The sequence below is a fragment of the Sphingomonas sp. R86521 genome (genome assembly GCF_042466235.1).
Classification (GTDB): Bacteria; Pseudomonadota; Alphaproteobacteria; order Sphingomonadales; family Sphingomonadaceae; genus Sphingomonas.
This window is the reverse complement of the sequence record NZ_JAXHBY010000001.1, coordinates 3,021,899-3,252,584: the sequence shown is the minus strand read 5'-3', so window position 1 is coordinate 3,252,584 and position 230,686 is coordinate 3,021,899. Positions and strand designations below refer to the sequence as shown.

Genomic DNA, 230,686 nt, shown 5'->3' with positions numbered 1-230,686 from the left:
GGTCGACGGTTGCTCCGAGCGATCCCTCCTCGATCTCCGCCGACTGCGTCTTGCGCACGGTGATGCTGTTGAACAGCTCTGAGGCGAAGATCGAGAAGTCGAACCCGCGGCTGCGGTTGCCACCGGCTGCGGCCTGCGCCTCCAGTCCATTGATCCGCACGCGGGTGAAATCGGCGCTCAGGCCGCGGACGCTGATCGTGCGCCCCTGGCCGGCATCGCGCTCGATCGTCACGCCGGGCAGGCGCTGGATCGCTTCGGCCAGGTTGAGGTCGGGGAAGTCCGCCATGTCCTCGGCCAGGATCGCGTCGACCGCGCCGGCCTCGCGCTTCTTGATGTTGAGCGCTTCCTGCAGGCTGGATCGGAACCCCGTGACGATGATATCGGGGCTTTCCGGCTCGGTCGGCGTCTCTCCGGCGGGCGTATCCCCGGCAGGCGCATCGCCGGGCGCATCCGCCGGATCCACCGGCGTCGCGGCGGGGGCAGGGACGGGAGCGGGCGGCGATGTCGGCGCAGTCGGAACCTGCGTCTGCACCGACGATTCGGCCGGCGCGATCGCCGTCTGCGCGTGCGCGCCACTGGCCAGCATCAGGGCCAGGACGCCTGCCGAACCCAACAGGCCAGCCCGCGCGTTCCCACCGAAATATGTCATACTACCCTCTCCCGTGCACGGTGCTGTCACCGGTGTCATGAGAAGCTTATGCCCCAAACGTCCCATTAGTTGCAATACAAGTTCGTATGTTGCTACTATCTGGGCGAGTGATGGCGGGTCGTGGTACGATCACGGCAGGGAGAGAAAACGATGGCAAAAGCCCCATTTGCGACGAGGTCGGCGCGTCGTACGATCATCGCCATCGCGCTGTTCGGCACCGCGACTGCCCCCGCTACGGCCGGTGCGCAGCGCGTCGATCGCCCAGCGCTGGTCAGCCAGCGCGTCGATCGCCAGGCGCTGGTCAGCCAGCGCATCGATCGTCACGCGCTGGTCAGCCGCCACGATCCGCATTTCTCGACGCTCGATCCGCATGCGCCGGTCATGCTCGGCAACGGTGAACTCGGCTTCACCGCGGACATCACCGGGCTGCAGACCTTTGCCGACCGCTATTCGCCGCTCGCGCCATTGCTGACGATGGCGCAATGGGCGTGGCACAGCTTTCCCAATCCGCACGGCTATACCGAGAAGGACGGGCTGCAGATGGTCGCGGTGCCGGGCCGCGGGCAACAGCCCTATGCCTATATGCGGTCGTGGAGCGACGGCGACGCCAACCCGGCGTTCGGCTGGCTGCGCGCCAATCCGCATCGCATCTCACTGGCGCGGCTGTCGCTCGTATCGGGGGGTAAGGCCGCAGCGTTCGCCGACATCGCCGCCACCGATCAACGGCTCGAAATGTGGACCGGAACGCTGACCAGCCGCTTCACCTATCGCGGCGCCCCCGTCACGGTGGTCACGCGCGTCGTGCCGGGCCGCGACGCGATCGCGGTCGAGATCGTTTCGCCGCTGGTCGCGCGTGGCGAACTCGGGCTCGCGGTCGGCTATCCGGGTGTCGCGCCCGCGATCAACCCCGATCCGTCGAACTGGACGCCGCGCGCCGGCGAGCGCACGCAGATCCTGTCGCGCCGACCAGGCGCATGGCGGATCGAACGGACGCTCGACGCGACGCGCTACTGGTCGACGATCGCGGCGAACGGCACCGTCTCGACAGCCGCCGACGGCCGGTTCCTGGTCGACGGCCGCGGCGACACGCTGCGCACCATCGTCACCTTCGACCAGAGCGCCGCAGCACCCGCAGCGCCAGCGTTCGATACCGTACCCGCAGCGGTCGCGGCGCACTGGCGGTCGTTCTGGACCCAGGGCGCCGCGGTCGACTTCACCGGCAGCACCGACGCGCGCGCGCCAGAGCTCGAACGCCGCGTCGTGCTGTCGCAATACCTGTCCGCGATCAACGGCGCGGGCAGCCTGCCGCCGCAAGAGGAGGGGCTGTTCTCGAACAGCTGGTTCGGCAAGTTTCACCTCGAAATGCACCCCTGGCACCAGGCCTGGCAGGCGTTGTGGGGGCATCCCGACCTGCTCGAGCGCAGCCTTGGCTGGTATCTCCGCACGCTCCCCGCCGCCCGGGCCGAGGCCGCGCGGCACAAGGTCGCCGGGGCGTGGTGGCCCAAGATGGTCGGGCCCGAGGGGCGCAACAGCCCCAGCCTGATCTCGCCCTTCCTGATGTGGCAACAGCCGCATCCGATCCTGCTCGCCGAACTGACCTGGCGCGCGCACCGCGATCCCGCAGTGCTGCAGCGCTACGCCGAAATGGTCGAACAGACGGCCACGCTGCTCGCGAGCTGGCCGCTCGACCGCGGCGGGCGGCTCGACCTGGGGCCGCCGATCATCCCCGCGCAGGAGAATTACGACCCGCTGACAACGCGCAACCCGACCTTCGAGGTCGAGTATTTCCGCTGGGCGATCGGCGTCGCGCAAAGCTGGCGCGAACGCCGCGGGCTCGCGCGCCGCGCCGACTGGGACCGCACGCTTGCACGGATCGCGCCGCCGGCGATGCGTGACGGGCTGTATCTGCCCGCTGAATCGGTACCCGATTTCTGGAAGACCGCCGCCTCCGATCTGTGCCGTGGCCATGCCGAGGATGCGTCCTGCACCAACCGCGACCACCCGTCCTTCCTGATGGCGTATGGCTTCATCCCGGGGACGCGGATCGATCCGGCGGCGATGCGGCGGACGCTCGCCGAAATGGATCGGACCTGGGATATCCGCCAGACCTGGGGCTGGGATTTCCCGATGATCGCGATGACCGCGGCGCGGCTCGGCGAGCGCGAGAAGGCGGTCGACTGGCTGTTCGCGGATCGCCGGAACAATCAATGGGGCTCCACGGGCATGACCCCGCGCGTCCATGTCGAGGCGCATGCCGCCGAACTCGTGCCCAAATCCGCTGGGGCAGGGGGCGTCGCGCTCGCGGTCAATCCCGACGGCCCGGGCTATGCGCGTGCGGCGGAAACCTATTTCCCCTCCAACGGCGCGCTGCTGTTCGCGGTCGGGATGATGGCGGGCGGCTGGGACGGGTCGACCGGACCCGCACCGGGCTTCCCGACCAAGGGCTGGCGCGTCCGGTCCGAAGGCCTGGCGCCGACACCTTGAGGATCTGCCGATGAAACCCACCCGTCGCGATATCCTCGGCGCGGTTGCGCTCGGTGGCGCCGCTGCTGCCGTTTCGACCCGGTCGATGGCTGCACCCGCACCGGCGCCGCGCGCCTGGACCGATCCCGCGACCGGGCGTCGCATCGTCCGCCTCTCCGACGATGGCGGCGGCAACAAGCTCTATTTCTACCGCAACAGCTTTACGCCGCAGGGCGACCTGATGGTCATGTCGACGCCCGCGGGGATCGTCGCGGTCGACATGAAGACGCACGCGCTGACGCCCTTGGTGCGCGATCCGCGCGCCGATCTGCTGTTCACCGGCCGGCGCACCCGCACGGTGTATTACAGCGTCTCAGACCCTGGCGACGGCTCGCCGACCGATCGCCCGCGCGACATCTTCGCGCTCGACATCGATACCCGCCGCAGCCGCCGTATCGCCCGGCTCGCGCAAGGGCAGGTCGGATCGATCAACGCCGACGAGACGCTGCTGGTCGGCACCGTCGCGTACGGCGATACGCCGCTGCAGCCCGGCGTCCCCGATCCGCGCAACCGCCGCTTCGGCCAGGCCGAATATGCCGCCAACGGTCCCGACGGCCGGCCGCTCAACTTCGCCAGGGCCAAGGGCGTGCGAATGCTGCAGCGCTGGGCGGCGCGGGTGCCGATGGAGCTGTTCGTGATCGACATCGCGACCGGCCAGCGCCGCGTCGTTCACAAGGCCACCGACTGGCTCAACCACCCGCAATTCTCGCCGACCGATCCCGGCCAGATCATCTTCTCGCACGAGGGCCCGTGGCACCGCGTCACCCGGATGTGGCGGATCCGCACCGACGGCAGCGGCCTCGCGCCGCTACACAACCGGACCATGAACATGGAGATCTGGGGCCACGAGTTCTTCGCCCCCGACGGCCGCACGGTCTGGTACGACCTCCAGACCCCGCGCGGCCAGGTATTCTGGGTCGCCGGCGTCGAGCTCGCCACCGGCCGCCGGCTATGGCGCCGCGTCCACCGCAACGACTGGTCGGTGCATTTCACCGTTTCGCCCGACGGCAGGACCTTCGCGGGCGACGGCGGCGACCCCGACATGGTCGCACACGCCCCCGACGGCAAATGGCTCGTGCTGCTGCGTCCCGAACCCGTCGTAGACGGCGACACCGAAGTATATGATCCGAAGCTAGTAACCCCCGAATATTTGCGTCCGCTGCGGCTGGTCGACATGCGCGCGCATGATTACCGGCTCGAACCCAACCTCGTCTTCACCCCCGACGGCCGCCGCATCGTCTTCGGGTCGAACATGCACGGCAAAAACCACGTCTACATGGTCGACATCGATGCCGTTCAGGCCTGAACGCGCGTCCTCGCAACGCCCGAGACCGTTCCCGTCGGCCTTTGACAGCTTACGCCCGCAACGAGCCTCACCGCATCGCGCAGCGCCTATATGACAAGTGGGCCCATCACAGGCTTGTAACGGGCCTGCCGTTGACTAGCACGCGCTCCAGCGTCAGCGCCGTGATCCGCTGGACGATGCTCGGTTCGCGCACCCGGTCGAAGCGGCAATCGCGCAGCGTTAGCCGGCCGACCGGGGCTTTGGGCAGCCCCTGGCAGTCGAGCACGCGGCCGGTGTTGGCAACCGTCAGGCGCTCGACCACGACATCGTCGAGTTCGGGGACGAAGCGGCCGTTTGCGCCCTCTTCGTAGTTGAAGTCGCAGGTCAGGGCCGCGCGGCTTACCTGTCCGACGGTGATGTTGCGGACGCGGATGTGCGCGATGCGGCCGCCGCGGACGGCGTTGGTCTTGAAGCGCAGCGCATACCAGAGGTCGGGGCTGCTCATCGTGCAATCCTCGGCAAAGACGTGTTCGACGCCGCCCGACACCTCGCTGCCGATCACCACGCCGCCATGCCCGGCCTTCATCGTGCAGCCGCGGATCAGGATGTCGCGCGACGGTGTCGCCAGCCGCCGCCCGTCGGCGTTGCGGCCGGATTTGATCGCGATGCAATCGTCACCGGTGTCGAAAACGCAGCGTTCGATCACCATGCCGTCGACCGATTCCGGGTCGCAGCCATCGTTGTTGGGGCCGAGCCCGGTCACCGTCACGCCGCGCATCGTGACGTTGCTCGACAGCACGGGATGAACGTTCCAGCAGGGCGAATCGCGCAGGGTCACACCCTCGACCAACACGCCGCGACACCGCTGGAATTGCAGGAGATTGGGCCGGATATAGCCACCCGCGCCGAAGCGTCGCTCGGCGACCGGGACGCCGGCTTCCGCCATTGCGAACAGCCGGTCGCGGGCCGCGCGCTGGCTTGGCAGTCCCTCGTGCCAGCCATAATGTTTGCCACCGCTCCACGACCACCAGGCGGCGCCCTGGCCGTCGATCGTACCGCGTCCGGTGACCGCGACGTCCTGCGCGTCGCTGGCGTAGATCAGCGGCGCATAGTTCATCAGCTCCACCCCTTCGTAGCGGGTGGCGACGATCGGGTAGTGCGCGGCATCGGTGCTGAACAGGATCGTCGCGTCGGCATCCAAGTGCAGTTCGACCCGCGACACCAGCTGGATTCCGCCAGTCAGCCAGCGCCCCGCCGGCACCAGCACGCGGCCACCGCCCGCTGCGGCACAGGCAGCGATCGCATCGGCGAAGGCCTGCGTACTCAGCACCCGTCCGCCGGGCGTCGCACCATAAGCGCGGATGTCGAACTGGCGGCGCGCGAACCGCGGCACTCGCACCCGGGCGGCAATCGCGCGCGCCCGCGCCCAATCGTCGTCGGGCTCGGGGCGGGCGTGGGCCCCGGTCGAGAAGGCCGCGCTCGCGACGACGAAGGCGCGGCGGTTCAGCAGATACGTCATGTGCGTCTTCCCATCGTGCCGAATGCGGCTCCGGCTGCGATCATCGTACACCGATCCGTTCGGAATCAAGGTTCTTTCCCCCGACAAGGCCCTGTTGTACGACAAGATCGAACGATCCGGGAAAGCGGGTCGCAGGACAGGGAGAGGGTGATGGCAGCCAGGAATCGAGCCACCAAGCGAATTGCGGCGCCAATTACGGTCTTCGCCGCCGCGCTGCTGGCCGTACCCGCCACGGCGCAGCAGGGGCCAAAGCCAGCCGATAAGGCCGCTGTGATCGACGAGGGTGATGCGCCGACCCGGATGTCGCCGGCCTATCCGATGCCCTACCGCGATACGTCCCCGGCGGCGATCAAGACGGTGATGGACCGCGTGCTCGGTTATATCGAGCGCGAGGCACCGATCGGGATGGTCGACGATCACGGCGCCGCGGTGGACCTGCGGCGGCTGGTGCCCGGCAATGTCTTCAAGCCGGGGTTCGGGCTGACCAGCTACGAGTGGGGGGTGACCTATTCGGGTGCGCTGCTCGCCGGAGACGTGACGGGCGACCCGCGCTACACCCGCTACGCGGCCGATCGCGTCAACTTCGTCGCGGATGTTGCCGCCCGCTATCGCGCGAGCCGCGCGAGGGTGGACGCGACGCCGGTCCGCAACATGCTGGCACCCGATCGGCTCGACGATTCCGGCGCGATGTCGGCGGCACTCATCAAGGTGCAGCGCGCCGGGCTCGCCAATCTGAACGTCCGCCCGCAGATCGACGTGTATCTCGACTGGATCGCCAACCGCCAGTTCCGCATGCCCGACGGCACGCTGGCGCGGCAGCGGCCATTGCCGGTGACCTTGTGGCTGGACGATCTGTACATGAGCGTCCCCGGCCTCGCGCAAATGGGTGCGCTGACCGGTGAGCGGCGCTATTACGACGACGCGGTTCGCCAGATCCTGCAATTCTCGCAGCGCATGTTCGTCGCCGACACGGGTCTCTACATGCACAGCTGGGTGGAGGGGATGGACCCCCACCCGGCGTTCCACTGGGGTCGCGCCAATGGCTGGGCGGTGGTGGCGATGGTCGAGCTGCTCGACGTGTTGCCCGCCGACCATCCGGGGCGTCCCGCGGTGCTGGCGCAGTTGAAGGCGCATGTCGCGGGGCTTGCCAAGGTGCAGTCGGGGACCGGCTTGTGGCACCAGCTGCTCGATCGGCCCGACAGCTATCTCGAAACCTCGGCAAGCGCGATGTACGCTTATGCTATGGCGCGCGCGATCAATCGCGGCTGGATCGACCGTCGCGCCTATGCGCCGATCGCGCTGCTGGCATGGCAGGGCGTATCGACCAAGGTGTCCGCGGCAGGCGAGGTCGAGGACGTCTGCGTCGGCACCGGCGTCGGCTTCGATCCGGCCTTCTATTACTATCGCCCGCGCAGTGTCCGCGCTGCGCACGGCTATGGCCCGGTGCTGCTGGCGGGGGCGGAGGTGATTGCGATGCTGCGCGGCGGCGGTCCGATCGATTCCGGTAACGGGCAGGGCAACGTCTTTCGCTGACGGCGTGCGCGCCCTGGTCAGTTTACACGCTTCCGGAACCCTTGCTCAGGTTTCAGGTAGCAACGGTCGGAGAAAGACGAAATACAGCGGCATTAGGTCACGATAGCTGCCAAATATCTACACCTTCTCATCTATTGAGATGTTGTCCTATAAGTACTTTACACGCTCCGAAAGATCGGTGATACCGGTGGCATAAGAAGAATGGTTCAGGGTCGGAGAGGATAGTCGGGTCGCCAAGACACGACGGCTCTCCGTGTTTAGAGGGGGAGTGACGATGAACACGCCGTTGGGCCATGCGGCCTTGTCTGCACGCGGTACCGTGTCGGCTCTGGCTCTGGCGATTGCGCTGGCCGCCGCGCCTGCTGCAGCGCAGGTTGCACAGCAGACCACCCCGCCTGCGCAGCAGACCAACCCGCCAGCGACGCCATCCAGCACCGAACCGACGACTCCGCCCACCGACACGCCGACCGGCACCACCACGCCGGACCTGCCGGGCGCGGATCAGGACATCGTCGTCACCGGTTTCCGCGCCTCGCTGAACTCCGCGATCAACATCAAGCGCAACGAGACCGCCTCGGTCGACAGCATCGTTGCCGAGGATATCGGCAAGTTCCCCGATTCCAACCTCGCGGAATCGATGCAGCGCATCCCGGGCGTCGCATTGTCGCGCGGTGATGGCGGCGAGGGCAAGAACATCTCGGTCCGCGGGCTGGGTGCCGCGTTCACCCGCGTTCGCATCAACGGCATGGAAGGCACGTCGCAGACCGGCGCATCCGACATCTATGGTGCCGGCAATTCGGGCCGCAGCTTCGATTTCAACGCCTTCCCGACCGAGATCTTCTCCGCGCTTGCCGTGCGCAAGACACCGTCGGCCGATGTCGAGGAAGGATCGCTCGGCGCGACCGTCGATCTGAAGGCGCCGCATCCGCTCGACTTCAAGACCGACTTCGTCTTCACCGCCACCGCGCGCGGCATCTATAACGAACTCGCCAAGACCGTCGATCCGCGCGCCTCGGTGCTGGTGTCGAAGAAGTTCGCCGACGGCACGATCGGCGTGCTCGGCTCGTTCGCCTACGGCAAGCGCAACCTGCGCGAAGTCGGCTATTCCGCGGTCAACATCCTGCCCGCCTATATCGACGGCGGCTTCTGTTCACCGGTCGGGGTCACGCCAGCGAACACCGCCGGGCAGACCGCGGCGCAGCTCGCGACGCGCGGTGTCAACGCCGCCAATTGCAGCACCAACAATCCGCGCACCGGCACGACCGCGGCGTACAACACCATCCAAGGTCTGCGCGGCATCACCAACCAGCCCGGGGGCGGCGCCTTCCTGCCGCGTATCCCGCGCTACGTGAATTCGGAGCAGGACGCCGAGCGGATGGGCGGCACGCTATCGCTGCAATGGCGCCCCGACGCCAATACGGACATCTCGCTCGACGGGCTCTATTCGCGCTTCGATGTCGAGCGCCGCGACAATTACATCGGCGCGATCTCGTTCGGCCGCACCGCCACCAACAGCGGCAAGCCGATGACGTCGGTACGCGACATCGCATTCGATTCGCTCGGTTCGCTGCAATATGGCCTGTTCGACGGCGTCGACATCCGGTCGGAAGGGCTGGTCGACAAGTTCATCTCCACCTTCAAGCAGGGCACGCTGAACTTCGAGCACCGCTTCTCCGACCGCTTCAAGGTCACTGCGCTCGCGGGCTATTCGCATTCCCGCTTCTACAGCCCGATGCGGCTGCAGACGTTCATGGATATCATCGACGCCGACGGCTTCTCGATCGACTTCCGCAACGGCGGCAACATTCCGACGATCGGCTTCGGCACCGATGTCTCGAACCCCGCGAACTTCAGCTACGCGCCCAGCCCCGACGGCAACTTCAGCGTACTTGGCGGCTTCAGCACCGCGGGCAGACCGCTGACGCAGGATACCCGCAACAAGACGTTCGAGGGTAACCTCGAATGGAACGTCGTCGACAACTTCGCGATCAAGGCGGGCGGCCAGTTCCGCGAGAGCGACTTCCAGATCCGCGGCCAGAACCTGATCCCCAGCCAGGTCGCGGTCCGCGCGCTGCCGGCGGGCACCACGCTCGCCAGCATCACACAGCAGATCACCGATTTCGGCAAGCTGCTCGGCTCGGGCCCGGCGGCATTCGCGGCGATCGATTCGAAGAAGTGGCGCGAGGCGTTCGGGTTCGACAGCTTCCAGTATTGCGGTGTCGAATGCGGCGCGGCGCGTTCCGGCGTGCGCGAACAGGTCACCAGCGGATACCTGATGACGACGTTCAATACCGAAGGCGTGCTGCCGTTCACGGTCCGCGGCGATGCCGGGGTCCGCTATGTCCATACCAAGCAGGATTCGTTCGGCTACATCCCGGTCGCAGCGCCCGCGGGGGCGCAATATCCGACGGTCGGGAAGCGCGGCGACGTCAACCGCTCGTACGAGGACTGGCTGCCGTCGATCAACCTGGTCGCCGAGATCACGCCCAAGCTCCAGGCCCGCTTCGCCGCCGCCGCGGTGATGTCGCGTCCCGAGCTCGGGCAGCTGACGCCGGTATCGGGCGTCACGGTCGCCACCCGCACCGGCACCGTCAACAACCCGTTCCTCGACCCGATCCGCGCCAACACCTTCGATGCCGCGCTGGAATGGTATTTCGCGCCCGGCTCGCTGCTGTCGGTCGCGTATTTCCACAAGAACATCGAGACCTATATCCAGTCGATCTCGGAGCAGGTGCCGTACAGTTCGCTCGGCCTGCCCGACGCGCTGCTGGACGGAACGCCGTCGACGCCGGCCGATATCTTCACCGTCAACCGCTCGAACAACACGCCGGGCGGCCCGCTCAACGGCGTCGAGGTCAACGCCCAGGTCCAGCTCAGCTTCCTGCCGGGCTTCCTGTCGAACTTCGGCGTGCTCGGCAGCTATACGCATGTGAAATCGAAGATCACCTATATCCTCTCGCCGGTCCAGACGACGGTCAACGATCTGATCGACCTGTCGAAGAACGCGGCGAGCGGGACGCTTTATTACGAGGATACGCGCTTCAGTATTCGCGGTACCGCCAGCTACCGCGCCAAGTTCAACCGCGGCATTCCGTCGGGTGCGAACGACAGCGACGTCCGCGCCAACGCCTCGACGTTGTTCGTCGATGCGTCGGCGTCGTACAACCTGACCAAGAACTTCAAGCTGATCCTCGAGGCGCAGAACCTGACCGACGAACGCAACACGCTGTTCATCGACAGCCAGCGCGAGGACACGTTGTTCGAAACCCGCCTCGGCCGCACGTTCACGGCAGGTGCCACGGTTAAATTCTAACGCGCGGCGTTTCCCCTCGCGCGACCTGGGCGCCGGCAGCGATGCCGGCGCCGTTTTTACGCGGACTCAGACCTCGCCGGTGAAGGGCCCCGGTAGCGTCCGGTCCGGAACCGTCCGGCTGCCGAAGCTGCGAAACCCGGTGACGTCCTTCAGCGAAAACCCGATGCCGGCGGGCACTTTGACCCTGAACGCATCAGCGTCGGCGACGTCCTCGAACCGAAACGCCGGGCGCGGATCGGCGGCGGCGACCGCGATCTCGATGTTGCTGAGCTCGAGGTTGCGCGCGTGGCGGACGAACAACCCGGTCGCGGGAAGGTCGCCGAACATCGTCGCCTCGGGATAGCCGAGCTCTTCCTCCGGCGGCTGGACGCGCGCCATCGCCGCCGGTGCGCCGCCGAGCTGGTGCAGGAAGACGTCGCTGATGCGGACATCCTCGATCGGATGCCCCGCGAGCCCGGCGATCACCGAGGGGAGCAGGGTGGCGTTCGAGCTGACGATGTTCTGGATCAGGATGCGCCGCATGGTGCCGATCGGCCGGCCCTTCGGCCCGCGCATCCGCCGGCCGAGCCGCAAGAACAGCGGTGCGTCGACGATCCCGCGCATCGTGATGTTGCTGATCACGACATCCTCGATCATCGCGCCGTCGACGGTCTCGAACGCCAGCCCGCGGCTGTCCTCGAAGATGCAGTTGGTGACCGCGATGTTGCGGAAGCCGCCATTGGTCTCGGTGCCGAACTTGATCCGGCCGTGGATGGTCTTGGCGAACGACGCGGGCATCTTCTGCCAAGTGCCGTCAATCACCGATCCGATCCTGTAGTTGCCGGTGACCAGGCAGTTTGCGATCGTCAGATTCTCGGTAATCCGCGGTTCGCCGAGGGCATAGCTGCTCTTGGGGCAGATCGCGTCGTCATAGGGCGCGTTGACGGTGCAGTTGCTGACGCGGACGTTGCGGCAGCAGTCGATGTCGAAGCCGTCGCGGTTGGTGTCGACGAGCAGGTTGTCGATCGTCAAATTGTCGACGCCGGTCGCGAGCAGCGCGAACCAACCGCCCTCGAGCAGCTTGAAGTCGCGGAGCAGGACGTTGCGGCAGTTCTTGAGCGCGATCGCCTTGTTGCCGGTGCCGGGACCGTTGGGGTCCTTCAGCCAATTGTCCTTGCCGTCGCCGCGGCCGAGGCCCTTGCCCCAGATCAGGCCGGCGCCGACGATCGCGATGTCGTGCAGCCCTTCGCCCCAGATCAGGCTGTTCTTCCAATGGCTGTGCCCGAAATCCTGGAAGGCGTCGTACGCATTGGGCTCGGCATGGTCGTAGCCGTTGGTGCCGCTGGGGGCGGCGGCGAGGATCGTCGCGCCATTGTCGAGATGCAGCGTGACGCGGCTCTTCAGGCGGATCGTGTAGCAGGCATAGGTGCCGGCGGGGACATGCACGGTGCCGCCGCCGCGCGCTGCCGCCGCCTCGATCGCGCGGTTGAACGCGGGCGAGTCGATCGTCGTGCCGTCGCCCGTCGCGCCGTGCTGGCGGACGTCGACCCAGCCGGCGGGCCAGCCACCGGGAGCACCCGTCGCAACGGGCGCCCCGCGGCCGGCGGTGGCACCGGAGAGCGCGGCAAGTCCCCCGGCCCCCATGATGATCGAACGGCGGTCCAAGGTCATTCTCGTCACTCCCGGTGGACGTCTGGTCAGAATTTCAGCGTAGCACCCAGGAAGAACTCGGTCCCCAGCACGTCGTAGGTCGCCGCGAAGGTGTTCGAGCCCGGCCCCTGCGTGGTGATCGGCGGGTTGTTGTTGAAGACGTTGTTGGCGCCGCCGAACACCTCCACGCCCTTGGCGAGATCATAGCTGAACGACACGTCGAAGTAATTCTCGTCGCCGAGTTTCGGGAACGCGATGCTGTCGAGCGTCGGCGTCGCCGCCGAGCCCTGGCGCAGCGGCACGACGAAGCGGTCGGTGGTGACCGGCCCGATATAGCGATGCCGCACGCTGAGGCTGAGGTCGTCGATCGTCCAGGTCAGCCGCGACGTACCGCGCCAGCGCGGCAGCGGCTGCCCGCAGGTCGGGCCATACGAGCCGGCGCACTTGTTCTGGATGTTGGGGAAGGCCGCGACCGGGGTCGAGGTGAACTCAGCCAGCCAGGTATAGTTGGTCCCGAATTCCAGTTTGCTGCTGGTGCCGAAGCCCGGCAGTCCGAAGCCGAGATCGAGGCGATAGCGCGCCGCGAAGTCGAGCCCGGACGTCTTCAGCGAGCCCGTATTGGCGTTGAGGATGCGCGCGACATAGGGGTCGTTGATCTCGCCCGTGGTCGGGTTGCGCGCGATCGCGCGGCAGAACTCGCTGCCCGCATCCTGCAGCACGGTGTAGCAGAGGTTGAACGTGTTCTGCAGCCCGCCGCCCAGCGACGACACCGCGCCGTCCAGCTTGATGTTGAAGTAATCGACGCTGAGGAACAGCCCCGGTACCATGTGCGGCGTCACCACTGCGCCGACCGTGTAGGTGTCGGACTTCTCGGCGCCGAGCGCGGTGTTGCCGCCGAAATCGGCTGGGATGATGGTGTTGGGCTGCACCACCGAGGTGAAGACGTTGGCTGCCGGCACGCCGGTCGCGACGCACACCGCACGGACCGCCGCGGTCTGCTGCGCCACCGGTGCGCGGCTCGAGCACGGATCGGTCGCGACGCCGACGACGCGGGTGACGCCGCCGAACAGTTCGGACACGTTGGGCGCACGGATCGCGCGCTGATACTGGCCGCGGAAGGCGAGGTCGCGGTTCACGCGCCAGTCGAGACCGCCGAGATAGGTCCACACTCCGCCGATGCCGCCCAGGCTGTACTTCGAATAGCGGAACGCGCCATTGGCGACGAGGCTCTCGATGAACGGCGTGTCGTGGATCAGCGGCACGCGGATCTCGCCGAATACCTCCTTCACGTTGACGCTGCCGCGCGTCGGCAGGCCGGGGTTGAAGCCGGCGACGTCGCCCGACGACAGGAACGCGTCGGGCGAATATTGCGCGCTCGTCTTGCGCCACTCGAAGCCCGACGAGAAACCGACCGGCCCTGCGGGGAGCTGGAACACCGTACCGGTCAGGCTCCCTTGCGCGACCTGTTGCTTGGCGATCGTGGTGTTGACAGCGCTGATCGAGATCGCCGAGACGCACGCCGAACTGATGTTCTGCCCGAAGATGTTGCAGACCGGGGCCGCGCCGCCGGCCGACAACAGGCTCGCCTGCAACCGGCTGCGCGAGATCGCATTGTCGAGCGACAGCGTGTCCTTGCTGCGCGCATAGGTGTAATAGGCGTCGTACTTCAGGTCGGTGAGGAAGCCCTCCGAAACGTCGCCGAGCGCGCCGCGGAACCCCCACGCACCACGAAAGACGTTGCGCTGTTCCTGCGCGAGCCGCGGGCCGACCTCGACATAGCGACGCCCGGCGGTCAGCACGGCCAGCCCGTCGCCGCGCACCGTCGTGCGGCTGGTGGTGCCGCTGGTCACGGTCGTCGTGCCGGTCTCGGCCAGGTCGAGCTGGTTGAGTACGCCCTGCAGCTGCGGGGTCAGATACGGATTGTTGACGTTGAACAGCGTCGGCGAACCGACATTGGTCGGGGCCAGGCGCGCGTTGACGGTGTTCCGGCTGTAATGCAGCTCGGTATAGGCGGTCAGCGCATCGCTGAAATCGAAATGCGCAAAGCCGTTGGCCATCCAGCGCTTCATCGGCTGGATCAGGTAATTGTCGGGGCCGAGGTTGAAATCGTCCTGCGGCGTGATTTGCGGCCGCGCTGCGGTGCCGCCATCGTTGAAGGTGAAGCCGCGCGTCGTCAGCTGGCTCAGGCCCGCCGCGGCATAGGCCGTGTTGAGCGCCGCATTGCTGCCGCCGGCCGCGGGAATACCCGAGAAGCGGCCATTGGGAATGTCGCCGCTGCCGCCCGCGATGAAGCCGAGCGCACCGCCGCCAGCGACACAGCCGAGACCGCCGGTGGGCGTGAACGGCGTGCCCTTGCCGTTGGCGCTGACGCTGTCGCGCGTCACGCAGCCATCGTTGAGCGAGTCGTAGGCGAAGCTGCCGCGATCGCCGCGGGTGATCGCGCCGCGCTTCAGGTAATTGCCCGCGACGACGATGTTGCCGCGGCCGTCGGCGAAATTGGTGCCGGCGGTGAGATCGACATTGTAGACGGGCGTGCCGGTGGGGCGATCGATATTGACCTGCGAGCGCGCCTCGATCCCGGAGAAATCGTCGCGGATGATGAAGTTGACGACGCCGGTGATCGCGTCCGATCCGTAGACCGCCGACGATCCGCCGGTGACGATCTCGGTCCGTTCGACCAGGCTCGACGGGATCGTGTTGAGATCGGTGACCTGTTCCGGCCCAAAGATCGCGAAGCGGCGGCCGTTGACCAGCACCAGGTTGCGCGTCGAGCCGAAGCCGCGAAGGTTGACGTCGGCATAGCCACCCGGAACCGTGTTCGAGGTCGCGCCGCCCAGCTGCGAGCCGACCGCCTGCGGGATCTGCGACAGCGTGCGCTCGACGTTGACGTTGCCCGACAGCTTGATGTCGGCGGCATTGACGACGCTGACCGGGGTCGAGGCGTCGAAGCCGGTGCGCGCGATGCGCGATCCGGTCACGACGATGTCGGCGGGCGGTGCGGCATCGCCCTGCGCGGTCGGGGTCGCGGCGGCATCGGCCTGCGCTGTTGTGGCAGGGGTTTGCGCGGCGGGGTCTGCAGCAGTGGCGGGGTCCGCAGCGGGGGCGGGCGCGGTTGCCGTGCTCGGCTGCGGCGCGGTCTGCGCGTCGGCTGGATGGAATGCCATGCCGAGTGATGCGAGCATCGTCCCGCACATGATGCGCGTACGGCGGCGTTGGACCAAAGCCTTCATGCTATCCTCCCTTTCGACCGCGGCATCGCACCATCGATCGTCCCTGTTGCCACGGGTTCGTCCCGCTTTTATCACACCACGAAATGACGACTCATTTCATAATATGGGAACATTCTTTATTGGATCGGGAATGAATGTCAAGCGGTAGCGGTACCATGAGTAATGAAATCGGCTAACGTTCGGCATGTGACGGTTCCACACCGCGATCCCGCCCGGTTCGTGGAAAATGCCGCGCCTATTGTCTGTGTAAATGCGACAAATGCGAACGATCAGGGACGTTGATGATCTCAGAACTTGCTGTGTGCGCCGCGAGATATCCGCAAAACATCTGGCAGGATGTGTCGATAGCGCTATCGTGATGGTCAAGACGGCCGGTAATCGGCTGCAAGGGGAGAGATGCATTTGGCCTATCGCCGCTGGATATTGGCGACCGCGCCGATGCTCGCGCTCTGTGCGATGGCATCGGGCGCGACGCCGCGCACCTATGCCAACCCAATCCTCTACGCCGATTATTCGGACCCGGACGTGATCCGCGTCGGCCGCGATTATTACATGGTCGCCTCCAGCTTCCATTTCTCGCCGGGCATCCCGATCCTGCGGTCGCGCGACCTCGTCCACTGGACGATCGTCGGTCATGTCCTGCCGCGCCTGCCGTTCGCGCCCGAATACGACATGCCCGGGCCGCACACGCTGACCGACGCGATCTCCAAGCCGATCGGGGGCACGCGCTATGCGGGCGGCGTCTGGGCGCCGTCGCTTCGCTTCCATGCCGGGCGCTTCTACGTCTATTTCGCGACCCCCGACGAGGGCATCTTCATGGCCAGCGCCGCACGCGCCGAAGGGCCTTGGGACCCGCCGGTGCTGGTGATCGACCAGCCCAAGCTCGAGGATCCGTGTCCGTTCTGGGACGATGACGGCACCGCCTGGTTGGTCCATTCGCGCCACGGTGCCGGGCCGCTGATCCTCCACCGGATGTCGCCCGACGGCCGTCGCGTGCTCGATGCCGGCACCGTGATCGTCGAGGACAAGGCCCGGTTGCCGATCCTCGAAGGGCCGAAGCTCTACAAGCGCAACGGCTATTACTACATCCTCGCGCCGTTCGGCGGGGTCGAGAAGGGCGCGCAGGTCGCGCTGCGGTCGCGTGCGATCACCGGCCCGTACGAACAGCGCGTCGTGCTGAGCCAGGGCACCACCGCGCTACAGGGCCCGCACCAGGGCGGCTGGGTCGAGACGCCGTCGGGGAAGGGGTGGTTCGTCCATTTCAACAGCACCGGCGCGTTCGGCCGCATCGCCTATCTGGAACCGCTGGTCTGGAAGGACGACTGGCCGGTGATCGGCGCCGACGGCCAGCCGGTGGCGACGTTCGCGATGCCGGATACCGGCAGCCCCTCGACCAGGGATGCCCTGCACGAGTCGGACAGTTTCTCCGGCCCGCGGCTCGGCCTGCAATGGGAATGGAACCATAACCCCGACGACCGCCGCTGGAGCCTGACCGCACGCCCCGGTTTCCTGCGGCTGATCGCCGGTCCCGCCGAGCATCTCGTCACCGCGCGCAACACCCTGACGCAGATTCTCCAGGGCCCGCGCGCGCGGATCACGATGCGGCTGGATGCGACGAAGATGCGCGACGGTCAGCGCGCCGGGCTGTCGCTGTTCGGCGTCGGCCCGAGCTGGATCGGCGTGGCACGCGACGCCGGGCGCCTGCGCGTGACGCTGGCGGTGAAGGGCGTGGAAACCGCCGGACCCGCGATCGACGGCGGCGTCGTCGACCTGCGCGCGGACGTCGGCCCGGAACAGACCGTGCGCTACAGCTACAGCCTGGACGGCAAGTCGTTCCGCCCGATGGGCGACGCCATCGCCCTCGCACGCTTCTCCTGGTGGAAGGGATCCCGCCCCGCACTGTTCAACTTCACCCGCGGCGCGCCCGGCGGGTCGGTCGATATCGACTGGGTCCAGGTCGACCACCCGGTTGCCGCGGCCGACTGACGGACCGCCGCGTGTTCGTGACGGCCAGCACTGCCGGTGCCGCCCCGGATTATGCCCGCTCTCGCCGGATCGTCGGCTGCACCGCACGTCACCACCCGCAATGCACGCTGGCAGGCCTCCCATGACAAGGCGCTGGCGATGCTTGGGGACAATGTTCAGGTCACGCCCTATGTCGACCAACCGGAGCTGATCGACGATAGCGCGCGCGATGTATCAGGCATTATGATGGCGCGACGTGAAAACCGCGGATAATATCGTCAGATGAAGATCGCCCATCCTGCCGCCACCGATGCCCGTGTCGACGAACGTGACGCGGTCGATGCCGCCGCCTTTGCCGCTGAAGTGGCGGGGCGCGCGACGCCGATCGTGTTGCGGGGGCAGGTGGCGCACTGGGCCAGCGTGCGGGCGTGCGGTGGCGACCAGGCGGCGGCGGCATATCTCGCGGGGCTCGGCGATGGCGGCAAGCCGATGGAGGTGCTGATCGGCGGCCCCGAATTCGGGGGGCGCTTTTTCTATCGCGGCGACAATCTGGAAGGGTTCAACTTCCACCGCGAGCAAGCGCCGCTGGGCGTGTTGCTGAGTGAATTGCTGCGGTTGGCGCAGGTGCCGGAGGGCGAACGGCATATCCTGTATGCCAACGCCGCCACCGCGCCCGAGCATCTGCCGGGCTGGGCAGCGGCCAATCCCCTGGACCTGCCGTTGGGCGGGGCGACGCCGCGACTGTGGATCGGGAACGGGTCGCAGACCGCGACGCATTATGACGGCTCGACCAACCTCGCCTGCGTCGTCGCCGGGCAGCGCCGCTTCACGCTGTTTCCGCCCGATCAGGTCGGCAATCTGTATCTCGGGCCGCTCGACCGGACGCTGGCAGGGCCGCCGTCGAGCATGGTCGATCCGCTGGCGCCCGATTTGGATCGCTATCCGCGCTATGCGGAGGCGCTCGGGCATGCCGTCGTTGCCGATCTGGGACCGGGGGATGCGTTGTTCATCCCGGCGATCTGGTGGCACCACGTCCAGGCGTTCGGGACGCTCAACGTGCTGTGCAATTACTGGTGGGCGTTCGACCCGACCGTGTCGGCGTTCCACGCGATGGTCCATGCGATGATGGCGGTCCGCGATCGCCCGGCTGCGGAGAAGGCGGGGTGGCGCGCATGGTTCGAGCATTATGTGTTTAGCGACGATGCGACGGCGGCTGGCGATCATCTACCCTCATCAGCGCGAGGCGTGCTGGGACCGGCATCGCCCGACCGTACCGAACGAATCCGCGGTTACCTGCTGAAGTCGCTCCAGCGACGCTAATCAGTCGCCGTCGAGATAGGCCGCGACCCAGACCAAAGGCGCGTTCCAGTTGATCGCCACCTCGTTCAGCGCATAGGCGTTGATGTCGTCCGCCCAGCAGCGTTGGGGCACGCAGTGGCCCTTCAGTTTCATCGCGATCGGGTCGGCCATCGCTGTGTTGTTGGGGCCTCCCGACAGCGCGCCCGGCGGCGGGGGCGGCGACGCGGCGGACAGTTGGTGCGCCCAGAAACGGTGATGCGGGTTGGTCAGCGGCTTCCATCCGGTACCCGAGACATAGGACTGGCCAAGCGGATTGCGGCCGAGGATATAGTCCGCGGCATCGACGACGCCGGCGCGGTAGCGCGCGTCGCCGGTGAAACGCTGTGCCAGACCGAGCAGCATCGCGCGGTTCAGGATGGTGGCGTTCGAGCCCCAGCTATAGCTCTGCGAGGCGTACGGGATGCGGTAGCCGGACTGCGGAATCTCGGCGAGGGACCGGTCGGCCGCCGCGATGATCGACGCGCGCGCCGCGGTGCGGATCGCTGGCGGAATACCGTTCGCGGTGGCGAGCGTGATCGTTCCGAGCGGCGCTACGCTGGCCCAGCCGGGTTCGCCCGTCGCGCCGGTCGGCAACGACTTGCGATAGGCGGCGCCGCCGGTGGTGGCGAACAGTTCGGCGGCGGCCCAGGCGCGTTCGTCGTCGAGGGCGGTATCGCCATAGCCGCCGCTGCCGGTGAAGCCCTGTGCCGCAAAGATCGCAGGGTTGCGTTGTGCCGCGGTCCACGCCGCCTTCGCCGCGCGGAGGCAGCGCGCGGCGAAGGCCGGATCGATCGGTCGCCACAACCGCGCAGCCTGTGCCGCAACGGCCGCCAGGTTCAGGGTCGCGGCGGTCGAGGGCGGGTAGAGCAGGCGCGTTTCCCTGTCGTCGGCTGGCGCGGTCGGCAACGCGGTCCAGTGCGCATCGGCGACCTTGTGGTGCACCATGCCGCCGGCGTCGACCTCGGTCAGCGTCAGCTTGCCCGAAGGATCCTGCGGACCGACCGGCACGGCCAGGCGGGTTCCGCCGGGGACCTGCATCCGCAGCATCCATTCGACTTCCCACCGTGCTTCGTCGAGCAGGTCGTCGCGGCCGTTGCCGGCTTCGGGGAGTTTCGCCTGGCCGTCGGCGAACACGCGGCGGGCAAAGCCGCTCTCGTACAGATTTTGCAGCGTCCATACCGCGATGCCGCCGTTGACGACGTATTTGCCCTGGTCGCCGGCGTCGTACCAGCCCCCGGTGACGTCCAGGGTGTAGCGACAGCCGGGCCAGCGATTGCCCTTTTCGTCCACGCCCGAAAAGCCGGTCGCGAGCTCATGCGGATGGCCGGCGGCGCGGGCCCAACGGGCACCGGCCCAGCGTGCGTCGATCGGTATTCCGGCACGCTGCTGGTAGAAGAAGTTGAGCGCGTTGCGGGCCAGCGGCGCATAGATTTCGCGCCCGACGGCGAAGCGTCCGCTCTCCGCGCCGTCGATGCGGACCCGGTAGGTGCCGGGGCGGGTCAGAGTCGTGAAGGTCGCGACATGGACGTGATCGCCCGACGCTCTATCATCGCCGCCGACGCTGGTCCGGCCGGTCAGCACCGTTCTGCCCGCATCGTCGACGATGCTCCAGTCGAGCGGGCGCGTTGCGGCATCGGCAACGATCGCCGTCTTGGGATCGTCGGCGCGAAACCCGGGCTGGTTCAGGTTGATCGCCGAAGCCACCATGGCAAGGAGTAGCGGCATCAGATGGCTCCGTTCGATCCCAGCCGCGCCAGCGCCTCGGCATGGGGTGGCATATGCGTCAGCGAGGTAGCGACGACGCGTTCGATCCCGGCCAGCCGGTCGGCGACCGCCTCGATCGGCACCGCGTCACAGATCGGATCGTGCCCGGTCACGCGCGCGTCTTGCCCGGTCAGCAGCGCAAGCCAGCTCGTCTCGTTGAACAGTTCGTCGGCCTCGCGGAAGATGCGGCCGCCGGCGCGAAACAGTGCGAGCTTTTCGGCCAGCCCTTCCGGGATGGGTGCCGCCGCACGCTCGCGCCAGAACGGTTCGGGGCGCGCGTTGAGATGGTAGTGCGCGACGAGAAAATCGCGGATCCGCAAGAATTCCGCGGTCATTGTCCGGTTGTACCGCTCGATGATCGCGGGCGCGGGGACAGCACCCGTCGGCAGCATCCGCAACAGATGCTGCAACCCGCTCTGCACGAGATGGATGCTGGTCGATTCGAGCGGCTCCATGAACCCCGCGGCAAGGCCGAGCGCAATGCAGTTGCCGTTCCAGAAGCGGTTGCGGTGGCCGGTCGCGAAGCGGATCACGCGCGGCTCGGCCAGGGCTTCGCCGTCGAGCCCCGCGAGCAAGGTCGCGATCGCTTCGTCGTCGCTGAGGTGCCGACTGGAAAACACGTGCCCGTTGCCGGTGCGGTGCTGTAACGGGATGCGCCAGCGCCACCCGGCGCGTTCGGCGATCGCGCGGGTCAGCGGCAACGGTGCGGCGTCGGCCGCCGAGGGCACCGCGACGGCGCGGTCGCAGGGCAGCCATTCCGCCCAATCGGTCCAGCCGGTTTCCAGCGCGCCCTCGATCAGCAGCGCGCGAAAGCCGGAGCAGTCGAGGAACAGGTCGCCGGCGACGCGGCTGCCATCGGCAAGGTGCACCGCCGCGATGCCGGCCGGCCCGCGCTCGACGCGTTCGATGGTCCCTTCGCGACGGACGACGCCGTGCCCCTCGGCGATGGTGCGCAGGAACGCCGCATAGCGACCGGCATCGAAGTGATAGGCGTAGCCGATCCGCGAGAGCGGTGAATTGCCATTGGCGATCGGGCGGGAAAAGCGACCGGCTTCGGCGGCGCGGGCCTCGAGCGAATATCGGCCGAGCGGGTCCGCCGCCCCGGCCTGGCGCGCGCGCAGCCACTGCGCGGCGAACGGCACGCCGGCGATGTCGGTCCCGATCTGGCCGAACGGGTGGACATAGGATTCGCCGGCGCGCGTCCAGCCTTCGAAGCGGATGCCGAGCTTGTAGCTGCCGCCGGTCGCGCGCAGGAACGCGTCCTCCTCGATCCCCAGCATCGCATGGAAGGTGCGGATGGGCGGGATCGTCGCCTCGCCGACACCGATCGTCGGGATCGCGTCGGATTCGATCAGCGTCACGCGTGTGCCGGCAGGACCGAGCAGGCGACTGAACGCGACCGCCGCCATCCAGCCCGCAGTGCCGCCGCCGACGATCACGACCGAGCGCAGGGCGTCGCTCATGCCCGCACGCGCGTTGGGCAGGTGCGTGCGAGATAATCCTCGTGCCGCGGCATCCGCGACGCGGCGTCCGCAAACATCGTCCGCAGCCGGTTGAACCGTGCGTCGACATCGCCGGCATCGACCCCGTCGGCGAGGCGGTCCCAGCCTTCGGGCACGATACCCTGGCCGAGCAGCACCGCGACCCAGCTCGCCTCGGCGAACAGATCGTCCTCCCAGCGGAACAGCCGCCCCCGCCGTCGCCACAATGCGATCTTCTCGCTCAGGCTGTCGGGAATCGGACGCGCCGCCATATCGCGCCAGAACGGCGAATCGTCGCGGCGGGTGGCATGGTAATGCAGCACGAGGAAGTCGCGGACCTGGTCGAACTGCGTCTCCGCCAACCGGTTGTAGGTGTCGATCTCGACCGGCGAGAACCCCTGGTCGGGAAACAGCGCGAGCAGTTTGGAGATGCCGGTCTGTACCATGTGGATGCTGGTCGATTCCAGCGGTTCGGTGAACCCCGACGCGAGGCCGAGGGCGACGACGTTGCCGATCCACTGTTTCCGCCGCCGCCCCGCGGTGAACCGCAGCATCCGCGGATCTGCCAGCGGCGTGCCGTCGACTCCGGCGAGCAGCGTCGCTGTGGCTTCGTCGTCCGAACAATACGCGCTGCTATAGACATAGCCGTTGCCGGTGCGGTGTTGCAGCGGGATGCGCCATTGCCACCCGGCCGCGCACGCGGTGGAGCGGGTGTATGGGGTGATCGCGGTACCGGCATTCGCGGTCGGCATCGCGACGGCGCGGTCGCAGGGCAGCCAGCGCGTCCAGTCTTCATAGCCGGCGCCGAGAGTCTGTTCGATCAGCAGGCCGCGAAAGCCCGAACAGTCGAGGAACAGATCGCCTTCGATCCGACGCTCGCCCGCCAGCAGGACGTGGCGGACATGCCCGGTTTCCCCGTCGAGCGCGACATCGACGACCTCGCCCTCGATGCGAACGACGCCGTCGCGCTCGGCGCGGCCGCGCAGGAAGCGTGCGTAGAGGCCGGCGTCGAAATGATAGGCGTGCGCCATCTGCGACAATATCGACGCGGGGTCGGGCGAGGGGGGCGCGAACCGGCCGGCGCGGGCGGCGACCGCGCACAGCGAATAGGCCTCGATATCCTCGACCACCCCGGCGGCGCGGCGGCGGCGCCAATATTGGTGGAAGCGGACGCCCTCGATGTCGAAGCCGAACCCGCCGAACGGGTGGAGGTAGCGCTCGCCGATCGCACCCCAGTCGACGAATTCGATGCCGAGCTTGAAGCTGCCCGCGGTCGCGGCGAGGAACTCGGCTTCGTCGATCCCCAGCATCGCGTTGAACGCGCGGATCGGCGGGATCGTCGCCTCACCGACCCCGACGGTGCCGATCGCGTCGGATTCGATGAGGGTAATGCTGGCGCCGGTCGGGATCAGGCGGGCGAGTGCGGCGGCCGCCATCCAGCCAGCGGTACCGCCGCCGACGATGACGATGCGGCGAACTGGCTCACCAATCGTCATGCGGTCACCGTTGCGTAAGGAGGGAGTGCGCGCACCTGTGCGATGATCCGCGCGCGGTGGCTGGCAAGATGGCGCTCGATGGTGTCGAGCGGTACGACGTCGGCGCGCGGGTCGTGGCGGCGGGGGATCACTCCCAACGCATCGAATATCGCCGCCCAGTCCTCCTCCTCGAACGGCTCGTCGTCGACCATCGGCAGCCGTCCGCGCGCGGCGAACAGGTCGCGCTTGGCCGCGACCGTGGCGGGAACCGAGGCGGCGCGGCGTTCGTCCCAGAACGCGCCGGGGCGACCGGCAACGGCATAATGCGCGACCACGAAATCACGGGCGCCCTCGATCGCGCTGGCCGCGGCGCGGTTGAAGGCTGCCGCTTCGACGGGCGCATGCGGGTCGGCGGGCCAGAGCTGGATCAGCTGCGCGAGCGATCGCAGCAGCAGCGTCAATGCGGTCGGGTGGAGCGGTTCGATCACGCCGGCGGCGGCGCCGAGCGCGATGCAGTTGCCGCGCCACGCCTCGATCCGGCGACCCGCGCGGAACGGCGTGCCGGGGCCGCCGCGGCTGCAGGTCAGCCGCACGTCGGCACCGTCGAGCGGCCATGTCGCGACCCATCCCGCGTCGAGCGCATCGACCTGCGTGTAGGGCGGTGGCGAACCGTTGGCAGGCACCGTCTCGGCCTGAACGCGGTCGCAGGGCAGCCACGCCGACCAGTCCTCGAACGCGGGCGACGTCCGGCCGGCGATCCGTGCCGCGCTGCCCGAACAGTCGAGCACCAGCAGCGGGTCGATCGTGCTGCCATCGGTGAGGGTCAGTGCCTCGACGACGCCGTCCCCGTCGATCCGCGCATCGGCGAACGGTGCATCGGCGAGCGTGGCGCCCAGCCGCAGCGCGGTGGCGCGAAGCAACGCGGTATAGCGCTCGACGGGCAAATGCAGCGCATGCGCGATCGGCGCGTCGGGCGCGAACCGGCCCGCCTGCGCGGCCACCGCGGACAGTGCATAGTCGGCAAGCCGGATCGTCTGGCCGGCGGCGCGTAACCGACCCGCCAGATGGTGGAAGGCGATACCCTGGAGCGGCGCCCCGGTCTCGCCATAGGAGAGGAACGCCGCAGCACCGTCGGCCCGCCAGCCGCCGAACGCAACGCCCAGCGCATGGCCGCCGCCCGTGGCGCGAACCAGCATCGCTTCGTCGATGCCGAGGTCGGTATGGAATCCAGCTAGCGCGGGGGGCACTGCGATCACCGGTGCGAAGTCGCCCAAGCCATCGCCGCCCGCGCTGTCGTCGACGACGATCACGCGATACGCCCCCGTTGGCAGACGGCGGGCAAGCGCTGCGGCTGTCATCCAGCCGCACAGCGTCGTGCCGACGATAGCAACGGTCCGGGTCATGCCGTCCTGATCCGCGCGAGATGATCGTCATGCGACGGCATCGCATCGGCGGCGGCGCGACACGCGGCGGCGACCGCAGCGACCCTTGCGCGCGACTCCGCGACGGGCAGGTCGGCGATCAACGGATTGACGCGCTCGGGCACGATCCGCTGGCCATAATAGACCGCAAGCCAGCTGGCGGGCAGGAACATCCCCTCGCGGTACGACGCGACGATGCCGCGATCACGGAACCCGGCGATCTTTTCGGTGAGCGAGGGGGGCAGGTCCATCGTCCGCATGTGACGCCAGAACGGCGTGTCGTCGCGTTCGGTTGCGCAATAATGCAGCACCAGGAAATCGCGGACGCGGTCGTATTCCAGCGCCATCGCGCGGTTGAACTCGGCGGCGTCTGCGGTATCGAGCATGCCGTCGGTCGGGAACAGCTCGACCAGCTTGCCGATCGCCAGCTGGATCAGATGGATGCTGGTCGATTCGAGCGGCTCCAGGAACCCCGCGGACAGCCCGATCGCGATACAATTGCCGATCCACTGGCGGGTCCGACGCCCGGTCCTAAAGCGCAGCATGCGCGGTTCGGCGAGCGCTTCGCCTTCCAGATTGGCGAGCAGGATCTCGCGCGCACGCTCCGGATCGGTGAACCGGGTCGAGAAGACATGGCCGTTGCCGGTGCGGTGCTGCAACGGGATCCGCCACTGCCAGCCCGCCTCGCGCGCGGTGGCGCGGGTATAAGGCGTGAGCGGCCCGACGTTCGCGCTCGGCACCGCCCAGGCGGCATCGCACGGCAGCCAATGCGACCAGTCCTCGTGCCCGGCCTGAAGCGCGCCCTTGATCAACAGCGCGCGGAACCCCGAACAGTCGACGAACACGTCGCCCTCGATCCGCGTGTGGTTGGCGAGGCGGACCGCCGCGATGCCGCCGGCGTGTTGTTCGACCGCGTCGACGCGGCCTTCGATCCGCACCACGCCGCGTGCCTCCGCATAGTCGCGCAGGTAGGCCGCATAGAGCGTGGAATCGAACTGATAGGCGTAGGAATAGGTCGATCCGACCGCGCGGGGATCGTTTAGCGGGGGTGCGAAGCGGTTGGTGCGCGCGGCGACAATCGGCAGCGAACAAGCCTCGAGCGAGGGCACATCCTCGTCGCCGTTGCGCGCGGCGTGCAGCCAATGCTGGTGGAACGGCAGGCCGGCGATGTCGTGCCCGAAATCGCCGAACGGATGGATGTAGCTGTCGCCGATTCGCGCCCAGTCGCGAAACTCGATGCCGAGCTTGAAGGTCGCATTGGTGCGCCGGACGAAATCCGCTTCCTCAATACCCAATCTTTGATTGAAGAAACGAATATGTGGGACAGTCGCTTCGCCGACGCCGATCGTACCGATCTCGTCCGACTCGACCAGCGTGACGTCTGCGGTCCGCCCGGCAAAGCTCATCGCCAGCGTCGCGGCCGTCATCCAGCCCGCGGTACCGCCACCAACGATGACAATACGTGTCTTTGGCGCTGCGCTCATTTCGCGTCATTCACAGTGTTGTAACAATGCAACGGTTGAGTCATTTCGATAATCCTCTTGTTTTACCTCTAGCTGCGGAAGGACAGCCCCGCTACCGCTTCTTTCGCACAAGACGCTACAGTTTAATGTTAGCGCTACCAAGGTGAGGGTGTCGGGCGTGATGAAAAAGACGAATTCCGTGGATGTTTCCGGTCGTGCGGTTGCCCTCAAGGGCGGCGTATCGGTGATCGCACTGTGCCTTGCGGCGACGCCGAATCTGGCAATTGCTCAGCAAGCAGGCAGCGCGACCGCGCAATCGACGATGGCTCCCAGCGCGGGACAGCGTACCGCATCCTCAAATCAGGTTTCGGCGGCCGGTTCCGAGTCGTCCTCGGGCGCCACCGCACAGCCTTCGGCGAACGCGCAGGTGCCATCGGGCGGAGTCGTACCGACTGCGGCCGAACAGGCCACCGCCACGCCGCAGGAAAAGGCCGGCAATGACGACGTCGTCGTCACTGGCATCCGTCGCAGCCTGCAGAGCGCACAGGCGATCAAGAAGAATTCGGAGGTCGTGGTCGACTCGATCTCGGCCGAGGATATCGGGGCATTGCCCGACCGCTCGGTCACCGAAGCGCTGCAGCGCGTTCCCGGCGTGTCGATCAGCCACTTCTCCGCCGGCGTCGATCCCGATCACTTCTCGACCGAAGGGTCGGGCGTCGTCGTCCGCGGCCTGACCTACACGCGCTCCGAGATCAACGGCCGCGATTCGTTCAGCGCCAACAACGGCCGCGGCCTGTCGTTCGCCGACGTGCCGTCCGAACTGCTGGGCGGCGTCGACGTCTTCAAGAGCCCGTCGGCCGACATGATCGAGGGCGGCATCGCCGGCACCGTCAACCTCCGCACGCGCCTGCCGTTCGACTCCACCGGCCTGACGATGGGCGGCACGCTCGAGAACAATTACGGCGATTTCGTCAAGAAGTCGGCGCCGACGGTGTCGGTACTGGCGAGCGACCGCTGGCACACCAGCATCGGCCAGTTCGGCCTGCTCGGCAGCTTCGTCCGGTCGCAAGTCCGGTCGCGCGCCGACAGCGTGCAGATCTCGAACTGGGGCGAGCGCGTGCTGACCGGGGCAGGGGCGCTGCTCCAGCCGCTCGACGCCAACAACGCGCCCAACGTCGGCACCACGGTCTACGTGCCGCGCGGCGCGGCGATCCGCAGCCAGGAATTCAACCGCACGCGCTATGGCTATTCGGCGGCTGGCCAGTGGCGCAGCAACGACGAGAAGATGACCGCGACCGCGCAGTTCCTGCGCTCCGATTCGCGTGAGGCGTGGACCGAGAATTCGATCGAGGTCGCGACCGACAACGTGCTCAGCGCGGGCGATTCGCAGCCCTTCCCCGGTACCAGCTTCAGCTATGACGCCGACAATGCGTTCACCAGCGGCCTGATCACCGGCCCGAACGGCTATCGCGCCGACCAGGGCACCGACATGCGCACGCCGACCAACGGCTTGCAGAGCAACAACATCGCGCGTGGCAACACCTCGCGCTATGTCACCAACGACGCCAGCTTCAACCTGAAGTGGCAGCCGACGACGCGGCTGGGCGTCACGGTGGATTACCAGCATGTCTGGTCGAAGGTGAACGTCACCGACCTGACCGTCTGGGGCACGACCTATCAGAATGCCGATATCCGCCTGAACGGCACCGATCCGGCCTATGTGAACTTCATCCCGGTGACCAACACGCCGAACAACTATCAGAACGCCGCGCATCCGAGCTATCTCGATCCGTACAACAGCTTCTACCGATCCGCGATGGACCATATCGAGGACAGCAAGGGCAACGAGGATGCCGCGCGCATCGACCTCGATTATTCGTTCCCCGAAGACAGCTGGCTGACCTCGATCCGCGCCGGCTATCGCTTCTCCGATCGCCAGAACGAAGCCCGGTCGACCGCGTACAACTGGGGCGTGCTCAGCGAGATCTGGGGCGGCGGCACCGATGCCACGGGGGCTTCGGTCGGCGCTGGCGGTCCGGTGTGGTTCGATCGTCCGATCGACGGCAACCCGGCGACGCGCACGACGGGTGCCACGGGTCCGCAGCAGGCGTTCCTGTACGACAATTTCTTCCGCGGCCAGGCGAACGATCCGTCCAATGGCGGGCGCGTCTTCTACCCGGGCGGCGCGTTGCAGGATTACGGCGCAGCGGTTCAGCAGATCAGCCAGATCGCGCATGAATGGCGTGATTTCACCTCGACCAATTCGGGTGCCGACGGCTGGGTGCCGCTGGCGCAGCGCTCCGGCGTGATCGCGGGGACGCCGTTCCTGCCCGGCGAGGTCAACCCGGTCAGTGAACGCAACAACGCCGCCTATGCCGAGGTGCGCTTCGGCAACGACCTGTCGAACGGCTGGAACCTCAGTGGCAACCTCGGTGTGCGCTACACCAGGACGAAGCGCGTCTCGTCGGGGTTCTTCTCGTTCCCCAACCAGTCGTTCAACTGCGTCCCGCCTGCGGATGGCTCGGCAATCTCGCGGTTCTGCGCGCTCCCGGCGGCGACGCAACAGGCCGCGGTGGCCTTCCAGAACGGTGCGCTGGTGCCCAACGACTCCAAGCTGACCTATGATTACTTCCTGCCGACCTTCAACCTGAAGCTGGCCGTCGGTGGCGGGCTGCAGTTCCGTGCCGCGTTCAACAAGAGCGTGGCACCGCCCGATTTCGGTCAGACCCGGTCGTTCTACAACATCAACCTGAATACCAGCGACCAGACCATCCTGTTCAACAACGGCGCCGTCGCGATCTTCGACGTCGGCAACCCGCAGCTGAAACCGGTGCGTGCCGACAATTACGACCTCACAGCCGAATGGTATTTCTCCAGCGTCGGCCAGCTGACCTTCTCGGCGTTCGCCAAGAACCTGTACGGGGTGCAGTCGGTCGGTACGCAGCGGCTGAGCTTCACCAACAACGGCGCGACGTTCGATGCGATCGTCACCACGCCGCTGAATTCTGCGGAAACCGGCAAGGTGCGTGGGTTCGAAGTCGGGTATCAGCAGACCTACGGCTTCCTGCCATCGGTGCTGGGTGGCCTGGGGCTGTCGGCGAACTTCACCTACGTGCATTCGACCGGCGTGTCGCAGCAGCAGCTCGATCCGAGCGATCCGAACGTCGCGGCGGGGATCATCTCGTCGGTCGATACCGGCAAGCTGCCGTTGCAGGGGCTGTCGAAGTACCAGTTCAACATCGGGCCGTTTTATCAGCGCAACGGGCTGGAATTGCGGGCGGCGTATAACTGGCGGTCGCGCAACCTGTTGACGATCCGCGACGTGATCACGCCGTTCGCACCGGTCTATGCGGAGAAATACGGCCAGCTCGACGCATCGATCTTCTATGCGGTGACGCCGTCGATCCGGATGGGGTTCCAGGGCGTGAACCTCAGCAATTCGGTGACGCGGACTTCGTACGTCATCAACGACAATCTGCTGACGCGTCCGCGCAACTGGTTCATCGCCGACCGCCGCTTCAGCTTCTCGGTCCGCGCATCGTTCAAATAAGCGAAAGGGGCCTGCCGTCAGGCAGGCCCCTTTATCTCCCCCCCTGGGGCGCTCCGCTACGGCAGAGCGCCCTTTTTCGTGTCAGCTACGGGGCGCCGCCGCGGCCAATGCGCCAGCGATCGCGGCGTACATCGGCTTCGGTTTGAACCCGGCGTCATAGGGGCAGGGGCGACGTCGTGCCTTGTCCTTGCGCGGCTCGAACCCCTCGATCCAGCTATAACGATCGGTCATGCCCCACAGCAGCACGTCGTGAAGCTTCGGATAGGCGAGCATGACATCGAGATAGCCGCGGGTGAAATCGGCCACGGCGCGGTCGCGCACCGCGATATCGGTCGGCAAATTGTTGTCCCGGACGTCGAGCTCGGTGACCACCAGGCCGTATCCCATCGCGGTGACGGCATCGAGGAACCGGCGCCATTCGCCTTCGAGCCCGGTGATCGTCGCGCGCGCATCGACGCCTTGCGTGACGAGGTGCGACTGCACGCCGATCGCGTCGACCGGCACCCCGCGCGCCTTGAACCCCTCGAGCAGCTTCAGCACGCCGGCGCGGTGCGTGGCGTTGCCCGGCTCCCAGCTCATATAGTCGTTATACACCAGCTGCGCGTGCGGCGCGGCGCGGCGCGCGGTGTGGAAGGCAAGGTCCAGCGTCGGCTCGGGACCGCCCAGCGCCCGCGACAGTGCGGTCTGGTACAGGCTGGCATCCTTGGGATTCACCGCCTCGTTGACGACGTCGTAGCTGCGGATCCGCGTGCCGTAACGTTGGCAGACCGTCGTGATATGCTCGACCAGCAGCTGTTCGGCGGCGCGCACGGGGGTGGCGCCGAAGTCGTGCGTCTCTTCCCAGCGCGGCATCCACTTCGGCTGGTGCCACAACAGATTGTGACCCCGTACCGGCAGCGAATTGGCATCCGCCCACGCCATCATCGCATCGAATTTCGCGAAAGCGAAGCTGGTCGGGGTCGGCCGTAGCGCCTGCCACTTCATCTCGTTCTCGGGCACCAGCAACCCACAGTCGCGTGTCAGCAGTTCGGCATAAGCCGGGTTCGCGAACGAGCCGCGATCTGCCCCCTTCGCCGCCCAGCCGAAGCTCGATCCCAGTCGCAGGCCCTTGGCCCCGGCCAGGCTCTGGAGCCCGGTTGGCGCAGCCGCAGCCGTTCCCCGCGCGCCCATCGCCACCGCCAGCCCGGCCAGCATCGAAAGCCCGCCGCGTCGCGTAATATCCACAGAACATCCTTCTCGGTTATATTTATGATAGCGCTAACGCTGGCGATTTCCGTTGGTTGGGTCAACCGGTAAGACGAGTGTGGGGATGCCCAATTTCGACAACGAGGTGATTGAAAACAGGCGTGAAACTGCGCTAGCTTTTGCTGAAGGCGCGCAAGTCGCCAAGGTCACAGGAGGGATGAAATGTTCATGGCGCTGGCGGCAGCCGCGATCTCGACGGCGAGCTACAGCCCGGTCGGCAAATGGACGCTGGACTACCAGCAGGACCTTTGCATGCTGACGCGCCCCTATGAGGGCAACGGGACCAAGGCCACGCTCGGGTTTCGGCAGGCGCCGGGAGACTTCCAGACCGAGATCATCGTGCTGCTCGCCGACACGCCGGACGATGCCTTCAGGCGCGGGATCGTTTCCATGGGCGTTCCCGGTTCGAATGCGAGGGCGCTGACCGTCGGGGTGAGCATGCGGGTGCCGGGCGGCCGCCAGCGGCTGTTGCGGTTCATGGGCGGCCATGCCGACGTCATCGGGTTCGGGTCGCAGTCAAGCGTGACGATCGAGGAGATCGGCCAACCCGCAATGACCTTCGCAATGGACCGCGCGGATAAGGCGCTGGGCGCGTTGATGACCTGCGAGATCGAGCAGATCAAATCCTGGGGTGTCGATCTGTCGCAGATGGCCGTTCCCGCCAAGCCTATCGGCGATGTCGTGAAGTGGTTCGCGTTTCCGCTGGAGGCGGCGCAGAATCGGCAGGCCGGCGATACTACCGTGCGCTGGATGATCGATACGCAAGGCGCGGTGAACACCTGTACCGTCGTGCGATCGAGCGGGAACCCGGTGCTGGACGGCGCGGCCTGCAAGCAGATCACCAAGCGGGGGCGATATCAGCCCGCGATCGGCAAGGACGGCAAGCCGATGGCATCGCTCGAAACGCGCCGCTTGGTCTGGTCGCTAGGGGGATAAGTACGCTTCGGTGTTCGCACTTGGTTCGAACTGACACGGATCAAAGCATCTATCCTTGACACCGGTAGACAATCGCTCATTAACAGACCCTTGAATTGGCAGCATAGCCAATACCGGGGAGAGAATGGATGCGTGATACGAGCTATCTGCGCGGTGGCGCGTCGATCGGGGCGATGATCGTCGGATCATTACTGTCGATGACACCGCTTACCACTGCGGCTCAGGCCCAGACCGCGACGAATACCGGCGTATCGTCGCCGACCGAGGCCGCTCCCGCGACCGGCACCACCCCACCCGATCAGACCGCGACCGCGCCGCTCGGCACCTCGCCGGTCGAGCAGGCCGAGACCGCCGCGCAGAGCGGCGAGGATGCCGACATCATCGTCACCGGGTTCCGGGCCAGCCTGGCCAGCGCGGTCGACCAGAAGCGCCGGTCGAGCCAGATCATCGACGCCATCACCGCCGAGGATATCGGCAATTTCCCCGACGCCAACCTCGCCGAATCGATCCAGCGGCTGCCCGGCATCTCGATCGATCGCGACAATGGCGAGGGGCGCAGCATCACCGTTCGCGGTCTCGGCGGCGACTTCCAGCAGGTCCGGCTGAACGGCGCCGACGCGCTCAGCATCACCGGCGGCGGCAACGACGCGTCGGGCGCCAACCGCTCGCGCGGGTTCGATTTCAACACCTTCGCGTCCGAACTGTTCGGCGGCGTCACCATCACCAAGACCACGTCGGCCGCGAACGACGAGGGCTCGCTCGGCGCGATCATCGACCTGACCACGGGGCGTCCGCTGAACTACAGCAAGGACCGCTATGCGCTGGGCTTGGAGGGCGAGTACCGTGAGAACGGCAAGACCGTGAACCCGCGCCTGACCGGGCTGGTGTCGAAGCACATCACTGATACGCTCGGCATCCTCGGGTCGATCGCGTACCAGGACCAGAAGCAGCAGATCGATTCCTACCAGCGCAGCATCGGCGCGTTCGACTATGCGTATCGCAATTCGCAGCTGCTCGGCGTCACCCCCAACACCTTCGGCTTCGCGCGGCCGTCGACGGCAGGGACCGGCGCGACGTTCGGGTCGGACCCGGCTGCCTATGCGCTGGTCACGCCCAACACGCTGATCCCCGCGCTGCCATCGATCAACCGCCAGGACCTGCACTACAAGCGGCTCGGCGCCACCGGCACGATCCAGTGGAAGCCGACCTCGCACACCGAACTGACCATCGACGGGGTCTATTCGCGGTACCAGCAGGACCTGACCACCGCCGGCATCACCACGATCGGGCTCAACCGCAACGGCACCAACGCCAATGCCGCGCGCGGCGCGCTCGGCGCGGCAGGCACCCCCGCCGGGCTGACCAACCGGCTCGCGCTCTATCCGAACTGCGTGCCGTCGGCGACGCTGGACTGCGGCCAGTCGCTCAACGGCGGCGGCCTCGTCGCCGGCACGCGCGCCAGCTACAATCCCAACAACCTCAACCCGTTCGACTATTATAATTCGACCGTATCACCCGGCTATATCGCCGACGTGAACCAGTCGGCGTTCTACACCCAGCTGATCGGCCGCCCGAACACCAAGATCCGCACCGCCAACGTCAATTCGGCCGGCCAGGCGGATTATCTCGTGCTCGACGATGTCGACTGGCGCAGCTCGACCCAGCGCGTCCAGGGCACGACCAAATTCTACCAGGGCACCGTCAACCTCCGCCAGGATCTGGGCGACACCCTGCGCTTCGACGGCACCGCGGGCTATTCGCGCTCGGAATACACCGGCAAGACCACGCTCGCCGAATTCAACGCGATCGACCAGGACAACTACACCTTCGACGAGCGCGGCGATGGCAAGATGCCGGTGTTCAGCCCCGGCTTCGACGTCGCCAATCCGCAGAGCTGGTCGCTGGTGAAGGGCCTGTCGACGATCCGCTACCTCAGCGACAATATCGTCAACTCCTTCCGCGTCGCGCGCGGCAACCTGACTTGGAGCGTCAACGACCAGTTCAAGGTGCTGACCGGCCTGACCTACAAGAAGTTCAGCTATTCCAGCAACCAGGGCCGCCGCAACAGCGATATCGAGGCGATCAACCCGACGCTGGCGGAGGCGAAGTTGAACATCACCGATCTCGGTCGTGCCTATGGCTTCGGCAGGGGTCTCGACGTGTCCGCGGGCACGCCGACCAGCTTCTATGCGCCCGACATCGACAAGTTCAACACCCAGTTCGGCATCAACTGCAACTGCATCAACAAATGGGGTGACTTCCGCGCGCAGGTCGATGCGCGCCAGGCGAACCGCGTGACCGAGGACGATTTGTCGGGGTATCTGCAGTTCGATTGGGACAGCAAGCTGCTGGGCCTGCCGTTCCGTGGCAACGCCGGCACGCGGATCGCGCGGACGATCGTGCGCGGCACCGGATCGGTCGGCGCCGCCGCCAACGGCGTGATCGGCACCACGGTCACCGCGCGCAACGAATATACCGACTTCCTCCCCGCGATGAACGCGACGCTGGAGTTCCTCCCCGACACGCTGCTGCGGTTTGCGACGGCAAAGGTCATCTCGCGGCCTCAGCTCGCTGCGCTGACGCCGGGGACGACGTCGTTCCCGACCGGACTCAACGCCACCACGGCACCGCAGATCACCGTGGGCAACCCGTATCTCAACCCCTATCGCGCCACCAATATCGACTGGGCGGTCGAGCATTATTTCGGGCGCGGCGGGATCGTCTCGGTCGGCTTCTTCATCAAGAACCTCGAGAATTTCCCGCAGCAGATCGCCGGCGAATACGCGCTGCAGGCGATCTACGACGGCCCGACGCTGCAGGCGATCCTGGCCGGCATCACGAGCCCGACGCTGCTCGCCTATACCCAGGGCGGCGGGACCTTTGCGGTGCGGCAGTTCAACGACGCGCCCGGCGGCAAGATCAAGGGCGTCGAGGTCAACGTCCAGTCGACCTTCAGCTTCCTACCGGCGCCGTTCGACAAGTTCGGCGTGACCGCGAACTACACGCACATCGCGTCGCAGCTGAACTATCTGACCAGCGCGCAACTGGCGACGACGCGCACCCAGACCGGCACCGCGGTCAACGCGTTCGCCACCGGGCCCTTCCTCAACACCTCGCCGGACGCCTTCAACGCGACGCTCTATTACGAGGATGCGCGCTTCTCCGCGCGCGTCTCGGGCGCGTATCGCACGGAATATGTCACGCGCTTCCCACTTGCCGCGGGCACCTGCGCGGTCGGGCTGACGACCAACAACGGTGCGGTCTGCAACTCGCCGGTGATCTCCGACTTCGGTTATCGCGCCAGCCAGCTCAACGTCGATGCGGCGATCGCCTATTCGGTCACCGATTTCGCCAAGCTGACGCTGGAGGGCCGCAACCTCACCAACGTCGCGACCTATTCGACCGAATATCAGGACAATCCGGTGGCGCAGAACTACCAGAGCACCGGCCGTGTCATCACTGCCGGCCTGCGGGTGGTGTTCTGATGATCGGCCTGATGCTCCTCGCTACGGCCGTCACGCAGCCGCTGGCCTTTCCGGGTGCCGAGGGTGCCGGCCGCACCGCGCTCGGCGGGCGCGGCGGCAAGGTCATGATCGTGACCACGCTCGCGGATCACGGGAAGGGGTCGTTGCGCGACGCGGTCGAGGCACGGGGCCCGCGCATCGTGGTGTTCGCGGTGGCGGGCACGATCCAGCTCGAAAAGCCCCTGCGCATTCGTGAACCGCGGATCACCATCGCCGGCCAGTCGGCACCGGGCGGCGGCATCACGCTGCGCGACCAGCCGCTCGAAGTGTCCGCCGACGATGTCGTGATCCGCTTCATCCGGTCGCGGCTGGGTGACGAATCGAAGACCGAGAGCGACGCGATCTGGATCGTCGATGGCCACCGGATCATCCTCGACCATGTCTCGGCAAGCTGGTCGGTCGACGAGACGCTATCCGCGTCGGCGAACTACACCAAGCCGGGGCAGGGGTTCTACGACCTGACCGTACAATGGTCGATCATCGCCAATTCGCTGACGCACTCGCTCCACGCCAAGGGCGAACACGGCTATGGCAGCCTGATCCGCGGTGGTCGTGGCGCCCGCATAAGCTTCCACCACAACCTCTGGGCGAACCACGAGGCGCGGATGCCACGGCCGGGCAACTACAGCGGCCCCGACGTCGATCCGGACGGCGCGTATTTCGATTTCCGCTCGAACGTGTTCTACAATTGGGGCGGCGGACGGTCGGGCTACAACGCCGACAAGGCGAGCCTTGCGCGCTATAATTTCGTCGACAACACCTACGTCGCCGGGCCGCAGTCGGTGAAGCCGATCGCGTTCGACGAATCCAACACCCTGGCCAAGGCGTATTTCGCCGGCAACAGCATGAACGGCGCGATCCCCGCCGATCCGTGGTCTCTCGTCACCGGCGTGCAGGCCCCGGGCTACCGGCTGACGACGCCGGTCGAGATGCCGCCAGTGGCGCGCGAGCCCGCCGCGGCATCCTACCCGCGGGTCCTGGCCAGCGCGGGCGCATCGCATGCCCGCGACAGCATCGACGTGGCGGTGATTGCGGGCGTGCGCGACCGTACCGGGCATCAGATCGACAGCCAGCGCGAGATGGGCGGCTGGCCTACGCTCGCGACCGGCACCGCGCCGGTCGACACCGATCATGACGGCATGTCCGACGCCTGGGAGCGTGCCCACGGCCTCGACCCGGCGCGCGACGACAGCACGAGCGACCGCGACCACAACGGCTACACCGCGATCGAGGACTATCTCAACCAGTTGGCGAGCGCATAGCGCTCGCCACACGGCGTCCTAGCGTGCGACCGCCGGGGCGTCGGTGCGCGCGGCGATGCCATAGGCGAAGACCACGAATACCAGCGCCCCGATGATATTGCCGAGCGTCACGAACGCCAGGTTGTGAAGGATTCCGGGGATCATGATGGTCTCACCGGGCGAGAAATAGCCAAGCGTCAGCGCGGTCATGTTGGCGACCGAATGCTCGAACCCCGCCGCGACGAACGCGAGCAGGATCCAGCCCATGACGATGCACTTGGCCGCGTCGCCGGTGACCCGTGCGGCAGCCCAGATCGCTAGGCAGACCAGCCAGTTGCACAGGATCGCGCGGCACAGCAATGCAAGCCCGTCGGCCTCGACCTTGTGCGCGGCGTAGGCGTTGAACATCGTCGCGGCGTTGGCGAACACCTGCCCGCCGCCGCCCGCAATGAAGAGCGCCGACAGCAGCAACGCGCCGACGAAATTGCCGATCCAGACCACGACGAGCAGCAACGCGGCGTCCGCCCAGCTGACGGTGCGGCGCATCAGCCCGAAGCCCAGATACATGACATAGCCGGTGAACAGCTCGCCCCCTGCGAACACCGTCAGCAGCAGCCCAAGCCCGAAGGTCGCGCCCATCACCAGCGGACGGACGCCGGCGGGCAGGCCGGCGGCGGTGCTGATCGCGAGGATCATGGCGATGCCGATATAGGTCCCCGCCAGCATCGCGCCGACGAAGAACCCGAGCGGGGAGCGGCGGATCGCGACGGCTTCCGCGGCGGCGCGGTCGGCGAAGCCGGTAATGGTCGGTGCGTACATGGCGTCAGGCTTTCACAGGAAGCGGCTGGCCGGCGACGCCTGCCCGCTCGACGATACGGTCGGCGCCACGGTTGGTTCCGGCGGCGTGGATCTGCACCGGCACCGACTTGTACGACGGCGTGAAGCTCTGCGGGTCGTGATCCTCGAGTGCGATCAGCGGCTGTGTCTCGGGATAATAGGACGCGCAGCAGCCATCGGGCAGCGCATGTTCGACCAGCATCAGGCCCTGGACGATGCGGTCGTCGCGCTTGAAGTCGAGCGCGGTGGTGACGTCGACCACGTCGCCCTCCTCGAAGCCCAGCCGCGCGAGCTCCTTGGCGTTCATGAACAGCACGTCGCGCCGGCCGAACACCCCGCGATAGCGGTCGTCGAGCGCATAGATCGTGGTGTTGTACTGGTCGTGCGACCGCAACGTGGTCAGCCGCAGCACGCTCGGATCGCGGGTGGTCTCGTCCTCCTCGACGCCGGGCGCGACCATGAAATTCGCCTTCTTGGTATCGGTCAGCCAGATCCGCTCCGCTGCCGAGTTCGGCAAGTGGAAGCCGCCGGGCTGGCGGACGCGGACGTTATAGTCCTTGAACGCCGGGAACACCGCCTCGATCTTGTCGCGGATCAGGTCGTAGTTCGCGACATAGCCGTCCCAGTCGATCCCGCCCTTGGCGCCCAGCGTCGCCTTTGCGATGCCGGCGACGATCCACGGTTCGGAGCGAACGTTCTCGCCCGGCGGCATCAGGAACCCGCGCGAGGCGTGGACCATCGACATCGAATCCTCGACCGTCACCGATTGCGGGCCGCTCTCCTGCAGGTCGCGCTCGGTCCGGCCCAGGCACGGCAGGATATAAGTCGCGCCCTTGGCCATCAGCAGCTGGGTGCGGTTGAGCTTGGTGGTGATGTGCACCGCCAGGTCCATGTTGCGGAACCCCTGCGCGCACGCCTGCGGGTCGGACGACGCGATCGCCAGGTTGCCGCCGAGGCAGACCACCGCCTTGGCCTTGCCGTCGCGCATCGCGGCGATGCTCTCGACCACCGAATGGCCGTGCTCGCGCGGCGGTTCGAACCCGAACACCTCCTGCATCTTGTCCAGCAGCATCGGCATCGGCCGCTCGGTGATGCCGACGGTGCGGTCGCCCTGGACGTTGCTGTGGCCGCGAAGCGGGCAGATGCCGGCGCCGGGGCGGCCGATATTGCCGCGCAGCAGCAGCAGATTGGCGATCTGCTGGACGTTGCTGGTGCCGGTGCGGTGCTGGGTGATCCCCATCCCGTAGCAGGCGATCGCGGCGGTCGACTGCGAATACAGCCGCGCCACTTCTTCCAGGTCGCTCTGGCCGAGCCCGCTGGCATGGACGATGTCCGCCCAGTCGCTGGTTTCCAGATCGGCGATCAGCGCGTCGAAGCCGGCGGTATGCTCCGCGATGAATTCGTGATCGATCACCGCCGGCGCGCCCGCTGCAGCCGCCGCCTTGTCGAGCGCGACCAGTGCCTTGCAGATGCCCTTGATCGCGGCCGCGTCGCCGCCGACCTTCACCTGCAGATAGCTGGTGGCGATCGGCGTCGCCGACAGCGTTGCCATCTCGACCACCGACTGCGGCGATTCGAAGCGTTCGAGCGAGCGTTCCTTGAGCGGGTTGAAGGCGATGATCTTGCCACCGCGACGCGCGACCTCGCGCAGCGTCGCCATCATCCGCGGATGGTTGGTGCCGGGGTTGTGACCGATCGAGAAGATCAGGTCGGCGTGATCGAAATCCTCGAGGCTGACGGTGCCCTTGCCGATCCCGATCGACTTGGGCAGCCCGACCGAGGTCGCCTCGTGGCACATGTTCGAACAGTCGGGGAAATTGTTGGTGCCGTACAGCCGCACGAACAGCTGCAACAGGAACGCCGCCTCGTTCGAACAGCGACCCGAGGTATAGAACTCCGCCTGGTTCGGGTCCTCCAGCTTGGCAAGGCCCGCACCGATCTCGGCCAGCGCCTCGTCCCAGCCGACGACCTCGTAATGGTCGGTCGCCGCGTTGTAGCGCAGCGGCTCGGTCACGCGGCCTTCGCCCTCCAGCCAATGGTCGGTCTTCGCCCACAGGTCCGACACCGAATGCGTCGCGAAGAACTCGGCGCCGATCCGCTTCGCGGTCGATTCCCACGCCACCGCCTTGGCGCCGTTCTCGCAGAATTCGAACGACGAGGTGTGTTTGGGGTCGGGCCATGCACAGCTCGGGCAGTCGAAGCCGTCGGGCTGGTTCGACTTGAGCAGCGTCTGCGCGCCACGCTGAACGATCTGCTGCGCCTTCAGCGAGATCGCCACCGCCTTCAGTGCACCCCACCCGCCGGCCGGTCCGGTATAGTCCTTGATCCCCTCGGGACGTGGCTTACGCATACTCGATCTCCTGCAAGCGGGCGACATACACGCGCCCGCGCATCCCGCGCTTCAACGGACCCGCGGAGTATGACGCAAGCAAATTCGTGACCCGGTCGGGCAACGGAATTTTTCGGCGAAACCCTTGAAATCGCGGGACGGCATCGAGACTGGGAGGGTCGATGTCCCGCCCGACGTTGTACTGGGCGGGCGGATATGCTGATCTTCGCCAGGGCGCGAGACGGCGCCAAAGGGGAATCAGGATGTCCAAGGCTTTTCGCGCAGCGTTGCTCGGTGCGTCGCTGATCGTCACTGCAGGGGGCGTCGCCGCGCGCGATACGACCGCCCCGACCTCCGACGATGCCCGCGAACGTGCGCGCGCGATCGTCGCGCGGATGACGCTCGACGAAAAGATCGCGCTGGCGCACGGCCTGTTCCCGCCGATGGCGAAGGGTAAGACCACCAGCGAACTGATCCCCTCCGCCGGCCATATCGACGGCATCCCGCGTCTGGGTGTCCCGCTGGTTCGCGAAAGCGACGCCTCGCTCGGCGTCGCGAACCAGGTCGAACAGCGCAAGGGCGACGTCGCCACCGCGTTGCCGTCCAGCCTGGCGACCGCGGCGAGCTTCGATCCCGCCATCGCCCGCGCGGGCGGCGCGATGATCGGCGCCGAGGCACGCGCCAAGCGCTTCAACGTGCTGCTGGCGGGCGGCGTCAACCTGACGCGCGATCCATGGAATGGTCGCAACTTCGAATATCTCGGCGAGGATCCGCTGCTGTCGGGCGAGATGGCGGGGGCGCATATCGCCGGCGTCCAGTCGAACCACATCGTATCGACCGTGAAGCATCTCGCGCTCAACGCACAGGAGACCGGCCGAATGGTCGTCGACGCGCGGATCGACGAAAAGGCGTTCCGGATGAGCGACCTGCTCGCGTTCGAGATCGCGATCGAGAAGGGGCGGCCGGGGTCGGTGATGTGCGCGTACAACAAGGTCGGCGGCGACTGGGCGTGTGAAAACGACTTCCTGTTGAACCAGGTGCTCAAGCGCGACTGGGGCTATCATGGCTGGGTGATGAGCGACTGGGGCGCGGTGCATTCGACCGTCAAGGCGGCGAACGCGGGGCTCGACCAGGAATCGGGACAGGAACTCGACAAGGCGGTCTATTTCGGTGCGCCGCTGAAGGCCGCGGTCGGGCAGGGTACGGTGTCGCCGGCACGGCTCGACGACATGGTCGCGCGCTACCTGACCGGGCTGATCGAGAGTGGCGCCTATGACACGCCGGTTCCCGAGACCGCGCAGACCCCACCCTATGCGGCGCATGCCGAGGTGGCGCAGCGTGCCGCCGAAGCCGGCATCGTGCTGTTGAAGAACGACACAGCGTTGCTGCCGATGGCGACGACGGCGAAGCGCATCGTGCTGATCGGCGGGCGTGCCGATGTCGGCGTGCTGTCGGGCGGCGGGTCGAGCCAGGTGCGATCGGTCGGCGGTGCGCCGATCGAGATTCCGCTGACATCGGGCGCGGCGATGTCGTTCGCGCGCTACACCTATCACGCCTCGTCGCCGCTGAAGGCATTGCAGGCCGCGCTGCCCGGCGCGCGCGTGACCTTCGTCGACGGCAAGGACGTCGCAGCGGCGGCGGCGGCGGCGAAGGCGGCGGACATCGCGATCGTCTTCGCGACGCAGTGGACCACCGAGGCCCAGGATGTGGCCACACTGGCGCTGCCCGACCGGCAGGACGCGCTGATCGCCGCGGTCGCCGCCGCGCAGCCGCGGACCGTCGCGGTGCTGGAGACCGGCGGTCCGGTGCTGATGCCGTGGATCGCCTCGGTCCCCGCGGTCCTGCAGGCCTGGTATCCCGGCCAGCGCGGGGGCGAGGCGATCGCCGCCATCCTGACCGGCAAGGTCAATCCGTCCGGCCGCCTGCCGATCACCTTCCCCGCCGCCGCGACGCAGGCACCGCGCGCCGCGCCGGTCGGGCTCGACCGGTTGAATTCGGCCGAGGCGCAGGCCGCCGCCGATCCGGGGAGCGGGTTGGGTGCGCAACTGGCGAGCTTCCCGGTCGACTATGTCGAGGGCGCCGATGTCGGCTATCGCTGGTACGAGAAGAAGGCGCAGCGGCCGCTGTTCGCGTTCGGTCATGGGCTCAGCTACACCGGCTTCGCCTATCGCAACGCCGTCGCGACCGGCGGCAAGACGCTGAGCGTGACGTTCGAGGTGACCAACACCGGCAAGCGCGCGGGCGCCGACGTGCCGCAGATGTACGTCGCGCGCGACGGCGCCGCGACGCCGATGCGGCTGGCGGGCTTCACCCGCGTGACGTTGCAGCCGGGCGAGATGCGGCGGATCACGCTGACCGCCGAGCCGCGGATCGTCGCGGAGTACGATACCGCGCTGCCCGGCTGGCGAATCGCGGGCGGCGCCTACCGCGTGGCGGTGGCGCACGACGCGCAGGATCGCGCGCTGGTGACGACCGCGACGCTGGACGCGACGACCATGAAGCCCTGACAATCCGGTCTTCGCGCACTAGGTTGTGCGCGAGGTGATGATGGTCGGTAGCGTTGTGAAGGACTGGGACGGCGCTGCCGTACGGAAATGGCTGGAAGGCCGGATCGTGGCCGCGCGCTCCGATCAGGTCAGGGCGGAGCGCGGCGGCTATGGCTTTCACGACGATTGCGACAAGGCGACTGCGGAAGAGATGGTCTGCACGCTGGTGAAGAGCGAAGCGTCGACCGCGGACGCGGCGGTGTTCACCCGCGACCTCCGCGCGGCGCTCGACCGCGACGAATATGTCTGGCGCGGCGTGTATGACGACACCCGGTTCGACCGCCACGTCCGCGCCTATATCAAGAAGCTGATCAAGATGGCAAAGACCAACGACGGGTTCGACAGGACCGGACATTATCAATCATGAGCGCAATCGACCCACGGTTGTTCGATCTCGGCTGGGACGCGCACTTCGCCGAGCAGGTTTCGCCGGAAGACGGCGCATTCCCGGTCCGCGTGATGTCGGTCCATCGCGGCAAGATCGCGGTGGCTGGCGCACTATGGGAGGGCTTCGTGCTGCCCTATATCCAGGGTGCGCAGCCGTCGGACGATCACCCGACCGTCGGCGACTGGCTGATGGTTGCCGGAAATCCGCCGCTCGCGCTTCGGGTGCTGCGCCGCAAGAACCTGTTCAAGCGCCGCGCGCCGGGTGATCCGCGACGCGAGCAGATGATCGCCGCGAACGTCGACACGGTGTTCCTGGTGGCATCGTGCAACCAGGACTTCAGCGTCGCGCGGATCGAGCGCTATCTGGTGCTCGCGCGCGAAGTCGGCGTGCAGGCGGTCGTGGTCCTGACCAAGACCGACCTGACCGACGACCCCGGATCCTTCGCCACCGCGGTGCGCGCGATCGAGCCGGGGCTGGTGGTCGAGACCGTCGACGGCCGCGATCCCGCCGACGTCGTCCGCCTTGCGGCCTATTGCGGGCCGGGCCGCACGGTCGCGTTCCTGGGATCGTCGGGGGTCGGCAAGTCGACGCTGGTCAATACCCTGCGCGGGTCCGACAGCATCGCCACCCAGGCGATCCGCGACAGCGACGGCACCGGGCGGCACACCACGACCGTGCGGCAGATGCACCGGCTCGATCACGGCGGCTGGCTGCTCGACCTGCCCGGCATGCGCGAATTGCAGCTGTCCGAAGCGACCGCGGGCATCGCCGAAGTGTTCGACGATTTCGAGCGGGCAGCGCAGGACTGCAAGTTCTCGAACTGCACGCACGGCAGCGAACCGGGGTGCGCGGTACGCGCCGCGATCGCATCGGGCGAGCTGACGTCCGAACGGTTCGCGCGCTGGCGGACGCTGGAAGCCGGCGACAGCGCCCCCGCGATCCAACCCGGCCGGAGACGGCCCCGCTAGCACCAGCCCCGATAGCACCAGTCAGGCAGGCGGTCGGCTCCAGCTCTCGCGCTCCGCGAACACCCGCGCGACCGCGTCCATGTTGTCCGCGCCCCAGACGCAGAGCGGCGCGAGTGCCTGCGCCAGGCTGTGGCCGAGCGACGTGAGCGTATAGTCGACGCGCGGCGGCACCTCGTGGTGGTCGGTGCGAAGGACGATGCCGTCGGCCTCGAGCTCCTTCAGATGCTGGATCAGCATCTTGTCGCTGACTCCGCGCACCGCGCGCCGCAACTCGCCATAGCGGTTCGGCCCTTGCGCCAGGAAGTACACGATCAGCGGTTTCCACTTGCCGGAAATGATCCGCAGCGTCGCGTCGAGACCGCAGCTGAACGCAGGCGGCGGGGACATGGTATCGGTCATCGCGGGTACTTACCAAAAGGTGCATACTTGTCGATAGGTTTGTGGTTCGCCAGCTACCGCTCTCCTCAACGGAGACACGACATGGACAGACTGACAGGCAAGACCGCGGTGGTGACGGGCGGCGGCAGCGGCATCGGGCTCGCATCGGCACAGCGCTTCATCGACGAAGGCGCGTTCGTCTATATCTTCGGCCGGCGCCAGGCCGCGCTGGATGCGGCGCTCGAAACGCTCGGCGACAATGCCCGCGCGGTGCAGGGCTCGGTCAGCGACCTGGCCGATCTCGACCGGCTTTACGCGACCGTCAAGGCGGAGCGAGGCGGGCTCGACATCCTGCTCGCCAACGCCGGCACCGGATCGTTCGCCGCACTCGGGGAAATCACGCCCGAGCAATACGACCAGACCTTCGACGTCAACGTGAAGGGCCTGCTGTTCACCGTGCAGAAGGGCCTGGCGCTGATGAAGGCGGGCGGGTCGATCATCCTCACCGGATCGACCACCGGCGAGATGGGGACGCCGCAGTTCAGCGTCTACAGCGCGACCAAGGCGGCGGTCCGCAATTTCGCGCGCAGCTGGGCGCAGGACCTGCGTGGCACCGGCATTCGCGTCAACGTGCTGTCGCCGGGACCGACGCGGACCGACCTGGCGCTTCATGTCGTCGGCGAGGAAGCGTTCGAGGCGATGGGCGCGACCACCCCGCTCGGCCGGCTGGGCGAACCCGCGGAGACCGCCGCAGCGGCTGCGTTCCTGGCGTCCGACGACAGCAGCTACATGACCGGCGGCGAGATCTTCGTCGATGGCGGGATGGCGCAGGTCTGACCGGTCGGTGCGTGGGCAGCCGCGCCCACGCACCGACACAAGTCTGTCATCGTTGCGACGCCGATCTGACTTCACCCGGCTCTAGGCGGGCCCGAAGCAGGCGGGTGATACGACATGATCAAGACTTTCAAGGTTGCACTGGCGGCCACCGTCGCAGCGAGCGCGATTCTGGGCAGCAACGCGCAGGCTCAGACCGCGCCCGCCCCGGCGGAGGCCACAGAACCAGCGGACGTGGTCGTCACCGGCACGCGCGCCGGCGAACGCAAGGCGATCGAGGAAAAGCGGAAGGCCGACAATTTCGTCGAGGCGATCTTTGCCAACGACGTCGGCAAGCTGCCCGACCAGAACGTCGCTGAGGCGGTCCGCCGCATCCCCGGCCTGTCGGTCGCCAACGACCAGGGCGAGGGGCGCTACGTCATCATCCGCGGGATCAACCCCGATCTCGTCAACGTCACGCTCAACGGCATGACGCTGCCCGCGCCCGAGCCCGAGGGCCGGCAGGTCAAGCTGGACGACATTCCGTCCGCGCTCATCAACGCGGTGGTCGTGACCAAGTCGCTGACAGCGGATCAGGATGCCAACGCGATCGGCGGATCGGTCGACATCCGCACGCTGTCGGCGTTCGATCGCAACAAGCCGTATTTCGCCGATGCGCGGGTCGCCTATGGCTGGTCGAAGCTCAACGGCAAGCACCCGTACGAGGGCGACGTCCAGGTCGGCGGGCTGTTCGGTCCGGACGGGCAGTTCGGTGCGGTGCTGTCGGTCAATTATTCGAAGCGGCCGATCGAGTCCGAGAATTTCCAGGGCTCGACCAATTACCGCGCGCCGACCGCGGCGAACGGCTTCGTCGTCCCCGACCAGTACGGGCTTCGCGACTATAACCTGACGCGGACTCGGAAAGGCGCGGTGCTCAACCTCGACTGGCGGCCGAGCGACACCACCAAATTCTTCCTGCGCGGCACCTATTCGGCGTTCGACGACAACGAGACGCGCGACCAGTTCATCATCGACAACCAGTCGGCGTTCACCAACCAGACCGCGACCACCGGCACGTTCCGCGGCCGCGGCAGCGTGCGTGTGCGGCGCCGCGAGGAGTCCGACAACACCAAGTCGGTGCAGGGCGGCGGCGAATTCGCGGTCGGCCCCGGCCAGCTCGCAATCAGCGGCGGCTATGCCCGCGCGCAGAAGCGCGATCCGCTGCGCTCGGAGTATAACTTCCGCACCGGCGGCACCGCGCTGACGGTCAACTACGACGTGTCCGACGCGCCGTATGATTTCGTGCCGACAACCGCCGTGGCGCAGACCGCCTATACGCTTAACAGCGTCAACTACGACCACCGCCTCGCGGTCGAGCGGCTGACGCAGGGCCGGGTCGACTATACGATCCCGCTGGCGTTCGGCAGCGGTGGATCGTCGGTCAAGATCGGCGGGAAATATCTGAACCGGCACAAGACAAACAACCGCGACTACGAGACCTATGGCCTGACCGCAGGGCGCAGCTTCACGCTCGCCAATGTCTCGTATCTCGGCGACACCGGCTTCTACGGCAACGATTACACATTCGGACCACGGATCGGCTACGACACTGCCGAGGCGTTCCTTGCGGCCAACCCGCGGACGGTCACGCTCAACGCCGCGGGCTCGGTCAACAACAGCCTGGCGAACGATTACGACGTCAGGGAACGCATCCTCGCCGGCTATGCGATGGCGACGCTGAAGTTCGATCACCTCACTCTGGTTCCCGGCGTGCGTGTCGAGCAGACCCGCGATCGCAGCCAGGCCAAGCTGATCACCGCGACATCGTCGGCTTCCTCCGGGTTCAACAGCTTCGGATCGAAGCAGTATACCGACGTCTTCCCGGGCCTGAACGCGCGCTACGACCTGCGCGACGATCTCGTCCTCCGCGCGGCGGTGACCACCGCGATCGGGCGGCCGAACTACGCGCAGCTCGCGCCGTTCGTGTCGGTCGACACCACGACCAACCCGGTTTCGGTCGCGCAGGGCAATCCGGACCTGAAGCCGTACAAGGCGCTGAACTTCGACGGCGCAATCGAATATTATCTGCCGGGGCAGGGGCTGATCTCGGTCGGCGGCTTCTACAAGAAGCTCGACGATCCGATCTATGCGCAGTCGCTGCTCGGCCAGACCGGGACGTTCGCGGGGCAGGCGCTGACCAACGCCACGGTGTCGACCCCGCTCAACATCGACAAGGCGAAGGTCTACGGGATCGAGGTCAATCTGCAGACCCGCTTCACCTTCCTGCCGTCGCCGCTCGACGGCTTCGGGGTCAGCGCGAACTACACGCGGATCTGGGGCAACGGGAACGGCACCGTGCTGGGGGCTGTCCCGCGGACCGGCGACATCCCGCTGTTCCTGCAGTCCAAGCATGTCGGCACCGCGCAGCTGTTCTACGAGAAATACGGGTTCGCGGTGCGCGCCGCCTATTCGTATCGCTCGGCCTATCTCGACACGCTGGGCGCGACCGCGGCGCAGGACCAGTACACCGACCGCAACGGCCAGCTCGACGTCAACGCGAGCTATCAGGTCTCGCCGGAACTGACGTTCTTCGCCAATGCGACCAACCTTACCGATGCGCCGTGGCGCCGCTATATCGGCACCAAGACTCAGCTGGTCGAGCGTGAACGCTACGACCTGTCGGTACGCTGGGGCGCGCAGCTCCATTTCTAGGATGCAAGGAACCTTGATGCGCGGCTTTCTCCAAACGGCCTGTGCGGCCCTGCTCCTCTCTTCCGGTACGGCGGCGAGTGCGCAGGCGGGATTGCGCGTCGACCGCGTCGTGATGCTGATGCGCCACGGCGTCCGCCCGCCGACCAAGGCGCCGCCAATGCCCGCGGGTACGGCGGCGGACCCTTGGCCGAGCTGGCCGGTGGAGCCCGGGTATCTGACGCCGCACGGTGCCGACGCGCTGCGCCGTATCGCGGCGTATGATCGCGCCGGCTTTGTGCGCGACCGCCTGCTGCCCGCGACCGGCTGCGGCGCGGTGCGGATCGTCGCCGACAGTGACCAGCGCACCATCGCGACCGCCACTGTGTGGGCGGCGGCACTTGCGCCCGGCTGCTCGGTCGATATCGCGCACCGCCCGCAGGACGTTGCCGATCCGCTGTTCTCGCCGATCGGCGAACGCACGGTTCCATTCGATGCGGACAAGGGGCGTGCGGCGGTGCTGACGGCGGCTGGGCCTGGCGGCATCGCGGCCGAGGAGCGCCGGTTGCGGCCGATCCTGGGCCGGCTCGATGCCATCCTGTGCGGATCGGCGAAGACGGCATGCGGCGTGACCGCCGAACCATCCGCGCTGGCCCCGGCGAAGTCCGACGCCAAGCCGAAGCTCTCTGGTGCGCTTGATCGTGCATCGACGGTCGCGCAGATTCTGCTGCTCGAATATGCCGACGGCAAGCCGATGCGCGACGTCGGCTGGGGCCGCGCGACCGCCGCAGATATCGCGCGCGCGTCCGAACTCCACAGCGTCGAATTCCGCCTGCTCGCCCGCCCGCGCTACGTCGCCGCACGCAACGTCTCGGGGCTGGGCGCCATGATCGGCCAAGCGATCGCGGACCCCGCGCCGAAGGCCGCTGCGGTGATGATGATCTCGGGACACGACACCAACGTCGCGAGCCTGGGCGGGCTCCTCGACCTCCACTGGCAGGTACCCGGCCTGGCCGCCGACGATCCCTCGCCGGGCGGCGCGATCCTGTTCGAGCGACTGGTCGACGATCAGGGCCGCCGCTACGTCCGCGCGGTCTATCGGTCGCAGACCCTCGACCAGATCCGCGCGCTGACCCCGCTCGGCACGTCCGCCCAGCCCTATCGCCGGGTCATGCCGATCGCGACCTGCACCGCGATGGGCGTGCAGGGCCTCTGCACCTTGGCGGCGTTCGACGCGTTGCTGACCGAGCGGCTGACGCTTTCCGAATAACGCAAGGCGGCGGACTTGGCCTCCGCCTCGGATGTACTGCGATATGCGATCGTGCCCGTCGTCGCGCGCACGATCGCGCTTGCCCGCCGTCCAGCTGCGCGTAAAGTGCGGGGAAACGGGGGATAAACATGGTCGGAACAACAAGATGGATCGGCGTCCTGCCGATGGTGGTCGCTGGCGCGGCTGCCGCAGCCTCGCCGGATCGGACGCCGGTGCGGCTGGTACGCTATGCACCGCAGCCGACCTGGGTGATCGCAGCGCCCACTGGCAGTGCGGCGCCGACGCCCCGGGGTGCTCCGCTGCGGATCGTATTCGCCGACCAGCAGACACGCGTGACGGACCATGGGCAGGAAGAGTTCCAGGCGACGCGCCTTGCGCTTCTGGCGCCCGAGGCGTTGGGGGCCGGAAACCTCGCGGTGACCTGGGCGCCCGCGAACGAGGAGATCATCGTTCATGGGCTATCGATCATTCGCGATGGCCGGACCATCGACGTTCTCGCGACCCAGAAGTTCACGATCATCCAGCGCGAGAACAACCTCGAGCAATCCGCGCTCGACGGGAACCTGACCGCGACGTTGCAGGTCGCGGGGCTGCAGATCGGCGATGAACTGGAGTTCGCGGCGACGACCGTGCGGCACCAGACCAGCCTGGTCGAGCAGCCGCAGGGGTTCGTGCAATTTCCCGTCGCCGGGGTTCGCGGCGCCTATCGTGCGCGCCTGCTCGAACCGAGGGGCAGCGGCGTCGCCTACCGGCTCTCGCCGGACCTGCCACAACCGGTCACCCGCGAGCTTGGAACCGAGACCGAGCGTCAACTACTCATGGCCGATCCGGCATCCGTCACGGTCCCCGACGGCGCCCCGCCGCGCTACGGGATTGCGCGGCTGGTTCAATTCAGCGGCTATCGCGACTGGGCCGCGGTCTCACGTACCTTCAACGCTCCCTATGTGCGCGCCGGGATGCTCGGCGCAGACTCCCCGGTAAAGGTGGAGGCCGTCCGGATCGCCGCCGAGACCACGGATCCGACGCGTCGCGCCGAAGCCGCGCTACGGCTCGTCCAAGATCGTATCCGCTACGTCTATGTCGGTCTCGATGGCGGAAACTATCAGCCGGCCGCGGTCGACGAGACATGGCGTCGCCGGTTCGGCGACTGCAAGGCAAAGACCGTGCTGCTGATCGCGTTGTTGCGTGAACTGGGCATCGCCGCCGAACCCGTGCTGGTGGCGAGCAAGGGTGGCGATGGCATCGATGAACGCCTGCCGACCCCGGCAGTGTTCGATCACGTGGTCGTCCGCGCGACGATCGGCAACGCCACCTTCTGGCTTGACGGCACGCGGCTGGGCGATCGCACGCTTGCGACCCTGGATCCGCCGCCATCCCGCTGGGCGCTGCCGCTTCGCCCCGCCGGCGCGGCGCTAGAGCGGATCGTCGCGGGTTCGCCACGGCTGCCCAGTCGTGTCCAGGTCGTCGAGATCGATGCGTCGGCCGGGTTCGACAAACCGGGTCGGTACCGCGTGCAACAGACCCTGCGGACCGACGACATATTCGGAATGCGCGCGCAGCTTGCCGGGCTGGCGAAAGCCGACGCGGACAAGGCGCTCGCTGGTTATTGGCGGCAGCAGTTTCCCGTTCTCGAACCATCGCGCGTTACATGGCGGTTCGACGATGCCAACCGCCTGTTGGTCCTGGGCGTCGAAGGCGAGGGCAAGGTCGACTGGGACGGCGACGCGACCGATGGGCGTACCCATTATCTGTTCGGCGCCGGCTTCCCGCCGCCGGACGAGATGAAGCGGCCTAAGGACCAGCCTCAGGACGCTCCATGGGCCAATGATTATCCGTCGTTCACCTGCTATGCGACCACGGTAAAGGTCCCGAGCCCGGACAAGGGTTTCCACTGGGTGTTCTCGTCCCGGCCGATGGATCGCCGGCTCGGCGGGATGTCCTATTGGCGGATATCGTCGTTCGACGGCACCACCGCACGGATGGTAAAGAGCCGCCGCGTCGATGTTCCCGAAATCACCGCTAAGGAGGCTGCCGCGATACCGGTCGCGGTGCCGAAGTTCGACAACGATAAGTCCTATGTCTGGGAGGTGGCGGGCAAGGGGCGTGCTGCAAAGGATGCGCCGGTCGATGCTTCAGGGACCGTTGGAGTGAGTAAATTCGGCACATTCGAGGATTTTGCGGGAGCCACTCCACCGTGTCAGGGTGGCGATCGGCCTCCCCAACCGGCTTCGACGACGCCGACCCGGTCGGAGTAGGCCTTACTTAATGCGCAGATGCGTTCGCGTTTGGGCTCGTCGATGCGCGGTGACCATCGCCGTTTTCGACCCCCGCGCGTTAGCGTGGCTCCAGCGCACGCTTAAGAGGATGTTTAGTCCTTTTGCGGTACGCGTTCGGCAATGGAGCTACGGTTGTGATGCTGCGCGTAAATTTCGAATCGGTCGCCCTGCGCGACCTGGATGCCCTGGACGACGAGACCCGCGACGCGCTGCCGTTCGGGGTCGTCGGGTTTGCCGAAGACACGATCGTTCGCGTCTATAACGCGACCGAGGCGCGAATGTCGGGGCTCGATCCGACCACGGTGTTCGGGGTGCCGTTCTTCGACGCGGTCGCGCAGTGCATGAACAATTTCCTCGTCGCGCAGCGGTTCGAGGATGAGCCGGAGCTCGACGACATCGTGCCGTATGTGCTGACGCTGCGGATGCGCCCGACCAAGGTTCGGCTGCGGCTGCTGGCATCGGCCGACATGCCGCTCCGCTATATCCTGATCGAGCGCTAGGAGCCGACATGACCGCGGGGTCCAGCGAAGAACAGCTGCTCGAATTCCTCTACGCCTGCCCGGTCGGGCTGATCGAATGCGATGCCGCCGGCGATATCGCGATGATGAACCCGCACGCGATGCAGCTTCTGCTGCCGCTGGCGGGTCCGCGCGACGCCAGCAACCTGTTTGCCGCGCTCGAGCAGCACGCGCCCGAACTGCGGTCCATGGTGACCGCGTTCGCGCCGGCGGCCGGGCGGATCTGCGACGGGCACCGTATCTTCGTCGAACTGGGGCCGGCGCGGCGCGGGGTGCCTAAGGTGCTCGCCTGTACGCTGGTAAAGCTCGGCGCGGATCGGCTGATGGCGACGCTGACCGACATCAGCCAACAGGTCGTCCAGGAACAGCGGCTGCGACAAGCGGATACATGGTTTGCGACGCTGCTCGACGGTATCAACGACTATGCAGCGCTGACGATCGCTGGGGATGGCCGGATCGTATCGGCCGACGCGTGTTTCACGCACCAGACGGGGCACGAGGTTGCCGACGTCGTCGGGCAGAATCTCGGCGAAGTGCTCTGCACCGACATATCCGGCGGGGATCTTTGCCTGGACGACCAGTTGCAGATTGCGGCGAGAGATGGCTGGCATCTCCAGGAAGGATGGCAGCGGCGCGCCGACCATAACCGGTATTGGTGCCAGCGGCTGGTGGTAGCGCGAACCGGCGGCGAAGCGTCTGCGGGGTCGCATTATTCGGTCGTGTTGCGCGACGTGCCGCGACGCGAGGCGGCGGCGGAGGACCTGCGGCGGCTGCTGACGCGCGACCATCTGACGGGGGCGGTCAACCGGCGGCATTTCAGCCAGGCGATGGAGCGCGAGCAGACCCAGTGGCGCGATCTGCGCCAGTCGCTGTCGCTGGTCGTGCTGGATCTGGATCATTTCAAGGCGGTCAACGACGCGCACGGCCATCCGGTCGGCGACATCCTGCTGCGCCGGGTGGCGGAGACCTGCGCCGCGTTGCTGCCCCCGCGGGGGATCTTCGCGCGACTGGGCGGCGAGGAGTTCGGCGCGCTGCTGCCGCGCTACGACCGCACCCAGGCCGCGAACCTCGCGGAGGAAATGCGCGCCGCGATCGCGGCGATCGAGGTCGACGTCCCGGACGGCACGCTGAGGGCGACGGCGAGCTTCGGCTATGCGACGCTCGACGAGGTCGAGGGTTCGATCGATGACCTGATCGGGCTGGCGGACCAGCGCCTATACGCCGCCAAGCGTGCCGGGCGAAACCAGGTGTTCGCCGCACAGGCCCACGCGGCGTGAGCAATACCAATTTGCCCCGACGGGCGGCGCTGCGGATCGCCTGCGCGGTCGTGGCGGCCGAAGTGGAGCGGGTGCGCGGCGCTGGCTTCGCGCGCGCCGGTGACTGGTCGGAGGAGATGCCGATCGCGGACGAGGGTCTTGGGCTGGACTCGATGGAGCGGCTCGGAGCGCTCGGTGCGCTCGCCGAGACGTTCGATCTTGATGACGCCACGCTCGGCGAGGATCAGCCAAAAACGGTCAGCGATTGGATCGACTGGATCCTGCGCAGGCAAGCGTCGCCCGGAGCGCAGATCACGGTCCGCACGTCGGGCTCGACGGGCACGCCGCGGTCCTGCGCCCATGCCACCGCCGACCTGCTCGACGAGGCAACCTACCTTACGTCGCGGTTCGCCGACCGCCGCCGCATCGTCGCGCTGGTGCCCGCGCATCATCTGTACGGGATGATCTGGACGGCGTTGCTGCCGGACGCGCTCGACGTCCCGGTGGTGACGCGCAGCATCGGATCGCCGCTTGGCCTGGCAGCGGGCGACCTGATCGTCGCGGTTCCCGATCAGTGGCAGGCGATGCTGCGCCTGACCCGCCGATTTCCTGCGGGAATCGTCGGCGTGAGTTCGGCGGGATCGCTGCCGGACGCGCTCGCTGCGGACCTGCTGGCGGCCGGGCTCGATCGGCTGGTCGACGTCTACGGTGCGTCGGAGACCGGAGCGATTGCGATGCGCGACGTGCCGGCCGCCCAGTATGAGCTTTTGCCGAGATGGCGGCTGACCGCGGATGGCGACGATTGGCAGCTGACGGATCGGAACGGCGCGATCGCCACGCTGCCCGATCATGTCGAGCGCACCGGCGAGCGGTCGCTGCGCCCGATCGGCCGGCGTGACGGCGCAGTGCAGATCGCGGGCCACAACGTCTGGCCCGGCTACGTCGAACGCCTGCTGTGCGCGGTCGACGGCGTCGACTCCGCCGCGGTACGCCTCGGCGACAATGGTCGGCTGAAAGCGTTCGTCGTGCCCCGCGCGGGGCATGACGCCGACGATTTGCTCGTCGTTCTCGAAGAGGTCGTTGCCTCCCGGCTGACGGCGCAGGAACGACCCAAGACCTTTCGCTTCGGGGCCGCACTGCCCTGCAACGCGATCGGCAAGATGGAAGACTGGACATGATGTACTCTCCGATCGCGGCAGCCGAAGCCGCCGCAGCCGCGACCGCGGCAATGGCATCGCGAACCAAGGAAGCCGCCTGTGCCGGCTGCAAGACCGCTAAACCACTGTCGATGGCGATCACGATGGCGTTCCAGCCGATCGTCGATATCCAGACCGGACGGGTCTTCGCCTACGAGGCACTGGTGCGCGGCGCGGACGGACAGTCCGCGGGCGACGTCCTGGCCAGCGTCGATGCGGACATGATCTACAAGTTCGACCAGGCGTGCCGGGTCACCGCGATCGAACTGGCGGGACGGCTGTTCGCGCCCGACGGCACCGAGAAGCTGTCGATCAACTTCATGCCGGGCGCGGTGTACGAACCGGACGCCTGCATCCGCGCCTCGCTCACTGCGGCGCGGCGTAGCGGGTTCGATCCCCGTCGGCTGATGTTCGAGTTCACCGAGGACGAGCGGATGCGCGACGTCGCGCATGTCCGGCACATCGTCGAGGCGTATCAGGCGCGCGGCTTCACCACGGCGATCGACGATTTCGGCGCCGGCTATGCGGGGCTCGGGCTGCTGGCCGATCTGCGACCAGACATGCTCAAGCTCGACATGGCGCTGATCCGCGACATCGACACGTCGGTGGCGCGGCAGGTGATCGTAGCGAACGTGGTCCGGATCGCCGACGAACTCGGCGTCGGCTGCATCGCCGAAGGCATCGAAACCGCGGCGGAGTTGCAGACGTTGAAGTCGGTCGGCATCCGGCTGTGCCAGGGGTATCTGCTTGCCAAACCCGCGACGGAAGCACTCCCGCCGGTGCGGGATCTCAGCCCCGTGCCGCTACTGCAATGATCTCGACCCGGTAGTCTGCAGACGCGAGCTTCGCTTCGCCGGTCGCGCGCGCCGGGGCCGCGACACCCGCGATCCACGGATCCCACACCGCGTTCATCGCGGCGAAGTCGGCCATGTCGGCCAGCCAGATCGTCACCATCAGCAGCCGCGACTTGTCGCTGCCGGCCTGCGCCAGCAGCGCGTCGACTTCGGCCAGCGCGGTGCGGGTCTGCTCGGCGACGTCCTGGCCCGGCTCGCCGACCTGACCGGCCAGATAGATCGTGTCGCCGTGGATCACGGCCTGGCTCATGCGGGCGTCGGTATCGATGCGCGTGATGGTCATGGCAGGTGTCCTATGCGTAGCGCGAGAGTGCGAGATCGGCGACGTCGATATTGGGGGTATGGCCGCTGACGATGTCGGCAATGATGCGCCCTGATCCGCACGCCATCGTCCACCCCAGCGTGCCGTGCCCGGTGTTGAGATACAGGTTCGGATAGCGCGTCGGGCCGATGATAGGCGTGCTGTCTGGCGTCATCGGCCGCAATCCGGACCAGTAGCTTGCCGTCGACAGGTCGCCCGCTCCCGGGAACAGCGTGCCGACCGAATGCTCCAGCGTCGCACGCCGCGCCTCCGGCAGCGCGTTGTTGTACCCGGAAATCTCCGCCATCCCGCCGACGCGGATGCGGTCGCCCAGCCGCGTGATCGCGACCTTGTAGCTCTCGTCGAGCAGCGTCGATTCCGGCGCGCGTGCCGCATTGGTGATGGGCACGGTGATCGAATAGCCCTTCACCGGGAACACCGGCACCTTGAGGCCCAGCGACTTCACGATCTGCGGCGAATGCGGGCCGGTCGCGACGACATAGGCGTCCGCGGTCATCACCCCGCCATCGGTGACGACGCCGGTGATCTTGCCCTTCTCGGACGTCAGCCGCTCGATCGTGCGGTTCTGGATGAACGTCACGCCTCTCTCCGCCGCCAGCTTCGCCAGCGCGTTGGTAAACTTGAAACAGTCGCCGGTCTCGTCGTTGGGTAGCCGCAGCCCGCCCGCGATCGGCGCCGCGCTGTTGGCAAGGCCGGGCTCGATCGCGATGCAACCGGCGCGGTCGAGTACCTCGAACGGCACGCCGTCCGCCGCCAGTACCTCGATGTCCTTGGCCATGCCGTCGAGTTGCTTGGTCTCGCGGAACAGCTGCAGCGTGCCCTGCGTCCGCTCGTCATAGGCGATGCCGGTGGTGTGGCGCAGGTCGATCAGCCGGTCGCGGCTATATTCCGCGACCCGCACCATCCGGCGCTTGTTGATCGCATAGCGTTCGGCGGTGCAGTTGCGCAGCATCGCGACCAGCCACCGCGCCATCGCCATGTCGGGCTGTGGCCGCAGGATCAGCGGCGCATGCTGCATGAACAGCCATTTCAGTGCTTTGGCGGGGATCCCCGGCGCCGCCCAGGGCGAAGCATAGCCCGGTGAGATCTCGCCCGCGTTGGCGAAGCTCGTCTCCATTGCCGGCGCGGGCTGGCGATCGACGACCGTTACCTCGTGCCCGGCTTCCTGCAGATACCAGGCCGAGGTGACGCCGATCACGCCGCTGCCGAGGACGAGGATTTTCATGCCGTTTCGCTCCGATGGGTCGCGTCCGCGTCCTCTCCGACGCCGCCCCCGATTTGATTTCAGGACCCGATATAGGTTCGGGCATAGCGCGACCCAAGTTGGGTCAGTATTTCGTACGATATCGTCTCGGCATCGCGCGCGACATCGTCGATCGTCTGGTGGGGGCCGAGCAGTTCCACAGGGGCGCCCTCTAGCCGTGCCTCGCCGGGCACGTCGCTGACGTCGATCAGCATGCTGTCCATCGACACCCGGCCGACGATCGGCACGCGAATACCGCCGACGAACGCCGATCCGCGGCCGCCGAGGCGGCGCGGCCAGCCATCGGCATAGCCGACGCCGATCGTGGCGATGACCCGGTCGGTATCGGCGGGCGCGGTCAGGCCGTATCCGATGCCGGCGCCGGCGGGGACGACGCGCGTCTGGATGATGTCCGCGATCAGGGTGACTACGGGCGCCATCGTCACGCCGGGCTGCGGATCGCCGCCGTAGAGCGCGATTCCCGGACGCAACAGGTCGCCGTGATAGTCGGGACCCAGGAATGCGCCGCCCGAATTGGCGAGCGAGCGGGGCGCTGACGGGAGCTGTGCGCAGGTCGTCGCGAACCGGTCGCGTTGCCAGGCGTTCGCAGGCGACTCCGGTTCGTCGGCACAGGCGAAGTGGCTCATCAGATAGCGCAGGTCGATGCCCGCGAGCAGACCGGGGTCTTCTATCAGTCGTTCGACCTCCGGGGGCGAAAGGCCGAGCCTTTGCATCCCGGAATCGACCTGCAGCACCGCAGGGCGCTTGCCGTGCGCGGACCAGGCGGCGAGCTGTACCAGCGAGTTGAGGACCGGGATCGCGCCGAGCGCCGCGCACTCGGCCTCGGCACCCGCGGCTAGCCCGTTGAGGACATAGATCGGCGTTCCCGCGGGCGCTGCGTCGCGGACCGCGGCGACCTCGGACAAATGCGCGACGAAGAAATGCCGACAGCCGGCCGCGGCCAGTGCTGCCGCTACCGGCGCTGCGCCGAGGCCATAGGCGTTCGCCTTGACGACCGCCGCCACCGCGCTGCCCGGCGCCAGCGCGACGATGCGGCGGTAGTTGCGGACGATGGCGTCCAGGTCGATGGTCAATCGCGTCATCGCCATCCGCTCGGACGTGCATGCAGTCATCAGGATCCTCTCGCTCCCCGCATAGTAACGTGCCGGAGCGACGGAAAGTGGCGATCGTCATGGCCGCGACGTCCTGCCGCGCAACCTGCCCGTCCAGCCGGCACCACGACGCAGTGCAGTGGCGCCAACGGGACGGTCTTCGTCCCGTAACCCAAATCCCACAGCCGTGTAACACTCTTGGGGCATAGCATCGGCAGGACTTCATTGGGGGGCTGCCCATGACCGCCGAGTTGCCGTTCGATCGCGGGATCGCCGATATCACCGCTATTGCCGATTTCATCCATTCGCGGCCGGCTATTCCCGAACGGATCGTCGAGCGGCGGCGGTTTCGGACGATCTGGATTTCCGACGTCCATCTCGGCACGCGCGGCTGCAATGCCGAGATGCTGGTCGACTTCCTCGATCATGTCGACAGCGAGACGATGTTCCTGGTCGGCGACATGATCGACGGCTGGCGGCTGAAGAAGCGGATCTATTGGCCGGCGGCGCACAACGACGTCGTCTGGCGACTGCTGAAGCGCGCCAAGCGTGGCACGCGCGTCGTCTATATCCCCGGCAATCACGACGAGGTGTTCCGCCAGTTCACCGGGCTCGACTTCGGCGGCATCGCGATCCAGCGCAACGCGATCCACGAGACCGCAGACGGTCGGCGGCTGCTGGTGCTGCACGGCGACGAATTCGACGCGATCACGCTGGCGCATCGTTGGCTCGCGCATGTCGGCGACGCCGCCTACACCGTGCTGATGGGCGTCAACCGCTGGGTAAACGCCGCCCGCCGCCGGATGAACCTGCCCTATTGGTCGCTGTCGAAGCACGCCAAGGCGAAGGTCAAGAATGCAGTGGCCTTCATCTCGCAGTTCGAGACGGTGGTCGCGCATGCCGCTGGCCTGAAGGGCGTCGACGGCGTGGTGTGCGGCCACATCCACACTGCCGAGATGCGCGACATCGCCGGTGTCGCCTATTTCAACGACGGCGACTGGGTCGAGAGCTGCACCGCGCTGGTCGAACATTTCGACGGCCGGATGGAGCTGCTGCACTGGGGCGACGAGATCGCCGCCCGCTCGCGCGACACCGTCGTCGCCATCGCCGCCTGACGGGAGAAGACCGATGCGTATTGCGATCGTCACCGATGCCTGGAGCCCGCAAGTCAACGGCGTCGTCCGCACCCTGCAGGCGGTCCGCGCCGAGCTCGAGGCGATGGGTCATATCGTACTGGTGCTCTCGCCCGAACGGTTCGCGTCGGTGCCATGCCCGACCTATCCCGAGATCCGGCTCGCCTTCGCGCGATCGGCGGCGGTCGGGCGAATGCTCGCCGCGTTCGGCGCGGATGCGATCCATCTGGCGACCGAGGGGCCGGTCTGCCTCGCTGCCCGCACCTGGTGCCTGGCGCGGGGGATCCCGTTCACGACCGCCTATCACACCCAGTTCCCCGACTATATCGCCGCCCGCACCGGCGCGAACCCGGAATGGATCTGGCGCTATATTCGCTGGTTCCACGCGCCGGCGCAGGCGATCCTGGCGTCGACCCCCTCAGTCGAGGCGACACTGGCGGCGCACGGGCTCGACCATGCCCGCGCCTGGGGCCGCGGCATCGACTTCTCGCTGTTCGGCACCGACGGCGCGCGCGATCCGGCATTCGCGGACCTGCCCGGCCCGGTGATGCTCTATGTCGGCCGCGTCGCGATCGAGAAGAATATCGAGGCGTTCCTGTCGTGCGAGCATCCCGGTACCAAGGTCGTCGTCGGCGACGGCCCGGCGCGCGCCGCGCTCGCCAAGCGCTTCCCCGAGGTCCATTTCCTCGGGCAGCGGGCGGGCTGCGAACTCGCTGCGGCCTATCGCTCGGCCGACGTGCTGGTCTTTCCCAGCCGAACCGACACCTTCGGACTGGTGATGATCGAGGCGCTGGCGTGCGGCACACCGGTCGCTGCCTATCCGGTGACCGGGCCGATCGACGTGCTCGACGACCGGGTCGGGGCGATGGACGAGGACCTGGCCGCAGCGATCGCTACAGCCCTAACGCGCGACCGGGTGACGTGTGCGGCCTATGCCGGGCGGTTCAGCTGGGCGACCAGCGCCCGGCAGTTCCTGCATGCGCTGGTGCCGCTGCAACCGCTCGCCCTCGCGGCCTAGAAGCGTCGCTTGCTTGACGGGCCAGCGCGCGGTACATCGTCCGCCATGTCAGGCCGCTCCGAAAGGGGCGGCCCTTTCTATTTTTACGGAGTTCACGCCGTGGCCCAGCCGCTCATGCCCCACGCGACCGCCTCCTGGATGGTCGACAATACCGCGCTCAGCTTCGAGCAGATCGCCGATTTCTGCGGGCTGCACATCCTCGAGGTCCAGGCGATCGCCGACGACACCGCCGCGACTAAGCTGACCGGGCGCGACCCGGTCCGCGCGCACGAGGTGACGCAGGAAGAAATCGACAAGGGATCGGCCGATCCCGATTACCGCCTGAAGATGATCAAGGGTCCAGACCAGGTCCGCCGCACCAAGGGCCCGCGCTACACGCCGGTCTCGAAGCGCCAAGACAAGCCCGACGGCATTTCCTGGATCATCCGCAACCATCCCGAGATCACCGATGGTGCGATCGGTCTGCTGATCGGCACGACTCGCACGACGATCGCCGCGATCCGCGACCGCAGCCACTGGAACATCGCCAACATCACCCCGAAGGACCCGGTCACGCTGGGCCTGACGACGCAGCGCGAGCTCGACGCCGCAGTGGCGAAGGCCGCGAAGGCGGCGGGCATGGAAGCGCCGACCGACACCCGGCTGGAGGGCGACCGCGAGGCGCTGCTCGAACAGCTCCGCGGCGAGCGCGCTCAGGCTGCGGCGGACGCCGAGTTCGTCGCGCAGGGCGGCGTGCTCCCGGTCAAGCCGCTGTTCGACGATCCGTTCAAGCGCTGACCTCGGGGCTCCCGCAAGCGTAGGAGCCTAAGAGAGAGTTGCTTCGCGACAACCCCGTCGTCATCCCAGCGAAGGCTGGGATCTCGTGAGGCGAACGCGCCACGCCGCCGCGGGAGACCCCAGCCTTCGCTGGGGTGACGGGACTTAGGGCGGACCGGGTGACCGATATCTGCCGGTCGCGGTGACGATCCAATCGGCGGGTGGCGTGCGGCGCAGCCGGTTGCTAGCTGCAACGCATGGCCACCGCATCCACCGACCGCGCACCGACCGCCCACAAGGGGCTGACCCACCCGTTCGGGGATACCGAACCCGGCGCCGGCGACACGATGCGCGTCGCCCCGGGGATCGATTGGGTGCGCCTGAAAGTCCCGGGACCGCTCAAACACGTCAATTGCTGGGTCCTGCAAGACGATGGTGGTGTCGCGCTGGTCGATACCGGCATGAACACGACGCACGCGCGCGACGCGTGGAAGGCAGTGTTCGCAGGGCCGCTCGCCGGTGTCCGCGTGACGCGGATGATCGGGACGCATTTCCACCCCGACCATATCGGCCTCGCCGGGTGGATGTGCGCGCGCCACCACTGCCCGCTGGTGATGACGCGGGGCGAATGGCTGACCGCACGGATGCTGCTCGGCGATGCGAGCGGGACCGTGCCCGAGGAGCAGATCAGGTTCTGGCGCGCAGCCGGCTGGGACGAGCAGCAGGTCGCGCAGGCCAGCATGCAGGGCTGGGGACTGTTCAGCCTCGTCACGCGGCCGCTACCGCTCGGCTTCACCCGGATCGCGGACGGCGATACGCTGACGATCGGCGCGCGCGACTGGCGCGTGGTGGTGGGATCGGGTCACAGCCCGGAACACGCGTGCCTGTACGATGCCGACGCTGGCGTGCTGATCGCGGGCGACCAGGTGCTGCCCCGGATCAGTCCGAACGTGTCGTTGACCGCCACAGAGCCCAATGCCGACCCGCTGGGCGAATGGTTCGCGTCGATCGCCAAGCTGAAAAGCCTGCCCGACGACCTGCTGGTGCTGCCCGGGCACGGCGATCCTTTCACGGGACTGCATGCGCGCCTGGACGCGATGGATAGCGAACATCGCGAACGGCTCGACGATCTGGCCGCGTTCCTGGTCGCGCCGCGGCGCGCGGTCGAGTGCTTCGGCCGATTGTTCAGCCGCGCGATCGGACCCGAGATGCTCGGCATGGCGACCGGCGAGGCACTCGCGCATCTGCGCCGGCTGGAGGTCGAGGGCAGGGCGGTGCGCGACACCGTCGATGGCGTGTGGTGGTGGCGCGCGACTTGATGTAGCTTCCGCGCCTGGACAGGAGAGGCGCATGTGCGACGATCATACCACCGAGGATAACGACCGGCTGCTGGGCGAAGTCTCGCGCCGCCAGTTCGGAATGATGACCGGGGCCGCGGGTCTCACGATGCTGCTGCCGGCACCCGCCAACGCCGCGCCGATCGCCGGCCGCGACGTCACGATCGCGACGCCCGACGGCAAGGCCGACGCCTATTTCGTCGCACCCGCCACCGGCAAGCACCCCGGCGTGCTGATCTGGCCCGACATCATGGGCCTGCGCCCCGCGTTCCGGCAGATGGCCGACCGGCTCGCGCAGTCTGGGTACGCGGTGCTGGTGGTCAACCAGTTCTACCGCTCGACCAAGGCGCCGTTCCTGAAGCCCGGCGAATCCTATGACCAGCCCGAGGTGAAGGCGCGCATTGCTCCGTTCCGTGCGGCGCTGAGCACCGACGGTACCGTCCGGGACGGCATTGCCTTCACCGGCTTCCTCGACAAGCAGCCGCAGGTTGATCGCAAGCGCGGGATGGCGACCACCGGCTATTGCATGGGCGGCCCGATGGTGATGCTGACCGCGGCGGCGGTGCCCGGCCGCATCCGTGCGGGCGCGACCTTCCACGGCGGCGGGATGGTCACCGACAAGCCCGACAGCCCGCATCTGCGCATCCCGCAGATGAAGGCACGCTACCTGATCGCGATCGCCGCCAACGACGACGCGCGATCGCCGACCGAGAAGGACACGCTGAAGGCGGCGTTCGCGGCGGCGAAGCTGCCCGCCGAGATCGAGGTCTATCAGGGCACGATGCATGGCTGGTGCCCGCCCGACAGCCGGGTCTACAACGCGGCGCAGGCGGACAAGGCGTGGGGGCGGATGCTCGCGCTGTTCGAGACCGCGCTGGTCTAAGCGTGCTTGACGGTAGGCGTGATCGGGTAGATGTTCCGCATCTGTTCATAGGGGGGATCCGATGACGCTGACATTCTACACCAATCCTATGTCGCGCGGGCGCATCGCGCGCTGGATGCTCGAGGAGGTCGGCGCGCCGTACGAGACGGTGGTGCTCGACTATGCGTCGTCGATGAAGGCCGCCGAGTATCTGGCGGTCAACCCGATGGGCAAGGTGCCGGCGATCGTTCATGACGGGCAGGTTGTGACCGAAGGCGCGGCGATCTGCGCGTATCTGGCGGAGGCGTTCCCCGATGCGGGGCTGGCGCCGACCGCGGACGAGCGCGCGGATTACTATCGCTGGCTGTTCTATGCGGCGGGGCCGGTCGAGGCGGCGGTGACCAACAAGTCGCTGGGTGTGGTGCCGACCGAGGACCAGCAGCGGATGGTGGGTTATGGGACGTTCGACACGATGCTCGATACGCTCGAAGCCGCGGTGTCGGCGCATCCGTTCATCGCGGGGGACCGGTTCACGGCCGCCGACGTCTATGTCGGCAGCCAGGTGATGTGGGGGCAGATGTTCGGGTGGATGCCGAAGCGCGACGCGTTCGTTGATTATGGTGCGCGGCTAGCGGAGCGAGAGGCGTATGTGCGGGCGGCGGCGATCGACGATGCGCTGATACCGAAGAAGGAATAGCAGACCTACCGACCCTACCCCCCGGCGAAGGCCGGGGCCCAATTGGGGGACGGCTGCGACTGCCGCTGACCTACGTTGCTCAGGCTATCCCATTTGGGCCCCGGCCTTCGCCGGGGTGGTGTGGCGGTTCAGGCCGCCCAGCCGGCCAGCCAGTCGGCGAGGGCTTGGGGGCCTGCCGAGCGGGCGTCGGACAGTTCCGTCTCATGCCCGGCGTTGAGCAGCTTGTTGGTCCGCGGGTCGACGACGAGCACGGCGGGGACACCCTTCAAGCGGCCCTTGATGCCGTAGCGTGCGGCGATCTGGCCGTTCTTGTCGAAGCGGCCGATGTCGACCGTGACGACGACGAAGTGCGCGTCGACGAAGCGCTTTACCTCGGGCAGGTCTATGGTGCCGGCGAGCAGGCGGCAGTCGAGGCACCAGTTGCCGCCGAGATCGATCAGCAGTCGCTTGTGCGTCTTGAGCGCACGGTTGCGGGCGGCGGCGACTTGCGCGTCCGCGTTCGCCTTCTCATCGTACGGAAGAGGCAGGGGGCTGGCGAGGTTGGTGAAGCTGGCAGCACTGACGCGGGGGGCTGCGACCTTCGCCGCTACCGGCGCGGCAAGCGCGAGGGTGGCCAGCGCGAGGGCGGCGAAACGGAATGCGGGCATGTTAGCCTCCGATGATGGCGCTGAGGAAGTCGGGGACCGGACCGTTCCAGCCATTGTCCGGCGCGTCGTCGACCGGGCGATCCCGGCGTGGTTCGACGCGGCTCGGTTCGGCTCGGCGCGGTTCGGCGCGACGGGGCTCGGAGCGAGATGCCGGGCGCGAGTCGACTGGCGTTTCTGCACGCACCGGCTCGGGACGATCGCGGCGCGGGGCGGCGGCCGGTTCTTCGCGGCGCGGACGCTCGGCGCGACGCGGGCGTTCGGTGCGGGCAGGGGCGACGGCGACCTCGGCGAGGACTTCGGCCTCGACCGCGGGTGCGACGGTGTCGGCACGGGGCGCGCGACGGGTGCGGCCGCGGCGGGGCGGCTCGGCGTCTTCGACCGGGACCGCGGTTTCGACCGGTACTGCCGGGGCGGCCGTGCCAAGGCGCTCGATGGTCTGACCGGTCAGCTTCTCGATGTTCTGGATGTTCTCGGCATCGTCGGGTGCGACGAAGGTATAGGCGGTGCCGGTTGCGCCGGCGCGACCGGTGCGGCCGATGCGGTGGACGTAATCGTCGGGGTGCCACGGCGCGTCATAGTTGATGACGGTCGACACGCCCTTGATGTCGAGCCCGCGCGCGGCGACGTCCGACGCCACCAGCACGTTGACCGCGCCGGTCTTGAACAGCTCCAGCTCGGCGAGGCGCTCGCGCTGCTCCATGTCGCCGTGGATCTCGCCCGACTTCAGACCCGCCTGCTTGAGGATCTTGTTGAGATCGCGGACCGTAGTCTTGCGGTTGCAGAAGATGATCGCGTTGGTGACTTCGGCCTGGTCGAGCAGGCGGCGCAGCGTCTCGCGCTTGGCGGACTGGCTCGCGACCGTGACGAGGTACTGCTTGATGTTGAGGTTGGTCGACGCCGGGCGCGAGACCTCGATGGTCTTGGGGTTCGACAGGAACTTGTCGGCCAGCTTCTTGATCGGCGGCGGCATCGTCGCGGAGAAGAGCAGGGTCTGGCGGGTCTTGGGCAGCTTGGCGCAGATTTCCTCGATATCGGGGATGAACCCCATGTCGAGCATCCGGTCGGCCTCGTCGATCACCAGCATCGAGCAGCCGGTCAGCAGGATCTTGCCGCGCCCGAACAGGTCCATCAGCCGGCCCGGCGTCGCGATCAGCACGTCGACGCCCTTTTCGAGCGCGGCCAGCTGGTCGCCCATCGATACGCCGCCGATCAGCAGCGCCATCGAGAGGTTCGAATTGACGCCGTATTTCTCGAAATTCTCCGCGACCTGCGCGGCGAGTTCGCGGGTCGGCTCCAGGATGAGCGACCGCGGCATCCGCGCGCGGCTGCGCCCGTGTGCCAGGATGTCGATCATCGGCAGCACGAACGACGCGGTCTTGCCGGTGCCGGTCTGGGCGATGCCGATGATGTCGCGCATCATCAGCACCGAAGGGATCGCGCCGGCCTGGATCGGCGTCGGCTCGGTATAGCCGGAGTCGGTGACCGCCTTCAGCAGTTCGTCGGATAGGCCGAGATCGGCGAAGCTCATGCAGTCAGGCTCATGCGTAATATCCGGATAAACGACGGGGGCGCAGGCGCGGTCCCCGAGACCGTCGGCGCTCGCGGATTTGACGCGAAATGTCAAGGAAACGTGGGGTTCGGCCGAGTAAAGAGCCGCTTCAGCGCTTGATCCGCAGCGACTTGAACCCTTCGATCTCGCAGGTCGCACCCGATCGCATGCGGATCGCGTCGCGATCCTGACAGATCAGCCCGTCGGCCGCAGGGCGGATATAGAAGCCGGAATAGTAATCGAGCGGCCGGCAGGCGCTTTCGAGCCTTGCGCGTAGTTGGGTACCATTTTCCATCATCAGGTCGACGATGCCGGGCTTGCCCATCACCGCGCCGGCGATGTCGCCGACCGCGACGCATTTGGGACCCTTGTGTTCCTTGAACTCGGGCGCGTTCGCGATGCTGCTGGCCGAGGGCTGGTGCGACATCCGCGGTACCCGGACGATGATTCGTTCATGGATCGAGAGCCGGGCGACCTGCGCCCCGCCGCGGTTGGCGCCGACCATGGCAGCCGCCGGAACGGCGAGCGCGAGCAGGGCAACAGGGATGGCTGGATGAAGCATGGATGACGCATGCGTTAGGGGCGCTCGTTGAACGCGAGGTGAACTGCGAGCGGTCGGCATGCGGAAAGTCACAAAAGTCATGCGCAGGGGCTATGTTTCGTATCGCATCGTCGGCGGGAGCCATGAGAAAGAGCCCGCGGACGCTGCTCGTGGATTTCCTACGTTGCAAGGGCCCGTGCGCGGTACTGGTGCGGGTGTCGCTGGATCAATCATCGATGACGCCAGCGTCAGGCGCGCCGGTCGAACGCCAGGCGAACTTTTACCTTAACTTCGTCATCCTGACGAAAGTCAGGACCCAGAGCCAAGCAGCGGAAACGCCTGTGACCCTGGATCCTGACTTTCGTCAGGATGACGGGGAGGGGGAAGGGGCGGATGGCGGAATGCTATCGCTACCGTTCCGCGCGCATTAAGAGCATCGCCATGACCCCCGAACAGACCCGCATGCTCGACGCGCTGGCGTCGCGGCTCGATGCCAAGGCGATCGTCACCGATGCCGCGGATATCGCGCCGTGGCTGGTCGACTGGCGCGGGCGGTATCACGGGCAGACGCCCGTCTTGCTCTCGCCCACATCGACCGCCGATGTGGTCGCGATCGTCCAGGCGGCGGCCGAGCACGGCGTCGCGCTGGTGCCGCAGGGCGGGAACACGTCGATGGTCGGCGGCGCGACGCCGCCTGCGGACGGCACCGCGATGCTGCTGTCGATGCGGCGGATGAACCGTATTCGCGACGTCGATGCGGCCGCGGGGCTCGCGGTGGCCGAGGCCGGCGTGATCCTCGACCATCTCGATGCGGCGGCACAGTCGCAGGGCCTGCGCTTCCCGTTGACGCTGGGCGCGCGTGGCACGGCGACGATCGGCGGGCTGGTGTCGACCAATGCGGGCGGCACACAGGTGCTGCGGTTCGGAACGATGCGCGGGCTGGTCGCGGGGATCGAGGCGGTGTTCGTGGACGGATCGGTGCATGACGGCCTGTCGGCGCTGAAGAAGGACAATCGCGGTTACGATCTGGACCAGTTGCTGATCGGGTCGGAGGGGACGCTGGCGATCGTCACTGCGGCGACGCTGCGGCTGGTGCCGGCGGTTGCGGCGCGCGCGGTGGCGTGGGTCGGGGTCGATGGCCCGGCGAGCGCGCTGCGGCTGCTGCGCCGGCTGCAGGGAGCGACCGAGGCGATCGAGAGCTTCGAGCTGTTGCCGGCCGAATCGCTCGCGGCGGTGATCGCGCATATCCCGGCGACGCGCGCGCCGCTGGCGGGCGATCATCCGTGGCACGTCCTGATCGAGGCGACGGCGGCGACGACCGATGGCGAGCCACCCGCGGCGTTGCTCGAACGGCTGCTCGGCGCCGCGCTCGCCGATGGCCTTGCCGCCGACGCGGTGATCGCCGCGAGCGAAGCGCAGGCCGACGCGTTCTGGCGAATCCGCGATTCGCTGTCGGCGTCGGAACGCGCGCTGGGTCCGGCGACGCAGCACGACATCTCGGTGCCGGTCGACGCGATGCCGCGCTTCATGATCGAGGCGAGTGCCGCGTGCGAGGCGCGCTTCCCCGGGACACGCGCCAGCGGGTTCGGGCATCTCGGCGACGGCAACGTCCATTTCCACGTCCGCGCCGCGCCCGGCACCGGTCCGGCCCGCTGGTACGGCGAGGATGCGCCGGTCGTCACGCGGTTCGTCGACGACCTGGTGGTCGCGGCGGGCGGGTCGATCTCGGCCGAGCATGGCATCGGCCAGATGAAACGCGGCGAACTGGAGCGGCTGTCGTCGCCGGCGCGGATGATGGCGTTGCGCGCGATCAAGGCAGCGTTCGATCCGCTCGGCATCCTCAATCCGGGCAAGCTCGTTACGCTTGCGCCGGACGCGCCCGCACCATAGAGCCTCGCGCCAATCGACCGCGCGTTGCGGCGCCCTTTCAATCGGCCGCACCATGCGGCTTCATCGACGTCTTTGGAGAGACTTATGGCCAGCGCTGCTCAGCTTCCGCTTTTCTACAACGGCCTTGAGCCGCTTTCGAGCGACACCCACGCCAACTACAAGGTCCGGACGCAGGACAGCGCGCCGTTCCTGGTCGGCCAGCATGCCATCCCGATCACCGTCGACGAATTCCCGCTGGTGCAGCGTCACATGCCGATCGTGTTCTCGATCGGCGACGACGCGATCCCGCTCGCGCTGATGGGCCTGAACGAGGGCGTCAACGTGTTCGTCGGCGACGACGGCAAGCTGACCGAGAACACCTTCTACGTGCCCGCGTACGTTCGTCGCTATCCGTACATGCTGGCGCGGCTGCACCCGGATGCGCAGGAGCTGTCGCTGTGCTTCGATCCGACCTCCGACGCGCTGGGCGAGTTCGAGGACGGCGACGCGCTGTTCGAGGACGGCCAGCCGACCGAGATGACCAAGAACATCCTGGCGTTCAACGAATCGTTCGAACAGGCCGGCGCGCGCACCCAGAACTTCATGAAGGAGCTGCGCGAGCTCGACCTGCTGATGGACGGCGAGGTCAGCATCCAGCCCGACGGCGCCGACCAGCCGTTCATCTATCGCGGTTTCCAGATGGTGAACGAGGAAAAGCTGATGGATGCGCGCGGCGATACGCTGCGCAAGATGAGCAAGTCGGGGATGCTGCCGCTGCTGTACGCACACCTGTTCTCGCTGTCGCTGATGCGCGACCTGTTCGGGCGCCAGGTCCAGCTGGGCAAGGCGCCGCAGCCGCAGCTCGGCTAACTGGACTTTCTCGGCTTAATTCAATCGCTATCTTCCGTCATGCCGGACTTGTTCCGGCATCCAGGGTACCGCAAATCCGAACGTATCGAGTTTGCGGTACCCTGGACCCCGGAACAAGTCCGGGGTGACGGTGTGCGTGGCGGGCAGGCGGGACGAGCAAAATCGTACCCGCCTTCGAATGGATTTCCGAAGGCTACCCAGCCCGATGGCACCGGTGTAGCGTCCTCCCGAACATAAGGGAGGCACCATGCCGGCATTCGAACGCACCGACCGTTACTCCACCGTCGCGATCTGGCTGCACTGGACGATCGCGCTGCTGGTGATCGTCAACCTGGCGGTCGGCATCCTCCACGATCCGTTTCCCGCGCTGCGTCCGTGGATGGGCGCGCACAAGGCGATCGGGATTACCGTGCTGGTGCTGACGCTCGGCCGGATCGCATGGCGGTTGTCGCATCCCGCCCCGCCGCTGCCCGCCGAGCTGCCGGCCGCGGAGAAGGGCGTCGCCCATGCGACCCATTTCCTGTTCTATGCGCTGCTGCTGGCGATGCCGCTGACAGGCTGGATGATGGTGTCGGGCTCGGAGAAGCGCGGGCCGCTCAACTGGTTCGGATTGTTCGATATCCCGTATCTGCCGGTGTCGAAGGCGGCGGGCGGGTTCGGCCATAGCGCACACGGCGTGCTGGGGTGGCTGATGGTCGCGCTGGTGGTGGTCCACGTCGCCGCGGCGCTGCGCCATCACCTGATCCTGCGCAACACTGTCCTCGCCCGGATGGCGCCGGTGGTTCGTCGCCGCTGACTTTTTTGCGACTTTTGAGCAACAGGGTTGAACCAAATTCGCGTTCGCCTATTTAGCTCTTGTACGGCATCGTGTCCCCCCCTTTCGCGGCGCCGTACGACACGCCTTTCAGGTGTGTCTCCTCCCTGAACCTTGGCCACTCCGTGCGATACCGCACGGGGTGGTTTTTTTTGGGTCTACTCCGCCGCCGCCGCGATGCGGGTGCCGAGCGCTTCGTCGGCAAGGGCGGAGAGCATGCGGCCCAGCAGCGCCGCGATCCCGGCAAAGTCTGCGCCGGGCGCATCGAGCTGCGGGTCGAGGTACAGCGAGCGGTCGAACTCCAGCTGGATCGCGTGAATGCCGCCTGCGGGGTTTGCGTGGCGCTCGAGGATGTGGCCGCCGGCATAGGGCGCGTTGAGCGCGGTGACATGCCCTGCTGCTGCCCCCTCGGCTTCCAGGCAGGCGACGAAGCGCGGATCGGCGGTGTGGCCGAAGCGATCGCCCAGCACGATCCGTGCGACGCTGCCCGGCGTGCCCAGCGGCGGCATCGAATGGACGTCGAGCAGCACCGCGATCCCGAACCGCGCTCGCGCCGCCGCCAGCGCCGCGGACAGCGCGGCATGATAGGGCCGGTGATCCTCGGCGATCCGGCGGGTCACGTCGCTGTCCGCGAACCGCCGCCCCCACAGGTCGCCGGCGCTCGAGGCGCGCCGCGGCACCAGCCCCAGCCCGCTGCGCAGCTTCGCCGACTGGTGCACCAGGGCGACCGGCCGGGCGCCCTCGTCGACCTTGGGGTCGCGTTCGTCCTCGCCGCGGTTGAGATCGATCCACGCGCGCGCCCGGTCCTGCACGAGCATCGTCTCGACGGTGCGCGCGGCCTGCGCGACCGCGTCGATAAGGCGGTCCTCCAGCGGCAGCACCGCCGCCATCGGCACCCGCAGCGCCTGACGCAGCGCCGGCGGATACTCGCGCCCGGCATGCGGCACCGACATCACCACCGGGCTTGCCGGCGGGGTCGCGCCGGTGCGCGTGAATGAGGGTGTCCGGGTCACCGGGGGACGCTAGGCGGTGCCATGGGCGAGGGCAATGCGCTGGAAATCTTAACCGCTTTGCGGCTAATGCCGGGTTCACGAACGATAGGGCATCCGAACCAAATGTTGCGAATTCTGCTGGCTGAAGACGACCAGGTCATGCGCGAATATCTGACCCGCGCGCTGCAGCGGTCGGGCTATGCCGTGACCGCGGTCGACCGCGGCACGGCGGCGATCCCGTTCCTCGAGACCGAGCGGTTCGACCTGCTGCTGACCGACATCGTGATGCCCGAGATGGACGGCATCGAACTGGCGCAGCGCGCGGGCGAGCTGTGCCCCGACCTGCGCGTGATGTTCATCACCGGGTTCGCCGCGGTCACGCTGAAGGCCGGCCGCACAATGCCGCAGGCGCGCGTGCTGTCCAAGCCGTTCCACCTCCGCGACCTGGTGATGGAAGTCGACCGGATGTTCGAAACGGATAATGTGTCGGGGGTGCACTGAAGCGCTTGCGGTTTCCGCAAACGACGCTAGAGACGCTGCGACGTGGGCGTGTAGCTCAGTGGTAGAGCACTGTGTTGACATCGCAGGGGTCGCAAGTTCAATCCTTGCCACGCCCACCATGAAAAGCCCTGGTAGCGTCCGCGCTGCCAGGGCTTTTTTGTTATGGGCGGCGGATATCCGCGGCGCCGTCGGGCAGTCGGACGACCTCGGCCGGAGCGGCGCGGAAGCCGAGCGTGGCCTTGCCCTGGATCGGGCCGGCGACGTCGGCGACGATGTATAGCGGGCGGCGCTTCGATTCGACGTAGAGGCGGCCGAGATATTCGCCGATCATCCCGAGCACGAACATCTGCACCGCGCCCAGCAGCACGACCACCAGCATCGTCGACGTCCAGCCTTGCACCGCGCTGCCCGTGAGGAAGCCGACCGCGATGTAGACCAGCAGCAAGACCGACGCGGCGGTCAGCGCGAGGCCGACATGGCTGGCGAACCTGAGCGGCGCTGTCGAGAAGCCGGTGACCGCGTCGAATGCCAGCCGGATCATCTTGGCGAGCGGGTAGTTCGTCTCGCCGGCATGCCGTTCGGCGCGATCGTAGGGGAATGGGACCTGGCGGAAGCCGATCCACGCCACCATCCCGCGGATGAACCGCGCCTGTTCGGGCAGGCTGAGGAACGCGTCGAGCGCGCGCCGGCTCATCAGGCGGAAATCGCCGGTGTCGAGCGGGATCGGGGTCTCGGTCATCCGCGTCAGCAGGCGATAGAACGCTGCCGCCGTCGCCTTCTTGAACAGCGTCTCGCCGGCACGCTGGCGGCGCACCGCATAGACCACGTCGGCCTCCTGCGCCGCCATCGCCGCGCGCATGTCGCTGAGCAGTTCGGGCGGATCCTGGAGGTCGGCGTCGATGATCAGGATCTGGTCGCCGGCGCACAGGTCGAGCCCCGCGGTCAGCGCGAGCTGGTGGCCGTGGTTGCGCGACAGGTTGATCGCGACCAGCCGCGGGTCGGCGGCGGCGAGGCGCTGCATCGTGCCCCAGCTGTCGTCGCGCGAGCCGTCGTTGATGAAGACGATCTCGTAATCCTCCCCGACCGCAGCCTTCGCCGCGCCGGAAATGCGGGCGTGGAGCAGGTCGAGGCACGCAGCCTCGTTGTAGCAGGGGACGACGACGGACAGCGCGGGACGGGTCATCGCCACCGTCTAGGGTCGCGACGGCCCCGCGGCAACGGTCGAGCGCGGTTCCCGATCGCCCTTCCCGATGGAAGGCGAAATACGATAGGGCTCGCGGCATGACCGATACCCCGACTGATACCCAGCCCAAACCGCGCCCGAGCCTGGCCTATCACCACACCCCCGGGACCGGTCCTGCGATCGTCTTCCTGTCCGGCTATGGCTCCGACATGACCGGGACCAAGGCGGTCGCGCTGGAGGCCTGGGCGAAGGCGCAGGGGCGCGCGTATCTGCGCTTCGACTATGGCGGCTGCGGCCGCAGCGAGGGCGCGTTCGAGGACCAGACGCTAGCCGACTGGCGCGACGATGCGCTGACGATGATCGACGCGCTGGTCGAGGGGCCCGCGTTGCTGGTCGGATCGTCGATGGGCGGGTGGCTGGCGCTGCTGATCGCCAAGGCGCACCCGGACAAGGTCGCCGGGCTGGTCGGGATCGCGCCGGCGCCCGACTTCACCGACTGGGGCTTCACCACCGACGAGAAGATGACGCTGCTGAGCGCCGGGCGGCTCGAACGGGTCAGCAAATACGGGCCGAAGCCGGTCGTCTACACCCGCGCCTTCTGGTCGTCGGGCGAGGCGAACCGGTTGATGTTCGGCGAGATCGCGGTGACCTGTCCGGTCCGGCTGGTGCAGGGCCAGCGCGATCCCGATGTGCCGTGGGCGCGCACCGCGCGGCTCGCCGAGCTGCTGCGTTCAGCCGATGTGCAGACATGGCTGGTCAAGGACGGCGACCACCGCCTGTCGCGCGATCCCCATATCGCGCTGATCATCCGCGCGGTCGAGGATGTGATTGCCGCGCTATGATCCTGCTGCTTCTCGCCGCCGCAACCGCCGCACAGGCCGGTCCCGCCGATTCCCGCACGGATCGGTTCGATCGATGCGCGTCGCTGGCCGAGCGCGATCCGGGCGCGGCGCGCACCGAAGCGGGGCGGTGGCAGGCTTCGGGTGGCGGCCATTATGCGCGCGCTTGTGCCGGGCTGGCGTTCGCGACGCAGAAGAACTGGGCGGGCGCCGCGGCGGAATTCGAGGCGGCGGCGCGTGCTGCGCAGGTCGCGCGGAACGAACGCAGCGCGAGTTATTGGGCGCAGGCCGGTAACGCCTGGCTTGCCGCCGGCGATGCGACCAAGGCGCGCACCGCGCTCGATTCGGCGCTGACGACGGGGACGCTGAGCGGGCTCGCGCTCGGTGAGGCGCAGCTCGACCATGCCCGTGCGCTGGTGGCGGGCGGCGACCTGGAGGCGGCACGCGCGGATATCGATCTGGCGCTGACCACTGCGAGCGACGATCCACTGGCGTGGCTGTTGTCGGCGACGCTGGCGCGGCGCGCGGGCGATCCGCGGCGCGCGAAGACCGATATCGGCGAGGCGCTGAAGCGATCGTCGGACGATGCCGCGGTGCAGCTGGAGGCGGGGAATATCGCCGCGCTTGCCGGGGACGAGGCTGCGGCAAGGTCGGCGTGGGCGCAGGCTGCGCGGCTGGCGCCGATGAGCGACGCGGGGAAGAGCGCGGTCGTCGCGCTGAAGCAGTTCGACGCGAAACCTTGAGGACAATCCTCCCCTGCAAGGGGAGGTGGCTGGCGCAGCCAGACGGAGGGGTGACTTGCTGTCGAGAGGGCGATACCCCTCCGTCAGCCCTGCGGGCTGCCACCTCCCCTGCAAGGGGAGGATCAGGTGCCCCCGGAACAAGTCCGGGGTGACGGGGATTGCTAGGCCAACGCTTTATTGATCTAGGACACCGCATGAAATACCTCCACACCATGATCCGCGTCGCCGATCCGGATGCGACGATCCGCTTCTTCGAGCTGCTCGGGCTGAAGGAGGTTCGCCGGCTGGAGAGCGAGAAGGGGCGCTTCACGCTGATCTTCCTCGCCACGCCCGAGGATCTCAACGCCCCCGGCGAACGCGCCAATGCCGAGGTGGAACTGACCTATAACTGGGACCCGGAAGAGTATGGCGAAGGCCGCAATTTCGGTCACCTCGCCTACCGCGTCGACGATATCTACGAGACCTGCCAGCGGCTGATGGATGCCGGCGTGACGATCAACCGCCCGCCGCGCGACGGCCACATGGCGTTCGTGCGGACACCCGACAACATCTCGATCGAGCTGCTGCAGGACGGTGTCCTCGACCCCGCCGAGCCGTGGGTGTCGATGCCCAACACCGGTCACTGGTGATGCTGGAGATCGTCCGGGTCCCCGTCCTCTCCGACAATTACGCCTGGCTCGTCCATGACACGGCGAGCGGCGAGACCGTCGCGGTGGACCCGGGCGAGGCGGCGCCGGTGATCGCCGCCGCCGAGGCTCGCGGCTGGCGGATCGGTCAGGTGTGGACGACGCACTGGCACGGCGATCACACCGGCGGCAACGAAGCGATGAAGGCGCAGGGCGCGACCGTCACCGGCCCTGCGGCGGAGGCGGCGAAGATCCCGACGCTTGATACCGGCGTCGGCGAGGGCGATACCGTCCGGCTGGGTGAGCATGTCGCGACCGTGATGGCCGTGCCCGGCCACACCGCCGGGCACATCGCGTTCCATTTTGTGGACGATGCCGCGATCTTCACCGGCGACACGTTGTTCGCGATGGGGTGTGGGCGGCTGTTCGAGGGCACGCCGGCCGAGATGTTCGCCAACATGCAGCGGTACGCGACGCTGCCCGACGACACGCAGGTCTATTGCGGTCACGAATACACCCAGAGCAACGGCCGCTATGCGCTGGTCGCGGAGCCGGACAATGCGGCGATCAAGGCGCGGATGGTCGAGGTCGACGCGCTGCGGGCGCGCGGCGAGGCGACGGTGCCGACCAGTATCGGGCTGGAACGCGCCACCAACCCCTTCCTGCGCGCGACGTCGGCGGAGGAACTGGGGGAGCGGCGACAGGCCAAGGATTCGTTTCGCGGGTAAGCGACTATCGAGGAGCGATACGCATGCGGATGATCACGCTCACGGCACTGGCGATGACCCTGATGGCGGGGCGGTCGGATCCGCTTGCCGGGCGTATCGCAGGGCCACCGGTCGACTGCGTCGATCTATCGCGGATCAACGGTCCCGACATCGTCGATGCGCACACCATCCTGTATCGCCAGTCGGGCAAGCGCATCTGGGTCACCGGGCCGGTCGGCGAATGCCCGTCGCTGCGGCCCAACGATACGCTGATCGTCGAGGTCCATGGATCGCGGGTCTGTCGCAACGACCTGTTCCGCACGGTGACGCCGGGGCTGTCGATCCCGTCGGGGATCTGCCGCCTGCGCTCGTTCGTGCCCTATGACCGCCCCTAGTCGGTGAAAATGGCCGCGCGCTTCTCGATGTTCGCGCGGACCTGTTCGGCCTGGTTGGGGGTGCGGAGGATCTTCGCCTGCTCCGCGCTTTCCGCCAGCAGGACGGCGGCGGCGTCTTCATCGGCGGCGAGGTTGTAGAGCCGCTTCGACCCGCGGATCGCATCCGGGTTCTTCACTGCGATCTCGTGGGCCAGCGTCATCGCCGCGGCGAGCGGATCGTCGGCGAGCCGCGTCACGAAGCCCAGCGCCAACGCTTCGGTCCCGTCGAACTCGCGCGCGGTATAGGTCAGCTCGCGGAGCACGTCGTCGCGCGCCAGCGTCCGCCACAGCGCGATGCCGGCCATGTCGGGCACCAGCCCCCAATGTGCCTCGCGGATCGCGAAGCGGGCATCGGCGCGCGCGATGCGGATATCGGCGCCCGAGATGATCTGGAACCCGCCGCCGAACGCGACGCCGTGGACCGCGGCGATCACCGGCATCGGCAGCGTCCGCCAGCCCCACGCGACCTGCTGCGGTCCGTTCGCCAGCCCGTGGGTGCGGGTATCGATGTCGAGCCCGGCGCCGACGTCGGCCATCGACGCCATGTCGAGCCCGGCGCAGAACGCGCGGCCCTCGCCCGACAGCACGACTGCGCGGATGTCGTCCATCGCCGCCAGTTGGTCGATCGCTGCAGCGATGCCGTCGAACATCGCCGGGTCGATCGCGTTCATCTTGTCGGCGCGGTTGAGCCGGACGTCGGCGACATGGCCGATTCGGCTGATCGTGACGCGGTTGTTCATGGCCTCCGTCATGGCTTGGCCAAGGTCACGATCGACACGCCCGGCGTCATCGGCACGCGGCCGACGAGGTGGCGTTCGAGGCGGAATATCCGTTCGAACAGCGCGTTGACCGGCCCCGGCGGCGGCGAATCGTCGCTGTCGTCGCGGCCGCTCATCCGTCCGGCAATGCGCGCCGCGGCGGCCAGCGGGAACAGTAGCGAGTTGAAATAGCCGAGCTTCTCGGTCTTCAGCCCCGCCTGCTCAATCGCCGCCTTCAGCGTCGCCTTCGAATAGCGGCGGTGATGGTGGTTCACGGTGTCGTGTGCGCTCCACATCCACTGGTGCGCCGGGACCGCGATCAGGATCTTGCCGCCGGGGGCCAGGCATGCGCGCATCGCAGCGAGCGCGGCGACGTCGTCCTCGATATGTTCGACGACGTCGAGCACCGCGATCAGGTCGTAATGGCCGCGCGGCACGCCGGTCAGTTCGGGCAGGGGGGCGTCGCCGACCGGCTTGCCGAGCCGCTCGCTGGCGATCTCGCGCGCGGCGGGGTCGATCTCGATCGCGTCGACCTCGCCGAACCCGGCCAGCATCGGCAGATTGTGCCCGGTGCCGCAGCCGATCTCGAGGATCCGCGCAGGCGACGGCAGCGCGGCGTAGCGCGTCAGGTAATCGGCGAGGATGTCGCGGCGCGCGCGGTACCACCAGTGCGTGGAATCATGCGCGGCCATGCGGTCGTAGACGATGCGGTCCATCAGCGATTGGCCATATCAGTGGAATACCCAGAAACGGTTGAGCACGAAGGAGACGATCGCCGCCAGGAAGATGGCCGGGACGAGCGGAACCCAGGGGTGCAGATGGAGCAGCGCGGTACCGACCCAGGTGATCGCGGCATTGAGCGAGAGCCCAGCGGCCTGCACGATCACGAATTTGACGCGCTGGCTGGCGCCGCCGTCCTCGGCACCCTGGAAGCTCCAGCGGCTGTGCGCGACATAGCCGAACGTCACCGCGACCGCGAACGCGAACGGCACCGCGGCGACCGCGAGCCGCTGCGGGAACACGAACGCGGTCAGCGGCAGGTAGACCAGCGAATAGACTAGGCTCGACAGTCCGCCGGCGATCCCGAAGCGCACGAGCTGGCCGAGCAGGCCGCTGGCCTGCATCTGTTCCATCTGTCGCCGTATCGCCTGCATGCCCGCCTTGTTCTTTAATCCCGCGTCGATAGAGCGGGGGAAAGCTCCGCGCGTCTAGAGTGCGTGCGGCCCGGAGGAAAGCATTTTGGATCAGGCCCCGATGACGGATGACGCGGCGCCGTCGCGTCTACGCGACGAAATCGTACCGTCGCGTCTGCGTGACGAACTCGACCGCCATTGGGTGGCGCTTACGCTGGTCGCGTGGCTGGTGATCGCGGCGTGGATGCTGGTCGATCGCTGGGGCCAGATCCGCTGGCTGTCGCTGGGCGATACCGACGACAACATGCGGTTGATGCAGGTCCGCGCGCTGCTCGACGGGCAGGGCTGGTACGACCTGCGCAACTATCGGCTGAACCCGCCGCTGGGCTTCAATATCCATTGGAGCCGGCTGGTCGACCTGCCGATCGCCGGGCTGATCCTGTTTTTCCGGCTGTTCACCAGCAACAGCTGGGCCGAGCGGCTGGCGTGCGGGATCGCGCCGATCCTGCCGCTGTCGATCACGATGCTGGGCACCGCGGCGACGGTGCGACGGCTGGTCAGCCCCTATGCCTGGCCGCTCGGGCTGATCTTCCTGACCGGCGCGACCGCGACCCAGCTGATGTTCGCGCCGATGCGGATCGATCATCATGGCTGGCAGCTGGCGATGTTGAGCCTGACGGTCGCGGGGTTGTGCGATCCCAAGGCGTTGCGCGGCGGTGCGCTGGTCGGGATCGCAAGCGCGGTGTCGCTGACGATCGGGCTCGAACTGCTGCCCTATGCGGCGATGGCGGGCGCGATCCTGGCGCTGCGCTGGGTCTGGGACCGCGGCGAGGCGGACCGGTTGATGGTCTATGCACTGAGCCTTGGCGGCGGCAGCGCGCTCGGCTTCGCGGTGTTCGCGTCGAACGCCAACCAGGTGATGCGTTGCGATGCGCTGACCCCGGTGTGGCTGAGCGTGATGATCGCGGCCGGACTGCTGCTGTTCCTGCTCGGGCGGTTCGGGCCCGAATCGCGTGGCGCGCGGCTGGCGCTGGCGGTTGCCGCCGGCGCGGCGATCGCGGTCGGGTTCGCGGTGATGTTCCCGCAGTGCCTGGGCCGCCCCGAACAGGTCTCGCCCGAGCTGGCGCACAACTGGCTCGACAATGTCCGCGAGGCCAAGCCGATCTACAAGCACGCCTTCCGCACCGGGTTCGCGATGGCGACGCTGCCGATCATCGGGCTGATCGGCGCGATCGTCGCGACTTGGCGGGCACGGCGCGAGCCGATCGCCCTCGGCTGGGTGTGCGTCGCGCTGTTCACTGCGTTCGCGGGGGCGATGCTGTTGTGGCAGGTCCGCGCCGCGCCCGCCGCACAGCTGCTGGCGGTATCGGGTGCGACCGCGCTCGGCTGGCTGCTGCTGCCGTGGCTGCTCCATCATCGGCTGTTGCCGGTGCGGGTGTTCGGGACGGTCGCGGGGTTCCTGATCGTCTCGGGTTTGTTTGCGGGGCTGGCGATCCAGTATTTCCCGATCGACCGGCCCAAGCCTTACGAGAAGCGCGTCAACGCCGCGACCGGCAACTGCCTGCGCACGACGGTGCTGGCGCAGCTCAACCGCTACCCTGCGCAGACGATCTTCACCTTCGTCGACATGGGCCCGCGGCTGATCACGATCACGCATCACGATGCGATCGCGGGGCCGTACCACCGCAACGGCGATGCGATCCTGGACGTCCAGCACGCCTTCGACGGTCCGACCGACCGCGCGCATGCGATCATCAAGCGCCACGGCGCGACGATGCTGCTGCTGTGCCCGAACGCCGCCGAATCGACCAACTACAAGTCGCGCGGCCCGAACGGGTTCTATGCGCAGATGTCGCGCAACGAGGTCCCGGCGTGGCTGACCCCGCTGCCGCTGCCGGCAAAGTCGCCGTTGCGGCTGTACAAGGTCGACTAGCGGAGGGGCGGTCTCACGCCGGTTCGCCGGACACTAGGCCGAACGGCACGTCCTGCGGGTCGCGGGCCATGACGATGCGCTGCCCGCCCGGCACGTCCATAGGGCCCATCACGATCCGGCCGCCGCCGCTGTCGATCGCCGCCGCCGCGGCATCGACGTCGGGGACGTGGAAATAGAAGCGCCAGCCGGTCGGATGGTCGGGCGACTCCCGGTTCATCATCGCGCCCATGCGAACCGCGCCGCAGTCGACGAAACTATAGTCGCCCATCGGCCCCATCGACATCACCTCGGTCGAGGTCCAGCCGAGCAACGTGGCGTAGAACGGCAGCGCGGCGGCCTGGTCGGTCGTCACCAGTTCGTTCCACGCGCAGCGTTGCGGCAGGGTCGGCGAGAAGCTGGTGCTGACCCCGGGTTCGCCGGAGGCCGGCGTCATCACGTAGAACGGCACGCCCTGCGGATCGGCGACCATCGCGACGCGGCCGGCGCCGACGACGTCCTGCGGCGGGGCATGGACCGCGCCTCCCGCCGCCTCGATCAGCGTGATCGCCGCATCGACATCGGCGACGTGGAAATAGGCGAGCCAGGCGGGGCCGGTCGGGCTGGCGTCGGCCAAGGACTGCATCCCGCCGACCGCGGCACCGTCATCGGCATTCCACAGCGTATAGCCGTCGCCGCCGTCGAACGAACCGGGCGTCCACCCGACCACCGCGCCGTAGAAGCGTTCGGCAGCCGCGGGATCCGCGGTCGTCAATTCGTACCATATCGGCATGCCGAGCGATGTCACGCCGGTTCTCCCGGTGTCATCGCAGTCTGAGCGGCGGCCATGTCCATGTAGAACGGGCCGAAGCCGTTTCCGTCCAGATCCTCGAACGCGCGGGAATACATGAAGCCCCGGTCCTCCGCCTCATGCGCCTCGCGCCCACCCGCCGCGATCGCGGCCTCGGTTATCGCATCGACCTCCTCGCGACTGTCCAGCGACAGCGCCAGCAGGACCGCGCTGGTGGTCAGTGCGTCGGCGATCGGCTTCGGCGTGAAGCTCGCATAGAAATCGCGCGACAGCAGCATGAAGCTGATCGTATCGGACCACAGCATCGCCGAGGCCTGGTCGTTCGAGAAGCGCGTATCCTTGGTCATGCCGATCGCCTCGTAGAACGCGGTCGAAGACGGCACGTGGGCAACCGGCAGGTTCACGAAGATCGACTTGGCCATGGCTTGGCTCCTTCGAGTCCGCAGTCTGGCACGAACCCGCGACTTATCAAAACGAGTCGCGGCAATGGCGGGAACCGACCCGCTTGCCGAGCGGTTCGTCACACTCTTCTCGTTCCCGGCGCAGGTCGCGGTTGAGTAACGCCCCGCGCTTGGCCTAGAGCAGTCGGGAACACGAGGCATACATGACCGATATTCCGAATACCCAGCCCGATAGCCGCGAGACGACGATCCTCGACGCCCCCGACCGTATGGTGAAGGTGCGTGAGATGTTCGGGATCGATTCCGACATGGAGGTTCCGGCCTTCTCCGAAGCCGACGAACGCGTCCCCGATCTCGATCCGGCGTACGTCTTCGATGCCGATACCACGCTGGCGGTGCTGGCGGGGTTCGCCTTCAACCGCCGCGTGATGGTCCAGGGCTATCACGGCACCGGCAAGTCGACGCATATCGAACAGGTCGCGGCGCGGCTGAAATGGCCGTCGATCCGGATCAACCTCGACGCGCATATCAGCCGCATCGACCTGATCGGGCGCGACGCGATCGTGCTGAAGGACGGCCAGCAGATCACCGAGTTCCGCGAAGGCCTGTTGCCCTGGGCACTGCAGACCCCGACCGCTCTGGTGTTCGACGAATATGACGCGGGCCGGCCCGACGTGATGTTCGTGATCCAGCGCGTGCTGGAAGCCGAGGGCAAGCTGACGCTGCTCGACCAGAACCGCGTGATCCGCCCCAACCCATGGTTCCGGCTGTTCGCGACCGCCAACACAGTGGGCTTGGGCGATACCAGCGGGCTGTATCATGGCACGCAGCAGATCAACCAGGGCCAGATGGACCGCTGGAACATCGTCGTGACGCTCAACTACCTCCCCGCTGCGGTCGAGGCGCGGATCGTGCTCGCCAAGTCGGGCGAATACGACAAGCCCGAGGGCAAGAAGACCGTCGAGAACATGGTCCGCGTCGCCGACATGACCCGCAAGGGCTTCGTCAACGGCGACATCTCGACCGTGATGAGCCCGCGCACCGTGATCACCTGGGCGCAGAACGCGCTGATCTTCGGCGATGTCGGCTTCGCGTTCCGGCTGTCGTTCCTCAACAAGTGCGACGAGGCCGAACGCAGCCTGGTCGCGGAATATTACCAGCGGGTGTTCGGCAAGGACCTGCCGGAGAGCGTCGTCGGGAAGGCATAGGCCTTGGCCAACGAAACCCCGCTCGATCGCTTCAAGGCCGTGCTCGCGGGTACGGCGCGTGCGATTTCGGAGGAGCCCGAGGTCGAGCTCGCCTATACCGCCGATGCGCCGGTGCAGTCGGGCAAGCACATCAAGGTGCCGATGCCGGGGCGTGCGCTGCCCGCGGAACAGGTCGCGGAGGCGCGCGGGTTCGCGGACGGCTTTGCGCTGCGGCTGAAGCATCACGACATCGCGATGCACGCGCGCGCTGCGCCGGCGGAAGCGGTTGCGCGCGCTGTGTTCGATGCGGTCGAGACCGCGCGGATCGAGGCGCTGGGCGGGCGCGGCTATGCGGGGATCACCGACAATCTGACGATGGCGCTCGACATGCGGTTGCGCGCCGACCCGATCACGCGCGCGCGCAACCAGGCGGAAGTGCCGTTGTCGACCGCGCTTGGCCTGCTGGTGCGCGAGAAGCTGACGGGGCAGGCGCCCCCGGGGATCGCCGCGCCGGGCCTCGCGCTGGTGCGCGAGTGGGTCGAGGCGAAGACCGATCTCGATGCACTGGCGTTCGCGCTCGACGATCAGAAGGCGTTCCAGGGCCTGGCGCGGAAGATGCTCGAGGAGCTGGAGCTGGTCCAGGGCGAGCAGGTTCCGGAAGAGAGCGACGAAGGCGGCTCCGAGGACGAGGGCACCGACGAGCAGCAGCAGGACGAGGGCGAAGAAGGCGACGACCAGGGCGATCAGGGCCAGGGCGAGGTCGAGGCGCGCGGCGAACAGTCGGAGCAGCAGAACGAGGACAGCGACGGCCAGGAATCCAGCGAGGATTCGATGGACGAGGCCGACGGCGAACCGGGCGACGACGGCGAGGAAGGCATGCAGCCGGTCCGTCCCAACCGTCCGCCCGCCGATATGTCGACCGCGTTCGACTACAAGCCGTGGACGACGCAGTTCGACGAGACGATCGCCGCCACCGACCTGTGCGACGCGGACGAACTGGCGCGGTTGCGCGGCTATCTCGACCAGCAGCTGGTCCACCTGCAGAGCGCGGTGTCGAAACTTGCCAACCGGCTGCAGCGCCGGTTGATGGCGCAGCAGTCGCGGTCATGGGATTTCGATCAGGAAGAGGGCATCCTCGACGCCGCGCGGCTGGCGCGGATCGTCGTCAACCCGACGCTGTCGCTAAGCTACAAGGCCGAGCGCGAGACCGATTTCCGCGACACCGTGGTGACGTTGCTGATCGACAATTCGGGGTCGATGCGCGGCCGCCCAATCTCGATCGCGGCGATCAGCGCGGATATCCTCGCGCGCACGCTGGAACGCTGCGGGGTCAAGACCGAGATCCTCGGCTTCACGACGCGCGCGTGGAAGGGTGGCCAGAGCCGCGAGACCTGGCTTGCCGCCGGACGTCCGCCGCAGCCGGGACGGCTCAACGACCTGCGCCACATCGTCTACAAGCGCGCCGACGAACCCTGGCGGCGGGCGCGCAACTCGCTCGGGCTGATGATGCGCGAGGGGTTGCTGAAGGAGAATATCGACGGCGAGGCGCTGATCTGGGCGCATAGCCGGCTGATGGCGCGGCCCGAGGAGCGTCGCATCCTGATGGTGATTAGCGACGGCGCGCCGGTCGATGATTCGACGCTCAGCGTCAATTCCGGGAGCTATCTGGAGCGCCATCTGCGCCAGGTGATCGGTTGGATCGAGACCAAGTCGCCGGTCGAACTGTCGGCTATCGGGATCGGGCACGACGTCACGCGCTACTATGCGCGGGCGGTGACGATCATGGATGTCGAGCAGCTGGGCGGTACCCTCATCGAGCAGCTGGCGGCGCTGTTCGACACCGAATGACGGCGGCATGATCACCGCGCCCGCCGGCGGTTTCCAGGGGCCGGTGAAACGGTCCGTCACCATCGCCGGCCACCAGACCTCGATCAGCCTGGAACCCGTGTTCTGGCAGGCACTGGAAGCCGCAGCGGTTGAGCGCACGCTGCCGCTGTCCGCGCTGGTCGCCGAGATCGATGCGGTGCGGATCGTCGGCACCGCGCCCCCCAATCTCGCGAGCGCAATCAGGACCTGGCTGTTCGTGCAGAGTTAGTGCGAATCGCTATCATTAGCGTTGACAGTGCGAACGACTCTCAATAGCGGAACCTTTAGCAAAAGGGGTTTCTGCTACATGTCTTCCGTTACACCGCGTCCGATCGCGGGCACCGCATTCCTAGCTCTTTCCTGCGTCGGTGCGTTCGCCACCGCTCCCGCCTATGCCGCCGACGACAAGCGCCCGCCGCTCGCCGATGCCGAACTGCAGCGCGGCGACGAGGTTCTCGTCAACGGCCAGCGCCAAACGCAGGATGCGAACCCCAAGATGGTCGCGCCGCTGGTCAACACGCCGCGATCGGTGATCGTGCTGCCCAAGGAAGTGATCGAGCAGACCGGATCGAACAGCCTGGCCGACGCGCTGCGCACCGTGCCCGGCATCACTTTTGGCGCGGCCGAAGGCGGCAACCCGATCGGCGACCGGCCGTTCATCCGCGGCTTCGACAGCCAGGGCAGCATCTATGTCGACGGCGTCCGCGATCTTGCCGCGCAGACCCGCGAAGTGTTCGCGGTCGACGCCGTCCAGATCGTCCGCGGATCGGATTCGACGCTCGGCGGCCGCGGATCGGCGGGCGGCACGATCAACATCATCTCGAAACTGCCGCAGCTCGAGACCCGCGGGTCCGCCAGCGCGAGCTATGGCGAGGCCGACTACAAGCGGGTCAGCGCCGACCTCAATTTGCAGGTGTCGGATACCGCCGCGTTCCGCATCGAAGGGGTGTGGCACGACCAGGACGTTGCCGGACGCGATGCGATCTGGTCGAAGCGCTGGGGCGTGGCACCGTCGTTCGCGATCGGGCTCGGCACGCCGACCCGGCTGACCGCGAGCTTCTATCACCTCGAGAGCAGCGAACTGCCCGACAGCGGCATCCCGTACCTCTACACGATCGGCAATCACCCCGGCACCGGCAACGTCTCGACGCAGCCCGCGCTTGGCAATGTGACCACCGCGGGCGGCCAGACCGGCTATGTCTCGCGGAAGAACTTCTACGGCCTGGTCGATCGCGATTACCGCGATGCCACGACCAACCAGGCGACGATCCGCGTCGAGCACGACTTCGGCGGCATCACGCTGCGGAACACCGCGCGCTACACCTACAGCAGCCAGGAGTATATTTTCCTGCTGCCAGACGACAGCCAGGGCAACGTCTATGGCACCGCGGCGACCAACCCGACCACGGGTGCGGCGGGCGCGCGAGGCGACGTGCTGACCGGCGGCTATGTCTGGCGGCGCGGCAACACGCGCTATGGCCACAGCGAGAGCATCGTCGACCAGACCGACCTGTTCGGCACGTTTGCGACCGGCGGCATCAAGCACAGCTTCGCCGCCGGCACCGAAGTCTCGTGGGAGCAGACCCGACGCGGTACGCTGGTCTCGGCGAGCGGATCGACGGTCTCACCGCGCTGCAACGCCTCGACGATCGCGCGCTATTACTGCACCAGCCTGTTCAACCCGAACCCGAACGATCCGTGGGTCAACTACGCCAGCGACACTTCGACGGTGGCGACGCCGATCGTCAAGATCGGCAACACCGGCGAGACCCAGAACGACGCGCATACCCGCGCGCTGTACGCGTTCGATTCGATCACGCTGCTGCCCGAACTGATCCTCAACGTCGGCGCGCGCTACGACCGGTTCCGGACCACGACGATCCTGGCGGGCGCGACGCAGGTGCCGATCACGCGAATCGACAATCTGTTCAACTGGCAGGCCGGGCTGGTGTTCAAGCCGACCGCGGAGACCAGCCTGTACGGCAGCTATGCGACCGCCGCGACACCACCGAACAGCCTGCTGGGCGAGGGCCGCGAGGACAATGCGATCACCGCTGCGGTGCTGAACCTGCTGCGTCCGCAGAAGACCAAAAGCTACGAGCTCGGCGCCAAGGCCAGCCTGTTCGGCGAGCGTTTGCAGCTGGGGGCCGCGGTGTTCCAGACCGATATCGCCAACGCCCGTGTGCTCGACGACAACAACACCGCGGCGTTCATCGGCGAGACGCGGATCCGCGGGGTCGAATTCAACGTCAGCGGGACGATCCTGCCCGGCTGGACGGTGTTCGGCGGCTTCACGCATTTGAACCCGAAGATCCGCGACGGCGGCTCCACGACGCTGACCGCCGCGGCGATCAGCCAGACCGTCGGCGGCGTGACCACGGTGATCCAGCCGGCGCGAACGATCGGCGTGGTGTCGGTCAACACCGGCAAGCAGGTCCCGCAGACCGCGCGGAACAGCTTCACCGCGACGACCAACCTGGACGTCACCAAGCGGCTGCAGATCGGCGGTACGGCGCTCTACATGGACGAGCAGATAGGCGGCTATGCCGACAACCGCACCGCGACGCAGACTGCGGCCGGTATCGTCACCGTCACGCCGGCGACCAAAGTGCTGACGCGAAGCATCCCCGACTATTGGCGGTTCGATGCGCGCGCCAGCTACAAGCTGACCGACAATGTCGACCTGAGCGTCAACGCGCAGAACGTCACCAACAAGACCTATTTCTCGCAGACCTTCACCAGCCACTATGCCGCGATCGCGGCCGGCCGTACCGTGTTCGGCACGGTCAACCTGCGCTTCTAGGATCTTGGCTACGCTCGACACGCTGACACCCGACGCCATCGCCGCGCGCCTTTCCGGTCCCCCGGAAGAGCGCGCGGCGTTGGTGCGTGCGGGCGCGGAAGCCGGCGTCGCCGAGGCGCAGGCGGTGTACGGGCAGATGCTGCTCGACGGCGCCGACGTTCCCGCCGATCCGCGCGCGGCCCTCGGCTGGTTCACGCGGGCGGCGGCGCAGCATCATGTGATGGCGCTCAACATGGTCGGGCGCTGCTACGATCTCGGCTGGGGCACCGCGGTGGACAAGACCCGCGCCGCCGACTGCTACCGGATCGCGGCAGATCGCGGGCTCGACTGGGGCATGTATAACTACGCCACGCTGCTTGCGCTGGGCGAGGGGGTAGCCAAGGATCGCGCGACCGCGCTCGACTGGCTGCAGCGTGCGGCCGCGATGGGGAATGCCAAGGCGATCAATTTCGTCGGCAGCTTCGCCGAGGATGGCTGGGCAGGACCGTGCGACATGGCGAAGGCGGCGGACTGCTACCGGCAGGCGGCGGAGGGCGGCGATTTTCGCGGCTGCTTCAACCACGCGCGGATGCTGCTCGATGCGAGTCAGGTCGAGGCGGCGCTGCCCTGGCTGACGCGTGCAGCTACGCTCGGCAATGCGCGGTTCGTGCGCCAGATGCGCGACTGGATCGGGCGGCTCGACGGCGACGTGCGGGATCGTGCGCTGGCGGCGTTGCCGTGCTGATCGCGATCCCCGACCTGCTCGACGCGGACGAGGTCGCGCGCGTCCGGGGCATCATCGATGCTGCCGAATGGATCGACGGCAACGCGACGTCCGGGCCGCAGAGCGCGCTCGCCAAGCGGAACGCGCAGCTGCCGGAGGACAGCGAGGCGGCGCGCGAGGCGGGCAACATCGTGCTCGACGCGCTGGGCCGGTCGGCGCTGTTCGTCGCCGCCGCGCTGCCGTTGAAGGTGTTTCCGCCGCTGTTCAACCGCTATGCCGGCGGGCAGGATTTCGGCCTCCACGTCGACAACGCGGTGCGGATCCGCCGTGGCAGCGATTTCCGGATCCGCAGCGACCTGTCGGCGACGCTGTTCCTCGAAGATCCCGCCGACTATGACGGCGGCGAGCTGGTGATCGAGACCCAGTTCGGGCCGCAGACGGTCAAGCTGCCGGCCGGGCACATGGTGGTCTATCCGGCGTCGAGCCTGCACCGCGTGACTGCGGTGACGCGCGGCACGCGGACCGCGTCGTTCTTCTGGATCCAGTCGATGGTCCGCGACGACGGCGCCCGCGCGCTGCTGTTCGAACTCGATCAGGGCGTACAGGCGGTGGCAGCGGCGCAGGGGCAGGGCGACCCGACCACCGTGCGGCTGACCGGGGTCTATCATAATCTGCTGCGCCGCTGGGCCGATGCCTGACGTGCACGCGACAAGGGGGAAACAATGAGCAAACTGGCGATGCGGCGGGCGTGGTTCCAGGTCCACAAATGGATCGGGCTGATCCTTGCGATCCTGATCATTCCGCTGTCGGTCAGCGGCGCGGCTTTGGTCTGGCACGACGGGCTCGACCGGATCGCCAACCCGGCGCACTATGCGGTGTCGGGCACGACGACGCGCGACCCCGCGATCTATCTCGCCGCGGCCAAGGCTGTTCTCGGGCCGCAGCAGCGGATCGCGCAGATCGCGATGCCCGAGCATGGCGGCCCGGTCACAGTCGCCGCAACCCCCGCAGCGCAGGCCGGACCGCCGCGTGGCGGACCGCCGGTGCGGACGATGGTCTATCTCGACCCGCCGAGCGCACGCGTGCTTCAGGTCGCCGCCAGCAACGCCGGGCTGGTCCGCTTCCTCCACGTCCTCCACGGCAGCCTGCAGGTCCCCGGTGTCGGACGCCAGATCGTCGGGTGGATCGGCGTGTTCATGATGGTGTCGTGCTTCACCGGGCTGTGGCTGTGGTGGCCGACGGTCGGCAAATGGGTGCGCGGGCTGTGGTATAACCGGCATCGCAACACCGACACCAACCTGCACTATCTGTTCGGCTTCTGGGTCGCGCTGCCGCTGTTCGTGCTGTCGCTGACCGGCGCCTGGATTTCCTTCCCGCAGTTCTTCGGCAGCATAGCCGGCGAATCGCGACCGCGGGGCGGTCCAGGGGGCGGCATGCCGGATCGTGCGGCGATGGCCCGCGCGAAACCGCTGAAGGCCCCGGCGCAACCGCTGAGCGTCGTGATCGCGCGCGCCGCGCCGCTCGCCGCCGGCGCCCCGCTGCGGAGCATCGCCTGGCCGACCGACCGGACCCCCGACTGGACCGTGACGTTCGCGGGCCAGGGCCGCCCGATCGCGGTCAAGGTCGCCGACGACACCGGCAGCGCCACCGCCGCACCCGCCCGCCCGCAAGGCGGCGTCGCGCGCTGGATGCGGCGGATCCACGACGGCACCGACATGGGGATCGTCTGGCAGGTCATCATCTTCGTCGGCGGCATCCTGCCTGCGGTGCTCGCGGTGACCGGCATCATCATGTGGTGGCGCGCGCGCAGCTGGAAGGCCGACCTGAAGCGCAAGCTGAAGGCGAAGCGCGCGGCTCCGACGGCGGCGTAACCGCGGTACGGGTCAGGCAGGTGCCGCCTGAAGATGCGATCAACGGCTTTGGCTCGTGGCTCGCCGGGCGGCTGCAGGCGGATCTGGCGGCCCGATCATCGGCGGCGTTCTCCGATCGGTGATTACCGATATTGCAAAGCCGCAAGACGACCCTTGCTTCGAGCCGGTACAAAACGGTCGGCGAAGTACGCGACAAGCAACGGAGCCGCTGTGGGCGCTTCATGCTGGCGGTAGGGCCTGGTGCTGGTGAACGCGCGCTTTCTACCCACACTCGTTCTAATCTACGCTGCGACCGCAGTACCTGAACTAAGACGGCGTCTGGAAACACGGTTCACTGCGCGACGGAGTTCCTGACCACCTCCCTCCATGACGCTTTATCGCAATGTGTGGATATAAATCAGGTGGGATGAAGCCTGCGCACGGCCAACATGTTCGCGCCATACGTCGAATTTGGTTGGGAAAAATCATTCGGGGACGGGTGTACAAGTCCCGCCGGATCGAGAAAAAGGCGGGTATTAGGGGACTCCAGTGTCATGGCAGAACGTATTGCTCTCGTTGTCGTCGGCATGCATCGGTCGGGTAGCTCAGCCATGGCGCGCTTGTTATCGTTGGCTGGGGCGACGCTCCCGAACGGACTGATGCGCGCAGGGTACGGTAACGAAGCCGGCCACTGGGAACCACAGAGCGTCGCAGATTATAACGATACCGTGCTGGCGGCCTTCGATGCCGCATGGGATTCGCCGTTCGGGCTAGGAGTAAACGCCACGCGTCGTGCCGCGCTCGCGCCGTTCGTCGAGGGCGCGCGTACCATCATCCGCGAAGAATACGGCGCCGCGTCGCTGATCGTTCTGAAGGAGCCCCGTATATCGCTGGTCGCCGACCTTTGGATCGAGGCGCTGGAGGCCGAGGGATTTTCCTGCAAGTTCGTCATCACCGTCCGTCCGCCGACGGAAGTCGCCGCATCGCTGCGTAAGCGGAACGGCTTCGCGCTCGACAAAGGACTGCTACTCTGGGGCGCGTACATCGCGAGCGCCGAATTGCTCACGCGTGGGCATGACCGGGTTTTTTGTCGATACGACAACCTGATCGTCCGGCCAGCGTCGGTGCTCGACGACATCGAGACGAAGCTGCGGATCGAATTGCCGCGGCGGACGGCGCAGGCGCACGCGGCGATGGATGCGTTCGTCCGCCCCGCGCTGAAGCACAACGACGCATCGACGATCCCGCCTATTCCCGATCATCTGCGGCCAATCAGTGAGCTATCCGACTATATCTACGCGTCGATCGTCGGCGAAATCCCGAATGTCGACATCAGCCGTGATCTTCAGAACTGGTTTTCCGACCTCGACCAGACGATTACCCCGCTGACGTTAGGTATTGAGCAGCAGCTCCGGCGCGAACAAGACAGTGCGATTGCGGCGGGGTACGCGGCCGAGGCGTATCGTCTTGAGACCGAGCGGGTGAATGGGGTGTACGCCGAACAGCTTGCCCATATTGCGCGACTGAACGCGCAGTTCGTGGAAGCCGACGAACTACGCCGCGACGCCGAGCAGCGGTTTGCGGGGGCTGAGCAGGTGCAGCTTGCGACGCAAGCGAGTCTCGATCAGCGCGAAGCGGAAATGGCAGCGCTCCACGAGGCGCTCGAAGCGACCAATCGCGTCATGGCTGACGTGTCCGGGACATTGGAAATCCGCACCGCCGAACTGGCCGAGTTGAACGCCGATCATCATGCAAAGATGGCGCATATCGCAGCGCTGTCCGATGCCAACATCGATCTCCAACGGGCTAATGCAGAGGCCAATGAGGCGCTAGCCGTTCAGGCGGCCGAGAGCGCCAGAGTCGCGGCCGAGGTGGATGCCGCGCGCGCGGACTGGCACGATCGTGAGACCGCGTTAATGCACCACGCGAACGGTCTGGCCGACGCCAATGAGCAAGCAGCGCGCGAATATGCTGCCGCGCTGGCGATGGTCGAGGCGCGTTATGAGGAGGAGCGCACCGCGCTGCTCGTCGCGTCGCAGGCGCGCGAAGCCGAGCTTGAGGCTGCGCTGGCCGTCGAGGTGGCCGGGTCGCAGGATATGACCCGTCAGGCCGATCAGGCGATGGCAGGGCTGCGCGAAGCCTTGGCGCAGACTCATGAAGCTGCGGCCGCCCGCACGACAGAGTTGCTGCAACAGATAGAGGTGTTGCGCGCGGCCAATGTGGAAAGTGATGCCGCCACGGCGCAGACGATCGCGGCACTGACGCATCGCAACGACGAGATGGTACGGACGCATGCCGAAGAGGTCGCGGTCATGGCCGTACGGGCCGACGAACGAGAGGCGAGCCTTGAACAGTTTGCGACCGCTCAGCGCTTGCTACAGGTCGAGGCAACGCAGCTGCAAGAGACCGAATCGGAACTGAGGCAATCAGTTGCCGCGCTGACCGAAGCACTTGAGCAACGCGACGCGACGCTTGCAAGCCATGCCGGCCAGATCGAAAGCCTGATCGCAACGATCGCCGATCTGAACCGAGCGCGCATTGCGCAAGAGGAGGCTTCTGCAGCGGAGGCGCGTGAGTTCCGCGACCGCGAGGACGCGTTGCAGGCAGCCGTTGCGGCTCAGATCAAAGGGCGCGGGGATGACCATGCCGAACGCCAGTCGATGGCGTATCGTCTGAAGGCGGTATTCGGTGGTTGGAAGACGCCCGGGGACATGGACTCAACCTCCGGTATCCGATGACAAAGGGCGCGCCGCCGGGCGCTGCCTCATGCCCACCGTCTGGTGAGTGCGCACGCCATCGAGCCGGAACAGGTCCGGAGCGATGAAGAGTTATCGAGCATACCCGCGGTACCATTCGACGAAGCGGGGGATCCCGACGTCGATCGCCGTGACAGGGGCATAGCCGAGGTCGCCCGCGATCGCCGAGATGTCGGCGTAGGTCGCAGGGACGTCGCCGTCCTGCATCGGCTGGTAGTCGCGGATCGCGGTGCGGCCGCAGGCGGCTTCCAGCACGTCGATCATCCGGCCGAGTTCTTCCGAGCGGTGGTTGCCGATATTGTAGAGCGTGTGCGGTGCGGTGCTGCCGCCGGGTTTCGCGGTGCCGTCGTCGGTGGGCGCGTGGTCCAGCGCGGCGATAACGCCGCTGACGATATCGTCGATATAGGTGAAGTCGCGCTGCATCCGGCCGTGGTTGAAGACCTTGATCGGGCGCCCCTCGAGGATCGCCTGGGTGAACAGCCACAGCGCCATGTCGGGCCGGCCCCACGGACCATAGACCGTGAAGAAGCGCAGGCCGGTCTGCGGCAGGCGATACAAATGCGCATAGGTCTCGCTCATCAGTTCGTCCGCCTTCTTGGTGGCGGCGTAGAGCGAGACGGGGTGGTCGGTGCGGTCCTCGACGCGGAACGGCAGCGTCGTGTTGCCGCCATAGACCGACGAGGACGACGCATAGACGAGGTGCGCGACGCCGCGGGTGCGGGCGAGTTCGAGGATGTTGACGTGGCCGACGAGGTTCGACTGTACATAGGCGCGCGGATTGTCGATCGAGTAGCGCACGCCCGCTTGCGCCCCGAGATGGACGATGCGGTCGAACGGCTCGCCGCCTAGCGCGGTGTCGAGTGCGGCGTGGTCGGCGAAGTCGACGTGTTGGAACGCGAAATCGCCGGTGAGCCGAGCGAGACGGGCGCGTTTCAGGTCGACCGAATAATAGTCGTTGAGGTTGTCGATGCCGACCACGCGGTCCCCGCGGGCTAGGAGCGCCTGCGCGACGTGCATGCCGATGAACCCGGCGACACCGGTGATGAGAATCTTCACGCAGCGGCCTTTTCGATCGACGTGAGTTTGAGCAGGACGCCATCCTTTGCGCGTAGCGTCAGGCGGCTGACCGGCTCGGGGGTCTTGCCGGGGACCGTATCGAAGGTGAAGGCGCGGAGCAGACCGGCGATCGCGAGCTTGGCCTCCTGCACCGCGAAGCCTGCGCCGACGCAGATCCGCGGTCCCTTGCCGAACGGCAGATAGGCGTGGCGGCAGGCCGATGCCTGGTCCGGGTCGTCGAACCGGTCGGGATCGAAGCCGTGTGGCTCGGGGAAATTGTCGCGATTGCGCTGCACCAACCAGGGCGAAACGACCAGCATCGCACCGGGTTTCAGATGCTTGTCGCGCATCTGCACGGGGCAGGTCACCTCGCGCGAGAGGAAGGCGAGCGGCGGGTAGAGCCGCAGGGTCTCGCGGAACACGTTGTTGATGCGAGTCAGCTGGCGAAGATGTTCGTAGGCGAGCGGCCCGCCACCCGATGCGGTCTCGGCCTCGTCGCGCAGTGCCGTTTGCAGGTCGGGTTCGCGCGCGATCAGGTAGACCGCCCAGGTGATCGAGCTGGCCGAAGTCTCGTGGCCGGCGAGGAAGATCGTAGCGACCTGTTCCATCACCTCGTCCTCGGTGAACGGCGCGCCGGTCTGCGGATGGCGGGCGTCGATCAGCGACTGGACGATATCGTGGCCACGCTCGCCGCGCTCGTGCGTGGCGGCGTAGCGCGCGTGGACGATCGGCGCGAACACCGCATGGATCCGCCGCGCATCGGCTTCGGCACGGCGCCGGAAGCCCAGCATCGGCAGCCCGTAGATGCGCAGCGTCGACGCCCGCTGCGAATGCTTCTGGTAGGCGTGGAACGCGTCGTAGATTTCGCGTGACCCGGCGGTGTCGAGCACCACCGAGAACAGCGTGCGATAGATAATATCGGCGGCCAGATGCGTGACCAGCACGTCGATCGGCACCGGCCTGGTCAGGTCGAGCCCGCGGATATGCGCGATCAGGTCGTCGACCGCGTCGGACATCATCGGGAACACCGTCTTCAGCGCGGTATGGCCGAACGCCGGGTTGACCATCTGGCGCTGGTCCTCCCAGTCCTGGCCGTTCGCCGAGAACACCGAATTGCCGATCAGCGGCAGCAGCAGGTCGTGCTGGAAATCGTGTTTCGGGAACTGCTTCCACTCGGTTTCCAGGATCCGGCGGACCAGCGGCAGTTCGTTGGCGATGTAGAAGTCGAGCGCAGGCGTGTGGATCTCGCCCATCTTCATCGTGTAGCTGCGTTCGAACAGCACGTGGATCCACGAATGCCAGCCGCGCCAGAAGCGCAGCAGCATCGACGACTTGCTGGCATGCGGCCGCGGGAAGGGCGGGGTGAAGCGGACGCTCACGGGATATCGCGGAACGCGGCGACCGCGGCGGCGATCGGGCGGCGGCTGGCGGTGATGCTGGGCAGGTCGATCGGGCTCACGCGGTCGGCGACGCGCAGGTAATCGAAGTGGACCTCGTACTTGCTGGCAAAGCCGGTCTTGTAGTTCGCCGCATCGTAGAAGCGGTAGAAGCGCGGGTTGAGCAGGTCCATGCGCGGCTTCGGATCCGATGCCACGGTGACCATCGGATTGACGCCGTGGAACGCGGCACCGTCGGGCGGCGACCCGACATCGACCCAGTGGAAGTCGCGCGCCGCGATGTTCGCCAGCCGCCGGCGAAAGATCGTCGCATCGCGGCGGCCGGCGACCAGCGGAATCGAATGCCCGTAGGTGAGCACGGCGAACTGCGCTGGCAGCGCGCCGCCGCGGCGTTCGAGCAAACGGTCGAGCGCCAGCATGGCGATGATCGAGCCGTTGCTGTGCGAGACGAGCAGGATCTCGTCCTCGTCGCCGTCGATCCCGGCGTCCATCGCCTCGGCGAAGGCATCGAGGCGGGCCTGGAGTTCGGGCGAGCCTTCGCCGGTGCAGAGCTCGCTGTTGAAGATGAAGAACCGCATCAGCCACGGCACGCGGATCAGCCCGAGGATCGGCAGTGCCGCTGCAATGCCTATCGCGAGTCCGCCGAGCAACGCGATCCACCAGCTGAGCCAGATCAGCCCGACGAGGAACAGCGGTAGCGCGATCAGCAACGGGATCACCACCGCCAGGATCGGCGGATAGAACATCGTCACCAGCGGCCCGTTGGGCAGTTCGCGTGCCCATTTGAAATCGAGGTGACGGATATGGGCGAGGTAGGTCCGCGCGCCGCGGGTGACGAGCTGTAGCGGGTTCTTGATCCACGCCTGCTGGACGATGTCCTCCCAGCGCAGGAAGGTATAGTCCGTCGTCACGTCCTGGGTCGCGTTGCGTACCGTCCAGTCGCTGCGGACCGGCGACGCCTTCTGCCGCGGCGAGACCACGACGTCCTCGCCGGTCTTGGCCGCATAGCGCGCGACCTGTTCTTTCAGGAGGTGGTAGTAGAACCGCACGCCGCGCGGATCGAACCCGCCGATGTAGAAGATTCTTCGCTTGAACTCGGTCATGGCAGGGGCCTATCGGACCTCATGGCCGAGAGCGAGCGCGATTATTGCTACTTTCTGGACCACCGGAAATTCAACCGCAACATCGGCTGCCGGCTGCACGACAACGCCTATGGCATCAACGGCGGTGGCGGCGAGCGCGAGCGGCGCGCGGCGGACATGGCGTTGTATCGGCACATGCGATCGCAGGGCGACCCGATGGCGGTGCCGACGCTGGTCGGCTGCACGCTGTATGGCTGGTTCTTCTTTAACTATCACCCGGGGCGCTGGCTCTGGCGCGGGCAATTGGTCCGCCGTTTCGTGAAGGCACCAAAATGACGGCCCCCAAGATGACGAATGTAACCGTGGGCGACGTGACCTTCGGCAACGCCCTGCCGTTCGTGTTCGTCGGCGGGCCGTGCCAGATCGAGAGCCGCGACCATGCGCTGATGATCGCGACCCGGCTGGCCGAAGAGGCGCGGACCGCGGGCGTGCCGTTCGTGTTCAAGGCGTCGTACGACAAGGCCAACCGCACCTCGATCGCCGGGCAGCGCGGGATCGGCATGGACGAGGGCCTGCGTGTGCTCAGCGATGTGCGCGACGCGCTCGGCTGCCCGGTGCTGACCGACGTCCACGCGGTCGACCAGGTCGGCGCGGTCGCGCAGGCGGTCGACATTCTACAGATCCCGGCGTTCCTCAGCCGCCAGACCGATCTGCTCCTCGCGGCAGGCGCGAGCGGCAAGGTCGTCAACGTCAAGAAGGGTCAGTTCCTCGCGCCGTGGGACATGGCGGCGGTGGCGGCGAAGATCGCCTCGACCGGCAACGACCGGATCATCCTGTGCGATCGTGGTGCCAGTTTCGGGTACAACACGCTGGTATCCGACATGCGCGCGCTGCCGATCATGGCGGCGACCGGCTATCCGGTGATGTACGATGCGACGCATTCGGTGCAGGCGCCGGGCGCAGGCGGCCAATCGTCGGGCGGCGACCGGACCTTCGCGCCGCTGCTGGCGCGCGCGGCGGTTGCGGTCGGTGTCGCGGCGGTATTCGCCGAGGCGCACGACGATCCCGACAACGCGCCGTCGGATGGACCGATCATGCTGCCGCTCGACTGGATCGCGCCGCTGCTGGCCAAGCTGGTCGCGATCGATGCGGTGGCGAAGGGCTGAACCCCTTGCGTCAGGGGCGCACGTCCCACGCCACGACCTGAGGCGGGGCATTCGCCGAAATCACGACTTCGCCATACGCGCCGGTGCGCAGTCGTCCCGCACCCGGTGCGGCGAAGCGGGCGGCGCCGTTGCTGGTGACGACCAGCATCGTTCCGCCGAGCGCGGCGGCCTCGCCGAAGCACAACGCCCATGCGGCGCGGCGCGCTTCGGCATTCACCGTCCAGTCGATCGGCGGGGTCGCATCGCGCTCCCACGCCGCCAGCGCGTCCGACCCGATCCGCGCGCGGACCTCGTCTTCGGTGCGTCCTTCGTCGGGTCCGTGATCGATTTCGACCAGCCAGTCCGCGGCCTCGATCGGACAGGGTGCGCCGTCCAGCACCAGCGCCGCGGTCTCCCGCGTCCGCCGCAACGGGCTGGTCAAGCAGTGCGCGAAGTCCAGCCCGCGTGTGCGGAAATGTGCGCCCAGCGCGATCGCCTGCGCGCGACCGGAGGCGACCAGCGGCAGGTCGGTCCGCGCGCCGATCCGCCTTGGCGCCTCGTCCGCCGCGAACGTGTTGCCATGCCGTGCGATGATGATCCGCCCGCTCACGTCCCGAACGGATCGCCGTGCTGCGCGATCAGGGCTTCGGCGCGGACGATATCGGCTTCGGTGTCGATCCCCGATATGTCGAACCCGGCGGGCGCGACCTCGACCGCGTCGATCGTCAGATGCAGGTCGAGCAACCGCAGCTGTTCGAGCCCCTCCAGCCGTTCGAGTTCGGTCGGCGCCGCAGCCTCGTAGCGTTCCAGCGCGGGCAGGCGGTACCCATAGAGCCCGACATGGCGAAGCACCGGCGACAAGGCCGTCGCGGCGCGCAACGAAGCCTCGTCGCGCATCGCCGGCAGGATCGTCTTGGAGAACCACAGCGCCCGCCCGGCAGTGTCGCGGACGCAGGTCGTGCCGCTGAACGGCGCGCGCTGCTTGTGCAGGCGCAGCGCATCGAGTGCGGGCCAGTCGAGCCGGACCACCGGGGTTGCGACGTCCGCGCTCCCGTCACGCAACGCCGCGATCACCGCCGGCAGCGCGCCGACCGGCTGGAACGGGGCGTCGCCCTGCAGGTTGATGACGATCGCATCCTCTGCCGCCTCGGTCGCACGGGCGGCGGCAAGCGCGCGGCCCGACCCCGACGTGATCGCCGCGTCGGTCATGACCGCCTCGATCCCGGCGAGTCCGGCATGCTCGGCAATCCGCGCATCGTCGGTCGCGACGACGATCCGTACGTCGCCCGCCACCGAACGCCGCGCCAGATCGATGGTCCGATGCAACAGGCTCCGCCCGGCAATCATCCGCAACGGCTTCATCGGCAGCCGCGTCGACGGCCCCCGCGCCGGAATGACGACGAGAATGCTCAGGCGATGCCTGCGCGCAGCGTATCGTGCATGTGGATGACGCCCTCGAGCCGCCCGGCCTTCGCAACGAACAGCATCATGACGCTCTTCTCCTGCATCCGGCGCAGCGCCTCGGATGCGAGTTCGCCCGGCGCGATCGTCAACGGGGTTCGCGTCATCAGGTCGCCGACGCGCGCATCCATGGTGCAACCACCCGTGATCGTCCGGCGCAGATCGCCATCGGTAAAGGCCCCGAGCAGCATGTTGTCCTCGTCGATCACCGCGGTGCTGCCATAGCGCGCACGGGTCATTTCGATGGTCGCATCGAGCAGTGTCGCATCGGCATAGACGTGCGGGACATCGTCTCCCGTCGCCATCAGGTCTTCGACTTTTAGCAACTGCGCGCCGAGCCGGCCGTTAGGATGAAATTTATAGAAATCATCGGTCGAAAATCCCCGCAGTTCAATCAACGCCATCGCGAGAGCGTCGCCTAAGACCAGTTGCAGGGTGGTCGAGGTGGTCGGCGTCAACGCGTTCGGACACGCCTCGCGAACGGCCGGTAGCTGAAGGCATAAATCTCCAGCGCGCCCAGCCATGCTGTCCGGGCGCGACGTCATGCAAGCCAGCGGGATCCCGAACCGCTTGCAATAGGCAATAATTGGGATGAGCTCCAAGCTCTCGCCTGACCGAGTAATCATCAGGACCAGATCGTTCTCGGTGATCATGCCAAGGTCGCCGTGCCCTGCTTCTGCGGGGTGGAGAAACATCGCTGGCGTGCCCGTCGAGGTCAATGTCGCCGTGATCTTGCGCGCGATAATCCCGCTCTTGCCCATGCCAGTAATGATAACTCGACCACTCAGCGCGAAAATCTGGTGTACCAAGTCGTCGAAGATGTCCGCGAACACCGTCTCGCCAAGGCGATCCGCCAACGCGTCGATGCCCTTGGCTGCAATCCGCAGAGTCCGCAGGGCGGCGTCCCTTGTCCGGGACGGGCGATCAACCCGTGCCGCCGCCTTTAGAATGGTCGCCACGTCCGCACACTCCTTGTCAAACCGCTAGTGGCCGTCACGATCCGGCTTTGATCAACGGTCCGCAACGGTCGACCAGTCTACCATTCGCCGATCATTACGCCACCCCGACCCAGCGGGGCCGAGGTCGAACAAACGGTGACTCCCATGCCCGCACGACGGGCAATCCACCGCTCACGGGCGGTCCGCCGGTCTCGCGCGTTCTTTGGCCCCGATCAGATGGCGTGCTCGCGAACGCCTGCAACTAGCAGCCAGCCAACCCCATAAATAAGCAGGAGCGAAATTAGCACCGTGGCTACAATACGACCGCGTTGTGGGTACAGCGGCTTAACGGGCATGTTCGGATTGACCACGCGGACCAGATAAAGTTGTTTCTTTTTAACCTGTTCCTGCGCCGCATCGACTGCTGCCGCGGTTGCCGAATAGCGTTTCGCAGCGAACTCCTGCCGCAATTGTAGAGCGTTGTAAGAAGCAACCTGCGACGCTATGGTACGACCTGAGCCGGCCAACCGGCGCGATTGTGCGGCCAACTGCGCCTCCATTGCTTGGACTTGCCGTGACAGCGCGACATATTGCGGGCTGTCGCGGCTGACCGACTGGCCCATGTTCTGCAGTTGGGCGCGAGCACCTGTCAGTGCACCGGTCAGCGTCGTCACGAGCTGCGTCTGCGCATTGCCCGTCCCGGTCGGGTCAATGTCATTGTTGACCGCGCGGAACCGGGTTATGTCTGCCTGAGCTCGGTTCATTGCCTGCTCCGCGGCCACCAACTGCCGACGCGCCGACGCAACCGTGTCGCTCTGGACCTGATCGTTCAGTGAATTGACCCGCTGATCGCCTAGCTTCATCAGCCCCGTGGCGATCGTGTAAGCGTCCTGCGGCGTGAATGCCCGTGCCTGCACGGTCGTGATTCCCGACGAGCTGTTAAAGTCGATCTTGGTCATGGCCAGGAAATATTTCAGCAGCTTCTCGGGCGTTAGACCCGACGTACGCAAGGCCGACCACGAATCTACGTCGGGACGCGAATAGCGCGATGTCAACGCCCCGTTGGCGTTAAGCGCGCTAACGACGTCGTGCGAGGTGAGATAGTCAGCTACGCTCATCGCCTCGGGAGACGAATGCTCGCCGCCAGTCAGCACGGACAGCACGCCCATTCCGCCAATGCTCGGCGTCGGCTGCTCGGCTTGGCGGACGATGAAATGCGCTTCCGAGACATATTGATCGGACGCAATGACGTAGTAATAAAAACCAACCAGCGCGGTCGGGATGACGACGATCGCGAGGAACGCGCGAAGCTCCCAAAGGCGCGTCCTCAGTCGCTGCAGGACGGATACGCCACGGGCGTCCGCGTCTCGTCCGATCGGACCGATGACTCCATGCATGCTTCGTATGCCCTTTTCTTGACCGTCTAGCGTATTGAGAGGCGTCGCCGGAGTAGGCACGTCATCCGCTCCGGCGTGTGCGTGTTGTGAGTCGATGCGCCGGTTATGAACGGTAACGCCAGCGGCCCGATTAGGCACGTATCCTCTTTCAACCCCGTCATGAGGCTCGCGCCGAATTGGTTCTGCGCAATGACTGGAGAAGAATACATGATCACCGCATTAAAGCAGATTGCGCAAACCGTCCATCGTCCTAGCCACGGACGGTCGCACAGTGGACCTAGCCGTCTGCCGGGCCGACATGAGTGCGAACCGGCAGTTTGCCTATTGCGCGATCGCGCGTGCGGTAAAGACGGGGGTGAACAGCAAATTGACGATCTCGACCAGCTTGCGGGTCTGGTTGATGCGCGCGTTTGCGATGTAGATCACGTCCTTGTCACGCATCACGAAACGCTGAGCCAGAAAGTAGCTCGACGGCTTGGTCATGTCCAAACGATAGACGATCGGAGCCGTTCCGATCGTTGCCGCCGGTAGTGCTCCGGGCGTCGCGGACGCGGTGGATCCGGCGTCGCGGAACAGGAACACGGCCGTCGGATCCGCACGATTGTCGTCCGGACCGCCCGCTCGCGCGACCGCTTCGGCCAGCGAAACCGCGTTTGTGTCGAACGGAATCTGCGAGACCCGACCTGCAGCACCGAACACGAGATAGCTGAGTGGGCGCTTGATCAGGTTGATGCGATCGCCCGGCACGAGCACCAGGTCCGCCGCAGATCCCGCGACGATGTCCTGTAGATAGGCTTCGGCGGTAATGCCTTGGCGCGTGAACTGGACGATCGTGCTCTGCGGACCCTCTGCATTGCTAAGACCCGTGCCGCCCGATCCCGCGATCGCATCGAGCAGGCGTTCGCGCACCAGCGTAAGCTGCACGCGACCCGGCTTCGCCGCCGCGCCACTGACAACGACCGTGTTCGTCATGTCACGTGTTACGGTGACCAGTGCCTGCGGGGCCTGCGACTTGCCTCGAAGGCCGTTGACGATCATCCGCTGGATCTCGTCGGGCGTCCGTCCCGCGACCGCCAGCCGACCGATATAGGGCAAGCGGATATGTCCGTCCTGCTCGACGACGATGCCACTCAGCGTCTGCGCTCGGGCGCTAGGGTCGCTAACCGCGCCCTGGAAACCAGCGGTAGGGGTCGATCCGAACAACGAGACGCCGATCTCGAACAACGTGATCTGCAGGATGTCGCCAGGGCCGACCAGATCGACGCGGCCGCTGCGCGCGAGCGCTGCCAGTTTACGCAGCGATGGGTTGTCCTGTGAGGGTGGCAAAGTGCCGCCGTCGTTCAAATCGACGACGGCATAGCCGATCGTCGACGCCAGCTGGCGTTCCTTGGACGCGATCTGCCCGGCAGTCGGTCCGCTGCTGGGCAGGGTCGAGCAACCGGCGAGAGATATCGATGCAACGAGAGCCAGGCCGCTCGTCGCGCGCGAACCGTACATTTATGAGGTCACCCATTGGAAAATCAGAGCGCGGGTCACACCACACTGGCTCGATCAAATCAAGGCGTGGCGTGTGGGCGGGGATCTTATCGTGTCCGGAGGCTTCACCTATGCGGCTTGGTCAAACGGCGATAGGACCGCGATGGAATGAGCAGTCCGAACGATCGCAACCCACCTGGCGACGATGCCGCGACCCTGTCGGAAGCCGGCCGGGAGATCGTCGGAACGGGGGAAAGTGCGACCGTCCTCAGGCTACGACGTGGCGCCGTCGTCAAACTTTTCTTCGCGCATGTCGAACGCCATACCGCCGAACGCGAGTTCGCGGGCAGCGCGGCGGCGCGTTCGCTCGGCCTATGCGTCGCGCGTCCTATCAAGATCGTGCGGGTCGGGAACCGTCACGGTCTAATCATGGATCATCTGGTCGGCGCGGTCGTGCTGCGAAAGGTAGCCAAGAGCCCCGTCGGGATGACACTCGCGCTGTTCAAGCTGGCGCTCTGGCAGAGCCGCATGCACCGTACTTCTGTCGTCGCGGGTGCTCTGCCACCCACTGGTGTCGTTCTCGCACAGCGGATCGCGACGTCGGTGGCCGGCGCGCGCGGCATCGCAGCGGCGCGCGCGATGCTGACAGGTACGACGGACGACGATCGCCTTTGTCACGGCGACCTGCATCTTGGAAACATGATCGACACGCCCGCTGGGCTTGCGACGATCGACTGGGCGAAGGCGACGATCGGCCCGCCGGAGGCGGACGCGGCGCGGAGCGAACTGCTGATCCGGTACGGCAAATATGGCCGGTTCATGCGGCGGGTTCCGCCGGTGCGGATCATGCGGCACGTCTCCGCCGAATGGTATTTGGCCTGTTACTGCCTGATGTCCGGCCGGCGCCGTGCCGATGTCATGCGATGGCGCCTGCCGGTCGCGGTCGGCTGGATGCAGGGGCAGGGCACCATGTTCGTCCCTGGCTTGCAGCGCGCCATCGACCGGATGGCACGCCGGGGACGCTGACTAAAGTGTCCATCAGCAACGTGAGCAAAACAGCCTCGCAAATCCGGTCATTGACTTGCGCTAGGTGCATCCGAACGGTTGGTGTAGATTTTTACCATGCGTGCACCGATGGCGTCCACAGTCAGGTATCGTTGAACCAGCAAGCGCAAGGCTTCAGTGTCGTCGGGCATCGCCAACTGTCCAGCCAACCAGTCGTCTATGGTGGAATCGTCCGGCATGACGAAGGGAAGAACGCTCCCTGCAACCGAAAAATTGGCGGCTAGGGCATGCCAGAAATTTGTTACCGTGATCGCCGGGCCGACGATCCCATGATCCCATAGGATTACACGACATCCACTAGCTATGGCCTCGATAGCCGAACGACCAACGGCGAAGACGACGCGATATCGTGGCAGCACGGTCTCGGGGCGTTCCTTGACGGCGCTTCCATACCCTATCTGATCGACGGCGAGGCCGTGCCGTTTCAGCAATGCGCGCATCTGTTCAACATAGGCGGTCGTCGCACGACTGGAATGGATCAGCGCTCCCGAGCGCTTTCGTGCTTTTCGCGTACCGAACCGCCGTGGATCGAAAAAATTCGGCACGAGCATGATATCGTTCCATGTCGGCGGACCGAGCAACGCGCCCTTGGCTTTCGCATGCAGCGAGACCGCCAGATAAACGTCCATCTCCGGGCCAGGCCATTCCGGCAGGGGCAACAGGCCGTGGATCATGTTGATCGTTCGGCACTCCGGACCGACCATCCGACGCGCTGCGCGGGTTTCGGCATGATGATGAATATGCAACACGTTCGGCGCAAACTTGCGAACGACGGCAGGGTCGTCGGTCAACACGAAGCCCTGTGAGCCGAAGACGCTGGCGACTCTTCCGATACGGGGGGAGTATACCAGCGTCGGTACGCCAAGGCGGTGCATGTATGCCGCCATTTCCAGCGTCCACAGTTCGGATCCGGCAAATTCGTCGAGCGCAATGTTGGTAATGGCGAAGCGCAATTCTTCGACTGGACGCAACGCCTCTTCGAGCATGATCCGCTCTTGCAACGTCGCCACTTCGCTAGCAGCGTGCGTTTCAATCAGCGATCCAACGATATTAACCAGTTCCTCATTGCGTAAATAGGTTTCTGTCGAGACTGCCCCCAAGCGACTCCGAAACAGCGCCGCGACATTAGATTGTTTTGCGATACGAACAGTCACTTAGAATAAACTCTATAAGTAAAAAAATTCGGCACCAGGAATGGGATCTGAAATTACCGTAATGTTGCCGTATCAGGCTGCGGTCTGATAATACGGAGAACTCCCAAAAGGATCGGTTCTATACCGTTTCTTGCGGCGAACTGACTAACCGAATTCTTGAAGAATCTCTTCTTCGCACACGACTGCCACCAATTCCTGCGTTGTTCTTGGCCTGCTTTTCGCAACTGTGGGTTCCGGTGTCTTAGTCTCTGTATCGTTGTCTGCAGAGGTATAGTGAGCCAAGAACAGTCTCATGACGTGGGACACACCCTCTTCTGTTACAGACCTCAAGTCGGGCTCAAAATAGGCGCCTTGGTTGAAGCTGCCAGTAATGATCTCATAGGATGGGAAATATGCGACATCTGTCCGACCGAGCGCAAATTCGCCCGCCGCGGCCCGCAAAACGGATTTGGAATAGGTCGTTGCCGTCAAAACATGTTCGCCTGAAGCCGATGCCGCCAACGGGACTGGGGATACGGTCAGAATGATACGTGCTGTAGGATTTCTCTCCGTGACAAACTGGTGTATTGCCTGCAGGTCGGCCAGTACATCGCTTACAGTCAAGTTGTAGAACATGTACCGGTCGTCATCATAGCTTCCACCGGATACGCCAGGGCACAGTGGATAGGCTGCGCCATCCTCACGCGACAGCCAACATTCGGTCAAACCCAGTGTGAAAACCAAGCAGTCGAGTGTCTCGATCGCGAGCCGGATTGCCGCGAAGTGTTGTTCCCGATCGGCGTCATATTCTTCTCGCGTTGGAAAACCGCCCGGTTGAATTTGCGGCCGAAACGGATCTATTAGCGCGCCTTCCGGACCCGGCCATATGTCCTCCGTGGGGACGAACATGCCGTAGGCACGTTGGAGCAACTGTATCATCTGCCGAGAGGTATAGATATTTGCGTACCGTGCAGTGAAAAGCCCGTAGCCAAATTTATCGGCTATCGGCTTCGACAGTAGCGGATGGGCCTGTTCGGTGACCAGATAGTTAAACCCGGATTGGCTCAGATGCCTGGCTATGTGCTGCGCAAAGCAACTTCCCGCCGTGGCAACTTTGTCGGTTCGCGACAACACAAACTTGACCGGACCAACGGGATCAACGGCACCGGGAACAGGTTCGGCTACCGATGCACGCCAGAATGCCTGTTTCGGAAGGGCCTTGTAGGGATGCGAGGCCATATAGAGCTCCAATCAGGAAAAGAAAGTATTGATCTCACGCCAGGTTAGCAGCCCGAGAGTCGCATTGGCGTGCACGCCGTCACGCGCATACTCCAATTTTAGGAATCCGTTTTCATCGGCGGCCTCTTTAGGCGTGGGAATGATGCCCACACCCCGTTCTGTTGCAATTTCTTTTGCAACGTAGATCCAAAGCAGCCACATCTTGTATCGAATAATCGCATTTGGCACGCCGTTGTCCAGTAGCATCGTCTTCAGCGGTTCCGCAGAATTCTGAAGAATCTTTTCGTCGTCAAAGACTGGAGGAGGCGGTAAAATCTGAAATACGGGTAAAGACGATATGTCAGATAGTCTCTTATTAAACTGCAAATACGAGCCTATGGCGTCCTTTACCATACAATATAGAGCAGCAAAGGGTACCAGTTCCGATCCCGAAATGCGAGGTAGGTTGCTCGCAAATGGGAGTATAACGTCAAACGCGCGCTCTTGACCTTGAATCGACCATATATAATGCTCAGCCCCAAGTATAGAGGTCACAATCGCGTCGAATTGGCCGTCGCCTGCTAGCTCAAGTACGTGTCCCTCAAGATGTTTATTGTATATTATGTCATTGTCGACGTGTTGGATGGCAGGCTGATATCTCTTATCGAACATGTGGACAAATTTGACGGTGCCTAATGCGTCAAATTGATCCGTGTCACAATTTAGATAAGCCTCCTCAATATCTTGTAGATGGCTATTTCCCATGACAATCAAATTAAGTGGCACTTAGAAAAACCCCCAATTTGGTTTAATATCATCTGAGTTGACAGAAACGTTCATTATTATTGCGGCATACTTGTAGCGGTCCACCGTAGCGGGATCATAATGTATAGGCACAAAAATTTTGCAACGACACCGAGCTTCCTCGAGTGCGCTGAATTTCGCTTGGTTCACGTTACGCGGTCGTAGGGACATCGTCCAGCGTCGCGCGCTGGATGTGCGGCCTTGGGGAACGGAGGTTGCTGTAGCGTTCGAACACTGACGACCTGCAAGCCGTTCCCGCATCAAGGCGTAGCATGTGAAGCTGCTCGAATGGACTGGAGGTATCGATCTGGCATCGAACCCGCCTCCTCACGGCGATATCCGGCACCGATAAACCGGTTGGCTTGGTTAGCGTCGACCGGAGGGCCACGATCTATCTGCGTGGACCGGGCACGAGAAGCCGCCCTGTTAAACCGATATTGCGGCGTCCATCGCGTTTCTGGAACACATTAAGCGGATTCGTGGCGAGCGAGAAGCCGTCCTGAATTGGGAGCCGGGCGGCATGGACCGTCTTACGAGAGGTGAGGGTGGTGATGGTGGCCAACGTTGAAGCCAGGACGGTATACCGATAATAGTTTAGAGCCGCTGCGTCGTTGGCCGTACGATCTGTAAGGAGTTCCAACGTTGAACGCGCTTCTATCTTCCGCCCTGTTCCTTGTTGGGAACCCGGCGCTTGCACAGCAGGTTGCCAAGCCGTCCGTCCCGGACCGTGCTGCCCCGAAGCCACGGCCCAGCGTCGATTTTGACGATACGCGGGTGCCGTCGCTGAAGGGCGACCGGCGCGTGAAGAGCGCACGCGACAAACTGGTCAGAGCGGTGGAAGATTTCGACGGTGCCGATCCAACGTCTTCGGCTGTACGCGGGGCCTCCCGCTACAGCGAAGTCGTCTTCACGAGGCAAAGCTACACGTTGCCGACCCGGCCATTTGCTGGCGGGATACTTCTAAGCGGTAACGGAACCAATTTTATCGGTAAAATGCCGGCGGGGCTTGGAGATACGGTATCGACATCGGGCAAATGGCAGGCGTTGTACGCCGATGCCGCCGGTTCGGCGGCCGTCGGGTCGGCCAACGAAAACGTTGCCTTCGACAGTATGGTGGTCCCTGCCACCACGTCCGGCGCGTCGTACCAGAAAAATGCTCTCTACGCCCTCGTGCGTACCTACGACTCCTCCGACTATACCCGCGCCGTTAGGTTGCGCGATGCCGTCGGACTGCAGGCGGCAGGCCAGATCATGCCTGGAAACAAGTTAGGCAGGGTATGGGGCGCCCATGCCATGGCCTATATATATCCCGGAGCGGATGGCTATGCCACCGCCCTCGAACTCGAACTTCACAATTACGGGTCTGCGCAGCCCGTTCAGAATACGGCCACCAGCAAAAATCTCATGCATATTGTAGCGGTAGGCGGTCCAGCGACTGCCGCAATAAAGCTCAGTAGTCGGGATGGTGGTTCTTTCTACACGGGGCTATTCGCTGATCCCACAGACGTACTCGGCGACTTTCTCCTGTTGCGGGACAGGTTTGCCGTGAATGCAAAAGGCCAGGTGTCCACCGCAGGCGGGGTCGCCCCGTTCGTTTCCAACACCGCATCGATAGGCAGCGCAACGGTTCGATTTGCTCATTCGTTTGCCAACGAAGTCATGGCGGTCGAGCATGTTACGGCCGGCCCCACGTTCCGTTGCAGTGCGGCCAGCAAGCTTATCGTCGTCAACAAGGCCATGGGGAGTCCGACGTTGATCTCTCTGCCTGATACGCCTGAGACTGGCCGCTCCATCATCGTCAAGGATGGCAAGGGTGATGCTGCCAGGAACCCTGTTACGGTCCGCTCTGCATCGGGCACGATTGATGGAACTTCGAGCTACGTGATTTCCACCGACCGGGGCGTGGTCCGGTTGACCTACGACGGGAGCGAATGGCTCGTCCTGTAGTGGTTGGTCGGATCTCTGCTGGCCAAGCCGAGACCAACGTTCCGGCGCCAGTGTCAAGCAGCGACAGTGACACGACATCAGCTTGGCACGGCGACTAGGAGCGCTAGTTCAGGGTAGCGATCGGTCCGAATTATGCGTACATCGATCTCACGGATTACCGGGCGGAATCGATCCGCGTCCATATGTTTCTCATGGCGTATATATGAAAGTTTCGATCGCCTAACCGTATGACGGGAGCACGGAACTTACCTACCATCGTGGCAAAGTCGGTGTGTTTCCAGAGAATCGAGCGCGCCACACGCCGCACGCCGCATGGCTCACAGCGATCAGACAGAATCACGTTCCCATAGAGCGAGCAGGTTGATATGCGGTTAAATCGGTTTGGATTGCATGACGGATGGTCTGCCGGTTTCGAGTAGCTCAACCAGTTATTTTGCAATATTCAATGAAGGTGGGTTTGATCGTGAATAATTTTCTGAATACGGCTTGCGATGAGGATGCAGTATATTTTCTGTACAACATTTTTATCGGTCGAGATCCAGAAGAAGATCATCCTTGGCTGGGGACCTCCAAGTTCGACGTAATCGAAGCGCTCCTCGGTTCGGATGAATTCAAGAATAAATGTGATGATATGCTGCGTGGCGGGTTTGGCGGCCTATTTGAAAATCGCAATGTTGAAATTGTAAAACATATCCCGCCGTTCATCGTTGCGCTCGGTGGCCCACCGCCACGCTCCAACACTTGGCCTGATTTCCTTTTGTCGGGGATAGAGGCTGCGAAATCATTCGTCGAACCTGGAAAAATTTCCGACGGCGCGCTTTTACTCGGCACGATGATCTTTGATGAATATAAGGCAAAGCCCGATAGCGTCGATTTGATCAATGACCTAATTCATTTCGATCATAAGTGGTTCATCAGATTCAACAGAAACGTCCCCAGCCTCAGGGATATTCCTAGAGCGGAAATCAGGGCTCTTGCGGCCATGATGGTAGTCAACGGGGAAGCAGAAATTTCGCCGTTCTTCCAGATCAGTGGGCCAGCAAACCGCGATCTGCGCAAGATGGTGTTTGGCATCGACAAAAAGGCTGGCGATTTCACCCTGAACGAGGTCGTCGACCGGCTTAGGGTGGCGTTCAAACGCGGCACACTGTCTCATTGGCTTTTCAACGCAGTCTATTACGAAGCGCAGCGAGATGCCGCATTTGCCCAAGGCCGCGTGACGACTTGGGTTCCTCATGCCGATCCTTATATGGATTTCCTGAAGAATGGAGATAGGAACAACATCCGTCCCCACTGGCTATTTTGTCCAGTTTCTTACGAAATCCTTAATCCAGATGTTGCGCAGAGTAACTCGTTATTTCGTCATTTCGTATATTCTGGTCAGTTCGAAGATAAAAAAACGACCGCTTTGTTTGACAATGATTATTATCGAACCATGAATCCATCAATGCTGCTGTCCGTGAGAAACGGAGAGCACACGTCGCTTTTGGAAAGCTTCTGTCGTAATTCATACGTCTATGATGTGCCGTTCTCGCCTGATTTTGATTTGAACTTTTACCGGGTTAATAACCCGGACGTCGTACCCGACGGCAATCACGTTACGAGCGTAACGCATCACTTTCTCTATTTCGGCGTATTGGAAGGTAGGGATCCCAATCCATATTTTGATCAGGCGTATCTTGCGTCTCGCTACCCTTGGGTAGGTGAGCAGTCTCGGAAGCTAGGTCTATCTCTTCTGGAATATTTCCTGCTGATAGGTCGGCATGAAAATATGAAGGCCTCCCGTCCGCTGGCGGATCGAGACATCGATATGCTTCAGGCAAAGGCGTTATACGAACGCCGATCAAAGGACGCGCTGATCCGCAGCCAGCGCCATCCCGTCGACTTTGAGCCGTTGACCGATGAATCGCCCGTTTTGTCCGTGATCGTGCCGGTACATAACCAGGTAAGCTTCACGGCCCGGTTCCTGGAGTTGGCGTTTTATGGCGCGGCGGAACTGAGGCGCCGTTCGGGCAAGACGATGGAAGTCATCGTCGTCAGTAACGGCAGCACGGATGGGACGTACGAGCTGCTTTCGAAGATGTCGGGGGTGAAGTTCATCAACGAGCCCAAAGCGCTGGGGTACCCTGGCGCAGCGAATGTCGGCGTTGCGGCTGCGGTGGGCGACCTGATTGTTGTCGTGAACAACGACATCGAATTCGAGCCCAGCGTTTTTGCCGACCTTGTCGACAGCTATTACAAAACGCCAAATTGCGGAGCGATCGGTCCTCGTATCTTGTCGATGGATTTGTCGATTCAGGAGGTTGGCGCTTTTATTGCGGGCGACGGTAACTCCTTCGGTTTCGGGCGGGGTCAACGTTCGAGCTACAACGCCGTCGAGCAAACTCAGCGGGTCGACTATGTCTCGGGCTGCTTTCTTTGCATGTCGCGTTCTGATTTCAATGCATTGGGTGGATTCGATAGCGTATTTTCGCCTGGCTATTACGAGGAGGTCGACCTCTGTCTTCGACTAGCGGACTCGCTGGGTAAGCTAGTTTTCGTCGATACGGCGATCACCATCACGCATTACGAACATGCCAGCTTTATGAAGGGACGGCCCCCGACAGTCAGTTACCCGTTTATTCTACGCAATCGGAAGCGTCTGTTGAAGAAGCACGAAAGGATCGGAACACGGCCAAGCGTCGATAAGATGATGGGCGCTGCAGGTCTGTCCCGGCTGGGCATAGCCAAAAGTCGCGTTTTGGTGATTGAGGATCTGGTTCCGGACCCAAGGCTCGGATCGGGCTTCGGTCGCGCGGCGGAAATCTTGCGGACATTCCATCGGCTGGGGGTAGCTTACGACGTCCTCGCGGTAAATCCGACGGTCAAGGTTGACGACTACGAGTTCGAAGACGTCAAACTGTATAGAAGCTGGATGGACGGGGAGTCGCTCGAGGCGGTTCTTAACCGATCGCCAGGCATTTATTCTCACATCTGGGTATGTCGTTCGCACAACCTGACACGGTTTTATGAAACGCTCAAAGCTTACAAGGATACGTGGGCGGCGAAAATCGTTTGCGATACCGAAGCGGTCAGCGTCCAGCGGACAATCGAGCTGGCGAAGCTGCAGGGTATGGCACCATCCGATGAAGAAGTAACGGATCTGGTGTCCGCGGAGTTCAATGCGTCAACGATCGTCGACCAATTTATTGCGGTGAACGAACGGGACCGGGGGTTCATCAACTCGATCGGGTTGGGCAATGTTTCCGTTATTTCGCACACCGCCAGCGGGATTCGGCGATCAACCACACCTTGGAAGGATCGTACCCGGTTGCTGTTCGTCGGCGCGGTGCATTCTCCACTGGCGCCAAATTTTGACAGTCTCAAATGGCTGCTCAACGGATCTGCAAAGATGCTATCGAAGCATAATCGGCGGCTCACGTTTGCAGGGTATTGGGACGAATCAATACTACGGGAGTTCCGTGCCAATAATCTGGATGCGCAAGTCGACTTCGTTGGTATGGTTTCCGAAGAGCGCCTCTCTGAACTCTATGAAGAAGCGATCGTCGCGTTGGCTCCGACGCGATATTCGGCAGGCATACCCTGCAAGGTTGTTGAGTCCATGCTGACGGGAACGCCAATCGTCATGACAGAGCTTTTGGCCGATCAAATCGGTACCAGCGGTGAAGTGCGCAAAAATTTGGCAGTAGCGATGATAGACCACAACGCCCGAGACTTCTGTGAATCGATCAGTCGACTTATAGAAGACGAGTCGTGGTGGAGTGTCGTTCGCAAGACGCAACTTAAATACGCGGACGAAAAGTTTGGCCGTCAAGCCTTCGATATGGAAGTTCAAGCGGTGTTGGAACAGGTCGACGTAAGATGGGCCTATTGATCGTCGATCGCCGTATTGCGTCGGGTATTTGAACCCTTTAGTTGCCAACTCCGGCTGTTTTGCCGGAGTTGGTACTGGTTTGGGTATGCGGTTTCCGTTAGCGGCGCGACGGTCCGGAATAATCTTCAATGTGCGCAGTGCGACGCCGAGCGTCGGGTCTGTTCCATCCTCGGTTGAGAGAGTAGCTAGGAACGATTTCGGCGGAACCGCGGCCGCTGTGTGCTTGATGGTATTCGTGCCTGAGGTCGAGGCGAGACCTTTTTGTTGACCACAATATAGCTGTTGCTGTGCGACAGCGAGGCGACTATATCGACCCAGCGATCCAGATGTGGTTGAATGAACTTTGACAAACATGTCACGCCAGCGGTCTGTCATCGTGCAATGGTTTCGGTTGCGGGTTCCGGGTTCGCTGATGCGCCTTCCTGCAACGACGCCCACGTCTCAGCGAGCATTACGCTATGCGGCAACAAGTGCCGATAGAGCAGTATATATACCCCAAAAGCGGACATACGGTGGATAACGCCCAATAGCGGACCAACAGGTATGACTACCGCGGACGTTGTGATATGCTCTATGAAGCTGTTGCGATTTCGTCCTAGTCGTCGACGGTCACAACTAATCCGTCATATGATCGCACCTGCGTATCGCTAATGATTGGACGGGACCGGGAAGGTCGATCGATGTAAGTGCAGCCTAGACGGTGCTCTTCCGGCTATCTGGTTCCTCAACCTGCACCGCGCCGTTCAACCGTCATGCGATCCTGCGGCAATGTGCCAAGGAGCGGAGGCGCCTTTCGGTACAAAATACGATTTCTGCAACCGGCTGGCCGACAGCGTGATTGCATTTACGCCCATTCCGGTTAAGCGGCGCCTTGTCACAAGCCTCCGGCTTCAACCATACGGGACAAAAAATGGCAAAGCGCGCGCTTATCACCGGCATTACCGGGCAGGACGGAGCCTATCTGGCGCAGTTTCTGCTACGCAAGGGATATGAGGTGCACGGCGTCGTGCGGCGGTCTTCCCACCTCGGAGTCGCGGATCACCGGCTGCGCTGGCTCGGTATCGCCGGCGACGTAACGCTGCACGACAGCAACCTGTCCGACCTGTCGTCGTTGATCCGTATCGTGACGGACGTGCAGCCGGACGAGGTCTACAATCTTGCCGCGCAGTCGTTCGTCGCGACTTCGTGGAAGCAGCCGATCCTGACTGCCAACATCACCGCCGTCGGCGTAACCAACGTGCTCGAAGCGATCCGGCTCGTGAAGCCCGAAACTCGCTTCTATCAGGCTTCGTCTTCCGAGATGTACGGTTTGATCCAGCAGGAGCGGCAGTCGGAGACGACGCCGTTCTATCCGCGCTCGCCTTATGCGGTCGCTAAGCTTTACGGTCACTGGATCACGGTGAACTATCGCGAAAGCTTCGGAATGCATGCCTCGTCAGGCATCCTGTTCAATCACGAAAGCCCGCTTCGCGGCGTTGAGTTCGTCACCCGCAAGGTCACGGACGGGGTTGCTCGGATTAAGCTGGGATTGGCGACTGAACTACGGCTTGGTAACATCGATGCCAAGCGCGACTGGGGCCATGCCCGTGACTACGTCAAGGCGATGTGGTTGATGCTGCAGCAGGACGTTGCCGACGATTATGTCGTGGCGACCGGCATAACCACGACGGTCCGCGACATGTGCCGGATCGCCTTCGATCACGTCGGGTTGTCGATCGACGATCATCTGGTCATCGATCCCGAACTGTTCCGCCCTTCAGAGGTCGATGTCCTGCTCGGGGAACCTGCGAAAGCGACGGCAAAGCTTGGGTGGACTGCAGAGACCACCCTAGAAAAGATGATCATTGAAATGGTCGAGGCCGATCTCGCACGCCTCTCCAGCCCTGCGGCCCCTACCGAACCACAGCCTGAGATTCACCCCTGACGATGGTGAAGGTAGTGCCGGGCGTCGACGTCGTGATGGAAACAATACCGTTTCGTCGTATCCTGGTCACGGGGGCGAACGGTTTTGTCGGTCGTTATCTGGTACCCGTGATCGGCGCTCGGCTTGCCGAGGGCGCTTGCATGACGCTGGCCACGCGCACGCCGCGTTCGGGCGGGGGCCATGCAACGGTCCTCGTCGACTTAGCGGACCCTGTCAGCGTCGCCGCGGCGGTGGCTTCGGTCCGCCCGGATCTCGTCATCCATCTTGCCGCTCAGGCCTCGGTAGGTCAGTCGCTGGGGACGGCGGCGGATACCTGGGCGGTCAACCTGTGTGGCAGTTTGGCGCTGGCCCGAGCGGTTGCGGATATCGTTCCCGATTGCACGGTGCTGCAGATCAGTAGTGCCGAAGTTTACGGACTGACTTTCAACCACGGGACCGTGCGCGAGACGGATCCGTTACGGCCGCAATCCGCATATGGCCGATCTAAGGCCGCCGCCGAGGCAATGCTCGCCGATGTCCTGCCGGCTTCGGCCCGGTTGATCATCGCACGGCCGTCCAACCATAGCGGGCCGGGGCAGGACGAACGGTTCGTCATCCCGACCTTCGCCGCGCAAATCGCGCGGATCGAACGCGGCGCGCTGGCTGAAATTCATGTTGGCAATCTTGATGCCGAGCGTGACGTGCTCGACGTTCGCGACGTTGTTGCTGCCTATCTGGCGCTGTTGCTGGCAGCCCCCGCGCTTCCCCAGCGCAACCTGTTCAACATTGCCTCCGGTAAGACGGTTAAGATCGGCGATATCCTCGACCGGTTGCGGGCAATGGTGGCCATCGGGACCACGGTCACGCTCGATCCTGCTCGCATGCGGCCAAGCGATGTTCCGCGCGCGGCGCTCGATACCAGCGCAATCCGCGCGGCGACCGGTTGGTCCCCAATGCATGATCTCGACGCTGTTCTCGCCAGTGTTTTGGCGGAATGGCGAAGCAAAACGGACTGAGTGGCGGGCCGGGGCTTAGGTGCTGGCCTTGCACGTTCCGGCCTTCAGCTATGCGTATTGCGACCGCTACTAAGTCGCGCGAGTTCCGGCGCCGGGCATGCCGCCAAACCTGTTGCGAGCCCCTGCTTTTCTGTCCACACAGCGTCTCGCGACGTTCGAGTGGGCCATACCCGCTAAATATTGGCATCTGGAGAATGACTTGGTAACCCTGGCAGACCGGATTCATCGCCTAAAGGGCGCATGGAAGCGCACCAAGCACCAGATTCACCAGGGCGATCGCGCCCGAGATTCGGGCGACTTTGCTCGCGCCGCGATGCTTTACGCGCGCGCGCTCCGCAAAGCGCCGGACAACGCGCCGATCCATATTCAGGCTGGTCACATGTTCAAGGACAGTGGCGATTTGGCTGCGGCCGAGCGGCATTATCTGCATGCCTTTGCGCTCGACCCCAACGCCAGCGACGTTCACCTGCAGCTTGCCCATCTGTACAAAAACACCGGCCGCCCGCAGCACGCCTACACGCATTTCCTGCGGCTGTCCGAACTCGACCCTGAAGCACCACGGACGGACCTGGAGAATCTTCGTTTGACCCTGCGCAACGCCGGCCACCCCGTGGGCGCATCGCCCAACGTGCCGGCCCCGGCGGAGGTTGCGCCACGCGGCCTGGTCGAGGCGCAGCCGGTTGCCCTTTCGGTTCCGGACGGCATGCGAGCCAGCGGCCTGATCGACGCAGAATGGTATCGCCGACGGTATCCCGACATCGGCGGCGCGGATCCGGTCCAGCATTATATCGATCATGGGCGGTTTGAGCTGCGTCATCCGGGTCCCGGCTTCGATCCGCACTGGTACCTGCGAAACTATCCGCACGTGGTCGCATCGGGACTTGACCCGTTCGCGCACTACCTCGGAACCGGTCGCGCGCTTGGTCTGGAGCCGGTAGGGCCAACGAGCTACCAGCGCTGGATCGCCGATCACGATACGCTCGATGCCAGCGATCGCAAGGCAATCGACGCGCATATCCTCGCTTCGAAACTGACCGGACCGGCGGTTATGCTCGCCGTGGATGCCGAGACGGAAAAGGGGCTTGCCCGGGCGATCCAGACGCTGCGCCAACAGTGGCTGAAGCCGCGTGTCGTTTATCTGTGCCTTGCCGACGACTGCACGCCGGCCGCGCGTCGCACTGCGCGCGCGCTGGTCGGCAGCGACAACAGCTTCTGCATCGTCGATTCCCAGCATCCGATCGACGACTTCGCGGGCGACGAACACGTTGTCCTGATCGATGCGGCGATCGAACTTCGCGAGCATGCGCTATACATGCTTGTCCAGGCCGCTACGGACGAAACCGCATTGGTCTATGCCGATCATGACCAGATCGACGCCGCCGGGGTGCGACATGACCCGGTCTTTAAACCGGCGGCCTCACCCGAACTGCTGCGTCAGGTGGACTATATCGGCGCATGCGGGCTCCTGCCTGTCGGCATCCTGAGCGGGGCGCTGGGTCCCTCGCTGATCTCGGGCGAGCAGACGGTCGCAAGCATCTTGCGGTCCGCCGGACTGGCAGCCGAGCGGTCGGCGATCGCGCACGTCCCGTTCGTCTTGTATCACGACCATGCCAACCGCGATGCACCGCCCAGTCTGCCTGGCCCTCGCCTTGCGGATGACGACCTGCCAACGGTGACGATCATCATCCCGACGCGGGATGGCCTGGAGTTCCTGAAGCCCTGCATCGAGAGTCTGCGACGCGAGACAGATTATCCCATCGATCGGATCGACATCATCGTCGTCGACAACGGATCGGTGGAAGACGAGACGATCGATTGGATCGCTACCGAGGAAGCGGCGGGACATCTGCGGGCGCTGCACGCAGCGATTCCCTTTAACTATCCTATCCTGAACAACATGGCGGCGGAAATCTCGACCGCCGATGTCCTGGTCCTGCTCAACAACGATACCGAAGTGCAGGATCCCGACTGGTTGCGCGGGCTCGTCGGCTACGTGATGCAGCCCGACGTCGGCGCGGTCGGTCCGATGCTGCTGTACGAGGACGGCACCGTCCAGCATGCCGGCGTCGTGCTGAGCGTTGGTGGCGTGGCGGCGCATGCCCATTGCGGCATCGCCCACGACGCCCCCGGCGCGCTGGGCCTCGCCCAGCGGACGCATGAGGTTGCGGCGGTCACGGGTGCGTGCCTTGCCATGCGTCGCGAGGTGTTCGAAGAGATTGGCGGGCTCGATACCGGGCTTCCGATCGCCTTCAACGACGTCGTCCTGTGCCTCGCCGCGGTCGAACGCGGATATCGCAACCTGTATGTCCACGACGTGTGGCTGCGGCACTATGAGTCGAAGACGCGAGGTCGCGACGATACGATCGCCAAGGTCAAGATTTTCAATCGCGAGGCGCGCTATGCGCGTGAGAAATTCCCCGATCTGTTTCGCAGTGATCCGTTCTACAGCCCGAACCTCAGCTTCAACCTCGCGGACATGTACGAGCCGGCCTTCCCTCCAAGGACCGTACGGCCGTGGCATTCCTACAAGCGCGAGCGCCAGCCGCCCCGCGCATTGCTCCTATCGTCCGCGTTGGGCGTGAACAGCGAGATTGGCACGACGGTGGCACTGCAGGCGCGTTATCTGACCGATCACGGCTATGAGGTCGTGATCGGGGCGCCTTATTCGGTCCTGTCATCCGGCATGGCCGACGGGAACTACCGGATGCTGGAAAATGCGCACGATGCCGCGGCATACGCAGTGTCCGCATCCTTCGACGTGATCGTCCCGCATACACCTGATTATGGTGAAGTGAGTCGCTGGCTGGGCACCTATCCGCCGGTGGCGCTGCATTATCACGGCGCGCGGAGCGAGGTGAACGCGGGCGTGCCGGGGCATGTCTTCCAGCAGGAAGGCCGTTTGCTGGCGCTGCCGTTCGTGTCGCGCGTGATCGCGACATCGGCCGACGCGGCGATCGAGTTATCGTTGCCAGATACGACGATCGTGCCGCCTGGTGACGATCGCCTGGGCCTCTGGAGCAGCCACCTCCTACCGCTGCGCGACAGCGTGCGTCAGACCCGCGGCTGGGCGGACCGGACGATCGTCCTCGTCTCCGCTCCGACCGGCAGGATCGATGGCGCGGCGCGTGCCGAGTTGAACGCGCTGATCGCCAAGTTCGACACGCGATCGGTGGGCTTCGTTCTGCTGATGCAGCACGAGCGGTCAGCAGACCCGCTACCACCGGGCATGACGTCGGTAGCGCCGGCGAACGTGACGGAGCGACAGTCGCTGATGGTCGGCGCGGATATCTTCTGGGCGCCCGGCAAGGGCGGCGCGAGCATCGAGTCTATCGAAGCGGGAGCCCTGGGGCTCTTGGTCTTCGATTCCAGCGCGGCGGATCCGCTTAATCCCGCGCGGACCTTGGCGATTGCTGCGGAGGCAGCCGGTATTCCCGATCCATGGGTGCGCCGTCCGACCAGGCAGGCCGGATGGACCGAAACGCTGGCACGTTTCGAAGCGATATTGTCGGACCTGCACGGCCTTGAGCCGGCGATGATCGACCGCACGGGCACGATGCTTTCGGCGGAAACGCTGATTGCCGAGTCCGGCCTGTTCGACTTGGAGCATTACCATGCTCGGAACGCCGACCTGGTCGGTCTCGACGCCTATCGTCATTTCCTGGAGTACGGTCACAGCGAAGGGCGTAGCGCGTCTTGGCTGTTCGATACGGACTGGTATCTGGAGCAATATCCCGAAGTGCGCGGCAAGGCGGGTGGGCCGATGCTGGATTACCTGCGTCATCCGCAGGGACTGCGGGACCCCAACCCCTTCTTTAGCAACCGGACATATCTGGAGGCACTTGGCGAACCCGGTACGGGCGACCTCGCGCCGCTCGTCCACTATCTGCGCCACGGTGCCGCGGCCGGACTGCCGGTCGGCGATGCGTTCGACGCCGATTTTTACCGGACGATTTATGCCGATGTAGCGAAATCCGCCTCCCCGGCGCTCGAGCATTTCCTGACCACGGGACTTGCGGAAGGCAGGATCGCGACCCCACCGTCGATGACTTCCATCGACCTGTTCGAAGACGCTGCGGTAGAACGGGCGACCGGCAAATCGATCGCCAAATGCGTCCCAACGCCGACGGCCGCAACGGCGATCAACGGCAAGAGCAGCGCAACCCGCTTCATCATCACGCTGTTGCGTACCCGGGCCGATCTGCGACGGCGTTTCCCCGACGCCATCTCTGCCGGGCCTAACGGTGCGTTTGCGGCTTGGCTCGCCGGGGACGGGGCGACCGAACTCGGCCTGTCGAAAACGGCGCAACGTCTCATCGCGGCCGTGCTCAAGTCCGACCCGGGCGAGCGAATCCGTCAGCTCCGCTTGATCCGGCCCGATCTGGCGCAGCAGCATCCGCTTGCCCTGACGCCCGTGGGTGCCGGTAAATTGCTGGCCTGGGCGTTGGATGGCGGGTTGAGCGACGAGCGTATCAGCCTCGACAGCCTGTGGTGGTTCCTGCTCTCGGCCAACGAGAGGCCGGCACAAGGGCTGGTCGACACGTTCCGCTTCACGCCGGTCCTGCAGCGCCTGTTCCCGGATGGCGTTACCGTATTCGGCCGCCGTGCGCTGGCCGATTGGCTCGCCATGAGTTTCGGCCTCACCGACGACTGGGCGGATCCGGCACGCTGGCCGGAGCCGTTCACGCCCGCCGAGCAGATCCGCATCGCCTATAATGCGCGGCTCGACTGGCAAGCCGCTCACCCTGCGCCGTTTGGCACTGTCACGAAGGCCAAGGCTCTCCTACGGTGGCTTGCGAGCTCCGAGGCCGACCTCGCGCAAGACGCCAAAGCGTGGCTTGACCGACAGAGCAGCGCCGAGCTCGCAGAGACCCTTGCGATGCCTGGCCTGAACATGCTCGGCCACTTCTGCTACGCATCGGGCCTGCGGACCTCTACCGAATCGCTGGTGGAGGGCTTCCGTCGCGCCGACGGCAATATCGCCGTGCGCGATGTATGGGTACAAGAGCGCGGTGACGACAACCGACACGCCGACTATGCCGGCATGGAGATCTACGACACCACGATCGTCCACACGCAGCCGGAGCCCTTGTTCGACGTCGCCTACGAGCGCGCCGGCCTCGCGCCCAGAACGCCGCGGACCTACCGGATCGGCTATTGGTACTGGGAGCTGGACACGATTCCGGCGCATTGGCAGAAGCAGGCCGACGACGTCGACGAGATCTGGACCGCGACGAAGTTCGTCGGAGACGCACTGCGCGAGCGGTTCTCGGTGCCGGTCCGGGTGATCATGCCAGGCCTGGAGCATCCCCACTTCGAACCGCTGCCGCGGTCGCATTTCGGTCTGCCGGATGGGACGTTCCTGTTCCTGTTCACGTTCCACATGGCCAGCATCATGGAGCGCAAGAACCCGCTGGGCCTGATCGCAGCCTTTATCGCGGCGTTCGGCGACGACGAAACCGTCGGCCTAGTGCTGAAGACGTCGTTCGGGCACCTCTATCCCGATCAACTTGCAGAACTGCGCGACGCGAGCGCCGGCTACAACGTCATCATCATCGACGACGTCTATACGCAGGGCGAGGTGCTGGCGCTCATGGACGCCTGCGATAGCTACATCTCGCTTCATCGTAGCGAGGGGTATGGGTTGACGATGGCCGAGGCCATGCTGCTCGGCAAACCCGTCATCGCGACCGGGTACTCGGGCAATCTCGACTTCATGTCCGACGAGACGAGCCTGCTGGTACGCTATGATCTCGTAACGCTGGACCGGGATTATGCGCCATACCGGGCCGGTATGCGCTGGGCCCACGCCTCCATTCCGCACGCCGCGGAATGCATGCGCAAAGTCCGCGACAATCCCGACTGGTCCCGCGCGCTCGGTGCGAAGGCCAAGGCGGACCTGGAGTCGCGTATGTCGTTGGAAGTATCGGGACGTAAGATGCGCGAGCGCATCAGCGAAATTCAACGGTTGCGCGGCGAGTGACTGCAAACAGAATCTTGCAAGAGACCAGCATGAACAATGTAAACTATCGGCACGTCATCTGCGCCATCGCGAAGAACGAGGATGCGTATCTTAACGAATGGGCGGGGTACCATCTTGGTCTCGGTTTCGAACACATCTTCATCTACGATAACGACAGTACCGTTCCCATCGAGGAATTTTTTAGGAACTCGCCGTTGCGGGACCGGATCACGTGCATTCGCTGGCCGACAAAGCCGATGGAATCCGCGCAGATCTCCGCCTACCAGCATTTTCTCGCCAACCATCGAGATCATGTCGAATGGGCGGCGGTCATCGATATCGACGAGTTCATTAACCTCAAGCAGGATGCGTCGATCTCACAGTTCCTGGACCGATTTCCTGGTGCGGACGGCATCGGCATAAATTGGCGGATTTTTGGTAGTGGCGGCAACCGACGGTACAGCGGGGTACCAGTTACGGAACGCTTTCGCCGTGCCTCTGAGATCGGCTTCGAGGCGAACAAGCTTCGCAAAACCATGTATCGCCTGCGCAGTACGATCAGTATAGATATCCATACAGGCGTCTTTCGTGCTGATGCCGCGGTCTATTCTCCAAGCGGCGAAGGAATCGACGGCGACGTCGTCATTAATATTCAGCAGAAAAACTATGACGTTGCGCAGATCAATCATTACTTCGTCAAGTCTTATGATGAATGGGTCAAGAAAGTGCAGCGAGGGTATACGGACGCCACCGTTCGAGCCGTGGAAATGTTTGACGAATACGATCGAAACGAAGTCGTCGACGAAACGATTCTGCGACGAAACCAGTGATCGAGATCGGCGGCCTGCCGTTCACCCCAGGCCGCCGCATCGTCGGCAGACCATAGGCATCGTGATCGAGGCTGCGTTCGCGAATCGCCGCGGCCACCACAAAGCATGCCGATAGACAATTTGCGAAGTTTGCTCTACCGAACCGACTATGGTCGCTTCATATTTCGGTCCACAAGGTCATTTTCACGTAAGCCTTTTGAAGGGCGTGAAGGTTCAGTTGCGCGTGATCGGGGCGCTGGTTCTGCGCGAATTGCATACGCGGTATGGCCGGAGCAATATCGGCTATCTCTGGCTGATCGGTGAACCGCTGATGCTCGCCAGCGTGATTTCGCTGTTACACATGGGTAGCGATGCGCACTCGGGTGGCATCAGTCCGATGGCGTTCACGCTAAGCGGATATTGCTTATTCTGTGTCTTCCGCGGGATATTCACCCGGGCGGAAGGGGCTATCGAGGCGAACCAGTCGCTGCTTCACCATCACGTCGTGACGATTGCCGACATCGTCGTGGCGCGCGCGGTCATCGATGCGGTCGGTGCGGCACTCGCCTTCGCCATCCTGTTCTCGCTGGTATGCGTGGTCGGGCTGGCGGAGCCGCCGGAACGGCCGCTGCATTTAATAGCCGGGTTCCTGTTCATGTTCTGGTGGTCGCTGGCGCTAGCGTTCATCGCGGTCGCCGTTACTTACGAGAAGCATACACTGGGCCGCATGATGCACGTGTTGTCGTATTTCTCGATCCCGATCTCCGGTGCGTTCATTTCGCTAAGCCTGATGCCGCCTGTGGTTCGCCAGTATCTTATGTATTTTCCGATGGCACTGATCTTTGAGCAGGCACGCTACGGCACCTTCCGGACCGCAACCGACAAATGGGTCAGTCCGGGGTACGTGGCATTCTGGTGCCTGGTGCTGACGTATATCGGGCTGTTGTTGATGCGGCGTCTCCGCCGGCGAGTGGCCGTGCGCTGAGGGACGACCGGGTCTGGCGAAAAACAGAGCAAGTCTCTGACTCCGCGAGGAGCCAGAGCCTTGTTCATCATGATGACGATAGGTCGCCAGCTTTGCATCCAATGGATGGCGAGGTCGATCTTTTCAGACGCGACCCGTCATTATTGTGACGGACTACCCTTCATCGCCTCGATCAGCTTCTTGACCTCCTGACTCCGCCCACGCGGCAGTACCAGCACGTCATTGCCGCTTGCCACCACGATGAGGTCCTCGACGCCTACCAGCGCGACGCGAACGCCATCGCTGCGCACGAAACAGTTGTTCGTGTCGATCGCCAGCACCGAGCCGCCGCCATCCCCGCGGTGCGTATTGCCGTTGACGTCTCGGGAACTGATCGCGTGCAGCGCATCCCAGCTGCCGACGTCATTCCACCCCATCGTCACCGGCACGACGGCGACGCGCTCGGCCTTTTCCATCACCGCATAGTCGATCGAATCGTCGGGCGATGCAGCGAACGCGGTCGCATCGGGATAGATCCGCACGCCCTCGTGCCGCGCCTTGGCCATCGCCTCTTCGGTCGCGACCAGCATACCTGGCGCGAACTGCGCGAGTGCCTCGAGATATTTGTCTGCGCGGAACAGGAAGATGCCGCCGTTCCATGCATGGTCGCCGCTCGCCAGCATTACCTCAGCCGCGTCGCGAGGCGGCTTTTCGACAAAGCGTACAACGCTGTGGACCCCGGGCGCCATCGCTTCGCCAACCTGGATCCAGCCGTAGCCGGTTTCGGGCGCATCGGGCGTGATCCCGAACGTCACCAGCCACCCTTGCGAAACCATCGGCAACGCGCGGTCGATCGCGGCGTGGAAGGCTGGCACGTCGGCAATCACATGGTCGGACGGCATCACCAAGAGCGCTTCGTGGCCACGGCCCGCAGCGATCGCAGCAAGTGCGATCGCGGGAGCGGTGTTGCGCCCCAACGGTTCGAGGATCAGGGTCTGTGGGTGCGCTCCGGCATCCGCAAGCTGCTGCTCGACCAGATCGGCGTGACGCGCGTTGGCTACGACGATTGGCGCCGCGAACACGGCGCCCTGCGCACGGCCCGCAGTCAGCTGCAACATCGTCTGTTCAGCGGTTAGCGCCAGCATCTGCTTGGGCATTTCGGGCCGTGACATCGGCCAGAGACGGGTACCGGAACCCCCTGACAATATTACCGGAACAATTTTCTTGACGGTCATGGATCCTCCAACTGCGGCCTGCCTACAGCCGTCGTTCGCGCGGCGCAAACGGGGATAGAAGCTTCTCAAGCGTAGAGTCAGTTCGTTCGACAGCGACCGTGAACAGCGTGCCGCTGTCCAATCACATCCGATTACAGGTACGCACAGCTAGCCATTCCGCCATTCCAATACTTTGCTCCCTACGGATGTGATCCGGCGGATGGCCGCCAGTGGGCCGGCGCTTTCGACACCTTTGCGGAATGTCGAGGACCTGCTGTTCGCGCGCTATATCTACATCTGGCATCAGACGGCGCGTATGTGGTGGAACATCCCTCCGCTGGCGTATGTCACGGATGTGTTTGAAATCACGACCTCGCGCGGAGATCGATCGAATTGATGCATGGACGCAGGGTCCGCACTCCGTCGATCCTGGCGTCGCGAGCGCCATCGCTCAGATGACATGGCCCCGCCGCCCCAACGCTGGGTCGCAATGTGAATTGAACTTAGTAGACCACTTTGCCATGAAGACTTGCGACTAAGATAACCGCGCTTCCTTCAGCGATCAGGGCAGTGGGGGCGACCCGACAAACCGGTCGAACCTGCGACAAACCGCGGGCGGACCGGTCCCAATCGGGGACACAATCGGCGCTGCGAAGGATCAGATGCACGGAATGTTCAAACAGCTCAAAGCGTTGATCCGCGGCCGCTCGCGGGAGCACGCGTTACGTATGCAAGCCAATGCCGCGCGGGACGCTGGCGACTGGTCGACGGCTGCCAACTATTTCGCCGCAATTGTCGCCGCGCGGCCTGATGCGGCGCCGATGATCATCCAGCATGCGCATATGGCTAAGGAAGCCGGCGACGTTGACGCCGCCGAAGACGCGTATCGTCGTGCCGCGGCGCTCATGCCTGGATCGACAGACGCGCTGTGGCATCTCGCCGAAATGCTCCGTCACGCAGGCCGGCCGGCGGATGCGCAACGCGCGTATGGCGAAGTCCTGCGGCGCGACGGATCTCATCCGGCAGCGGCGCGAATGCTGGCGGAGATCGGCGGGCGATCGAACCTGCCGGACTGCGCGATCACTCGCGCGGCGCAGGGTGCGTTGCTTGGACGGATTGGTCGCGCGAGCGCCGAACGCGGGGCCGCTGTCGAAGCATGGCTTGGCGGAGGGCTGTTTCCGACCGGCGCCTATGATGCGTTTCGCAGCGCGTACCCCGTGCAGTTGCCGCCCGTCTTGGCGACGACACCGATCCATGTTCGCATCGACGCCGCTGCGGCTTCGCCCGCGATGGTGCGCGCAACGGTGCAAAGCTTGATCGACCAGTCGCACGGCGCCTGGACCGCGACGGTCTTGGCAAGCGCATCGCTGCTCGCGCATCCCGTTGCGGGGATGGCCGACCGCGATTCTCGCATCCGTTTCACCGATGCTCAGGCGGCGGGCAATCCGGACGACGGGCTGATCCTGGTCACCGGCGCGGGCGTGGTATTTGATGGTAACGCGTTGGCTTGGTACCGCTTTGCTGAAGCGCGCAGCGGCGCGGCGCTGCTGTTCGCGAACCATGATCGCGTCACGCGCGACTGGATCGGAGGAGAGACGCGCTTGTCGCCGGCGCTGTTTGGCTATTTCGACGTTGATATGATCGCCGCGACCAACGATCCGCCGATCGCCGTACTGGTCACGCCGTCGGCGTCCGCTGAGGCCCGCAGCGCGTCCGGCGCAGGGCTGGCGTTGCGGACGCTAGTGCTGACCGTCGCCGCAGACGGCGCCGTCGTCGTCCACATTCCCAGAATTCTCGCCTCGGTTCTACGACTGCCCGATCCCGCACGCGGTGCACCTGTCGGAGCGGCGGAGGCAGCGATCGGCCCCGGCGAAATCGCGCCGGCTGATCCGGCGGAAGGGGTCGCGGCGGGGCGGCTGGCCGTTACGCGTCGAAGCGACGGGATGTCGGTCGCTTCGGTGGTGGCGGACGCTGTGACACCCGCGCCGATCGCGGTGCTGATCCCGACGCGCGACTCGCCGGACATGCTTGCCCGGTGCGTCGCCAGCCTGCGGGCCAGAGCAGCACGTCCCGACCTGCTCGACTTGATCGTGCTCGACAATCGCAGCACGACGGCCGCAGCGCGCGAAGTGTTCGATCGGTTGTCAGCGAGCGGCGATGCACGTGTCGTCGCGCATGACGCGCCGTTCAACTGGTCGCGAATGAACAACCGGCTGATCGACCTGAGTACTGCAGAGACCTGCGTTTTCGCCAATGACGACGTGACGATGCTGACCGATGGCTGGGACCGGCAGGCAGCGGGATTCTGTGCGCGCGCCGATGTCGGCGCGGTCGGCGCGCGGCTGCTCTACCCAGACGGCGGCTACCAGCACGGCGGGGTCGTACTCGGCGTATCGGCGACGCAACTGTCGGTTCATGAAGGGCTGGGTCACGTCGGCGATTCGGGCGGGCCTGGAGATCGCTGGCTGCGGACGCGCGCGGTTGCGGCTGTGACGGGCGCATTCCTCGCGACGACGCGAACGGTGCTCACGGAGGTCGACGGGTTCGACGAAGATCTGGCGCTGGCGTACAACGATATCGACTATTGCTTCCGTGTGCGGGCGACGGGCCGTAAGGTACTCTACACGCCTGCGCTTAGCCTCACCCATCATGAGTCGCCGACGCGGGGGCGCAACACCACGCGCGACCGTATCGCATGGGATGAAGGCGAGCTGCAGACGCTGGCAGAACGCTGGGGTGGTGCACTGCGCTGGGATCCGGCCTACGACCTGCATTGGGCGCTTCGCGGCCTGCCGTTCGACGGTTATCGAGAGCCGTCGATGTCCGAAATCCTCGATCGGATCGACCGCGGGGCAGGGGCCTCGCCCTGGAGCGTCGTGCGGTCAGGCAGGTAACCGCCGTCAGGACCAGTTAGCCAAGCGTCTGCAGGCTGTAGTGGACCTCGCATGCCTCGGTCACAGTGTCGAAGAACGTCAGCGAACCGCCGTAGAGGACTGCCCCGCGGTCGCAATAGGCGCGCAACGCCGCAGGGTCGTGGCTGATCATGATCAGCGTTCCACGCTCGCGCCGTTCCATCAGCGCCTGTTCGCTCTTGCGTCGGAACCGTTCGTCACCTGCGGACGTGACCTCGTCGATCAGGTAGATGTCGAATTCGATGGTCAGCGAGATGCCGAACGCCAAGCGCGCGCCCATGCCAGAGGAATAGGTCATCACGGGTTCGTGGAAATAACGGCCGAGCTGCGCGAACGACTGCACCTTGTCGATCATCTCGTCTTCGTCCTGCCCGTAGATCCGGGCGATGAAGCGCGTGTTATCCGCGCCGGTCAGCGCGCCGTTGAAGACGCTGCCGTATCCCAGCGGCCACGAGGTGCTGCCGTATCGCGTTACCCTACCCGTGGTCGGCGCCTCAACGCCAGCCATCAACCTCATCATGGTCGATTTACCGGCCCCGTTGGCGCCTACCACGCCGACCGCGTCGCCCCGACGGATCGTGCAGTTGATGTTGTTGAAGACCTGCTTTTCATGCCGATGCGCATGATAGGTCTTTGATACATCCTCGAAAACGAGCATCGGGTCGGAAAGCTGAGCGACTGGGTCCATAGGTATTAGAATGAACGCTAACGTCGGAAAAGAAAAGGCGGCACACGAAGCGCTTGGGGTGCCGCTGTGCACGGACGGACGGCTATTCGTCCGTGAGGGCGACGGCGTGGCGCGCTACAGTCGCGCGCTCCACGCTGCACTGGAGGTGATCGATCCCGCGTTGCTGGTGGTCCATGATCGGTTTTCTGCGGTACCGCGTGGCAAGACCGAGTTCGAACGTGTGCGTCGCTGGACCGAGGCGCGGATCGCGCCCGGTACAGTCCGTCTGCGCGAGCGACCACCCGGCATATTGATGGCGCGCGACGTGTTCCGCCGCGCGCATTCGCATTATAAGCGGCGGGGCACGCTGTTGCGGCTGGTCGCGCCGGAGGTCGTGCCGGGCCTTGTCCACTGGAGTTATCCGATGCCGATCGAACTGGTCGGCTGGCGTAACGTCTACACGATCCACGATACGATACCCCTGACCCACCCCCATCTGACCACGATTGATGTTGATCTGCATCGCCGGCTGCTGGCCGCAATCGGCGCGCGCGCCACCGCAATTGCCACCATCAGTGAAGCGGCACGGACTGATATCATCGATACGCTAAGCCTCGCTCCCGACAAGGTCGTGGATCTAGGCCAGTCGGTCGATGTGGGGACGGGTACTGATCCGCTGCCTGCGGGTTTGACGGCGGGCGCCTATTTCCTGTTCGTCGGTGGTGACAATCCTCGCAAGAACGGTGAACGGGTCTTGCAGGCTTGGCGGCAGTCCGGAGCGGTACGGCCGCTAGTCATGATCGGCCCCGGTGATCGTTGGAAGGGCGAGCCGGGTACCGTCAGGCTTCCGTTCCAGCCGGATGGGACGCTAGCGGCGCTGATCGCTGGCGCCCGCGCGCTGGTGTTCCCATCCCTGGGCGAGGGATTCGGACGGCCGATTGCGGAAGCGATGGCGCTTGGTACGGCAGTGCTGACGGCGCGCGGCCATGCTACCGAAGAGGTCGCTGGCGGTGCCGCGCTACTGGTAGATCCGCTGGACGCGGCAGAGATCGCACGAGGAATCGCGGCGCTTGATCGCGACGATGCGCTGGTCGAAAGGTTGAAACAAGCCGGCCGCCAACGCGCTCCTGCGTTCGCGCGCGATGGGTTCGCGCGTCGATTGGTAAGCTTTTACGTTAGCTTGATTGCCAGCACAGAACCGTCCCCCTATGCGTCGCGCTGACGAGCGAGGATAATACGCGTGCGGATCGGCATCGACGGCTACAATCTTGCCATGCCGCATGGCACGGGCGTGGCGACCTACGGTGCCGAATTGAGCAACGCCGTTCGCGGCCTTGGACATGAACTCGACGGTGTGTTCGGATTGCGGGTGCCAAAGGCGGAAGATGCGCGGGAAACCGCATTTTTCGATCGCTTCCAGCGTCCCGTCGACCCGCGCGCGAGGGTTCCGCGTTGGGTGCGCCGCGCCGAATTTGCGAAGACGTTCCTGCCCACTAGGCTGCGCCACGTGCCGCTCAGCGCGGCTGTCGAGAAGCGCGGGCTATCGGATGGTTGGCCGGGCTTCGACCGGCTGTTCTCAGCAGATAATCTCTTCGACCGCGCTCATCTCTGGTTCCGCCTGACCGGTAGGTTTGTTTCGCTTACGCTCCCGGATCCGCCGGCGATCATGCACTGGACCTATCCCGTACCCATTCAGATGGTGGGTGCGCGCAACATCTACACGCTGCACGATCTGGTGCCCCTGAAGCTTCCCTACGCGACGTTGGACGATAAGGATGTCTATCGCGGCGTTGTTCAGGGGTGCGTTCGCGCCGCGGCGCACCTGTGCACGGTGTCCGAGTCAAGTCGGGCCGACGTCATCGAGCGGTTCGGCGTCGCCGAGAATCGCATCTCCAACACCTATCAGACGGCGCCTCGTGTCACGCTCGGTCCGCTCACCGACGATCAGCACGCGGTCGAAGGAATCTTTGGGCTGCCCTATCGTGGCTATCTCCTGTATTTCGGCGCGATAGAGCCAAAGAAGAACATCGGCCGCATCATTGAGGCGTATCTGTCGTTGCAGACGACGATGCCTCTCGTCATCGTCGGCGCACGTGCGTGGCAAAGCGACAGCGAACTGCGGCTGATGCCCGGCGGCGGGGCTGACGGCAGTCCGGGTACGTTCCACGGCCACCGTGGCCAGACGATTATCCGCCTACAATATCTGCCACGCGAATTGCTCACAAAGTTGATTCGTTGTGCACGGGCGACTGTGTTTCCATCGGTTTATGAAGGCTTCGGCCTGCCTGTGCTAGAATCGATGCAGGTCGGGACCCCGGTGATCACTTCTACCACCAGTTCGCTGCCCGAAGTTGCAGGGGATGCGGCACTGTTCGTCGATCCGTACGACGTCGGCGCGATCGTCACGGCAATGCGACGGATCGTCGATGACGGGGCCATGGTCGAAGATTTGGCCGCTCGCGGCCTTGCCTCCGCAAAACGGTTCGCGCCGGAGTGCTACGGCAAGCGCTTGGCGGCCATGTATGCACGGACGATGGAGACGGCGGCGTGATTACGGAAACGCGATCCATCCATGCCGAAGGGGACGCGCTCGATCTCAACCCGTTCGCGTTTTGGCCCGCCTATACGAGCCGCCTCGAGCCGCTCGGAGGTAAGGAGCCCTGCGAAGACCCGGACTACGTGTTCCACACGCTCTATGCAGCGTGTGGCGATGGGCCGATTGCCGTCACGGTGACGGTAAGCGATCTGGCAGCAGAACGCGGCACAATGATCCTGCGCATCCACGAACTGCCGGACGGGGTCGGATCCAACGCGCGGCAGATTGCGATCAAGCAGGTCCAGTTGGTCGATCTCATCCGCGGGGATGGCACGGCAATGATCAGTGCGCTTGCTCGGCACGGCCACACCTATGCCGCACTAGGACACATTTACGGCGACACCATTGCTACGGCTTCTGATCTTCAGGTCAGGATCGAGCGCCGGATGCCCGACCCCAATGCCGCCGACATCCCTTCTGAATTCATCTCGTCCAGGGTAGGCGTGGTCCCGCTGATCGTTGGGACCGCTCCGCCGTCCATGACCGGTCCCGTATCGCAGATGTGTTCCGCGCCGCAATTCCGCGAGCGTGCCTATGCCGACTGGGCGGCGTACCTCGGAGGCGCGCGCGGGAAAGCTTCGCTTTCGCAATGGCAGCGAGTCTTTATTGCTCGAACTTTGGATCGTTACGACATGGCGCGCCCGGGCGCGCGCGGGTTGGCGATCGGTGGGTTGGATGAGCCGCAGTTGGTCGCTGTGCTGACTGCTTCCGGATGTATGATCGATACGTCGGTCAGGACATCGGGCGTTGCGTCCGCAGAGCGCTTGATCGTCCTCGATCCCGAAGCGATGCCCGAATCAGTCAATGGATACGACTTTGTTTTCGCAACTCGCGAACAAGGGATTGGCGGCACTTGGAAGGACAGGTTGGCTTATATCGAAAGTGTATTGCGGTGCCTGAAGCCCGGGGGGCTCGCCATCGTCATGGCCGATGCGATCATCGATGACGATGCGCCCGCCGGATCCGACGTGCTGGCGTGGCACGACATCGTGCGTATGGGCCTGGTGTTGCTGTCGCGCGGACATCAGCTAGCCCAACTGCGGCGCGATATCCGCCACCCCTACGCAGAGGCCAATGATGCGCAGATCGAGCAGTCTGCGTTCGGCTTTGTCGTTCGTCGACGGTAGAATTCGTGCGACAACGTTTGCCCTTTGACGTCCTGCGTATGCCGCCTTTTCCGCGAATGTCCGTCGATGTTGGCGCGATCTGTCGGTTCGATAACGATACGGATGCTTCGGTTGCTTCGGATGCGGCTGTCGTCGCGGGCGAGCGCATGGCGCAGCTGCGTGTTGGAGGTGCATTCTGGGGGGCGTCGGCCCCGACGTGCCGTGTGTTGATGGTGTTGGATCGGGGTGACATGCTGCCCCCCGGCGACCTTGCAGGCCATGCGATCGTCCCGCGCCGCGGTGTTCTTCGTCGGACGATCTCGGACGCGTTGCGGCGCAATGCGGTCGTAGTCGCGCAGGATTGCGACATGTGGCCGGCGATCGACGCCGCTGAGCAAGTCGTGGCATCGGCGAACGACGAGGTCGCGGTGATGGCATTGGCAGCCGGGAAGCCCGTAGAGACGTGCGCAGGCCGTGATCTGTGGCCGGCACGGGGGGAAATACTGAATGCCAGCCTCTTGGCGGGACGGCGATATCGCGATCCGATCAGCAATGTCGATGTTGATATCATGACCATGATCGATCGGCTGGCTAGTTGGCGGCAGATCATCGACGCCAATCGCGGCATCGCTGCTGCGACCGGAATCGCCTGGTGGAAGCAGGATGCGATCGCACGGTTCCTGTGGGATGGCCAACCCGCGCGGTTGCCGTTCATCCGGCCGCGCGCCGCACTCCGACGTGTTGCCGGGACCGGTCGCAGCGTCGCCGCGTGGCCATCGCGCATCCCCAACTGGTTCGGCCCCGCAGTAGCTGAAGCGGGCGGTGGTGTGCATTGGATAGAGGATGGATTCATCCGTTCGGTCGGGCTTGGAAGCGACCTGATCCCGCCGCTGTCTGTGACGGTTGACGATTTGCGTCCGCATTTCGACCCGTCAGGGCCGAGCCGGCTCGAGCTGATCCTTGCCGGTACGGCGTTTCCCGCCAAGCTGCTCGCCCGGTCGGCGGCGCTTCGCCAACGCATCGTCGCGCAGGGTGTCGGTAAATATTCAGCGACCGGCGATACCGATGCTCAGGCGGAACCCTCGCCGCGCCCCGCGGGCCGCGTCGTTTTGGTCGCCGGTCAGGTTTCCAATGACCTATCGGTCATCAAAGGCGGCGGCGCCGTACGAGGCAATCTGGACCTGCTTGCGCGGGCGCGGGCAGCGGAGCCGGATTCGTATATCATATTCCGCCCCCATCCGGATGTAACCGCAGGCCACCGCGCCGGAACGATCGATGAGCGAGACGCTTTGCGGTATGCCGACCGTATCGATACCGGGTCATCAGCGGCCGCCTTGTTGCGGAACGTCGACGCGGTTCACGTCCTGACATCGTTGATCGGTTTTGAAGCGCTTATGCGGGCGCGGGAAGTCGTCGTACATGGGCAGCCCTTCTTCGCAGGCTGGGGGCTGACTCGTGACCTAGCGCCGCCGATCATGCGCCGTGGGCGTCGGCTGACTTTGGACATGCTGGTCGCCGCCGCGCTGATCCTGTACCCACGCTACCTCGATCCTCGCACGGGATTGCCCTGTTCGGTCGAGGACTTTCTAGCTACACCCGGCGGAGTGAGGCGCCGGACGGGCTGGTTAGTGCGGTTGCGGCAGCTGCAGGGGCGCCTCAATTTTCTCGTACGACAAGCCTGACGAACAACGATGAACATTTTATATCCAGAACAATTTGAGTCTCGGGGCATTCTGTTCCTACAGGGTCCGTTCGGACCTTTTTTTCGTCTGCTCGGACGGGAGCTGGAAGAACGGGGGCATCGGGTTCATCGGATCAATCTGAATGGCGGTGACCGTCACGACTGGGGCGGCGGGGACGATTTCACCGGCACATCGGATCAATGGCCACTGTTTCTAGACGCGTATTTGCTAGAGCATCGGATCACGGACTTGGTCCTGTTCGGCGACTGTCGGCCGCTTCATCATTCGGCGCTCGGTATCGCTCGTCTTCGCGAACGGCGTATTCATGTGTTCGAAGAAGGCTATATTCGCCCTGATTTCATGACGCTCGAGCTAGGCGGAGTGAACGGCAACTCCAATCTGTCGCGCGATCCGGACTGGTACGTCGCGACCGCACGGTCCTTGCCGGCGATACCGGAATTTGCGTCTATCCCGGCCAGTTTCGATCGCCGAGTGCGCGAGGGCATGGCGTATTATTGGGCGATGGCGAAGGGACAGTTGCGCTTCCGCCATTATCGGACCCACCGACCCTATTCTCCGGTCCGCGAGGGCATGGGCTGGTTCCGACGGCTGATATGGCGCGAAACCGAAGGCGAGCGTTCGCGCAAGGCGATGCAGTCCATCAAGGATCGACGCTATTTTTGTTTCCCATTGCAGCTGTCATCGGACGCGCAAATCAGGACGCATTCGCCGTTCCCGAGCGTGACGGCGGCAATTGATTATGTGATCGCGAGTTTCGCCCGGAGCGCTCCGGTCGACACGTTGCTTGTCCTGAAAAAGCATCCTCTTGACCTGGGCTTCGATTCCTTTCAGCGCACGATCCTTCATGCCGCTCAGCAAGGCGGTGTGGGCGACCGGGTCTTCTATGTCGAGCACGCCGATATTACGCCGATGGTCGAAAGCGCGATCGGCGTGGTAACTGTCAACAGCACCACAGGCACGCTGGCACTGCGTCGGGGCGTTCCAACCGCTGTCCTTGGACAGGCCGTATATCACATGCCGCGGATCACACATCAGGGTCCGCTGGACGGATTCTGGCGCGCGCCGACACCGCCCGAACGCGAGGTTTACGATGCGTTCTGTCGTGTGCTTTACGATCGTAGCCTCGTCCATGGCGGTTTTCTAAGCGACGAAGGCATGGCATTGCTGGTTGCCAATGCGGTTGATCGGCTCGAAATGGCGCCGCTTCGCGAACTTTCGGAACCTGCCTCAACTATCATGACGTTATGACTGACAAGCGGAGCCCGGAGGTCGTGATGGACCTGTCCCGTCTGCTTACGCGGGTGATGAGGCCGACACCGACCGGGATCGATCGTGTCGAGCTCATTTACGCGCAATGGCTGTTAGCGCATATTCCGGAGCGACTGAGTTTTGCCGGTCGACATCCTATGGGTCTGTACGGGCGGCTGGACTTGCCTGCCGTACGACAGTTTCTCAGCTACCTGGGTGCGCTGTGGCGAAACGGCGACCGGATCGACCCTCGCGCGTTGCGCACGGCTGCTTTGAAGCATCTGGCAGCGCTTCGTCCTAGGGCGACGCCCCCACGCAAAGGCGCGCGTGTTTTCCTGCAAGCGTCGCCGCAAGATCTCGATCGACAGGACCGCATGGCGGGGATACTAAGCCGCGAGCGAGCAAAGTTCGTCTGTCTAGTGCACGATCTTATTCCAATCACGCACCCGGAATTCGCACGCCCTGAGTCGCCGGCGGCGCATATCCACAGAATGCGTACCGTTGCTGCACTTGCGGACGGGATTATCGTCAATTCGGGCGCGACGCGAACAGCATTGCTCGATTTTCTGCCCGGTGATCTTCCCGAGAGCCGTGTTCGGGTCGCACTGCTAGGCACCGAACCTGTAATGGCGCCAGACGTTCGGACCGCAAAAGTCGGTGACAAACCGTATTTCGTGTGTGTCGGAACGATCGAGCCGCGCAAGAATCATCTGCTATTGCTGAATGTCTGGACCCGGCTCGCCGAACGGCTTGGTACGGACGCTCCCGAACTCGTGCTTATCGGTCGGCGGGGATGGGAGAACGAACAGGTCGTCGATATGCTCGAGCGTTCGATCAAGCTGCCGCGCTTGGTGCACGAGCACGGCGAGATGTCCGATCGCGAGATGCAGGCCGTCTTAGGTGGAGCACGCGCGTTGTTGCTACCGTCCTTTGTCGAGGGCTTTGGCATGCCTGTGAGCGAAGCACTGGCGGCGAACGTTCCTGTGATCTGCGCGGACATTCCTGCGCTGCGGGAAGTCGGCGGTGCCGTTCCTGACTATCTCGACCCACTCGATGGGCTTGGCTGGATGCGCGTGCTGATCGAGTATGCAGCGCCTGTATCCTTGCGACGCGACGCGCAGCTGGAGCGGCTCAAAGACTGGCAAATGCCGACTTGGACTGCGCACATGACGACCGTCATGGAACTGATCGACGAACTTTAAAATGCTGCCCGGCTCCCTGACGGGGCCGGGCAGCAGACTTACGCGGCTTTGCGGACTGCCAGCCCGAAGGATGTCGTTACATAATGCTGGAGTGCCAGTTTCAGATGAATGTCCGACGCATAGGGTGCGACGTCGATGAAATCATCGTCGACATGGTCGCCAAGGTCGAACGTGATCGGTACAACTTCGTGGCCTTGCTTGGCGAGCTTTACTGCAAGTCTTTCGATATCCCGGCGGCGAAATAGCACCGTGTCCATATTGTCCAGCGTCTTGCGGTTAGACGTCAGATTCAGTTCGGTCGTATGGACCGCAACACCGCCGGGTCTAAGCACGTCGAGCGACCCCTCAATGAATTTCAACCCGTTGGCGATTGAGCCCAGATGTTCGAGAGCGCAGGACGACCAGCAGAAGTCGTAGTCGCGTCGATCGACATCGATATGGTTCATGTCGATGCTACGATATTCCACGCGGGAGTCGAACAACTCATCCGGACAGATTGCAGGATCACGAAGTTCGGCGACGGCAGCAAGATGCTGGGCAGTATCGTGCCAGCTTTTGGCACGGGGATCGTCGGCAGCCAGATCACTCGCGGTGACGAAGATGTCGTAGGATGCAAAGACTGCCGGGAGTGGCTCAACGCCGCAGCCGAACCCAATGCCGCGGAATTGCGGCTGGAGCATTTGCATGTGTTCTAGCATGCGGCAGATGTAGACGAACTCCCATTGCTTGCGGTGACGGTGCATCGGACGATGCATCCGCTGCAGCCAGCGGGCATAGTCGGGTTCGTCGAACTGCGCGGCCGTACACATTTGCGAAAGCGGTGCGGCCATCTCGGCAGGCTGAGCAACGACCAGTCCGGATTTCCCGACCGGCGCGAAGATGTCTTCACGGGCGCGGCCGAGCTTGCGCGAGTGGACCGATTCATCCTCGCGTTTGCTAGCCTCGATCAAAATTTCAGTCGCGGTCGCGTCGGTATCGTCCTCGATACGGCCGTACAGCGCGTAAAGCGTCTCGGCTTCAGCGGTGATAGTAACGCGGATTAGTCCATCCGGCTCGGCCAGCGTCGTCAATGGAAAATGCAGGCGCTTAACGGTCACGGCATTGTTGCCACCAACGGGAATCGCGTTGACAAGCAAGGTCAGCGTGCCGCGAGTGACTATCAGACCGGGCATCGTAACAATAAGCATGAGCGGCCCAGGGGCGTAGGACGCATAACTCGTATGGAATGCGGAAAGGGGGTCGTCATTGGCCTCCGTACCGCCGACACCGCCGATCCGCGAAATTGCGTTCGGCCAGAACGCGAACGGATCGAGCCTTTCCCGGGGATGTTCTGCGATAGGCCGACGCCATCGATCAAAGGAGAACAGGCGCTTGTTCATGGGTCGTTTTACGCTCGTTTAGACAGCAATCGAGGTCGCATACAGATTAGGGGATGGAAATGATATCCCGCCGCGGCCGGCTGAGGCGTATTGCCGCGGAATATGCGGGTACGCCGCTAGGAGACCTAGGTCCTAGTGAACTGCGCTTGCACGCCCGACCGCGCCAGGCAGAGGGTCCCAATGGATCCGGGCCATTATCGTCAGGCGGCGACGGGGCAGGCGCACGCGGTTACCGTGCAGGACCCGAGAAGGCAGTCTCGTCGCCTCTCGCATCTGAACGGCGTGACCCTTGTCGTCAAGCGGTCGGGAGTGCCCTAGGCGGTGATGATGAGCGTCCGGTACATGTAGCCAACGTGCGGTAATGTCCGCAGAGAGTGTTGATCAAGCACAAGGGGAGGGCTTCCTGCCGACACAGAATGTTGTGACGATCGCGCATGAGCATTTGCGACTCTATAGATACCCGCATCACGCACTAAGCGCTCTTTATCGCGGCAGAGTGAGCCTAGTTCGAGCGAGGGATCGAACGCCGCCTGGCTCTTTAAGCAGGACGTCCCTGACAATCGCGGATAAAGGCGCTAATGTCCCTCAAAATACGATCGGAACGATCGCGTGTTAATGGGCGCCGTGAGCCAACATTCGAAACCAGAGCTGGATCATATCCCGCGTCTCACGTGCGCCATTCTACGGTCGGCTAAGAAGCTTTTCGTACGCTAGTCGAGCGCCGCAAGGATCGCCTTACCATAGGCGGTCTTGCTGAACATGTTGCCGCGTACTTCGGCCTGTTCGCGGGTGATGAAGCCCTTCTGGTATGCGATTTCCTCGAGGCACGCGACCTGGATGCCCTGGCGATGCTGGATGGTGCGGACGAACTCGCTGGCCTCGAGCAGGCTGTCGTGGGTGCCGGTATCGAGCCACGCATAGCCGCGGCCCATCTGCTCGACGTACAGGTCGCCCGCTTCCATGTAGAGGCGGTTGAGATCGGTAATCTCAAGCTCGCCGCGCGCCGACGGTTTGAGGTTGGCGGCATACTCGACGACCTTGTTGTCGTAGAAGTACAGGCCGGTGACCGCATGGTTCGACTTAGGCTGCTCGGGCTTTTCCTCGAGGCTGACGGCGCGGCCGCCTTCGCCGAACTCGACCACGCCGTAGCGCTCCGGATCGTCGACGCGGTAGCTGAACACTGTAGCGCCTTCGGTCCGTGCAACCGCATTCTCGAGCAGGTCGGTCAGGTGCGCGCCGAAGAAGATGTTGTCGCCCAGCACCAGCGCGACGTTGTCGTCGCCGATGAAATCGCGACCGATCGTGAACGCCTGCGCGAGACCTTCGGGCTTAGGCTGTTCGGCATAGGAGATCGTAAGACCGAACGCCGACCCGTCGCCGAACAGACTCTTGTAGTTGCCGATGAATTCGGGTGACGAGATCAGCAGGATATCACGGATACCCGCCAGCATCAGCACCGACAGCGGATAATAGATCATCGGCTTGTCGTAGACCGGCAGCAACTGCTTGTTGACCGCAAGGGTCGCCGGATGAAGCCGCGAGCCGGTGCCCCCGGCCAGGATGATGCCCTTCACTTGGCTTTTCCGATCAGTTCGTCGAGGATATTGGATAGTGCGTCCTGCCAGGCCGGCGGGCGAATGCCGTAATCCTGCGTGATCGCGGTGTGGCTGAGCAGCGAGTTGGCTGGCCGCGTGGCCGGCGTGGGGTAGTCGCTGGTCGGGATGCCGACGACGTCGGCACTGCTGCCGCCGCGCGCCGCGCTCTGCGAGAAGATCTCGCGAGCGAAGCCGGCCCAGGTGACTGCGCCAGCGTTGCTGAAGTGGTAGGTGCCGGTCGGCGCGGCGGGATCGTCGACCAGCCGCATCGCGATCGTTGCGAGCGCCGCGGCCAGGTCGGCAGCCGAGGTCGGGCTGCCGTGCTGGTCGTCGACGACGCGCAGGGTCGGGTTGGTGGCCGCGACGCGGAGCATGGTCTTGACGAAATTGTTGCCGTGCGCGCTCACCACCCAGGCGGTGCGGACGACAGCGTAGCGGGCGCCGCTGGTGCGGACAGCGAGTTCACCGCCCAGTTTCGAGGCGCCATAGACGCCGAGCGGCGCGACCGGATCATCGGTTTCCCAGGCCCCGTCACGGGCGCCGTCGAAGACATAGTCGGTCGAAACCTGCAGGATCGGGATCGCGGCCTTCGCGCACGCCGCAGCGAAGGCTGCAGGCGCCATCGCGTTGACGGCCCAGGCGGTGACGATGTCGTCCTCGGCCTTGTCCACCGCGGTATAGGCACCCGCCGATATCACCGCCGCCCAGGGCTCGCCGTCGGCGCCTTGCGCGACCATCGCGGTGATCGCGTCGGTGTCGCGCAGATCGAGCTCGTCGATGTCGATCGCCGTCACCGCCCAGCCCGCAGGCCAGGGATAGCGTTTGAGTTCGGTGCCGAGCTGGCCGTTGCCGCCGGTGACCAGGACGCGCTTCACGCCGCGAGCCCGCGGCGTTGGTCGGCCTTGTGCTCTGAGACGATCGCCTCCCACCAGCCCTGGTTGTCCAGGTACCAGGCGACGGTCTTCTCGATGCCCGATTCGAATGTCTCGCTGGGCTCCCAACCAAGCTCGTCCTTGATACGGCTAGCGTCGATCGCATAGCGCTTGTCATGGCCCGGACGGTCGGCGACATAGGTGATCTGCGTCGTATAGGACTGGCCATCGCCACGCGGGCGCAGCCGGTCGAGGATACCGCAGACGGTGTTGACGACCTCGAGGTTCTGCTTCTCGTTGTTGCCGCCGACATTGTAGGTCCGGCCGGGCTCGCCCTTTTCGAAGACGGCGTGCAGCGCACGGACGTGATCCTCGACGTACAGCCAGTCGCGAACCTGATCGCCCTTGCCGTAGACCGGCAGGTCGGCACCGGCGAGTGCCTTGACGATCATCAGCGGGATCAGCTTCTCGGGGAAGTGATAGGGCCCGTAGTTGTTCGAGCAGTTGGTGATCAGCACCGGAAGCCCGTAGGTATGACCCCACGCGCTGACCAGATGGTCCGATCCCGCCTTCGACGCCGAATAGGGCGAGCGCGGATCATAGGGCGTCTCTTCGGTGAACAGCCCGGTGTCACCGAGCGAGCCGTAAACCTCGTCGGTCGAGATATGATGGAACCGGAACGCCGCGCGGTCGGTCTCGCCGAGTGCGAGCCAATAGGCGCGGGCCTCGCTCAGCATCGTGAAGGTGCCGACGACATTGGTCTGGATGAACGCGCCGGGGGAATCGATCGAGCGATCGACATGGCTTTCCGCCGCGAGATGCGTGACGATGTCGGGCTTGAACTCGGCGATTGCGGTGCGGACCGCATCCGCATCGCAGATGTCGCCCTGCACGAACTTGTAGCGGTTGCTCTGGGCGACCCGTTCGACCGTCGACAGCGTACCCGCATAGGTCAACGCGTCGAAGTTCAGTACTTCATGTTCGGTGTTCTCGATCAGGTGCCGGACAAGGGCCGACCCGATGAACCCGGCGCCACCGGTAACGAAGATGCGCATAACTATAACCTCAGGTCAGGGGTGCGAGAGGGCGGCCGTCATAGGCGAACGGCGAATCGAAATCCGCCAGCAGCGGCAATACCGCGTCCTTCGCCGACAGTTCGGGCGTGGTACCGGCTGGCATCGGCCATTCGATACCGATCGCGGGGTCGTCCCAACGAATCCCACCGTCGCAATCGGGCGCGTAGACGTCAGAGCATTTGTAGCTGACCTCGCAATTGTCCTCTAGCGTCAGGAAGGCATGCGCAAAACCGATCGGCACGAACAACTGATGGCCGTTCTCTGCCGAGAGTTCGGCGCCAACCCAATTGCCGAAGGTCGGTGAATCCTTGCGGACATCGACCGCGATATCGAAGATCGCACCGCGGACGCAGCGCACCAGTTTGTCTTGGCCATGCGGCGGAGTCTGGAAGTGCATACCGCGAAGCGTGAATTTCGGAACCGACAGCGAATGGTTATCCTGGACGAACCGACATTCGATGCCAAGCTTGGCGAAGGTCGGCTCGCTATAGACTTCGGTAAACCATCCGCGGGCGTCACCGAAGCGCCTGGGAATGATACGTTGCACAGGATTGATGTCGATCATGCCGCGTCTTTACGGACGCTGTCGCACCCGCGCAATCATGCGGTGAGTGAAAGCGGGTCAGATCGGAACGGTTGTACGTTAAATCGTAAGTTACACAGGTTGGGCGCCGGTGCTCCTTTGCGTAGACGTCGCCGCTCAGTACCCGTCGGGCCTCGGCGCGCCGTTTCCTGAGACTGGTGTTGGGCCGTCCGGCATCGCCTCCAGCGTCGAATCGCCTCCCAGCACGCGGTACAGCGTCACGCGGTTCTGGCCGCCGACGAGCAGCGTCGCGACGAGGTTGCGTTGCGCCGTGTACAGGGAGCGCTGCGCGTCCAGGCTGTTGAGGAAGGTGTCGATGCCGCCGCGGTAGCGGGCTTCGGTCAGGCGGTAGGTATCCGTAGCCGCGTCGGCGAAGTTGCGGTTGGCGCGGAGCTGGTCGCCGAGGGTGCCGGCGCGGGCGAGCGCGTCGGAGGTTTCCTGGAACGCGGTCTGGATCGATTTCTCGTAGGTGGCGAGCGCGGCGTCGCGCTGCGCTTTCGAATAGGCGACCCCCGCGACGCCCGCGCCGGCGCGGAAAATCGGGTAGCTGATCGACGGCGCGACCGAATAGTTGAACGCGCCGCCGGTGAACAGCGACGACAGCGCGCTGCTGGCGAAACCGAGCAGGCCGGTCAGCGATATCTTCGGGAACAGTTCCGCGCGTGCTGCACCGATCTCAGCATTGGCGGCGCGCAGGGCGTATTCGGCTTCGACCACGTCGGGGCGGCGCAGCAGGATGCCGCTGTCGAGCCCGGCGGGGAGGGTGGCGACGGTCGGGAAGGCCTGGTCGATCGATGCGGGCAGCAACGTCGGATCGACCGGCGCGCCGACCAGCAACTGCAGCGCATTGACGTCCTGCGCCAGCGCGGTGCGCTGTTCGGCGAGGTCGGACTGCGCGGTGAACAGGATCTGTTGGGCCTGGCGCAGGTCGGTGCGCGGCGCGATGCCGCCCCGCAGTCTTGCAGTGGTCAGCGTGACGCTGCGCTCGGCGCTGGCGGCCGTGTCCTGCGCGATCTTGAGCAGGCTCTGGTCGGCGGCGTAGGTCAGCCAGGCGTTGGCGATGTCGCCGACCAGCGTCAGCCGGGTGGCGCGGGCGGCGGCCTCGGTCTCGAAATAGCGGTTGAGCGCGGCGCCGGTCAGCGAGCGGATGCGGCCGAACAGGTCGAGCTCGAATGCGGTGCTGCCGAGGTCGACCGAGAAGGAGCTGTTCGAGCTCGAGGAGCTGACGACCGACCCGGTGCCAGTGCCCGTGCCGCCTGTTCCGGTCCCCGTACCGCCGGTTCCCGTGCCTGTGCCGGTACCGCCAGTTCCCGTGCCCGTTCCCGTTCCGCCGGTCCCGGTATTGCTCGTCGCGGTGCTGCGCGCACCGTTGCCGCCGCCGGAATAGCTGTAGCGGCCGCTGGCATCGACCTGCGGCAACAGGTCGGCGCGCTGGATGCGGTATTGCGCGCGGGCCGACGCGATATTGGCGGCCGCCACGCGGAGGTCGCGGTTGTTGGCGAGCGCCTGGACGATGATCGCCTGCAGCCGCGGATCGCGAAACACGTCGCGGTAGGTGATCGCCGGCAACGCAGCCTCGGACTGCCGCAGATAGGAGTCGCCGACCGGCCAGGATGGCGGCACCGGCAATTCGGTGCGGGCGTATTTGGGCGCGAGCGAGCAGCCCGCCAGCGCGGTCGCGGCGATCAGGAGGGGGACGAAACGCATCATGCGGGCTCCGGCTTCGGGGGCCCCAAGGGCTCGTCGTTCTTGGGACGCCCACCCTGATGACCGGTCGGCTTGCCGCGCAGCTTCGCCATGCCGTCGCGGGCACCGCGACGGACGAGGACGAAGAACAGCGGGATGTAGAAGATCGCAAGCAGCGTCGCGGTCAGCATGCCGCCGATCACCGCGGTGCCGATTGCGATCCGGCTGTTGGCACCGGCACCGGTCGAGATCGCCAGCGGCAGCACGCCGAGAATGAACGCGAACGACGTCATCAGGATCGGGCGGAGGCGGATCTTAGCCGCGGAGAGTGCTGCGTCCATGACGCTGGCGCCCTTCTGTTCTTCCTGTTCGGCGAATTCGATCATCAGAATCGCGTTTTTCGCGGCGAGTCCCATCGTCGTGAGCAGGCCGATCTGTAGATAAACGTCGTTGATCAACCCGCGCAGCGTCACGGCGAGGATCGCGCCGACCAGCCCGAGCGGGATCACCAGCATCACCGCAATCGGGATCGTCCAGCTTTCGTAGAGCGCAGCGAGACACAGGAACACGACGAGCAGGGACAGGCCGTACAGCAACGGCGCCTGACCCGAGGACAGCCGCTCCTGATAGGACAGACCCGACCACGCGACCGAGGTGCCGGGGATCTGCCCCGCCAGTTGCGCGATCCGTTCCATCGCATCACCCGAGCTCTTGCCGGGTGCGGCCGACCCCTGGATTTCGTACGAGGCGATGCCGTTGAAGCGCGACAGGGTTGTCGGCGCCTGGCTCCAGCTGGTCCGGGCGAACGACGAGAACGGCGCCATCTGGCCGTTGCTGCCACGGACGAACCACTGGCTCAGGTCGGACGGCGCGGCGCGATAGGGGGCGTCGCCCTGGACATAGACGCGCTTGACGCGGCCGCGGTCGATGAAGTCGTTGACGTAACTGCCACCCCACGCGGTCGAAAGCGTCGAGTTGACGTTGGCCTGCGTCAGCCCAAGCGCGGCGAGCTTCTGCTGGTCGATATCGACCTTCAGCGTCGCGACATCGGGCAGTTCGGTCAGTCGGATCGACGCGAGCGAAGGATCCGCGCGGGCCGCGGCGAGCAGCTTGTCGCGGGCGGCGCCGAACTCGGCCTGGCTCATGCCGCCGGCGTTCTGCAACTCCATCGTGAAGCCGTTGGACTGGCCGAGGCCGCGGACGGCCGGGGGCACGAGCGAATAGACCTGCGCATCGCGGAAACCCTGGAACGCGGCGGAGGCGCGGCCGGTGATCGAATCGGCGTTGTTTTCCTTGCCCTTGCGATCATCCCACGGCGCGAACGAGACGAAGCCCTGACCGGTGTTCTGGCCGCTGGCGCCACCGCCGCCGCCGCCGGACACGGTGAACATCGTGCGGACGTTCTTGCCCTCGTTCTCGAAGTAGTAATTCTCGATCTGCTTCTGCAGCGCGAAGGTGCGGCCCTGCGTGGCGCCCGCGGGCAGCTGGAACTGGACGATGCCGGCGCCCTGGTCCTCGGTCGGCAGGAAGCCGGTCGGCAGGCGCAGGAACAGCACCGCGAGCAGCGCTACGACGCCCGCGTAGATCAGCAGGAACAGCCATTTGCGGGCAACCACCGCCTTCACCGCGCCGGTATATTTCTCGACGCCGCGATCGAACGTGGTGTTGAACTTGTCGCCGGCGCGGCTGAACAGCCGCGACGCACGCGGGAATTTCCGCTGGCCCCAGCTCTGTTCGGGTTCGCCGTTCTCGTCGTGCTTCTTCTGCTTCAGCAGCGTCGTCGTCAGCGCGGGGCTCAGCACCAGCGCGACCAGCACCGACAGCATCATCGCGGCGACCATCGTCACCGAGAACTGGCGATAGATCACGCCGGTCGATCCGCCGAAGAACGCCATCGGCAGGAACACCGCTGACAGCACGAGCGCGATCGCGATCAGCGCGACGGTGATCTCGTCCATCGACTTGACGGTCGCATCGCGCGGCGAAAGGTCGGGATCCTCCTCCATCAGGCGCTCGACGTTCTCGACCACCACGATCGCGTCGTCGACCAGCAGGCCGATCGCGAGCACGAGCCCGAACAGCGTCAGTGTGTTGATCGAGAAGCCCGCGAGATAGAAGACGCCGAGCGTACCGAGCAGCACCACTGGCACCGCGATCGCCGGGATCAGCGTCGCGCGCCAGCTCTGCAGGAACACGAACATCACGATGACGACCAGGATGATCGCCTCGATCAGCGTCTTGACGACCTCCTCGATCGACAGCTTGATGAAGTCGGTGGTGTCGTTGGCATAGGCGAATTTCAGGCCCGGCGGGAAGCTCTTGGCCTGCTGGCTGATGAACGACTTGACCAGTTCGGCGGTCTTCAGCGCGTCGGCACCGGGGGCGAGCAGCACCGCGATGCCGGCGCCCGGGTGGCGGTTGACGCGGCTGCGGGCGTTGTAGTTCTCGGCGCCGAGCTCGATCCGCGCGACGTCCTTTAGCTTGACGGTAGCGCCGTCGGACTGCGTCTTGAGGATGATGTTGGCGAACTGTTCGGGGGTCTGCAGGCGCGACTGTGCGGTGACCGTCGCATTCAGCATCTGGGTGTCTGGCTGCGGCTGGCCACCGAGTTCGCCAGCTGCGACTTCGGTGTTCTGCGCCTGGATCGCGCCGGTGACGTCGCTGGGGATCAGCTGCACCGCGGCGAGCTTGTTGGGGTTCAGCCAGATCCGCATCGCATACTGCGCGCCGAACACGTTGCTGTCGCCGATCCCGGGAATGCGGCCGAGCGGATCCTGCAGGTTCGAGACGAGATAATCCGAGACGTCCTGGTTGGTCATCTTGTCGGTCTCGTCATAGACGCCGACGATGAGCAAATTGTCCGGGTTCGACTTGCGGACGACCAGGCCCTGTTGCTGGACCTGGCTGGGCAGGCGGCTGAGCGACTGCTGGACCTGGTTCTGGACCTGGACCTGCGCGATGTCGGGATCGGTGCCCTTGGCGAAGGTGACGGTGATCGTCACCGACCCGCGCGAACTGGACGACGAGCTGAAATAGAGCAGTCCGTCGATCCCGGTCAGCGATTGCTCGACGACCTGGGTGACGCTGTTCTGGATGGTCTGGGCGTTGGCGCCGGGGAATGTCGCGCGCACGGTCACCTGCGGCGGCGCGACGTCGGGATACTGCGCGATCGGCAGCCCCATGATCGCGCCGACGCCGCCGAGCATGATGATGATCGCGATCACCCAGGCGAAGATCGGGCGATCGATGAAGATTCTGGAGAGCATGTGCGGTTAGCCGCCCTTGCCTTGACCGCCGGACCCGCCGGATTTCTCCTGCTGCTCCTTCGATGGCGGCTTGATGACCTGCGCGCTGTTCGCGGGGACGGGTTTGACGCTCTGGTTGGGCGCGAGCTTCGACAGGCCCTGCGTCACGATCTTGTCGCCGGGGTTGAGCCCGCCGGTGACGACCCAGAACGCGCCCTGCGTGCGGTCGGCCTTGACCGTCTTCTGCACCGCCTTGTTCTGCGCGTTGATCACATAGACCGTCGCGTTGCCCTTCGCGTCACGCGACACGCCGGCCTGTGGGACCAGGAAGGCGCGGCTGTTGATCGCCTGCGCAAACCGCGCGCGGACGAACATGCCGGGCAGCAGAAGACCCTGCGGGTTGGGGAATTTCGCACGCAGCGTCACCGTGCCGGTCTCGACGTTGACCAGCGCTTCGGAAAACTCGACCGAACCGGTCGCGCCATAGTCGCTGCCGTCCTCGAGCGAGAGGCGGACTTCGGCGCGGGTCGCGACGATGCCGTTCTGGCCGAGCGAACGGCGCAGCGTCAGCATGTCCGCCGACGATTGCTGGATATCGACGAACATCGGGTCGAGCCGCTGGATCTGCGCGAGCGGATCGGTCTGGCTGGCCGACACCAGCGCACCGACCGTGAACAGCGACCGACCGATGCGACCGGTGATCGGCGCGGGGACGGTCGTGAACTTCAGATTGATCCGCGCGGTTTCGAGCGCGGCGCGGGTCTGCGCGACCGATGCCGTCGCCTGGCGCGAGGTCGCGATCGCGTTGGTGTAGTCCTGCTTGCTGATCGCCTCCATCTCGGCGAGCGGCTTGTAGCGCGCTGCCAGGATGCCCTGCGCCTGCGCGTTGGCCTGCGCGCTGCTGAGGTTCGCCTGCGCTTCGTTGGCCGCCGCGCGATATAGCCGCGGATCGATTTCGTAGAGCGGCTGGCCGCGCTTGACGAGCGTGCCTTCGGTGAAGAAGCGGCGGCGGATGATGCCGTTGACCTGGGGTCGCACGTCGGAGCTTTCGAACGCGGTGGTGCGCCCGCTCAGCTCGGTGGTCATCGCGACGCTGGTCGGCTGGACGACGACATAGCCGACGGTGGGCGTACCCTGTCCGGGTTGGCCGCCCTTGCCCTTGCCTTGCGCCTTGTCGCCGCCACCCGAACAGGCGGACAGGGCGCAGGCGGTCAACGCCAAGGCGATTCCGGTCGAGGCAAGCGGCCTCGGGAGATGTCGTGCTGTCAAATCTGGTTCCGCTCGCGATCGGGGTTGGGCTGCCCTAGGTACGAAATGTACCAGAAGTGTGTCCGTTGCAAAGACGTCGCGATATATTCGCGCGGGCCGGGTTCTGGCTCGCTCCCACCGGGGTGGCAGGCTACCTTCCGTCATCCTGAGCTTGACCCAGGATCCAGGGTTGCGGGCGCAGCGTTCGTGGCTCTGGATCCTGACTTTCGTCAGGATGACGGGTATTGGGGAAGCAATGGTGGACAGCGACAAGAAGGCGGCGGCGCTGGCGGCGATCGTCGAAGTGCAGGACGGCATGCTCGTCGGCCTCGGCACCGGGTCCACCGCCGCGTTCGCGATCGCCGGGCTTGGCGCGCGGGTCGCGCAGGGGCTGTCGATCCGCGCGGTCGCGACCTCTGCCGCCAGCGAGCGGCAGGCGCGCGCGTGCGGCATTCCGATCGTCGACTTTGCCGATGTCGCGCAGGTCGACCTGACGATCGACGGCGCCGACGAGATCGATTCGCGGCTGTTCGCGATCAAGGGGGCAGGGGGCGCGATGCTGCGCGAGAAGATCGTCGCCGCGAGTTCGGCACGGATGATCGTGATCGCCGACGGATCAAAGCGCGTCGACCGCATCGGCCGGGCCAAGCTGCCGGTCGAGATCCTGCCGTTCGGCGCCGCCTATGTCCTGCGCGTCCTGACTGAAATGGGCGGCGCGCCGGTGGTGCGCGGCGACTACCGGACCGACCAGGGCAATATCGTCGCGGATTGTCACTTCGCAGCGCTCGACGATCCCCGGACATTGGCCGCTGCACTTGCCGCCATCCCCGGCATGCTCGGGCATGGCCTGTTCCTCAACGAGGTCGACGCCGTCTATATTGCCGAGAACGGTATCGTTACGCGGCTGGAACGCACCGGTGCATCGGCCTAAAGGGATGCCTATCTTGGCAACCAGATCGAACGCGCGGCGTTCGGTACAGTCTAGAGCGAGGCTTTCTGCATGACCGATACCCAGACCGCCGCCCCAACGGCGGACCCGAAGCTGCACGAGGACGGTTCGCTCGAGCGACTGACCATCGATACGATCCGCACGCTGTCGATGGACGCGGTGCAGAAGGCGAATTCCGGCCACCCCGGGACCCCGATGGCGCTGGCGCCGGTCGGCTACACGATCTGGTCGCAGTTCCTGCGCTATGATCCCGCGCACGCCGACTGGCCCAACCGCGACCGCTTCGTGCTGTCGGTCGGCCATGCGTCGATGCTGCTGTATTCGCTGATCCACCTCGCCGGCATCGAGGAAATCGGCGCCGACGGTGAGAAGAGCGGCAACGAGGCGGTAAGCCTGTCCGATATCGAGCAGTTCCGCCAGCTGTCGTCGAAGACGCCGGGCCACCCCGAATATCGCCACACCACCGGCGTCGAGACCACCACCGGTCCGCTAGGCGCAGGTTGCAGCAACTCGGTCGGGATGGCGATCGCCGAGCGCTGGCTCGCGGCACGCTACAACCGCGACGGCTTCCCGCTGTTCGACCATGACGTCTATACGGTGTGCGGCGACGGCGACATGATGGAGGGCGTCTCGGCCGAGGCCGCGAGCCTGGCCGGCCACCTCAAGCTCAGCAACCTGTGCTGGATCTACGACAGCAACCACATATCGATCGAGGGCGACACCGAGTTGGCGTTCGACGAAGATGTCGGCCTGCGCTTCCAGGCGTATGGCTGGAACGTCATCCACATCGACGATGCCAACGACGTCAAGGCGCTCGCCCGGGCGCTCGACACCTTCAAGGCGACCACCGCCAAGCCGACCTTCATCGTCGTGCATTCGGTGATCGGTTACGGCAGCCCCAAGGCGGGCAGCGAAAAGGCGCACGGCGAGCCGCTCGGCGAAGAGAATATCCGCCTGACCAAGAAGGCCTATGGCTGGCCCGAGGACAAGTCGTTCTACGTTCCCGAGGATGTCGCCGAGCATTTCCACGACGCCATCGCCAACCGCGGCGGCAAGCTGCGTGATGAGTGGGTCGCGCTGACCGACAAGTATCGCGGCGAATATCCCGAGCTGTCGGCCGAGCTCGACCTGATGCTAAAGGACAAGCTGCCCGAGGGCTGGGATGCCGACATCCCGGTATTCGAAGCGGACGCCAAGGGTCTCGCCAGCCGCGATTCGGGCGGCAAGGTGCTCAACGCGATCGCCGGACGCGTGCCGTGGCTGATCGGCGGTTCGGCCGATCTCGCGCCGTCGACCAAGACCGACATCAAGGGCAAGCCGTCGTTCGAGGCCAACAACTATGCCGGCCAGAACTTCCATTTCGGGGTTCGCGAACACGGCATGGGCGGCGTCGTCAACGGCATGGCGCTGTCGCACCTGCGGTCCTACGGCTCCACCTTCCTGGTGTTCTCCGATTACATGCGCGCGCCGATCCGGCTGTCGGCGATCATGGAGATCGGCGCGATCTGGGTGTTCACGCATGATTCGATCGGCGTTGGCGAAGACGGTCCGACGCACCAGCCGATCGAGCATCTGGCGACGTTGCGCGCGATCCCCGGGCTCGACACGATCCGCCCGGGCGATGCGAACGAGGTTGCCGCTGCGTACAAGGCGGTGATGCAGGACGCGAGCACGCCGACCGCGCTGGTGCTGTCGCGCCAGGCGCTGCCGACGCTCGACCGCACCAAATACGCCAGCGCCGATGGCGTCGCTAAGGGCGGCTATGTGCTGGCCGACTGCGACGGTACGCCCGACGTGATCCTGATCGCGACCGGGTCCGAGCTGTCGCTGGTGGTCGAGGCGCACGAGAAGCTGACCGCAGACGGCGTGAAGAGCCGGGTGGTGTCGATGCCGAGCTGGTATCGCTACGAGTTGCAGGACCAGGCGTACAAGGAAAGCGTGCTGCCCAAGGCGGTGTCGGCGCGGGTCGCGGTCGAGATGGCGGGCGAGATCGGCTGGGCGCGCTATGTCGGCCTGTCGGGCCGCGTGATCGCGATGACGACCTTCGGGGCATCTGCACCGCTGGCCAAGCTTGCCGACAAATTCGGGTTCACCGTCGACAATGTCGTCAAGGTCGCCCGCGAAACCATGGAGACCAAGTGATGGGTGCGCTCAACCAGCTCGAAGGCTTCGGCCAGGCGGTGTGGCTCGATTTCGTCGATCGGAAGTTCCTGGAGGCCGGTGGCCTGCAAAAGCTGGTCGACGAGGACGGCCTGACCGGCGTGACGTCGAACCCGTCGATCTTCGAAAAGGCGATGGGTCACGGCGACGCCTATGACTCGACGCTCGCCGACTATGACAAGCAGCATGCCGGCGCCGCGACGATCGACCGCTACGAGCATCTCGCGATCCAGGACATCAAGGCGGCGGCGGAGACGCTGAAGCCGGTCTACGACAAGCTGGACGCGAAGGACGGCTATGTCAGCCTTGAGGTGTCGCCGTACATCTCGGACGATACCGACGCGACGATCGCCGAGGCGCAGAAGCTTTGGAAGATGGTCGACCGGCCGAACCTGATGATCAAGATCCCGGGGACGCCGGCTGGCGCTCCGGCGATCGCGGCGACGATCGCGGCGGGGATCAACGTCAACGTCACGCTGCTGTTCTCGCTCGACGCGTACAAGCGCGTCGCCGAGGCCTATGCGATGGGCCTAGAGGAGCGCGTCCGGCAGGGCCAGCCGATCGATCGCATCGCCAGCGTCGCGAGCTTCTTCGTCAGCCGCATCGATGCGACCATCGACAAGGAAATCGATGCGCGCCTGGAGAAGGGCGACGCCGAGGCTGACGCGCTGAAGGCGGTGCGCGGGAAGGTTGCGATCGCGAACGCCAAGATGGCGTACCAATGGTATCTCGACTTCCTCAAGACCGACCGCTGGCAGGCGCTCGCCGCCAAGGGCGCGCAGCCGCAGCGACTGTTGTGGGCGTCGACCGGGGTCAAGGATCCGGCCTATCCCGACACGCTGTATATCGACACGCTGATCGGCAAGGACACCGTCAACACGATGCCGCCGAAGACGATGGACGCGTTCCGCGACCATGGCACCGCGGCGGAGACGATCACCGCGGATGTCGATGCGGCGAAGCACGTGCTGGCGGAAGCCGAGCGGCTGGGTCTCGACCTCAACGGCGTCACCGGCAAGCTGGTCGAAGAGGGCGTCGCGTCGTTCGTGAAGGCGTTCGACGACCTGCTCGGCGCGATCGCGAAGAAGCAGCCGGCAACCGTTTGACTTCGTCATCCTGAACTTGGTTCAGGATCCACCGGTCAACAGGCGCTGCCCGACGTGATCGAACGGTAGCGCCTGCCGCCGGGTGGATGCTGAAACAAGTTCAGCATGACGGCGTTTGTCGGGCAGGGCGTTTCACTCCAATTTCAAGGTATATCGCATGAAGATCGGACTGATCGGCCTTGGCCGCATGGGGGGCAACATCGCCCGCCGCCTGATGAAGAACGGCCACGCCGTCGTCGCGTTCGATCGCAACGCGCCCGCGGTCGAGGCGCTGGTCGCCGATGGCGCGATCGGCGCGTCGTCGCTGGACGACATGCGCGGCAAGCTCGACAGTCCGGCGATCTGGTGGGTGATGCTGCCCGCCGGCGGTCCGACCGAGGACACCATCGCGACGATCGCGGAGAAGGCGGCGAAGGGCGACATCATCATCGATGGCGGCAACAGCTTCTACAAGGACGACATCCGCCGCGCGAAGACGCTGTCCGAGAAGGGGATCGAATATGTCGACGTCGGCACGTCCGGCGGCGTCTGGGGTCTCGAGCGCGGCTATTGCATGATGATCGGTGGCAGCAAGGCGACCGTCGACCTGCTCGACCCGATCTTCGAGGCGCTGGCGCCCGGTCTCGGCACGATCGTTCGCACCCCCGGTCGCGAGACCGAGAACGAGAACGAGGATCCGCGCGCGGAGAAGGGCTATATCCATGCAGGGCCTGCCGGCGCGGGCCATTTCGTCAAGATGGTCCATAACGGCATCGAATACGGTCTGATGCAGGCCTATGCCGAGGGCTTCGACATCCTCAAGGGCAAGTCGTCCGACAAGCTTCCGGAGGATGAGCGCTTCGATCTCAACATGGCCGACATCGCCGAAGTGTGGCGCCGTGGCAGCGTGATCTCGTCGTGGCTGCTCGACCTCACCGCGATCGGGCTCGCCAAGGACCAGAACCTCGAACAGTTCACCGGCAGCGTCGCGGATTCGGGCGAAGGCCAGTGGACCATCGACGCCGCGATGGAAGAGAAGGTCCCCGCCAACGTGCTGACCGCGGCGCTGTATGCCCGCTATCGCAGCCGGGTGGATCACACGTTCGGTGACAAGCTGTTGTCGGCGATGCGCTTCGGCTTTGGCGGGCATGTGGAGATTCCGCAGTGAGCGACGGCGCGATCCGGCTGCTCGTCTCGGATGTCGACGGCACTTTGGTGGACAAGGACAAGAAGGTCGCTCCCGCCACCGTCGACGCGGTCGCACGGCTGAAGGCGGCCGGGGTCGGCTTCACGATCATCAGCGCACGGCCGCGGTCGGGAATGATGCCGATCGCCGAACTGCTCGGCATCGACGAACCGATGGGCGCGTTCAACGGCGGCATCGTATTCAAGCGCGACGGCACGCTGATCGAACACCACATGATCAAGCCCGAGGTCGCCCGCGGCGCGATGGCGATCATCGGCGATGCCAAGGTGGATACCTGGATCTTCGCTGGCGACGTCTGGTACGCCAGCACCGACCAGGGAAGCCATGTCGGCAGCGAGCGCAAGGCGTCCGCGCAGGATCCGGTGGTGATCGACAGCTTCGAGCATCTGCTCGGCAAGGCCGACAAGATCACCTTCGTCAGCGACGACGAGGCGTTGCTGCGCGACCTGCACGCGAAAGTCGCCGCCGAGTTCGGACCCAAGGCGACGATCGTCCAGAGCCAGACCTATTATCTCGACATCACCCCCGTCGAGGGCAACAAGGGCACGGGTATCTGCGAACTGGCGGAGGCGTTCGGCGTGCCGCTTGCGCAGACCGCGGCGATCGGCGATCAAGCCAACGACATCGCGATGCTGAAACGTGCAGGTCTTGCAATCGCGATGGGGAACGCCTCGGCGGACGTCCGCGCGGTCGTGCATAAGGTCACAGCGGCCAACGATGCCGACGGCGTGGCGCATGCCATCGACACATTCATCCTCACTGGAGTTTCCGCATGAAAGAACTCGTTGCCTTCGACCTCGATGGAACGCTGGCCGAAAGCAAGCAGGCGTTGCTGGACTCGATGGGTGAGGCGCTCGCCGACCTGCTCGACGTCGCGCATGTCGCGGTGATCTCGGGTGGCGACTGGCCGCAGTTCGAGAAGCAGGTCGCAAGCCGCCTGCCCAAGCGCGCCGATCGTACCAAGCTGTGGCTGATGCCGACCACGGGTACCAAGCTGTATCGGTTCGATGGCGAATGGCGTGCGGTCTATGCCGAGCTGTTCGAGGATGACGAGAAGGCCAAGATCCTGACCGCTTTCGACGAATCGCTGAAGGCGACGGGCTTCGTCCCCGAGAAGACCTGGGGCGAGCGGATCGAGGATCGCGGCAGCCAGATCACGTTTTCGGCGTTGGGCCAGGAAGCGCCGATCGACGCCAAGCACAGCTGGGACCCCGATTTCGCCAAGCGCAAGGTGATCCAGGCCGACCTGCAGAAGCGTCTGCCGGGGCTGTCGATCAACATGGGCGGTGCGACCTCGATCGACATCACGCGCGAAGGCGTCGACAAGGCGTACGGGCTGAAGAAACTCAACGAAGTCAGCGGCATCGCGCTGGAATCGATGATGTTCATCGGCGATGCGATCTTCCCGGGCGGCAACGACTATCCGGCCGAGCAGCTCGGTCTGGACGTCGTCAAGGTCAAGAACCCGGACGGCACGCTGGCCGCGATCGCCGGGATCGTCGCTTGCCTGAAGTGATATGAGCGTCGCGTTTCGCCGGGACAGCGACGAGGAGCATCTCGAACCCAAGTTCGAGATGCCGATCGCGCCCGGCCCCAATCTGGTGACCCCGCGCGGCCTCGCGCTGATCGGCGAGCGGGTCGACGCGATCGAGGCGGCGATCGCGCGCGAGACCGACGAGCTGGTGTTGGTCGTGCTCAAACGCGACCTGCGCTACTGGCATACGCGGCAGACGACCGCCGAACTCGCAGAGGCGCCTGAGGCCGGCGAGATCGGCATCGGCTCGACGGTACGCGTGCGGATGAACGGTGCCGAGCGGACGATCGCGATCGTCGGCGGCGACGAAGCGGAACCGGGCGCAGACCGGCTCGCCTTCTCCGCACCTTTGGCGCGCGCGCTGATCGGCGCAATGGCGGGGGAGCGCGTGGCGTTCAACGGCCGCGACGATGCGGTCGAAATTCTGGAGATCGCGTGATGGCTGCCGAAAAGTTCGAACGTCACCGCCAGCCCTGGACGCAGGACGAGATCCAGAAGCTGCACACGCTCGCGAAGAAGGGCATGGCGCTGAAGGCGATCGCCAAGGCGCTGACGCGTAGCGAGGAGTCGGTGAAGGACCGGGCGAAGGCGGACAGTCTGAACATCGCGAAGCTGCGGTAGGCGACCGACGCTGGCGGCAACGTCCTCCGCCGTCATCCTGACGAAAGTCAGGACCCAGAGCCAAGCAGCGCGTCGCCTGTAACCCTGGGTCCTGACTTTCGTCAGGATGACGGTAAGGTCGGGGGAAGGGCGATTCCACTCCCCCGTCATGCCGGACTTGTTCCGGCATCCATCGTGCCGCACAGCCTCCCGCCTTGGATATGCGGAACGGTGGACCCCGGACCGAGTCCGGGTGACGGAGAGTTGAGTGGCAGAGTACGACGCGATCATCCTCGGCGCTGGCGCTGCCGGGCTCATGTGCGCCGCCATCGCCGGCCAGCGCGGCCGGCGTGTCCTCCTCGTCGACCATGCCGACGAACCCGGCAAGAAGATCGTCATTTCCGGCGGCGGGCGTTGCAACTTCACCAATATCCACACCGCCGCCGACCGCTACCTCTCCGCCAACCCGCATTTTGCGAAGTCGGCGCTGGGCCGCTACACCGCCGCCGATTTCCTCGCACTCGTCGAATCCCACGGCATCGCCTGGCATGAGAAGACGCTCGGGCAACTCTTCTGCGATGGCTCGGCGAAGCAGATCGTCGCGATGCTGCTCGACGAATGCGCGAAGGGCCGGGTCGACCTGTCGCTCGGCCGTGCGGTCACCGGCGTCGCGCATGACGGCGACGCCTACCGCGTCTCGATCGACGGGCGCGAGGTCGTCGCGACCGCGCTGGTGATCGCGACCGGCGGGCCATCGATCCCGAAGATGGGCGCGACCGGATTTGCGTATGATCTGGCGCGGCAGTTCGGCCTCAAGGTGGTCGAGCCGCGCCCGGCGCTGGTGCCGCTGACGCTCGGCGGCGACGAGACGCTGTTCCGGTCGTTGTCGGGGGTGGCGGCCGACGTCGTCGCGTCGTGCGGTAAGACCGCGTTCCGCGAGGCTGCCTTGTTCACGCATCGCGGGCTGTCGGGTCCGGCGATCCTGCAGGTGTCGTCCTATTGGCGTCACGGCCAGCCGGTCGGGATCGATTTCCTGCCGGATCGCGACACCGGCTGGCTGCGGGATGCGAAGCGCGCGACGCCCCGCGTGACGCTGCGCAAGACGCTCGGCGCTGCGCTGCCGGACCGTCTGGCAGAGACTTTGACGGACCGACTCGGCCTGGCGGGCGAATTATCCGCGCAGACCGATAAAAAGCTCGCCGAGGCCGAGCGTGCGCTAAGTCATTGGAACTTCACGCCGAATGGCTCGGAAGGCTATGCCAAGGCGGAGGTCACGGCGGGCGGAATCAGCACTGCGGAGCTTTCTTCGCAAACAATGCAAGCCAAACGTACAAAAAACCTGTATGCAATCGGCGAAGCGGTCGATGTCACGGGTTGGCTCGGCGGCTACAATTTCCAATGGGCATGGGCGAGCGGGTGGGCCGCGGGTCAGGTCCTGTAGGGACAATCCGCCAGAGGCTTGCCTAGAGCAGCCCGGCCACCATCTAGGACGTACATGCCTTTCTCGAATATTCCGTCGCTTCTTTCCGAAGCGCTCGCCGCGCGTGGCTATACCGCGCTGACCCCCGTCCAAACGCACGTCATCGAGGATAACGCCCGCGGGCGTGACCTTATCGTGTCGGCACAGACCGGCTCGGGCAAGACCGTTGCTTTCGGTCTCGCCATGGCCCCCGAACTGCTCGGCGAAGCCGGCGAGGACGGCGTCCAGCGCCTGCCCGCGCCGCACAAGCCGCTCGTCCTCTGCATCGCCCCGACGCGCGAGCTGGCGCTGCAGGTCAGCCGCGAGCTGATGTGGCTTTATGCCAAGGCCGGTGCGCGCATCTCGACCTGCGTCGGGGGCATGGACGCGTCTAAGGAGCGTCGCAGCCTCGCGCACGGCGCGCATATCGTCGTCGGCACGCCTGGCCGCCTGCGCGATCACCTCGAGCGTGGCGCGCTCGACCTGTCGGCGCTGAAGGTCGCGGTCCTCGATGAGGCCGACGAGATGCTCGACATGGGCTTCCGCGAAGACCTCGAGCAGATCCTCGACGCATCGCCCGAGGGCCGTCGCACGTTCATGTTTTCGGCGACGATGCCGAAGCCGATCGTCGCGCTCGCCAAGCGCTACCAGAAGGATGCCGTGCGCATTTCGACGGTGGGCGAGGATCGGGGCCACGGTGACATCAGCTACCAGGCCGTCACCGTCTCGCCGTCCGAGATCGAGCATGCGGTGATCAACCTGCTGCGCTTCCACGAGGCGGAGACGGCCATGCTGTTCTGCGCGACGCGCGACAACGTCCGCCATCTCCACGCCAGCCTGGTCGAGCGCGGTTTTGCCGCTGTTGCCTTGTCTGGTGAGCATTCGCAGAACGAGCGCAACGCCGCGCTGCAGGCCCTGCGCGATCGCCGCGCCCGCGTCTGCGTCGCGACCGATGTGGCCGCACGCGGTATCGATCTGCCGACGCTGTCGCTGGTCGTTCACGTCGAGCTGCCGCGCGATGCCGAGACGCTGCAGCATCGCTCGGGTCGTACCGGTCGTGCGGGCAAGAAGGGTACGGCTGTGCTGATCGTGCCGTTCCCGCGCCGTCGCCGCGTCGAGATGATGCTCCGGGGTGCGAAGATCAACGCGGAGTGGCTCAATGCGCCGACCGCGGACGACATCCGCAAGAACGATCGCGAACGCCTGATCACCGCGCTGATGCTGCCGGTCGAAGTGGACGACGAGGATCGCGAGCTGGCGACGCGCCTGATGGCGGAGAAGACGCCCGAGGATATCGCCGCCGCGCTGGTGCATGTGCATCGGTCGGCGATGCCGCAGGCCGAGGACCTGATCGACCAGAGCAAGCAGTCGGTCGGCGACGACCGCAGCACCGGCCCACGCGCCGGGTTCGAGGACACCGTCTGGTTCCGCATGGATATCGGCCGTCGCCAGAACGCCGATCCGCGCTGGATCCTGCCGCTGATCTGCCGTCGTGGGCACATCACCAAGTCCGAGATCGGTGCGATCCGCATCGGCCCGAACGAGACCGCGTTCGAGATTCCGCGCAGCGTTGCGTCGCGCTTCGTCTCGGCGATCCAGCGTACCGCGCAGGCGGGCGAAGAAGAGAGCGGCGTCGCGATCGAGGCGATGCAGGGTGCGCCCGAGAGCGGCGCGCGTCATGACGGCGGTGGCGGCGGCAATCGCAGCAACGCTGGCGCCCCGCGCCAGACGCTGCACCGGTCGCCGTCGCCCCGCGGCGGTCCTGCGCCGACGCGCCACCGTCCGCCGAACCGCGGCCCGCGTCCGTAATTGGCAGAATGCCGCTCGACCTTCCGTCATCCCAGCCTGCGCTGGGATGACGGGGCGTGTAGGAACGGGTGGTGGTACTGAATGACGGTTGAGGTAAACCAGCCGGGCCCCATCCGCATTTTGGTCGATGCCGATGCCTGCCCGGTGAAGGACGAGATCTACAAAGTCGCGTGGCGGCACGAGGTGCCTGTCACCATCGTCAGCAACAGCCATTTCCGCATCCCCGTCCATCCGCTGATTACGCGGGTCGTCGTCAGCGATGGCTTCGACGCCGCGGACGACTGGATCGCGGAGGGCGCCGATGCCCGCGCGGTGGTTGTCACCGCGGACATCCTGCTTGCCGATCGCTGCGTGAAGGCCGGCGCCACGGTGCTGTCGAGCACCGGCAAGCCGTTCACCGCAAACTCGATCGGCGCCGCGGTCGCGACCCGCGCGATCATGGCCGATCTGCGCGCCGGCGGCGACGTGATCGGCGGACCGGCACCTTTTTCCAAAGTCGATCGTTCACGGTTCCTGTCCGCACTCGATGCCGCGCTGGTGCGGTTGAAACGCGTCTGACTTTCTCGGGACCGAATGCCGCCATGCCACGATCGCACCTTCTCGACCGTGACCAGCTTCTGGCCCGCCAGATATTCCAGCTGCGGCTGGTCGATACGCTCCGCGACCTGGACCGTGCGGAGGATATCATGCGCGCGGCCGCGGCGGCGCTGGGCGAGCATCTCGGCGTCCATCGATGCGGGTACGGCGAGATCGCCGACGACGGCGCGATGCTCCACGTCACCGGCGACTGGACCCGCGATCCGACGGCAAGCGCGGTCGGCGAGACCCACGCGCTCGGCGCCTTCGCCGCACCGCTGTTCGCCGAACTGGTCGCCGGACGCACCGTGGTGGTCGAGGATTGCCAAAGCGACCCGCGCACTCGCGATTTCCCCGACGAATGGGCGGAAATCCAGACCCGGACGATGGTGGTGTTCCCGCTGTCGCGCCACGGCGCGCTGGTCGCGGTCCTGTATGTCCACGACCCGGAGGCGCGGGTCTGGGACCAGGCCGAGATCGCGCTGGTCGAGGACGTTGCGCTGCGCACCGCGGACGCCGTCGAACGCGTCCGTGCGGAAATCGCGCTGAAGGACAGCGAAGGTCGGTACCGGTCGCTGTTCAATTCGGTCGATGCCGGGTTCTGCGTGGTTGCGATGCGTTTCGCCGAGGACGGCACCGCCGAGGATTTCCGCTTCATCGAGGTCAACGACGCGTTCGCCAATTATACCGGCCTGCACGCCGCAACCGGGCGCTGGATCCGCGAGATGGTCCCCGACAACGAACAGCGGTGGTTCGACCGTTTCGGCGAGGTTGCCACCACCGGCAAGGCGGTCCGGTTCGAGGATGTCGCCGGGGAGCTCAACGGTCGCTGGTATGACGTCCACGCCTACCGCGTCGACGCACCCGATCTGCACCATGTCGCGGTGCTGTTCACCGACATCACCGAGCGCCGCCATGCCGAGATCGCGCTGGAGCAAAGTCGTGAGGAACTGGAGCTCGCGACGCGCGCGGCGCGGCTCGGGCGGTTCGACTATCGGCCGCAGACCGGCGCGCTGACCTGGGACGACCGCTGTCGCGAACTATTCGGCGTGCCGCCGGGGGCGCCGGTAGATTTTCAGACCAGTTTCGTGGCGAGCCTTCATCCGGAAGATCGCGCGGCAACGCTGGCCGCGGTAGAAGGTGCACTGGACCCCAGCGGGACGCGCGGGTTCGACATCGAATATCGCGTCATCGGGCTCAGCGACGGCGCCATCCGGCACGTCGTCGCGCACGGCATAACCTTTTTCGATGCGCGCCTGCCGATCCGGCTGATCGGCACGGTGTTCGACGTCACGCGCGACCGCCAGGCGCAGGCGACGCTGATCGAGACCAGCGAGCGGCTGCGGCTGGCAGGCCGCGCTACCAACGACGCGATCTGGGACTGGGACCTGCGTCACGACCAGCTGCTGTGGAACGAGGCGCTGGAGCAGGCCTATGGCCATTCGCCCGCGGCGGTCGAGCCCGGCGGCGGCTGGTGGATCGCGCAGATCCATCCCGACGATCGCGCGCGCGTCGACCACAGCATCCACGCGGTGATCGATGGCGACGGCCGCGACTGGAGCGAGGAATATCGGTTCGCACGCGCCGATGGAAGCTATGCCGACGTGCTCGACCGCGGTTATGTGATCCGCGACGCCGACGGTACCGCGATCCGGATGATCGGCGCGATGCTCGACCAGTCGGCGCGCAAGGCCGTCGAACGCCAGTTGCGCGCGATCAACGAACGGCTGGCCGAAACGGTCGAGACGGCGACCGCGGATCGCAATCGGCTATGGGACCTGTCGGGCGACATCATGCTGCGCGCGACGTTCGACGGGATCATCGTTGCCGCGAATCCGGCCTGGACCGCGATGCTCGGCTGGGACTTGGCGTCGATCCTGCACCGACCGCTGTTCGACCTGCTCCACCCCGACGACCGCGACTATACCGCGGCGGCGGCGGGTGATTTGTCGCGTGGCGAGACCATCGCCCGCATCGACAATCGCTATCGCCACCGCGACGGCAGCTATCGCTGGATCAGCTGGGCGGCGCGACCGGGCGACGGGCTGATCAATGCGGTCGGCCGCGACATTACCGAGGAAAAGGACCGCGAGGCGCGACTGGCGCGCGCCGAGGACGCGCTGCGCCAGGCGCAGAAGATGGAGGCGGTCGGCCAGCTGACCGGCGGCATCGCGCATGATTTCAACAACATGCTGACCGGGATCATCGGCGGTCTCGACATGATCCGGCGCAACCTGCCCGACCAGCGTCCGGAACGCGTCGATCGCTATCTGTCCGCGGCATCGGTCTCCGCGCAGCGTGCTGCCGGGCTGACGCAGCGGCTGCTGGCGTTTTCGCGGCGCCAGTCGCTCGATGTGGTCGCGGTCGACATCGACGGGCTGGTCGCGGGCATGGAGGATTTGCTGCGCCGGACGCTCGGCGAGAGCGTCGAGATGGATGTGCGGCGCAACCCCGATCTGTGGCGCGCGAAGACCGACGCGAACCAGCTCGAAAGCGCGCTGCTCAACCTGGCGATCAACGCGCGCGACGCGATGCCGGAAGGCGGGCGGATGACCATCGAGACCGCCAACGCGCAGCTCGGTCCCGATGATACCGGCGACGTCGACGCGCTGGAGCCCGGCGAATACCTGGTCGTCGCGGTCACTGACACCGGGACCGGGATGAGCGACGCGGTGATCGCCAAGGCGTTCGATCCGTTCTTCACGACCAAGCCGATCGGGCAGGGCACCGGTCTCGGCCTGTCGATGATCTATGGCTTTGCGCGGCAATCGGGCGGGCATGTCCGGATCCGTTCGGAGGAGGGCGCGGGGACGACCGTCGAGCTGTATCTGCCCCGCTTCCGCGGCAGTGCCGACGCTGCGGTTCCGGTCGAGCGCTACGAGCCGTTGCCGCGCGCGCGTGGTGAATCGGTGCTGGTGGTCGAGGACGACAGCGCGGTCCGTATGCTGATCGTCGATGTCCTGGAGGGCATGGGCTATCGCGTGATCGAGGCGTGGGACGGCCCGGCGGCGCTGCCGATCCTGGCCAGCGACGTGCGCATCGACCTGCTGGTCAGCGACGTCGGCCTGCCCGGGATGAACGGCCGCGAGGTCGCCGAGATCGCGCGTCATTATCGCCCGTTGCTGAAGATCCTGTTCGTCACCGGCTATGCCGAGCAGGCGGCGGTGCGCGGCGATTTCCTCGGCGACGGGATGGAGATGATCACCAAGCCGTTCCCGCTCGATCTGCTTGCCGCGCGGATCGGCGATCTGATCGGCGGCGGGTAGGGGGCGTTTTCGTCAGCCTCTTCAAGTCCGTCATCCCGGGCTTGACCCGGGATCCAGAGTTACGGAGGGCGGCGCTCGTAACCCTGGATCCTGACTTTCGTCAGGATGACGGAGTAGGGGGCGGTGCCTTTGCGAACGAGCAACGAGGGCCGAACCCGGCTTGATCTTCGCCTCGCATCGCAGGCATAGGCGCGCTTCACCAGGAGACCGACGCCATGCAGAACGCTGACGGTCCCGCGCTGGGCCTCGATTTCGGCACCACCAACACCGTCGTCGCGCTCGGGCAACCCGGCGCGCTGCCCGAACTCGTGCCGTTCGCGGCGCCGACCGAGACCAGCCCGGTGTTCCGGTCGGCGCTGTGCTTCTGGCATGACGACGTCCCCGGCGGGCTGGCGTCCGACGCCGGTCCGTGGGCGATCGCCGAATATCTGGAATTCCCGCAGGACAGCCGGTTCCTGCAATCGTTCAAGTCGGTCGCCGCCAGCGTCGCGTTCGAACAGGCTTCGGTGTTCGACAAGCGCTTCCGCTTCGAGGATCTCGGCCGGCTGTTCCTCGACAGGCTGGTCGCGCATGCCGGCGGTGCGCTCGATCGCCGGCCGCACCGCATCGTCGTCGGCCGACCGGTCGAATATGCCGGCAGCCGCCCCGACGAACGGCTCGCGCGGACCCGCTACGACGCGATGTTCAAGGGTTTCGGCGCGGAGATCCACTATGTCTACGAACCGCTCGGGGCGGCCTATAGCTACGCGACCCGGCTGACCGAGCCTGCCACCATCCTGGTCGCGGATTTCGGCGGCGGCACCAGCGACTTCTCGGTCGTACGGGTGGCGGAGCCGGGGGCCGCGCGCCGCTGCACCCCGCTCGGCCACGCCGGCATCGGCATTGCCGGCGACCGGTTCGACTATCGGCTGGTCGACCGGCTGGTGCTGCCGATGCTGGGCAAGGGTGGCAGTTACCGGTCGTTCGACAAGGAGCTGGAGATACCGCGCGGCTATTTCGCCGATTTCGCGGACTGGTCGCGGCTGGCGCTGATGCGCAACCGGCGGACCATGGAGGAGCTGGAGAAGCTGCGCCGCACCGCCACCGACCCCGCGGCGATCGGCCGGATGATCGCGGTGATCGAGAACGAGCTCGGCTATCCGCTGTACGATGCGGTCGGCCGGCTGAAGCGTGCGCTGTCGAGCGACGAGACCGCGCATTTCCACTTCGCGGGGGCGGGGCTGGAGATCGAGGCCGATGTCACCCGCACGCAGTTCGAAACGTGGATCGCCGACGACATCGCGCGGATCGAGACCACCGTCGATCGCGCGCTGGCGGCGGCGAATATCGGGCAAAGCGGGATCGACCGGGTGTTCCTGACCGGCGGATCGTCGCTGATCCCGCGCGTTCGCCGGATCTTCACCGAGCGCTTCGGCGAGGCGGCGATCATGAGCGGCGGCGAACTGACCTCGATCGCGCACGGCCTGGCGCTGATCGGCGAGCAGGACGATATCGCGGCGTGGTCGGCCTGATGGTTCCGCGCGTCCTTCTCAACACCGCGCAGGTCCCCGATGGCGGCGAGTTGCGCCTGCTCCAACGCGGCGCGGAATTCTCGATCATGCTCGGCGCCAACGAACTGATGAACAGCCGGCTGAGCGGGTCCGAAGAGGCGCTGGCCGAGATGGCGTGCGACCGGATCGCCGGGCGAGCGGGAGCGCGGATGCTGATCGGTGGGCTCGGGATGGGCTTCACGCTGCGCGCGGCGCTTGCCCGGCTGCCCGCCGATGCCGAGGTGGTCGTCGCCGAACTGGTCCCCGCCGTGATCGACTGGGCGCAAGGGCCGATGGCCGCGCTGCACGGCGACAGTCTGACCGACCCGCGGACCCGGATCGTCGCCGCCGATGTCGCGGTGCCGATTGCAGAAGGCGGCTGGGACGCGATCCTGCTCGATGTCGACAATGGTCCCGACGGGCTGACCCGCACCGCCAACGATCGCCTTTACGGCACGCATGGGCTCGGAAACGCCCGGCGTGCGCTCCGCCCCGGCGGGGTGCTGGCGGTGTGGTCGTCGGCGCCCAGCAAACCGTTTGTTCGAAGGGTGTCCGAGGCCGGCTTCGCGGTCGAGGAGGTCGTCGTCCGCGCCAACCGCGGCGCGACGAAGGCCGGTGGCGCGCGTCACATCATCTGGTTCGCCACCGTACCCGAATGACGACCGGCCTTGCCGCCGGGCCGCGACACGGGGTAATGCGCTCGCCGCACGACCATGCCGGACGGCCGTGAAACCAGGAGATGACTCAGTGAACCCATCCGAGACCTATGCGGTCGCAGAGACTCCGCGGCGCAAGAAATGGACTGGCCAGCTGTATCTCCAGGTGCTGGTCGCGATCGTGCTCGGTGCGGCGCTCGGCCATTTCTATCCGGCTTACGGCGCAGCGCTGAAGCCGCTCGGCGACGCGTTCATCAAGCTGGTCAAGATGATCATCGCCCCGGTGATCTTCCTGACACTGGTCACCGGCATCGCCGGAATGAAGGAACTCGGGTCGGTCGGCCGCGTCGCGGGCAAGGCGTTCGCGTATTTCCTGTTCTTCTCGACGATGGCGCTGATCGTCGGGCTGATCGTCGCCAACGTGATCCAGCCGGGCGCGGGCATGAACGTCGACGTCGCCTCGCTCGATGCCGCTTCGATCGCGGATTATTCGCACAAGGCACATGAGACGACGATCACCGGCTTCCTGATGTCGATCATCCCGAACACGCTGGTCGGCGCGTTCACCGATGGCAACATCCTGCAGATCCTGCTGGTCGCGATCCTGTTCGGTATCGCCATCAGCCTGGTCGGCGCGCCCGCCAAGCCGGTGCTCGATTTCCTCGAACGGCTCAGCATCATCGTGTTCCGCCTGGTCGGTATCCTGATGCGCGCAGCGCCGCTGGGGGCGTTCGGCGCGATCGCGTTCACGATCGGCAAATACGGCATCGGCAGCCTCGCCAACCTCGGCGCGCTGGTCGCGACCTTCTACTTCACCTCGGCGCTGTTCGTGCTCGTGGTGCTTGGCACCGTCGGCAAGCTTACCGGCTTCTCGATCCTGAAACTGATCCGCTACCTCAAGGCCGAGCTGCTGCTGGTCCTCGGCACCTCGTCGTCGGAGGCGGCGCTGCCTAACCTGATCCAGAAGATGGAGGCTGCCGGCTGCGAGAAGTCGGTCGTCGGGCTGGTCGTCCCGACCGGCTATTCGTTCAACCTCGACGGCACCAACATCTACATGACGCTGGCGGCGTTGTTCATCGCGCAGGCCACCAACACCCACCTGACTCTGGGCCAGGAAGTGCTGTTGCTGCTGGTCGCGATGATCTCGTCAAAGGGTGCGGCGGGCGTGACCGGGGCTGGCTTCATCACGCTGGCGGCGACGCTGTCGATCGTGCCGACGATCCCGATCGCGGGCATGGCGCTGATCCTGGGCGTCGACCGCTTCATGAGCGAGTGCCGCAGCCTGACCAACTTCATCGGCAACGCGGTCGCGACGATCGTGGTGGCGCGGTGGGAGAATGCGCTCGACCGCGACAAGCTGAACGCCGCGCTCAACGGCGAATTGCCCGAACTGAGCCCCGCCGGCGCGACCTTGCCATCGGCGCATTGATTGGCCTAGGCGAGCGCCACGATCGGCCTGTATTGCTGACCTGCTTGTGTAAAAGGTGCTGCCATGTTCCGTCTTCTCTCCGGCAGCGCGCTGTGCGCGTTCGTTTCGATAGCTACGCCGGCCTATGCGCAGTCCGCCAGCCAGTCGCAGACCGGCAGCGCGCAGACCGACCCGACCGCGCAGAACGTCCCCGCGGCGGGCGGCGCAAAGGCTCCGGAGTCGAAGTCCAACGGCTACCCGGCCGAGGCGGAGGGGTACGGCGCCACCACCGGCGGCTACAACATCTCGCGCTGGGCGGAGGACTGGAGCAAGTACAAGGATCCGGCGAAGCGCGACGATTTTCTCGACTCGCTGAAATACATCCCGATCACCGACGACGTATATCTGACGCTCTCGGGTGAAGCGCGCGCGCGCGTCAACTTCACCAGCAACCAGGGCCTGGTCGAGACCGATGCGCAGCGGCTCGACATCCTGCGCCTCGTCGCCGGCGCCGACCTCCATCTCGGCGAGCATGTCCGCGTCTTCGGCGAGCTTGCCAATGGGACGGTCGACGGCGTCAACACCGGCGCGGTCGCCGGCACCCAGCGCAATGACCTGTTCGCGCAGCAGATATTCGTCGATATCTATGGCAAGGTCGGCAACGTCGATGTCGGCGTGCGCGGCGGTCGTCAGGAATTCACCGACGGCATCAGCATGCTGGTCTCCGCCCGCGACAACAACGCGCTGATGTTCACGCTGGACGGCGTCCGCGCCTGGGCCAAGGGCTCGAAGGTCCGCGCCGACGTGTTCGACTTCAACTTCGTGACGTTCGGCACCGAGGGGCTGTCGGACGACAAGACCGATGGCGGCACGCGCTTCAGCGGGATCAGCCTGGGCACCGTCCTGCCGACCTCGCTGTTCGGCGGATCGAAGCTGTTCTTCGACCCGTTGCTGTGGCGGCTGCGCAGTCGGAACCAGACCTGGGGCGGCGTGCGTGGTCGCGAAGAGCGGATCTACTACGGTGGCCGGCTGTGGGGCACCGTCGGGCCGCTGACCGTCGACTATACCGTGACGCGCGAAGAGGGCGATTTCGCCGGCCGCCCGATCAAGGCGTGGCAGGTGTTCGCCGCGCAGACGTACCGCCTCGGCAAGGAGTCCACGGCACCGCGGATCGGCCTGCGCGGCGATTACGGCAGCGGCGGCGATGCGTTCGACCCGACCAAGTCGCTGCGGACCTCGTTCTCGCCGTTCGGCAACAACATCTACTACACCTACGGCGTGTTCGTCGGCCCGATCAACTTCCTCGCCGCCGCGCCGAACCTGTCGTTTCAGCCGATCAAGAAGGTTCGCGTCACCGCGGAATACGAGTTCATGTGGCGCTCGACCGACCGCGACGCGGTCTATCGGTCGAACGGGACGCCCTATGCCGGGACGCAGAACGTCGCCGGCCACCACATCGGCGATGCCGCGCGGCTGCAGGCGGTGTGGTCGATCTCGCCGCGGCTGTCGTTCACCGGACGCCTCGAGCATGTTGCCGCCGGCGACGTCCTGACGCGGGCGGGGTATCACAGCTCGAACTTCGGCGCAGGCTGGGTCAGCTTCCGCTTCTGAGGCGCTCCCCCCCGTCATCCTGACGAAAGTCAGGACCCAGAGCCAAGCAGCGCTGCGCTCGTAACCCTGGGTCCTGACTTTCGTCAGGACGGCGGACGGGGAGGGCACCATACCGGGCTTTCAATTCTCCCCCAATCTGTGGCAGAGCGCTTCCAGCATCAGGAGCCGCGCGTCATGGATCTGTCATTCACCCCGCAAGAGGAATCGTTCCGCGAAGAGGTCCGCGCGTTCTTCCGCGATCACCTCTCCCCGAGCCTCGCCAAGCAGGTCCGCGAGGGCAGGCGCCTGCGCAAGGCCGACATGGAGGCATGGCACGCCACCCTCAACCAGCGCGGCTGGCTAGCCAACCACTGGCCGCAGGAATGGGGTGGGCCAGGCTGGAGCGTGATCGAGCGCTTCATCTTCGACACCGAGGCCGCCCTCGCGCATACGCCCCGCGTCGTACCGTTCGGCGTCAACATGCTCGGCCCGGTGCTGATCAAATACGGGTCGGACGAGCAAAAGCGCCACTGGCTCCCGCGCATCCTCGACGGCTCCGACTGGTGGTGCCAGGGCTATTCGGAGCCCGGTGCGGGTTCGGACCTTGCCGGCCTCAAGACCAGCGCCGTCAGGAAGGGCGACGTCTATGTCGTCAACGGCCAGAAGACCTGGACCACGCTAGGCCAGTTCGCCAACATGATCTTCTGCCTGGTCCGTACCGATTCTTCGGCGAAGAAGCAGGAGGGCATCAGTTTCCTGCTGATCGACATGGCCACGCCGGGGATCGAGGTCCGCCCGATCACGCTGCTCGACGGCGAGGCGGAGGTGAACGAGGTGTTCTTCACCGATGTCGAGGTGCCGGTTGCCAATTTGGTCGGCGAAGAGAACCAGGGCTGGACCTACGCCAAATATCTGCTGACCTATGAACGGACCAACATCGCCGGCGTCGGCGCGTCGTTGGCGGCGTTCGAGGAACTGGCGACGGTTGCCGCCACGCAGAAGAAGAACGGCCGGGCACTCGCCGACGACCCGCTGTTCGCGGCGCGGATGGCGCGAGTCGAGATCGACCTCGCCAACATGCAGACCACCAACCTCCGCGTGCTCGCCGCGGTCGCAGGCGGCGGTGCGCCGGGCGCGGAAAGCTCGATGCTCAAGATCAAGGGTACCGAGATCCGCCAGGAGATCACCGCGCTCAACCGCCGCGCCTTCGGCAGCTACGCCGCGCCCTATGTGCCCGAGGCGCTGGAGGCGGGGTGGAACGGCGAGCCCGTCGGTCCCGACGATGCGGCGACCGCGGCGCCGAGCTATTTCAACAACCGGAAGCTGTCGATCTTCGGCGGGTCGAACGAGATTCAGAAGAATATCATCTCCAAAACCATATTGGGTCTCTGAGCGATGGATTTCGAGCATAGTGATGACCGCCGCATGCTGGCGGATACGCTCGCGCGCGCACTGCGTGATGGCTACCCGATCGATACGCGCAACGCCGGTGCGTACGGCGAAACCGGGTATGACCCGGCGGTCTGGCGGCAGCTCGGCGAGCTCGGCATCGTCTCGGCGCTGTTCGACGAGGCGGCGGGCGGCTTCGGCGGAAGCGGGTTCGACATCATGGTGGTGTTCGAGGCGCTGGGCCGATCGCTGGTGGTCGAGCCGTTCCTCGGCGCGCTGATGGCGGGCCGGGCGCTGGCCGCGGCCGGCGGGCAGGACGAGACGCTCGCCGGGATCGTCTCGGGCGACACGATCGCGGCGTTCGCGGATGACGACGCCGCGACGCCGGTGACCGCCACGAAGACCGCGGACGGCTGGGTCCTGAACGGTACCAAGGCGGTGGTGCGACAAGCGGGTGCGGCGGCACTGTTCGTCGTCAGTGTCGACGACGGCGCGCGGGTGTTCGCCGTATCGGCCGATGCCCCCGGCGTGTCGGTCCGCAGCTACGCGGTCGTCGATGGCGGTGGGGCGGGGGAGGTGACCTTCGCCGATGTCGCGCTGGGCGAGGACGCGCTGCTCGGCGACGGCAGCGATGGCCAGCGCATCCACGATGCCGCGATCGGTGCGGGGCTGCTCGCGCTGTCGGCCGAGTCGCTCGGCGCGATGGAGTATGTGAAGGAGGCGACGCTCGGCTATCTGCGCGATCGCCAGCAGTTCGGCGTGCCGATCGGCAAGTTCCAGGCGCTGCAGCACCGCATGGCGACGCTGCTGCTGGAGATCGAACAGGCGCGCTCGGCGGTAATCAACGCCGCCGCGGCGTTCGACGGCGACGATGCTACGGCGCGTGCGCGGGCGCTGTCGGCGGCGAAATATACCATCGGCCGCACCGGCGCGCGGGTCGCGGAGGAAGCGGTGCAGATGCACGGCGGCATCGGCATGACCTGGGAATTTGCGGTGTCGCATTACGCCAAGCGGCTGGTGATGATCGACCACCAGCTCGGCGACGAGGATTTGCACCTGCAACGGTATATCGCGCTGCGGTGAAGGCCGCCGGGAACTCTGCTCCCTGAAAGGGAGAGGCGGGGGGTGGGTCGGCCTGGGGCAGACGCCACGGTCCCACGACAGCGACCCACCCCCGACCCCTCCCTTCCAGGGAGGGGAGTAGCGGTCAGCCGATCGCTTCGACCACCGCCGCGCGCAGTTCCGGGATGCCCATGCCGTATTCGGCCGACGTCACCAGGATGTCCGGGTGCGCCGCGGCCCGCTTGCGCGCTTCGGTCGCGGTGCGCTCGGTAACCTCTTCGAGCTCGCTCGCCTTGATCTTGTCCGCCTTGGTCAGCACCATCCGGTAGCTGACCGCCGCCTTGTCGAGCATCTCGAGGATCTCGCGGTCGACGTCCTTGATGCCGTGGCGCGCATCGATCAGCACCAGCGCACGCTTCAATTCCTGCCGCCCGCGCAGGAAATCGTTGACCATGAATCGCCATTTCTTGACGATGTCCTTGGGCGCCTTGGCAAAGCCGTAGCCGGGCATGTCGACCAGCCGGAACACCAGCGGTGCGCCGACGTCGAAGAAGTTCAGCTCCTGCGTGCGGCCCGGCGTGTTCGACGTGCGTGCCAGGCTGTTGCGCCCGGTCAGCGCGTTGAGCAGCGACGACTTGCCGACGTTGGACCGCCCCGCGAACGCGACCTCGGGGACGCTGGCGGTCGGCAGGAACTCCAGCGTCGGCGCCGACTTCAGGAACTGGATCGGCCCCGCGAACAGCTTGCGCGCCGCTTCCAGCGTTTCCGCATCGAACGGCGGCTCGGCCGGCGGCATCATCGGCGTGTCGACGTCGCTCACTTCACCACCGGCGTCTTGAGCGCAGGATGCCGCGAATAGAGCAGCTTCTGCTGGCCGATCGTCAGGATGTTCGACGTGATCCAGTAGATCAGCAGGCCGACCGCGAACGACGACATCACGAACATCAGGATCCACGGCAGGAACGCGAAGACCTGCTTCTGGGTGTCGTCCATCGGCTGCGGGTTGAGCTTGAACTGGAAGTACATCGAGATGCCGTAGAGGATCGGCACCACGCCGATCGCGATCGCGTGCGGCGGCGTGAAGGCGAGCAGTCCGAACAGGTTGAGCGGGGTCAGCGGATCGGGTGCGGACAGATCGTGGATCCAGCCGACGAACGGCTGGTGGCGCATTTCGATCGTCAGCATCAGCACCTTGTACAGCGCGTAGAAGATCGGGATCTGCAACAGCGTCGGCAGGCAGCCCGCGAGCGGGTTGACCTTCTCTGCCTTGTACAGCGCCATCACTTCCTGCTGCATCCGGACCTTGTCGTCCTTGTAGCGCTCCTGGATCGCCTTGGTCTTCGGCTGGACCAGGCGCATCGCTGCCATCGACGCGAACTGGCGCTGCGCGATCGGGAACATGATGCCGCGGATCGTCAGCGTCAGCAGGATGATCGCGACGCCGAAATTGCCGACCAGACGGAACAGCCAGTCGAGATAATAGAAGATCGGCTTCTCGACGATCCGGAACCAGCCCCAGTCGATCGCGTAGTCGAGCTGCGTCACGCCCTCCTTGTCGGTGTAGCGATCGAGCAGCCGGACTTCCTTGGCGCCCGCGAAGAACCGCGAGGTCTGGGTGACCGTGGCGCCGGGCGCGACGATCTTCGGCTGCAGCGCGTAATCGGCCTGGTAGGCCTTGTTGGCGCCCGCGCGGAACTGGCCGTCGAACGTCTCGTTCCGATCGGGGACCAGCGCGGTCAGCCAGTATTTGTCGGTGAAGCCCAACCAGCCGTTCTTGGTCGTGAAACGCTGCGGTGCCTCGTCGACGTCCTTGTAGTTGGGGCGGTAGTGCGCGCCGCCATTGTCGACCGACATCGGGCCGACATGGATCGTCATCGACGACGGATCCTTCGAGATGCCGACGCGGTTGACCAGGCCATAGGTCGCGACCGGGACCGGTGCGGCACCGGCGTTGAGGACGGTCTGGCGGACCGTGAACATGAAGTCGTTGTCGACCGTCAGGACGATCCGGAAGCGCTGGCCTGTCGCGTTGGCGGCGTCGAGCGTGACCGGCGTGGTCGGCGTCAACGCGCTGCCGCTCGCGGTCCAGACCGCATCGGCGCCCGGCGGGGTCAGCCCGTCGGCGCGCCAGCCGAAGCTCGCGAAATAGGCGTCGGGGCTACCGGCGGGGGACAGCAGGCGGATCGGCGGCGACTTCTTCGCGACCGTCTCGTCATATTGCTTGAGCACCAGATCGTCGATCCGTGCGCCCTTCAGGTTGATCGAACCCGACAGCCGCGGCGTCTCGATGCGGACGCGCGGCGATTCGGCCAGCACGACCTGCCGGTCGCGGATCGCGGCGGCACCGTCGGCGGCGGGATCGGCATTGGGGTTCGCGATCGCCTTCGACTTGCCGTCGACGATCTTGGTCACCGGCGGGTTGGCGGTCGGGAAGAACTTGCCCTGGATCAGCGGCCATCCGAACAGGATCAGCGCCGCGATCACCGCGAACAGCACGAAATTCTGCTTGTCGTCTTTCACAGGGCTTCGTCTTTCACGAAAATTTTCATCAGGGAACCGGATCGGGTCCGAACCCGCCCCATGGATGACAGCGTGCGATGCGCTTCGCCGCCAGCCAGCCCCCCTTCACCGCGCCATAGCGGGTGAGGGCGGTGATTGCATAGGCGGAACACGACGGCTGGTACCGGCACGACGAGGGAAGGATCAGCGACGGACCCAATTGCCAGCCGCGTGCGACCAGGATGAGCAGGCGGGCGATCATGCTAGTGCGTCATTCCGGGCTCGTCCCGGAATCCAGGGCCGCGGGCGGTGCGCGGGGTACTCTGGATACCGGGACCAGCCCGGTATGACGGAAGGAGCATCACCGTGCGACCTTGCCCAGCGCCTTGCCGAGTTCGGTCAGCAACAGCGCGTAATCGCGCTCGACACCGCCGTTGCGCCCGATCAGGACGTGATCCGCCCCGGCGACGCCGCGGGCCGGCAACAGGTCGCGCGCCAACGCCCGCAACCGCCGTTTCATGCGGTTCCGGACGACGGCGTTGCCGATCTTCTTGGTGACGGTGAAGCCGATTCGCATCGTCGCATCACCGTCGTCGCGCGGGCGCATCAGCAGGACGAATCCCGGCATCGGCGCCCGCTTGCCAGCATTCGCCGCGAGGAAATCGCGGCGTTTGGACAGCGTCAGAATGCCGGCGTCGCCGGCGGGTATGTTTAGGCCGACAGCTTCTTGCGACCGCGCGCACGGCGAGCGTGGATCACTGCCCGGCCGCCGACCGTCGCCATCCGTGCGCGAAAGCCGTGGCGGCGTGCGCGGACCAGGTTGCTCGGCTGAAAGGTGCGCTTCATCGGTCATTCCTAATTCGTCAAACAGAAAAGGGCCGCCACGCGGACGGCCTTGATGAGGCGGCGCTTAGGCAAAAGGGGCATGGAAGTCAATCGACGGCGACCCGGGTGTCGGCCCCAGTGGTGGCCGTAGCGGCGGCTTTGGAAGCGGGCGTCGCGGCGGCCTTGGCACGGGCATGCCGGCGCAGCGCGCTCTGCCGCCGCATCACCCGGTCGACCAGATGCCCGACCCGCGGCCAGCGCCGCTTCAGCCGCGCCCACCGGACTTTCGCCCAGCGCGAATTGCGCAGGATCAGGATCATCCCGCCCGCGAACAGAAAGACGCCGCCCGGCCCAGGCAGCGGTCCCATGATCGCCGCGCCGATGATCAGCAGCACGCCGAGTGCCAGTTGAGCGATGCGCATGACGGGATGACGGGCTGGCTTCACGACAGGCATGTGGGTCCAGTGTATTAGATCGGCAAGGCACCAGCGATAGGCAGACACGCAAATTAGGGTATCAATGTGACCCGCGCGTAGATCGCGGTCCGACAAGCGTACGAGCGCCGAACGAAATGCGCGACGGGGTCTGCGACGGGGCGGGGGAAATGTGTGGCGGCGATCGTCTCTACGGTGGCGTATCTGGGGCTGGAGGCGCGCGCCGTCGAGGTGCAGGTCCAGCTGATTCCCGGGCTGCCCGCGTTCAACGTCGTCGGCCTGGGCGACAAGGCGGTGGGCGAAAGCCGTGAGCGGGTGCGCGGTGCGATCGCGGGCATGGGGCTCGCGCTGCCGCCCAAACGGATCGCGGTGAACCTGTCCCCGGCCGACCTGCCCAAAGAAGGGTCGCATTTCGACCTACCGATCGCGCTCGCGCTGCTGGGGGCGATGGGGGTGATCGATGTCGAGACGCTCGCCGATTATGTCGTGGTCGGCGAACTCGGGCTCGACGCGCGAATCACCGCGTCGCCCGGCGTGCTGCTCGCGGCGCTGCACGCGTCGGAGATCGGCAAGGGGCTGGTCTGCCCGGCCGCGCAGGGCGCCGAGGCGGCATGGGCGGGCTCGATCGAAGTCGTCGCGGCGCCCGATCTGCTCGGCCTGATCAACCACTTCAAGGGCCACGGCCTGCTCAAGGCACCGTCGCCGGGCGCGGCGGACGATGTGGTCCACGGTCCCGACCTGCGCCAGGTCAAGGGGCAGGAGACCGCCAAGCGCGCGCTCGAGATCGCGGCGGCGGGCGGGCATAATTTGCTGATGTGCGGGCCGCCGGGGTCGGGCAAGTCGCTGATGGCGGCATGCCTGCCCGGTATCCTGCCGCCGCTCGATCCGTCGGAGGCGCTGGAGGTGTCGATGGTCCAGTCGGTCGCCGGCACGCTGACCGGTGGGCGCCTGACACGAACCCGGCCGTTCCGCGCGCCGCATCATTCCGCGTCGATGGCTGCGCTCACCGGCGGTGGGCTGAAGGTCAAGCCGGGCGAGGTCAGCCTCGCGCATCTCGGCGTGCTGTTCCTCGACGAATTGCCCGAATTCCAGCGCGCGGTACTCGATTCGCTGCGCCAGCCGCTCGAGACCGGCACCGTCAGCGTCGCCCGCGCCAACGCCCATGTCACCTTCCCCGCGCGGGTCCAACTCGTCGCGGCGATGAACCCGTGCCGGTGCGGCCATCTCGGCGACGCCAGCCTCGCCTGCGCCCGCGCGCCGCGCTGCGCCGCCGATTATCAGGCGAAGGTTTCGGGGCCGCTGCTCGACCGCATCGACTTGCACGTCGACGTCGCGGCGGTCAGCGCCGCCGACCTGGTCCTGCCGCCGCCGACCGAAGGCTCGGCCGAAGTCGCGGTTCGCGTCGCGGTGGCGCGCGCGGTGCAGGCGGCACGCTACCGCGATCATCCGATCCGCACCAATGCCGAGGCCGATGGTCCGCTGCTAGACGCGGTCGCGATGCCCGACGAGCCGGGGCGCCGGCTGCTCGCGCAGGCCGCGGAAGCGATGCGGCTCAGCGCGCGCGGCTATGTCCGCATCCTCCGAGTCGGGCGAACCATCGCCGACCTCGCGGACTCCGACGCGGTGCGCCGGGTCCATGTCGCCGAAGCGCTCAGCTATCGCCGCCGCGCGCCGACCAACTGAGCGCACGCTGGGCGCCCGCCAGATGAACATAATCTCACGGAACCGGCCGCCAGTGCCGCGTGTCTTCTGCTCGTCCACTCTGGTCGAGGAAGTATCCATGCGTTTCATCTCCCTGCTCGCACTGCCCCTGCTGGTCGCTACGGCATCCCCGGCGCTGGCGAAGGGGTGCATCCGTGGTGCTGCGGCAGGCGGCGTCGGCGGGCATTTCGTCGGCAAGGGTCATGCTGTGATGGGCGCGGCCGCCGGCTGCGCGATCGCGCATCACCACTACGCCAAGCAGGCGCGCGCCCAGAAAGCCACCGCCCGGGCACGCTGACAGGTCGGTCGACCGGGCGCCCCGGCCCGGTCGACCGTTCGCGCGGGCAGAGGCGGCGACGCCTAGCTGCTGTGAGGCCGCTGGCGATCCCCGCGCCGATGGGTTAGCGCACGCCATGGCCCGGAAACGACGATATCTGACGGCGACGTTGCCTGATGGCTACGTCAAGACGATCGGCCCGACCGCCGATCCGTTCACGCATTACTGGCGGATCGTCGCGGTGCTCGAAAACGGCAGGACCGAAGTGTTCTGGGGCCATACGCGCTCGCTGGTCGAGGCGAAGAAAAAGCGTACAGCCACAACTGAAGCGGCTCGAACTCGGGGCTGGACGCGCCATGTTTTCGAGATCGTCGAACTGGTCGAGACGGCTGGCTAGATGTTCGCGCGCGCGTAGGCCGCGGCATCCGTGACCTGTTCTGCGGTCGGAGTGACGCCGGTATAGAGCGTGAACTGGTCGAGCGCCTGCAGCGTCGCGACCTCGGTCCCGGTGATCGTCCGCTTTCCCGCTGCCGCTGCGGCACGGAGGAACGGGGTCTCGGGCGGGTATTGCACGACGTCGAAGGCGATCGCGCAGTCGGCGATTAACTCCGCCGGGAAGGCGAGGGCATCGGCATCGGCACCCGTCATCCCCAGCGGGGTGACGTTGATCAGCAAAGCCGCGCCGCGCTCCACCGACGTGCTGCACTCGAACCCGTAAAGCTTTGCAAGCGCGCGGCCCGCGTCTTCGTTGCGCGCGACCAAGGTGCCGTCGCGAAATCCCGCGTCGCGCAATGCCGCCGCCACCGCCTTGGCCATGCCGCCCGCGCCGCGCAGCACGAACGGGGTCTCGGGATCGATATCCGCCAGCAGCTGCCGGACCGCGCCGTAATCGGTGTTGTGACCTGTCAGCACGCCATCGTCGTTGACGATCGTGTTGACGCTGTCGATCGCCGCCGCGGAGGGCGCTAGGCCGTCGAGCAACGGGATCACCGCTTCCTTGAACGGCATCGAGATCGCGCAGCCGCGGATCCCCAGCGCGCGGATCCCGCCGATCGCACCGGCCAGGTCGGTGGTCGAGAACGCCTTGTAGACGAAATCCAGCCCGGTCAGCTCAAACAGCCGGTTATGGAAGCGCGTCCCGAAATTGCCCGGTCGCGCCGACAGCGACATGCACAGCCGCGTATCGCGACCGATCGGGGGGCGTGGCATCGGCATGGCGAAACTCCTGGTCCGCCTTCCCCGTAGCGGGGCCGCGGTCGGCTAGTCCACCCGGTACTGGATCGGCTTGAACGACCCGCCGTTGGACTGCAGCGCGGAACACGCGGTCATCCCGATCACCAGGTCCATCTCGGCGCGGAACACGATGGTGTCGCCCGCCTTGCTCAGCGGCGGCTCGACCGTGAACGCGCCCGTGGTCCCGTCGATCGGCACGTTCATGAAACAGTTGAACGCCACCGGAATCATGTCAGGCTCGACCCCCCACGGCGCCAACGCCTCGGCCAGGTTGCCGAAGCAGCCGCGATGCGGATCGGTGTCGCCATAGATGATCGCGAAGGTCTCCTTCGAACACGGCGTCAGCAGGAAGTCGTGGCGGCCGACATCGTCGGAGACGATGTCGAGCATGACGTTGCTGCGGTTCGAATAGAGTCGGTCGCCGGTCGTCAGGTACAACCGGCTGGCATAATCGAGCGTGCGGCCCGACGAGATGCCCTCGCGGATGTCGGCGCGATTGAACGCTAGCAGGTCGGACACCTGCCGCCCCTCGGGATCGATCACGGTGAGCGTCTGGCCGCGATCGAGTGTGAAACCGGCGCCCGAACGCGGCGCAATCGTGTGGACTTCAGCCATGCGCGTCACCCCGCTTGAACGGACACTTCCAGGACTCGTCGACGACGCGCCCGCTATACTGCCGGGCCTCGCTCGATTCCCCGTGGCGCGCAAGCATCGGGTTCTCGCTGCCCGCGTACACCAGGTCGCGCGCCAGGATCGACGAGCGCAGCTTGTCGTAGCGCTGCTGGGTGCGCAGCACCTCGAACTGGTCGTGGAGGTTGAACACCATCGCCGGCGACTGGAATCGCCGCGCCGGGCGGCTCGCATTTGGGTGCAGCCCGACCACGAAGAACGCCTCACCCGAAAAGCTCAGCGAAAAATGCGGATCGTCCGGATCGCTGCTGACGCTGGGGTCGGGGCGGTAGCCGAGCCATTCGTCCTTGTCGCTCAGCGACTGGGCGCGCGCCCACAGATGCGCTTCGAACTGTTCCTCGCTCAGCAGCGCCGGCGCCTCGAACAGGATTACCAGCGTACGAAATATCGCGCGGTCCTCGTGATATTTGCGGACCGTCTCGCCGAGCGCCGGCAGGATTCGCATGTCATCCCACGCCGACCGCACGTCACGTGCGACCAGGATGTCCATCTGGCCACGCCCCAGTGCAGACTTGGCGCCGACACAGGGGAATTGCGGGTCCTCTATCGTGGCGATAAAGGCCTGGGCAAGCGGATGGTCGTTCTGGAATATGGGGCGATACATGGTCGCGGAGGAACCCGCGGGCGGCGCTAATGTTTCACCAGCGATAGTGTGCATTGACGTGTATCAATACGAATCCGGCGGGTAACTCGGACAACCGAGGCCGCGCGCGGAACAGGGGCAATGGGGACAGGATGGTAACCGAAAAGTTTCTGCTCGGACGGGGCCGCGAGGACCTCAGCACCGAGGAAAAGCATGTGCTGGAGGACAGCGTCTCCGCGGTCCGTTCGTTGCCCGGCCGCTCGCTGATGGTCCGCGCGGGCGAGCGCGTCGACCACAGCACCCTGCTGCTGGAAGGATTCATCTGCCGCTATATGGACGACCGCGAGGGCCAGCGGCAGCTGGTCGCGGTGCATGTTCCCGGCGATTTCGTCGACCTGCACGGATTTCCGATGAAGCGGCTCGACCATGACGTCGCGACGCTGGGGCCGGTGAAGATCGCAACCTTCGAACATCGTACGCTGGAGAGCATCACCGAACGCTTCCCGCATCTGACCCGGATGCTGTGGTTCAGCACGCTGCTCGACGCGGCGATGCACCGCGAATGGATTTTCCGGCTCGGTCGACTGGGCGCGGAAGGGCGGATCGCGCACCTGTTCTGCGAACTGAACGTGCGGCTGGAACTGATCGGACTGGCGAAGGACGGGGTGTTCATGCTGCCGATGACGCAGCCGGACCTTGCGGAGACCTGCGGCATCACCGGGGTTCACGTGAACCGCGTTCTGCGGACCCTGCGCGAGCGCGGCGCGATGACGTTCAAGGGCAACGAAGTCCGCATCCTCGACCGCAAGATGCTCGAGACGATCGCCGAGTTCGAGTCCGATTACCTGTACGCGACGCGTCCCGTTTGACCGCGGCGCGGGAGCGGTGGTCAGTGTGCCGACGACGCTACGGGTTCCGCGTCGCGCCATAACGTCTATGCTGGGCGGCACATAGACGGGGAGCTCCATGTGCATTTTCTCTACCTCGCCGCCAGTGCCGCTGCGATGATCGCCTCTTCGGCCGCGGTGGCCCAGACGGCTACAAAGCCCGTCACCAACCCGCTGCTCGCCGACTGGACCGGCCCGATGGGCGGGGTACCGCCGTGGGACAAGGTTCAGCCCGAGCTGTTCCCGGCGGCGTTCGAGACCACGCTGGCCGAACGTGCTGCTAAGTACCGCAAGATCGCGGACAATCCGGCCAAGCCGACTTTCGCCAACACGATCGTGCCGATGCAGCTCGCGGGCAAACGCTACGGCCAGGTAATGACGCTGTTCGGCGTGATGACCGGCAACATGAACACGCCAGCGTATCAGAAGCTCGACCGCGAATGGTCGCCGAAATTCTCCGCGGCGTCGGATGCGATCACGTTCGACAAGCCGCTGTTCGCGCGGATCCAGGCGATTTACGACTCCCGCAACTCGAGCGGGCTGGACGCGCAGCAGATCCGGCTCGTGGCGCGGATCTACGACAGCTATGTGCGGCAGGGTGCCAAGCTGGACGACGCGCAGAAGGCGCGGCTTTCGCAGTATAACCAGCAGCTCGCGACGGCGTTCTCGACGTTCGGCGAGAAGCTGCTTGCCGACGAGAGCAAGGCGATCGCGGTTACCGACGAAACCTATCTGGACGGTGTACCCGACAGCGTGAAGGCCGTCGCCAAGGCTGCCGCCGTCGAGCGCAAGCTGCCCGGCTGGGCAATCGTCAACACGCGTAGCGCAGTCGATCCAATTCTGACTTATGCCACCGATCGCGCGGTGCGCGAGAAGGTCTGGCGCGCGTTCGTCAACCGCGGCGACAATGGCGATGCAAACGATACGAACGCCACGATTGCGCAGATCGTCAAACTGCGTGCCGACCGCGCGCACCTGCTCGGGTTCAAGACGCATGCCGACTGGCGCATGCAGGACACGATGGCGAAGACCCCCGCCGCGGCGATGGACCTGATGATGCGCGTCTGGCCCGCGGCGAAGGCGCGCGTGGCCGAGGAAGTCGCGGACATGCAGAAGGTCGCTGGCACATCGCTGACGATCGAGCCGTGGGACTATCGTTTCTACCAGGAGAAGGTGCGCAAGGCCCGGTACGACCTCGATCAGACGCAGCTGAAGCCGTATTTCGAGCTCGGCAACATCATCCAGGGTTCGCTCTACGCCGCCAACCGGCTGTACGGGCTGACCTTCAAGGAGATCACCGGCACCGTTCCCGTGTTCGAACCGAACATGCGCGTGTGGAGCGTGACCGACAAGACCGGCAAGGACGTCGGGCTGTTCTACCGCGACGATTTCGCGCGGACCGGCAAGCGATCGGGCGCTTGGGCGAACACGTATCGAGGGCAACGTGGGCTCGCGCCGGCGCAGCTCGTGCTGTCGTCGAACAACAACAATTTCGCCAAGGGCGCGCCCGGCGAGCCGATTCTGATCAGCCTCGACGATGCGCAGACGCTGTTCCACGAGTTCGGCCACGCGATCCATGCGATGCTCCAGAACGTGTACTATCCGGGGCTCGCCGGCACGCCGCGCGACTTCGTGGAATATCCGAGCCAGGTGAACGAGCATTGGCTGCTGACCCGCGACGTGCTCGACAAATATGCGCGGCATTACCAGACCAAGGCGGCGATGCCGCAGGACCTGCTCGACAAGATCGAGAAGTCGCGGACGTTCAACCAGGGCTTTGCGACCGCCGAATATCTGTCGTCGGCGATCGTCGACATGAAGATCCACACCGTGCCCGACGGCGTGATCGACCCCGACAAATTCGAGGCGGCGACGCTCGCCGAGATCGGCATGCCGAGGCAACTGGTGATGCGGCACCGTATCCCGCAGTTCCAGCACCTGTTCTCGTCGGACAGCTATTCGGCGGGCTATTACAGCTACCTGTGGTCCGAGACGATGGACGCCGACACCTTCGCGGCGTTCGAAGAGGCCGGTAGCCCGTGGGACAAAGCGACCGCGGATCGGTTCGCGAAACTGCTGTTGTCGACCGGCAACGAAACCGATCGTGCCGAAGCGTATCGCGCCTTCCGCGGCCGCGATCCCGACGTGAACGCGCTACTCAAGAAGCGCGGGTTTGCAACGCAGCCCGCAACCGGAGGAACCAAGTGATGGCGAGCACGACGATCGCGCCTGAAAAAAACCACCGCCTGAAGTCGATCCTCGGCGGGTCGGCGGGCAATCTGGTCGAATGGTTCGACTGGTACGTCTATTCGGCGTTCGGACTGTATTTCGCGCCGGTGTTCTTCCCCAAGGGCAATTCGACCGCGCAGTTGATGAGCGTCGCCGCGGTGTTCGCGGTCGGCTTCCTGATGAGGCCGATCGGCGCGTGGGTGATGGGCATCTATGCCGATCGCCACGGGCGCAAATCGGGGCTGACGCTGTCGGTGACGCTGATGTGCGCGGGCTCGTTCCTGATCGCGATCACGCCGGGGTTCGCGACGATCGGCTGGCTAGCGCCCGCGCTGCTGATCCTCGCACGCCTGATGCAGGGTCTCAGCGTCGGCGGCGAATATGGCGCCAGCGCGGTGTACCTGTCCGAAATGGCAGGCAAGTCGCGGCGCGGCTTCTTCTCCAGCTTTCAGTACGTCACGTTGATCGCCGGGCAGCTGCTAGCGCTCGGCGTGCTGCTGCTGTTGCAGTCGACGCTTGACACGGCCCAGCTCGACGCATGGGGCTGGCGCATTCCGTTCGCGATCGGCGGCGTGCTGGCGCTGGTGGTGTTCCGTATCCGTCGCGGGCTGCTCGAGACCGAGAGCTATCAGAACGCCAAGTCGGATGGTGCGCCGAAATCGAGCGGGTGGCTGCTGTTCAGCAAATACCCGCGCGAGGCGTTCACCGTGCTGCTGCTGACCGCGGGCGGCACGCTCGCCTTCTATGCGTACACCACGTACATGCAGAAGTTCCTGGTCAACACGAGCGGGTTCAGCCGTGAATCCGCGACGCTGATCATGACCGCGGCGCTGGCGCTGTATGCGGCGTTCCAGCCTGCCGCGGGCGCGCTGTCGGACCGGATCGGGCGGAAACCGCTGATGGTCGGGTTCGGCATCGCCGGCGTGCTGTGCACCGTCCCAATCTTCACCGTGCTCGAAACCGCGACCAACCCCTATCTGGCGTTCGCGCTAGTCGTCGCGTCGCTGTTCATCGTCACCGGCTACACCGCGATCAACGCGGTGGTGAAGGCCGAACTGTTCCCGGCGCACGTCCGCGCGCTTGGCGTCGCGCTGCCCTATGCACTGGCGAACACGATGTTCGGCGGCACCGCCGAGTACGTCGCGCTGTGGCTCAAGAACGAGGGCATGGAGCGCGGCTTCTACTGGTACGTCACCGCGATGATCGGCGTCTCGCTGGTGGTTTACCTGCGGATGAAGGACACGCGGGCCCACAGCCAGATCACCGAGGATTGAGGTTTGGTGAGGTGGTGGAGCGTAGCGGGTTTCGTCTACGCTCCGTCATCCTGACGAAAGTCAGGACCCAGAGCCACGAGCGACATCGTCTGTAACCCTGGGTCCTGACTTTCGTCAGGACGACGGAGCAGCAGAGCTACCGCGGCAGTTCGATGATCGCGTCGAGGCCGCCACCCGCGCGGTTGACCAGTCGGATCTCCCCGCCAGCCTCCCGCACGATCGCCCGCGCGAGGGCCAGCCCTAGGCCGATCCCCCCGGTCTCGCGATTCCGCGAACTCTCCAGCCGCGTGAATGCATCGAACACGTCGCCGATCCGGTCCTCGGGGATCCCCGGGCCCTGATCGGCCACGACGATCGCGACCGTCTTCGCGCCAGCCTCGACCCGGACCTCCGCCGACGCCCCGTATTTCACCGCATTCTCGATCAGGTTGCGCACCGCGCGGCGGATCAGCGACGGCCGCAGCCGCATCGGCAGGCGGTCCGCCTCGACGAATTCGACGGCGTGGCCAATGTCGCGGAAATCCTCGACCACGGCGTCGACCAGCGCGGCCAGGTCGACATCGGTCAACGGCTCGCTCGGTCGCCCCAGCCGGGCCAGCGACAGGATGTCGTCGAGCGTCCGGTTCATCTCGGCGATGGTGTCGGCCATCTTGGCGCGATCCGCCTCGTCCTCGACCGACTCGATCCGCACCCGCAGCGCCGCCAGCGGCGTGCGGAGGTCATGCCCGATCGCGCCGAGCATGCGGTCCTTCTCGTCGAGCATTCCGCCGACCCGCAGCCGCAGCGCGTTGAACGCCACGATCAGCCCCGCGACGTCGTCGGGCCCGCGCGGCGACAGCGGGGTATGCGCCTCGCCCGACCCGAAGCTTTCGGCCGCGGTGCGCAGGTCGCGCAACGGGCGCGACAGCCGCCGCACGATCCACAGCACCGGCACCAGCACGATGATGTAGAGGATCGCGGTCTGGCCGAGCAGCGTCCACAACAGCCGCGATCCCGGCCGTGGCCAGGGCGAGTTGATCGTCAGCCACGCACCATCCGGCTGTTCGACCGCGATCAGCAACACGTCCATCGTCCGGCTGTCGCGCCGCCGTGCCGCCGATCGCGGTCGCTCGCCGGTGTCGGAGGCGGCAATCGTGGCGGCGCGGAAGCCGGTATCGATCCGCTTCGCGCTCAAGCCCAGTTCGCCGAGCTGGCGGCGCATCTCGCTGGCGACTTCGGGATGGCGTTCGAGCGTCGGCGAGATCGGATTGGCGGCGACGCGGCGGACCCGGCCTCGGTCGGACGCGAGCGGGCGGCGATCGCGGGCCTCGCGTTCTAGCGCATCGGCTATCCGGGTCGCGGCGGGCCGCGTCGCCTGCGCCAGCCTGAATTCCGCGCGGTCGCGCAGTGCGAGGCCGAAATTGATCGCCTGCGCGACGAACAGCGCCAGCGCGATCAGCAGCGCCATCTGCCCCGCCAGGCTGCGCGGCCACGGCCGCATCACAGCCGCATCACAGCCGCGTGACTTCGGCGGCCAGCGTATAGCCGCCGCCCCACACCGTCTTGATCAGTTCGGGGTTCTTCGCATCCGCCTCGATCTTGCGGCGCAACCGGCTGACCTGGTTGTCGATCGCGCGGTCGAATGCGGCGGCCTCGCGGCCCTGGGTCAGGTCGAGCAGCTGATCGCGGGTCAGCACCTGGCGCGGCCGAGTCACCAGCGCGAGCAGCAGATTATACTCGCCGGTCGACAGCGGCACCGACACGCCCTCGCGGTCGATCAGCGCGCGCTCGCCCGATTTCAGCACCCAGCCGGCGAACCCGTACGAACTGCTCTCCGGCGCATGCTGGCGCGCACCGCCCGCGGTCGCACGGCGCAGCACCACCTTGACGCGGGTCGCCAGTTCGCGCGGCGAGAACGGCTTCACGACATAATCGTCTGCGCCCATTTCCAGCCCGACGATGCGGTCGGTCTCTTCCGCACGCGCGGTCAGCAGGATGACGGGAACGTCGCTGGTCGCGGCGATGTGGCGGCACAGCGACAACCCGTCCTCGCCCGGCATCATGATGTCGAGGATGACCAGGTCGATCGCATAGGCCGCCAACCGCGTCCGTGCGCTTTCCGCATCGCCGCACTGGGTGACGCGAAACCCCTGCTTCGACAGGTACACCGCAAGCGGTTCGCGGATCGAGCGCTCGTCGTCGACCAGCAGCAGGTGTGGCATGTCCCCCATGGGTTCGGCGTCTAGCATGGCCGGTGCCCGGGGGAAGCGCCGGACGGTGTCGCGCCCGGCGATCCGTTCACTTGACGGGCGCGGTCGTGATTACGGGCGGAGATGTTGGGGCAGGGGCCGCCTCGCCGCGACGGCCGCGGCGCATCTCCGCCATCGCGGTCAGTTCGGCCTGGTCGATCTTGCCGTCATGGTTGGTATCCATCCGGTCGAACCGCGCGCCGGCCTCGGCCAGCGCCTCCGCGCGGGTCACGACGCCGTCGCCATTGGCATCCGCCCGCATCATTGCCGCGCCGGGTCCGCGCTGCGGCATGTCCTGTGCGCCGGCGGTCGCGAACGGGGCGGCGAGCGCGGTGGCGCCGAGCGCGAAGGTCAGGAAGGCCTTGCTCATGATCTGGTCCTCTCGGATGAAGCGAGGACGACCCCCGGTTCGAGGATGCGGTTATGCGGGCCGAGTGTCCCGCAGGTATGTCGCGGCGTGATCGAAGTGTCGCAAAATATGTCAAGCGCTCCCTTGGCAGGCCGTGATCAGCCGAACACCGCGACGCTCTGCAGCTGTTCGCCTACCGCCACCCCATCGGCATTCCAGATCGCCATCTGCTGGCTGGAATTCCCCCCGGATGCATGATCGGTGGTCGCCCGAAGCAGCCACCAGCCATCGCGAGTCACCGGCTGCGGCCCCAGCACATTGAGCAGCCAGGTCATCGAGCTGACCGGCGCGACCGCCCCGATCAGCTTCAACGCGGCGGGGGGCAGGCTGTCGGCGATGCAGATCAGTTCGACCATCGGATCGAGCCCCTCGCGCTCCGCCAGGCGAGTCCAGCGCAGCCATTCCGATCGCGGTCCATCGCGGTGATCGACTAACTCGAAGTTTTGCGAGAACGCCACCGCCGGATGGCCGCGGAAGGTCGTCGTTTCCGGCCCCGGCATCGCGAAGTCGGGCGCGACGTCGGTGCGGTGGTCGAGCTGTGACGCGGTCGGTCCCATGAACACGAAGGTCGCACGCAGGCCGAGGCCCGCCGCGCCTTCGACATCGACCTGCACGAACGCGGCGTTGCGCCCGCGCCGCAGCCGGGTCGCGCGGATCGTGATATCGCCGGACAGCGGCCCGACGAACGCGACCTGCGCCGATCGCAGCGGCGGCAGGTCGTCGTCCGAGACCTGCGCCGCATGCAGCGCAAGTGCCGCGGAGAAGCCGCCATAGGCAGTCCGCCCCTGCAGCCAGCTGTCGGGAACATGGCCGCGCCACCCGCCGTCGACCGGTACCAGCGCGTCGATCGCCTGTTTGAGACTGGTCATCGCGCGGTCAGCGGGCCGCGGTCTGTCCGAACAGCACCTTCTTCTGCTCGTCGGTCATCGGGGTACGGCCATCGCTGATCGCCTGACCCTTGGCATAGGCAGCGACCGTTGCGGGGCGCTCGGCAATGGCCTCGAACCAGCGCTTCACGTTCGGGAAATCGCTGAGCTTCTGACCTTGCGCCTCATGCGGCACGATCCACGGATACGCCGCCATGTCGGCGATCGAATAGTCGCCCGCGACGAACGCGCGGTCCGCGAGACGCCGGTCGAGCACGCCGTACAACCGGTTGGTCTCCTTGACGTAGCGCTCCATCGCGTACGGAATCTTCTCGGGTGCGTAGATGTTGAAATGGTGGTTCTGCCCCAGCATGGGGCCGAGCCCGCCCATCTGCCACATCAGCCACTGGTTGATCTCGGTCCGCTCGCGCAGCGCATCGCCACCGAAGCGGCCGGTCTTCCCGGCGAGGTACTGCAGGATCGCGCCCGATTCGAACACCGCGATCGGCGCGTCGCCGACCGCGGGCGCATGATCGACGATCGCCGGCATCCGGTTGTTCGGCGCGATCTTCAGGAAGTCCGGTGCGAATTGCTCGCCCTTGCCGATGTCGACCGCGTGGACCGCGTAGTCGAGCCCGGTTTCCTCGAGCATCATCGTGATCTTGTGGCCGTTCGGCGTGGGCCAGTAATGCAGATCGATCATCGCGGAACTCCTTCAGGGATGCGCCGGAGATGGGCGCCGCATGGCAAGCGCGCAATACGCTTTGCATCGCCGCGCGATCCGTGCCATTGAGCTGCCCGTACCCGATATTCAGATTCGCTTCGTGCGGGCCGCCTAGTCCCGAAGTGTAGAAAGCTTGGAGAGGGGATAAGGCGGAAGGGCGGCAACGTACCTTCCGCCGTCCTTCCAGCACCGAACCGGGTTTTCGATATCCTATCGTCGAACCGTCTTTCGAAAACAAAAGGGGCGGCTTCCGATTTGGAAGCCGCCCCTTTCGTTACGTCGCGCCGCGGCAGAGCCGCGTCGTCGGTCGCAGCGTTGCTGCGCCGGCCGGGCTTGAGATACTGGGCCGCGCTGCGGCCCAGTATCTCTGCGCCTCAGAAGCGGAACGCCGCCACGCCGCGGATGCTGTGCCAGCGGAAATAGTCGAAGCCACGACGGAAGTCGGTGCCCGCTGCGTTGCCGCGGGTGAACGGACCGCCGGTGGGACCGCCCGATGCGCGCACGCGGTAGTCGGTGTCCTCGTAGCGGTGGAACAGATATTCCATGCCGATCGAGAAGTTCTTGCCGATCTTCTGCTCGATGCCGCCGCCGGCGGTCAGGCCCCATTCCTTCTGGTTGCCGTTCGAGCTGAACGTGTTGGCGGTGTTGCCGGTGGTGAAGCTGTTGTCGATGCTGACATAGCCGACGCCGGCGGTGCCGTAGAACAGCGTGGTGTCGGCCGCAAAGCCGGCGCGCGCGCGGACCGATGCTTCCCAGTTCAGCTCACGCGACATCGTGTAGAAGGCGGGCGTGGTCGAGAACGCGCTGACGCTGTCCTTGATGTTCGACTTGCCGAATTCGCCGACTGCACCGACGACGATGTTGCCGCGCTGTACGTCGAAGCCGACCCGGCCGTAATAGGCGATGTCGTTGCGATCGTTGCTGCAGCCACGGCCGCCGACGGCAGGCGCGGTGTTGCTGGTCGCGGCGCCGTTGCAGAAGCCGGGCGAGAACGCGTTGGGCGACGTCGCGGTCGAAATCGTGTCGCCAAACGATCCGTTCAGGTCGCGGTCGAACGAGATGCTCTCGCCGCGGTCGTTGGGCTGCATGTCGAAGCCGAACGAGCCACCGACATAGACGCCGCTGAAGGGCTTGTCAGCGGTGGTTTCCTGGGCTGCTGCGGGCGTTGCGGCGAGCGCGGACGCGCCGATCAGCGCGGCAAACATGATCTTGTTCATAGGTAGTTCCCCTTGTTGGTCGATGCCAGACGCCCCAGTAACGAACATATGTCACCAATATATTCCCTTCATGACAAGTTGTTCATGAGTGTGGCTTTCACGCAACATAGATCAAGTGAGGTCGGCTCTGGCGGGGCGCGCCGACGCGCTTGGCTTTGTCGCGCGCGGCGCCTTATATGGATGGCACATGGCAGACGATCTTTTCGCGGCTCCCGCCGTACCCGGTGCAAAAACCGCCCCCGTTTATGATGCTTCGTCGATCGAGGTGCTGGAGGGGCTCGAACCGGTCCGGCGCCGGCCCGGCATGTATGTCGGCGGCACCGACGAACGCGCGCTGCACCACCTAGCCGCCGAAGTGCTCGACAACGCGATGGACGAGGCGGTTGCGGGGCACGCGACGCGGATCGAGATCCATCTGGAACCCGGCAATCGGCTGACGATCGTCGACAATGGCCGCGGCATCCCGGTCGACGCGCATCCGAAGTTTCCGGACAAGTCTGCGCTGGAAGTGATCCTGTCGACGCTCCATTCGGGCGGCAAGTTCGCGGGCAAGGCCTATGCCACCAGCGGCGGCCTGCACGGCGTGGGCATCAGCGTCGTCAACGCACTGTCGTCGGACACCGTGGTCGAGGTCGCACGCGACCGGCAACTCTATCGCCAGCGGTTCGCCCGCGGGCTGACGCTGGGACCGATCGAACCGCTCGGCCCGACGCCGAACCGGCGCGGCACCAGCGTGGCGTTCACGCCGGATACCGAGATCTTCGGCCCCGAACTCAACTTCAAGCCGGCGCGGCTCTACAAGCTCGCGCGGTCTAAGGCGTATCTGTTCGCAGGCGTCGAGATCCGCTGGAAATGCAGCCCCGAGCTGCTCGTCGACGACACGCCGGCCGAAGCCGTCTTCCAGTTTCCCGGCGGACTGTCCGATCATCTCCGCGACCAGATCGCGGGCCGTGAATGCGCGACCTCCGATTTCTTCGCGGGGTCGCAGGCGTTTCCGGGCGAGGACCAGGGCCGCGTCGAATGGGCGGTCGCCTGGCCGCTCTGGAGCGACGGGTCGTACAGCTGGTACTGCAACACTATCCCGACCCCCGATGGCGGCACCCACGAACAGGGCCTGCGCCAGGCGCTGGTCCGCGGCATCCGCGCATTCGGCGATCTGGTCGGGCAGAAGAAGGCGAAGGACATCACCGCCGACGACGTGATGGTCGGCAGCGAGCTGATGCTGTCGGTGTTCATCCGCGAACCGCAGTTCCAGAGCCAGACCAAGGACCGGCTGACCAGCCCCGAAGCCGCGACCCTGGTCGACAAGGCGATGCGCGACCATTTCGACCATTTCCTCAGCCACAACATGGAGCGCGGCAAGGCGCTGCTGAACTATGTGCTCGAGCGGATGGACGAGCGGTTGCGGCGCAAGCAGGAGCGTGACGTCAAGCGCAAGACCGCGACCTCGGCGCGGAAGCTGCGCCTGCCCGGCAAGCTGACCGACTGTTCGGCGAACTCGCCCGAGGGCACCGAGTTGTTCATCGTCGAAGGCGATTCGGCCGGCGGCTCGGCCAAGCAGGCGCGGGACCGGAAAACCCAGGCGATCCTCCCCATTCGCGGCAAAATCCTAAACGTCGCGTCGGCGACCAGCGCGAAGATCTTCGCGAACCAGGAGATCGCCGACCTGACGCTCGCGCTCGGCTGCGGCACGCGGAAAGACTGCACCGTCGAGACGCTGCGCTACGAACGCGTGGTCATCATGACCGACGCCGATGTCGACGGCGCGCATATCGCGACGCTGCTGATGACGTTCTTCTTCCAGGAGATGCCCGACCTCGTCCGTCGCGGGCACCTGTATCTGGCGCAGCCGCCGCTCTATCGCCTGACGTCGGGGACCAAGAGTCTGTACGCGCGCGACGATGCGCACCGCGCCGAGCTGGAGCGCACCGCGTTCAAGGGCAAGAAGGTCGACGTCGCCCGCTTCAAGGGTCTCGGCGAGATGAACCCGATGCAGTTGCGCGAGACGACGATGGATCCTGCGACGCGCGGCATGCTCCGCATCACGCTGCCCCAGGAATATGAGGAGCGGGCAGGGGTGAAGGACCTTGTCGACCGCCTGATGGGCAACAACCCGGCGCACCGCTTCGCCTTCATCCAGGAGAATGCGGGTCGCATGGACGAGGAAGCAATCGACGCATGAACGAAGCCCGTACCCGTCGCAGGGAAGCGACCATCGCCGCGTGGGCCAATTCGGACTGGGACGACGTCGCGCGCTTCATCGGGCCGAATGCGGAGCGTTTCGCCAGTGCGTGGGAGAAGGCGCGGACCAAGATGACGACGGCTGGCGGGGGACTTACCTTCACCTGGTGTTGGCCGGCGCTGTTCTTTGGTTTCGCGTGGTTCCTGTATCGTAAGCAATGGGCGGTTGGCGTCGTGCTGATCATCCTACCGTTGGTGATCGGGTATTTCTTTTCGGTGTCGGCCGGCGGCGGCGCGGCGATCTTCATCGCAATGATCGCCAAATCGACGATTGCGCAGGATGCCGTGACCAAGATCGCCAAGATCCGCGCAGCCGGTGGTGGCAACGCGGAAATCGCTGCGGCGGGCGGGGTGTCGGTGATGGCCGGTGTGCTGGGCGGGATACTCCTGCTGGTGGAGCTCGCGCTTGGCCTGATCGCCGCGGTAATGGATCAGCAGGCGCATCTGGCTAGTCTCAGCGCCGTCTAGAACCGCCGGCGCGATAAGCGGACACCGCATCGCGGCGTCGGCACCGCGCGATAGCAGAGGGTGTATGGTCGTTGCGATTGACGCACCCGCTGCGGTACCGATATGTGGCCGCGACGGGCGACCAGTGGTTCGCCCTTCTCGTTTCGGAAAGGAAGCGCTTGTGACCATCACCCCGCTCATGCCCGTCTACCCGCGGTGTGGCGTGCGTCCGGTCCGAGGCGAGGGCGCCTATCTGATCGGCGAGGACGGCCAGCGGTATCTGGATTTCGCCAGCGGCATCGCGGTCAACGTGCTCGGCCATGGCCACCCGCATTTGACCAAGGCGATCGCCGAGCAGGCCGCGACGCTGATGCACGTGTCGAACCTCTATGGGTCGCCGCAGGGTGAGCATCTCGCGCAGCGGCTGGTCGATCGGACCTTTGCCGACACCGTGTTCTTCACCAATTCGGGCGCGGAAGCGGTCGAGTGCGCGATCAAGACCGCGCGGCGCTATCACTTCGCGAACGGCAATCCGCAGCGGCACACGCTGATCACCTTCGACACCGCGTTCCACGGCCGTACCCTGGGGACGATCTCGGCGACCAACCAGGCCAAGATGCGCGACGGGTTCGAGCCGCTGTTGCCGGGCTTTGCCTATGCCAAGTTCAACGATCTCGAAGGCGCGTTGGCGCTGATCGACGACAACACCGCTGGTTTCCTGGTCGAGCCGATCCAGGGCGAGGGCGGTATCCGCCAGGCTACCCCCGAGTTCCTGACCGGCCTGCGGAAAGCCTGCGACGAGCACGGGCTGTTGCTGGTGCTCGACGAAGTCCAGTGCGGCTATGGCCGGACCGGCAAGTTCTTCGCGCACGAACTGTACGGCATCACCCCCGACATCATGGCCGTCGCCAAGGGCATCGGCGGCGGCTTCCCGCTCGGCGCGTGCCTTGCGACCGAGGAAGCCGCCAAGGGCATGGTCGCCGGCACCCACGGATCGACCTATGGCGGCAATCCGCTGGCGATGGCGGCGGGCGAGGCGATCCTCGACGTGATCCTTGAGGACGGGTTCTTCGACAACGTCACGTCGATGGGCGATCGGTTGCGGCAGGGGCTCGAACAGATGATCCCCAACCACGATCATCTGTTCGACAGCGTCCGCGGCACCGGGCTGATGCTTGGGCTGAAGCTGAAGAGCGACGCGCGTGCGTTCGTCGCGTTCGCGCGCGATCATCACAATCTGCTGCTGGTGTCGGCGGGCGAGAACGTCGTCCGCATCCTGCCGCCGCTGGTGATCGACGAGAGCCATATCGCCGAATGCATCGACAAGCTGTCGACCGCCGCCCGCGTCTACGTGCCGGCCGCCGACGACTGAAACCGATCCTCCCCGGAACGGGGAGGGGGACCATGCGACGCATGGTGGAGGGGGATCGCCCCGCAGTGTCGCGTCCGTGGGGGCCCTCTCCATCATGCGCTATGCGAACGGTCCCCCTCCCCGTGCCGGGGAGGATAGTATGCGCCATTTCCTGAATCTGACCGACGCCGGAGCCGATGGCATCGCCGCGATGCTCGCCGATGCGCTCGATCGCAAGGCGGCTCGCGTCGGCTTCCCCAAAGGCCGCGCCGATGTCGATGCGCCGCTTGCCGGGCATACGCTGGCGATGGTGTTCGAGAAGAATTCGACGCGCACCCGGTTCAGCTTCGACATGGCGATCCGCCAGCTAGGCGGCAGCTCGATCGTCGCCGATGCGGGCAGCATGCAGCTCGGTCGCGGCGAGAGCATCGCCGATACCGCACGCATCCTGTCGGGCTATGTCGACGCGATCATGATCCGCACCGACGATCACGCCAAGATCGAGGAGATGGCGCACTACGCCAGCGTGCCCGTGATCAACGGCCTGACCGACGCGTCGCATCCGTGCCAGATCATGGCCGACCTGCTGACGATCATCGAAAGCGGCAAGGCGTTGCCCGGATTGAAGGTCGCATGGCTCGGCGATGGCAACAACGTGCTCGCCTCGATCGTCGAGGCGGCCGGGCTGATGCAGTTCGACGTCGTCGCGGCGTGTCCGCAGGGGTTCCAGCCAGAGGAAGAGGCGATCGTCCGCGCCTCCGGCCGGGCGCGCGTCGTGTCCGATCCGCGCGAGGCGGTCGAGGGGGCGGACATCGTCGTCACCGATACCTGGATCTCGATGGGCCAGGCGAATGCCGAGACCAAGCTGACGGCGCTGGCTCCGTACCAGGTCGATGCGGCGCTGATGGCGGCAGCTAAGCCCGATGCGAAGTTCATGCACTGCCTCCCCGCGCATCGCGGCGAAGAGGTGACGCCGGACGTCATCGACGGTCCGCAATCGTTGATCTGGGCGGAGGCGGAGAACCGACTGCACGCGCAGAAATCGGTGCTGCGCTGGTGCTTCGGGCAGATCGGGTAGTCCGTCATGCTGAACTCGGTTCAGCATCCACCTTTCCACGAGCGCCAACGCTTGTGGAAAGGTGGACCCTGAAACGAGTTCAGGGTGACGGTTGGGAGGGGCGCGGTTGACCAAGGCGGGCCGCTCCCCATCTTTGCTCGCATGACCGACCCCAACACCACCGACCTCGATCGCGCGCTTGCGTTCGCAATCCCCGAGCGCAATGCCCGCGGACGCATCGTTCGCCTCGGGCCGACGCTCGACCGTGTCCTGTCCGCGCACGCCTACCCGCCTGCGATCGAGGCGTTGCTCGCCGAGGCGCTGACGCTGGCCGCGCTGATCGGCGCGACGCTGAAGGATGCGAGCGGCCAGCTGACGATGCAGACGCGGACCGAGACCGGCGTGGTCCAGTTGCTGGTGTGCGACTATCGCGGCGGCGAGGTCCGCGGATACGTCCAGTACGATGCCGACAAGCTGGCCGAGGCGCCGGAGAAGCCGAGCCTGTTCGCGCTGTTCGGCAAGGGTTATCTGGCGATCACCTTCGACCTGGAGACCACCGGCGAGCGCTATCAGGGCATCGTGCCGCTCGACGGCGAGACGCTGGCCGAGGCGGCGCAGAGCTATTTCCTGCAGTCCGAACAGATCCCGACGCTGATCCGGGTCGGTATGCGCAAGGGCCCCGACGGCGCCTGCGTCGCGGGCGGGCTGTTCCTGCAGCATCTGCCCGAGGGCGAGGACGGCCGCGAGCGGCTGCATACCAAGCTCGACCATCCGGAATGGGAGCATGTCGCGATCCTGGGCGGGACCATCGCCGTGGACGAGCTGACCGACCCGGCGCTCCCGCTGGAGACGGTGATCTGGCGGCTGTTCAACGAAGAAACCAATGTCCGCATCCATGCCGACATCCCGATCGTGCGCGGCTGCCGCTGCGATGCCGCCTATATCGCGGGCGTGCTCGCCAAGTTTCCGATCGAGGAAAGGCGCGAGATGGCGGACGAGGCGGGGATGATCGTCGTCGACTGCGCTTTCTGCGCGCGGAAGTTTCCGGTCGCGGCCGAGGAAGTCGCATAGGTCCTTAACGCGATCTTCACACCTTCAACGCTAGGGGTGGCGGGTGCTCTTTTTACTTCAGCACGTTTTCTCCCTTATGGCGCTCCAAGCGCCAACCTAGGGCCGCTCGCAGGGGCGGCCCTTTCTTTTTGCCCGCCGCTGGCCTAGCGCGTGGCGCATTATGACATCCTCCCCAATTGCGGTCGTGCTGGTTTCCGGCGGGCTGGACTCGATGGTATCCGCGGCTTCGGCGCGCGAGGCCGGGTATCGGCTGCTCGCGCTGTCGATCGACTATAACCAGCGCCACCGCATCGAACTCGACGCGGCGCACCGGGTCGCCGAGGCGCTGGGCGCCGAACGCCATATCGTCCTGCCGCTCGACCTGTCCGCGTTCGGCGGCTCGGCGCTGACCGCCGATATCGACGTGCCCAAGGATGGGGTCGGAGAGGGTATTCCCGTCACCTACGTCCCCGCGCGCAACACGATCTTCCTCAGCCTCGCGCTAGGATGGGCCGAGGCGGCGGGCGCCCGCGACCTGTTCATCGGCGTCAACGCGCTCGACTATTCGGGCTATCCCGATTGCCGGCCGGAATTCATCCAGGCGTTCGAGGGGCTCGCCGAGCTCGCGACCAAGGCCGGCGTCGAGGGCGCGCCGTTCCGTATCCGCGCGCCGTTGCAGCACATGACCAAGGCCGACATCGTCCGCGAGGGCACCCGCCTCGGGCTCGACATGGGCCTCAGCTGGTCGTGCTACGATCCGGCCCCCGGCCCGAATGCCGAAAGCGTGCATTGCGGCGAATGCGACAGCTGTCGGCTGCGGTCGAAGGGCTTCGAAGAGGCCGGGATCGCCGATCCGACGGTCTATGCGGTCCGGCCCGCCTGAGCATGAGCTACGCGGTCAAGGAAATGTTCCTGACGCTGCAGGGCGAAGGGGTGAACGCCGGGCGCCGTGCGGTGTTCGTGCGCTTTGCGGGATGCAATCTGTGGTCGGGGCGCGAACAGGACCGCGCGACCGCGGTCTGCAAGTTCTGCGATACCGAATTCGTCGGCACCGATGGGCTGGGCGGCGGCAAGTTCGCCGATGCCGGCGCGCTGGCGGCGGCAGTCGCCGGGTTCTGGGGCGAGGGCGAGGCCGACCGCTTCGTCGTCCTGACCGGTGGCGAGCCGATGCTGCAGATCGACGACGCCGTCGTCGATGCGCTCCACGCGCACGGGTTCCGCATCGCGGTGGAGAGCAACGGCACGATCGCGGCGCATCCGGGGATCGACTGGGTGTGCATCAGCCCGAAGGCCGGCAGCGTGGTCGTGCAGCGGACCGGCGACGAGCTGAAGCTGGTCTGGCCACAGCCGGGAACGGACATCGTCGCGGTCGAGGGCTGGGACTTCGCGCATCGCTTGCTGCAGCCGCTCGACGATCGCCATGCCGACGCCAACCGCGAGGCGTGCGTCGAGATGGTGATGCGGCGGCCGGCATGGCGGTTGTCGCTGCAGACGCACAAGCTGCTGGGCCTGCGCTAACCCCGCCTACGTCATCCTGACGAACGTCAGGACCCAGGGTGCCAAGCGCCAACGCCCATAACCCTGGATCCCGGGACAAGCCCGGGATGACGGAGTTACCGCTGCGCCACGCCAACCCCGGCGGGCGGCCAGTTCTGCGCGCCGCACTTCTTCTCGACCCACTCGCCCTTCTTGTTCCAGCAGATCTCGTCGAGCCGCGGCTTGTTCACCCGGTCGCGACCGATGTAGCGCGGGAAGCGCTGCTCGCCCCAAGGTGTCAGGCTGTTGCGCAGCTCGCGCGAGCGCGCCATCGCGAGGTCGCCGAACGCGCCGCGCGGCGTGAACAGTGCGTCGCGGCCGATCGAAGCCGCGGTCTGGCAGAAACCATATTGCGCAGCGACGGTGGCGAAGCTCGAATAGGTGCGGGTGCCGAACTGGTCGAGCGCGGTCTGGCCGGCCTTCGCGGTCTTGTTGGTTCTCGTGAAGTACTTCCCCAGCGTGTCGAACGCGCCCTTCAGCTCGACGGCGTGATCGGCGATCACGCCATTGTAGTTGTCGACGGTCAGCAAGGTCGGTTCGAACTGGCATTGCAGCGCGGCGACGTTGAGCGCGGCGCGCATGTGCCAGACCAGCGCGGCGCGCTGCTCGGCCTTGGTCGCGCCGGGCATCGCCTGGCCCAGGCCATCTTCGGTGCCGTCTACGGCAGCGGCGCTAAAGTCGTGCGACTGCATGAAAAACTGCGCGGACGCAGGAGCCGCCAGAGCCAGCACGCCCGACCCGGCGCACACCGCGAGCGCGATACGCAACACCTTCATTTCGAAACCTCCCCGGGGCAATCCCAAGCATCGGGAATCTAGCGTGTTTTGCGCCCGTTCCCAAAGCCATTTAACCAAGATCGCCGACCGGTGGAAGGCGTAACGGGACGGACATACGAAAAGGGCCGCCCGGTTGCCCGGGCGGCCCTTCCGCATCATAATTTCCGGTTAGGGAAATTACATCGCGTTGGTCGTGGTAGCGTTCGACATCATCGTGTCGTTCGCCATCATGCTGTCGTTGGCCATCATGCCACCGTTCGACGCGCCGTCGACGGCGGTCATGTTGTCGGTCATGGTGTCCATGCCCTCGGTGGCGTTCATGTCGGTGACCATCGTGTTGTCGGTCGTGGTCTCGGTCTTCGGACCGCAAGCCGAAACTGCCAGTGCGGCGGCGGCGATCATCGAACCCGTCAGAACCTTGGAAATCAGTGAACGCATATGGAAGCTCCCTAGATAGAGGATCTGGTCGGGCCTGTTTGACCTTAATACCCAAATCACAGTGGACATTAATCCGATAACGCCTTGGTCTCAAGCGCCGTTTTCGGACGCCAAAGAAAGTGTTTCAGCGAATGCTCCCGCCGTCAACGCAAGCGCGTCGTCAAAGGTTGCGTGGCTGGCCGGAATGCCGAGCGCTTTCAGGCTGGTAACCGGGTCGGGCAGGCCGCACGGCACGATGCCCGAAAAGTGCGACAGATCGGGATCGACGTTGACCGCGAAGCCGTGGAGCGTGACCCAGCGCCGCACCCGAACGCCGATCGCGCCGATCTTTGCCTCGCGGCCGCCGAAATTGCGGTGGTCGAGCGTCCAGATCCCGACCCGGCCGGGGATGGCGAAGGCCTCGACCCCGATCTCGGCCAGCGCGGCGATCACCCAGGCCTCGAGTGCGTGGACGTAGCGCCGGACGTCGCGCCCGCGTCGGGCCAGGTCGAGCACGACATAGCCGATCCGCTGGCCGGGCCCGTGATAGGTGTATTTGCCGCCCCGCCCGGTCGCAATCACCGGGAAGCGCGCGTCGAGCAGGTCGATCGGATCCGCGCTGGTGCCTGCGGTATAGACCGGCGGGTGTTCGAGCAGCCAGATGAGTTCCCGCGCGGTGCCGTCGGTGACCCCGGCGGCGCGCGCCTCCATCTCGACCAGCGCGACATCATAGGCGGTCAGGCCGGCGCTGACGCGCCATTCGATGTCGTCGGGCAGGGGGGGCGGAAGCTGCGTCATGGCCCCCATCTGCGCAGTGCGGCGGATGGTTGCAACCATGTGGTCAATCGGCGGGGCTTCGGCTACGTCGCGCACGGCGTAACGGGAGTGCGACATGGTAAGAATGGGGAACGTCTGGGACCGCACGGTCGAGGTGCTGTCGGGCCGCGCGGGGATGATCGCGACGGTCGCGCTGCTCGGCCTGTTTCTGCCTGCGGTTATCCGCGATACGGTCGTGCTCTATTCGGTCATGGCATCGGTGGTCTTCGCATACCTCGTCGTCGGATCGGTACTGTCGGTGGTCGCGCTGCTGTTCTCGACCTGGGCGCACCTCGCGATCGCTGCCATCGCGACCGATCCCGCGACGACCCGCGCGGAAGCCGGCCGGCAGGCCCGCGCACGGCTGTTGCCGGCGTTCGGGATCACCTTCCTGATCGGCCTGGTCATGATCGTCGCGCTGGTGCCGCCGATCCTCGCGCTGGCCTGGTCGGGGTTCGATTTCTCGCTCATGCTCGCAGAAGGCAGCGCCGCAAGCGCCAACATGCCTTCGGCCGGCGCTGCGGTCTTCGCATCGCTCTATGTCCTCATCCTGAGCATCGCGATCCTGTGGGTCGCGGCACGGCTGGTGCTGCTGTACCCGATCATCCTCAACGAACGCCTCGGGCTCGGCGCGATCCGCCGCTCGATCGCGCTCACCCGCGGCATGACCTGGCGGATCATCGGCGTATTCGTGCTGTTCACGATCGTCGTCACGATCGGCACCAAGGCGGTGCAGGCCGTCGTCGGCGTGACCCTGGGTCTGGTCCTTGGCAAGGCGGCGAACTTCCCGACCAGCGTCGCCGTCACCCTGGTCTCGGCCGGGTTCACCGCGGTCGCCGCAGTCTTCATCGCGCGCCTGTATGTAGCATCAGCCGGGGCACCGACATCCGAATGAAACTCGACTTCGCGACCGTCCTGACCGACGCCTGGGCGCTGTTCAAGCGCGACCGCGACCTGTTGCTGCGGATCGCGGCGCCGTTCCTGTTCCTGCCGGCGTTCGCGCTGGCGCTGGTCGTGCCCGATCCGCCGATGCCGGTGGCCGGGGCCAGCAACAACCAGGCGCAGGCGCTGGTCTGGGCCGATCAGGTCACCGCCTGGGCCAGCGCCAATGGCGGCTGGTACGGCCTCGCCTATGCGATCAGCTTCTTCGGGACCTCGCTGTTCTATGCGCTGTATCTCGATCGCAGCCAGGGCGAGCAGGGGCTCGATATTGCCACTGCGATGAAGCGGTCGGCGACGCTGTTCCCGCGCTATCTGCTGGCGATGGTGCTGGTGTCGTTGCCGGCCGGGGCGGGGCTGCTGCTGTATGCGCTGCCCGGCCTGTACATCCTCGGCAGGACGATGCTGACCGGGCCGGCACTGTTCGCGGACAGTCCGATCGGGGCGTTCGCGGCGATCCGCCGCAGCCTGACGCTGACCCGCGGATCGGGGCTGCCGCTGATGGGGCTGGCGGCGTTCAGCTATATCAGCGGGTGGATCATCGGCGAGCCGTTCATGATGATCGACCGCTGGATGCGCACCAACGCGCAGGAAAACCCGGTGGTGCTGGCGCTGGTCGATGCCGGCGCGGCGGCGGCGGCGATGGCCGCGGGACTGGCGATGGCGCTGATCGCGATCTCGGCCTATCGGCGGCTCGCCAGATAGGGGATCTGCGGCGCGGACTCGACCGGCAGCAGCCCGAACGCGCGTGGATCCTGGAACGTCTCGATCGTCCGCTTGATCGCCGCAAACCCCTGCGCCCGGTAGAAGCCGAGCGCGGCTGGGTGGTCCAGCGTGCAGGTGTGCAGCCACACGCGCTCCACCCCCTTGGCCCAGGCGCGGGCAAGCGTCTCTGCCATCAGCCAGCGACCATGGCCCTGCCCGGCGAGTTCGGGGACCAGCCCGAAATACGAGATTTCGCACGTCCCCGCGGTGCGAAAGTCGAGCTCGACCATGCCGATCTCGATCCCCGCCGCATCGACCACCGCGTACACCGCGATCCCGTCGTCGTGGATGATCGCGGACAGCGCGGCATCGGTCATCGTCAGCCGCGAGAACCACAGCCACGGTGCCCCGACCCGCGCGAACAGCGTGCGATACCGGTCGAGCGCGGGATGGTCCCAGCGCACCAGCCGGAACCGCGACGCCGGGACCGGGCGCAACGGCGGGCGCCGGCGCATCTCCAGCGTGGTGACGATCGTCGCGAGCTGGTCGTCGGCGACCGGGATCAGCGCCATCCGGTCACGCCCATGTGGCGACCGGGGGCAGGCTCATCAGGATCGCATCGACGTTGCCCCCCGTCCTCAGCCCGAACGACGTGCCGCGGTCATAGACCAGGTTGAATTCGGCGTAGCGGCCGCGCCACGCCAGCATCGCGGCGATATCGTCGGCGTCGAACGGCGTGTCCATCCGGCGCCGCACGATCGCCGGATAGCTCGCCAGGAACGCATCGCCGACATCGCGGGTCAGCGCGAAATCCGCGTCGAAATCGCCGTCGAGATGATCGTAGAAGATGCCGCCGACGCCGCGATGGACCTGACGGTGCGGGATATAGAAGTAGGTGTCCGCCCATTCCTTGAAGCGCGGATAGTAGCTCGGGTCGTGGACGTCGCACGCCGCCTTGAAGGTGGCGTGGAAGAAGTCGGTATCCTCCGCGATCGGTAGCGGCGGGTTGAGATCGGCGCCGCCACCGAACCAGCGCTTGGTGGTGGTCAGGAAGCGGGTGTTCATGTGCACCGCGGGCACATGCGGATTGGCCATGTGCGCGACCAGGCTGATCCCGGTGGCGGAGAAGCGCGGGTCCTCGCCGGCGCCGTTGATCGATTTGGCGAACTCACCCTCGAAGGTGCCGCCGACGGTCGAGACGTTGACGCCGACCTTTTCGAACACCTTCCCCTTCATCACCCCGCGCACCCCGCCGCCGCCGGGCTCGCCCGACGGATCGACGCGGTCCCACGGCGTGTAGCCGAACGACGCGTCGGAGCCCGCCTCGCGCTCGATCGCCTCGAATTCAGCGCAGATGCGGTCGCGGAGCGATTCGAACCAGGTTCGGGCGCCGGCTTGCTGGGGGTCGAGCGGGGTCATGGGGGCGCATGTATCAAAGTCGGCGCCCCGGGGGGAGGGGACGGATTGTCTACGCGTCCGTCATTCCCCCTCCCCCCCGTCATCCCGGGCTCGTCCCGGGATCCAGGGCCACACACGTCGCGCCTTGTTACCCTGGATCCCGGGACAAGCCCGGGATGACGTAGAAGGGGCGGTTACGATCCCGCCGCGTGCCGCGTCTGCCGCAGCGCTTCGCCCAGCACCATCGCCGCCGACACCCCGATGTTGAGCGAGCGAAACCCCGGACGCATCGGGATCACCAGACGCAGGTCCGCGCGCGCGTGAACGGTCTCCGGCACGCCGCGCCCCTCCGATCCGAGCAGCAGCACGTCGTCTTCGCGGAACTGCGTGTCCCACAACGGCGTCGCCCCCTTCGTCGTCAACAGCACGATCCGCCCGCGCGCGCTCGCCTCGAACGCCGCCCAGTCGACGTGGCGGGTGACTTCGGCCGCGTCGGCATAGTCCATCCCCGATCGCGCCATCGCCTGGCGGCTCCACGGAAACCCCATCGGCTCGATCAGGTCGACCGGCACGCCCAGGCAGGTCGCGGTCCGCAGGATGGCGCCGACGTTCGCGGCGATATCGGGTTCGTACAAGGCAATGCGCATCGCCGTGGCTGTAACGCGCCGGGCCGCGGAACAAAATGCTGTTGGCAAAGCACGATGTCGCCGTCTATCAGACAGCAACTTCCGTGAGGATGGTTGGGCAGGGGGGCGCCCGGACTTCGGACCGCGCCGGCCTGTCACGATAAGATTAGGTGCAAGGGCGAGATAGATGGCGGCTGTCGACGACATGGTTCCCCCAGGCGAGATGCCCGAGTCGTTGGAGCAGGGCTCGCATGATCCGCGCCGCCGCGACTTCATCAACATTGCCGCGGTGTCGTTCGCTGGTGTCGGTGCGGTTGCGATCGTGCTGCCGCTGATCAACCAGATGAACCCCAGCGCCGACGTGCTGGCACAGGCGACCACCGAGATCGACCTGTCCAAGATCCTGCCGGGCCAGGCGATCAAGACGTCGTTCCGCAAGCAGCCGCTGTTCGTGCGCAACCTGACGCCAAAGGAAATCCAGGAGGCCGACGCCGTCGATATCTCGACGCTGCGCGATCCCCAGACGCTGGAACAGCGCACCAAGGCGGGCAAGAAGAACTGGCTGATCACGCTGGGCGTCTGCACCCATCTGGGCTGCGTGCCGCTCGGCGCCGGCGAGGGCGAGAACAAGGGCCCGTTCGGCGGCTATTTCTGCCCGTGCCACGGTTCGGCTTACGACACCGCCGCCCGCATCCGCAAAGGTCCCGCACCGCAGAACCTGCACGTGCCGGAATACGCCTTCAACTCCGACACCGTCGTCACGGTAGGCTGAGGAAACGACCATGAGCTTTCCCTGGGCCAAGCAGTACGAACCGAAAGTCCCGCTGATGCGGTGGCTGGACGAGAAGCTGCCGTTGCCGCGTCTCGCCTACAACGCCATCGGCGCGGGCTATCCGGTGCCGCGCAACCTCAATTATTTCTGGAACTTCGGCGTGCTCGCCGGCGCCGCGCTGGCGATCCAGATCGTCACCGGCGTCGTGCTCGCGATGCATTATGCGGCGAATGGCGGGGTCGCGTTCGATTCGGTCGAGCACATCATGCGCGACGTCAACGCCGGCTGGTTCCTGCGCTATGCGCACGCCAATGGCGCATCGATGTTCTTCATCGTGGTCTACACGCACATCTTCCGCGGGCTGTACTACGGCTCGTACAAGGCCCCGCGCGAGATGGTGTGGCTGCTCGGCGTGACGATCTTCCTGCTGATGATGGCGACCGCGTTCATGGGCTATGTGCTCCCCTGGGGGCAGATGAGCTTCTGGGGCGCGCAGGTCATCACCGGGTTCTTCTCGGCGATCCCGCTGGTCGGCGACACCATCCGCGTCTGGCTGCTGGGCGGGTTCGCGCCCGACGACGCCGCGCTCAACCGCTTCTTCTCGCTGCATTACCTGCTGCCGTTCGTGATCGCGGGCGTGATCATCCTGCACATCTGGGCGCTGCACATCCCGGGGTCGAACAACCCGACGGGTGTCGAGGTGAAGGGCGAGCAGGATACCGTGCCGTTCCACCCCTATTACACCGCGAAGGACGGCTTCGGGCTCGGCATCTTCATGCTGGTGTTCGCGAGCCTGTTGTTCTTCTTCCCGAACTATCTCGGTCACCCGGACAACTACATTCCGGCGAACCCGCTTTCGACCCCCGCGCACATCGTTCCCGAATGGTATTTCTGGCCGTTCTACGCGATCCTGCGTGCCTTCACCGCGGACTTCATCCTTCCGGCGAAGCTGTGGGGCGTGCTGGCGATGTTCGGCTCGATCCTGCTGCTGTTCTTCCTGCCCTGGCTGGACAGCTCGCCGGTGCGGTCGAACAATTTCCGGCCCAAGGCGCGGATCGCGTTCTGGGTGCTGGTCGCCGACATCCTGATCCTGGGCTATTGCGGCGGCGCCCCCGCCAACGCGTTTTACGTGATCCTCAGCCAGATCTGCGCGGCCTATTACTTCGCGCATTTCCTGATCATCCTGCCGATCATCTCCCGGCTGGAGCGACCGCGCCCGCTGCCCAATTCGATCACCGAGGCGGTGTTGCAGAAGCGGGGCGGGACCAGCCCGGCCAAGACCGCTCTCTCGCCCAACCCTGCGCACTGATACGAACTCGAGGATAAATACATGGTTCGTCTCATCGCATCCCTGGTCGGCGCCGCGTTCGTGCTGGTGCTGGGCATCGCGCTCTTCGGCAGCGTGTACGGGGCCATCAAGGACCCCGTCGCACCGACCGCGGAGAGCCGCTATCATCTCCATCCGAAGGAGCTGGAGCTCGCGTCGAACGGCGTGTTCGGCAAGTTCGACCGTCGCCAGGTCCAGCGCGGCTTCCAGGTCTACAAGGAAGTCTGTTCGGCCTGCCACTCGCTGCGCCTCGTCGCGTTCCGCGACCTGCAGAAGATCGGCTATAGCGAGCCGGAAGTGAAGGCGATCGCCAACCAGTGGGTGATCGAGCAGCCGTCGATCAACCCGGAGACCGGCGAGCCCGCGACCCGCAAGAACATCCCGAGCGATCATTTCCCGTCGCCGTTCGCCAACGAGATCGCCGCCCGCGCCGCCAACAACAATGCGCTGCCGCCCGACCTGTCGCTGATCACCAAGGCGCGTGAGGAAGGCCCGGCCTATGTCCACTCGCTGATCACCGGATACCAGAAGCAGTCGCCCGCGATGCTGAAGGAGTTCCCCGACGCGAAGACGCCGCAGGGGCTGCACTACAACCCGTATTTCGCGAACCTCAACATCGCGATGCCGCCGCCGCTGACGTCCGATGGCCAGGTGACCTATGCCGACGGGACCAAGGCGACCGTCGAGCAGATGTCGACCGACGTCGCGGCGTTCCTGACCTGGACCGCCGAGCCTAACCTTGAGGCACGCCACGCCGCCGGGTTCGCGTCGATCCTGTTCATCCTGATCTTCTGCGGCCTGGCCTGGGGCGCGTATCAGAACGTCTGGCGAGACGTTAAGCACTGAGGCTGACGGATACCGATCGACCGAAACGCCGGGCCTGGTGCCCGGCGTTTTGCGTTTGGGCGCCCGCGCGTACCGGTAACGTCTGGACCTGACGAAGGCTTGCGTTCGTGGCCGATCCGGTGTGACTGGAACATCGACACCCCGCACTTGTTCTACGATCAATGGCGGCGCGTTGTGTCCGCTCTCCATCGTATGGGAGAATTTCGATGACGTTCAATCGGATCGGCGCAGTCGCGCTCGCAGTCGGCATGGCGATAGGCCTGGGCGGGTGCACCGACGGCTATGGCTATGGTGGTGCCGGCGTCGGGTACGCCAGCGACCCCTATTATGGCGGCGGCAGTTACTATGGCGCGGGCTACGGCGACGGGCTCGGTTACGGTGGTCTCGGCTATGGCGGGCTCGGATCCTATTACGGCTGGTACGGCGATTATTATTATCCGGGGTCGGGCGGCTATGTCTACGACCGCTACCAGCGTCCCCATCGCTGGAACGGCGACCAGCAGCGCTATTGGCAGGGCCGGCAACAGTACCGCGGCAACGATCGAGGCGGCACTCGCGGCAACTGGGGCGGCTTCAACCGTGGTGGGCGCGATGGCGTCCGCGGTGGTGGACGGGGCGACGGGCGGGGCGACGGCATCCCCGGCAACTACCAGGGCAACCGCGGCGGGCCGCGTGGCCAGTACGGCCGCGGACCGCGACCCGACGCGGCACAGGCCGTGCAGCCGCAATCGCAACAGGGCGGCCAGCCGACCGTGCGTGGCACCTACAACGGCAACCGCCCGAGCGGCGCGAGCCAGGGCTATCGCGGTGGCGGATTCCGTGGCGGCGGTGGCGGCTATCGCGGGGGCGGCGGACGCGGGCGGCGCTAACCCGCGCGTTTGATCAGGTACGCGTGGCGATCATGATGTTGGACACGAACGTCATGACCTTCACGTCGTCCTGGTTGAACACCGACATCCGGCTCTTGTAGATCCCCATCTCGGGACGCGAGGCCGAGGCCCGGGTCTCCAGTATCTCGGTCTCGCAACGCAGCGTGTCGCCGGGGTAGACCGGCTTCAACCAGCGCAGCTCGTCGATCCCCGGCGATCCCAGCCCCGCCTGCGGATCGACCTTCAGGTAATCAACCAGCATCGCCATCGTCATCGACGCGGTATGCCAACCGCTCGCCGCCAGCCGCTTGAAATGGGTGCGGGCGGCGGCCTCGTCCGACAGGTGGAACGGCTGCGGATCGTATTTCTGCGCGAACGCGATGACCTCTTCGCGGGTCACGGCATAGGCGCCGAACGACGCGGTACTGCCGACCTCGATATCGTCGAAATAGCGCATTCGATCCCTCTCTAGCGTTTCAGGACACTCTTGAACCGCGCATCGCTGCCGTCCAGTCCCGTCGCGGCCGGAAGCCCGATCAAGTCGCGCAGCAATGGTGCGACATCGACATTGTCGAACCGCGCGATGCGCTTGCCCGCGGCAAACCCCGGACCGTTGGCGATGAACAGCGCGGCCATGTCGGGCTGGGCATTGTCATAGCCATGGTTGCCGCCGGTGAACGGCTTGGCGGGCGTGGTCTTGAGCACCAGCCAGCCGTCGTCCGCCATGCACAGATAGGGCGGCACGCGCGGATTGCTGCCATAGCGCAGCCGTGCCGGGACCTGTGCCTTCGTATAGCAGGTCATGTGCGGATGCGGTTTCAGCAACGCCGCCGCCAGCGCCGCCTCGTGACCCGGAACCGGCGCCAGCGTCGCATACGGACCGGTCTCGACGGTGTGATAGTCGGCCGGGTTCGCGATCGTATCGAGCGCGATCACGCGCGTGCTCGACGTCGGGGCCATGCCGTGGTCCGAGACGATCACCAGGTTCGCGGTCTGTCCCAGCGCGGCGATGCCGTCGACCAGTCGCCCGATCGAGCCATCCACGTCGGCGACCGCCGCGGTCACCGCCGGACCGTCGGGACCCTCGTCGTGCCCGGCGCTGTCGACGGTATCGAAATAGAGCGTGACGAAGCGCGGCCGTGTCGCGGCCGGACGCCGGAGCCAGTCGATCACCGCATCGACGCGCTGCGGGCCGGAGATGTTGGCGTTGAAATCGGCCCAGTCCCGCGGCCGCTCCCCGCCGGGGACGATGCCGTGGTTGTTCTTCGGCTGGGTCGATCCCCAGGCGATGCTGGCGCCCGGCCAGAACTCGGTCGCGGTGCGGATTCCGGCCTTTTCCGCGGTGACCCAGATCGGCTCGGCGGCGTTCCACCAGAACGGGTCGTCGTTGGCGAGCGTGAACGGCGCGGTCGCGCGTGCCGGATCCTCCATGTCGTTGCCGACGATGCCGTGATGGTCGGGCACCAGCCCGGTCACCAGCGTCCAGTGATTGGGGAAGGTTTTCGAGGGGAACGACGGCCGCATCGACCCAGCCACGCCCTGCGCCGCCAGTTGCGACAACCGCGGCGTGACGCCGCGGTCGAGATAATCGGGGCGGAACCCGTCGATCGAGACGAGGATGGTGACGGGCGCGGCTGCGGGTGCGGCGGCGGTGGCGGCCGTCGACATGGGCGCCGGCGCGGCGATCGGAGCGAGCGCTGGCGGCGTATACGGATAGGCGCAACCGGCGAGCAGCAGCACGAACGGTCCGGTGATCATAGGCTTCATTGCGGCTGGCCTCGCATGGTGTCCGGCGCCCCTACGCCGCTCGGATGACAAGGGAAAGGCGCGCGCCGTCGTCTTTCACCATCATCTCCGTCATCCCGGGCTCGTCCCGGGACCCAGGGCCCCAAGCGTTGCGTTTTGTAACCCTAAATCCCGGGACGAGCCCGGGATGACGATGTGGCTTACAGTCCCAACGCGAACTTCGTGAACAGCGACCAACTTACCGGGTGCGCCCCGTAAGCCGCGTCGAGCGCCGCCGGCTTCGCATACGCCGCGACCGTCCCGCCCAGCGCGACGCCGAACGGCCCCGAGATCGGGATCCGATACGCATAGCCCGTCTCGGCCCTCGTCACCCGGAATGTCCGGTCGTGCAGCGCGTCCGCCTCATTCGGGAAGAGCTCGTCGTTGGCGACGTTCTCGACCCGGCCAAAGACCGCGTGGTGGCGGTCGATTTCCCACGTCGCCTCGGCCAGCAACGCGCTCAACGCCGGCCCCGGCGCGCGGTCTTTCAGCGCATAGGCGAACGTCGTGGTCAGTCCCCCGTTTGCGTACTGGACGCTGGCGGTGGTGCGGTTCTCGTCCTCGCCTGGGTGGCTTTCCTCGGGACTGTTCAACCGCCCATGGCTCACCTGCAGCGCCCAGTTCGCGGTCGGCGTCCACGTCCCGCGGACACTCCAGGAATCGAGTTTCGGGCTCTCGATGTTCCAGCGATACTCGTCGGGCTCGCGACCCTTGAATGCCGAACCCTCGAGCTGGAACGCGCCGGTCTGGTAGCCCGCCGTCACTACGCCGTACGTGATATGCGTCGAATCGAACCAGTGGTGCGTGATCGGCGACAGCGGCTGATAGCGCGCCGAGCCGCGATGCATGAATGCGCTCGGGCCCAGCGCCGGCTCGCCGACCGGCGCGGCATAGACGAACACGCTGCCGTCGCCGATCCGGTAGTCGGCGCGTGCGGACAGTTCCATGACCAGGTCGTGCGGGTGCTGGCGATCGACCAGCGGCTGGCCGTTCGCCACTTCGCCGGTCGCGAACAGGTTGGGATAGCCGCGTGCACCCATCGCGGGCTCCAGGCTGGCCATGCCGCGCAACTGCAGGTGCACCCGGTCGCCGTAATCGCGGTCGGCCATCAGCATCGCCATCGATTCGACGAACGCCTTGTCCGATCCGCGCTTGCCGCCCTGGTCGGTATAGACGCCCCAGGCATAGCCGTGCGCCATCAGCATCCAGTCGCCGGCGTGGATCATCCTGCCGCGCATCATCCCCTCGGCGCCGGGCAGCCGCGCGGTACCGCTGCCCATCTGGTACGCGTCGCCGCCCATGCCCATCGTCATCGCGGGCATTTCGGACATGGCAGGCATGGCGGGCATGGCATCGTGCGCCATCGGCGGCATCACGGGATCGGGCATGATCCGGTCGGGTCTGGCGTGATCCTTGACCGCGTGGTCCATCTTTCCATGGTCCATCTGGGCATGGTTCATTGGCGCGGAGTCGGTCGGCGCAGGGTCGGCGGGCATCGGCATCGCCATCTGGGCCCGCACGGCATGCGGCAGCATCAGGCTCGCGGCGGCGCCGGCGAGCAACATCGGTCGGTACATCGAAAATCTCCGGTGACAGGCAGGAACGGCGGGGCGGGGGCCCCGTACGGTCACGCCAGTCGCGGAGGGCGCAGGCCGGGCGCGATCGTCCCGCCGATGTCGAGCACGGCAGCGCGCTCGATCGGCGTCACCGGCTCGCGGAACGGTGCGCCAAGGACACGCGCCGCGCTCCAGTTCGACGGCGGCACGCACCCGATGCAGCCATGCGGCGGCGTCGCCTTCTGCTCGGGCGCATGATCCATCGGCCCGGACATCGGCCCGGACATCGGCATCGCGTGAGCCGCCGGGGCATCATGGCACCCCGCCGGCGCCGACGCGGGAAGCGCGAAGGCGGCAAGAAGCAGGGCCAGGATCAGGCGAGCGAGCATGGTCCCAGGATAGGTCGCGCGGCCACTACAAACAATCCTCCCCTTGCAGGGGAGGCGGCTGGCAAAGCCAGACGGAGGGGTGACACCTTCCAATTGGCGTGGACACCCCTCCGTCAGTCCTGCGGACTGCCACCTCCTCTGCAAGGGGAGGATCGAAGGATATCGCTGCTCCTGGGAGAGTAACCGTTCGTCGACGAACGCGGCACATGATCGCCGGGTGAGCCGCGCCTTTGCCCTTCTCGTCCCCATTGGGTCGGTAGCAACCTTCGCGGGTTATCGCGAAGGGCTGAACGACGACGGTATCGCCTGCGAGCCGTACCGCTAGCCGTTCCCCGGCGAACGCCGGGGCCCAGGGTCACGAACGCCAGCGCCTGTAACCCTGGGCCCCGGCGTTCGCCGGGGAACAGCCAGCGCCGGGGAACCGGGCGCCGCCTCAGCTGTGCAGGAAGTGCATCACGTCGCCGTCCTGGACGACATAGGTCTTGCCCTCTGCCCGCAGCTTGCCGGCCTCGCGCGCCTTGGATTCCCCGCCCAGCGAGACATAATCGTCGAACGCGATCGTTTCCGCGCGGATGAAGCCCTTTTCGAAATCGCCGTGGATTTCGCCCGCCGCCTGAGGGGCGGCCGCGCCCGCGTGGACGGTCCAAGCGCGCGCTTCCTTCGGGCCGACGGTGAAGAAGGTCAGCAGGTGCAGCAGGCTGTAGCCCGCGGTGATGACGCGGGTCAGGCCGGTTTCGGTCAGCCCCAGCTCGCCGAGGAACTCGCCACGCTCGTCGGCCGCCATCGTCGCGATCTCGGCCTCGATCGCGGCGGAGACGACCACCGCCTCGGCGCCCTCGGCCTTCGCCTTTTCGAACACCTTCGCCGACAGCGCGTTGCCGCCCGCCGCGTCTTCCTCGTTGACGTTGCAGACATAGAGCACCGGCTTGGCGGTGATCAGCTGCGCCTGCGCGAACACGCGAGCCTCGTCCTCGTCCTTCGGCACCGTCAGCCGCGCCGGCTTGCCCTCGCGCAGCAGGTCGAGCGCCTGGCCCAGCACCGCGGCGCCGATCTTGGCTTCCTTGTCGCCCTGCATGCCCTTCTTGGCGAGGTTGGGGACGCGCTTCTCCAGGCTCTCGAGGTCGCTCAGCATCAGCTCGGTCTCGACGGTCTCGGCGTCGGCGATCGGATCGACCTTGTTGTCGACATGCTGGATGTCGTCATTCTCGAAACAGCGCAGCACGTGGACGATCGCGTCGACTTCGCGGATGTTGCCGAGGAACTGGTTGCCGAGCCCTTCGCCCTTCGACGCGCCGCGGACCAGTCCGGCGATGTCGACGAAGCCAAGCTGCGTCTCGATGATCTTCTGCGATCCGGCGATCTGCGCGAGCTGGTCGAGCCGCTTGTCGGGGACGCCGACATTGCCGACGTTCGGTTCGATCGTGCAGAACGGATAGTTCGCCGCCTGCGCCGCCGCGGTCTGCGTCAGCGCGTTGAAGAGGGTGGACTTGCCGACGTTCGGCAGCCCGACGATGCCGCAGCGAAAACCCATGATATGCCCTTGGTATAAGAATGTGGGCGCGCTTTAGGACAGGGCGGCTTTGTTGGCCAGCCTCGCGCCGTTTGCGACCCGTTAACCGTCGTCGCGCATGGTCCCGCGATGCTCGCCGCGTCCTCCCTCGCGCTACCCGAACGCGCCACGCGACCCGTGTTCGCGACCGGCGCGATGCCGGTCTACGCTGGTCTGGCGCTTGCATGGGCGGCGCTGCCGGTCCTGCTCGCGGTCGAGGGACTGCGGATCGCGGCCGACGAATTCGGCATCGTCGCGGGTGCGCTGGCGTTGATCGTGTGGGTGGCGCTGTGCGTGCGCGGGCGCGGATTCGTCCGGGTTGCCGCCGCGATCGAGGCATGGGTGCTGTACCTGGCGGTCTGCATGACCGCGATGCTGTTGTCGCTCGTCCTCGCGGCCAGCGGTCATCCGCTGATCGATGCGTCGCTCGCGCAGGTCGACCGCGCGATGCTGCCCGGTTTCGACTGGCGCGAGGCGATGCTCGAATTCTCGCGCTCCGGGCGCCCCTATGCGCTGGCCAGCGCGAGCTACCGCAGCATCCTGTGGCAACCGCATCTGCTGATCGTCGTGCTCGCCTGGACCGGCGCCGATCGGCGGATCTGGCAATTCCTGCTGTCCTGGGTCGTGACGCTGGGCATCGCGGTCCTGGTATCGGGCTTCTGTCCGGCGATCGGCGCCTATGCCTATTTCGGGATTACCGCGGCCGACATCCCGCACGCGGCGTCGTGGTACAATCCGGCCATCCTCGAAGGACTGCACAGCGGCACGCTGACGGTCATCGGCCTCGGGTCGCTGGACGGGATCGTGACCTTCCCCAGCTTTCATGCGGGCGCCGCCGTGCTGCTCGGTCGTGCGTTCTGGGACATCCGGTGGCTGCGCTGGCCCTTCGCCGTCCTAAACGCGCTGATGCTCGCGGCGGCCGTGCCGATCGGCGGCCATTACCTGATCGACATCCTCACCGGGACCGGCGTTGCCGTTGCCGGGCTGTATGTGGCGGCGCGGGTCATGCGCCGGGTCTGTCCGCCTACCAGCGATAGTTGAAGCTGATGCTGATCCGTTCGCCTTTCGCGGCGTTGGCGACCACCTCGTGGCGCAGCCAGCTTTCCCACAGGAACACGCTGCCGGGGTGCGGCACCGCATAGACGAAGGTGGCGAGGTCCTCGGGCGCATCGGCAGCGCGCGGCGGGGCGGCCATCAGCATCGGCAGCCGCGGATCCTCGAGCTTCAGCGCGCCGGCGCCTTTGGGGATGGTCACGTACATCGTGCCCGAGACGACGCTGTGCGGATGGATGTGCCCAGAATGCGCGCCGCCCGGTTTGAGGACGTTGACCCACAGGCTGTCGAGCTTCAGCTTCCGGCCGCCGAGATCGAACGCGCAGTCCTTGGCGAACGCCGCGACGTGCTTGTTCAGCAGCCTGACCAGGTCGCCGAACCGCGGATCGCGCAGCGGCAGGTCGTTGAGCGACGCGTAGGAGGTGTAGCCGCGATAGCCATGCGCCTTCGACCAGGCGATCCCGGCGCGATCGGCCTTCGCCAGGTCCAGCGCGGCGTCTTCCAGTTCGGCTACCAGGTCGGCGTCGCCAAGGTCCGCCTCGTAGAATCGGGTCGCGAACAGGCTCCGGGTGTTGGAGGGGGGCGTGCTCATGCCGCCAGCCTCAGCGCGACGTCGTTCATGAAGCGCACGTCGTCGCCCTCCGCCAGCCACTTCGCCTCCGCGGCGACCGCCCCGAGCATGTCGGACAGCGGATCGATCTCGGCCTTGGCATAGTTGCCGAGCACATAGCCGGTGACGCGATCCTTGTGCCCCGGATGGCCGATGCCGAGGCGGACGCGGCGGAAGTCGGGGCCGAGATGCGCGTCGGTCGATCGCAGCCCGTTATGCCCCGCGGTCCCGCCGCCGGTCTTCACCTTCACGCGGAACGGGGCGATGTCGAGCTCGTCGTGGAACACCGTCAGCGCGTCGACCTCGAGCTTGTAGAAGCGCAGCGCCTCGCCGATCGCGCGCCCGCTCTCGTTCATGAACGTCGCGGGTTTCAACAGCAGGATCTTCTGCGTGCCGATCCGGCCTTCCTGCGTCCAGCCCTGGAACTGCTTTCTCGGCGGAGCGAAGCCGTGCACCTCGGCGATCGAGTCGACCGCCATGAAGCCGACATTGTGCCGCTGCATTGCATATTGTGCGCCCGGATTCCCCAGGCCCGCCCAGATCTGCATGTCGTAACTCCACGTGCGTCATCCCGGGCTCGTCCCGGGATCCAGGGCCTCAAGCGATACCGTCCGTAACCCTGGATCCCGGGACAAGCCCGGGATGACGGATACCTACGAAAACGGGCGGGAAAGCGTGTCGCTCTCCCGCCCGCCAGATCATCCGAAGACGAAGAGGATAGCCTCTTAGTCGTTCTTCTGGGTGGTGATCTTGTCGTCGTCGTTGTTGTCGTCGTTCGGCTCGACCGGGGTCGGCTCGGCTGCTTCTGCAGCCTGCGCCTCGGCGACTTCGGCCTCGAGCTGCTCGTCCTCGACGGTCGGCACGGTCGGCGGCACGATCGTCGCAATCGCGAAGTCGCGGTCGTCGATCGCCGGCGTCGCACCCTTGGGGAGCGCAACGTCGCTGATGTGGATCGAATCGCCGATTTCCTTGCCCGCGAGCGAGATGGTGATCTCGCTGGGGATGTCGGATGCGTCGACGACCAGTTCGATCTCGTGGCGGGTGATGTTGAGCACGCCGTTGCCGCGCTTGATGCCGGGGGCGTCATCCTCGTCGGTGAACACGATCGGCACCGCGACGGTGACGGTCGAATGCTCGCCGATGCGCAGGAAGTCGACATGGATCGGGCGATCGGTGACCGGGTGGAACGACACGTCCTTGGGGAGCGTGCGCACGCCGTTGACCATCACGACCGAATTCATGAAGTGGCCGGTCATCAGCGCCTTCATCAGCGCCTTTTCCTCGAGGTGAACCGAATCCGGTTCCTTGTTCAGGCCGTAGATCACGGCAGGCACGCGGCCATCACGACGCAGCGCCCGGGAGGCTCCCTTGCCAACCCGGTCACGCGTCTCGGCTGCGAGCGTCAACTGGTCGCTCATCTGTATTCTCCGAAACTCGTTTGTTGTCTTTCCCGCCCACGCCTCCAGGGATGACCATGGACCGGAAGCTGGCGCGCATAGCCGAACGGGGGACGAAAGGCAATGTTTGGTCTGGCGGGGCGTCCCTCCGATGCCCCAACCACCTCCGTCATCCTGACGAAAGTCAGGACCCAGGGTTACACGCGGTGCCGCTTGGGGCTCTGGGTCCTGACTTTCGTCAGGATGACGAAGGGGAAGGGGGAGAACGGAAGCCTCTCAATACTGAACCCGCTGCGCCTTCACCCCCAGCTTCGCCAGCTGCGCCTGAACGCTGTCCTTCCCCGCGAGGTGCCCAGCCCCCACCGCGACGAACACCGTCCCCGGCGTCTTCATCCGCTCGGCGACCCAGTTCGCCCAATGCTTGTTGCGATCAACCAGCAGCACTTTCGCCACTTCGGGCGAATCCTTCAGGCTGTCGTTCATCTCCCTCGCCAGCGCCTCGGGGTCGCCCTTCGCCCATTCGTCGACCATCGTCGCCATCGTCGTTTCCAACTTGGGCAGCTCGTCGATCGTGCTGCTCAGGAACTCCATCTGCGCGCCCTGCGACAGGTTGCCGAAATAGCCGAGCTGCTGTTCCGCGGTTTCCAGCCCGATCACCGGCTTGCCCGCCGCCTTCGCCGCCGCGGTGATGATCTGCTCGGGCCCGTTCGCCGCGTCATAGCCGAGCTTCGACAGCGGCGCGATCGACAGGTTGGTCGCGGCCAGCCACGGCTTGAAGCGATCGAACGCGTTCGCCGGCAGGCCCAGGTCGGTCACCGCCTTGGCATAAGCGGCGCGCTTCGCGGCGGGGATCTGCTCGGTCAGCGTCGGGCCGCTCGGCGACACCCCGGTCGCCATCACCAGCGACTGCATCTTGGTCGCATCGGGCATCACCAGTTCGAGCACGACCTGCTGCGATCGATCGAACGCGGTCTTCACCGCCTCGTCGAACCACGTCATGCCGGGCTTCAGCACATGGATCGTCCCGAACAGATAGATCGTGGTGTCCTTGTCCTTCACCACCCACAGCGCCGGATCGGCCTCGTTGGCGGCGCGCGTGGCCTTGGGGGCCTGCGCGCAGGCGGGCAGCGCAAGGGTCATCGCGAACGCGGAAAGCGCGGCGCGCAGGCTTTTGAACGTCAAGAATTCATCCTTACCATCGGTGGCATCCCCCATGTAGGATGGCGGCGCGCAACGCACCACTTGCCTGAAAAGCGCGCATCCGCCAAAGCCCGGCGCGTGACCGGCATGTCTTTTCAACGAATGATCCTGACGCTCCATGATTATTGGAGCGATCGCGGATGCCTGATCCTCCAGCCCTATGACATGGAGATGGGGGCGGGGACCTTCCACACCGCGACGACGCTGCGCGCGCTCGGGCCCAACCCGTGGAACGCCGCCTTCGTCCAGCCGTGCCGCCGCCCGACCGATGGCCGCTACGGCGAGAACCCCAACCGGCTGCAGCATTACTACCAGTATCAGGTGATCCTGAAGCCGTCGCCCGCCGACCTGCAGGACCTGTATCTGGGGTCGCTGAAGGCGATCGGCATCGACATGCTGAAGCACGATATCCGCTTCGTCGAGGACGACTGGGAAAGCCCGACGCTGGGCGCCTGGGGTCTCGGCTGGGAAGTCTGGTGCGACGGCATGGAGGTGACGCAGTTCACCTATTTCCAGCAGATGGGCGGCTACGACATGAAGCCGGTCGCGGGCGAGCTCACCTACGGGTTGGAGCGGCTCGCGATGTACATCCAGGACAAGGATTCGGTGTACGACTTGGCGTTCAACGACGCCGGCGTGACGTACGGCGAGGTGTTCCTGGAGAACGAGCAGGAGATGTCGAAGTGGAACTTCGAGATCGCGGACACCGACTCGCTGTTCGACCAGTTCCGCAAGCACGTCGCCGAATGCGAGAACTCGCTGGCGGCGAAGCTCCCGATCCCGGCGTACGAGCAGGCGATCAAGGCCAGCCACATCTTCAACCTGCTGCAGGCCCGCGGCGTCATCTCGGTAGCCGAACGCCAAGCCTATATGGGCCGCGTCCGCGACCTCGCAAAAGGCGCCTGCGCCGCCTGGATGGACAAGCACGGATGGGCCGCGTGACCTGCGGTTTAGGAAACCGTCGCTCTGCCGCCCACGCCATCATTCCAGCGAAGGCTGGGATCTCCCGGTTGTCGGTCGTGCCCTTGCCGCACGAGACCCCAGCCTTCGCTGGGGTGACCAAGCTGTCCTTCTCACTCTCTGCGTCCTCTGCGCCTTTGCGCGAAAAATCATGCGCGCAGAGGCGCAGAGGACGCAGAGGAGAAGGACCCTTTGCGTCTTCGCGCCTTTGCGTGATCCCATTTTCTTTTTCACGCGAAGCCGCAAAGACGCAAAGAGCGCTCGCGGGGATCGCTGACATGGTGCCTGCATGACCGATTTCCTGTTGGAGCTCCGCTCCGAAGAAATCCCCGCACGGATGCAGGCGAAGGCACGCGACGACCTCGCGCGGCTGTTCACTGCCGAGCTCGCCAAGGCCGGCATCGCGACCGCCGAGATCGTCACCTACGCCACCCCGCGCCGCCTGACGCTGATCGCGCGCGACCTGCCGGTCGAGACCGCCGCCGTCTCCGAAGAGGTGAAGGGCCCCAAGGCGTCCGCGCCCCCGCAGGCGCTGGAAGGGTTCCTCCGGAAAACCGGCCTGACCCGCGAGCAGCTGGTCGAGCGTGACGGCATCCTCTTCGCGGTCACCGAGAAGCCCGGCCGCGCCACCGCCGCGGTGCTGGCCGAGGCGATCCCGATGATCGTCCGCGGCTTCCCCTGGCCGAAATCGATGCGCTGGGGCGATGCGTCGACCACCACCGAGAGCCTGAAATGGGTGCGTCCTTTGCAGGGCATCGTCGCGCTGTTCGGCGAGATGATCGTGCCGTTCGAGATCGCCGGGATCGAAAGCGGCGCCGCGACGCTCGGCCACCGCTTCCACCATGCCGGCCCGATCACGATCGGCGGCGCGCACGACTATGTCGACAAGCTGCGGATGGCGCACGTCATCGTCGACCACGACGAACGCGCCGACCTGATCCGCGACCGCGCCCGCGAAGCCGCGATGCAGGCCGGGCTCGCGCTGGTCGAGGACGAGGGGCTGGTCGCCGAGAATGCCGGGCTCACCGAATGGCCGGTACCGCTGCTCGGCCAGTTCGACCCCGCCTTCCTCGACGTGCCGCCGGAAGTGATCCAGCTGACGGCGCGCGTGAACCAGAAATACTTCGTCTGCCGCACGTCCGACGGTGCCTTGGCGAACGCGTTCGTCTGCACCGCGAACATCGAGGCGGCGGACGGCGGCGCGAAGATCGTCGAGGGTAACCGGAAAGTGCTCGCGGCGCGGCTGTCGGATGCGAAGTTCTTCTACGACACCGATTTGCGCGTGCCGCTCGACGAACAGGCCGGGAAGCTGGCGAAGATCGTCTTCCACGAGAAGCTGGGGACGGTGGCCGACAAGGTCGACCGCGTCGCGAAGCTGGCCCGCTGGCTGGTGGAAGAGGGCATCGTGGGTCCTGCTCCCTCTCCCCTCCGGGGTGAGGGGCTGCCAAGCAGCGCCGCGCCCGGAACAGCCCCTCACCCCAACCCTCTCCCCGAAGGGGAGAGGGAGCAGTTGGCCGCCCTCGCGGAACGCGCAGCGCGTCTCGCCAAGGCGGACCTCGTCACCGGCATGGTCGGCGAGTTCCCCGAGCTCCAAGGCCTGATGGGCGGCTACTACGCCGCCGCGCAGGGCGAAGACCCCGCCGTCGCCACCGCAATCCGCGACCATTACAAGCCGGTCGGGCAGGGCGATGACGTCCCCACCGATCCAGTGACGGTGGCGGTGAGCTTGGCGGACAAGATCGATACCATCATCACGTTCTTCGGCGTCAAAGAATTTCCGACTGGGTCACGCGATCCGTTTGCTTTGCGAAGAGCAACATTGGGATCTGTTCAGCTCATCTCGCGGAACGGACTTCGCTTCTCGCTGCGGCAGGTTACAGCTTTTGCGGTTCGTCTAGCAGTCGAACAAGATATTCAGTTGCCTGGTTTTGATATTCCATTCGCGGCTAGCGATTCCCTTTGGGTGACGCTCGAAAAGTTTAAGAAGGCAACTAGTGGCAAGCCTGTCCTCGACTTCTTCGCCGACCGCCTCAAAGTCCAGCAACGCGAAGCTGGTGTTCGTCACGACCTGATCGACGCGGTATTCGCGCTCGGGGGGGAGGACGATCTCGTCCGTCTGCTCGCGCGCGTGCATGCGTTGCAGGCGTTCGTGACCACCGATGACGGCGCGAACCTGCTCGCCGGGTACAAGCGCGCGGCGAATATCCTGAAGAAGGAAGGCGCGACCTCCAGCAAAGCCGTCACCCCAGCGCAGGCTGGGGTCTCTGCCGATGGCGCGGGACAGGAGCCGCGGGAGACCCCAGCCTTCGCTGGGGTGACGAACGAAGCTGGGGTGACGGAGCAGATTCCGCTGTCCTACACGCCGGAACCGGCCGAAGCCGCATTGATGACCGCGCTCGACTCCGCCGAACCTCGCGCCACCGCTGCGATCGCTGCCGAGGATTTCGCCGGAGCGATGGCCGCGCTCGCCACCCTCCGCGCGCCGATCGACGCGTTCTTCGAGGGCGTGATCGTCAACGACCCCGAACCCGCCAAGCGCACCGCCCGTCTCGCGTTGCTTGAACGCGTCCGTGCTGCAGTGCACAACGTAGCCGACTTTTCGAAGGTTGAGGGGTAACGCGAAAACCGCGCCAGCGTCTCAACACTCTCAACATTCGTTTTTGATTGTCCATAAGGGCAACGACTTAAGAGGACCCGGAATGACGCAGTACGTATATCGATTTGGCGGCGGCGTTTCGGACGGCGGCAAGGGCGACCGCAATCTGCTCGGCGGCAAGGGCGCGAACCTGGCGGAGATGGCGTCGATCGGCCTGCCGGTGCCACCGGGCTTCACCATCTCGACCGAATTCTGCGCGGTCTATTACGACGAGGGCGGCAGCTTCCCGCAGGGGTTGCGCGACGAGGTCGCGACCGGCCTGAAGCATATCGAGGGCGTTACCGGCAAGATTTTCGGCAACCCCGCCGACCCGCTGCTGGTCTCGGTCCGGTCGGGCGCGCGCGCGTCGATGCCGGGGATGATGGACACCGTCCTCAACCTCGGGCTCAACGACCAGACCGTCGAGGGGCTCGCCGCCACCTCGGGTGACGCGCGGTTCGCGTGGGACAGCTATCGCCGCTTCATCCAGATGTACGCCGACGTGGTGCTCGAACTCGACCACGGCGCGTTCGAGGAAGCGCTGGAGATCGCCAAGGAAGACCAGGGCTTCACGCTCGACACCGAACTGAGCGCCGACGACCTCCGCGCGCTGGTCGCCGAGTACAAGGCGCTGGTCGAGAAGCAGTGGAACAAGCCGTTCCCGCAGGACGTCCACGACCAGCTCTGGGGCGCGGTCGGCGCCGTGTTCGGCTCGTGGCAGTCCGAGCGTGCGAAAGTCTATCGCCGCTTGAACGACATCCCCGCCGCCTGGGGCACCGCGGTCAACATCCAGGCGATGGTGTTCGGCAACATGGGCGAGACGTCGGCCACCGGCGTCGCGTTCACGCGCGATCCGTCGAAGGGCGACCGCGCCTATTACGGCGAATTCCTGATCAATGCGCAGGGCGAGGACGTCGTCGCCGGCATCCGCACGCCCCAGTATCTCACCAAGGCCGCGCGCGAAGAGGCCAACGCCAAGCCCGCGTCGATGGAAGAGGCGATGCCCGAGGTGTACACGCAGCTCGCCGGCGTGTTCGACACGCTCGAGAACCACTACCGCGACATGCAGGACATCGAGTTCACGGTCGAGAAGACCAAGCTCTGGATGCTGCAAACCCGCGCCGGCAAGCGCACCGCCAAGGCCGCGCTGAAGATCGCCGTCGACATGGCGAACGAAGGCCTGATCACCCGCGACGAGGCGATCATGCGGGTCGAGCCATCCGCGCTCGACCAGCTGCTGCACCCGACGCTCGACCCGACCGCGCACCGCGACGTGCTGACCAAGGGGCTCCCCGCGTCGCCGGGCGCGGCCTCCGGCACCGTCGTGTTCGACGCCGACACTGCCGAGAAGAAGGCCGCCGACAACATCGCGGTGATACTGGTCCGCACCGAGACCAGCCCCGAGGATATCCACGGCATGCATGCGGCAAAGGGCATCCTGACCGCCCGCGGCGGGATGACGAGCCACGCCGCTGTCGTAGCCCGCGGCATGGGGCGTCCCTGCGTCTCGGGCGCCGGCACGCTGTCAATCGACGCCAAGGCGAAGATCATGCGCTGTGGCGGTCGCGAGGTGAAGGAGGGCGACCTGCTCACCATCGACGGCACCACCGGCGAGGTCATGATCGGCGCGGTCGCGACCGTGCAGCCCGAGCTGTCGGGCGATTTCGCGACGCTGATGGAATGGGCTGACGGCGTCCGTCGCCTGAAGGTCCGCGCCAATGCCGAGACCCCCGAGGACTGCCGCGTCGCCCGCGAGTTCGGCGCCGAGGGCGTCGGGCTGTGCCGCACCGAGCACATGTTCTTTGAATCGAGCCGGATCACCAACGTTCGGGAAATGATCCTCGCGACCGACGAGAAGGGCCGCCGCACCGCGCTGGCAAAGCTGCTCCCCGAACAGCGCAAGGACTTCACCGAGATCCTCGAGGTGATGGCCGGGCTGCCGGTGACGATCCGCCTGCTCGATCCGCCGCTGCACGAATTCCTGCCGACCGAGGAAGCCGATTTCGCCGATGTCGCCACCGCGGCGGGGGTGTCGGTCGACGTGCTCAAGCGTCGCGCCGCGGAACTGCACGAGTTCAACCCGATGCTCGGCCACCGCGGGTGCCGCCTCGGCGTGACCTATCCGGAGATCTACGAGATCCAGGCGCGGGCGATCTTCGAGGCGGCGTGCGACGTCGCCGAGAAGACCGGTCTCGCGCCGATCCCCGAGGTGATGATCCCGCTGGTCGCGACCGTGCGCGAGCTCGACCTGATGAAGGCAGTGGTCGATGCGGCGGCCAAGGCGGTGTTCGCCGAGAAGGGCCGCACGCTCGACTATCTGGTCGGCACGATGATCGAACTGCCGCGCGCCGCGCTGCGCGCCGGCGACATCGCCGAGGGCGCGGAGTTCTTCAGCTTCGGCACCAACGACCTCACCCAGACCACGCTGGGCGTCAGCCGCGACGACGCCGCGCGGTTCCTGGGCGTGTATGTCGAAAAGGGCATCTACGCGAAGGACCCGTTCGTCAGCATCGACGTCGACGGCGTCGGCGAACTGATCCAGATCGCCGCCGACCGCGGCCGTGCGACGCGGCCCGACATCAAGCTCGGCATCTGCGGCGAGCATGGCGGCGACCCATCGAGCATCGCGTTCTGCGAGACCATCGGCTTGGATTACGTCTCGGCGAGCCCGTACCGCGTGCCGATCGCCAGGCTGGCGGCGGCGCAGGCTGCGCTGGCGAAGAAGTAACCACTGTTCTCCTGCGAAAGCAGGAGTCCAGGGTTACGAGCGCATCGCCCGATACCCTGGGCTCCTGCGTCCGCAGGAGAACGAATCAACCACTGAAAACGGATTACCGGTTGAAGTCGAACCAGCTGCGACGCTGACCGGCCGCATAGACCGGACGGGTCGCAACCGGATGCCCCACCACAGGCTGGGTCGCGACCGGCACCGCAGTCGTAGTGACCGGCGTGACTACCGGCTGAGCTACCGGAGCCACCACCGTCTGCGCCTTGGCCAGCCGGGCGTTCTCGCGCTCCAGCTCGACGACCCGCTTCTCGGCAGCGACCGCGCGGCCCTCGCCATCCCGGCGAGCAGCGGCATTGGCGTCGCGCTCGGCGAGGTAGCGCGCCTTCCACTTGCGGCCACCGGGATGGCTGGCGAGGCCGAACAGCCAACCGGCGATCAGCAGCAGCCCGAGGACCGCGAACTGTGTGGGCGTGGAAAACAACGGCATCTGAGTATCCCTCCTGTTACGGAAGGCCAACGATCGACCGCGGCTAGGGTTGCCTAACGCTCCATCGTCGCATGCCGGGACGACGGAGCTTCAGCGAACTTACGGCTTGATCAGGGCGTCCGAGATCGAACAGGCGGCCGGCCCCAGGATGACCACGAACAGCACCGGCAGGATGAACATGATCAGCGGCACGGTCATGATCGCGGGCAGTCGTGCGGCCTTTTCCTCGGCGCGCATCATGCGTTCGTTGCGGAACTCGCTCGACAGCACGCGCAGTGCAGACGCCAGCGGCGTGCCGTATTTCTCGGTCTGGATCATCGTCGTGACGACGCCCTTCACCGCATCCAGCTTCACGCGCTTCGCGAGGTTCTCGAACGCCTGGCGACGCTCGGTCAGGAAGCCCAACTCGATCCCGGTCAGCGTGAATTCCTCGCCCAGCTCGGGATAGGCACGCCCCAGTTCACGCGCGACGCGGTGGAACGCGGCGTCGACGGTCAGGCCCGCCTCGGCGCAGATCACCAGCAGGTCGAGCGCGTCGGGCAGACCCTTGCGGATCGCGTCGGACCGCTTGTTGATCTTGTTGTCGAGGTACAGATCCGGAGCCTTGTAGCTCAGGATGAAGCTGGCCGCGACGAGGCCGTATTTCTTCAGCGGGGTCCAGGTCGCGAAGCCGTCGGTGCCATAGACCCAGTAGAGCATGATCCCGCCCAGCACGATCGGCAGCACCAGCCGGCCGAAGATCACCGCGGGCGCCCATTCCTTGGATCGAATCCCGGCCTGCATCAGCTTTGTATGGACGACCGCGAGCTGGCTGTCCTGCAGCACCTTCATCGACGACAGGATGGTGCGCATCCGGTCGGCGGTGTCGTTGCGCTGCACCAGCTTGGCGCGGCGCTTGGTCGATGCGGTGATGCCCGCCTTCAGCTGCTCGCGGCGATCGTTGAGCGCCTTGACGCGCTTGGTCATCGGGTCGCGCACCGTCATCACCGCGTAGATCGCGATCATCACCGCGAACGCGGCGACGCCCGACAGGATCGTGGCGACCCAGAGTACGTCGATGCCCAACAGCGTGGGTCCGGGGGTCTCGCCCATCGATTGCGTCCTAGATCTCGAAGTTGATCATCTTGGCCATGATGAAGGCGCCGATCGCCATCCAGACCATACCGCCGCAGCCGATCATGATCAGCCGTTCGTCGGTGAAGAATCGCTGCATGTAATTGCCGTTGATGAACCAGATCAGGCAGAAGACGATGAACGGCAACGCGCCGATGATCAGCGCCGACGCCTTGGATTCGGACGACATCGCCTTGATCTTGAGCCGCATCTGGCCGCGCAGGCGCAACACCGTGGCAAGGTTGGCGAGCGTCTCGGCCAGATTGCCGCCGGTCTCGCGCTGGATCGCGATGGTGATAACGAAGAACTGGAATTCGGGCGTGCCGATGCGGTCCGCAGTCTCCTGCAGCGCGGCGTCCATCGTCCGGCCGATCTTCATCTTGTCGCTGACCGAGCGGAATTCCTCGCCGACCGGGCCGTCGAGCTCGTTGCCGACCACGCCGATCGTCTCGGTGATCGGCAGACCGGAGCGCAGGCCGCGGACCAGCAGTTCGATCGCATCGGGGAATTTGGCGGTGAACTTCCCGACGCGCCGCTTGATCGTGCGGCCGACCACATAGTGCGGCAGGCCGACGCCCAGGAACAACGCGACGAACAGCGCGAGCAGGATCGGCATGCCCTTGATCAACATCGCGACCGCGACGACCAGCGCGATGACGCCGGTCGCGATGCCGTACTGGCCGACGGTCCAGGTCTTGCCGGTCATCGCCAGCCGCTTGGCCAGCAGCACCTTGTTGGGCAGGATCCGGCCGACCGCGACGTCCATCTTGGTATCGCGCTTGTTGGCGATGCGCCGCAGATGGGCTTCCGCAACGACCAGCGCGTCGCCGTGGCGTTCGCGCAGCGACGCCACGCGCCGGGTCTGGGTCCGCGCGGTCGATGGACCCGCGAACGCGAACGCGACCATGCCCAGCACCACGCAGGCGCCGATCATGACGAACATCAGCGGCATCAATTCCATCGCGGCTACCGCCTTCCGGTCGTGCAGGCCCGGACGTACCGGGTTGCGGTGTTCACTTCGCCTTCGGCTTGCGCTTGGGCATCAGGCTCCTGAGCTCGCCGAACTTGCCGATCAGCGAGGTGCCCTTGCCGAGCTTGGGTCCCTCCTGCGCAGCGCCGGCGTCGACCGAGCTCGCGATCTCGGCGACGAGCGCGACGATCGGCGCGGCGGTCTTCGAATTCTTGCCCGCCTCGACCAGCGGCTTGCCGAGCTTGGCGGCCTGCGCCGCGAGCTTCTGGTCGAACGGCACGATGTAATCGATCTTGCGTTCGATCGACCCTTCGAAGTCCTTTCGCGTGATCTCCAGCTGGCCGCCGGCATGCAGGCGGTTGGCCAGCACGAACACCGTCGCCTCGGAGGCGTTCGACTTCATCCACGAGAGCAGGCGGATGGTGTCGCGTGCCGCCGCCAGCGTCAATTCGGTGACGATCACCGCGATCTGGACGTCGGTGACCAAGTGCGGGTGCGCCACCAGCATGCTGCGCGGCAGGTCGACGACGGTGCATTCGAACGCCGTGCGCATCTCTTCCTGCAACTGGTGGAAGGCGGCGCCGTCGGTCACCAGCGGCGCGTTGATCGGCGCCTCGGCGCTCAGCACCGACAGCTTGTCGGATGCTCGGACCATCGCGCGTTCGATGAAAAGGCCATCGATCCGGCTGGGGTTGTCGATCGCGTCGATCAACCCGCGGCCGGGCTCGAGATCGAGGCTTAGCGCCCCGGTGCCGAAATGAACGTCGAGGTCGAGTAGCGCGGTCGACCGCTTTTCCTTGTCGGCGAGCAGCCACGCGAGCGAGGTCGCGATCGTCGAGGCACCGACACCGCCGCGCGCACCGATCACCGCGATCGCGCTGTGCGGCCGATCGACCGCCACCTCGACATGCTTCGGCGCATTCAGCATCGCCTGCGCATGGCCGAACGCCTCGCGCAGCATGTCGGGCTGGAGCGGCTTCAGCAGATAGTCCTGGATCCCGCTGGCGACGAGGTCGCGGTACAACCGGACGTCGTTGACTTGGCCCGCCGCGATCACGACGGTCCCGGGCTCGCAGACTTCGGCGAGCGCGTTGATGTCGTTGAGCGGATCCCCCGATTCGGCGAGGTCGACGAACAGGATCTGCGGGCTGGCCGAGACCGAGAGCGACTGGATCGCGTTGCGCAGTCCGCCCTTGTTGATCTTGTCCGTCGACCAGCCCAGCTCGGCGGCGATCGGGCGCAGCGTCTCGGCGGTGGTCTCGTCGCAGACGAAGGCGGTGAACGGGTCGCGATGCGCGATGCCGGAGGGTTTCCAGGGTGCGTTCATTATCGTGATCCCGATCCTGCGGCGACCAGCGCGGCGGCGCCCGTCGGTGCTTTCTTGCGATACGTGTCGATCGCCTTGAACGAGACCGCGGCGTCGTTGGTCTCGTTGCCGGCGGTGCCGCGGACCAGGTCGGCCGGGTTCGCGATCATCGCCGCCAGGTTGCGGTTGGTCGCGCAGCCATAGTTGGACGAGGTGTTGGCGTTGAAGTCGTTGGTCGAATCGAGCGACCAGTCGGGGCATCCGGGGACGCTGGCGCGCATCCGGCTGACCACGACGCGGATCGTGCCCGGGGTCAGCGGTGCCGCGGTGACCGGCGCATCGCCGCTCAGCAGCAAGCCATAGCCCGCGACCAGGTCGGCGACCTGCGCACGGACCGCCGTGGGGTAGGGCGACGGATCATCGATCGCGACGCGGTCGCCGTAACCGATCCGCATCGTCGCCATCCAGCCTGCCAGACGACGTTCTTCGCCGGGTGCCATCGCACCGCCCGCGGTCGCGACGTCGAAGGCAAAATCGGTCTGCGCCACGACCGGCTGGTGGACCGATTCGAGGCCACGGTTCTGCGTGCCCATGCACCCGCCGAGCAGCAGGGCTGGGGCGAGCGATGCGAGGAGGATCGTCTTGGGTGTCATCGCGAAAGGATCCTTGGGTTGAACGCGCGGCTCAGTTCGAAAAGCCGGGGGCGGGCGCGATGCCCTTGGTCGATTTGGTCGAGCGCGTGTCCGCCTTCTCGCGGCGGGTGTCGGGCGTCGGCTGCGGCTGCACCGGGGCGACCGCACCGACCGACGGCGCGGCGTAGGACGGTGACGGCGCGATGGATGGCACCGGCCGCGGGCCGCCCGCCTTGCCGCTGAGCGTCCCGAACAGGACACGGTCGATATCGCTCGGCGTGGTGGCGCCGTCGGTCGGTAGCGCGATGTCGCGCGCGTTGTTGACCGGCTTCACCAGGTACGGGGTAATGATCACGACCAGCTCGGTCTCGTTGCGCTGGAACCCGTTCGAGCGGAACAGCGCGCCGATGATCGGCAGGTTGGCCAGCCCAGGGGTCTTCTGGAACGAGTTGTTGCTGCTGTTCGACAGCAGGCCGCTGATCATCATGCTCTGGCCTGATCCGAGTTCGACGGTCGTTTCCGTCCGCCGCGTAGTCAGGCCGGGTACGCGCGTGCCGTTCAGCGTAACCGCGTTCGAATAATCGAGCTGCGACACTTCGGGGCGGACCCGCAACGAGATGCGGCCGTCCGAGAGCACGGTCGGGGTATAGGCCAGCCCGACGCCATATTGCTTGAACTCGACCGACACCGCGCCAAGCCCTTGCGAAACCGGTATAGGAACCTCACCGCCGGCAAGGAACGTGCCCGTCTCGCCCGACAGCGCGGTCAGGTTCGGATTGGCGAGTGTCGTCACCTGTCCGATCGTCTCGCCAAGATCAATCGCGCCGATCAGGTCGAGCCCGAGCAGCTTGCCGGCAAGGCCGAGCGTCGATCCGGTGGTGGACTGTGTCAGCAGGCTGTTCCCGGTCGTCGCCGTCGTGCCCCCAGTGAACAGACCGGTATTAGTAGCGGGACCACTACCTGGGAAGTATTGTGTGCTGGCTCCGCGTCCTTGGCCCAATCCGAACTTGAAGCCTCCGGTGCCGTCGAACGACTGCACGTTGACGCCGATATTCTTGATGAAGCTGCGCGTGACCTCGGCGATGCGGACCTGCAGGTTGACCTGCAGCGGCGTCGCGGTCTTGAGGCGCGACAGCACCTTGGTTTGATCTCCGACATAGGCCTGTACCAGGCGCTCGGCTTCCGCGGCGTCTTCCGGCGCGGCCACCGTGCCGGTCAACAGCACGAGGCCGTTCATCGGCGTCGCGACGACATGCGCCTCGGGCATCGCCAGCCCCAGCATCTGCGCGATCGAGTCGAGATTGTTGCCGACCCGGACGGTGCTGCCATAGACGACCACGCCCGACTTGGTGGTTGCCGAGATCGTCGTCTCGCCGGTCTTCTTGCCGAAGATGTACAGCTGGGTCGGTGACCGCACCTGGACGTCGGCGATGGTGTCGTCGGCGACGAACAGGTCGCTCATCGGCCGCGCCAGCGTCACCAGCCGGCCGCGGCCGATGTTGACCTGGACGACGCTGGACGAGGTGGCCGAGGCGCGTTGCGCGGTGGCCGGGGCGGAGGGTGCGGCGCTTGCCGCGGCCAGGGCGGCGGCCAGCGGCCAGCCGATCGGCGTCATGGAAATGCGCATCTTAATTCTTCCCCCCGACCGGAACGGCGGTGATTGCATTGCCGCGCGCGACGCGCACGACGGGACCCTGGATCATCACCGGCGCCGCGCCCGGTGCTCCGCCCGATGCTTGGATCATCGGCATGCCGCCCGCCGATCCCGCGGCGATGGGCTTGCCCGGCACCGTGCTGCGCTGATAGCGCGACACGTCGGCACCGGTCTGGAAGCTCGATTTCATCGTCGACGGCTGGCTCGCGAGCTGTACCATCATCGCCTTCTCGGCCTTCGGATCGTTGCCGTTGGGCACCTTCACCGCGCCGGATGCGATCGCTTCCTCGAGTTCCTGCGAATTGTCCGCAATCGAGCGCAGCGACAGTGACAGCGACCCCAGCGTCTGCGCGACGGCGACCTGTTCGGCCATCTTCGGCGTCGCCTCGATCGTCACGTTCGAGAAGGTCCGGACCTGCGTCTTGCCGTCCTCGCCGACCAGATTGTCGGTGCGCTGGTCGGTGGCGAGCACGCGGACGTTGCGCATGATCGTCTCGGACACCTTCAGCGGCTCGCCGTCGCCGCCACCGGGCACGGTCTGCGTCAGCACCAGGTCGATGCGATCGCCCGGAAACACGAAGCCCGCAACCGCCGCCTGTGCCGAGACCGGCACGCTGACCGCGCGCATGCCTGGCCCAAGCGCCGCGGCGAGGAAGCCACGATCGCCCGGCTTTACCAGTGCGCCCTGCGTCACCGGCTGGCCCGCGGTCACTTCGCTGCGCACCACGGTGCCCAGCAGCGACTGCAGGTTGGTCTTGTCCTTGATGTAATAGGCGTTGTCGACCAGCTCCTTCGGCCAGGGCTGGAACTTCAGCGCGGTAGCGTCGAGGATGGTGCCGACCGGCAGCGCGCGGGTGGCGACCAGCACCTCGGGCCCGTCGACGACCGGCGCCATCGCCACCGCGCCGGCCTGCGGTGCCGAACTGCCCGCGATCAGCGTCCGGGCGAAGAACGCCGTAATGCCAGCGACGATCAGCGCGCCAACCAGCAATATGATCTTGCGACTATCCATGACTCATCGTGCCTTTCGGGCGCCGTCTGCTTGCTTCGGCGTTAAGTATCTACTGAAACTGGTTAAGGAGTGGTTCGCGGATCGCCAGTATTCCCGCGACCGCGATCGCGACACCGTAAGGAACCTCGATCTGGTTTTTGTTTCGGGCGATCCGGCGCTCGATCATCATCAAGACCGTGACTATGCCGCCGGCGATCGACATCACCATCAGCATCGTCACGAACGCCGGAAACGGCAGCCACAACGACAGCGCGACGATCATCTTCACGTCGCCGCCACCCATCAGGCCGAAATGGAATACGACCAGGAATACCGCGAACACCGCGACCGCGACGCCCACCTGGATCGCCACGTCCGGCCACAGCGGCAGACCGTTCGCGACCCACCATGCCGGCGCCAGCAGCGCGATCGCCGCCGTCTTCCAGTTGGCGATCTCGCGGGTCCGCGCATCCTCAATCCCGGCCCAGACCAGAAGGCCGCCGAGTACGAACACCAAGATTGAAAGAGCAATCTGCGACCCCATCGGCTAGTCCCTAACCAGCATGGCTTTCGAAAAAGTAACCGTCCCACCGACAATCGCCCCGGATCGGGTGCGTCGTGCGATCCCGTCGGACGCTCGCGTCACGACCTGGCTGGCCCCGGACGACTGGCCGTTGCGCCGGTTCGACTGGCCCGCCGCCGATCCGCGGGGCCGATTGCTGTTCCAGACCGGACGCGGCGACATCTTCGAGAAGTATCTGGAATCGTTCGAGCATCTCCACGCGCAGGGGTGGTCGGTGACGGCGTTCGACTGGCGCGGGCAGGGCGGTTCGGGACGGTTGTCACCAGACCCGCATGTCGGCCATGCCGACGATTTCGGTGTGTTCGACGACGATCTGGCGGCGTTCTGGACGGCGTGGATCGAGGAAGCCGCGGGGAGAGATACGGCGGGTCAGCGGCTGCCGACCGCGATCCTCGGGCATTCGATGGGCGGCATGATGGTGATGCGCGCGCTCGCGAATCGGTCGATCCGGCCCGACGCCGCGGTGCTTGTCGCGCCGATGATCGGGCTGCGGGCGCCGCTGGGGGCGTGGTTCGGCGCAATCGTCGCGCGTTTCAAGACCCGCCGTGGCGATCCGGCGCGTGCGGCGTGGCGCACCAACGAGCGGCCCGGCACGCTGTCGTCGCGCCAGACTCTGCTGACGCATGACGCCGCGCGCTACGACGACGAGCGGTGGTGGCAGACGCAATGCCCCGAACTGAAACTCGGGCCGCCGAGCTGGGCGTGGCTGTCGCAGGCGTTCGACGGCGCGCTCGCGCTTGCCGCGGACCGGCGAATCGAGGCGGTCGACACCCCGGTGTTGCTGCTCGTCGCCGAGGCCGATCGGCTGGTCGACCCGCGTGCGGCGTTGCGGCTGGCGGCGCGATTGCCCGATGCGCAGGTGGTCCGCTTCGGCAACGACTCGGCGCATGAAGTCCTTCGCGAGGCCGACGGCGTCCGGAATCGCGCGCTTTCCGCGATCGACGCGTTCCTCGACGCGCATGTTTCGGTGTTCGCGCAGGCGTGATCGCTCGCCCGTGATTTACGACGTCGCCATCGTCGGCGCGGGCATGGCGGGCGCGAGCCTAGCCGCCGCGATCGGGGCGCGCGCCGGCGTCGTCCTGCTCGAAGGCGAGGCGACGCCCGGCTATCATGCTACCGGCCGGTCCGCGGCGTTCTGGTCGGAAACCTATGGCGGCCCCGGCATCCAGCCGCTGACCACCGCCTCGGGGCCGATGCTGCGCGACTATCTGACGCCGCTCGGGTCGCTGCACATCGGCCGCGCGCAGGATGCCGGCAAGGCGGATGCGTTCCTCCGCGACTTCGCGGGTACCGGCGTGGCACTGCACCGGGTCGACCCCGCCGCGTTCGTGCCGGGCCTGCGCGAGGCATGGACCGTCGGCGTCATGGAGCCGAGCTGCGCCTATATCGACGTCGCCGCGCTCCACGCCGCCGAGATCGCGCGCGCGCGCCATGCGGGGGCACAGATCGTCACCGATGCTGCGATGCAGGCCGCATCGCGGTCGGGCGATGTCTGGACGATCGAGACGGACGCGGGTCCGGTCCGGTCGCGGATCCTCGTCGATGCAGCCGGCGCCTGGGCCGATATCGTCGCCGCCCGCGCCGGTGTCCGGCCGCTCGGGCTGCAGGCGTATCGCCGGACGATGGCGCAGTTGCGCACCGACCCCGGGGCGCCGGCCGCGATGCCGCACGTCGTCGATCTGTCGGACAATTTCTACTTCAAACCCGAACCCGGCGGTCGGCTATGGCTGACTCCGCACGACGAGGTGGCCAGTGATCCGTGCGACGCCGCGCCCGAGGACATCGACGTCGCGATCGCGATCGACCGCCTGGAGGGAGTCGTCGACTGGCACGTCGCCGCAGTCGAGCGCCGCTGGGCCGGCCTCCGCACCTTCGCGCCCGACCGGCTGCCGATCTATGGGTTCGACCCGGCAGTACCCGGGTTCTTCTGGTGCGCGGGGCAGGGCGGTTTCGGTATCCAGACCGCACCGGCCGGGGCGATGATCGCGGCCGCGCTGCTGCTCGGCGCGGTGCCTGATGCGGCCGTCGCGGGGATCGATGTCGAGCGCTATTCCCCGACCCGCTTCTGCCCTCGGTCCCACAAACTACCGTCATCCTGACGAAAGTCAGGACCCAGAGCCAAGCAGCGCCACACCCCGTTACCCTGGGTCCTGACTTTCGTCAGGATGACGGTATCGTTCGGTGTGGGCCTACCGCCGCCCCGCCATCACC

At 65.9% G+C, this 230,686-nt stretch carries 194 protein-coding genes and 1 tRNA gene (2 of these 195 cut by a window edge); 109 read left to right on the top strand and 86 right to left on the bottom strand.

What is annotated here, in order from left to right:
- On the bottom strand, window positions 1-649 hold the 5' portion of the coding sequence (locus SJY20_RS15105; protein WP_380787735.1) for a TonB-dependent receptor. 2,201 nt of this gene lie to the left of the window's left edge; 649 of the gene's 2,850 nt are visible here — the first part of the coding sequence; its start codon is at window positions 647-649; its stop codon lies off the left edge, out of view.
- Between the two features lie 150 nt (window positions 650-799).
- Between SJY20_RS15105 and SJY20_RS15100 the strand changes: the two genes are divergently transcribed.
- Together SJY20_RS15100 and SJY20_RS15095 are read left to right on the top strand one after the other, a co-directional pair.
- Window positions 800-3,133, top strand: a complete 2,334-nt coding sequence (locus SJY20_RS15100; RefSeq protein WP_380787734.1) for a hypothetical protein — start codon at window positions 800-802, stop codon at window positions 3,131-3,133.
- Window positions 3,134-3,143: 10 nt separating this feature from the next.
- The gene (locus SJY20_RS15095) at window positions 3,144-4,478 is read left to right on the top strand and encodes an oligogalacturonate lyase family protein (protein ID WP_380787733.1); all 1,335 of its coding nucleotides are present in this window, start codon (window positions 3,144-3,146) and stop codon (window positions 4,476-4,478) included.
- 106 nt (window positions 4,479-4,584) lie between these two features.
- Here the strand turns inward: SJY20_RS15095 and SJY20_RS15090 are convergent, their stop codons facing one another.
- Window positions 4,585-5,976: a glycoside hydrolase family 28 protein gene (locus SJY20_RS15090; protein ID WP_380787732.1), complete on the bottom strand. Its 1,392-nt coding sequence runs from the start codon at window positions 5,974-5,976 to the stop codon at window positions 4,585-4,587.
- A 150-nt stretch (window positions 5,977-6,126) separates the two neighbouring features.
- On the opposite strand from SJY20_RS15090, the gene SJY20_RS15085 reads away from it, so the two are divergent.
- Complete coding sequence (locus tag SJY20_RS15085; protein WP_380787731.1) at window positions 6,127-7,509, top strand: glycoside hydrolase family 105 protein; 1,383 nt, start codon at window positions 6,127-6,129, stop codon at window positions 7,507-7,509.
- 274 nt (window positions 7,510-7,783) lie between these two features.
- Window positions 7,784-10,822: a TonB-dependent receptor gene (locus tag SJY20_RS15080; protein WP_380787730.1), complete on the top strand. Its 3,039-nt coding sequence runs from the start codon at window positions 7,784-7,786 to the stop codon at window positions 10,820-10,822.
- 66 nt (window positions 10,823-10,888) lie between these two features.
- Here the strand turns inward: SJY20_RS15080 and SJY20_RS15075 are convergent, their stop codons facing one another.
- Both SJY20_RS15075 and SJY20_RS15070 read right to left on the bottom strand, forming a co-directional pair.
- Complete coding sequence (locus SJY20_RS15075) at window positions 10,889-12,472, bottom strand: glycoside hydrolase family 28 protein (protein ID WP_380787729.1); 1,584 nt, start codon at window positions 12,470-12,472, stop codon at window positions 10,889-10,891.
- A gap of 26 nt (window positions 12,473-12,498) precedes the next feature.
- Window positions 12,499-15,681, bottom strand: coding sequence for a TonB-dependent receptor domain-containing protein (locus SJY20_RS15070; RefSeq protein WP_380787728.1), 3,183 nt, complete (start codon window positions 15,679-15,681; stop codon window positions 12,499-12,501).
- Between the two features lie 396 nt (window positions 15,682-16,077).
- On the opposite strand from SJY20_RS15070, the gene SJY20_RS15065 reads away from it, so the two are divergent.
- Genes SJY20_RS15065 through SJY20_RS15055 form a run of 3 tightly spaced genes read left to right on the top strand, consistent with a single transcriptional unit; the run spans window position 16,078 to window position 18,966 of the window.
- Entirely contained in the window at window positions 16,078-17,667 is a 1,590-nt protein-coding gene (locus SJY20_RS15065) for a glycoside hydrolase 43 family protein (RefSeq protein WP_380787727.1), read from the top strand.
- Window positions 17,668-17,718: 51 nt separating this feature from the next.
- Window positions 17,719-17,919 (top strand): hypothetical protein, encoded by a 201-nt coding sequence (locus SJY20_RS15060; protein ID WP_380787726.1) that lies wholly within the window; start codon window positions 17,719-17,721, stop codon window positions 17,917-17,919.
- A gap of 9 nt (window positions 17,920-17,928) precedes the next feature.
- Complete coding sequence (locus SJY20_RS15055; protein ID WP_380787725.1) at window positions 17,929-18,966, top strand: cupin-like domain-containing protein; 1,038 nt, start codon at window positions 17,929-17,931, stop codon at window positions 18,964-18,966.
- Here the strand turns inward: SJY20_RS15055 and SJY20_RS15050 are convergent, their stop codons facing one another.
- The 5 genes from SJY20_RS15050 to SJY20_RS15030 are packed head-to-tail and all read right to left on the bottom strand — an operon-like array spanning window position 18,967 to window position 26,609.
- On the bottom strand, window positions 18,967-20,709 hold the full coding sequence (locus SJY20_RS15050; RefSeq protein WP_380787724.1) for a glycoside hydrolase family 9 protein: 1,743 nt from the start codon (window positions 20,707-20,709) through the stop codon (window positions 18,967-18,969).
- Complete coding sequence (locus SJY20_RS15045) at window positions 20,709-22,211, bottom strand: tryptophan halogenase family protein (RefSeq protein WP_380787723.1); 1,503 nt, start codon at window positions 22,209-22,211, stop codon at window positions 20,709-20,711. Before SJY20_RS15045 ends, SJY20_RS15050 begins: the two co-directional genes overlap by 1 nt.
- On the bottom strand, window positions 22,208-23,725 hold the full coding sequence (locus SJY20_RS15040) for a tryptophan halogenase family protein (RefSeq protein ID WP_380787722.1): 1,518 nt from the start codon (window positions 23,723-23,725) through the stop codon (window positions 22,208-22,210). Before SJY20_RS15040 ends, SJY20_RS15045 begins: the two co-directional genes overlap by 4 nt.
- The gene (locus tag SJY20_RS15035; RefSeq protein WP_380787721.1) at window positions 23,722-25,107 is read right to left on the bottom strand and encodes a tryptophan 7-halogenase; all 1,386 of its coding nucleotides are present in this window, start codon (window positions 25,105-25,107) and stop codon (window positions 23,722-23,724) included. The genes SJY20_RS15040 and SJY20_RS15035 overlap by 4 nt, the downstream gene beginning before the upstream one ends.
- On the bottom strand, window positions 25,104-26,609 hold the full coding sequence (locus SJY20_RS15030) for a tryptophan halogenase family protein (protein ID WP_380787720.1): 1,506 nt from the start codon (window positions 26,607-26,609) through the stop codon (window positions 25,104-25,106). Before SJY20_RS15030 ends, SJY20_RS15035 begins: the two co-directional genes overlap by 4 nt.
- A gap of 160 nt (window positions 26,610-26,769) precedes the next feature.
- Here SJY20_RS15030 and SJY20_RS15025 point away from each other — a divergent pair, with 160 nt between their 5' ends.
- Window positions 26,770-30,138: a TonB-dependent receptor gene (locus SJY20_RS15025; RefSeq protein WP_380787719.1), complete on the top strand. Its 3,369-nt coding sequence runs from the start codon at window positions 26,770-26,772 to the stop codon at window positions 30,136-30,138.
- An 81-nt stretch (window positions 30,139-30,219) separates the two neighbouring features.
- Here the strand turns inward: SJY20_RS15025 and SJY20_RS15020 are convergent, their stop codons facing one another.
- A complete protein-coding gene (locus tag SJY20_RS15020; RefSeq protein WP_380787718.1) occupies window positions 30,220-31,362 on the bottom strand; it encodes an endo-1,4-beta-xylanase in 1,143 nt (380 codons plus the stop codon).
- A 183-nt stretch (window positions 31,363-31,545) separates the two neighbouring features.
- On the opposite strand from SJY20_RS15020, the gene SJY20_RS15015 reads away from it, so the two are divergent.
- The 3 genes from SJY20_RS15015 to SJY20_RS15005 all read left to right on the top strand — a co-directional run bounded on the left by SJY20_RS15015 (window position 31,546) and on the right by SJY20_RS15005 (window position 37,105).
- Window positions 31,546-32,319, top strand: a complete 774-nt coding sequence (locus SJY20_RS15015) for an energy transducer TonB (RefSeq protein ID WP_380787717.1) — start codon at window positions 31,546-31,548, stop codon at window positions 32,317-32,319.
- A gap of 128 nt (window positions 32,320-32,447) precedes the next feature.
- A complete protein-coding gene (locus tag SJY20_RS15010) occupies window positions 32,448-35,804 on the top strand; it encodes a TonB-dependent receptor plug domain-containing protein (protein ID WP_380787716.1) in 3,357 nt (1,118 codons plus the stop codon).
- Window positions 35,805-35,815: 11 nt separating this feature from the next.
- Window positions 35,816-37,105 carry a polysaccharide lyase family 1 protein gene (locus tag SJY20_RS15005; RefSeq protein ID WP_380787715.1) on the top strand — a complete coding sequence of 430 codons (1,290 nt, stop codon included), beginning with the start codon at window positions 35,816-35,818 and terminating at the stop codon, window positions 37,103-37,105.
- Between the two features lie 18 nt (window positions 37,106-37,123).
- On the opposite strand, the gene SJY20_RS15000 is transcribed toward SJY20_RS15005, so the two are convergent.
- Together SJY20_RS15000 and SJY20_RS14995 are read right to left on the bottom strand one after the other, a co-directional pair.
- Window positions 37,124-37,903, bottom strand: a complete 780-nt coding sequence (locus tag SJY20_RS15000) for a formate/nitrite transporter family protein (RefSeq protein ID WP_380787714.1) — start codon at window positions 37,901-37,903, stop codon at window positions 37,124-37,126.
- Between the two features lie 4 nt (window positions 37,904-37,907).
- Window positions 37,908-40,271, bottom strand: a complete 2,364-nt coding sequence (locus SJY20_RS14995; protein ID WP_380787713.1) for an FdhF/YdeP family oxidoreductase — start codon at window positions 40,269-40,271, stop codon at window positions 37,908-37,910.
- Between the two features lie 242 nt (window positions 40,272-40,513).
- On the opposite strand from SJY20_RS14995, the gene SJY20_RS14990 reads away from it, so the two are divergent.
- From SJY20_RS14990 to rsgA, 3 genes are read left to right on the top strand one after another with little or no spacing between them, the layout of a single operon-like run.
- Window positions 40,514-42,757 carry a beta-glucosidase gene (locus SJY20_RS14990; protein WP_380787712.1) on the top strand — a complete coding sequence of 748 codons (2,244 nt, stop codon included), beginning with the start codon at window positions 40,514-40,516 and terminating at the stop codon, window positions 42,755-42,757.
- 40 nt (window positions 42,758-42,797) lie between these two features.
- Window positions 42,798-43,163 carry a hypothetical protein gene (locus SJY20_RS14985; RefSeq protein WP_380787711.1) on the top strand — a complete coding sequence of 122 codons (366 nt, stop codon included), beginning with the start codon at window positions 42,798-42,800 and terminating at the stop codon, window positions 43,161-43,163.
- Window positions 43,160-44,152, top strand: coding sequence for a ribosome small subunit-dependent GTPase A (gene rsgA, locus SJY20_RS14980; protein ID WP_380787710.1), 993 nt, complete (start codon window positions 43,160-43,162; stop codon window positions 44,150-44,152). The genes SJY20_RS14985 and rsgA overlap by 4 nt, the downstream gene beginning before the upstream one ends.
- Before the next feature lie 21 nt (window positions 44,153-44,173).
- Here the strand turns inward: rsgA and SJY20_RS14975 are convergent, their stop codons facing one another.
- On the bottom strand, window positions 44,174-44,551 hold the full coding sequence (locus SJY20_RS14975; protein ID WP_380787709.1) for a winged helix-turn-helix transcriptional regulator: 378 nt from the start codon (window positions 44,549-44,551) through the stop codon (window positions 44,174-44,176).
- Between the two features lie 81 nt (window positions 44,552-44,632).
- On the opposite strand from SJY20_RS14975, the gene SJY20_RS14970 reads away from it, so the two are divergent.
- The 8 genes from SJY20_RS14970 (at window position 44,633) to SJY20_RS14935 (ending at window position 55,362) form a co-directional block, all read left to right on the top strand.
- Window positions 44,633-45,367, top strand: coding sequence for an SDR family NAD(P)-dependent oxidoreductase (locus tag SJY20_RS14970; RefSeq protein ID WP_380787708.1), 735 nt, complete (start codon window positions 44,633-44,635; stop codon window positions 45,365-45,367).
- Between the two features lie 114 nt (window positions 45,368-45,481).
- Window positions 45,482-48,055, top strand: coding sequence for a TonB-dependent receptor (locus SJY20_RS14965; RefSeq protein WP_380787707.1), 2,574 nt, complete (start codon window positions 45,482-45,484; stop codon window positions 48,053-48,055).
- Window positions 48,056-48,071: 16 nt separating this feature from the next.
- Complete coding sequence (locus SJY20_RS14960; protein ID WP_380787706.1) at window positions 48,072-49,301, top strand: histidine-type phosphatase; 1,230 nt, start codon at window positions 48,072-48,074, stop codon at window positions 49,299-49,301.
- A gap of 128 nt (window positions 49,302-49,429) precedes the next feature.
- On the top strand, window positions 49,430-51,556 hold the full coding sequence (locus SJY20_RS14955; protein ID WP_380787705.1) for a DUF3857 domain-containing transglutaminase family protein: 2,127 nt from the start codon (window positions 49,430-49,432) through the stop codon (window positions 51,554-51,556).
- A gap of 158 nt (window positions 51,557-51,714) precedes the next feature.
- A complete protein-coding gene (locus SJY20_RS14950) occupies window positions 51,715-52,077 on the top strand; it encodes a phosphonate transporter (RefSeq protein WP_380787704.1) in 363 nt (120 codons plus the stop codon).
- Window positions 52,078-52,085: 8 nt separating this feature from the next.
- Window positions 52,086-53,372: a diguanylate cyclase gene (locus SJY20_RS14945; protein ID WP_380787703.1), complete on the top strand. Its 1,287-nt coding sequence runs from the start codon at window positions 52,086-52,088 to the stop codon at window positions 53,370-53,372.
- Entirely contained in the window at window positions 53,369-54,529 is a 1,161-nt protein-coding gene (locus SJY20_RS14940) for an AMP-binding protein (RefSeq protein WP_380787702.1), read from the top strand. The genes SJY20_RS14945 and SJY20_RS14940 overlap by 4 nt, the downstream gene beginning before the upstream one ends.
- A 122-nt stretch (window positions 54,530-54,651) precedes the next feature.
- On the top strand, window positions 54,652-55,362 hold the full coding sequence (locus SJY20_RS14935; protein WP_380788735.1) for an EAL domain-containing protein: 711 nt from the start codon (window positions 54,652-54,654) through the stop codon (window positions 55,360-55,362).
- Here SJY20_RS14935 and SJY20_RS14930 read toward each other — a convergent pair.
- Genes SJY20_RS14930 through alr form a run of 3 tightly spaced genes read right to left on the bottom strand, consistent with a single transcriptional unit; the run spans window position 55,337 to window position 58,099 of the window.
- Window positions 55,337-55,684 (bottom strand): RidA family protein, encoded by a 348-nt coding sequence (locus tag SJY20_RS14930; RefSeq protein ID WP_380787701.1) that lies wholly within the window; start codon window positions 55,682-55,684, stop codon window positions 55,337-55,339. The genes SJY20_RS14935 and SJY20_RS14930 overlap by 26 nt on opposite strands.
- 10 nt (window positions 55,685-55,694) lie before the next feature.
- Window positions 55,695-56,948, bottom strand: a complete 1,254-nt coding sequence (locus SJY20_RS14925; protein WP_380787700.1) for a D-amino acid dehydrogenase — start codon at window positions 56,946-56,948, stop codon at window positions 55,695-55,697.
- Window positions 56,949-57,007: 59 nt separating this feature from the next.
- Window positions 57,008-58,099, bottom strand: coding sequence for an alanine racemase (gene alr, locus SJY20_RS14920; RefSeq protein WP_380787699.1), 1,092 nt, complete (start codon window positions 58,097-58,099; stop codon window positions 57,008-57,010).
- A 218-nt stretch (window positions 58,100-58,317) separates the two neighbouring features.
- Between alr and SJY20_RS14915 the strand changes: the two genes are divergently transcribed.
- The 6 genes from SJY20_RS14915 (at window position 58,318) to SJY20_RS14890 (ending at window position 63,881) form a co-directional block, all read left to right on the top strand.
- Window positions 58,318-59,193: a UDP-2,3-diacylglucosamine diphosphatase gene (locus tag SJY20_RS14915; protein WP_380787698.1), complete on the top strand. Its 876-nt coding sequence runs from the start codon at window positions 58,318-58,320 to the stop codon at window positions 59,191-59,193.
- Between the two features lie 13 nt (window positions 59,194-59,206).
- The gene (locus SJY20_RS14910) at window positions 59,207-60,229 is read left to right on the top strand and encodes a glycosyltransferase family 4 protein (RefSeq protein WP_380787697.1); all 1,023 of its coding nucleotides are present in this window, start codon (window positions 59,207-59,209) and stop codon (window positions 60,227-60,229) included.
- 99 nt (window positions 60,230-60,328) lie between these two features.
- The gene (locus SJY20_RS14905; protein ID WP_380787696.1) at window positions 60,329-61,006 is read left to right on the top strand and encodes a cell cycle transcriptional regulator TrcR; all 678 of its coding nucleotides are present in this window, start codon (window positions 60,329-60,331) and stop codon (window positions 61,004-61,006) included.
- Window positions 61,007-61,242: 236 nt separating this feature from the next.
- Window positions 61,243-62,304 (top strand): MBL fold metallo-hydrolase, encoded by a 1,062-nt coding sequence (locus tag SJY20_RS14900; protein WP_380787695.1) that lies wholly within the window; start codon window positions 61,243-61,245, stop codon window positions 62,302-62,304.
- A gap of 31 nt (window positions 62,305-62,335) precedes the next feature.
- Window positions 62,336-63,205 (top strand): dienelactone hydrolase family protein, encoded by an 870-nt coding sequence (locus SJY20_RS14895; RefSeq protein WP_380787694.1) that lies wholly within the window; start codon window positions 62,336-62,338, stop codon window positions 63,203-63,205.
- A 61-nt stretch (window positions 63,206-63,266) separates the two neighbouring features.
- Complete coding sequence (locus SJY20_RS14890; protein ID WP_380787693.1) at window positions 63,267-63,881, top strand: glutathione S-transferase family protein; 615 nt, start codon at window positions 63,267-63,269, stop codon at window positions 63,879-63,881.
- A gap of 128 nt (window positions 63,882-64,009) precedes the next feature.
- On the opposite strand, the gene SJY20_RS14885 is transcribed toward SJY20_RS14890, so the two are convergent.
- From SJY20_RS14885 to SJY20_RS14875, 3 genes are all read right to left on the bottom strand, one after another.
- Window positions 64,010-64,528 (bottom strand): thioredoxin family protein, encoded by a 519-nt coding sequence (locus SJY20_RS14885; RefSeq protein ID WP_380787692.1) that lies wholly within the window; start codon window positions 64,526-64,528, stop codon window positions 64,010-64,012.
- A gap of 1 nt (window position 64,529) precedes the next feature.
- Window positions 64,530-66,056, bottom strand: a complete 1,527-nt coding sequence (locus SJY20_RS14880) for a DEAD/DEAH box helicase (protein ID WP_380787691.1) — start codon at window positions 66,054-66,056, stop codon at window positions 64,530-64,532.
- A 130-nt stretch (window positions 66,057-66,186) separates the two neighbouring features.
- Window positions 66,187-66,639, bottom strand: a complete 453-nt coding sequence (locus tag SJY20_RS14875) for a hypothetical protein (RefSeq protein ID WP_380787690.1) — start codon at window positions 66,637-66,639, stop codon at window positions 66,187-66,189.
- A gap of 92 nt (window positions 66,640-66,731) precedes the next feature.
- On the opposite strand from SJY20_RS14875, the gene SJY20_RS14870 reads away from it, so the two are divergent.
- From SJY20_RS14870 to SJY20_RS14855, 4 genes are all read left to right on the top strand, one after another.
- Window positions 66,732-67,049, top strand: coding sequence for a hypothetical protein (locus SJY20_RS14870; protein WP_380787689.1), 318 nt, complete (start codon window positions 66,732-66,734; stop codon window positions 67,047-67,049).
- Between the two features lie 10 nt (window positions 67,050-67,059).
- Window positions 67,060-68,508 (top strand): FAD-binding oxidoreductase, encoded by a 1,449-nt coding sequence (locus SJY20_RS14865; RefSeq protein ID WP_380787688.1) that lies wholly within the window; start codon window positions 67,060-67,062, stop codon window positions 68,506-68,508.
- Window positions 68,509-68,592: 84 nt separating this feature from the next.
- Entirely contained in the window at window positions 68,593-69,357 is a 765-nt protein-coding gene (locus SJY20_RS14860) for a SapC family protein (RefSeq protein ID WP_380787687.1), read from the top strand.
- Between the two features lie 247 nt (window positions 69,358-69,604).
- A complete protein-coding gene (locus SJY20_RS14855) occupies window positions 69,605-70,153 on the top strand; it encodes a cytochrome b (RefSeq protein ID WP_380787686.1) in 549 nt (182 codons plus the stop codon).
- A 176-nt stretch (window positions 70,154-70,329) separates the two neighbouring features.
- Here the strand turns inward: SJY20_RS14855 and SJY20_RS14850 are convergent, their stop codons facing one another.
- Window positions 70,330-71,124, bottom strand: a complete 795-nt coding sequence (locus tag SJY20_RS14850; protein WP_380788733.1) for an N-formylglutamate amidohydrolase — start codon at window positions 71,122-71,124, stop codon at window positions 70,330-70,332.
- 162 nt (window positions 71,125-71,286) lie between these two features.
- On the opposite strand from SJY20_RS14850, the gene cpdR reads away from it, so the two are divergent.
- Both cpdR and SJY20_RS14840 read left to right on the top strand, forming a co-directional pair.
- On the top strand, window positions 71,287-71,664 hold the full coding sequence (cpdR, locus tag SJY20_RS14845) for a cell cycle two-component system response regulator CpdR (RefSeq protein WP_380787685.1): 378 nt from the start codon (window positions 71,287-71,289) through the stop codon (window positions 71,662-71,664).
- Window positions 71,665-71,708: 44 nt separating this feature from the next.
- Window positions 71,709-71,783: transfer RNA gene (locus SJY20_RS14840), tRNA-Val, on the top strand.
- Between the two features lie 41 nt (window positions 71,784-71,824).
- Here SJY20_RS14840 and SJY20_RS14835 read toward each other — a convergent pair.
- On the bottom strand, window positions 71,825-72,847 hold the full coding sequence (locus SJY20_RS14835) for a glycosyltransferase family 2 protein (protein WP_380787684.1): 1,023 nt from the start codon (window positions 72,845-72,847) through the stop codon (window positions 71,825-71,827).
- A 98-nt stretch (window positions 72,848-72,945) separates the two neighbouring features.
- On the opposite strand from SJY20_RS14835, the gene SJY20_RS14830 reads away from it, so the two are divergent.
- From SJY20_RS14830 to SJY20_RS14810, 5 genes are all read left to right on the top strand, one after another.
- Entirely contained in the window at window positions 72,946-73,689 is a 744-nt protein-coding gene (locus SJY20_RS14830) for an alpha/beta fold hydrolase (RefSeq protein ID WP_380787683.1), read from the top strand.
- The gene (locus tag SJY20_RS14825; protein WP_380787682.1) at window positions 73,686-74,429 is read left to right on the top strand and encodes a hypothetical protein; all 744 of its coding nucleotides are present in this window, start codon (window positions 73,686-73,688) and stop codon (window positions 74,427-74,429) included. The genes SJY20_RS14830 and SJY20_RS14825 overlap by 4 nt, the downstream gene beginning before the upstream one ends.
- Before the next feature lie 194 nt (window positions 74,430-74,623).
- Window positions 74,624-75,058, top strand: a complete 435-nt coding sequence (locus SJY20_RS14820; RefSeq protein WP_380787681.1) for a VOC family protein — start codon at window positions 74,624-74,626, stop codon at window positions 75,056-75,058.
- A complete protein-coding gene (gene gloB / locus SJY20_RS14815; protein ID WP_380787680.1) occupies window positions 75,058-75,783 on the top strand; it encodes a hydroxyacylglutathione hydrolase in 726 nt (241 codons plus the stop codon). Before SJY20_RS14820 ends, gloB begins: the two co-directional genes overlap by 1 nt.
- Before the next feature lie 23 nt (window positions 75,784-75,806).
- The gene (locus SJY20_RS14810) at window positions 75,807-76,157 is read left to right on the top strand and encodes a hypothetical protein (protein WP_380787679.1); all 351 of its coding nucleotides are present in this window, start codon (window positions 75,807-75,809) and stop codon (window positions 76,155-76,157) included.
- Here SJY20_RS14810 and SJY20_RS14805 read toward each other — a convergent pair.
- The 3 genes from SJY20_RS14805 to SJY20_RS14795 are packed head-to-tail and all read right to left on the bottom strand — an operon-like array spanning window position 76,154 to window position 78,087.
- On the bottom strand, window positions 76,154-76,936 hold the full coding sequence (locus SJY20_RS14805; RefSeq protein ID WP_380788731.1) for a crotonase/enoyl-CoA hydratase family protein: 783 nt from the start codon (window positions 76,934-76,936) through the stop codon (window positions 76,154-76,156). The genes SJY20_RS14810 and SJY20_RS14805 overlap by 4 nt on opposite strands.
- 8 nt (window positions 76,937-76,944) lie before the next feature.
- Window positions 76,945-77,670: a class I SAM-dependent methyltransferase gene (locus SJY20_RS14800; protein WP_380787678.1), complete on the bottom strand. Its 726-nt coding sequence runs from the start codon at window positions 77,668-77,670 to the stop codon at window positions 76,945-76,947.
- Window positions 77,671-77,685: 15 nt separating this feature from the next.
- Complete coding sequence (locus tag SJY20_RS14795; protein ID WP_380787677.1) at window positions 77,686-78,087, bottom strand: GtrA family protein; 402 nt, start codon at window positions 78,085-78,087, stop codon at window positions 77,686-77,688.
- Window positions 78,088-78,208: 121 nt separating this feature from the next.
- Between SJY20_RS14795 and SJY20_RS14790 the strand changes: the two genes are divergently transcribed.
- A complete protein-coding gene (locus tag SJY20_RS14790; RefSeq protein ID WP_380787676.1) occupies window positions 78,209-80,020 on the top strand; it encodes an AcrB/AcrD/AcrF family protein in 1,812 nt (603 codons plus the stop codon).
- A 13-nt stretch (window positions 80,021-80,033) separates the two neighbouring features.
- Here SJY20_RS14790 and SJY20_RS14785 read toward each other — a convergent pair whose 3' ends face one another.
- Both SJY20_RS14785 and SJY20_RS14780 read right to left on the bottom strand, forming a co-directional pair.
- Window positions 80,034-80,804, bottom strand: a complete 771-nt coding sequence (locus SJY20_RS14785) for a VOC family protein (RefSeq protein ID WP_380787675.1) — start codon at window positions 80,802-80,804, stop codon at window positions 80,034-80,036.
- Window positions 80,801-81,229: a VOC family protein gene (locus SJY20_RS14780; RefSeq protein ID WP_380787674.1), complete on the bottom strand. Its 429-nt coding sequence runs from the start codon at window positions 81,227-81,229 to the stop codon at window positions 80,801-80,803. Before SJY20_RS14780 ends, SJY20_RS14785 begins: the two co-directional genes overlap by 4 nt.
- Window positions 81,230-81,411: 182 nt before the next feature.
- Between SJY20_RS14780 and cobS the strand changes: the two genes are divergently transcribed.
- The 8 genes from cobS to SJY20_RS14740 all read left to right on the top strand — a co-directional run bounded on the left by cobS (window position 81,412) and on the right by SJY20_RS14740 (window position 92,355).
- Window positions 81,412-82,416 carry a cobaltochelatase subunit CobS gene (gene cobS, locus SJY20_RS14775; protein ID WP_380787673.1) on the top strand — a complete coding sequence of 335 codons (1,005 nt, stop codon included), beginning with the start codon at window positions 81,412-81,414 and terminating at the stop codon, window positions 82,414-82,416.
- A 3-nt stretch (window positions 82,417-82,419) separates the two neighbouring features.
- Window positions 82,420-84,243: a cobaltochelatase subunit CobT gene (gene cobT / locus SJY20_RS14770; RefSeq protein ID WP_380787672.1), complete on the top strand. Its 1,824-nt coding sequence runs from the start codon at window positions 82,420-82,422 to the stop codon at window positions 84,241-84,243.
- 7 nt (window positions 84,244-84,250) lie between these two features.
- Window positions 84,251-84,490, top strand: coding sequence for a ribbon-helix-helix domain-containing protein (locus SJY20_RS14765; protein WP_380787671.1), 240 nt, complete (start codon window positions 84,251-84,253; stop codon window positions 84,488-84,490).
- A 78-nt stretch (window positions 84,491-84,568) separates the two neighbouring features.
- Window positions 84,569-87,064 carry a TonB-dependent receptor gene (locus SJY20_RS14760; protein WP_380787670.1) on the top strand — a complete coding sequence of 832 codons (2,496 nt, stop codon included), beginning with the start codon at window positions 84,569-84,571 and terminating at the stop codon, window positions 87,062-87,064.
- A gap of 4 nt (window positions 87,065-87,068) precedes the next feature.
- Window positions 87,069-87,788, top strand: coding sequence for a tetratricopeptide repeat protein (locus SJY20_RS14755; RefSeq protein ID WP_380787669.1), 720 nt, complete (start codon window positions 87,069-87,071; stop codon window positions 87,786-87,788).
- A complete protein-coding gene (locus SJY20_RS14750) occupies window positions 87,782-88,465 on the top strand; it encodes a Fe2+-dependent dioxygenase (RefSeq protein ID WP_380787668.1) in 684 nt (227 codons plus the stop codon). The genes SJY20_RS14755 and SJY20_RS14750 overlap by 7 nt, the downstream gene beginning before the upstream one ends.
- A 24-nt stretch (window positions 88,466-88,489) precedes the next feature.
- Complete coding sequence (locus tag SJY20_RS14745; RefSeq protein WP_380787667.1) at window positions 88,490-89,638, top strand: PepSY-associated TM helix domain-containing protein; 1,149 nt, start codon at window positions 88,490-88,492, stop codon at window positions 89,636-89,638.
- 590 nt (window positions 89,639-90,228) lie between these two features.
- Window positions 90,229-92,355 carry a hypothetical protein gene (locus SJY20_RS14740; protein WP_380787666.1) on the top strand — a complete coding sequence of 709 codons (2,127 nt, stop codon included), beginning with the start codon at window positions 90,229-90,231 and terminating at the stop codon, window positions 92,353-92,355.
- 90 nt (window positions 92,356-92,445) lie between these two features.
- Here the strand turns inward: SJY20_RS14740 and SJY20_RS14735 are convergent, their stop codons facing one another.
- The 3 genes from SJY20_RS14735 to SJY20_RS14725 are packed head-to-tail and all read right to left on the bottom strand — an operon-like array spanning window position 92,446 to window position 95,929.
- Window positions 92,446-93,429 (bottom strand): NAD-dependent epimerase/dehydratase family protein, encoded by a 984-nt coding sequence (locus tag SJY20_RS14735; protein WP_380787665.1) that lies wholly within the window; start codon window positions 93,427-93,429, stop codon window positions 92,446-92,448.
- Window positions 93,426-94,808, bottom strand: coding sequence for a cytochrome P450 (locus SJY20_RS14730; RefSeq protein WP_380787664.1), 1,383 nt, complete (start codon window positions 94,806-94,808; stop codon window positions 93,426-93,428). Before SJY20_RS14730 ends, SJY20_RS14735 begins: the two co-directional genes overlap by 4 nt.
- Window positions 94,805-95,929: a hypothetical protein gene (locus tag SJY20_RS14725; RefSeq protein ID WP_380787663.1), complete on the bottom strand. Its 1,125-nt coding sequence runs from the start codon at window positions 95,927-95,929 to the stop codon at window positions 94,805-94,807. The genes SJY20_RS14730 and SJY20_RS14725 overlap by 4 nt, the downstream gene beginning before the upstream one ends.
- A 21-nt stretch (window positions 95,930-95,950) precedes the next feature.
- Between SJY20_RS14725 and SJY20_RS14720 the strand changes: the two genes are divergently transcribed.
- Together SJY20_RS14720 and kdsA are read left to right on the top strand one after the other, a co-directional pair.
- Window positions 95,951-96,244 carry a hypothetical protein gene (locus SJY20_RS14720; RefSeq protein WP_380787662.1) on the top strand — a complete coding sequence of 98 codons (294 nt, stop codon included), beginning with the start codon at window positions 95,951-95,953 and terminating at the stop codon, window positions 96,242-96,244.
- Entirely contained in the window at window positions 96,241-97,074 is an 834-nt protein-coding gene (gene kdsA / locus SJY20_RS14715) for a 3-deoxy-8-phosphooctulonate synthase (RefSeq protein ID WP_380787661.1), read from the top strand. The genes SJY20_RS14720 and kdsA overlap by 4 nt, the downstream gene beginning before the upstream one ends.
- Window positions 97,075-97,084: 10 nt before the next feature.
- Here kdsA and SJY20_RS14710 read toward each other — a convergent pair whose 3' ends face one another.
- From SJY20_RS14710 to SJY20_RS14690, 5 genes are all read right to left on the bottom strand, one after another.
- A complete protein-coding gene (locus SJY20_RS14710; RefSeq protein WP_380787660.1) occupies window positions 97,085-97,663 on the bottom strand; it encodes a histidine phosphatase family protein in 579 nt (192 codons plus the stop codon).
- Window positions 97,660-98,466 (bottom strand): 3-deoxy-manno-octulosonate cytidylyltransferase, encoded by an 807-nt coding sequence (gene kdsB, locus SJY20_RS14705; RefSeq protein ID WP_380788729.1) that lies wholly within the window; start codon window positions 98,464-98,466, stop codon window positions 97,660-97,662. Before kdsB ends, SJY20_RS14710 begins: the two co-directional genes overlap by 4 nt.
- Complete coding sequence (locus tag SJY20_RS14700) at window positions 98,463-99,473, bottom strand: SIS domain-containing protein (RefSeq protein WP_380787659.1); 1,011 nt, start codon at window positions 99,471-99,473, stop codon at window positions 98,463-98,465. The genes kdsB and SJY20_RS14700 overlap by 4 nt, the downstream gene beginning before the upstream one ends.
- A 212-nt stretch (window positions 99,474-99,685) precedes the next feature.
- A complete protein-coding gene (locus SJY20_RS14695) occupies window positions 99,686-100,849 on the bottom strand; it encodes a lipopolysaccharide biosynthesis protein (protein WP_380787658.1) in 1,164 nt (387 codons plus the stop codon).
- Window positions 100,850-101,170: 321 nt separating this feature from the next.
- Entirely contained in the window at window positions 101,171-102,346 is a 1,176-nt protein-coding gene (locus SJY20_RS14690; protein WP_380787657.1) for a polysaccharide biosynthesis/export family protein, read from the bottom strand.
- A 147-nt stretch (window positions 102,347-102,493) separates the two neighbouring features.
- On the opposite strand from SJY20_RS14690, the gene SJY20_RS14685 reads away from it, so the two are divergent.
- Window positions 102,494-103,351: a phosphotransferase family protein gene (locus SJY20_RS14685; protein WP_380787656.1), complete on the top strand. Its 858-nt coding sequence runs from the start codon at window positions 102,494-102,496 to the stop codon at window positions 103,349-103,351.
- A gap of 47 nt (window positions 103,352-103,398) precedes the next feature.
- On the opposite strand, the gene SJY20_RS14680 is transcribed toward SJY20_RS14685, so the two are convergent.
- From SJY20_RS14680 to SJY20_RS14670, 3 genes are all read right to left on the bottom strand, one after another.
- Window positions 103,399-104,544, bottom strand: a complete 1,146-nt coding sequence (locus SJY20_RS14680; RefSeq protein ID WP_380787655.1) for a hypothetical protein — start codon at window positions 104,542-104,544, stop codon at window positions 103,399-103,401.
- 144 nt (window positions 104,545-104,688) lie between these two features.
- Window positions 104,689-105,762, bottom strand: a complete 1,074-nt coding sequence (locus SJY20_RS14675; RefSeq protein ID WP_380787654.1) for a GSCFA domain-containing protein — start codon at window positions 105,760-105,762, stop codon at window positions 104,689-104,691.
- Window positions 105,763-105,774: 12 nt separating this feature from the next.
- Window positions 105,775-106,155, bottom strand: a complete 381-nt coding sequence (locus tag SJY20_RS14670) for a hypothetical protein (protein ID WP_380787653.1) — start codon at window positions 106,153-106,155, stop codon at window positions 105,775-105,777.
- 1,032 nt (window positions 106,156-107,187) lie between these two features.
- Here SJY20_RS14670 and SJY20_RS14665 point away from each other — a divergent pair.
- The 7 genes from SJY20_RS14665 (at window position 107,188) to SJY20_RS14635 (ending at window position 123,038) form a co-directional block, all read left to right on the top strand.
- Window positions 107,188-108,492 (top strand): hypothetical protein, encoded by a 1,305-nt coding sequence (locus SJY20_RS14665; protein WP_380787652.1) that lies wholly within the window; start codon window positions 107,188-107,190, stop codon window positions 108,490-108,492.
- Between the two features lie 451 nt (window positions 108,493-108,943).
- On the top strand, window positions 108,944-112,366 hold the full coding sequence (locus SJY20_RS14660) for a glycosyltransferase (RefSeq protein WP_380787651.1): 3,423 nt from the start codon (window positions 108,944-108,946) through the stop codon (window positions 112,364-112,366).
- A 910-nt stretch (window positions 112,367-113,276) separates the two neighbouring features.
- Window positions 113,277-114,290, top strand: coding sequence for a GDP-mannose 4,6-dehydratase (gene gmd, locus SJY20_RS14655; RefSeq protein ID WP_380787650.1), 1,014 nt, complete (start codon window positions 113,277-113,279; stop codon window positions 114,288-114,290).
- A 14-nt stretch (window positions 114,291-114,304) separates the two neighbouring features.
- The gene (locus tag SJY20_RS14650) at window positions 114,305-115,285 is read left to right on the top strand and encodes a GDP-mannose 4,6-dehydratase (protein ID WP_380787649.1); all 981 of its coding nucleotides are present in this window, start codon (window positions 114,305-114,307) and stop codon (window positions 115,283-115,285) included.
- A 199-nt stretch (window positions 115,286-115,484) separates the two neighbouring features.
- Window positions 115,485-121,265 (top strand): glycosyltransferase, encoded by a 5,781-nt coding sequence (locus SJY20_RS14645; RefSeq protein ID WP_380787648.1) that lies wholly within the window; start codon window positions 115,485-115,487, stop codon window positions 121,263-121,265.
- Between the two features lie 29 nt (window positions 121,266-121,294).
- Window positions 121,295-122,074 (top strand): glycosyltransferase family 2 protein, encoded by a 780-nt coding sequence (locus SJY20_RS14640; protein WP_380787647.1) that lies wholly within the window; start codon window positions 121,295-121,297, stop codon window positions 122,072-122,074.
- A 148-nt stretch (window positions 122,075-122,222) separates the two neighbouring features.
- The gene (locus SJY20_RS14635; RefSeq protein WP_380787646.1) at window positions 122,223-123,038 is read left to right on the top strand and encodes an ABC transporter permease; all 816 of its coding nucleotides are present in this window, start codon (window positions 122,223-122,225) and stop codon (window positions 123,036-123,038) included.
- A gap of 140 nt (window positions 123,039-123,178) precedes the next feature.
- Here SJY20_RS14635 and SJY20_RS14630 read toward each other — a convergent pair whose 3' ends face one another.
- The gene (locus SJY20_RS14630; RefSeq protein ID WP_380787645.1) at window positions 123,179-124,252 is read right to left on the bottom strand and encodes a mannose-1-phosphate guanylyltransferase/mannose-6-phosphate isomerase; all 1,074 of its coding nucleotides are present in this window, start codon (window positions 124,250-124,252) and stop codon (window positions 123,179-123,181) included.
- 199 nt (window positions 124,253-124,451) lie between these two features.
- Here SJY20_RS14630 and SJY20_RS14625 point away from each other — a divergent pair, with 199 nt between their 5' ends.
- Together SJY20_RS14625 and SJY20_RS14620 are read left to right on the top strand one after the other, a co-directional pair.
- A complete protein-coding gene (locus tag SJY20_RS14625; protein ID WP_380787644.1) occupies window positions 124,452-124,628 on the top strand; it encodes a hypothetical protein in 177 nt (58 codons plus the stop codon).
- A 331-nt stretch (window positions 124,629-124,959) separates the two neighbouring features.
- Window positions 124,960-127,125, top strand: a complete 2,166-nt coding sequence (locus tag SJY20_RS14620) for a glycosyltransferase (RefSeq protein WP_380787643.1) — start codon at window positions 124,960-124,962, stop codon at window positions 127,123-127,125.
- A gap of 16 nt (window positions 127,126-127,141) precedes the next feature.
- Here SJY20_RS14620 and SJY20_RS14615 read toward each other — a convergent pair whose 3' ends face one another.
- Window positions 127,142-127,801: an ABC transporter ATP-binding protein gene (locus SJY20_RS14615; RefSeq protein ID WP_380788727.1), complete on the bottom strand. Its 660-nt coding sequence runs from the start codon at window positions 127,799-127,801 to the stop codon at window positions 127,142-127,144.
- A gap of 40 nt (window positions 127,802-127,841) precedes the next feature.
- On the opposite strand from SJY20_RS14615, the gene SJY20_RS14610 reads away from it, so the two are divergent.
- Genes SJY20_RS14610 through SJY20_RS14585 form a run of 6 tightly spaced genes read left to right on the top strand, consistent with a single transcriptional unit; the run spans window position 127,842 to window position 135,665 of the window.
- Complete coding sequence (locus SJY20_RS14610) at window positions 127,842-129,032, top strand: glycosyltransferase family 4 protein (RefSeq protein WP_380787642.1); 1,191 nt, start codon at window positions 127,842-127,844, stop codon at window positions 129,030-129,032.
- 18 nt (window positions 129,033-129,050) lie between these two features.
- Entirely contained in the window at window positions 129,051-130,361 is a 1,311-nt protein-coding gene (locus SJY20_RS14605) for a glycosyltransferase family 4 protein (RefSeq protein ID WP_380787641.1), read from the top strand.
- Entirely contained in the window at window positions 130,358-131,533 is a 1,176-nt protein-coding gene (locus SJY20_RS14600; protein ID WP_380787640.1) for a hypothetical protein, read from the top strand. Before SJY20_RS14605 ends, SJY20_RS14600 begins: the two co-directional genes overlap by 4 nt.
- Window positions 131,534-131,589: 56 nt before the next feature.
- Window positions 131,590-133,194 (top strand): beta-3-deoxy-D-manno-oct-2-ulosonic acid transferase, encoded by a 1,605-nt coding sequence (locus SJY20_RS14595; RefSeq protein ID WP_380787639.1) that lies wholly within the window; start codon window positions 131,590-131,592, stop codon window positions 133,192-133,194.
- A 9-nt stretch (window positions 133,195-133,203) separates the two neighbouring features.
- Window positions 133,204-134,463: a capsule biosynthesis protein gene (locus SJY20_RS14590; protein ID WP_380787638.1), complete on the top strand. Its 1,260-nt coding sequence runs from the start codon at window positions 133,204-133,206 to the stop codon at window positions 134,461-134,463.
- A 26-nt stretch (window positions 134,464-134,489) separates the two neighbouring features.
- Window positions 134,490-135,665, top strand: a complete 1,176-nt coding sequence (locus SJY20_RS14585; protein ID WP_380787637.1) for a glycosyltransferase family 4 protein — start codon at window positions 134,490-134,492, stop codon at window positions 135,663-135,665.
- Between the two features lie 38 nt (window positions 135,666-135,703).
- Here the strand turns inward: SJY20_RS14585 and SJY20_RS14580 are convergent, their stop codons facing one another.
- From SJY20_RS14580 to SJY20_RS14545, 8 genes are all read right to left on the bottom strand, one after another.
- Window positions 135,704-137,044 (bottom strand): hypothetical protein, encoded by a 1,341-nt coding sequence (locus SJY20_RS14580; RefSeq protein ID WP_380787636.1) that lies wholly within the window; start codon window positions 137,042-137,044, stop codon window positions 135,704-135,706.
- Window positions 137,045-137,754: 710 nt separating this feature from the next.
- Complete coding sequence (gene rfbA / locus SJY20_RS14575; protein ID WP_380787635.1) at window positions 137,755-138,618, bottom strand: glucose-1-phosphate thymidylyltransferase RfbA; 864 nt, start codon at window positions 138,616-138,618, stop codon at window positions 137,755-137,757.
- The gene (rfbD, locus tag SJY20_RS14570; RefSeq protein WP_380787634.1) at window positions 138,615-139,514 is read right to left on the bottom strand and encodes a dTDP-4-dehydrorhamnose reductase; all 900 of its coding nucleotides are present in this window, start codon (window positions 139,512-139,514) and stop codon (window positions 138,615-138,617) included. Before rfbD ends, rfbA begins: the two co-directional genes overlap by 4 nt.
- Window positions 139,511-140,566 (bottom strand): dTDP-glucose 4,6-dehydratase, encoded by a 1,056-nt coding sequence (rfbB, locus tag SJY20_RS14565; protein ID WP_380787633.1) that lies wholly within the window; start codon window positions 140,564-140,566, stop codon window positions 139,511-139,513. The genes rfbD and rfbB overlap by 4 nt, the downstream gene beginning before the upstream one ends.
- Window positions 140,567-140,576: 10 nt before the next feature.
- Window positions 140,577-141,152, bottom strand: coding sequence for a dTDP-4-dehydrorhamnose 3,5-epimerase (gene rfbC / locus SJY20_RS14560; RefSeq protein ID WP_380787632.1), 576 nt, complete (start codon window positions 141,150-141,152; stop codon window positions 140,577-140,579).
- A 135-nt stretch (window positions 141,153-141,287) separates the two neighbouring features.
- Complete coding sequence (locus tag SJY20_RS14555; protein WP_380787631.1) at window positions 141,288-142,880, bottom strand: efflux transporter outer membrane subunit; 1,593 nt, start codon at window positions 142,878-142,880, stop codon at window positions 141,288-141,290.
- A complete protein-coding gene (locus tag SJY20_RS14550) occupies window positions 142,877-146,122 on the bottom strand; it encodes a multidrug efflux RND transporter permease subunit (protein ID WP_380787630.1) in 3,246 nt (1,081 codons plus the stop codon). Before SJY20_RS14550 ends, SJY20_RS14555 begins: the two co-directional genes overlap by 4 nt.
- Before the next feature lie 6 nt (window positions 146,123-146,128).
- Window positions 146,129-147,316 carry an efflux RND transporter periplasmic adaptor subunit gene (locus tag SJY20_RS14545; RefSeq protein WP_380787629.1) on the bottom strand — a complete coding sequence of 396 codons (1,188 nt, stop codon included), beginning with the start codon at window positions 147,314-147,316 and terminating at the stop codon, window positions 146,129-146,131.
- 289 nt (window positions 147,317-147,605) lie between these two features.
- On the opposite strand from SJY20_RS14545, the gene rpiA reads away from it, so the two are divergent.
- From rpiA to SJY20_RS14455, 18 genes are all read left to right on the top strand, one after another.
- Complete coding sequence (gene rpiA, locus SJY20_RS14540; protein WP_380787628.1) at window positions 147,606-148,280, top strand: ribose-5-phosphate isomerase RpiA; 675 nt, start codon at window positions 147,606-147,608, stop codon at window positions 148,278-148,280.
- Between the two features lie 69 nt (window positions 148,281-148,349).
- Window positions 148,350-150,440, top strand: coding sequence for a transketolase (gene tkt / locus SJY20_RS14535; RefSeq protein ID WP_380787627.1), 2,091 nt, complete (start codon window positions 148,350-148,352; stop codon window positions 150,438-150,440).
- Window positions 150,440-151,564: a transaldolase gene (gene tal, locus SJY20_RS14530; protein WP_380787626.1), complete on the top strand. Its 1,125-nt coding sequence runs from the start codon at window positions 150,440-150,442 to the stop codon at window positions 151,562-151,564. Before tkt ends, tal begins: the two co-directional genes overlap by 1 nt.
- A gap of 157 nt (window positions 151,565-151,721) precedes the next feature.
- Window positions 151,722-152,711 carry a phosphogluconate dehydrogenase (NAD(+)-dependent, decarboxylating) gene (gene gnd, locus SJY20_RS14525; protein ID WP_380787625.1) on the top strand — a complete coding sequence of 330 codons (990 nt, stop codon included), beginning with the start codon at window positions 151,722-151,724 and terminating at the stop codon, window positions 152,709-152,711.
- Window positions 152,708-153,526, top strand: coding sequence for an HAD family hydrolase (locus tag SJY20_RS14520; RefSeq protein ID WP_380787624.1), 819 nt, complete (start codon window positions 152,708-152,710; stop codon window positions 153,524-153,526). Before gnd ends, SJY20_RS14520 begins: the two co-directional genes overlap by 4 nt.
- Window positions 153,523-154,266 carry an HAD-IIB family hydrolase gene (locus tag SJY20_RS14515; protein ID WP_380787623.1) on the top strand — a complete coding sequence of 248 codons (744 nt, stop codon included), beginning with the start codon at window positions 153,523-153,525 and terminating at the stop codon, window positions 154,264-154,266. Before SJY20_RS14520 ends, SJY20_RS14515 begins: the two co-directional genes overlap by 4 nt.
- A gap of 1 nt (window position 154,267) precedes the next feature.
- Entirely contained in the window at window positions 154,268-154,723 is a 456-nt protein-coding gene (locus tag SJY20_RS14510) for a GreA/GreB family elongation factor (RefSeq protein ID WP_380787622.1), read from the top strand.
- Window positions 154,723-154,905: a hypothetical protein gene (locus SJY20_RS14505; RefSeq protein WP_380787621.1), complete on the top strand. Its 183-nt coding sequence runs from the start codon at window positions 154,723-154,725 to the stop codon at window positions 154,903-154,905. The genes SJY20_RS14510 and SJY20_RS14505 overlap by 1 nt, the downstream gene beginning before the upstream one ends.
- A gap of 295 nt (window positions 154,906-155,200) precedes the next feature.
- Window positions 155,201-156,325, top strand: coding sequence for an NAD(P)/FAD-dependent oxidoreductase (locus SJY20_RS14500; protein WP_380788725.1), 1,125 nt, complete (start codon window positions 155,201-155,203; stop codon window positions 156,323-156,325).
- Between the two features lie 54 nt (window positions 156,326-156,379).
- Complete coding sequence (locus SJY20_RS14495; protein WP_380787620.1) at window positions 156,380-158,152, top strand: DEAD/DEAH box helicase; 1,773 nt, start codon at window positions 156,380-156,382, stop codon at window positions 158,150-158,152.
- 81 nt (window positions 158,153-158,233) lie between these two features.
- Window positions 158,234-158,710: a YaiI/YqxD family protein gene (locus SJY20_RS14490; RefSeq protein WP_380787619.1), complete on the top strand. Its 477-nt coding sequence runs from the start codon at window positions 158,234-158,236 to the stop codon at window positions 158,708-158,710.
- Between the two features lie 23 nt (window positions 158,711-158,733).
- Window positions 158,734-161,994, top strand: a complete 3,261-nt coding sequence (locus SJY20_RS14485) for a PAS domain-containing protein (RefSeq protein ID WP_380787618.1) — start codon at window positions 158,734-158,736, stop codon at window positions 161,992-161,994.
- A 215-nt stretch (window positions 161,995-162,209) separates the two neighbouring features.
- Window positions 162,210-163,505, top strand: coding sequence for an Hsp70 family protein (locus SJY20_RS14480; RefSeq protein WP_380787617.1), 1,296 nt, complete (start codon window positions 162,210-162,212; stop codon window positions 163,503-163,505).
- Window positions 163,505-164,182, top strand: a complete 678-nt coding sequence (locus SJY20_RS14475) for a spermidine synthase (RefSeq protein WP_380787616.1) — start codon at window positions 163,505-163,507, stop codon at window positions 164,180-164,182. Before SJY20_RS14480 ends, SJY20_RS14475 begins: the two co-directional genes overlap by 1 nt.
- Window positions 164,183-164,270: 88 nt before the next feature.
- Window positions 164,271-165,608, top strand: a complete 1,338-nt coding sequence (locus tag SJY20_RS14470; RefSeq protein ID WP_380787615.1) for a dicarboxylate/amino acid:cation symporter — start codon at window positions 164,271-164,273, stop codon at window positions 165,606-165,608.
- A 63-nt stretch (window positions 165,609-165,671) separates the two neighbouring features.
- Window positions 165,672-167,198 carry an alginate export family protein gene (locus SJY20_RS14465; RefSeq protein ID WP_380787614.1) on the top strand — a complete coding sequence of 509 codons (1,527 nt, stop codon included), beginning with the start codon at window positions 165,672-165,674 and terminating at the stop codon, window positions 167,196-167,198.
- A 174-nt stretch (window positions 167,199-167,372) separates the two neighbouring features.
- Window positions 167,373-168,569 (top strand): acyl-CoA dehydrogenase family protein, encoded by a 1,197-nt coding sequence (locus SJY20_RS14460; RefSeq protein WP_380787613.1) that lies wholly within the window; start codon window positions 167,373-167,375, stop codon window positions 168,567-168,569.
- Between the two features lie 3 nt (window positions 168,570-168,572).
- The gene (locus SJY20_RS14455; protein WP_380787612.1) at window positions 168,573-169,649 is read left to right on the top strand and encodes an acyl-CoA dehydrogenase family protein; all 1,077 of its coding nucleotides are present in this window, start codon (window positions 168,573-168,575) and stop codon (window positions 169,647-169,649) included.
- Window positions 169,650-169,773: 124 nt separating this feature from the next.
- Here SJY20_RS14455 and yihA read toward each other — a convergent pair whose 3' ends face one another.
- From yihA to SJY20_RS14425, 6 genes are all read right to left on the bottom strand, one after another.
- The gene (yihA, locus tag SJY20_RS14450; protein WP_380788723.1) at window positions 169,774-170,424 is read right to left on the bottom strand and encodes a ribosome biogenesis GTP-binding protein YihA/YsxC; all 651 of its coding nucleotides are present in this window, start codon (window positions 170,422-170,424) and stop codon (window positions 169,774-169,776) included.
- Window positions 170,425-170,444: 20 nt separating this feature from the next.
- Complete coding sequence (gene yidC / locus SJY20_RS14445; protein WP_380787611.1) at window positions 170,445-172,148, bottom strand: membrane protein insertase YidC; 1,704 nt, start codon at window positions 172,146-172,148, stop codon at window positions 170,445-170,447.
- A gap of 28 nt (window positions 172,149-172,176) precedes the next feature.
- Window positions 172,177-172,389 (bottom strand): membrane protein insertion efficiency factor YidD, encoded by a 213-nt coding sequence (yidD, locus tag SJY20_RS14440; RefSeq protein WP_380787610.1) that lies wholly within the window; start codon window positions 172,387-172,389, stop codon window positions 172,177-172,179.
- A gap of 99 nt (window positions 172,390-172,488) precedes the next feature.
- Window positions 172,489-172,806, bottom strand: coding sequence for a ribonuclease P protein component (gene rnpA, locus SJY20_RS14435; protein WP_380788721.1), 318 nt, complete (start codon window positions 172,804-172,806; stop codon window positions 172,489-172,491).
- Between the two features lie 32 nt (window positions 172,807-172,838).
- Window positions 172,839-172,973, bottom strand: coding sequence for a 50S ribosomal protein L34 (rpmH, locus tag SJY20_RS14430; protein WP_031393806.1), 135 nt, complete (start codon window positions 172,971-172,973; stop codon window positions 172,839-172,841).
- An 86-nt stretch (window positions 172,974-173,059) separates the two neighbouring features.
- Entirely contained in the window at window positions 173,060-173,398 is a 339-nt protein-coding gene (locus SJY20_RS14425; protein WP_380787609.1) for a hypothetical protein, read from the bottom strand.
- Window positions 173,399-173,560: 162 nt separating this feature from the next.
- On the opposite strand from SJY20_RS14425, the gene SJY20_RS14420 reads away from it, so the two are divergent.
- From SJY20_RS14420 to SJY20_RS14410, 3 genes are all read left to right on the top strand, one after another.
- Window positions 173,561-175,069 carry a YifB family Mg chelatase-like AAA ATPase gene (locus tag SJY20_RS14420; protein WP_380787608.1) on the top strand — a complete coding sequence of 503 codons (1,509 nt, stop codon included), beginning with the start codon at window positions 173,561-173,563 and terminating at the stop codon, window positions 175,067-175,069.
- Window positions 175,070-175,166: 97 nt separating this feature from the next.
- A complete protein-coding gene (locus SJY20_RS14415) occupies window positions 175,167-175,385 on the top strand; it encodes a hypothetical protein (protein ID WP_380787607.1) in 219 nt (72 codons plus the stop codon).
- Between the two features lie 115 nt (window positions 175,386-175,500).
- The gene (locus SJY20_RS14410) at window positions 175,501-175,761 is read left to right on the top strand and encodes a hypothetical protein (RefSeq protein WP_380787606.1); all 261 of its coding nucleotides are present in this window, start codon (window positions 175,501-175,503) and stop codon (window positions 175,759-175,761) included.
- Here SJY20_RS14410 and SJY20_RS14405 read toward each other — a convergent pair.
- From SJY20_RS14405 to gntA, 3 genes are read right to left on the bottom strand one after another with little or no spacing between them, the layout of a single operon-like run.
- Window positions 175,758-176,573 carry a shikimate 5-dehydrogenase gene (locus SJY20_RS14405; RefSeq protein ID WP_380788719.1) on the bottom strand — a complete coding sequence of 272 codons (816 nt, stop codon included), beginning with the start codon at window positions 176,571-176,573 and terminating at the stop codon, window positions 175,758-175,760. The two genes, SJY20_RS14410 and SJY20_RS14405, sit on opposite strands and share 4 nt — an antisense overlap.
- A 51-nt stretch (window positions 176,574-176,624) precedes the next feature.
- Window positions 176,625-177,212 carry a DUF1989 domain-containing protein gene (locus SJY20_RS14400; RefSeq protein WP_380787605.1) on the bottom strand — a complete coding sequence of 196 codons (588 nt, stop codon included), beginning with the start codon at window positions 177,210-177,212 and terminating at the stop codon, window positions 176,625-176,627.
- Window positions 177,205-177,891, bottom strand: coding sequence for a guanitoxin biosynthesis heme-dependent pre-guanitoxin N-hydroxylase GntA (gene gntA, locus SJY20_RS14395; RefSeq protein ID WP_380787604.1), 687 nt, complete (start codon window positions 177,889-177,891; stop codon window positions 177,205-177,207). The genes SJY20_RS14400 and gntA overlap by 8 nt, the downstream gene beginning before the upstream one ends.
- 131 nt (window positions 177,892-178,022) lie before the next feature.
- Here gntA and SJY20_RS14390 point away from each other — a divergent pair, with 131 nt between their 5' ends.
- The 3 genes from SJY20_RS14390 to SJY20_RS14380 all read left to right on the top strand — a co-directional run bounded on the left by SJY20_RS14390 (window position 178,023) and on the right by SJY20_RS14380 (window position 182,260).
- The gene (locus SJY20_RS14390) at window positions 178,023-178,739 is read left to right on the top strand and encodes a Crp/Fnr family transcriptional regulator (protein ID WP_380787603.1); all 717 of its coding nucleotides are present in this window, start codon (window positions 178,023-178,025) and stop codon (window positions 178,737-178,739) included.
- 99 nt (window positions 178,740-178,838) lie between these two features.
- On the top strand, window positions 178,839-180,965 hold the full coding sequence (locus SJY20_RS14385) for a M3 family metallopeptidase (protein WP_380787602.1): 2,127 nt from the start codon (window positions 178,839-178,841) through the stop codon (window positions 180,963-180,965).
- Window positions 180,965-182,260 (top strand): MFS transporter, encoded by a 1,296-nt coding sequence (locus tag SJY20_RS14380; RefSeq protein ID WP_380787601.1) that lies wholly within the window; start codon window positions 180,965-180,967, stop codon window positions 182,258-182,260. The genes SJY20_RS14385 and SJY20_RS14380 overlap by 1 nt, the downstream gene beginning before the upstream one ends.
- Window positions 182,261-182,396: 136 nt before the next feature.
- Here SJY20_RS14380 and SJY20_RS14375 read toward each other — a convergent pair whose 3' ends face one another.
- The 6 genes from SJY20_RS14375 to SJY20_RS14350 all read right to left on the bottom strand — a co-directional run bounded on the left by SJY20_RS14375 (window position 182,397) and on the right by SJY20_RS14350 (window position 187,704).
- The gene (locus tag SJY20_RS14375) at window positions 182,397-183,740 is read right to left on the bottom strand and encodes an ATP-binding protein (protein ID WP_380787600.1); all 1,344 of its coding nucleotides are present in this window, start codon (window positions 183,738-183,740) and stop codon (window positions 182,397-182,399) included.
- A 10-nt stretch (window positions 183,741-183,750) separates the two neighbouring features.
- A complete protein-coding gene (locus tag SJY20_RS14370; protein ID WP_380787599.1) occupies window positions 183,751-184,470 on the bottom strand; it encodes a response regulator in 720 nt (239 codons plus the stop codon).
- Between the two features lie 67 nt (window positions 184,471-184,537).
- Window positions 184,538-184,858 (bottom strand): hypothetical protein, encoded by a 321-nt coding sequence (locus SJY20_RS14365; protein WP_380787598.1) that lies wholly within the window; start codon window positions 184,856-184,858, stop codon window positions 184,538-184,540.
- Between the two features lie 137 nt (window positions 184,859-184,995).
- The gene (locus SJY20_RS14360; RefSeq protein ID WP_380787597.1) at window positions 184,996-185,766 is read right to left on the bottom strand and encodes a thioesterase family protein; all 771 of its coding nucleotides are present in this window, start codon (window positions 185,764-185,766) and stop codon (window positions 184,996-184,998) included.
- 7 nt (window positions 185,767-185,773) lie between these two features.
- Window positions 185,774-186,466: a glutathione binding-like protein gene (locus SJY20_RS14355; protein WP_380787596.1), complete on the bottom strand. Its 693-nt coding sequence runs from the start codon at window positions 186,464-186,466 to the stop codon at window positions 185,774-185,776.
- A gap of 395 nt (window positions 186,467-186,861) precedes the next feature.
- Window positions 186,862-187,704, bottom strand: coding sequence for an outer membrane protein (locus SJY20_RS14350; RefSeq protein WP_380787595.1), 843 nt, complete (start codon window positions 187,702-187,704; stop codon window positions 186,862-186,864).
- A 187-nt stretch (window positions 187,705-187,891) separates the two neighbouring features.
- Here SJY20_RS14350 and parE point away from each other — a divergent pair, with 187 nt between their 5' ends.
- The 7 genes from parE (at window position 187,892) to queE (ending at window position 195,368) form a co-directional block, all read left to right on the top strand.
- On the top strand, window positions 187,892-189,886 hold the full coding sequence (gene parE, locus SJY20_RS14345; RefSeq protein ID WP_380787594.1) for a DNA topoisomerase IV subunit B: 1,995 nt from the start codon (window positions 187,892-187,894) through the stop codon (window positions 189,884-189,886).
- On the top strand, window positions 189,883-190,413 hold the full coding sequence (locus SJY20_RS14340; protein ID WP_380787593.1) for a DUF2628 domain-containing protein: 531 nt from the start codon (window positions 189,883-189,885) through the stop codon (window positions 190,411-190,413). Before parE ends, SJY20_RS14340 begins: the two co-directional genes overlap by 4 nt.
- Before the next feature lie 160 nt (window positions 190,414-190,573).
- Window positions 190,574-191,764, top strand: coding sequence for an aspartate aminotransferase family protein (locus SJY20_RS14335; RefSeq protein ID WP_380787592.1), 1,191 nt, complete (start codon window positions 190,574-190,576; stop codon window positions 191,762-191,764).
- 139 nt (window positions 191,765-191,903) lie between these two features.
- Window positions 191,904-192,821 carry an ornithine carbamoyltransferase gene (gene argF / locus SJY20_RS14330; protein WP_380787591.1) on the top strand — a complete coding sequence of 306 codons (918 nt, stop codon included), beginning with the start codon at window positions 191,904-191,906 and terminating at the stop codon, window positions 192,819-192,821.
- A 141-nt stretch (window positions 192,822-192,962) separates the two neighbouring features.
- Window positions 192,963-193,871: an Hsp33 family molecular chaperone HslO gene (locus SJY20_RS14325; RefSeq protein WP_380787590.1), complete on the top strand. Its 909-nt coding sequence runs from the start codon at window positions 192,963-192,965 to the stop codon at window positions 193,869-193,871.
- 160 nt (window positions 193,872-194,031) lie between these two features.
- Complete coding sequence (gene queC, locus SJY20_RS14320; protein ID WP_380787589.1) at window positions 194,032-194,733, top strand: 7-cyano-7-deazaguanine synthase QueC; 702 nt, start codon at window positions 194,032-194,034, stop codon at window positions 194,731-194,733.
- A 2-nt stretch (window positions 194,734-194,735) separates the two neighbouring features.
- Entirely contained in the window at window positions 194,736-195,368 is a 633-nt protein-coding gene (gene queE, locus SJY20_RS14315; RefSeq protein WP_380787588.1) for a 7-carboxy-7-deazaguanine synthase, read from the top strand.
- Window positions 195,369-195,463: 95 nt separating this feature from the next.
- Here the strand turns inward: queE and SJY20_RS14310 are convergent, their stop codons facing one another.
- The 3 genes from SJY20_RS14310 to lipB all read right to left on the bottom strand — a co-directional run bounded on the left by SJY20_RS14310 (window position 195,464) and on the right by lipB (window position 197,377).
- Window positions 195,464-196,162 (bottom strand): hypothetical protein, encoded by a 699-nt coding sequence (locus SJY20_RS14310; protein ID WP_380787587.1) that lies wholly within the window; start codon window positions 196,160-196,162, stop codon window positions 195,464-195,466.
- Between the two features lie 177 nt (window positions 196,163-196,339).
- Entirely contained in the window at window positions 196,340-196,600 is a 261-nt protein-coding gene (locus SJY20_RS14305) for a hypothetical protein (protein ID WP_380787586.1), read from the bottom strand.
- Between the two features lie 90 nt (window positions 196,601-196,690).
- Complete coding sequence (gene lipB / locus SJY20_RS14300) at window positions 196,691-197,377, bottom strand: lipoyl(octanoyl) transferase LipB (RefSeq protein WP_380787585.1); 687 nt, start codon at window positions 197,375-197,377, stop codon at window positions 196,691-196,693.
- Between the two features lie 94 nt (window positions 197,378-197,471).
- Between lipB and SJY20_RS14295 the strand changes: the two genes are divergently transcribed.
- Window positions 197,472-198,290: a hypothetical protein gene (locus SJY20_RS14295; RefSeq protein WP_380787584.1), complete on the top strand. Its 819-nt coding sequence runs from the start codon at window positions 197,472-197,474 to the stop codon at window positions 198,288-198,290.
- Window positions 198,287-199,039: a hypothetical protein gene (locus SJY20_RS14290; RefSeq protein ID WP_380787583.1), complete on the top strand. Its 753-nt coding sequence runs from the start codon at window positions 198,287-198,289 to the stop codon at window positions 199,037-199,039. The genes SJY20_RS14295 and SJY20_RS14290 overlap by 4 nt, the downstream gene beginning before the upstream one ends.
- Here the strand turns inward: SJY20_RS14290 and SJY20_RS14285 are convergent.
- The 3 genes from SJY20_RS14285 to SJY20_RS14275 all read right to left on the bottom strand — a co-directional run bounded on the left by SJY20_RS14285 (window position 199,018) and on the right by SJY20_RS14275 (window position 201,084).
- Complete coding sequence (locus tag SJY20_RS14285; RefSeq protein WP_380787582.1) at window positions 199,018-199,611, bottom strand: GNAT family N-acetyltransferase; 594 nt, start codon at window positions 199,609-199,611, stop codon at window positions 199,018-199,020. The genes SJY20_RS14290 and SJY20_RS14285 overlap by 22 nt on opposite strands.
- Window positions 199,612-199,615: 4 nt before the next feature.
- A complete protein-coding gene (hemF, locus tag SJY20_RS14280; protein ID WP_380787581.1) occupies window positions 199,616-200,458 on the bottom strand; it encodes an oxygen-dependent coproporphyrinogen oxidase in 843 nt (280 codons plus the stop codon).
- A gap of 173 nt (window positions 200,459-200,631) precedes the next feature.
- Entirely contained in the window at window positions 200,632-201,084 is a 453-nt protein-coding gene (locus tag SJY20_RS14275) for a tRNA (cytidine(34)-2'-O)-methyltransferase (protein WP_380787580.1), read from the bottom strand.
- A 184-nt stretch (window positions 201,085-201,268) separates the two neighbouring features.
- On the opposite strand from SJY20_RS14275, the gene petA reads away from it, so the two are divergent.
- The 4 genes from petA (at window position 201,269) to SJY20_RS14255 (ending at window position 204,877) form a co-directional block, all read left to right on the top strand.
- Window positions 201,269-201,835 carry a ubiquinol-cytochrome c reductase iron-sulfur subunit gene (gene petA / locus SJY20_RS14270; RefSeq protein WP_380788717.1) on the top strand — a complete coding sequence of 189 codons (567 nt, stop codon included), beginning with the start codon at window positions 201,269-201,271 and terminating at the stop codon, window positions 201,833-201,835.
- A 10-nt stretch (window positions 201,836-201,845) separates the two neighbouring features.
- Complete coding sequence (locus tag SJY20_RS14265; RefSeq protein ID WP_380787579.1) at window positions 201,846-203,144, top strand: cytochrome bc complex cytochrome b subunit; 1,299 nt, start codon at window positions 201,846-201,848, stop codon at window positions 203,142-203,144.
- 21 nt (window positions 203,145-203,165) lie between these two features.
- Complete coding sequence (locus SJY20_RS14260) at window positions 203,166-204,008, top strand: cytochrome c1 (protein ID WP_380787578.1); 843 nt, start codon at window positions 203,166-203,168, stop codon at window positions 204,006-204,008.
- Between the two features lie 206 nt (window positions 204,009-204,214).
- Window positions 204,215-204,877: a hypothetical protein gene (locus SJY20_RS14255; protein WP_380787577.1), complete on the top strand. Its 663-nt coding sequence runs from the start codon at window positions 204,215-204,217 to the stop codon at window positions 204,875-204,877.
- Window positions 204,878-204,890: 13 nt separating this feature from the next.
- On the opposite strand, the gene SJY20_RS14250 is transcribed toward SJY20_RS14255, so the two are convergent.
- The 5 genes from SJY20_RS14250 to ychF all read right to left on the bottom strand — a co-directional run bounded on the left by SJY20_RS14250 (window position 204,891) and on the right by ychF (window position 210,138).
- Complete coding sequence (locus SJY20_RS14250; RefSeq protein ID WP_380787576.1) at window positions 204,891-205,334, bottom strand: MaoC family dehydratase; 444 nt, start codon at window positions 205,332-205,334, stop codon at window positions 204,891-204,893.
- A gap of 11 nt (window positions 205,335-205,345) precedes the next feature.
- Entirely contained in the window at window positions 205,346-206,644 is a 1,299-nt protein-coding gene (locus SJY20_RS14245) for an ectonucleotide pyrophosphatase/phosphodiesterase (protein ID WP_380787575.1), read from the bottom strand.
- A 179-nt stretch (window positions 206,645-206,823) separates the two neighbouring features.
- Complete coding sequence (locus tag SJY20_RS14240; RefSeq protein WP_380787574.1) at window positions 206,824-208,239, bottom strand: hypothetical protein; 1,416 nt, start codon at window positions 208,237-208,239, stop codon at window positions 206,824-206,826.
- 50 nt (window positions 208,240-208,289) lie between these two features.
- Window positions 208,290-208,607: a hypothetical protein gene (locus SJY20_RS14235; protein ID WP_380787573.1), complete on the bottom strand. Its 318-nt coding sequence runs from the start codon at window positions 208,605-208,607 to the stop codon at window positions 208,290-208,292.
- 433 nt (window positions 208,608-209,040) lie between these two features.
- A complete protein-coding gene (gene ychF / locus SJY20_RS14230; RefSeq protein WP_380787572.1) occupies window positions 209,041-210,138 on the bottom strand; it encodes a redox-regulated ATPase YchF in 1,098 nt (365 codons plus the stop codon).
- 108 nt (window positions 210,139-210,246) lie between these two features.
- Between ychF and SJY20_RS14225 the strand changes: the two genes are divergently transcribed.
- Window positions 210,247-211,197 (top strand): phosphatase PAP2 family protein, encoded by a 951-nt coding sequence (locus SJY20_RS14225; RefSeq protein WP_380787571.1) that lies wholly within the window; start codon window positions 210,247-210,249, stop codon window positions 211,195-211,197.
- On the opposite strand, the gene SJY20_RS14220 is transcribed toward SJY20_RS14225, so the two are convergent.
- From SJY20_RS14220 to SJY20_RS14205, 4 genes are all read right to left on the bottom strand, one after another.
- Window positions 211,181-211,801, bottom strand: a complete 621-nt coding sequence (locus SJY20_RS14220) for a TIGR02466 family protein (RefSeq protein ID WP_380787570.1) — start codon at window positions 211,799-211,801, stop codon at window positions 211,181-211,183. The two genes, SJY20_RS14225 and SJY20_RS14220, sit on opposite strands and share 17 nt — an antisense overlap.
- Complete coding sequence (pth, locus tag SJY20_RS14215; protein ID WP_380787569.1) at window positions 211,798-212,367, bottom strand: aminoacyl-tRNA hydrolase; 570 nt, start codon at window positions 212,365-212,367, stop codon at window positions 211,798-211,800. Before pth ends, SJY20_RS14220 begins: the two co-directional genes overlap by 4 nt.
- 177 nt (window positions 212,368-212,544) lie before the next feature.
- Window positions 212,545-213,237 carry a 50S ribosomal protein L25/general stress protein Ctc gene (locus SJY20_RS14210; protein ID WP_380787568.1) on the bottom strand — a complete coding sequence of 231 codons (693 nt, stop codon included), beginning with the start codon at window positions 213,235-213,237 and terminating at the stop codon, window positions 212,545-212,547.
- A gap of 255 nt (window positions 213,238-213,492) precedes the next feature.
- A complete protein-coding gene (locus SJY20_RS14205; protein ID WP_380788715.1) occupies window positions 213,493-214,356 on the bottom strand; it encodes a TraB/GumN family protein in 864 nt (287 codons plus the stop codon).
- A 162-nt stretch (window positions 214,357-214,518) separates the two neighbouring features.
- On the opposite strand from SJY20_RS14205, the gene SJY20_RS14200 reads away from it, so the two are divergent.
- The 3 genes from SJY20_RS14200 to ppdK all read left to right on the top strand — a co-directional run bounded on the left by SJY20_RS14200 (window position 214,519) and on the right by ppdK (window position 220,739).
- Window positions 214,519-215,358, top strand: a complete 840-nt coding sequence (locus tag SJY20_RS14200; protein WP_380787567.1) for a glycine--tRNA ligase subunit alpha — start codon at window positions 214,519-214,521, stop codon at window positions 215,356-215,358.
- Window positions 215,359-215,665: 307 nt separating this feature from the next.
- Window positions 215,666-217,993, top strand: a complete 2,328-nt coding sequence (glyS, locus tag SJY20_RS14195) for a glycine--tRNA ligase subunit beta (protein ID WP_380787566.1) — start codon at window positions 215,666-215,668, stop codon at window positions 217,991-217,993.
- Window positions 217,994-218,075: 82 nt separating this feature from the next.
- Window positions 218,076-220,739, top strand: a complete 2,664-nt coding sequence (gene ppdK, locus SJY20_RS14190) for a pyruvate, phosphate dikinase (RefSeq protein WP_380787565.1) — start codon at window positions 218,076-218,078, stop codon at window positions 220,737-220,739.
- Window positions 220,740-220,842: 103 nt separating this feature from the next.
- Here the strand turns inward: ppdK and SJY20_RS14185 are convergent, their stop codons facing one another.
- From SJY20_RS14185 to SJY20_RS14150, 8 genes are all read right to left on the bottom strand, one after another.
- On the bottom strand, window positions 220,843-221,226 hold the full coding sequence (locus tag SJY20_RS14185) for a hypothetical protein (protein WP_380787564.1): 384 nt from the start codon (window positions 221,224-221,226) through the stop codon (window positions 220,843-220,845).
- Window positions 221,227-221,325: 99 nt separating this feature from the next.
- A complete protein-coding gene (locus SJY20_RS14180) occupies window positions 221,326-222,318 on the bottom strand; it encodes a type II secretion system F family protein (RefSeq protein ID WP_380787563.1) in 993 nt (330 codons plus the stop codon).
- Between the two features lie 10 nt (window positions 222,319-222,328).
- Window positions 222,329-223,300, bottom strand: a complete 972-nt coding sequence (locus SJY20_RS14175) for a type II secretion system F family protein (RefSeq protein ID WP_380787562.1) — start codon at window positions 223,298-223,300, stop codon at window positions 222,329-222,331.
- Window positions 223,301-223,352: 52 nt separating this feature from the next.
- Window positions 223,353-224,636 (bottom strand): CpaE family protein, encoded by a 1,284-nt coding sequence (locus SJY20_RS14170; protein WP_380787561.1) that lies wholly within the window; start codon window positions 224,634-224,636, stop codon window positions 223,353-223,355.
- Window positions 224,636-225,268, bottom strand: a complete 633-nt coding sequence (locus tag SJY20_RS14165; RefSeq protein WP_380787560.1) for a CpaD family pilus assembly protein — start codon at window positions 225,266-225,268, stop codon at window positions 224,636-224,638. The genes SJY20_RS14170 and SJY20_RS14165 overlap by 1 nt, the downstream gene beginning before the upstream one ends.
- Before the next feature lie 31 nt (window positions 225,269-225,299).
- On the bottom strand, window positions 225,300-226,874 hold the full coding sequence (locus tag SJY20_RS14160; protein ID WP_380787559.1) for a type II and III secretion system protein family protein: 1,575 nt from the start codon (window positions 226,872-226,874) through the stop codon (window positions 225,300-225,302).
- Between the two features lies 1 nt (window position 226,875).
- Window positions 226,876-227,913: a Flp pilus assembly protein CpaB gene (gene cpaB / locus SJY20_RS14155; RefSeq protein WP_380787558.1), complete on the bottom strand. Its 1,038-nt coding sequence runs from the start codon at window positions 227,911-227,913 to the stop codon at window positions 226,876-226,878.
- A 49-nt stretch (window positions 227,914-227,962) separates the two neighbouring features.
- A complete protein-coding gene (locus SJY20_RS14150; RefSeq protein ID WP_380787557.1) occupies window positions 227,963-228,436 on the bottom strand; it encodes a prepilin peptidase in 474 nt (157 codons plus the stop codon).
- Between the two features lie 67 nt (window positions 228,437-228,503).
- Here SJY20_RS14150 and SJY20_RS14145 point away from each other — a divergent pair, with 67 nt between their 5' ends.
- Both SJY20_RS14145 and SJY20_RS14140 read left to right on the top strand, forming a co-directional pair.
- Window positions 228,504-229,460: an alpha/beta fold hydrolase gene (locus tag SJY20_RS14145; RefSeq protein ID WP_380787556.1), complete on the top strand. Its 957-nt coding sequence runs from the start codon at window positions 228,504-228,506 to the stop codon at window positions 229,458-229,460.
- A 10-nt stretch (window positions 229,461-229,470) separates the two neighbouring features.
- Window positions 229,471-230,574: an NAD(P)/FAD-dependent oxidoreductase gene (locus tag SJY20_RS14140; RefSeq protein WP_380787555.1), complete on the top strand. Its 1,104-nt coding sequence runs from the start codon at window positions 229,471-229,473 to the stop codon at window positions 230,572-230,574.
- 90 nt (window positions 230,575-230,664) lie between these two features.
- Here SJY20_RS14140 and rnhA read toward each other — a convergent pair whose 3' ends face one another.
- A protein-coding gene (gene rnhA, locus SJY20_RS14135) for a ribonuclease HI (RefSeq protein WP_380787554.1) crosses the window boundary here: on the bottom strand, window positions 230,665-230,686 show its final stretch. The gene runs 434 nt beyond the window's last position; only the last 22 of its 456 coding nucleotides appear in the window; its start codon lies beyond the right edge, outside the window; its stop codon occupies window positions 230,665-230,667.

What these genes read in the sequence shown, in the direction of transcription:
- SJY20_RS14960 (WP_380787706.1), top strand. Translation starts at nt 48,072, where the DNA reads ATGCGCGGCTTTCTCCAAACGGCCTGTGCGGCCCTGCTCCTCTCTTCC.
- SJY20_RS14890 (WP_380787693.1), top strand. Translation starts at nt 63,267, where the DNA reads ATGACGCTGACATTCTACACCAATCCTATGTCGCGCGGGCGCATCGCG.
- SJY20_RS14635 (WP_380787646.1), top strand. Translation starts at nt 122,223, where the DNA reads ATGGTCGCTTCATATTTCGGTCCACAAGGTCATTTTCACGTAAGCCTT.
- SJY20_RS14805 (WP_380788731.1), bottom strand. Translation starts at nt 76,936, where the DNA reads ATGAACAACCGCGTCACGATCAGCCGAATCGGCCATGTCGCCGACGTC.
- SJY20_RS14200 (WP_380787567.1), top strand. Translation starts at nt 214,519, where the DNA reads ATGATCCTGACGCTCCATGATTATTGGAGCGATCGCGGATGCCTGATC.
- rpiA (WP_380787628.1), top strand. Translation starts at nt 147,606, where the DNA reads ATGGTGGACAGCGACAAGAAGGCGGCGGCGCTGGCGGCGATCGTCGAA.
- SJY20_RS14630 (WP_380787645.1), bottom strand. Translation starts at nt 124,252, where the DNA reads ATGACCGTCAAGAAAATTGTTCCGGTAATATTGTCAGGGGGTTCCGGT.
- SJY20_RS14740 (WP_380787666.1), top strand. Translation starts at nt 90,229, where the DNA reads ATGGCGCGCTTGTTATCGTTGGCTGGGGCGACGCTCCCGAACGGACTG.
- SJY20_RS14765 (WP_380787671.1), top strand. Translation starts at nt 84,251, where the DNA reads ATGATCACCGCGCCCGCCGGCGGTTTCCAGGGGCCGGTGAAACGGTCC.
- kdsA (WP_380787661.1), top strand. Translation starts at nt 96,241, where the DNA reads ATGACGGCCCCCAAGATGACGAATGTAACCGTGGGCGACGTGACCTTC.
- SJY20_RS14790 (WP_380787676.1), top strand. Translation starts at nt 78,209, where the DNA reads ATGACGGATGACGCGGCGCCGTCGCGTCTACGCGACGAAATCGTACCG.
- SJY20_RS14830 (WP_380787683.1), top strand. Translation starts at nt 72,946, where the DNA reads ATGACCGATACCCCGACTGATACCCAGCCCAAACCGCGCCCGAGCCTG.
- SJY20_RS14305 (WP_380787586.1), bottom strand. Translation starts at nt 196,600, where the DNA reads ATGCGTTCACTGATTTCCAAGGTTCTGACGGGTTCGATGATCGCCGCC.
- SJY20_RS15095 (WP_380787733.1), top strand. Translation starts at nt 3,144, where the DNA reads ATGAAACCCACCCGTCGCGATATCCTCGGCGCGGTTGCGCTCGGTGGC.
- SJY20_RS14255 (WP_380787577.1), top strand. Translation starts at nt 204,215, where the DNA reads ATGACGTTCAATCGGATCGGCGCAGTCGCGCTCGCAGTCGGCATGGCG.
- SJY20_RS15025 (WP_380787719.1), top strand. Translation starts at nt 26,770, where the DNA reads ATGAAAAAGACGAATTCCGTGGATGTTTCCGGTCGTGCGGTTGCCCTC.
- SJY20_RS14290 (WP_380787583.1), top strand. Translation starts at nt 198,287, where the DNA reads ATGAAACTCGACTTCGCGACCGTCCTGACCGACGCCTGGGCGCTGTTC.
- SJY20_RS14225 (WP_380787571.1), top strand. Translation starts at nt 210,247, where the DNA reads ATGCTCGCCGCGTCCTCCCTCGCGCTACCCGAACGCGCCACGCGACCC.
- parE (WP_380787594.1), top strand. Translation starts at nt 187,892, where the DNA reads ATGGCAGACGATCTTTTCGCGGCTCCCGCCGTACCCGGTGCAAAAACC.
- SJY20_RS14670 (WP_380787653.1), bottom strand. Translation starts at nt 106,155, where the DNA reads ATGGTAAAGGACGCCATAGGCTCGTATTTGCAGTTTAATAAGAGACTA.
- SJY20_RS14405 (WP_380788719.1), bottom strand. Translation starts at nt 176,573, where the DNA reads ATGCCACGCCCCCCGATCGGTCGCGATACGCGGCTGTGCATGTCGCTG.
- SJY20_RS14550 (WP_380787630.1), bottom strand. Translation starts at nt 146,122, where the DNA reads ATGCTCTCCAGAATCTTCATCGATCGCCCGATCTTCGCCTGGGTGATC.
- SJY20_RS14835 (WP_380787684.1), bottom strand. Translation starts at nt 72,847, where the DNA reads ATGACCCGTCCCGCGCTGTCCGTCGTCGTCCCCTGCTACAACGAGGCT.
- SJY20_RS14995 (WP_380787713.1), bottom strand. Translation starts at nt 40,271, where the DNA reads ATGCGTAAGCCACGTCCCGAGGGGATCAAGGACTATACCGGACCGGCC.
- SJY20_RS15055 (WP_380787725.1), top strand. Translation starts at nt 17,929, where the DNA reads ATGAAGATCGCCCATCCTGCCGCCACCGATGCCCGTGTCGACGAACGT.
- SJY20_RS14915 (WP_380787698.1), top strand. Translation starts at nt 58,318, where the DNA reads ATGACCGCCGAGTTGCCGTTCGATCGCGGGATCGCCGATATCACCGCT.
- SJY20_RS14860 (WP_380787687.1), top strand. Translation starts at nt 68,593, where the DNA reads ATGGCCAGCGCTGCTCAGCTTCCGCTTTTCTACAACGGCCTTGAGCCG.
- SJY20_RS15065 (WP_380787727.1), top strand. Translation starts at nt 16,078, where the DNA reads ATGCATTTGGCCTATCGCCGCTGGATATTGGCGACCGCGCCGATGCTC.
- SJY20_RS14375 (WP_380787600.1), bottom strand. Translation starts at nt 183,740, where the DNA reads ATGCGGCCGTGGCCGCGCAGCCTGGCGGGGCAGATGGCGCTGCTGATC.
- SJY20_RS14970 (WP_380787708.1), top strand. Translation starts at nt 44,633, where the DNA reads ATGGACAGACTGACAGGCAAGACCGCGGTGGTGACGGGCGGCGGCAGC.
- SJY20_RS15040 (WP_380787722.1), bottom strand. Translation starts at nt 23,725, where the DNA reads ATGACGATTGGTGAGCCAGTTCGCCGCATCGTCATCGTCGGCGGCGGT.
- SJY20_RS14690 (WP_380787657.1), bottom strand. Translation starts at nt 102,346, where the DNA reads ATGTACGGTTCGCGCGCGACGAGCGGCCTGGCTCTCGTTGCATCGATA.
- SJY20_RS15050 (WP_380787724.1), bottom strand. Translation starts at nt 20,709, where the DNA reads ATGCCGCTACTCCTTGCCATGGTGGCTTCGGCGATCAACCTGAACCAG.
- SJY20_RS14180 (WP_380787563.1), bottom strand. Translation starts at nt 222,318, where the DNA reads ATGGGCGAGACCCCCGGACCCACGCTGTTGGGCATCGACGTACTCTGG.
- SJY20_RS14895 (WP_380787694.1), top strand. Translation starts at nt 62,336, where the DNA reads ATGTGCGACGATCATACCACCGAGGATAACGACCGGCTGCTGGGCGAA.
- SJY20_RS14310 (WP_380787587.1), bottom strand. Translation starts at nt 196,162, where the DNA reads ATGAAGGTGTTGCGTATCGCGCTCGCGGTGTGCGCCGGGTCGGGCGTG.
- SJY20_RS14500 (WP_380788725.1), top strand. Translation starts at nt 155,201, where the DNA reads ATGTGCGCCGCCATCGCCGGCCAGCGCGGCCGGCGTGTCCTCCTCGTC.
- SJY20_RS14795 (WP_380787677.1), bottom strand. Translation starts at nt 78,087, where the DNA reads ATGGAACAGATGCAGGCCAGCGGCCTGCTCGGCCAGCTCGTGCGCTTC.
- SJY20_RS14780 (WP_380787674.1), bottom strand. Translation starts at nt 81,229, where the DNA reads ATGGCCAAGTCGATCTTCGTGAACCTGCCGGTTGCCCACGTGCCGTCT.
- SJY20_RS14810 (WP_380787679.1), top strand. Translation starts at nt 75,807, where the DNA reads ATGCGGATGATCACGCTCACGGCACTGGCGATGACCCTGATGGCGGGG.
- SJY20_RS14475 (WP_380787616.1), top strand. Translation starts at nt 163,505, where the DNA reads ATGGTTCCGCGCGTCCTTCTCAACACCGCGCAGGTCCCCGATGGCGGC.
- gmd (WP_380787650.1), top strand. Translation starts at nt 113,277, where the DNA reads ATGGCAAAGCGCGCGCTTATCACCGGCATTACCGGGCAGGACGGAGCC.
- SJY20_RS14900 (WP_380787695.1), top strand. Translation starts at nt 61,243, where the DNA reads ATGGCCACCGCATCCACCGACCGCGCACCGACCGCCCACAAGGGGCTG.
- SJY20_RS14555 (WP_380787631.1), bottom strand. Translation starts at nt 142,880, where the DNA reads ATGATGCGTTTCGTCCCCCTCCTGATCGCCGCGACCGCGCTGGCGGGC.
- SJY20_RS14390 (WP_380787603.1), top strand. Translation starts at nt 178,023, where the DNA reads ATGGTAACCGAAAAGTTTCTGCTCGGACGGGGCCGCGAGGACCTCAGC.
- cobS (WP_380787673.1), top strand. Translation starts at nt 81,412, where the DNA reads ATGACCGATATTCCGAATACCCAGCCCGATAGCCGCGAGACGACGATC.
- SJY20_RS15010 (WP_380787716.1), top strand. Translation starts at nt 32,448, where the DNA reads ATGCGTGATACGAGCTATCTGCGCGGTGGCGCGTCGATCGGGGCGATG.
- SJY20_RS14825 (WP_380787682.1), top strand. Translation starts at nt 73,686, where the DNA reads ATGATCCTGCTGCTTCTCGCCGCCGCAACCGCCGCACAGGCCGGTCCC.
- ychF (WP_380787572.1), bottom strand. Translation starts at nt 210,138, where the DNA reads ATGGGTTTTCGCTGCGGCATCGTCGGGCTGCCGAACGTCGGCAAGTCC.
- SJY20_RS14585 (WP_380787637.1), top strand. Translation starts at nt 134,490, where the DNA reads ATGGACCTGTCCCGTCTGCTTACGCGGGTGATGAGGCCGACACCGACC.
- SJY20_RS15100 (WP_380787734.1), top strand. Translation starts at nt 800, where the DNA reads ATGGCAAAAGCCCCATTTGCGACGAGGTCGGCGCGTCGTACGATCATC.
- rfbC (WP_380787632.1), bottom strand. Translation starts at nt 141,152, where the DNA reads ATGATCGACATCAATCCTGTGCAACGTATCATTCCCAGGCGCTTCGGT.
- argF (WP_380787591.1), top strand. Translation starts at nt 191,904, where the DNA reads ATGCGCCATTTCCTGAATCTGACCGACGCCGGAGCCGATGGCATCGCC.
- SJY20_RS15085 (WP_380787731.1), top strand. Translation starts at nt 6,127, where the DNA reads ATGGCAGCCAGGAATCGAGCCACCAAGCGAATTGCGGCGCCAATTACG.
- SJY20_RS14365 (WP_380787598.1), bottom strand. Translation starts at nt 184,858, where the DNA reads ATGAGCAAGGCCTTCCTGACCTTCGCGCTCGGCGCCACCGCGCTCGCC.
- SJY20_RS14610 (WP_380787642.1), top strand. Translation starts at nt 127,842, where the DNA reads ATGAACGCTAACGTCGGAAAAGAAAAGGCGGCACACGAAGCGCTTGGG.
- SJY20_RS14295 (WP_380787584.1), top strand. Translation starts at nt 197,472, where the DNA reads ATGGTAAGAATGGGGAACGTCTGGGACCGCACGGTCGAGGTGCTGTCG.
- SJY20_RS14800 (WP_380787678.1), bottom strand. Translation starts at nt 77,670, where the DNA reads ATGGACCGCATCGTCTACGACCGCATGGCCGCGCATGATTCCACGCAC.
- SJY20_RS14930 (WP_380787701.1), bottom strand. Translation starts at nt 55,684, where the DNA reads ATGACCATCACGCGCATCGATACCGACGCCCGCATGAGCCAGGCCGTG.
- SJY20_RS14850 (WP_380788733.1), bottom strand. Translation starts at nt 71,124, where the DNA reads ATGTCGGTGCCGCATGCCGGGCGCGAGTATCCGCCGGCGCTGCGTCAG.
- SJY20_RS14285 (WP_380787582.1), bottom strand. Translation starts at nt 199,611, where the DNA reads ATGGCGCTGATCCCGGTCGCCGACGACCAGCTCGCGACGATCGTCACC.
- SJY20_RS14725 (WP_380787663.1), bottom strand. Translation starts at nt 95,929, where the DNA reads ATGACCGAGTTCAAGCGAAGAATCTTCTACATCGGCGGGTTCGATCCG.
- SJY20_RS15090 (WP_380787732.1), bottom strand. Translation starts at nt 5,976, where the DNA reads ATGACGTATCTGCTGAACCGCCGCGCCTTCGTCGTCGCGAGCGCGGCC.
- SJY20_RS14175 (WP_380787562.1), bottom strand. Translation starts at nt 223,300, where the DNA reads ATGGAATTGATGCCGCTGATGTTCGTCATGATCGGCGCCTGCGTGGTG.
- lipB (WP_380787585.1), bottom strand. Translation starts at nt 197,377, where the DNA reads ATGACGCAGCTTCCGCCCCCCCTGCCCGACGACATCGAATGGCGCGTC.
- SJY20_RS15070 (WP_380787728.1), bottom strand. Translation starts at nt 15,681, where the DNA reads ATGAAGGCTTTGGTCCAACGCCGCCGTACGCGCATCATGTGCGGGACG.
- SJY20_RS14360 (WP_380787597.1), bottom strand. Translation starts at nt 185,766, where the DNA reads ATGACCAGTCTCAAACAGGCGATCGACGCGCTGGTACCGGTCGACGGC.
- SJY20_RS14515 (WP_380787623.1), top strand. Translation starts at nt 153,523, where the DNA reads ATGAAAGAACTCGTTGCCTTCGACCTCGATGGAACGCTGGCCGAAAGC.
- SJY20_RS14410 (WP_380787606.1), top strand. Translation starts at nt 175,501, where the DNA reads ATGGCCCGGAAACGACGATATCTGACGGCGACGTTGCCTGATGGCTAC.
- SJY20_RS14415 (WP_380787607.1), top strand. Translation starts at nt 175,167, where the DNA reads ATGCGTTTCATCTCCCTGCTCGCACTGCCCCTGCTGGTCGCTACGGCA.
- SJY20_RS15030 (WP_380787720.1), bottom strand. Translation starts at nt 26,609, where the DNA reads ATGAGCGCAGCGCCAAAGACACGTATTGTCATCGTTGGTGGCGGTACC.
- gntA (WP_380787604.1), bottom strand. Translation starts at nt 177,891, where the DNA reads ATGTATCGCCCCATATTCCAGAACGACCATCCGCTTGCCCAGGCCTTT.
- tkt (WP_380787627.1), top strand. Translation starts at nt 148,350, where the DNA reads ATGACCGATACCCAGACCGCCGCCCCAACGGCGGACCCGAAGCTGCAC.
- SJY20_RS14640 (WP_380787647.1), top strand. Translation starts at nt 121,295, where the DNA reads ATGAACAATGTAAACTATCGGCACGTCATCTGCGCCATCGCGAAGAAC.
- SJY20_RS14925 (WP_380787700.1), bottom strand. Translation starts at nt 56,948, where the DNA reads ATGAAAATCCTCGTCCTCGGCAGCGGCGTGATCGGCGTCACCTCGGCC.
- SJY20_RS14340 (WP_380787593.1), top strand. Translation starts at nt 189,883, where the DNA reads ATGAACGAAGCCCGTACCCGTCGCAGGGAAGCGACCATCGCCGCGTGG.
- SJY20_RS14615 (WP_380788727.1), bottom strand. Translation starts at nt 127,801, where the DNA reads ATGCTCGTTTTCGAGGATGTATCAAAGACCTATCATGCGCATCGGCAT.
- queE (WP_380787588.1), top strand. Translation starts at nt 194,736, where the DNA reads ATGAGCTACGCGGTCAAGGAAATGTTCCTGACGCTGCAGGGCGAAGGG.
- SJY20_RS14235 (WP_380787573.1), bottom strand. Translation starts at nt 208,607, where the DNA reads ATGCTCGCTCGCCTGATCCTGGCCCTGCTTCTTGCCGCCTTCGCGCTT.
- SJY20_RS14205 (WP_380788715.1), bottom strand. Translation starts at nt 214,356, where the DNA reads ATGACCCTTGCGCTGCCCGCCTGCGCGCAGGCCCCCAAGGCCACGCGC.
- SJY20_RS14465 (WP_380787614.1), top strand. Translation starts at nt 165,672, where the DNA reads ATGTTCCGTCTTCTCTCCGGCAGCGCGCTGTGCGCGTTCGTTTCGATA.
- SJY20_RS14910 (WP_380787697.1), top strand. Translation starts at nt 59,207, where the DNA reads ATGCGTATTGCGATCGTCACCGATGCCTGGAGCCCGCAAGTCAACGGC.
- SJY20_RS15080 (WP_380787730.1), top strand. Translation starts at nt 7,784, where the DNA reads ATGAACACGCCGTTGGGCCATGCGGCCTTGTCTGCACGCGGTACCGTG.
- SJY20_RS14580 (WP_380787636.1), bottom strand. Translation starts at nt 137,044, where the DNA reads ATGAACAAGCGCCTGTTCTCCTTTGATCGATGGCGTCGGCCTATCGCA.
- SJY20_RS14160 (WP_380787559.1), bottom strand. Translation starts at nt 226,874, where the DNA reads ATGCGCATTTCCATGACGCCGATCGGCTGGCCGCTGGCCGCCGCCCTG.
- SJY20_RS14620 (WP_380787643.1), top strand. Translation starts at nt 124,960, where the DNA reads ATGCAAGCCAATGCCGCGCGGGACGCTGGCGACTGGTCGACGGCTGCC.
- rpmH (WP_031393806.1), bottom strand. Translation starts at nt 172,973, where the DNA reads ATGAAGCGCACCTTTCAGCCGAGCAACCTGGTCCGCGCACGCCGCCAC.
- SJY20_RS14250 (WP_380787576.1), bottom strand. Translation starts at nt 205,334, where the DNA reads ATGCGCTATTTCGACGATATCGAGGTCGGCAGTACCGCGTCGTTCGGC.
- SJY20_RS14495 (WP_380787620.1), top strand. Translation starts at nt 156,380, where the DNA reads ATGCCTTTCTCGAATATTCCGTCGCTTCTTTCCGAAGCGCTCGCCGCG.
- SJY20_RS14490 (WP_380787619.1), top strand. Translation starts at nt 158,234, where the DNA reads ATGACGGTTGAGGTAAACCAGCCGGGCCCCATCCGCATTTTGGTCGAT.
- SJY20_RS14400 (WP_380787605.1), bottom strand. Translation starts at nt 177,212, where the DNA reads ATGGCTGAAGTCCACACGATTGCGCCGCGTTCGGGCGCCGGTTTCACA.
- SJY20_RS14170 (WP_380787561.1), bottom strand. Translation starts at nt 224,636, where the DNA reads ATGAACGCACCCTGGAAACCCTCCGGCATCGCGCATCGCGACCCGTTC.
- SJY20_RS14875 (WP_380787690.1), bottom strand. Translation starts at nt 66,639, where the DNA reads ATGCTTCATCCAGCCATCCCTGTTGCCCTGCTCGCGCTCGCCGTTCCG.
- SJY20_RS15015 (WP_380787717.1), top strand. Translation starts at nt 31,546, where the DNA reads ATGTTCATGGCGCTGGCGGCAGCCGCGATCTCGACGGCGAGCTACAGC.
- cpdR (WP_380787685.1), top strand. Translation starts at nt 71,287, where the DNA reads ATGTTGCGAATTCTGCTGGCTGAAGACGACCAGGTCATGCGCGAATAT.
- SJY20_RS15045 (WP_380787723.1), bottom strand. Translation starts at nt 22,211, where the DNA reads ATGAGCGACGCCCTGCGCTCGGTCGTGATCGTCGGCGGCGGCACTGCG.
- SJY20_RS14245 (WP_380787575.1), bottom strand. Translation starts at nt 206,644, where the DNA reads ATGAAGCCTATGATCACCGGACCGTTCGTGCTGCTGCTCGCCGGTTGC.
- SJY20_RS15035 (WP_380787721.1), bottom strand. Translation starts at nt 25,107, where the DNA reads ATGACCCGGACCGTTGCTATCGTCGGCACGACGCTGTGCGGCTGGATG.
- SJY20_RS14720 (WP_380787662.1), top strand. Translation starts at nt 95,951, where the DNA reads ATGGCCGAGAGCGAGCGCGATTATTGCTACTTTCTGGACCACCGGAAA.
- SJY20_RS14210 (WP_380787568.1), bottom strand. Translation starts at nt 213,237, where the DNA reads ATGAGCGACCAGTTGACGCTCGCAGCCGAGACGCGTGACCGGGTTGGC.
- SJY20_RS14185 (WP_380787564.1), bottom strand. Translation starts at nt 221,226, where the DNA reads ATGCCGTTGTTTTCCACGCCCACACAGTTCGCGGTCCTCGGGCTGCTG.
- SJY20_RS14505 (WP_380787621.1), top strand. Translation starts at nt 154,723, where the DNA reads ATGGCTGCCGAAAAGTTCGAACGTCACCGCCAGCCCTGGACGCAGGAC.
- SJY20_RS14480 (WP_380787617.1), top strand. Translation starts at nt 162,210, where the DNA reads ATGCAGAACGCTGACGGTCCCGCGCTGGGCCTCGATTTCGGCACCACC.
- SJY20_RS15060 (WP_380787726.1), top strand. Translation starts at nt 17,719, where the DNA reads ATGCCCGCTCTCGCCGGATCGTCGGCTGCACCGCACGTCACCACCCGC.
- SJY20_RS14625 (WP_380787644.1), top strand. Translation starts at nt 124,452, where the DNA reads ATGGCCGCCAGTGGGCCGGCGCTTTCGACACCTTTGCGGAATGTCGAG.
- SJY20_RS14275 (WP_380787580.1), bottom strand. Translation starts at nt 201,084, where the DNA reads ATGCGCATTGCCTTGTACGAACCCGATATCGCCGCGAACGTCGGCGCC.
- SJY20_RS14265 (WP_380787579.1), top strand. Translation starts at nt 201,846, where the DNA reads ATGAGCTTTCCCTGGGCCAAGCAGTACGAACCGAAAGTCCCGCTGATG.
- ppdK (WP_380787565.1), top strand. Translation starts at nt 218,076, where the DNA reads ATGACGCAGTACGTATATCGATTTGGCGGCGGCGTTTCGGACGGCGGC.
- SJY20_RS14935 (WP_380788735.1), top strand. Translation starts at nt 54,652, where the DNA reads ATGGCGTTCCAGCCGATCGTCGATATCCAGACCGGACGGGTCTTCGCC.
- gnd (WP_380787625.1), top strand. Translation starts at nt 151,722, where the DNA reads ATGAAGATCGGACTGATCGGCCTTGGCCGCATGGGGGGCAACATCGCC.
- SJY20_RS14355 (WP_380787596.1), bottom strand. Translation starts at nt 186,466, where the DNA reads ATGATCGATCTGCATTACTGGCCCACGCCGAACGGCCACAAGATCACG.
- SJY20_RS14165 (WP_380787560.1), bottom strand. Translation starts at nt 225,268, where the DNA reads ATGACACCCAAGACGATCCTCCTCGCATCGCTCGCCCCAGCCCTGCTG.
- SJY20_RS14590 (WP_380787638.1), top strand. Translation starts at nt 133,204, where the DNA reads ATGAACATTTTATATCCAGAACAATTTGAGTCTCGGGGCATTCTGTTC.
- SJY20_RS14985 (WP_380787711.1), top strand. Translation starts at nt 42,798, where the DNA reads ATGGTCGGTAGCGTTGTGAAGGACTGGGACGGCGCTGCCGTACGGAAA.
- glyS (WP_380787566.1), top strand. Translation starts at nt 215,666, where the DNA reads ATGACCGATTTCCTGTTGGAGCTCCGCTCCGAAGAAATCCCCGCACGG.
- queC (WP_380787589.1), top strand. Translation starts at nt 194,032, where the DNA reads ATGACATCCTCCCCAATTGCGGTCGTGCTGGTTTCCGGCGGGCTGGAC.
- SJY20_RS14945 (WP_380787703.1), top strand. Translation starts at nt 52,086, where the DNA reads ATGACCGCGGGGTCCAGCGAAGAACAGCTGCTCGAATTCCTCTACGCC.
- SJY20_RS14865 (WP_380787688.1), top strand. Translation starts at nt 67,060, where the DNA reads ATGACCCCCGAACAGACCCGCATGCTCGACGCGCTGGCGTCGCGGCTC.
- yihA (WP_380788723.1), bottom strand. Translation starts at nt 170,424, where the DNA reads ATGCCGCCGGCCGAGCCGCCGTTCGATGCGGAAACGCTGGAAGCGGCG.
- SJY20_RS14220 (WP_380787570.1), bottom strand. Translation starts at nt 211,801, where the DNA reads ATGAGCACGCCCCCCTCCAACACCCGGAGCCTGTTCGCGACCCGATTC.
- pth (WP_380787569.1), bottom strand. Translation starts at nt 212,367, where the DNA reads ATGCAGATCTGGGCGGGCCTGGGGAATCCGGGCGCACAATATGCAATG.
- SJY20_RS14990 (WP_380787712.1), top strand. Translation starts at nt 40,514, where the DNA reads ATGTCCAAGGCTTTTCGCGCAGCGTTGCTCGGTGCGTCGCTGATCGTC.
- SJY20_RS15000 (WP_380787714.1), bottom strand. Translation starts at nt 37,903, where the DNA reads ATGTACGCACCGACCATTACCGGCTTCGCCGACCGCGCCGCCGCGGAA.
- SJY20_RS14975 (WP_380787709.1), bottom strand. Translation starts at nt 44,551, where the DNA reads ATGACCGATACCATGTCCCCGCCGCCTGCGTTCAGCTGCGGTCTCGAC.
- SJY20_RS14965 (WP_380787707.1), top strand. Translation starts at nt 45,482, where the DNA reads ATGATCAAGACTTTCAAGGTTGCACTGGCGGCCACCGTCGCAGCGAGC.
- SJY20_RS14955 (WP_380787705.1), top strand. Translation starts at nt 49,430, where the DNA reads ATGGTCGGAACAACAAGATGGATCGGCGTCCTGCCGATGGTGGTCGCT.
- SJY20_RS14260 (WP_380787578.1), top strand. Translation starts at nt 203,166, where the DNA reads ATGGTTCGTCTCATCGCATCCCTGGTCGGCGCCGCGTTCGTGCTGGTG.
- SJY20_RS14675 (WP_380787654.1), bottom strand. Translation starts at nt 105,762, where the DNA reads ATGGCCTCGCATCCCTACAAGGCCCTTCCGAAACAGGCATTCTGGCGT.
- SJY20_RS14325 (WP_380787590.1), top strand. Translation starts at nt 192,963, where the DNA reads ATGACCGACCCCAACACCACCGACCTCGATCGCGCGCTTGCGTTCGCA.
- SJY20_RS14455 (WP_380787612.1), top strand. Translation starts at nt 168,573, where the DNA reads ATGGATTTCGAGCATAGTGATGACCGCCGCATGCTGGCGGATACGCTC.
- SJY20_RS14460 (WP_380787613.1), top strand. Translation starts at nt 167,373, where the DNA reads ATGGATCTGTCATTCACCCCGCAAGAGGAATCGTTCCGCGAAGAGGTC.
- SJY20_RS15075 (WP_380787729.1), bottom strand. Translation starts at nt 12,472, where the DNA reads ATGACCTTGGACCGCCGTTCGATCATCATGGGGGCCGGGGGACTTGCC.
- tal (WP_380787626.1), top strand. Translation starts at nt 150,440, where the DNA reads ATGGGTGCGCTCAACCAGCTCGAAGGCTTCGGCCAGGCGGTGTGGCTC.
- SJY20_RS14870 (WP_380787689.1), top strand. Translation starts at nt 66,732, where the DNA reads ATGTTTCGTATCGCATCGTCGGCGGGAGCCATGAGAAAGAGCCCGCGG.
- cpaB (WP_380787558.1), bottom strand. Translation starts at nt 227,913, where the DNA reads ATGGATAGTCGCAAGATCATATTGCTGGTTGGCGCGCTGATCGTCGCT.
- SJY20_RS14510 (WP_380787622.1), top strand. Translation starts at nt 154,268, where the DNA reads ATGAGCGTCGCGTTTCGCCGGGACAGCGACGAGGAGCATCTCGAACCC.
- gloB (WP_380787680.1), top strand. Translation starts at nt 75,058, where the DNA reads ATGCTGGAGATCGTCCGGGTCCCCGTCCTCTCCGACAATTACGCCTGG.
- SJY20_RS15005 (WP_380787715.1), top strand. Translation starts at nt 35,816, where the DNA reads ATGCTCCTCGCTACGGCCGTCACGCAGCCGCTGGCCTTTCCGGGTGCC.
- SJY20_RS14760 (WP_380787670.1), top strand. Translation starts at nt 84,569, where the DNA reads ATGTCTTCCGTTACACCGCGTCCGATCGCGGGCACCGCATTCCTAGCT.
- SJY20_RS14150 (WP_380787557.1), bottom strand. Translation starts at nt 228,436, where the DNA reads ATGGGGTCGCAGATTGCTCTTTCAATCTTGGTGTTCGTACTCGGCGGC.
- SJY20_RS14950 (WP_380787704.1), top strand. Translation starts at nt 51,715, where the DNA reads ATGCTGCGCGTAAATTTCGAATCGGTCGCCCTGCGCGACCTGGATGCC.
- rfbB (WP_380787633.1), bottom strand. Translation starts at nt 140,566, where the DNA reads ATGCGCATCTTCGTTACCGGTGGCGCCGGGTTCATCGGGTCGGCCCTT.
- SJY20_RS14685 (WP_380787656.1), top strand. Translation starts at nt 102,494, where the DNA reads ATGAGCAGTCCGAACGATCGCAACCCACCTGGCGACGATGCCGCGACC.
- SJY20_RS14885 (WP_380787692.1), bottom strand. Translation starts at nt 64,528, where the DNA reads ATGCCCGCATTCCGTTTCGCCGCCCTCGCGCTGGCCACCCTCGCGCTT.
- yidD (WP_380787610.1), bottom strand. Translation starts at nt 172,389, where the DNA reads ATGATCGCCCGCCTGCTCATCCTGGTCGCACGCGGCTGGCAATTGGGT.
- alr (WP_380787699.1), bottom strand. Translation starts at nt 58,099, where the DNA reads ATGACTGCATGCACGTCCGAGCGGATGGCGATGACGCGATTGACCATC.
- SJY20_RS14350 (WP_380787595.1), bottom strand. Translation starts at nt 187,704, where the DNA reads ATGAACAAGATCATGTTTGCCGCGCTGATCGGCGCGTCCGCGCTCGCC.
- SJY20_RS14380 (WP_380787601.1), top strand. Translation starts at nt 180,965, where the DNA reads ATGGCGAGCACGACGATCGCGCCTGAAAAAAACCACCGCCTGAAGTCG.
- SJY20_RS14485 (WP_380787618.1), top strand. Translation starts at nt 158,734, where the DNA reads ATGCCACGATCGCACCTTCTCGACCGTGACCAGCTTCTGGCCCGCCAG.
- petA (WP_380788717.1), top strand. Translation starts at nt 201,269, where the DNA reads ATGGTTCCCCCAGGCGAGATGCCCGAGTCGTTGGAGCAGGGCTCGCAT.
- SJY20_RS14820 (WP_380787681.1), top strand. Translation starts at nt 74,624, where the DNA reads ATGAAATACCTCCACACCATGATCCGCGTCGCCGATCCGGATGCGACG.
- rsgA (WP_380787710.1), top strand. Translation starts at nt 43,160, where the DNA reads ATGAGCGCAATCGACCCACGGTTGTTCGATCTCGGCTGGGACGCGCAC.
- SJY20_RS14880 (WP_380787691.1), bottom strand. Translation starts at nt 66,056, where the DNA reads ATGAGCTTCGCCGATCTCGGCCTATCCGACGAACTGCTGAAGGCGGTC.
- SJY20_RS14595 (WP_380787639.1), top strand. Translation starts at nt 131,590, where the DNA reads ATGTCCGTCGATGTTGGCGCGATCTGTCGGTTCGATAACGATACGGAT.
- SJY20_RS14695 (WP_380787658.1), bottom strand. Translation starts at nt 100,849, where the DNA reads ATGCATGGAGTCATCGGTCCGATCGGACGAGACGCGGACGCCCGTGGC.
- hemF (WP_380787581.1), bottom strand. Translation starts at nt 200,458, where the DNA reads ATGACCCCGCTCGACCCCCAGCAAGCCGGCGCCCGAACCTGGTTCGAA.
- SJY20_RS14745 (WP_380787667.1), top strand. Translation starts at nt 88,490, where the DNA reads ATGAGCAAACTGGCGATGCGGCGGGCGTGGTTCCAGGTCCACAAATGG.
- SJY20_RS14370 (WP_380787599.1), bottom strand. Translation starts at nt 184,470, where the DNA reads ATGGGGGACATGCCACACCTGCTGCTGGTCGACGACGAGCGCTCGATC.
- SJY20_RS14855 (WP_380787686.1), top strand. Translation starts at nt 69,605, where the DNA reads ATGCCGGCATTCGAACGCACCGACCGTTACTCCACCGTCGCGATCTGG.
- SJY20_RS14240 (WP_380787574.1), bottom strand. Translation starts at nt 208,239, where the DNA reads ATGTACCGACCGATGTTGCTCGCCGGCGCCGCCGCGAGCCTGATGCTG.